General features: G+C 60.0%; 219 protein-coding genes, 1 tRNA gene and 2 pseudogenes (2 of these 222 running past the window's edge). 110 read left to right on the forward strand and 112 right to left on the reverse strand.

Features of this window, described 5'->3' with window-relative positions; all coding sequences use genetic code 11:
- From LY631_RS12000 to LY631_RS12040, 9 genes are all read right to left on the reverse strand, one after another.
- Positions 1 to 93: the 5' portion of an MFS transporter gene (locus tag LY631_RS12000; protein ID WP_274425629.1), read on the reverse strand. It extends 1,188 nt beyond the left edge of the window; the window shows 93 of its 1,281 coding nt (coding positions 1-93); its start codon is at positions 91 to 93; its stop codon lies beyond the left edge, outside the window.
- Complete coding sequence (locus tag LY631_RS12005; RefSeq protein WP_274425630.1) at positions 90 to 470, reverse strand: hypothetical protein; 381 nt, start codon at positions 468 to 470, stop codon at positions 90 to 92. The genes LY631_RS12000 and LY631_RS12005 overlap by 4 nt, the downstream gene beginning before the upstream one ends.
- Before the next feature lie 10 nt (positions 471 to 480).
- Positions 481 to 2,688 carry a TonB-dependent receptor gene (locus tag LY631_RS12010; RefSeq protein WP_274425631.1) on the reverse strand — a complete coding sequence of 736 codons (2,208 nt, stop codon included), beginning with the start codon at positions 2,686 to 2,688 and terminating at the stop codon, positions 481 to 483.
- 253 nt (positions 2,689 to 2,941) lie between these two features.
- Positions 2,942 to 3,862 carry an SDR family NAD(P)-dependent oxidoreductase gene (locus LY631_RS12015; RefSeq protein WP_274425632.1) on the reverse strand — a complete coding sequence of 307 codons (921 nt, stop codon included), beginning with the start codon at positions 3,860 to 3,862 and terminating at the stop codon, positions 2,942 to 2,944.
- Positions 3,863 to 3,908: 46 nt separating this feature from the next.
- Complete coding sequence (locus LY631_RS12020) at positions 3,909 to 4,691, reverse strand: hypothetical protein (RefSeq protein ID WP_274425634.1); 783 nt, start codon at positions 4,689 to 4,691, stop codon at positions 3,909 to 3,911.
- Positions 4,692 to 4,992: 301 nt separating this feature from the next.
- Positions 4,993 to 5,580, reverse strand: a complete 588-nt coding sequence (locus LY631_RS12025; RefSeq protein ID WP_274425890.1) for a protein-S-isoprenylcysteine O-methyltransferase — start codon at positions 5,578 to 5,580, stop codon at positions 4,993 to 4,995.
- 128 nt (positions 5,581 to 5,708) lie between these two features.
- Positions 5,709 to 6,356 (reverse strand): hypothetical protein, encoded by a 648-nt coding sequence (locus tag LY631_RS12030; protein ID WP_274425635.1) that lies wholly within the window; start codon positions 6,354 to 6,356, stop codon positions 5,709 to 5,711.
- Positions 6,357 to 6,482: 126 nt separating this feature from the next.
- Positions 6,483 to 6,617 carry an ABC transporter gene (locus LY631_RS12035; RefSeq protein ID WP_274425636.1) on the reverse strand — a complete coding sequence of 45 codons (135 nt, stop codon included), beginning with the start codon at positions 6,615 to 6,617 and terminating at the stop codon, positions 6,483 to 6,485.
- A gap of 394 nt (positions 6,618 to 7,011) precedes the next feature.
- Positions 7,012 to 7,365: a lysozyme inhibitor LprI family protein gene (locus LY631_RS12040; RefSeq protein ID WP_274425637.1), complete on the reverse strand. Its 354-nt coding sequence runs from the start codon at positions 7,363 to 7,365 to the stop codon at positions 7,012 to 7,014.
- Positions 7,366 to 7,844: 479 nt separating this feature from the next.
- Here LY631_RS12040 and LY631_RS12045 point away from each other — a divergent pair, with 479 nt between their 5' ends.
- Positions 7,845 to 9,191: a DEAD/DEAH box helicase gene (locus tag LY631_RS12045; RefSeq protein ID WP_274425891.1), complete on the forward strand. Its 1,347-nt coding sequence runs from the start codon at positions 7,845 to 7,847 to the stop codon at positions 9,189 to 9,191.
- Between the two features lie 69 nt (positions 9,192 to 9,260).
- Here the strand turns inward: LY631_RS12045 and LY631_RS12050 are convergent, their stop codons facing one another.
- The 3 genes from LY631_RS12050 to LY631_RS12060 form a co-directional block, all read right to left on the reverse strand.
- A complete protein-coding gene (locus LY631_RS12050) occupies positions 9,261 to 10,409 on the reverse strand; it encodes a fumarylacetoacetate hydrolase family protein (protein ID WP_274425892.1) in 1,149 nt (382 codons plus the stop codon).
- A 111-nt stretch (positions 10,410 to 10,520) separates the two neighbouring features.
- Complete coding sequence (locus LY631_RS12055) at positions 10,521 to 11,021, reverse strand: hypothetical protein (protein ID WP_274425638.1); 501 nt, start codon at positions 11,019 to 11,021, stop codon at positions 10,521 to 10,523.
- Positions 11,018 to 11,803 (reverse strand): helix-turn-helix transcriptional regulator, encoded by a 786-nt coding sequence (locus LY631_RS12060; RefSeq protein WP_274425640.1) that lies wholly within the window; start codon positions 11,801 to 11,803, stop codon positions 11,018 to 11,020. Before LY631_RS12060 ends, LY631_RS12055 begins: the two co-directional genes overlap by 4 nt.
- A gap of 634 nt (positions 11,804 to 12,437) precedes the next feature.
- Here LY631_RS12060 and LY631_RS12065 point away from each other — a divergent pair.
- The 6 genes from LY631_RS12065 to LY631_RS12090 all read left to right on the forward strand — a co-directional run bounded on the left by LY631_RS12065 (position 12,438) and on the right by LY631_RS12090 (position 22,860).
- Positions 12,438 to 14,144: a hypothetical protein gene (locus tag LY631_RS12065; RefSeq protein ID WP_274425641.1), complete on the forward strand. Its 1,707-nt coding sequence runs from the start codon at positions 12,438 to 12,440 to the stop codon at positions 14,142 to 14,144.
- A gap of 114 nt (positions 14,145 to 14,258) precedes the next feature.
- Positions 14,259 to 16,235, forward strand: coding sequence for a type I secretion protein (locus LY631_RS12070; RefSeq protein ID WP_274425642.1), 1,977 nt, complete (start codon positions 14,259 to 14,261; stop codon positions 16,233 to 16,235).
- Positions 16,236 to 16,259: 24 nt separating this feature from the next.
- Positions 16,260 to 18,434 carry a type I secretion system permease/ATPase gene (locus tag LY631_RS12075; protein WP_274425643.1) on the forward strand — a complete coding sequence of 725 codons (2,175 nt, stop codon included), beginning with the start codon at positions 16,260 to 16,262 and terminating at the stop codon, positions 18,432 to 18,434.
- 11 nt (positions 18,435 to 18,445) lie between these two features.
- Positions 18,446 to 19,780 carry an HlyD family type I secretion periplasmic adaptor subunit gene (locus tag LY631_RS12080; protein WP_274425644.1) on the forward strand — a complete coding sequence of 445 codons (1,335 nt, stop codon included), beginning with the start codon at positions 18,446 to 18,448 and terminating at the stop codon, positions 19,778 to 19,780.
- 257 nt (positions 19,781 to 20,037) lie between these two features.
- Positions 20,038 to 21,498, forward strand: coding sequence for a tRNA uracil 4-sulfurtransferase ThiI (gene thiI, locus LY631_RS12085; RefSeq protein WP_274425646.1), 1,461 nt, complete (start codon positions 20,038 to 20,040; stop codon positions 21,496 to 21,498).
- 306 nt (positions 21,499 to 21,804) lie between these two features.
- Entirely contained in the window at positions 21,805 to 22,860 is a 1,056-nt protein-coding gene (locus LY631_RS12090; protein WP_274425647.1) for a DUF475 domain-containing protein, read from the forward strand.
- A 7-nt stretch (positions 22,861 to 22,867) separates the two neighbouring features.
- Here the strand turns inward: LY631_RS12090 and LY631_RS12095 are convergent, their stop codons facing one another.
- The 14 genes from LY631_RS12095 to LY631_RS12160 all read right to left on the reverse strand — a co-directional run bounded on the left by LY631_RS12095 (position 22,868) and on the right by LY631_RS12160 (position 41,320).
- On the reverse strand, positions 22,868 to 23,446 hold the full coding sequence (locus tag LY631_RS12095; protein ID WP_274425648.1) for a DUF6969 family protein: 579 nt from the start codon (positions 23,444 to 23,446) through the stop codon (positions 22,868 to 22,870).
- Positions 23,447 to 23,789: 343 nt separating this feature from the next.
- A complete protein-coding gene (locus tag LY631_RS12100) occupies positions 23,790 to 25,001 on the reverse strand; it encodes a YeeE/YedE family protein (RefSeq protein ID WP_274425649.1) in 1,212 nt (403 codons plus the stop codon).
- 123 nt (positions 25,002 to 25,124) lie between these two features.
- Complete coding sequence (locus tag LY631_RS12105; RefSeq protein ID WP_274425650.1) at positions 25,125 to 26,039, reverse strand: sulfurtransferase; 915 nt, start codon at positions 26,037 to 26,039, stop codon at positions 25,125 to 25,127.
- A gap of 202 nt (positions 26,040 to 26,241) precedes the next feature.
- The gene (locus tag LY631_RS12110; RefSeq protein ID WP_274425652.1) at positions 26,242 to 27,000 is read right to left on the reverse strand and encodes a GNAT family N-acetyltransferase; all 759 of its coding nucleotides are present in this window, start codon (positions 26,998 to 27,000) and stop codon (positions 26,242 to 26,244) included.
- Positions 26,997 to 28,370, reverse strand: a complete 1,374-nt coding sequence (locus tag LY631_RS12115; RefSeq protein ID WP_274425653.1) for an MmgE/PrpD family protein — start codon at positions 28,368 to 28,370, stop codon at positions 26,997 to 26,999. Before LY631_RS12115 ends, LY631_RS12110 begins: the two co-directional genes overlap by 4 nt.
- A gap of 5 nt (positions 28,371 to 28,375) precedes the next feature.
- Positions 28,376 to 29,554, reverse strand: coding sequence for a M20 aminoacylase family protein (locus tag LY631_RS12120; RefSeq protein WP_274425655.1), 1,179 nt, complete (start codon positions 29,552 to 29,554; stop codon positions 28,376 to 28,378).
- Between the two features lie 7 nt (positions 29,555 to 29,561).
- Entirely contained in the window at positions 29,562 to 30,935 is a 1,374-nt protein-coding gene (locus LY631_RS12125) for a class-II fumarase/aspartase family protein (protein WP_274425657.1), read from the reverse strand.
- A 28-nt stretch (positions 30,936 to 30,963) separates the two neighbouring features.
- Positions 30,964 to 32,508 carry a tripartite tricarboxylate transporter permease gene (locus LY631_RS12130; protein WP_274425658.1) on the reverse strand — a complete coding sequence of 515 codons (1,545 nt, stop codon included), beginning with the start codon at positions 32,506 to 32,508 and terminating at the stop codon, positions 30,964 to 30,966.
- 61 nt (positions 32,509 to 32,569) lie between these two features.
- Complete coding sequence (locus tag LY631_RS12135; RefSeq protein WP_274425660.1) at positions 32,570 to 33,052, reverse strand: tripartite tricarboxylate transporter TctB family protein; 483 nt, start codon at positions 33,050 to 33,052, stop codon at positions 32,570 to 32,572.
- Positions 33,053 to 33,105: 53 nt separating this feature from the next.
- Complete coding sequence (locus LY631_RS12140) at positions 33,106 to 34,062, reverse strand: Bug family tripartite tricarboxylate transporter substrate binding protein (protein WP_274425661.1); 957 nt, start codon at positions 34,060 to 34,062, stop codon at positions 33,106 to 33,108.
- 659 nt (positions 34,063 to 34,721) lie between these two features.
- Entirely contained in the window at positions 34,722 to 35,378 is a 657-nt protein-coding gene (locus LY631_RS12145; RefSeq protein ID WP_274425662.1) for an EF-hand domain-containing protein, read from the reverse strand.
- A 518-nt stretch (positions 35,379 to 35,896) separates the two neighbouring features.
- Complete coding sequence (locus LY631_RS12150; RefSeq protein ID WP_274425664.1) at positions 35,897 to 36,514, reverse strand: L,D-transpeptidase; 618 nt, start codon at positions 36,512 to 36,514, stop codon at positions 35,897 to 35,899.
- Between the two features lie 336 nt (positions 36,515 to 36,850).
- Entirely contained in the window at positions 36,851 to 39,772 is a 2,922-nt protein-coding gene (gene acnA / locus LY631_RS12155) for an aconitate hydratase AcnA (RefSeq protein ID WP_274425665.1), read from the reverse strand.
- 72 nt (positions 39,773 to 39,844) lie between these two features.
- Positions 39,845 to 41,320, reverse strand: coding sequence for an FAD-dependent oxidoreductase (locus tag LY631_RS12160; protein ID WP_274425666.1), 1,476 nt, complete (start codon positions 41,318 to 41,320; stop codon positions 39,845 to 39,847).
- 229 nt (positions 41,321 to 41,549) lie between these two features.
- On the opposite strand from LY631_RS12160, the gene LY631_RS12165 reads away from it, so the two are divergent.
- The gene (locus LY631_RS12165) at positions 41,550 to 41,942 is read left to right on the forward strand and encodes a hypothetical protein (RefSeq protein WP_274425668.1); all 393 of its coding nucleotides are present in this window, start codon (positions 41,550 to 41,552) and stop codon (positions 41,940 to 41,942) included.
- Between the two features lie 102 nt (positions 41,943 to 42,044).
- Positions 42,045 to 42,335 carry a hypothetical protein gene (locus LY631_RS12170; protein WP_274425670.1) on the forward strand — a complete coding sequence of 97 codons (291 nt, stop codon included), beginning with the start codon at positions 42,045 to 42,047 and terminating at the stop codon, positions 42,333 to 42,335.
- 30 nt (positions 42,336 to 42,365) lie between these two features.
- On the opposite strand, the gene LY631_RS12175 is transcribed toward LY631_RS12170, so the two are convergent.
- Positions 42,366 to 43,934, reverse strand: a complete 1,569-nt coding sequence (locus tag LY631_RS12175) for a gamma-glutamyltransferase family protein (protein WP_274425671.1) — start codon at positions 43,932 to 43,934, stop codon at positions 42,366 to 42,368.
- A gap of 121 nt (positions 43,935 to 44,055) precedes the next feature.
- Positions 44,056 to 44,955 (reverse strand): LysR substrate-binding domain-containing protein, encoded by a 900-nt coding sequence (locus tag LY631_RS12180; protein ID WP_274425672.1) that lies wholly within the window; start codon positions 44,953 to 44,955, stop codon positions 44,056 to 44,058.
- A 313-nt stretch (positions 44,956 to 45,268) separates the two neighbouring features.
- Here LY631_RS12180 and betC point away from each other — a divergent pair, with 313 nt between their 5' ends.
- From betC to LY631_RS12210, 6 genes are all read left to right on the forward strand, one after another.
- Complete coding sequence (gene betC, locus LY631_RS12185; RefSeq protein WP_274425673.1) at positions 45,269 to 46,798, forward strand: choline-sulfatase; 1,530 nt, start codon at positions 45,269 to 45,271, stop codon at positions 46,796 to 46,798.
- Positions 46,799 to 46,960: 162 nt separating this feature from the next.
- The gene (locus tag LY631_RS12190; protein WP_274425674.1) at positions 46,961 to 48,646 is read left to right on the forward strand and encodes a BCCT family transporter; all 1,686 of its coding nucleotides are present in this window, start codon (positions 46,961 to 46,963) and stop codon (positions 48,644 to 48,646) included.
- A 193-nt stretch (positions 48,647 to 48,839) separates the two neighbouring features.
- A complete protein-coding gene (locus LY631_RS12195; RefSeq protein WP_274425675.1) occupies positions 48,840 to 49,616 on the forward strand; it encodes an MBL fold metallo-hydrolase in 777 nt (258 codons plus the stop codon).
- Positions 49,617 to 49,934: 318 nt separating this feature from the next.
- Complete coding sequence (locus LY631_RS12200; protein ID WP_274425676.1) at positions 49,935 to 50,936, forward strand: DUF21 domain-containing protein; 1,002 nt, start codon at positions 49,935 to 49,937, stop codon at positions 50,934 to 50,936.
- A 90-nt stretch (positions 50,937 to 51,026) separates the two neighbouring features.
- On the forward strand, positions 51,027 to 51,371 hold the full coding sequence (locus tag LY631_RS12205; RefSeq protein ID WP_274425677.1) for a DMT family transporter: 345 nt from the start codon (positions 51,027 to 51,029) through the stop codon (positions 51,369 to 51,371).
- 153 nt (positions 51,372 to 51,524) lie between these two features.
- Entirely contained in the window at positions 51,525 to 52,511 is a 987-nt protein-coding gene (locus LY631_RS12210; protein ID WP_274425678.1) for an LLM class flavin-dependent oxidoreductase, read from the forward strand.
- A 12-nt stretch (positions 52,512 to 52,523) separates the two neighbouring features.
- Here the strand turns inward: LY631_RS12210 and LY631_RS12215 are convergent, their stop codons facing one another.
- On the reverse strand, positions 52,524 to 53,675 hold the full coding sequence (locus LY631_RS12215) for a PQQ-dependent sugar dehydrogenase (protein ID WP_274425679.1): 1,152 nt from the start codon (positions 53,673 to 53,675) through the stop codon (positions 52,524 to 52,526).
- Positions 53,676 to 53,920: 245 nt separating this feature from the next.
- Here LY631_RS12215 and LY631_RS12220 point away from each other — a divergent pair, with 245 nt between their 5' ends.
- The 9 genes from LY631_RS12220 (at position 53,921) to LY631_RS12260 (ending at position 63,843) form a co-directional block, all read left to right on the forward strand.
- Positions 53,921 to 54,865: a sugar-binding transcriptional regulator gene (locus LY631_RS12220; RefSeq protein WP_274425680.1), complete on the forward strand. Its 945-nt coding sequence runs from the start codon at positions 53,921 to 53,923 to the stop codon at positions 54,863 to 54,865.
- Positions 54,866 to 55,109: 244 nt separating this feature from the next.
- A complete protein-coding gene (locus LY631_RS12225; RefSeq protein ID WP_274425681.1) occupies positions 55,110 to 56,423 on the forward strand; it encodes an ABC transporter substrate-binding protein in 1,314 nt (437 codons plus the stop codon).
- An 81-nt stretch (positions 56,424 to 56,504) separates the two neighbouring features.
- Positions 56,505 to 57,377, forward strand: coding sequence for a carbohydrate ABC transporter permease (locus tag LY631_RS12230; protein WP_274425682.1), 873 nt, complete (start codon positions 56,505 to 56,507; stop codon positions 57,375 to 57,377).
- A gap of 10 nt (positions 57,378 to 57,387) precedes the next feature.
- Positions 57,388 to 58,218, forward strand: coding sequence for a carbohydrate ABC transporter permease (locus LY631_RS12235; RefSeq protein ID WP_274425683.1), 831 nt, complete (start codon positions 57,388 to 57,390; stop codon positions 58,216 to 58,218).
- A gap of 14 nt (positions 58,219 to 58,232) precedes the next feature.
- Positions 58,233 to 59,231: an ABC transporter ATP-binding protein gene (locus LY631_RS12240; protein ID WP_274425684.1), complete on the forward strand. Its 999-nt coding sequence runs from the start codon at positions 58,233 to 58,235 to the stop codon at positions 59,229 to 59,231.
- Positions 59,231 to 60,004 carry an L-iditol 2-dehydrogenase gene (locus tag LY631_RS12245; protein WP_274425685.1) on the forward strand — a complete coding sequence of 258 codons (774 nt, stop codon included), beginning with the start codon at positions 59,231 to 59,233 and terminating at the stop codon, positions 60,002 to 60,004. Before LY631_RS12240 ends, LY631_RS12245 begins: the two co-directional genes overlap by 1 nt.
- Before the next feature lie 42 nt (positions 60,005 to 60,046).
- Positions 60,047 to 61,522, forward strand: a complete 1,476-nt coding sequence (locus LY631_RS12250; protein ID WP_274425686.1) for a mannitol dehydrogenase family protein — start codon at positions 60,047 to 60,049, stop codon at positions 61,520 to 61,522.
- 78 nt (positions 61,523 to 61,600) lie between these two features.
- Positions 61,601 to 62,278 carry an HAD family hydrolase gene (locus LY631_RS12255; RefSeq protein ID WP_274425687.1) on the forward strand — a complete coding sequence of 226 codons (678 nt, stop codon included), beginning with the start codon at positions 61,601 to 61,603 and terminating at the stop codon, positions 62,276 to 62,278.
- A complete protein-coding gene (locus LY631_RS12260; protein ID WP_274425688.1) occupies positions 62,278 to 63,843 on the forward strand; it encodes an FGGY-family carbohydrate kinase in 1,566 nt (521 codons plus the stop codon). Before LY631_RS12255 ends, LY631_RS12260 begins: the two co-directional genes overlap by 1 nt.
- Positions 63,844 to 64,526: 683 nt before the next feature.
- Here the strand turns inward: LY631_RS12260 and LY631_RS12265 are convergent.
- The 6 genes from LY631_RS12265 to LY631_RS12290 are packed head-to-tail and all read right to left on the reverse strand — an operon-like array spanning position 64,527 to position 70,731.
- The gene (locus LY631_RS12265; RefSeq protein WP_274425689.1) at positions 64,527 to 66,125 is read right to left on the reverse strand and encodes a GMC family oxidoreductase; all 1,599 of its coding nucleotides are present in this window, start codon (positions 66,123 to 66,125) and stop codon (positions 64,527 to 64,529) included.
- A gap of 8 nt (positions 66,126 to 66,133) precedes the next feature.
- Positions 66,134 to 67,114, reverse strand: coding sequence for a branched-chain amino acid ABC transporter permease (locus LY631_RS12270; protein WP_274425690.1), 981 nt, complete (start codon positions 67,112 to 67,114; stop codon positions 66,134 to 66,136).
- Positions 67,115 to 67,999, reverse strand: coding sequence for a branched-chain amino acid ABC transporter permease (locus LY631_RS12275; RefSeq protein ID WP_445082882.1), 885 nt, complete (start codon positions 67,997 to 67,999; stop codon positions 67,115 to 67,117). It lies immediately after the preceding gene.
- 10 nt (positions 68,000 to 68,009) lie between these two features.
- Positions 68,010 to 68,720 carry an ABC transporter ATP-binding protein gene (locus tag LY631_RS12280; RefSeq protein ID WP_274425693.1) on the reverse strand — a complete coding sequence of 237 codons (711 nt, stop codon included), beginning with the start codon at positions 68,718 to 68,720 and terminating at the stop codon, positions 68,010 to 68,012.
- On the reverse strand, positions 68,713 to 69,516 hold the full coding sequence (locus LY631_RS12285) for an ABC transporter ATP-binding protein (RefSeq protein WP_274425694.1): 804 nt from the start codon (positions 69,514 to 69,516) through the stop codon (positions 68,713 to 68,715). Before LY631_RS12285 ends, LY631_RS12280 begins: the two co-directional genes overlap by 8 nt.
- A 6-nt stretch (positions 69,517 to 69,522) precedes the next feature.
- Positions 69,523 to 70,731, reverse strand: coding sequence for an ABC transporter substrate-binding protein (locus tag LY631_RS12290; RefSeq protein ID WP_274425695.1), 1,209 nt, complete (start codon positions 70,729 to 70,731; stop codon positions 69,523 to 69,525).
- 230 nt (positions 70,732 to 70,961) lie between these two features.
- On the opposite strand from LY631_RS12290, the gene LY631_RS12295 reads away from it, so the two are divergent.
- Positions 70,962 to 71,873, forward strand: coding sequence for a LysR family transcriptional regulator (locus LY631_RS12295; RefSeq protein ID WP_274425697.1), 912 nt, complete (start codon positions 70,962 to 70,964; stop codon positions 71,871 to 71,873).
- 22 nt (positions 71,874 to 71,895) lie between these two features.
- Here LY631_RS12295 and LY631_RS12300 read toward each other — a convergent pair whose 3' ends face one another.
- Genes LY631_RS12300 through ectA form a run of 5 tightly spaced genes read right to left on the reverse strand, consistent with a single transcriptional unit; the run spans position 71,896 to position 76,674 of the window.
- A complete protein-coding gene (locus LY631_RS12300; RefSeq protein WP_274425698.1) occupies positions 71,896 to 73,386 on the reverse strand; it encodes an aspartate kinase in 1,491 nt (496 codons plus the stop codon).
- Positions 73,387 to 73,408: 22 nt separating this feature from the next.
- Positions 73,409 to 74,341, reverse strand: coding sequence for an ectoine hydroxylase (thpD, locus tag LY631_RS12305; RefSeq protein ID WP_274425700.1), 933 nt, complete (start codon positions 74,339 to 74,341; stop codon positions 73,409 to 73,411).
- Positions 74,342 to 74,378: 37 nt separating this feature from the next.
- Entirely contained in the window at positions 74,379 to 74,777 is a 399-nt protein-coding gene (locus LY631_RS12310) for an ectoine synthase (protein ID WP_274425701.1), read from the reverse strand.
- Between the two features lie 5 nt (positions 74,778 to 74,782).
- Complete coding sequence (ectB, locus tag LY631_RS12315) at positions 74,783 to 76,072, reverse strand: diaminobutyrate--2-oxoglutarate transaminase (protein ID WP_274425702.1); 1,290 nt, start codon at positions 76,070 to 76,072, stop codon at positions 74,783 to 74,785.
- Between the two features lie 56 nt (positions 76,073 to 76,128).
- A complete protein-coding gene (gene ectA, locus LY631_RS12320) occupies positions 76,129 to 76,674 on the reverse strand; it encodes a diaminobutyrate acetyltransferase (RefSeq protein WP_274425703.1) in 546 nt (181 codons plus the stop codon).
- A gap of 442 nt (positions 76,675 to 77,116) precedes the next feature.
- Between ectA and LY631_RS12325 the strand changes: the two genes are divergently transcribed.
- Positions 77,117 to 77,593 (forward strand): MarR family winged helix-turn-helix transcriptional regulator, encoded by a 477-nt coding sequence (locus LY631_RS12325; RefSeq protein WP_274425705.1) that lies wholly within the window; start codon positions 77,117 to 77,119, stop codon positions 77,591 to 77,593.
- A 162-nt stretch (positions 77,594 to 77,755) separates the two neighbouring features.
- Positions 77,756 to 79,363 carry an APC family permease gene (locus LY631_RS12330; RefSeq protein ID WP_274425706.1) on the forward strand — a complete coding sequence of 536 codons (1,608 nt, stop codon included), beginning with the start codon at positions 77,756 to 77,758 and terminating at the stop codon, positions 79,361 to 79,363.
- On the opposite strand, the gene LY631_RS12335 is transcribed toward LY631_RS12330, so the two are convergent.
- The 5 genes from LY631_RS12335 to LY631_RS12355 are packed head-to-tail and all read right to left on the reverse strand — an operon-like array spanning position 79,360 to position 82,204.
- Positions 79,360 to 80,313 carry an energy transducer TonB gene (locus LY631_RS12335; RefSeq protein ID WP_274425708.1) on the reverse strand — a complete coding sequence of 318 codons (954 nt, stop codon included), beginning with the start codon at positions 80,311 to 80,313 and terminating at the stop codon, positions 79,360 to 79,362. The genes LY631_RS12330 and LY631_RS12335 overlap by 4 nt on opposite strands.
- The gene (locus LY631_RS12340; protein ID WP_274425709.1) at positions 80,310 to 80,708 is read right to left on the reverse strand and encodes an ExbD/TolR family protein; all 399 of its coding nucleotides are present in this window, start codon (positions 80,706 to 80,708) and stop codon (positions 80,310 to 80,312) included. The genes LY631_RS12335 and LY631_RS12340 overlap by 4 nt, the downstream gene beginning before the upstream one ends.
- Before the next feature lie 6 nt (positions 80,709 to 80,714).
- Positions 80,715 to 81,098, reverse strand: a complete 384-nt coding sequence (locus LY631_RS12345) for an ExbD/TolR family protein (protein WP_274425710.1) — start codon at positions 81,096 to 81,098, stop codon at positions 80,715 to 80,717.
- On the reverse strand, positions 81,088 to 81,786 hold the full coding sequence (locus tag LY631_RS12350) for a MotA/TolQ/ExbB proton channel family protein (RefSeq protein WP_274425711.1): 699 nt from the start codon (positions 81,784 to 81,786) through the stop codon (positions 81,088 to 81,090). The genes LY631_RS12345 and LY631_RS12350 overlap by 11 nt, the downstream gene beginning before the upstream one ends.
- A 31-nt stretch (positions 81,787 to 81,817) precedes the next feature.
- Positions 81,818 to 82,204, reverse strand: a complete 387-nt coding sequence (locus tag LY631_RS12355) for a hypothetical protein (RefSeq protein ID WP_274425712.1) — start codon at positions 82,202 to 82,204, stop codon at positions 81,818 to 81,820.
- Positions 82,205 to 82,503: 299 nt separating this feature from the next.
- Here LY631_RS12355 and LY631_RS12360 point away from each other — a divergent pair, with 299 nt between their 5' ends.
- On the forward strand, positions 82,504 to 82,788 hold the full coding sequence (locus tag LY631_RS12360) for an acylphosphatase (protein WP_274425713.1): 285 nt from the start codon (positions 82,504 to 82,506) through the stop codon (positions 82,786 to 82,788).
- 104 nt (positions 82,789 to 82,892) lie between these two features.
- Positions 82,893 to 83,792 (forward strand): dihydrodipicolinate synthase family protein, encoded by a 900-nt coding sequence (locus LY631_RS12365; protein WP_274425714.1) that lies wholly within the window; start codon positions 82,893 to 82,895, stop codon positions 83,790 to 83,792.
- Here the strand turns inward: LY631_RS12365 and LY631_RS12370 are convergent.
- The 10 genes from LY631_RS12370 to LY631_RS12415 form a co-directional block, all read right to left on the reverse strand.
- Entirely contained in the window at positions 83,779 to 84,843 is a 1,065-nt protein-coding gene (locus tag LY631_RS12370) for a glycosyltransferase family 4 protein (protein WP_274425716.1), read from the reverse strand. The genes LY631_RS12365 and LY631_RS12370 overlap by 14 nt on opposite strands.
- Entirely contained in the window at positions 84,834 to 85,697 is an 864-nt protein-coding gene (locus LY631_RS12375; protein ID WP_274425717.1) for a PIG-L deacetylase family protein, read from the reverse strand. Before LY631_RS12375 ends, LY631_RS12370 begins: the two co-directional genes overlap by 10 nt.
- A gap of 3 nt (positions 85,698 to 85,700) precedes the next feature.
- Positions 85,701 to 86,618 (reverse strand): beta-xylosidase, encoded by a 918-nt coding sequence (locus tag LY631_RS12380; protein ID WP_274425719.1) that lies wholly within the window; start codon positions 86,616 to 86,618, stop codon positions 85,701 to 85,703.
- A gap of 21 nt (positions 86,619 to 86,639) precedes the next feature.
- The gene (locus tag LY631_RS12385) at positions 86,640 to 87,464 is read right to left on the reverse strand and encodes a nucleotidyltransferase family protein (protein WP_274425720.1); all 825 of its coding nucleotides are present in this window, start codon (positions 87,462 to 87,464) and stop codon (positions 86,640 to 86,642) included.
- Between the two features lie 11 nt (positions 87,465 to 87,475).
- A complete protein-coding gene (locus LY631_RS12390) occupies positions 87,476 to 88,573 on the reverse strand; it encodes a CgeB family protein (RefSeq protein WP_274425722.1) in 1,098 nt (365 codons plus the stop codon).
- Positions 88,570 to 89,202, reverse strand: coding sequence for a histidine phosphatase family protein (locus LY631_RS12395; RefSeq protein ID WP_274425723.1), 633 nt, complete (start codon positions 89,200 to 89,202; stop codon positions 88,570 to 88,572). The genes LY631_RS12390 and LY631_RS12395 overlap by 4 nt, the downstream gene beginning before the upstream one ends.
- Positions 89,199 to 90,299 (reverse strand): inositol-3-phosphate synthase, encoded by a 1,101-nt coding sequence (locus LY631_RS12400; RefSeq protein WP_274425724.1) that lies wholly within the window; start codon positions 90,297 to 90,299, stop codon positions 89,199 to 89,201. The genes LY631_RS12395 and LY631_RS12400 overlap by 4 nt, the downstream gene beginning before the upstream one ends.
- A gap of 161 nt (positions 90,300 to 90,460) precedes the next feature.
- Complete coding sequence (locus LY631_RS12405; RefSeq protein WP_274425726.1) at positions 90,461 to 90,934, reverse strand: GNAT family N-acetyltransferase; 474 nt, start codon at positions 90,932 to 90,934, stop codon at positions 90,461 to 90,463.
- A 177-nt stretch (positions 90,935 to 91,111) separates the two neighbouring features.
- Positions 91,112 to 92,047: a GNAT family N-acetyltransferase gene (locus LY631_RS12410; protein ID WP_274425727.1), complete on the reverse strand. Its 936-nt coding sequence runs from the start codon at positions 92,045 to 92,047 to the stop codon at positions 91,112 to 91,114.
- A 90-nt stretch (positions 92,048 to 92,137) separates the two neighbouring features.
- Complete coding sequence (locus tag LY631_RS12415; RefSeq protein ID WP_274425728.1) at positions 92,138 to 92,905, reverse strand: TIGR04290 family methyltransferase; 768 nt, start codon at positions 92,903 to 92,905, stop codon at positions 92,138 to 92,140.
- Between the two features lie 250 nt (positions 92,906 to 93,155).
- Here LY631_RS12415 and LY631_RS12420 point away from each other — a divergent pair, with 250 nt between their 5' ends.
- Positions 93,156 to 94,274: a 5-methyltetrahydropteroyltriglutamate--homocysteine S-methyltransferase gene (locus LY631_RS12420; RefSeq protein ID WP_274425730.1), complete on the forward strand. Its 1,119-nt coding sequence runs from the start codon at positions 93,156 to 93,158 to the stop codon at positions 94,272 to 94,274.
- A 115-nt stretch (positions 94,275 to 94,389) separates the two neighbouring features.
- Here LY631_RS12420 and LY631_RS12425 read toward each other — a convergent pair whose 3' ends face one another.
- Complete coding sequence (locus LY631_RS12425; RefSeq protein ID WP_274425731.1) at positions 94,390 to 95,181, reverse strand: AraC family transcriptional regulator; 792 nt, start codon at positions 95,179 to 95,181, stop codon at positions 94,390 to 94,392.
- A 102-nt stretch (positions 95,182 to 95,283) separates the two neighbouring features.
- On the opposite strand from LY631_RS12425, the gene LY631_RS12430 reads away from it, so the two are divergent.
- A complete protein-coding gene (locus LY631_RS12430; RefSeq protein WP_274425732.1) occupies positions 95,284 to 96,543 on the forward strand; it encodes an MFS transporter in 1,260 nt (419 codons plus the stop codon).
- Positions 96,544 to 96,744: 201 nt separating this feature from the next.
- Here the strand turns inward: LY631_RS12430 and LY631_RS12435 are convergent, their stop codons facing one another.
- From LY631_RS12435 to LY631_RS12470, 8 genes are all read right to left on the reverse strand, one after another.
- On the reverse strand, positions 96,745 to 97,482 hold the full coding sequence (locus LY631_RS12435) for an ABC transporter ATP-binding protein (RefSeq protein ID WP_274425733.1): 738 nt from the start codon (positions 97,480 to 97,482) through the stop codon (positions 96,745 to 96,747).
- Positions 97,482 to 98,228 carry an ABC transporter ATP-binding protein gene (locus LY631_RS12440; RefSeq protein WP_274425735.1) on the reverse strand — a complete coding sequence of 249 codons (747 nt, stop codon included), beginning with the start codon at positions 98,226 to 98,228 and terminating at the stop codon, positions 97,482 to 97,484. The genes LY631_RS12435 and LY631_RS12440 overlap by 1 nt, the downstream gene beginning before the upstream one ends.
- Entirely contained in the window at positions 98,225 to 99,286 is a 1,062-nt protein-coding gene (locus tag LY631_RS12445; RefSeq protein WP_274425893.1) for a branched-chain amino acid ABC transporter permease, read from the reverse strand. The genes LY631_RS12440 and LY631_RS12445 overlap by 4 nt, the downstream gene beginning before the upstream one ends.
- A 5-nt stretch (positions 99,287 to 99,291) precedes the next feature.
- The gene (locus LY631_RS12450; protein WP_274425736.1) at positions 99,292 to 100,152 is read right to left on the reverse strand and encodes a branched-chain amino acid ABC transporter permease; all 861 of its coding nucleotides are present in this window, start codon (positions 100,150 to 100,152) and stop codon (positions 99,292 to 99,294) included.
- Between the two features lie 71 nt (positions 100,153 to 100,223).
- Positions 100,224 to 101,414, reverse strand: coding sequence for an ABC transporter substrate-binding protein (locus LY631_RS12455; RefSeq protein WP_274425737.1), 1,191 nt, complete (start codon positions 101,412 to 101,414; stop codon positions 100,224 to 100,226).
- A gap of 47 nt (positions 101,415 to 101,461) precedes the next feature.
- Entirely contained in the window at positions 101,462 to 102,205 is a 744-nt protein-coding gene (locus LY631_RS12460) for a GntR family transcriptional regulator (RefSeq protein ID WP_274425739.1), read from the reverse strand.
- Between the two features lie 101 nt (positions 102,206 to 102,306).
- Positions 102,307 to 103,590, reverse strand: coding sequence for an NAD(P)/FAD-dependent oxidoreductase (locus LY631_RS12465; RefSeq protein WP_274425741.1), 1,284 nt, complete (start codon positions 103,588 to 103,590; stop codon positions 102,307 to 102,309).
- An 11-nt stretch (positions 103,591 to 103,601) separates the two neighbouring features.
- Complete coding sequence (locus LY631_RS12470; RefSeq protein ID WP_274425742.1) at positions 103,602 to 104,351, reverse strand: sulfite exporter TauE/SafE family protein; 750 nt, start codon at positions 104,349 to 104,351, stop codon at positions 103,602 to 103,604.
- A 524-nt stretch (positions 104,352 to 104,875) separates the two neighbouring features.
- On the opposite strand from LY631_RS12470, the gene LY631_RS12475 reads away from it, so the two are divergent.
- The 4 genes and pseudogenes from LY631_RS12475 to LY631_RS12490 all read left to right on the forward strand — a co-directional run bounded on the left by LY631_RS12475 (position 104,876) and on the right by LY631_RS12490 (position 107,812).
- Entirely contained in the window at positions 104,876 to 105,748 is an 873-nt protein-coding gene (locus LY631_RS12475) for a methylenetetrahydrofolate reductase (RefSeq protein ID WP_274425743.1), read from the forward strand.
- Positions 105,749 to 105,807: 59 nt separating this feature from the next.
- A pseudogene (locus LY631_RS12480) lies at positions 105,808 to 106,017 on the forward strand (aminomethyl transferase family protein); the annotation flags it as partial.
- 408 nt (positions 106,018 to 106,425) lie between these two features.
- Complete coding sequence (locus LY631_RS12485) at positions 106,426 to 107,100, forward strand: helix-turn-helix transcriptional regulator (RefSeq protein ID WP_274425744.1); 675 nt, start codon at positions 106,426 to 106,428, stop codon at positions 107,098 to 107,100.
- Between the two features lie 328 nt (positions 107,101 to 107,428).
- Positions 107,429 to 107,812 carry a helix-turn-helix transcriptional regulator gene (locus LY631_RS12490; RefSeq protein WP_274425745.1) on the forward strand — a complete coding sequence of 128 codons (384 nt, stop codon included), beginning with the start codon at positions 107,429 to 107,431 and terminating at the stop codon, positions 107,810 to 107,812.
- Between the two features lie 91 nt (positions 107,813 to 107,903).
- Here the strand turns inward: LY631_RS12490 and LY631_RS12495 are convergent, their stop codons facing one another.
- The 6 genes from LY631_RS12495 to motA are packed head-to-tail and all read right to left on the reverse strand — an operon-like array spanning position 107,904 to position 112,729.
- Positions 107,904 to 108,335 carry a hypothetical protein gene (locus LY631_RS12495; protein ID WP_274425746.1) on the reverse strand — a complete coding sequence of 144 codons (432 nt, stop codon included), beginning with the start codon at positions 108,333 to 108,335 and terminating at the stop codon, positions 107,904 to 107,906.
- Position 108,336: 1 nt separating this feature from the next.
- Positions 108,337 to 109,425 carry a flagellar biosynthesis protein FlhB gene (gene flhB, locus LY631_RS12500; protein ID WP_274425747.1) on the reverse strand — a complete coding sequence of 363 codons (1,089 nt, stop codon included), beginning with the start codon at positions 109,423 to 109,425 and terminating at the stop codon, positions 108,337 to 108,339.
- 12 nt (positions 109,426 to 109,437) lie between these two features.
- Positions 109,438 to 110,442 (reverse strand): flagellar motor switch protein FliG, encoded by a 1,005-nt coding sequence (locus tag LY631_RS12505; protein WP_274425749.1) that lies wholly within the window; start codon positions 110,440 to 110,442, stop codon positions 109,438 to 109,440.
- A 49-nt stretch (positions 110,443 to 110,491) separates the two neighbouring features.
- Positions 110,492 to 110,863 (reverse strand): flagellar motor switch protein FliN, encoded by a 372-nt coding sequence (gene fliN / locus LY631_RS12510; RefSeq protein WP_274425750.1) that lies wholly within the window; start codon positions 110,861 to 110,863, stop codon positions 110,492 to 110,494.
- Between the two features lie 33 nt (positions 110,864 to 110,896).
- Positions 110,897 to 111,832 carry a FliM/FliN family flagellar motor switch protein gene (locus LY631_RS12515; RefSeq protein WP_274425751.1) on the reverse strand — a complete coding sequence of 312 codons (936 nt, stop codon included), beginning with the start codon at positions 111,830 to 111,832 and terminating at the stop codon, positions 110,897 to 110,899.
- 9 nt (positions 111,833 to 111,841) lie between these two features.
- Complete coding sequence (motA, locus tag LY631_RS12520; protein ID WP_274425753.1) at positions 111,842 to 112,729, reverse strand: flagellar motor stator protein MotA; 888 nt, start codon at positions 112,727 to 112,729, stop codon at positions 111,842 to 111,844.
- Between the two features lie 142 nt (positions 112,730 to 112,871).
- Between motA and LY631_RS12525 the strand changes: the two genes are divergently transcribed.
- The 29 genes from LY631_RS12525 to fliQ all read left to right on the forward strand — a co-directional run bounded on the left by LY631_RS12525 (position 112,872) and on the right by fliQ (position 136,358).
- Positions 112,872 to 113,648, forward strand: coding sequence for a DUF1217 domain-containing protein (locus tag LY631_RS12525; protein WP_274425754.1), 777 nt, complete (start codon positions 112,872 to 112,874; stop codon positions 113,646 to 113,648).
- Between the two features lie 4 nt (positions 113,649 to 113,652).
- Positions 113,653 to 114,372, forward strand: a complete 720-nt coding sequence (gene flgF, locus LY631_RS12530; protein WP_274425755.1) for a flagellar basal-body rod protein FlgF — start codon at positions 113,653 to 113,655, stop codon at positions 114,370 to 114,372.
- Positions 114,372 to 115,781 carry a flagellar protein export ATPase FliI gene (fliI, locus tag LY631_RS12535; RefSeq protein WP_274425756.1) on the forward strand — a complete coding sequence of 470 codons (1,410 nt, stop codon included), beginning with the start codon at positions 114,372 to 114,374 and terminating at the stop codon, positions 115,779 to 115,781. The genes flgF and fliI overlap by 1 nt, the downstream gene beginning before the upstream one ends.
- Positions 115,771 to 116,376, forward strand: coding sequence for a hypothetical protein (locus LY631_RS12540; RefSeq protein ID WP_274425757.1), 606 nt, complete (start codon positions 115,771 to 115,773; stop codon positions 116,374 to 116,376). The genes fliI and LY631_RS12540 overlap by 11 nt, the downstream gene beginning before the upstream one ends.
- A gap of 116 nt (positions 116,377 to 116,492) precedes the next feature.
- Positions 116,493 to 116,870 (forward strand): flagellar basal body rod protein FlgB, encoded by a 378-nt coding sequence (gene flgB, locus LY631_RS12545; RefSeq protein WP_274425758.1) that lies wholly within the window; start codon positions 116,493 to 116,495, stop codon positions 116,868 to 116,870.
- 5 nt (positions 116,871 to 116,875) lie between these two features.
- On the forward strand, positions 116,876 to 117,295 hold the full coding sequence (gene flgC, locus LY631_RS12550; RefSeq protein ID WP_274425759.1) for a flagellar basal body rod protein FlgC: 420 nt from the start codon (positions 116,876 to 116,878) through the stop codon (positions 117,293 to 117,295).
- Positions 117,292 to 117,588, forward strand: a complete 297-nt coding sequence (locus LY631_RS12555; protein WP_274425760.1) for a flagellar hook-basal body complex protein FliE — start codon at positions 117,292 to 117,294, stop codon at positions 117,586 to 117,588. Before flgC ends, LY631_RS12555 begins: the two co-directional genes overlap by 4 nt.
- Positions 117,589 to 117,602: 14 nt before the next feature.
- Positions 117,603 to 118,391, forward strand: coding sequence for a flagellar basal-body rod protein FlgG (flgG, locus tag LY631_RS12560; protein WP_274425761.1), 789 nt, complete (start codon positions 117,603 to 117,605; stop codon positions 118,389 to 118,391).
- 1 nt (position 118,392) lies between these two features.
- A complete protein-coding gene (gene flgA / locus LY631_RS12565; RefSeq protein WP_274425762.1) occupies positions 118,393 to 118,863 on the forward strand; it encodes a flagellar basal body P-ring formation chaperone FlgA in 471 nt (156 codons plus the stop codon).
- 53 nt (positions 118,864 to 118,916) lie between these two features.
- Complete coding sequence (locus LY631_RS12570) at positions 118,917 to 119,993, forward strand: flagellar basal body P-ring protein FlgI (RefSeq protein ID WP_274425894.1); 1,077 nt, start codon at positions 118,917 to 118,919, stop codon at positions 119,991 to 119,993.
- A 9-nt stretch (positions 119,994 to 120,002) separates the two neighbouring features.
- Positions 120,003 to 120,533, forward strand: coding sequence for a MotE family protein (locus LY631_RS12575; protein WP_274425763.1), 531 nt, complete (start codon positions 120,003 to 120,005; stop codon positions 120,531 to 120,533).
- Positions 120,530 to 121,237, forward strand: a complete 708-nt coding sequence (gene flgH / locus LY631_RS12580) for a flagellar basal body L-ring protein FlgH (protein ID WP_274425764.1) — start codon at positions 120,530 to 120,532, stop codon at positions 121,235 to 121,237. The genes LY631_RS12575 and flgH overlap by 4 nt, the downstream gene beginning before the upstream one ends.
- A 36-nt stretch (positions 121,238 to 121,273) precedes the next feature.
- The gene (locus LY631_RS12585) at positions 121,274 to 121,771 is read left to right on the forward strand and encodes a flagellar basal body-associated FliL family protein (protein WP_274425765.1); all 498 of its coding nucleotides are present in this window, start codon (positions 121,274 to 121,276) and stop codon (positions 121,769 to 121,771) included.
- Positions 121,768 to 122,505 (forward strand): flagellar type III secretion system pore protein FliP, encoded by a 738-nt coding sequence (gene fliP / locus LY631_RS12590; RefSeq protein ID WP_274425766.1) that lies wholly within the window; start codon positions 121,768 to 121,770, stop codon positions 122,503 to 122,505. The genes LY631_RS12585 and fliP overlap by 4 nt, the downstream gene beginning before the upstream one ends.
- A gap of 172 nt (positions 122,506 to 122,677) precedes the next feature.
- A complete protein-coding gene (locus tag LY631_RS12595; RefSeq protein ID WP_274425767.1) occupies positions 122,678 to 123,595 on the forward strand; it encodes a flagellin N-terminal helical domain-containing protein in 918 nt (305 codons plus the stop codon).
- 133 nt (positions 123,596 to 123,728) lie between these two features.
- On the forward strand, positions 123,729 to 125,372 hold the full coding sequence (gene fliF / locus LY631_RS12600) for a flagellar basal-body MS-ring/collar protein FliF (protein WP_274425768.1): 1,644 nt from the start codon (positions 123,729 to 123,731) through the stop codon (positions 125,370 to 125,372).
- Complete coding sequence (locus LY631_RS12605) at positions 125,372 to 126,010, forward strand: hypothetical protein (RefSeq protein ID WP_274425769.1); 639 nt, start codon at positions 125,372 to 125,374, stop codon at positions 126,008 to 126,010. The genes fliF and LY631_RS12605 overlap by 1 nt, the downstream gene beginning before the upstream one ends.
- Positions 126,010 to 127,251 carry a MotB family protein gene (locus LY631_RS12610; protein ID WP_274425770.1) on the forward strand — a complete coding sequence of 414 codons (1,242 nt, stop codon included), beginning with the start codon at positions 126,010 to 126,012 and terminating at the stop codon, positions 127,249 to 127,251. The genes LY631_RS12605 and LY631_RS12610 overlap by 1 nt, the downstream gene beginning before the upstream one ends.
- Positions 127,248 to 128,453, forward strand: coding sequence for a chemotaxis protein (locus tag LY631_RS12615; RefSeq protein ID WP_274425772.1), 1,206 nt, complete (start codon positions 127,248 to 127,250; stop codon positions 128,451 to 128,453). Before LY631_RS12610 ends, LY631_RS12615 begins: the two co-directional genes overlap by 4 nt.
- On the forward strand, positions 128,450 to 129,769 hold the full coding sequence (gene fliK / locus LY631_RS12620; RefSeq protein WP_274425774.1) for a flagellar hook-length control protein FliK: 1,320 nt from the start codon (positions 128,450 to 128,452) through the stop codon (positions 129,767 to 129,769). The genes LY631_RS12615 and fliK overlap by 4 nt, the downstream gene beginning before the upstream one ends.
- Entirely contained in the window at positions 129,738 to 130,289 is a 552-nt protein-coding gene (locus LY631_RS12625; RefSeq protein ID WP_274425775.1) for a transglycosylase SLT domain-containing protein, read from the forward strand. Before fliK ends, LY631_RS12625 begins: the two co-directional genes overlap by 32 nt.
- A 125-nt stretch (positions 130,290 to 130,414) precedes the next feature.
- Positions 130,415 to 131,086 carry a response regulator transcription factor gene (locus LY631_RS12630; protein ID WP_274425895.1) on the forward strand — a complete coding sequence of 224 codons (672 nt, stop codon included), beginning with the start codon at positions 130,415 to 130,417 and terminating at the stop codon, positions 131,084 to 131,086.
- A gap of 104 nt (positions 131,087 to 131,190) precedes the next feature.
- A complete protein-coding gene (locus LY631_RS12635; protein ID WP_274425776.1) occupies positions 131,191 to 132,351 on the forward strand; it encodes a flagellar hook protein FlgE in 1,161 nt (386 codons plus the stop codon).
- Between the two features lie 44 nt (positions 132,352 to 132,395).
- Entirely contained in the window at positions 132,396 to 133,844 is a 1,449-nt protein-coding gene (gene flgK / locus LY631_RS12640) for a flagellar hook-associated protein FlgK (protein ID WP_274425778.1), read from the forward strand.
- Entirely contained in the window at positions 133,844 to 134,890 is a 1,047-nt protein-coding gene (locus LY631_RS12645; protein WP_274425779.1) for a flagellar hook-associated family protein, read from the forward strand. Before flgK ends, LY631_RS12645 begins: the two co-directional genes overlap by 1 nt.
- 25 nt (positions 134,891 to 134,915) lie before the next feature.
- On the forward strand, positions 134,916 to 135,263 hold the full coding sequence (gene flaF / locus LY631_RS12650; protein WP_274425780.1) for a flagellar biosynthesis regulator FlaF: 348 nt from the start codon (positions 134,916 to 134,918) through the stop codon (positions 135,261 to 135,263).
- Entirely contained in the window at positions 135,260 to 135,697 is a 438-nt protein-coding gene (flbT, locus tag LY631_RS12655; protein WP_274425781.1) for a flagellar biosynthesis repressor FlbT, read from the forward strand. The genes flaF and flbT overlap by 4 nt, the downstream gene beginning before the upstream one ends.
- A gap of 2 nt (positions 135,698 to 135,699) precedes the next feature.
- Positions 135,700 to 136,095, forward strand: coding sequence for a flagellar hook assembly protein FlgD (gene flgD, locus LY631_RS12660; protein ID WP_274425783.1), 396 nt, complete (start codon positions 135,700 to 135,702; stop codon positions 136,093 to 136,095).
- Positions 136,092 to 136,358: a flagellar biosynthesis protein FliQ gene (gene fliQ, locus LY631_RS12665; protein ID WP_274425784.1), complete on the forward strand. Its 267-nt coding sequence runs from the start codon at positions 136,092 to 136,094 to the stop codon at positions 136,356 to 136,358. Before flgD ends, fliQ begins: the two co-directional genes overlap by 4 nt.
- On the opposite strand, the gene LY631_RS12670 is transcribed toward fliQ, so the two are convergent.
- A complete protein-coding gene (locus LY631_RS12670; protein WP_274425785.1) occupies positions 136,355 to 137,284 on the reverse strand; it encodes a carbohydrate kinase family protein in 930 nt (309 codons plus the stop codon). The two genes, fliQ and LY631_RS12670, sit on opposite strands and share 4 nt — an antisense overlap.
- A gap of 19 nt (positions 137,285 to 137,303) precedes the next feature.
- Positions 137,304 to 138,515: an ROK family transcriptional regulator gene (locus tag LY631_RS12675; RefSeq protein ID WP_274425786.1), complete on the reverse strand. Its 1,212-nt coding sequence runs from the start codon at positions 138,513 to 138,515 to the stop codon at positions 137,304 to 137,306.
- Between the two features lie 197 nt (positions 138,516 to 138,712).
- Between LY631_RS12675 and LY631_RS12680 the strand changes: the two genes are divergently transcribed.
- From LY631_RS12680 to LY631_RS12720, 9 genes are all read left to right on the forward strand, one after another.
- Positions 138,713 to 139,750 (forward strand): sugar ABC transporter substrate-binding protein, encoded by a 1,038-nt coding sequence (locus tag LY631_RS12680; protein ID WP_274425787.1) that lies wholly within the window; start codon positions 138,713 to 138,715, stop codon positions 139,748 to 139,750.
- 72 nt (positions 139,751 to 139,822) lie between these two features.
- A complete protein-coding gene (locus LY631_RS12685; RefSeq protein ID WP_274425788.1) occupies positions 139,823 to 140,869 on the forward strand; it encodes an ABC transporter permease in 1,047 nt (348 codons plus the stop codon).
- Complete coding sequence (locus LY631_RS12690; RefSeq protein WP_274425789.1) at positions 140,866 to 141,645, forward strand: ATP-binding cassette domain-containing protein; 780 nt, start codon at positions 140,866 to 140,868, stop codon at positions 141,643 to 141,645. Before LY631_RS12685 ends, LY631_RS12690 begins: the two co-directional genes overlap by 4 nt.
- A gap of 77 nt (positions 141,646 to 141,722) precedes the next feature.
- Entirely contained in the window at positions 141,723 to 143,810 is a 2,088-nt protein-coding gene (flhA, locus tag LY631_RS12695; protein ID WP_274425790.1) for a flagellar biosynthesis protein FlhA, read from the forward strand.
- Positions 143,811 to 143,873: 63 nt separating this feature from the next.
- Entirely contained in the window at positions 143,874 to 144,620 is a 747-nt protein-coding gene (fliR, locus tag LY631_RS12700) for a flagellar biosynthetic protein FliR (protein ID WP_274425791.1), read from the forward strand.
- A gap of 5 nt (positions 144,621 to 144,625) precedes the next feature.
- Positions 144,626 to 145,015 (forward strand): hypothetical protein, encoded by a 390-nt coding sequence (locus LY631_RS12705; RefSeq protein ID WP_274425792.1) that lies wholly within the window; start codon positions 144,626 to 144,628, stop codon positions 145,013 to 145,015.
- 66 nt (positions 145,016 to 145,081) lie between these two features.
- Entirely contained in the window at positions 145,082 to 145,627 is a 546-nt protein-coding gene (locus LY631_RS12710; RefSeq protein WP_274425793.1) for a rod-binding protein, read from the forward strand.
- Positions 145,628 to 145,654: 27 nt separating this feature from the next.
- Positions 145,655 to 146,065, forward strand: a complete 411-nt coding sequence (locus LY631_RS12715) for a hypothetical protein (protein ID WP_274425794.1) — start codon at positions 145,655 to 145,657, stop codon at positions 146,063 to 146,065.
- A 5-nt stretch (positions 146,066 to 146,070) separates the two neighbouring features.
- A complete protein-coding gene (locus tag LY631_RS12720) occupies positions 146,071 to 146,556 on the forward strand; it encodes a hypothetical protein (RefSeq protein ID WP_274425795.1) in 486 nt (161 codons plus the stop codon).
- Between the two features lie 11 nt (positions 146,557 to 146,567).
- Here the strand turns inward: LY631_RS12720 and LY631_RS12725 are convergent, their stop codons facing one another.
- Entirely contained in the window at positions 146,568 to 147,701 is a 1,134-nt protein-coding gene (locus LY631_RS12725; protein ID WP_274425796.1) for a type III PLP-dependent enzyme, read from the reverse strand.
- A 546-nt stretch (positions 147,702 to 148,247) separates the two neighbouring features.
- Between LY631_RS12725 and LY631_RS12730 the strand changes: the two genes are divergently transcribed.
- The 4 genes from LY631_RS12730 (at position 148,248) to LY631_RS12745 (ending at position 152,128) form a co-directional block, all read left to right on the forward strand.
- Entirely contained in the window at positions 148,248 to 149,435 is a 1,188-nt protein-coding gene (locus LY631_RS12730) for an amidase (protein WP_274425797.1), read from the forward strand.
- Positions 149,436 to 149,438: 3 nt separating this feature from the next.
- Positions 149,439 to 150,344 carry a LysR family transcriptional regulator gene (locus LY631_RS12735; protein WP_274425798.1) on the forward strand — a complete coding sequence of 302 codons (906 nt, stop codon included), beginning with the start codon at positions 149,439 to 149,441 and terminating at the stop codon, positions 150,342 to 150,344.
- A 66-nt stretch (positions 150,345 to 150,410) separates the two neighbouring features.
- On the forward strand, positions 150,411 to 151,061 hold the full coding sequence (locus tag LY631_RS12740; RefSeq protein WP_274425799.1) for a DUF1007 family protein: 651 nt from the start codon (positions 150,411 to 150,413) through the stop codon (positions 151,059 to 151,061).
- A gap of 26 nt (positions 151,062 to 151,087) precedes the next feature.
- Positions 151,088 to 152,128 (forward strand): nickel/cobalt transporter, encoded by a 1,041-nt coding sequence (locus LY631_RS12745; protein WP_274425897.1) that lies wholly within the window; start codon positions 151,088 to 151,090, stop codon positions 152,126 to 152,128.
- Between the two features lie 4 nt (positions 152,129 to 152,132).
- Here LY631_RS12745 and LY631_RS12750 read toward each other — a convergent pair whose 3' ends face one another.
- Genes LY631_RS12750 through LY631_RS12760 form a run of 3 tightly spaced genes read right to left on the reverse strand, consistent with a single transcriptional unit; the run spans position 152,133 to position 153,217 of the window.
- Positions 152,133 to 152,336, reverse strand: a complete 204-nt coding sequence (locus LY631_RS12750) for a hypothetical protein (RefSeq protein WP_274425800.1) — start codon at positions 152,334 to 152,336, stop codon at positions 152,133 to 152,135.
- Positions 152,333 to 152,476, reverse strand: coding sequence for a hypothetical protein (locus LY631_RS12755; protein WP_445082877.1), 144 nt, complete (start codon positions 152,474 to 152,476; stop codon positions 152,333 to 152,335). The genes LY631_RS12750 and LY631_RS12755 overlap by 4 nt, the downstream gene beginning before the upstream one ends.
- 51 nt (positions 152,477 to 152,527) lie before the next feature.
- A complete protein-coding gene (locus LY631_RS12760) occupies positions 152,528 to 153,217 on the reverse strand; it encodes a GNAT family N-acetyltransferase (RefSeq protein WP_274425801.1) in 690 nt (229 codons plus the stop codon).
- Between the two features lie 83 nt (positions 153,218 to 153,300).
- Here LY631_RS12760 and LY631_RS12765 point away from each other — a divergent pair, with 83 nt between their 5' ends.
- Entirely contained in the window at positions 153,301 to 154,470 is a 1,170-nt protein-coding gene (locus LY631_RS12765; RefSeq protein WP_274425802.1) for a pyridoxal phosphate-dependent aminotransferase, read from the forward strand.
- Between the two features lie 17 nt (positions 154,471 to 154,487).
- On the opposite strand, the gene LY631_RS12770 is transcribed toward LY631_RS12765, so the two are convergent.
- From LY631_RS12770 to modA, 4 genes are all read right to left on the reverse strand, one after another.
- On the reverse strand, positions 154,488 to 156,269 hold the full coding sequence (locus LY631_RS12770) for an SLC13 family permease (RefSeq protein WP_274425803.1): 1,782 nt from the start codon (positions 156,267 to 156,269) through the stop codon (positions 154,488 to 154,490).
- A gap of 259 nt (positions 156,270 to 156,528) precedes the next feature.
- Positions 156,529 to 157,653 carry a molybdenum ABC transporter ATP-binding protein gene (gene modC / locus LY631_RS12775; RefSeq protein WP_274425804.1) on the reverse strand — a complete coding sequence of 375 codons (1,125 nt, stop codon included), beginning with the start codon at positions 157,651 to 157,653 and terminating at the stop codon, positions 156,529 to 156,531.
- Positions 157,650 to 158,333: a molybdate ABC transporter permease subunit gene (modB, locus tag LY631_RS12780; RefSeq protein ID WP_274425806.1), complete on the reverse strand. Its 684-nt coding sequence runs from the start codon at positions 158,331 to 158,333 to the stop codon at positions 157,650 to 157,652. Before modB ends, modC begins: the two co-directional genes overlap by 4 nt.
- Positions 158,330 to 159,082 carry a molybdate ABC transporter substrate-binding protein gene (gene modA / locus LY631_RS12785; RefSeq protein ID WP_274425807.1) on the reverse strand — a complete coding sequence of 251 codons (753 nt, stop codon included), beginning with the start codon at positions 159,080 to 159,082 and terminating at the stop codon, positions 158,330 to 158,332. The genes modB and modA overlap by 4 nt, the downstream gene beginning before the upstream one ends.
- Positions 159,083 to 159,428: 346 nt before the next feature.
- Here modA and LY631_RS12790 point away from each other — a divergent pair, with 346 nt between their 5' ends.
- Positions 159,429 to 160,343 carry an N-acetylmuramidase domain-containing protein gene (locus LY631_RS12790; RefSeq protein ID WP_274425809.1) on the forward strand — a complete coding sequence of 305 codons (915 nt, stop codon included), beginning with the start codon at positions 159,429 to 159,431 and terminating at the stop codon, positions 160,341 to 160,343.
- Between the two features lie 58 nt (positions 160,344 to 160,401).
- Complete coding sequence (locus LY631_RS12795) at positions 160,402 to 161,040, forward strand: 2-dehydro-3-deoxy-phosphogluconate aldolase (RefSeq protein ID WP_274425899.1); 639 nt, start codon at positions 160,402 to 160,404, stop codon at positions 161,038 to 161,040.
- On the opposite strand, the gene LY631_RS12800 is transcribed toward LY631_RS12795, so the two are convergent.
- Both LY631_RS12800 and LY631_RS12805 read right to left on the reverse strand, forming a co-directional pair.
- A complete protein-coding gene (locus tag LY631_RS12800; RefSeq protein ID WP_274425810.1) occupies positions 161,037 to 162,971 on the reverse strand; it encodes a DUF882 domain-containing protein in 1,935 nt (644 codons plus the stop codon). The two genes, LY631_RS12795 and LY631_RS12800, sit on opposite strands and share 4 nt — an antisense overlap.
- Positions 162,972 to 163,016: 45 nt before the next feature.
- Positions 163,017 to 164,495, reverse strand: coding sequence for a sigma-54-dependent transcriptional regulator (locus tag LY631_RS12805; RefSeq protein ID WP_274425811.1), 1,479 nt, complete (start codon positions 164,493 to 164,495; stop codon positions 163,017 to 163,019).
- Between the two features lie 171 nt (positions 164,496 to 164,666).
- Between LY631_RS12805 and LY631_RS12810 the strand changes: the two genes are divergently transcribed.
- The 5 genes from LY631_RS12810 (at position 164,667) to LY631_RS12830 (ending at position 171,146) form a co-directional block, all read left to right on the forward strand.
- Positions 164,667 to 166,502 carry a M3 family oligoendopeptidase gene (locus tag LY631_RS12810; protein WP_274425900.1) on the forward strand — a complete coding sequence of 612 codons (1,836 nt, stop codon included), beginning with the start codon at positions 164,667 to 164,669 and terminating at the stop codon, positions 166,500 to 166,502.
- Between the two features lie 14 nt (positions 166,503 to 166,516).
- Positions 166,517 to 167,665 (forward strand): aminodeoxychorismate synthase component I, encoded by a 1,149-nt coding sequence (locus tag LY631_RS12815; RefSeq protein WP_274425901.1) that lies wholly within the window; start codon positions 166,517 to 166,519, stop codon positions 167,663 to 167,665.
- 108 nt (positions 167,666 to 167,773) lie between these two features.
- Positions 167,774 to 169,219 (forward strand): homospermidine synthase, encoded by a 1,446-nt coding sequence (locus LY631_RS12820; protein ID WP_274425812.1) that lies wholly within the window; start codon positions 167,774 to 167,776, stop codon positions 169,217 to 169,219.
- 78 nt (positions 169,220 to 169,297) lie between these two features.
- Positions 169,298 to 169,654: a hypothetical protein gene (locus LY631_RS12825; RefSeq protein ID WP_274425813.1), complete on the forward strand. Its 357-nt coding sequence runs from the start codon at positions 169,298 to 169,300 to the stop codon at positions 169,652 to 169,654.
- Between the two features lie 238 nt (positions 169,655 to 169,892).
- On the forward strand, positions 169,893 to 171,146 hold the full coding sequence (locus LY631_RS12830) for a phenylacetate--CoA ligase family protein (RefSeq protein WP_274425814.1): 1,254 nt from the start codon (positions 169,893 to 169,895) through the stop codon (positions 171,144 to 171,146).
- A 55-nt stretch (positions 171,147 to 171,201) separates the two neighbouring features.
- Here the strand turns inward: LY631_RS12830 and LY631_RS12835 are convergent, their stop codons facing one another.
- A complete protein-coding gene (locus LY631_RS12835; RefSeq protein WP_274425903.1) occupies positions 171,202 to 172,683 on the reverse strand; it encodes an outer membrane beta-barrel protein in 1,482 nt (493 codons plus the stop codon).
- Positions 172,684 to 172,931: 248 nt separating this feature from the next.
- Here LY631_RS12835 and LY631_RS12840 point away from each other — a divergent pair, with 248 nt between their 5' ends.
- Positions 172,932 to 173,927 carry a KpsF/GutQ family sugar-phosphate isomerase gene (locus LY631_RS12840; RefSeq protein WP_274425815.1) on the forward strand — a complete coding sequence of 332 codons (996 nt, stop codon included), beginning with the start codon at positions 172,932 to 172,934 and terminating at the stop codon, positions 173,925 to 173,927.
- Positions 173,928 to 173,935: 8 nt separating this feature from the next.
- On the opposite strand, the gene hemH is transcribed toward LY631_RS12840, so the two are convergent.
- The 3 genes and pseudogenes from hemH to galU all read right to left on the reverse strand — a co-directional run bounded on the left by hemH (position 173,936) and on the right by galU (position 177,765).
- Complete coding sequence (gene hemH, locus LY631_RS12845; RefSeq protein WP_274425816.1) at positions 173,936 to 174,991, reverse strand: ferrochelatase; 1,056 nt, start codon at positions 174,989 to 174,991, stop codon at positions 173,936 to 173,938.
- A 164-nt stretch (positions 174,992 to 175,155) separates the two neighbouring features.
- Positions 175,156 to 176,766: pseudogene (locus tag LY631_RS12850) on the reverse strand (bifunctional metallophosphatase/5'-nucleotidase); the annotation flags it as partial.
- 123 nt (positions 176,767 to 176,889) lie between these two features.
- Complete coding sequence (galU, locus tag LY631_RS12855) at positions 176,890 to 177,765, reverse strand: UTP--glucose-1-phosphate uridylyltransferase GalU (protein ID WP_274425817.1); 876 nt, start codon at positions 177,763 to 177,765, stop codon at positions 176,890 to 176,892.
- Between the two features lie 217 nt (positions 177,766 to 177,982).
- On the opposite strand from galU, the gene LY631_RS12860 reads away from it, so the two are divergent.
- Together LY631_RS12860 and LY631_RS12865 are read left to right on the forward strand one after the other, a co-directional pair.
- Entirely contained in the window at positions 177,983 to 179,164 is a 1,182-nt protein-coding gene (locus tag LY631_RS12860) for a lytic murein transglycosylase (protein ID WP_274425904.1), read from the forward strand.
- Positions 179,165 to 179,186: 22 nt separating this feature from the next.
- Positions 179,187 to 180,494, forward strand: a complete 1,308-nt coding sequence (locus LY631_RS12865; protein ID WP_274425818.1) for a DUF459 domain-containing protein — start codon at positions 179,187 to 179,189, stop codon at positions 180,492 to 180,494.
- Between the two features lie 17 nt (positions 180,495 to 180,511).
- Here LY631_RS12865 and LY631_RS12870 read toward each other — a convergent pair whose 3' ends face one another.
- Both LY631_RS12870 and gltB read right to left on the reverse strand, forming a co-directional pair.
- Positions 180,512 to 181,966 carry a glutamate synthase subunit beta gene (locus LY631_RS12870; RefSeq protein WP_274425820.1) on the reverse strand — a complete coding sequence of 485 codons (1,455 nt, stop codon included), beginning with the start codon at positions 181,964 to 181,966 and terminating at the stop codon, positions 180,512 to 180,514.
- Positions 181,967 to 182,026: 60 nt separating this feature from the next.
- On the reverse strand, positions 182,027 to 186,757 hold the full coding sequence (gltB, locus tag LY631_RS12875; RefSeq protein ID WP_274425821.1) for a glutamate synthase large subunit: 4,731 nt from the start codon (positions 186,755 to 186,757) through the stop codon (positions 182,027 to 182,029).
- Between the two features lie 488 nt (positions 186,758 to 187,245).
- On the opposite strand from gltB, the gene LY631_RS12880 reads away from it, so the two are divergent.
- A complete protein-coding gene (locus LY631_RS12880) occupies positions 187,246 to 188,298 on the forward strand; it encodes a threonine aldolase family protein (protein WP_445082878.1) in 1,053 nt (350 codons plus the stop codon).
- A 170-nt stretch (positions 188,299 to 188,468) separates the two neighbouring features.
- Here LY631_RS12880 and LY631_RS12885 read toward each other — a convergent pair whose 3' ends face one another.
- Complete coding sequence (locus tag LY631_RS12885) at positions 188,469 to 188,942, reverse strand: Hsp20 family protein (protein ID WP_274425822.1); 474 nt, start codon at positions 188,940 to 188,942, stop codon at positions 188,469 to 188,471.
- Positions 188,943 to 189,332: 390 nt separating this feature from the next.
- Here LY631_RS12885 and LY631_RS12890 point away from each other — a divergent pair, with 390 nt between their 5' ends.
- Both LY631_RS12890 and LY631_RS12895 read left to right on the forward strand, forming a co-directional pair.
- Complete coding sequence (locus LY631_RS12890) at positions 189,333 to 190,307, forward strand: alpha/beta fold hydrolase (protein ID WP_274425823.1); 975 nt, start codon at positions 189,333 to 189,335, stop codon at positions 190,305 to 190,307.
- Between the two features lie 299 nt (positions 190,308 to 190,606).
- A complete protein-coding gene (locus LY631_RS12895; RefSeq protein ID WP_274425824.1) occupies positions 190,607 to 190,765 on the forward strand; it encodes a hypothetical protein in 159 nt (52 codons plus the stop codon).
- A 200-nt stretch (positions 190,766 to 190,965) separates the two neighbouring features.
- On the opposite strand, the gene LY631_RS12900 is transcribed toward LY631_RS12895, so the two are convergent.
- Positions 190,966 to 191,268 (reverse strand): hypothetical protein, encoded by a 303-nt coding sequence (locus LY631_RS12900; RefSeq protein WP_274425826.1) that lies wholly within the window; start codon positions 191,266 to 191,268, stop codon positions 190,966 to 190,968.
- A 14-nt stretch (positions 191,269 to 191,282) separates the two neighbouring features.
- Entirely contained in the window at positions 191,283 to 191,666 is a 384-nt protein-coding gene (locus tag LY631_RS12905) for a DUF427 domain-containing protein (RefSeq protein ID WP_274425827.1), read from the reverse strand.
- 132 nt (positions 191,667 to 191,798) lie between these two features.
- On the opposite strand from LY631_RS12905, the gene LY631_RS12910 reads away from it, so the two are divergent.
- From LY631_RS12910 to LY631_RS12925, 4 genes are all read left to right on the forward strand, one after another.
- Positions 191,799 to 192,377 carry an HPF/RaiA family ribosome-associated protein gene (locus LY631_RS12910; RefSeq protein ID WP_274425828.1) on the forward strand — a complete coding sequence of 193 codons (579 nt, stop codon included), beginning with the start codon at positions 191,799 to 191,801 and terminating at the stop codon, positions 192,375 to 192,377.
- A 146-nt stretch (positions 192,378 to 192,523) separates the two neighbouring features.
- On the forward strand, positions 192,524 to 193,579 hold the full coding sequence (locus tag LY631_RS12915) for a sodium:calcium antiporter (protein WP_274425829.1): 1,056 nt from the start codon (positions 192,524 to 192,526) through the stop codon (positions 193,577 to 193,579).
- Positions 193,580 to 193,641: 62 nt separating this feature from the next.
- A complete protein-coding gene (locus tag LY631_RS12920) occupies positions 193,642 to 194,439 on the forward strand; it encodes a hypothetical protein (protein WP_274425830.1) in 798 nt (265 codons plus the stop codon).
- Complete coding sequence (locus tag LY631_RS12925) at positions 194,436 to 195,152, forward strand: metallophosphoesterase family protein (protein ID WP_274425831.1); 717 nt, start codon at positions 194,436 to 194,438, stop codon at positions 195,150 to 195,152. Before LY631_RS12920 ends, LY631_RS12925 begins: the two co-directional genes overlap by 4 nt.
- A gap of 627 nt (positions 195,153 to 195,779) precedes the next feature.
- Here the strand turns inward: LY631_RS12925 and LY631_RS12930 are convergent.
- Genes LY631_RS12930 through LY631_RS12940 form a run of 3 tightly spaced genes read right to left on the reverse strand, consistent with a single transcriptional unit; the run spans position 195,780 to position 200,584 of the window.
- Complete coding sequence (locus LY631_RS12930) at positions 195,780 to 197,315, reverse strand: SpoVR family protein (protein WP_274425832.1); 1,536 nt, start codon at positions 197,313 to 197,315, stop codon at positions 195,780 to 195,782.
- 12 nt (positions 197,316 to 197,327) lie between these two features.
- The gene (locus tag LY631_RS12935; RefSeq protein WP_274425833.1) at positions 197,328 to 198,635 is read right to left on the reverse strand and encodes a YeaH/YhbH family protein; all 1,308 of its coding nucleotides are present in this window, start codon (positions 198,633 to 198,635) and stop codon (positions 197,328 to 197,330) included.
- Positions 198,635 to 200,584, reverse strand: a complete 1,950-nt coding sequence (locus LY631_RS12940) for a PrkA family serine protein kinase (RefSeq protein ID WP_274425834.1) — start codon at positions 200,582 to 200,584, stop codon at positions 198,635 to 198,637. The genes LY631_RS12935 and LY631_RS12940 overlap by 1 nt, the downstream gene beginning before the upstream one ends.
- A gap of 354 nt (positions 200,585 to 200,938) precedes the next feature.
- Here LY631_RS12940 and LY631_RS12945 point away from each other — a divergent pair, with 354 nt between their 5' ends.
- Positions 200,939 to 201,913, forward strand: a complete 975-nt coding sequence (locus tag LY631_RS12945) for a hypothetical protein (RefSeq protein WP_274425835.1) — start codon at positions 200,939 to 200,941, stop codon at positions 201,911 to 201,913.
- A 59-nt stretch (positions 201,914 to 201,972) separates the two neighbouring features.
- Here LY631_RS12945 and LY631_RS12950 read toward each other — a convergent pair.
- Both LY631_RS12950 and cpdR read right to left on the reverse strand, forming a co-directional pair.
- Positions 201,973 to 202,047: transfer RNA gene (locus LY631_RS12950), tRNA-Val, on the reverse strand.
- An 83-nt stretch (positions 202,048 to 202,130) separates the two neighbouring features.
- Positions 202,131 to 202,493: a cell cycle two-component system response regulator CpdR gene (gene cpdR / locus LY631_RS12955; protein ID WP_274425836.1), complete on the reverse strand. Its 363-nt coding sequence runs from the start codon at positions 202,491 to 202,493 to the stop codon at positions 202,131 to 202,133.
- 337 nt (positions 202,494 to 202,830) lie between these two features.
- Between cpdR and LY631_RS12960 the strand changes: the two genes are divergently transcribed.
- Complete coding sequence (locus tag LY631_RS12960; RefSeq protein WP_274425906.1) at positions 202,831 to 203,727, forward strand: N-formylglutamate amidohydrolase; 897 nt, start codon at positions 202,831 to 202,833, stop codon at positions 203,725 to 203,727.
- Positions 203,728 to 203,740: 13 nt separating this feature from the next.
- Here LY631_RS12960 and LY631_RS12965 read toward each other — a convergent pair whose 3' ends face one another.
- Entirely contained in the window at positions 203,741 to 204,139 is a 399-nt protein-coding gene (locus LY631_RS12965) for a RidA family protein (RefSeq protein WP_274425837.1), read from the reverse strand.
- Positions 204,140 to 204,379: 240 nt separating this feature from the next.
- On the opposite strand from LY631_RS12965, the gene hisN reads away from it, so the two are divergent.
- Positions 204,380 to 205,153, forward strand: coding sequence for a histidinol-phosphatase (gene hisN, locus LY631_RS12970; RefSeq protein WP_274425839.1), 774 nt, complete (start codon positions 204,380 to 204,382; stop codon positions 205,151 to 205,153).
- A gap of 46 nt (positions 205,154 to 205,199) precedes the next feature.
- Here hisN and LY631_RS12975 read toward each other — a convergent pair whose 3' ends face one another.
- Positions 205,200 to 206,228 (reverse strand): DNA topoisomerase IB, encoded by a 1,029-nt coding sequence (locus LY631_RS12975; protein WP_338000433.1) that lies wholly within the window; start codon positions 206,226 to 206,228, stop codon positions 205,200 to 205,202.
- Between the two features lie 234 nt (positions 206,229 to 206,462).
- Between LY631_RS12975 and LY631_RS12980 the strand changes: the two genes are divergently transcribed.
- Positions 206,463 to 206,690 (forward strand): hypothetical protein, encoded by a 228-nt coding sequence (locus LY631_RS12980; protein ID WP_274425841.1) that lies wholly within the window; start codon positions 206,463 to 206,465, stop codon positions 206,688 to 206,690.
- On the opposite strand, the gene LY631_RS12985 is transcribed toward LY631_RS12980, so the two are convergent.
- From LY631_RS12985 to LY631_RS13015, 7 genes are read right to left on the reverse strand one after another with little or no spacing between them, the layout of a single operon-like run.
- Positions 206,674 to 207,681 carry a UDP-glucuronic acid decarboxylase family protein gene (locus LY631_RS12985; protein WP_274425842.1) on the reverse strand — a complete coding sequence of 336 codons (1,008 nt, stop codon included), beginning with the start codon at positions 207,679 to 207,681 and terminating at the stop codon, positions 206,674 to 206,676. The two genes, LY631_RS12980 and LY631_RS12985, sit on opposite strands and share 17 nt — an antisense overlap.
- A gap of 9 nt (positions 207,682 to 207,690) precedes the next feature.
- Complete coding sequence (locus tag LY631_RS12990; RefSeq protein ID WP_274425844.1) at positions 207,691 to 208,785, reverse strand: CgeB family protein; 1,095 nt, start codon at positions 208,783 to 208,785, stop codon at positions 207,691 to 207,693.
- Entirely contained in the window at positions 208,782 to 209,876 is a 1,095-nt protein-coding gene (locus LY631_RS12995) for a CgeB family protein (protein ID WP_274425845.1), read from the reverse strand. Before LY631_RS12995 ends, LY631_RS12990 begins: the two co-directional genes overlap by 4 nt.
- Positions 209,876 to 211,006 carry a CgeB family protein gene (locus tag LY631_RS13000; protein ID WP_274425846.1) on the reverse strand — a complete coding sequence of 377 codons (1,131 nt, stop codon included), beginning with the start codon at positions 211,004 to 211,006 and terminating at the stop codon, positions 209,876 to 209,878. The genes LY631_RS12995 and LY631_RS13000 overlap by 1 nt, the downstream gene beginning before the upstream one ends.
- Positions 211,003 to 212,160: a glycosyltransferase family 4 protein gene (locus tag LY631_RS13005; RefSeq protein ID WP_274425847.1), complete on the reverse strand. Its 1,158-nt coding sequence runs from the start codon at positions 212,158 to 212,160 to the stop codon at positions 211,003 to 211,005. Before LY631_RS13005 ends, LY631_RS13000 begins: the two co-directional genes overlap by 4 nt.
- Positions 212,157 to 213,263, reverse strand: coding sequence for an NAD-dependent epimerase/dehydratase family protein (locus LY631_RS13010; protein ID WP_274425848.1), 1,107 nt, complete (start codon positions 213,261 to 213,263; stop codon positions 212,157 to 212,159). Before LY631_RS13010 ends, LY631_RS13005 begins: the two co-directional genes overlap by 4 nt.
- Entirely contained in the window at positions 213,260 to 214,372 is a 1,113-nt protein-coding gene (locus LY631_RS13015; RefSeq protein WP_274425849.1) for an NAD-dependent epimerase/dehydratase family protein, read from the reverse strand. The genes LY631_RS13010 and LY631_RS13015 overlap by 4 nt, the downstream gene beginning before the upstream one ends.
- 207 nt (positions 214,373 to 214,579) lie before the next feature.
- Between LY631_RS13015 and LY631_RS13020 the strand changes: the two genes are divergently transcribed.
- The 6 genes from LY631_RS13020 (at position 214,580) to LY631_RS13045 (ending at position 219,047) form a co-directional block, all read left to right on the forward strand.
- The gene (locus tag LY631_RS13020; RefSeq protein WP_274425850.1) at positions 214,580 to 214,843 is read left to right on the forward strand and encodes a hypothetical protein; all 264 of its coding nucleotides are present in this window, start codon (positions 214,580 to 214,582) and stop codon (positions 214,841 to 214,843) included.
- Positions 214,844 to 214,959: 116 nt separating this feature from the next.
- On the forward strand, positions 214,960 to 216,111 hold the full coding sequence (locus LY631_RS13025; RefSeq protein WP_274425851.1) for a mechanosensitive ion channel family protein: 1,152 nt from the start codon (positions 214,960 to 214,962) through the stop codon (positions 216,109 to 216,111).
- The gene (locus tag LY631_RS13030) at positions 216,108 to 216,407 is read left to right on the forward strand and encodes a hypothetical protein (protein ID WP_274425853.1); all 300 of its coding nucleotides are present in this window, start codon (positions 216,108 to 216,110) and stop codon (positions 216,405 to 216,407) included. Before LY631_RS13025 ends, LY631_RS13030 begins: the two co-directional genes overlap by 4 nt.
- A 284-nt stretch (positions 216,408 to 216,691) precedes the next feature.
- Positions 216,692 to 217,705 (forward strand): MDR/zinc-dependent alcohol dehydrogenase-like family protein, encoded by a 1,014-nt coding sequence (locus LY631_RS13035; RefSeq protein ID WP_274425854.1) that lies wholly within the window; start codon positions 216,692 to 216,694, stop codon positions 217,703 to 217,705.
- On the forward strand, positions 217,702 to 218,748 hold the full coding sequence (locus LY631_RS13040; protein ID WP_274425855.1) for a Gfo/Idh/MocA family protein: 1,047 nt from the start codon (positions 217,702 to 217,704) through the stop codon (positions 218,746 to 218,748). The genes LY631_RS13035 and LY631_RS13040 overlap by 4 nt, the downstream gene beginning before the upstream one ends.
- An 11-nt stretch (positions 218,749 to 218,759) precedes the next feature.
- Positions 218,760 to 219,047 (forward strand): hypothetical protein, encoded by a 288-nt coding sequence (locus LY631_RS13045; RefSeq protein ID WP_274425856.1) that lies wholly within the window; start codon positions 218,760 to 218,762, stop codon positions 219,045 to 219,047.
- Here the strand turns inward: LY631_RS13045 and LY631_RS13050 are convergent.
- The 4 genes from LY631_RS13050 to LY631_RS13065 all read right to left on the reverse strand — a co-directional run bounded on the left by LY631_RS13050 (position 219,044) and on the right by LY631_RS13065 (position 221,562).
- Complete coding sequence (locus tag LY631_RS13050) at positions 219,044 to 219,349, reverse strand: hypothetical protein (protein WP_274425857.1); 306 nt, start codon at positions 219,347 to 219,349, stop codon at positions 219,044 to 219,046. The two genes, LY631_RS13045 and LY631_RS13050, sit on opposite strands and share 4 nt — an antisense overlap.
- A gap of 39 nt (positions 219,350 to 219,388) precedes the next feature.
- Positions 219,389 to 219,841, reverse strand: coding sequence for a CBS domain-containing protein (locus tag LY631_RS13055; RefSeq protein ID WP_274425858.1), 453 nt, complete (start codon positions 219,839 to 219,841; stop codon positions 219,389 to 219,391).
- Positions 219,842 to 220,276: 435 nt separating this feature from the next.
- Positions 220,277 to 220,840: a cytochrome c oxidase assembly protein gene (locus LY631_RS13060; protein ID WP_274425859.1), complete on the reverse strand. Its 564-nt coding sequence runs from the start codon at positions 220,838 to 220,840 to the stop codon at positions 220,277 to 220,279.
- A 92-nt stretch (positions 220,841 to 220,932) separates the two neighbouring features.
- Entirely contained in the window at positions 220,933 to 221,562 is a 630-nt protein-coding gene (locus LY631_RS13065) for a hypothetical protein (protein WP_274425861.1), read from the reverse strand.
- A gap of 282 nt (positions 221,563 to 221,844) precedes the next feature.
- Between LY631_RS13065 and LY631_RS13070 the strand changes: the two genes are divergently transcribed.
- The 4 genes from LY631_RS13070 to LY631_RS13085 all read left to right on the forward strand — a co-directional run bounded on the left by LY631_RS13070 (position 221,845) and on the right by LY631_RS13085 (position 227,360).
- Entirely contained in the window at positions 221,845 to 222,993 is a 1,149-nt protein-coding gene (locus LY631_RS13070; protein WP_274425862.1) for an efflux RND transporter periplasmic adaptor subunit, read from the forward strand.
- Positions 222,994 to 223,016: 23 nt separating this feature from the next.
- On the forward strand, positions 223,017 to 226,154 hold the full coding sequence (locus LY631_RS13075) for an efflux RND transporter permease subunit (protein WP_274425864.1): 3,138 nt from the start codon (positions 223,017 to 223,019) through the stop codon (positions 226,152 to 226,154).
- A gap of 148 nt (positions 226,155 to 226,302) precedes the next feature.
- The gene (locus tag LY631_RS13080; RefSeq protein WP_445082883.1) at positions 226,303 to 226,785 is read left to right on the forward strand and encodes a MaoC family dehydratase; all 483 of its coding nucleotides are present in this window, start codon (positions 226,303 to 226,305) and stop codon (positions 226,783 to 226,785) included.
- 92 nt (positions 226,786 to 226,877) lie between these two features.
- The gene (locus LY631_RS13085; RefSeq protein ID WP_274425867.1) at positions 226,878 to 227,360 is read left to right on the forward strand and encodes a VOC family protein; all 483 of its coding nucleotides are present in this window, start codon (positions 226,878 to 226,880) and stop codon (positions 227,358 to 227,360) included.
- A 15-nt stretch (positions 227,361 to 227,375) separates the two neighbouring features.
- On the opposite strand, the gene LY631_RS13090 is transcribed toward LY631_RS13085, so the two are convergent.
- A complete protein-coding gene (locus LY631_RS13090) occupies positions 227,376 to 228,890 on the reverse strand; it encodes an HWE histidine kinase domain-containing protein (RefSeq protein WP_274425869.1) in 1,515 nt (504 codons plus the stop codon).
- Between the two features lie 240 nt (positions 228,891 to 229,130).
- Between LY631_RS13090 and LY631_RS20495 the strand changes: the two genes are divergently transcribed.
- On the forward strand, positions 229,131 to 229,460 hold the full coding sequence (locus tag LY631_RS20495) for a hypothetical protein (RefSeq protein ID WP_445082879.1): 330 nt from the start codon (positions 229,131 to 229,133) through the stop codon (positions 229,458 to 229,460).
- Positions 229,461 to 229,478: 18 nt separating this feature from the next.
- On the opposite strand, the gene LY631_RS13100 is transcribed toward LY631_RS20495, so the two are convergent.
- Positions 229,479 to 229,778 (reverse strand): hypothetical protein, encoded by a 300-nt coding sequence (locus LY631_RS13100; RefSeq protein ID WP_274425870.1) that lies wholly within the window; start codon positions 229,776 to 229,778, stop codon positions 229,479 to 229,481.
- 53 nt (positions 229,779 to 229,831) lie between these two features.
- Positions 229,832 to 230,060: the 3' portion of a sarcosine oxidase subunit gamma gene (locus LY631_RS13105; protein WP_274425871.1), read on the reverse strand. 317 nt of this gene lie beyond the right edge of the window; only the last 229 of its 546 coding nucleotides appear in the window; its start codon lies beyond the right edge, outside the window; the stop codon is at positions 229,832 to 229,834.

The following is a 230,060-nucleotide window of genomic DNA, read 5'->3' on the forward strand; positions in this document are numbered from 1 at the left end:
TTGCGCCAGATAAAGGCCCGCCAGCACGACAAAGAGCCGGTAGCGCGGCTTGCCGGCAGCCTCCACCGCCGGGGATGTGTCCGTTGCGATCATGATCCGGCCTCCTCCGGCAAATGAGCGGCGAGGAAGAGTTCGGCGGCGTCGCTCCTGTCCGTCACGAGAACCGGGAAGCTCCACAATCCGCTGAAAGTACGCTGCATCTCCTCGCTGGGATTTTTGCGGACGATGGCGGTCGCGCGGCACGTCGCGTTCATTTTCTCACGCGTCGCCTTGAACCAGAGATTCTGTGCCTTGCGCTGTACCTGCGGCAGGTCGAGCGGTATGCGGAAGGTGACCAGAAGCACGAACGGATCAGTTACGCCTGAAATCTCGTGAAGCGCGGCGATGTACCGCTCGGGATCGTCACTCCCGGCCGGCGCGTCGATGATCAGCGACAGAACCGCCCCTTCCCGATCCAGATGCACGGCCATGGCCGCATCCTCAGAATGTCATCTTGTAGGATGCGAAGACTGAGCGCCCCAGCCCCGCGACCGGAGCGCCGCGCGTGGCGGTTGCGCTGGGGTTTATATACTCCTCGTCGAAGAGATTGCGCACGGCCAGACTGAGCTTGCCATCATTGTCGAAGGATTTTGCCACCGCCACATTGACCAGCGTCGCGTCATCGATTTCGTTGCCCTCGATGCGGTCGCGCCCGGAGAAATGCTCCACCTCGCCGCGCGCTTCGAAGCCATTGCCGAAATACGCGTTCACGTAGGCAAGGCCCTTCCAGGTCGATGAAATGCGGTTGTTCGGCAGATACTCGCCATCGCCGATAGAGCCATCACCGTTCTCGTCGTACTTACCTTCGGTGTAGCCGAGAATGCCGCCGACCGTGAACATGGCATTGATGTCGTATTCGGCGTTCGCCTCCACGCCCCAGATGCGCTCCTTCTGCTGGGTAACGCGATTGGCCTCGAAATCGTAGTTCACACCGTCCTTGGACGTCGAAAGGTATGCGCTGACGCTGCCGCGCAAGTCGCCCCAATCGCCGCGCAGACCTGCTTCATAGGTGTTCACCAGTTGCGGCTCCGGCGCGATATTGCCGTAGCTGACGGTGAAATCGGGCATTCCGCCGCAGCCGAAGGAAGCGAGCAATCCCCCATAAGCATCGCACGCTTCCGCCGTGGTATTCAGACCGGCGCGGCGGGTAAAGGCGCCGATGTCGGTCAGGCTGTAGCCTTGCGAGAAGTTTCCAAACGCCTGAAGGTCATCCGTGACGTCGAAAACGGCGCCGGCATTGAAGCTGAAAGCGTTGTAGTCGAAAGAACCGCCGAGCACATCAATGGCCGGAAACGCCATCCCAAACTGTCCAGCATAGGCTTCCGGCCGCTCGAAGTCGTCAACGTCAAGGAAGAATTGGTCGAAGCGGACACCGCCCTGAATCCGGAAGCGGTCGGTGATTGGAACCTCGGCCTGTGCAAAGGCAGCAATCGAATGCTGCATCATCGGCGAGATGACGTTCCAGCCGTTCGTAAGCTTCTGGCTGGTCTCGTCATAGGTGTAGTCCGCACCCCAGGTGACGGTGCTGCCTTCGAAAAGGAAATCGGTCGGCGTGTTGACCGTCAGGTTCAGGCCGGCCCTATCGCTATGGAGGGCAGACTGGTTGAAAGCGGCCGTCGGGTTCGAGGGATCGCCCGAATAGTAAACCATGGAGTTGACAGCGGAGAACTTGGTAAAGGGCGACCGCTTGAAGATCTTGTTGTAATAGGCCTTCACCTCCAAATCGCCCAGAGCGAAGGCGCTGTCGGTGTATTTGGCGGTGATATATTTGGAATTTTCCTCCAGAGGCTCGCCCGTATAGGAATCGGAAAAATCCGGCGAGACCGGGTCTGTCGTGTAGTCAGTGAACCAGTCTGGTTTTTGTTCCGCATAGGTCCAGTCGACGCTCACTTCGAAACGCCGCGGTCCGCTCTCGTATCCCAGGACACCGAACAGGTCCGCCGAGCCGGTGCGGTCGCCGCCACCCTGGCCGAGCATTGCATCGGATGCCATCTCATTGCCGTAGCCGTCATAGGTGCGGCGGGTAAGCTCACCCGTGGCGGAAAAGATGTAGTCGAAATTGTCCTTCCGGCCCTCGACGGTGATGCTCGTTTCGGGAGCGGCCGACTTGCCGATGTTTTCGGTGAAGGCGGTTACCCCCGTACGAACGGTGACGGTGGGCTTTTCGCTTGTTCCGCGCTTCGTGATGAAGTTGATCGTGCCGCCCGTCGCGCCTGCGCCATAAAGGCTCGAGGATCCGTTCACCACCTCAACGCGCTCGACTGTATCGAGATTGATCATGGAGAGTATGCGTGAGACATCACGCAGCGGCGTGTTGCGCGGCACGCCGTCGACCATGATCAGAACGCCGCGGCCGCGGAAGGTCTCCGACGCGCCGGAGATAGTCTGGTTGGAAGGGGAGAAGCCGGGCACCAGGCGCTCGACAAGATCGGTGGCGTTAGGCGAAATCTCCATCGCCTGCTCGATCTCGTCACGCTCCAGAACCATCACCGACTGCGCAACGCCCGCTATCGAGCTTTCCTCGCGGCCGGCCGTGACCACCAGCCGGTCAAGGAGCGTGCCCGCGCCATCACCCGGCGACGCCTGCTGTGCCAAGGCGGGAGAGACAAGACAGGTCGAGATGAGACAAGGCCAGATCCGCGACAGCATGAAGCACCCTCACAAGTTATTATTCTTGTCGCTGGGTAGCTGCGTTCAGCGGCCTGGCTGCCCGTCCTCCTAGAAAAGATGACTGTAATTGTCAAGATACAATGCCTCGACAAAACTCTTTTGGACTGCCCAATTCCCATCAATGCATGTATCGGATCGCAGGTAGCCTGTGGATAGTTGCGTTTTCCGCACGCCCTGGATGCCGGTTTGTAATGCCAGGCTTGGGTGCATTCGGCGCTACTGCCGACACGCTTTATTTTTGCTTGGCACCGGCAGGACTACGCGAGTGAGCACTGCAGCAGTTTTTGAATTTCTTGCCCGACCCGCAAGGGCACGGGTCGTTCCCGCTGCGCTGTAGTGCACCAATCAGTGGCAGCACCAAGGATGCTGGCAACCAACTTGCAGCCATGGCTGCAAGTTTGGCTGATATGCCCGGGACGATGAGACGTCGGCGAGATTTGAACCCTCGCCACGCGCACTCGGCCACATCGTCGGGGTTCAGTGCCGGCAGGATTCGGAAGAGGGCGGCGTGCTTTGCTCCCGAATCCGCAAGGAAGTTCGTCCGCACAGGCCCCGGTGCGATGCAAGTGACAGTGACTCCGGTGCGGCGGAGCTCCTGGTGGAGTGCCTGCGAAAAGGAGCGTACAAAGGATTTGCTAGCGTAGTAGGATGCCATATACGGCCCTGCCGCGAAACCGGCTACCGAACTGAAATTGATTACGCCGCCTCGACCACGCTTCACCATTTCCGGGAGGAACCGAAGCGTCAGTTCACTGAGCACGTGGATATTGAGATCGAGAATGCCAAGCTGCTCATCGAGAGGAAGAGCAGTCGCCGCGCCGCGCCGGCCATATCCGGCACTGTTGACGAGCGTGTCGCAGACGAGATGATTTTCGAGAAGAAAGCGCTCGACGCGTGCTGGAGCGCCATCGTTCAGCAAATCCAACTCAAGGATGAACGGTTCGCCACCCGCTTGACGCACCTCCCTCGCCACCTCTTGGAGCCCAGCCGAGGCCCGTGCAACGAGAACGATCGCAGCGCCCTCCCGAGCAGCCACCTTTGCAATAGCCCGGCCGATCCCCGCTGACGCCCCAGTCACGACAATGGCTCCTCGACGATCGTGCGATGGGTCCGTGAAGGAATCTGTCGTGGTGTGGTCAGAACTAGGAATCATCAGCGCCGAAATCGGAATGTGATCTCATTGTTTGTCACAACTCCACTCACCGTTTCGGCTCTCTCTGTCGTTCGGGATCGCCAGCCGAGCGGCCGAGCGCCTTCAGTTCGTCCGCGATGGCACCGTTCAGAATTTCTTCGAACCGTGCTAGCGCACGAGCAACATCCGCGCCATCCATAACCCTGTGGTCATAGTGGATGCGGACGCAAACGGAGCCATCATTGTCAATCGTGCCATAGTTGAGAAGGGTTGTCAGCGGTGTGAGCGGGTTAAGCGATTCCGCCCCCAGCCCCGAATAGACGGAAAGCTGAAATGTGCCAAAATAATTCGCCCGCTGTCGGCCCAGATTCAGACTGACCCACATCAGCGCTCGCCTGATCCACGCTGGTGCACGCGCCAGCCTCAAGGCGCGCCGGAACTCCTTGACCTCAAGGACGGGGCTGGCCCGCACGTCCCGTAAAATCTCTCCCAAGCGCTGTATGGATTGTTGCTCCGGACCTTTCACGAGGCTGAACAGAACCGCTCGTTCGCCTTTATAATTGCGTTCATGCGTAATTGAGGCCACGCTCATCGGGTATTCGTATAGATGCGGTGTGGGCAGTTTGACGTACGCGCGCCGCAGTTCCGGCACTTCCTGGGCAAGAAGCGCATAGCCCTTCAGAAACAGCACGGTCCAGGACGGTTTCGGATCCAGGCCTGCCCTTGCCTGCACCAACGGCTCAAGCCGCATTTGCCGTTGAACGGCAACCCTTGGAATCTTGATCGAAAACCGCATGAGATCGCCGACCAGGCGCCGGGGATCGGAAAGCTTAACCGCTCTACCTCGCATCGGCTTTCTCTAGAGGCTGGTAAGGACTTGGGGTGGAGACTGCATCAGAGCCGAAATCGCTCCTGGACAAGAGTAAAACGTTGTCGACAGAAATGTCCCACGGACGCGCTTCGCTACGCCACGTCCAACCGACTTTTGATTCAGGTCCTTAGCCGCCTTCAGGGCGCGCGGGGTATGGCAAAGAACCTCCCATTGCGTCGTCGCCGCCCCCTGTAAGGGGATAACTCGTCCCACGAAAAGCCCTCCTTGATCTGAAAAATTGTCGCTCATATCGCGTTTCAAAAACAATCGATCGCGCGGGTTAGTACACAAATGGAATGATTCGCTTGGACGTGCCCATATAGCTTCGATATTGTTGGCCGAATTTATCCAGCATCATTTCTTCTTCTTTATCGACTCGCAAGAAAAACAATATAGCAAACCCAAGAAGGCCGAGTAATCCGACGAACCAGTTTGCCAACAGAAAGAATTGACCACTCACCATTAGCAGAAATGAAGTGTACATGGGGTGGCGAACAAGAGCATAAGGCCCCGTGCGGACCAGGCAATGCTGCTCACGAATCTGCAGCGTAATCGACCAGTTCTTACCCAGTGACTTGTGGGTTATCCGGAAGAGTACAAGCGCGGAAAGAAAGATGCCGCCACCCAGGATAACGGTCCAAAGATGCACGGGGAAATCGGCAGCTTCGGGAATCCCCGAGATGACGTAGAAGACAGGAAAAATTGCAAGCCCGAACAGCGCTGAAGCGAGCCCGACCTTATCGAGAAGGGAGTTCTTGTCTTTGACGATGCGAGCGCGCTTCGCCCTACGCTCGAAGGAATAACGGATGACGTACCAGGCGACGATTCCCAGGACCCATATTGCTTCGCCGACGGAAGCTAGCGACACGTTCATGTTGTTTTACCGGTTCTGTACATTTGTCGGCGTGCCGATAGGCGCATCGGTCGCCGCTGGCGCATTGATCTAGCACGCAAATAGTATAGCTCAATGTGAACCCGCACGCTCAGGCCGTCGGGTTATGCGGCAGGACGCGTTACACCAATCGCGTCCGGCCCGCCATTCATCTCTCGAAGCTTGGTTATGAATACCCGTGGCTTGAGCCAGATGAAGGGAGTTTTGTATCCCATGGAGCGGGCGATTTCAGCAACAAAGGCGTTGCAGTTGTACAAAGCGGCATGCCAGGTACGAGAGCTGTTCTGCAGCTCACGTATATCTGCCACCACCTTCTGGTATTCGTCTTTGTCGAGCGGTATGCGCCAGTTGGCAGACATGTATCGGTCGTCCAAATCTCCATCGCTCCATCCGGTTTCCGCAGGCACAGGCACCAGGTGACCGAGGATATAGGGAACGGAGCTGTCCGACGCCGGGTGCAGGCCCGCCACTTCAGGATCGATCATGTTTCCCGCGGAATCCGTACGCCCGAAAATGACGAAAGAATGACCGTAACTGAGCGCGTAGCGGGAGCGGAACTCGATAAAATACTGCGCTTCAGTTGCTTCGGAAGATGGAGTCGCTGACGATTCCGAGGCTGGAGCAGCTGACGAGGCACTTGCAAGCTCTAGCTCTGCTTCCGATCCACTGTTCGTCTGACATGATGTGACAGCGAGTGCAAGAAAGCCGACCAAGCACCAACGCTTTACAAGATGCCTCCAAACGTCGTGCATGCTCCGTCCCGCGTCAAGCAGACTCAAAAAATACGCCTCTGCCGCCCATCATAGACGTCAAAAGCTTGAGCAAATGAATAGATTGGACAAGAGCCACCAGGGCTCTTGTCCAACAATTCGCTTAACTCACTTATAAACTGGAGCCTGCACCGGCGCTGGCTCCATTACCGGCGGCGGAGCCTTGCCCTTGCCTTTTCCGACGCAGCCAGCAAGACTGGTCACGGCGAGCGCAGTAGCCACAATAACAACAACTCTGCTCATGATTTATCCCTCTTTGCATTACCAAATAAATCTAACCTAGTGCTAAAGCGCCAAGATGCCTAGTGCATAAAAGCCACAACATCCACATATAATGATCAAAACTTAAATGCGTCCGCTGCTTTCAGTGAAAGCACATCAGAAGACCACAACCACCGCTTGTGAAATTTTGCCGACTGTTTAGAAGCTTGGCGCGGCAGGACAAGTCCACCACTTTCAGACCGCAACGCCTTCTGATCCGCACGGCCACACGGCTGAAGCTGCCGTACGCCTGGCCAAACTGATTGCTTTCCCGGACGTCCTTCCACAGGAACGATGCCGAGTTCCCTTCCACCTCTCTGTCGCGATCGCTTCTTGCAAAGCATCTCTACAGGACAATCGGGAAGGGTCTCGCGCATTAATTTGCCGCCGGGACAGGGCAACCTAGATCACCTTCCTGGCACCTCAGATAATCCTCGAGATCCTGAGTCCTGGCGTCGGTGAGTTGTCGCAAGCAGAAGGCACGGATTGTCGGATAGATGCTGCCGCCTTCGACACCGGATGCCTGAAATTTGCATTCCGCGTCGCGATAGGCAATCCACGCGCGTTGCGCTGCTATCAGGCTGCTTTTGGTAGCATCATCATCACCCAGGCGCTTCATGACTGCCTTGTATTCAGCGTTCAGTCGCTCATCTGCCGTGTTGTATGCATCGTAAGCGCATTCGTTCAGCGTGGCCTGGTCTTGCGCATCGGCGCAATTTTCATCAGCCATCGCGCTTGATGCGAACGCGCCCAAGACAGCCGCAGCAAAAAGCAGTGGTCTCACCCGGTATCTCCTTCCCTTCGGCACTACACCATTGACCGGTCGTCCTATATTACCCTCGGGTCTGTGGGCATCAACAAAATGGCGCAAGGACCAAGAACCATCAATCTCGTCTACGATTCCATTTGCATTCTGCTGCGAACAGCGCCATATGCAGTGCATTAGGCGCTTGGGTCGATTAAGATGACCCTCCTGCAGAGGACTTGGTTGCGTCTGATTTCTCCCTTTCCGACTATCACGGCAAGCGCGAGAATAAGCCCCGAGGCATGAAGCTTGCGGGCACGACAGCGCATCCGTGTGGGAAATCCCGCCGTTTCGTCGTAAATACCAAATCATTTGACCGGCAGATGCGCTCTGCCGCGATAGTTTTTGCGGCCGAGGCTGCATGAAAGAGAACAATTTTGAATATTGCAATTAATCCGGAGCCGATGGGCTTCGCCGAACTTGGAATATCAGGTGCACTGCTGAAGGCCGTCGGCAGCATCGGCTTTACCGAGCCGAAGCCGATCCAGCAGCAGGCTATCCCCGCGCATCTCCAGGGCCGAGACCTCCTTGGTGTCGCCCAAACCGGCTCCGGGAAGACGGCGGCGTTCAGCCTGCCCATTCTGATGAAGCTCGTGGGGCTTGCCGCCAAGCGGAAGCGTAAATCCGCACACGCGTTGATCCTGGCACCCACCCGGGAGCTGGCCGTGCAGATCGAAGAGACAATTCGCGTCTTGTCTAAAGGCTTGCATATCTCGACCGCGCTCGTCCTGGGCGGCGTATCGCGCAACTCTCAAATCAGACGGATTGCATCTGGTGTCGATGTCCTGATCGCTACGCCGGGCCGGCTAACCGATCTCGTCCGCGCCGGCGAGGTGAACCTCGCCGAGACACGCTGGCTGGTACTCGATGAGGCCGACCGCATGCTCGACATGGGCTTCATCCGGGATGTGAAACGCATCGCGAGTGCTACGCACCCGGACCGCCAGACCGCGCTGTTTTCCGCCACCATGCCGAAGGAGATCGACGCGCTCGCGCAAGGACTTCTCAAGGATCCGGTCCGTGTCGAGGTCGCGCCACAAGGCACGACGGCCGCCGAGATTACGCAGAGCGTGGTTATCGCGCGGACCAAACAGAAACGGCAGGTTCTTTCCAGCTTGCTGACCGACGAGGCGATGCGATCCGTGATCGTCTTCGCGCGAACCAAGCATGGCGCGGATCGGGTAACCCGCGATCTGGAGCGTGACGGCTTCGACGCGGCCGCGATCCACGGCAACAAGTCGCAGAATGCCCGACAAAAAGCGCTGAAGGGTTTCCGCAGTGGCAATGTCCGCATCCTTGTCGCGACCGATATCGCCGCCCGTGGCATCGACGTGCCCGGCATCACACACGTCGTGAACTTCGACCTGCCGGACGAGGCGGAAAGCTATGTTCACCGCATCGGGCGGACCGGGCGTAACGGCGCTGACGGGATCGCCATCACCTTGTGCGACCCAACCGAAAGCTCGAAACTGCGAGCAGTCGAACGCGTGATACGCATGCGCCTCCCGATCGCGGCCGATCATTCCCGCGGGCCCGACCCGCAGCAACCGGCGCGTGAGCAGAACCGCGCGCAAGATGCAATCGCGAACGGCAATGCGAAGTCACGAGACGACTATGCTTCAGGGCAGCGTCCGAGCCGCCAACGCAACGGTGAATTCGGCAGCGGCAAAGCACCGGCCGGCCAACGCGCAGGCAAGAGGAAGTTTCGTGGAAAGCGCCGCGGATTTGGCGCGGGAGAGCGGGCTGCATAAGAGCGCGGCCCATTCCTCACCACACCTTTAACCCGACATCTTCGGTAAGGCGCGGCCATCGCGAAGTTATTAGAGATGGTTGCGCTTTGCCAAGTTACGCATCAAAGCAGCGACGCCGAACCGCCACTCGGGACACTCGGTAGAAAGACGTACGGTGTTGATCAGCGGGCCAAGCTGCGGATTGGAGATCCTGACGACATCGCCCGTCTTGTGAGTGAACCCCTGGCCGGGCGCATCGCGGTCCTTAACAGGGGCGAACAGCGTTCCGAGAAAAAGCATAAAGCCGTCAGGATACTGGTGATGCCGCCCGATCGTTTGTGATACGAGATCGAGCGGATCACGGCTGATCTCCCGCATCGAGCTATGCCCCTCGAGAATAAACCCGTCCTCGCCTTCGACGACCAGATCCAGCTCGGCGGAGCGGACGTGATCCATGGAATAGGTATCGTCGAACAAGCGGATAAAGGGCCCGATTGAGCAGGAAGCGTTGTTGTCCTTCGCCTTCCCCAGAAGCAGCGCGGAACGCCCCTCGACGTCACGCAAATTGACATCATTGCCGAGTGTCGCCCCTTTTACCGTTCCGCCGCTATCGACCGCGAGCACGATCTCGGGCTCCGGATTATTCCATTTCGAGATCGGATGTAGCCCAATGGAAGCCCCCCATCCTACGGAGGCCATCGGCTGGCTTTTCGTGAAGACCTCAGCATCGGGGCCGATACCGACCTCCAGATACTGCGACCAGACACCCTCCTCCTGAAAGGCCTTCTTCATTGCCGCCGCCTCGGGCGAGCCGGGTTTTAGGTTGTTCAGACTCTCGCCAATGATCTTGATCGCGCGTTCGCGGATTGCGGCGGCCTTTGACGGATCTCCCGCAGCCTGCTCTTCGATAACACGCTCGATCATTGAGCGTGCAAACGTCACACCACAAGCTTTGACCGCCTGCAGATCACACGGGGCAAGAAAATGGAGACTGTCGGCGGAAGGTTCGCGTGAACTCTCCGCAACGGCTTCAAGAGAGCCAAGGTCTGCTCCCTTTGCGTCATCGACAGCCGCTACAGGATCATCTAACTCCAGCAGGTCCCGCATTGTAGGGATTTCACGCGAAGTGATGTCGACCACGCGTCCCTCGCGCACGACGACAACGGCCGGCCCATCGACGTCCGGGCGCCAGACGCGCCCGACGAAGTGCCCAGCGTCAAACGTTTCCCGTTTCAATATCAACGCTCCTGCAGGAAGAATCGAGTTCGGATGAGCTTAATCACTAACCCACGCGTGTCAAAGATGTATCCGTCCCAGAGATCACTGTGCCTTTGGCTTGCAGCGTAGCGCTTACGTTGGGAAATCGTACCTTCCGACCAGTTGCCATACGTCCCGGTTGATGGTGCCCAAGGAGGCGATGCAATCCCGGATTCTTTGAACTTCCGCCTCGTCCAGGCTTTCAACCTTCCCGTACCGGATCTCGTCCTTGCTGTCGGCAATGCGCATCATTTGTGTCATACCGCGGCCGTTCTCGGGGTCGAACGAGTATATGCAGTGGTTGAACTTGTTGCGTAGACCCGCCTCGCGCAGCAGGCTTCTTGTCAAGGAAAGCACTTCCTGCCGGCAATCGGCCGGCGTGGACTTCAGCTTGGCGAGTCGCTCCACAAGGTCGATCCGTGCCCGTGTGGTATTAAGCGTCAGAAAAATGACGGCAGCTTTCTCCTTGTCGACACTGGCGAGCCCAGCGATCAGATATATCAGCAAACTTTCTGTATTCGTCCATGTGTAGTTCAATCGGCCGAGCAGCAGCAAAATCTCGTGCAGGTTCGACATACGACTGGGCACGTTCATAGCGGCACCTCATTGGAGGCGGCTTGTAATCCACCCCGCCAGCCCTCGGTGCAGCGGAAATACAGGGCCGCGGCCTCGGTTCTGTTATGCGCGCCGAGTTTTCGAATGGTGTTATGGATATGAATCTTGACCGTGTGTTCAGAGAGGCCGAGCTCAGCTGCAATGAGCTTGTTCTGTAGGCCCTTGGCGACGCAGGAGAGCACTTGCAGCTCTCTTGCGGTAAGACCCTTGACGGCACGGGCGCTATCGGTCGGCTCCGCGGTATGCTTTGGCGGCGCTTCTACCGGCGCTGACAGGTCGCTTGTGTTGCGCTGAAACAGTTCCGGCGGAAAGTATTCGCCCCCCTTTAGCATTATACAAACCACGGAAAGCCAGATGTCGAGGTTGACGTCCATCGGCACTATGCCCCGGATAGCCCGCCTCGCCGCTGCTTTCTGAAACGCGTCCATGCATATCTTGCTGTGACTGGCGGTCACAGCCATGGAAGCAAAGGGATGCGCCTCTTCAATTTCCTTCCAGTGCTCTAGCAACTCGTCGATATGGTTCGTATCGACCAGGATAAGCTGTACCGGAACATCGAACTTCGCACGTGCCAGTGCCGGCTCCGGAACGATCCGCACCGAGATCCACCTGAACTCCCTCTCGATCGCCGCTACAAGCGCTTCCGAAATACTTCCCGGCGGAGCGACGAACAACAGCACTCTCTGATGCTGCTTCACCGCCTCTCCATCGAGCACCCTCGAAAAGCCGGCTGATCCAGCTCCCAGTTCGCTGCGTAGCATGGCAGACCTCCTCCCAGGTCAACAAACCGATCTATTCGGAGGAATTCTACCCGAACTGCACCAGGTTCTAGAAACTGGCTGAAGGAGCGAGGTGCCACCTCAATGGTAGTAGGTAACGTCGACGACGCATTAGCCGATTGGTAGGAAGGTGTAGCTCTTTCCACGCAATCTGTTCGAAAGAGGAGAACCTCATTGCACGCTGGAAACCGCGTGCGGGCTCACGAACCCGGGCGCAAGGGAGCTACGGCTGCCTATTCGCTCGAATGAGCTAATACATAGGCGCTGCACTAGCCAAACCACTGCTTTTCCCGGACCAAACTTCCTAAACTGAAGTGTCATCTTATGCGCCCCCCTGTTCAAAGGCACACTTGCCCCGTTGCAATGGCGACGCAGGTGTTCCGGGGCAAGGCCACCTGAGTACTGCGTGAAAAAAGCCGCTGGCAAAGCCCCACACCCCGGCGCCCTCGAAACAAGGGAGGGTCCCACAAGGAACAGGTGCATTCCGGGTGCATGCCGCGTCGATGCGCGTCCATCACCCGCAAACCAGAAAACTCAACCTCCGTATCCGGCGCCAAGACCTCATTGAAGATGAACCGAGGTCAATGTCGGGACGGCTTACCAGCAGGACAAGACAATGGGTAACAGAAACAACTGGCTGCCTTGGGATTTTGGAGATCAAGATCAGGACCAGAGCCAAGATCAGGATCAGCACCAGTGGCAGGATCAATATCAAGATCAGTGGCAAGGTCAGGAACAGCTGAACGTTAATGTCAACGGTTCCTATAGCGAAAACAGCAGCGACTCCGCCTCGGACAGTGACGCGGAAAGCGATGCAACGGCCAATGCTGACGGAAACGCAGATGCGGAATCCAACAGCAGCAGCACAAACTTCGCAGCAAATGCGAACCTGAATGGCAATCTCAATGGCAATGCCAACGAGAATGGCAACAACAACGACAACAACAACGACAACGACAACGACAACGACAACGAGAATACGAACATCAACGAAAATACCACGACTGTCGAAAGCTCGACGGACGTGGACGTAGACGTGGATGTCGACTTGTCTGGCTACGAACCGTCTGACGATGACTTTGCAGACCTCGATCTGCACGACAATGAGTTCGACAACATCTTCGTCAACCGCGATGGTTCGACCGTTTTCGATCCGGGCGATGACATGAACGTCTCCAACGTTCTCAACGAATCGCTCAACGGCGCCGGCAACGACGTCGGAATGGCGATCAGCCAGAACGCCCGTATTGACGATGCCGATAGCCTCGAGAACGTGAGCCTGGCGAACAACGCCGATTGGTCGCAGAACGGCAGTGCCTATGGCGGAGATGCTGATGCCGGTGAAGGCATCGTGGCCGGCGGCGAGGGCGGAGCCTCTGATGGTGACGCTTATACCAATGGCGGCGATGGCGAAGAAGCCAAAGCCTACGGCGGCTCAGCTTTCGGCGGCTTTGCCGATGGCGGTGACGGCGAAGGCGGCGACGCCGCAGGTGGCAACGGAGCCGACGGCGGTGATGCGGGCGCTCTCGGTATCGGCCTTGGCGCATTGGCAGCAGGTATCGGCGCCGGCGGCAGTGCCGGAAACGCCGGTGAAGGCGGCGAAGGCGGCGAAGGTGGTGAAGGCACCGGCGGCGAGGGCGGAGAAGCGACCGGCGGCGAAGGCGGCATTTCCACGGGTGGCGCTGGCGGCGAAGGCGGAGACTCCATCGGAGTCGGCCTCGGACTGGCGAAAGACGCTCTGGCCGGGATCGGTGTCGGCGTAAGCGACGACGGCGGCGACGGTGGCGAGGGCGGAAACGCCTTTAGCGGTGGCGGCGGTGACGCTTTCGGCGGGACCGGCGGAATAGGCACCGGTGGTACTGGTGGTACCGGTGGCGAAGGCGGAGATGCGGAAGCCGGAAACGGCGTCGGCATAGCCGGTGCGCTCGGTGCCGGAGCTGGCATTGCGCTCGCGGCCGGCGGTGACGGTGGTGCCGGCGGTGGTGCCACGGGCGGAGCCGGAAACGGCGGTGACGCCCTTGGCGGTTTCGCTTTCGGTGGCGACGCCCTAGCCTTCGGCGGTGACGGCGGAGACGGCGGCACGGCGACGTCGGGCAGCGGCGGTGCCGGTGGCGCAGGCGGAATGTGGGGGTCCAACAACGGCGACGACGGATTCGTCGAAGGGCTCTCTCAAGCACATGCCGACGCATGGGTAGAGACCAGCGCATTCAATCAGGAGATCGTGCTTGGTGCGAACCTGCAGCAGAATGCCGTCGATATGACGGTGGTCGGCGGAAATCTGACCAGCTCGGCAGTCGGCGAAGACGAAGGCCTGACGAGCTGACGTGCTCGTTTCCTCACGAAAATCAAGTGGGCCGCCGTTGAGGCGGCCCATTCAACCAGGCCCGATGGTTTGGACGGCTGTCTGGCATGCTCGTGGTAATGACAGGTGATTGCGATGGCCCTAGACAAGATCACAGAAGCTATCGCCCACTTTATCGGGGTGTTCGAGACCATCACCGATGCAACGCGGATGCGCGAGGCCTACGAGTCCTTTGACGCCTCCCGACGAAAAGACGACGACGCGCAACAACCGGATGAGGAACAAGAAAAGCCCCGCGAGGAATACGCGTTGCGGGATTTCACACCGGTTCTCGAGTATACGCCTCCGCCGGTTCCGCCGGAGGAACTCAAGGCGGAATCCAACGTCATTCACGATCCGATCCCTGTGGAGTTGAACGGCGCAGATACACCCGAGCCGACGGCAAAAACCCTAACATCCGCCCTTCCCCGGGAAACTGCAGGGTTCGCCCCCTTTGAGCTACCTCCTCACGGATCCTACGCGGCATTCATCAAGCAGAATGCCTTCCTGAACGACAACGACTATCTGAGCCTTGGCGGCTCCGGCCTTGCGATGGTCAAGCCGCCCTTCGAAACTGGACCGGAACTTCTTGCCATGTTGCAGGAGGCAGAGTCCGTTTCGCCCTTTTCCGCGATCGAATCCCCTGCAACGCAAGACAGCATTGCAGACACGGTGATGGATGCTTGGCACGCAATAGCCGAAGCGGCCGAAGCGCCCCCTCAGGATGGTGTAACGGTTTATGCCGGCCCCGTGTTGAGCGGGCACTTCGTGAATGGGCTGGAAGTCACTGACGCGCCAAAATTGTCCGACTATCGGCCAGACCAGGAGGAGATCGCCTCCCCTTCCCGAGGCCCGCAACCCGGCAAGGGCAACGGGCTCATCGAGCCAAAAGTCGAATTTGAGGGAGGCGGAAACGAACTGGTCAACGAGGCGATCCTCGGAAACGACTGGATGACCGGCAGGGTTATAGCCGGGATGGGCGACAGCTATGAAATAAACGCCATCGTACAGACCAATGCCTGGTGGGACCAGGATCTGGTAAGCACGCAAACCGGCGCCTGGACCGAAATTTCGAGCCCGACGCAGGCTTTCAACATCGCCAATATCGAGCGGATAGACGCCTCTTCTTCTGTCGGCGGCGAGCCCGCCCCCGCTTCGGGACAATTCCCGCAACATTGGGCGGTATCACGCGTGGAGGGCGATCTCGTCCTTCTCAATTGGATCGAGCAATTCAATTTCATGGCAGACAACGATACCGCCGTCCTGGCGTCCTCAGGCGTGAAATCAACCATCCTCGCCGGCGGCAATACGCAAGTGAATGGCGTATCGGTAGCCGATCTGGGCCTTTACTACGACCTTATCGTCGTCGGTGGCAATATTTACGATTCCAACATCATCCAGCAGACGAACGTACTGTTCGACAACGATCTGATCGGCACCGTCGAGGGATTTCAGACGACGGGCAACGGCACCTTCGGCACCACCGGAAACCTTCTCTGGAACCAGGCACAGATCACCAATGTCGGTGCGCATGACCGATTTGAAGCCATGCCTGCCGGGTATCGGGCAACAGGTGAGAGCTTCGCCTCTGGCTCGATGCACATCGATAACGACGTTCTTAAGGACAGTGCATTCCAGGACCTGCCCTACCTGCGAGTCCTCTTCGTGGGCGGTGACCTTCTCGACGTGCAATTCATTAAGCAGACGAATGTCCTCGGTGACGCTGATCAAATTGCGCTCGCCATGAACGCCCTCGCCCCAAGAATGGACGCCAACTGGTCCGTGATGACGGGCGGCAACGCCCTTCTCAACTTCGCGGGGATTCACGACGTGGATGCGGCGGGCAAGACCTATCTAGCCGGAAACCACTACTCACAAGAGCTCCTGGTCCAAGCAGAGTTCATATCGTCGGATCCGAGCTTGGCCGGCCAGGACGCGGATGCGCTCATCAACGAGGCGGTCGCCTTTCTTGATGACGAAATGCTCACCGACAGGCCCACAGAGGCGCCGACGGGAGACATACACATCAACGACGGCACGCATCCGGATGTGATGCAGACGATGCTTGCCTAATCGACAAACCATCAGGGGGACCGCATGACCGCCTCAAACCACAATGCGGCAAGGATTGGCGGATCAGCCACCTGGGCCGGAGGCAGTGAGACCCTCACGCCGGAACCCGATCTTTGGCAACAACTTCAACGCCGGAAAGCGGCCGCTGACGAGGAGTTTGACCGTGTTTCAGCCAAACTGGTCGCTGACGTCGCCGAAGCACTCGCTAACGAGACTGCCCCCTCGGCGAGGTCCTCCGTCGAGGAGACTGAAACACCGTCGAAAAGCCAGGAGCCGCCCCACAAACCGGCGGAAGCACGGGAAAATTTAGAAGCTCCGGGCTCTAAAGTCAGGTCAGATGCCCGAAAGCCGGGGCATCTGCTGCTCGATGTAAATCGCGGACCGATCGAAGGCTCCGACGGCGGCTCCGGCTCCGGCGGAAATGGAGACGGCCGGCGCGGCGGCGGGGACAGCGGAGGAAGCGGGCAATTTCACAAACGGCTCGGTCCCGTCGACTTTGCAAGCAGTCTCAAGGCAGGCTTGAATGCGGTACGCCGCAACCTCGCCGCGGCGATGGTCTTCACGGTTGCCACCAACATCCTCGTTCTGGCGATCCCGATCTACCTTTTCCAAATTTCCGACCGCGTGCTGACCAGCCGTTCAATCGACACGCTCGTCATGCTGACGGTCGTCATCGTTGCCGCCGTTATTCTGCAGGCCGTCTTCGACGCTATCCGGCGCTTCATTCTCATGCGCACCGCGGTCGAAATGGCGGTGCAGCTTGGAACGCCTGTACTCAGCGCAGCGGCACGCGCATCGTTGCATAGCAACGGCCGGGAATATCAGATCCTCGGCGATCTCCAGCAGTTGCGCCAATTCCTGGTATCCGGAACGCTGCTGTCATTCCTCGACGTACCGATGGCGCCTCTGTTCTTCCTGGCTGTCTTTCTCATCCACCCGGAACTCGGCTGGATCGTTGTGACCGCCTCGTTAATGCTTCTTGTGGTCGCAATCATAAACCAGCGCGCGACATCCGGCCCCTTCGGCGAGGCCAACCAGCACCTTAGCAAGGCAAACCTCCATCTCGACTCAATGTCGCGCAACTCACAGATCATCAATGCGCTGGCAATGATTCCAGAGGCGGTCAGCATTTGGGGGAAAGACACGGCCCGCTCCCTCACTGCCCAGGTCACCGCGCAGGACCGCAACATCGTCTCGGCGGCTGTTTCCAAGAGTATCCGACTGCTCGCGCAGGTCGGCATGCTCGGCTGGGGCGCCTATCTAGCGATCCTGGGGGATATAACGGGCGGAATGGTGATTGCCGCTTCGATCATCGCCGGGCGCGCGCTCGCACCGGTGGAGGGAGCAATCGAAGGCTGGCACAACGTCGTTCAGTCCAAGGCTTCCTACGGGCGCATTTCATCGCTGCTGCAAGCTTCTCCTCTTAACCTCGAGCGGCTGCTCCTACCCAAACCTCAGGGACGGCTGGATGTCGAACGACTTCTCTACGTTCCTCAAGGAACCAAGCGCGTCGTCCTCAATGGCATCACCTTCTCGCTCCTGCCGGGTGAAAGCCTCGCCATTATCGGCAATTCCGGCGCTGGGAAAACCACGCTCGGAAAGATGCTCGTGGGCTCCATCCTGCCGACCTCGGGCAATGTTCGCCTCGATCTCATGGACCTGCGCAACTGGGATCAGCGGCAGTTCGGCGAGAACATCGGTTACCTGCCACAGGACGTGCAACTCTTCCCCGGCTCTATCAAGGCCAACATCGCCCGCATGCGGGACGATGCAAGCGATGAGGCCATCTACGAAGCCGCCAAGCTCGCCGACGTTCATGAGCTGATCGCCAATTTTGCCCATGGCTACGAGACGGTGGTAGCGGCCGATGGCACGCCCCTTTCCGGTGGACAGAAGCAGCGCATCGCGCTTGCACGGGCCTTCTTCGGCAATCCCAGGCTGGTTGTTCTCGATGAACCCAACTCGAACCTGGATGCCGACGGCGAAGCTGCACTGGCCCGTGCAATGCAGCACGCAAAGCAAAACGGCATAACGGTTGTCACCATTACCCAGCGGCCGAGCCTTCTACAGTGTGTCGACAAGATCTTGTTCCTGACCAACGGAACGGTGACCCTGTTCGGCAAGCGTCAGGAAGTGCTTGGAACGCTTGCCGCGCGCGGCGTCAGAGGCCTGGGCGGACCATCAGGCCAGCAGCAATAGAGAGAAGAACGATGAACGCCATTGTAAAGGTGCAGGATGCCGAGTGGTACACGGAAGTTCCACGTTCGATCCGAAAACATACGATCATCGGACTCGTTCTCATTGCCCTCTTCTTTGGCGGTTTCGGAGCCTGGGCGGCAACCGCTCCGCTAGCGGCGGCGATTATCTCCCAGGGTAGCTTCGTCGCAACCGGTAAAAACAAAATCATTCAGCACCTCGAAGGCGGAATCATCGAGGAAATTCTCGTCAGCGAAGGCGACATGGTGGAAAAAGGCCAGACGCTGATCCGGTTGGACGAAACCGCCGCGCTTGTCAAAGAACGCCAGCTTTTCCTCCGGCGCGCGCGTCTTGAGGCAGTTGTCGCGCGGCTGGAAGCCGAGCAGGCCGGACGCGACCAGATCACCTTCCCCGAGATGATCCAGGCAAACCTTTCCCATCCGAAAGTGGCAGAAATCATCGAAGAGCAGAATGCGAGTTTCCGTGCCGTGCGGGAAAAGCTCACTAGCGACATCAAACTCCTCGAACACAATATTCATTCGCTGGAGTTTCGTGGCGAAGGTTACCAATCACTTCTTGCGTCCCACTACCGACAGGTTGAACTGCTTGAGCAGGAGTATGATGGTAAGAAAACACTTTTCGACAAGGGGCTGATCCGCGCGCCTGAACTCCGTGCCATAGAGCGGGCCATGGCCGATGCGGAAGGCAATATCGGCCGGCTGCGGGCCGAGATATCCGAGACGCAGGCACAAATAGAAAAGCACGAACAGCAAATCGAACAGACCCGCTCCGCATACCGGCAGGCCGCACTCGACCAACTTCAGCCTGTCGCGTCGGAACTCGACACCGTGCGCGAGGAAGCCCGTTCCGCCCGCCGTGTGCTCGATCGCGTAACCATAGACGCGCCCGTTTCCGGCGTGGTCGTACGAATGCACTACTATACGCCGGGCGGCGTTGTGGAGAGCGGCAAGAGCATTCTCGAAATTCTGCCTGTCGACGTGCCGCTGATCATCGAAACCTACATCCTGCAAAGCGAGATCGACAGCGTGAAGATCGGGCAGCCTGCCACCATTCGGCTGACGGCACTTAACCGCCGAACCACACCTGTCCTCGATGGCGAAGTCTTCTACGTCTCGGCTGATTCCGTTCCAGACGATTCATCCTCTGGACGCGAAGCTTACGTCGTTCGTGTCCGATTGGACCCAAGCGAGTTGGAGCGGATACACGGCTTTGCCCCCACGCCCGGCATGCCGGCGGAGGTGCTTATAGAAACCGCCGAGCGAACCTTTCTAAGCTACCTGGTCAAGCCCATTCGCGACAGCATGTCCCGGGCGTTCGCCGAGCGGTAGTTCGTTTGTGCCGCGCAGGTGGACATTCATCGCGGCGAGCACTTGAAGGTCCGACACAAGCCGAGGGGAGGTACACAGGCGCTGTCATCGTTATAGTAGCAGGGACCAAATATATTGGTGAAACAATCCTCTAACGAACCAACCTGAAGAATGGAGTCACAGGACCAAAACTGAAGACTGGCGGAATCGCCGAGGCTTCATTATCACCAGAGATGCGTTGGAGCATAAGGATACTGTCCACAAACCCGGTGAGATGAATGAAGCCGCTGTTTATCGTGCGTTTTTCCGCGGATTTTGCGACCAAGTCGCCCAGAACCCGCTCGCATTTCTCAAGTATTATGCGGAAGAATGTCCACGCCGCCCTTGCCGGGGCCGGAGTGCGAGCACGAATAGTCCAGAAACATGGCCGGCTTTTCATATTTGCGAGCGACGAGGCGCGGACTCAAGCAATACTCGGCCGGATTTTCGGTCTCTCCAACTTTTCGCCCGTATTGACACAGTGTAGAGCCGATCTCACGGAGATGGCACGAACGGCCGAGGAGGCATTCGCGCGCAAGGTCGAGGGGAAGCGCTACGCCGTGCGTGCACGCCGGAGCGGACAGCACCCATTCCGTTCTGTCGAGGTCGAACGCCACCTGGGCGCAACTCTGAATCCGTATGCGACCGTTAACCTCGACAATCCGGACATCACCGTTCATGTCGAGATCCTCGGCAACCGCGCATACTTTTTCACCGATCGTATTGACGGAGCCGGCGGGCTGCCGCTGGGCAGCGAAGGAAGAGCTTTGGTGCTTTTCTCGGGCGGATTCGATTCGGCAGTCGCCGCCTGGCGGATGATGCGGCGCGGCGTTGCCGTCGATTTTCTGTTCTGCAACCTGGCTGGAGGCGCCTATGAACGCCAGGTGATCCAGGTGGCGAAGGTGCTGACCGACCTGTGGGCATTTGGCGAGCATCCGCGGCTGTACGTGCTTGATCTGACCGGAGCACTCGATGAGTTGAGAGCGCGTGTCGAGCGGCGCTTCTGGCAGATCGTGCTCAAACGGCTGATGTATCGCGCTGCCTCGAGTGTCGCCCCACGTCTTGAGGCCCAGGCCATTATCACCGGCGAAGCGGTCGGCCAGGTCTCCTCGCAGACGCTATCGAACTTGAGATCCATTGAACCGGCGGCCGACTTGCCCGTCCTGCGCCCGCTGATCGGCTTCGACAAGGCCGAGATCATTTCCCAGGCTCGGCACATCGGGACCGCCCTGCTGTCCGAACGAATTGTCGAGCATTGCGGCCTCTCCGGAGGTTCACCGGCCGTGCGCAGCACAGCGAGCAAAATCGCCGCCGAAGAGGCAGAAATGGACGGCAGTGCACTGCACAATGCGTTGAGCAACCTGCGCCAGATTGATTTGGGTGCGGTTACCGCAAGCGATTTGCAGACAGACTATCTCTTTGTCGACGATGTGCCGGAGAACGCCGAGGTAATAGACTGCCAGCCGCCGGCGCATTACAAGCAGTGGCATCTGCCGGGTGCGGTAAACCGATCGCCCGAAAGCGTGATCCACGATCTGAAAAGCTTGGACAAGCGGCAATCCTATGTCCTTTACTGTCCGTTCGGCACCCAGTCGGCGCATGTGGCAGAGATCATGCAACAGTACGGATATCAGGCCTACGCGCTAAGAGGCGGCATCGGCGCTATTCGACAGCGTAACGACCAACCTGAGATGACATGAAAACGGTGCCGCTTTAACCACGCAGTTGCTCTGGTGGAGCGGATTGTGCTTCAGGTGCAGTCCACAATTTCCGCATTGATCCACCTTCCCTGACACGAGTGAGCGGGGCAAGCCTTGTCTAGCCGCCTCAGAGTCGCTATCTCCATATAGCCCGTTCCCCACGGGCAGTTGTTCGGTGACCGGGCCCCTCTGGCGAAAGTGGCGGCGCTTTCGTGATGTCGGCACCGCGAACTTTCCAGCCGCCTGGATTGGTTACAACTCGACATGCAAAGCAGAACCGCTCGTCCCAGAGAGGCTGCGTCTGCAATGGGCCCAGGTACATCTCTTCTGTCTTATTTTCGTTGGGCCTTCATTGTCACGGCGCTCGGCCTCGCTCTTGGTGCCGTGGTCGGCTGGCAAATGACCGGCACGATCGGCGGCACACTTACGATCTTCTTCATCTGCTGCGTCCTCGCGGTATTGGAGATATCGCTCTCTTTCGACAATGCGATAGTCAATGCAAACAAGCTCAAGGATATGCGCCCGGAATGGCAGCGCCGGTTCCTGACGTGGGGCATCCTGATCGCCGTCTTCGGTATGCGGATCGTATTTCCGCTGCTGATTGTGGTGATCGCCGCGAAGGTCGGGCCATGGGAAGCAATCCATCTGGCTGCCACCGAACCCGCGGAATATGCCCGCATCATGCATGAGGCGCATCTGCCGATCGCGGCCTTCGGCGGGACATTCCTGATGATGGTCGGTCTATCGTTCTTCTTCGATCACGAGAAGGACGTACACTGGGCGCGGTGGCTCGAGCGCCAGATGTCAAAGTACGCCAGCGTCCGCGGCATAGAGATCGCTTTCGTTCTGATCCTCATCCTCCTCTTCTCACGCATGCTAGAAGGCGAAGCATCACGCGTGTTCCTGAACGCCGGGATCTGGGGACTTCTGACCTTCCTGCTCGTCGACGTTCTGGGCGCCCTTATCGACCGCGCGCAGGAGACGCTGCACACGGCGGCCAAAGGCGGCCTCGGCGCGTTCCTCTATCTCGAGGTCCTCGATGCCTCCTTCTCCTTTGATGGAGTGATTGGCGCTTTCGCGCTCACCCAGAACCTCTTTGTCATCGCAATCGGCTTGGGGATCGGCGCCATGTATGTTCGTTCGATGACCATTATGCTTGTCGAGAAGGGCACACTCACGCAGTACCGCTTTCTCGAGCACGGTGCCTTCTACGCCATCCTCATGCTATCCGTGATCATGTTTGCACAATCCGTGATCCATATCCCGGAATTGATCACTGGCTTGGGCGGCGCGACTGTTATCGGGGCTTCCTTCTGGTCCTCCGTGCGGTGGAACAGAAAGCAAGAGATGAGCGAAGGGTAATTAAGCTTCACCCAAGCCGATGCTCGGCCGTAACTTCGAGGGCACGATCTTCGAACGGGGAAGAGCCGTCAACTGGCCGATGATCGGCAAGCACCTTGTCACGCTTGCCGATCAGGCCCGCAATTTCGGCTTCATAAGCAATAAAAATGGCCGTTAGCCAGCGATTGACAAGGTAGGATGGCCGCGGCATCTGAATATCGAAGCGCGGCAAAAGGGCAATAGTACGCTCCGCGTCTAGCCAATCGTCGCCCACCACCCACTGGTTCACCGTGAACAGGCGCAGCAACCGCCCATAGGCATCCACACCGATGGCGGCCAGATGGTGGATCGGCCCTTCGCGCCCTTCCGGCCGGAGGAAGCAGTGGAAATGGCCGTGCTCGGTCGCACCCTCCTCCGCCGGGTGACAATGATAGAACCATTGCGCTCCGCTTTGCGGATCGAATACGTCACCCGGCGGATAATGCTCCCACGCGGTGATCTCCGGTACGTCGCGAAACGTCTCCAAAAGGACGTTCAGGCCTGCTTTGGCGAGGACACTCTCGCAAAAGACGATCTCCTGCAGCGCCCTGTCCTTTTCCTGGCTCACCCGCCCGTCCCCCAGTCATCTGGCGGTGAGGCCGGTGGTGGTGGCGGAGGCGCAAGTTGCGTTTCATCCTCCTGGGTCGGCGGTGACGCGGGCGGCGGCGGAGGTGGCGCTTTTTTAGGCGCCGCTGCCGCACAGGGGGCGGCGGGAGCACAGGGGGCGGCGGGAGCACAAGGTGCGGACGCAGCCGCACCGGCAGCACAAGGGGCCGCTGCTGTGGAAGCACCGCCGGAAGCGGGTGATGCTTGCGGCGCGGCACGCGGAACCGGGTGATTGTAGTAGTCGACGGCAACAGCCGCAGTGGCCGTGGCGAGCGCTGCGCCGAAGAGAAGCGTGTTCCGTGCCGTCATTTCTTCGCAAATCCGTCGAGACCGAAGAAGGGACGCAGCCACACGCCAGCGATCGATCCGACGAAGGCAGCAGCGAACCAGAGCCAGCCATGCAGGCTGCCCGAAGCGATGCCGCTGAAGAGAGCACCGATATTGCACCCGAAGGACAGTCGCGCGCCGTAACCCATCAGAATCCCGCCTATGGCTGCCGCCAGAAGAGAACCGATGGGAAGGCTGACCTTTGGCGCGAACTTCCCGGCAAGGCTTGCCGCGAGCGCAGCGCCCAGAATGACGCCGAAATTCATGACCGAAACCGTGTCGGCTAGGACGCTGGAACTCAACGCCTCCTGCGGACCCGGCCAATTCCAGAACGCCCAGCTTTCGACGGGAACGCCGACTGCTTGCGCGACCTTTGCACCCCAAAGGCCGAATCCAAAGGTAACCGACCAGGGGTGGCCTGCGACCAACAATGTTGCCACGTTCAACACAGCCAAAAGCAACCCTGCCCCCACCAGCGGCCACGGCCCATACAGCGCCCAACTCCAGCCAGGCCGCGCCGGGGCGGGTTCAGCTTCCAGGGCCCCATGCGCACGCCGCTCAATGAGAGCGGTGACGAGCGCGACGAATCCAAGGGCCGCCACCGTGGCCAACACCGCCGTGCCAACGCCCAACTCAGCACCAATGCTGATTGGCGCAAGTGAGGGCAGATCCAGCCACCAGGGCAGATGCGCCGTTCCGATCAGGGCACCCAGAATGAAAAAGGCGAGTGTAACGAGCATGCGCGCCGAACCGCCGCCGACGGTGAACAGGGTGCCGGAGCCGCATCCGCCGCCGAGTTGCATGCCCAGCCCGAACATTGCCGCTCCGACAAGGACCGATACGCCGACGGGCGCAGTGGCCCCGACGAGTTGCTCTCCGCCCAAATTCCCCGCAGCCAGGAGTGGGATCATCGCAAGCGCGGCAACCCCGATCATAAGCACCTGAGCGCGCATCGCGCGTCCGCGCTTTTCCACCACCATCCGACGCCAGCCGCCGGTGAAGCCGAATGAGCCGTGATAGAGTGTGGCCCCCAGTATACCGCCGAGAAGAAAAAGCGTGGCCTGGCGTAAATCGACCAGTGCGGCGATGGCAAGGAAGCCGAGCGCGAGCGCTCCACCGGCGACAAGCAACGGGGCGGCATCCATTTTCACCGGCGGAAGCGCGGGTCTTTCCAGAGAAATATCGCTCATTTTATGTGTCTCAACCGGCTGATCGATCACGCTCCCGTCGAAGAGCAAATGCCCGGGTGATGCCGGACAGTCGCACTTGCCTGCGTACCACGCAAGTTGGGTGTCGGACCGAAACCGCGGATATTACGTGTCCGAATGGTTCTCGACCGGACGGGAGGGATCCACCGTCCACTCCGACATCGAACCATCATACATGCTGGTGTTCCTGTTTCCGAACACCTCGCTTAGCCCGAACCAGGCGATCGATGCCCAATGCCCGGTGTTGCAAAAGGTAATGTTCTCCTCATCCGCGCCAAGATTCACGGCTTCCGCCAGCGCGCTCACCGTCTCCGGACGGGCAAAGAGCGCGTATTCGGCGCTATAGAGATCGCTGTGCTCGATATTTACGGCGCCTGGCAGCGTACCCTCGACGCGCACGACAGGGCTCTTGGATTGACCGTCGAATTGCTCCGCCGGGCGGCCGTCGACCAGAACAACACCGGAGTCGAGTGCAGCAACGACTTCGTCCGTGGTGGCCAAGAGCTGTTCCTGCAGCTCATAGGTAAACTCCGTCGGCTCCGGCTGGATCGGCTGCGCCGCACGCGCGCCTCCCGCCGCGTCGTACTGACGCCAGCCGCCGTCGAGGATCGAGACGGCGTCATGGCCGAGATACTTGAAAGTCCAGTAGACCCGCGTAGCGCTGCCGAATTCGGTGGAGTCCGTACCCCACGGTACGATCACCACATGATCGCCATTGTCGATGCCAAGGCTGCCGATCAGTCCGGCAACATCGTCAACCGGCGGCAGCTTGCCTGGAACGCCGTCGATCTCCGTGCGCCAGCCTACTTCGCCATAGGGGGCGACCACAGCGCCCGCAATGTAGGGCTCATTGCCGAGATCGGTACCCTCGATATCATCACGGATATCGAGGACGACCAGCTTCTCGTTATCAGCGTTTTCCTGCAGCCATTCCATGTCCACCAGCGGACGGACGTCCTGGGCATAGACAGGTGCGGCAAGACCAACCGCCACGGCAAGTGTTGTGGTGGCGATGCGCATGTCGAATACTCCTCGATGAGAATTTCCATCAGGATACCACCGCTTGCGCGCAGGATAAGCACATATGTTCGTACTTGCGGGCCATCGGATAAAACGAACACCCCAAAATGCGCGCCCGTTTAGAATGCGGTACCAGAGTCCAGTCACCGCGAAATTCTTCAAGACATGCAGGACAATCCAGCCGCGCCGGGGCGGATCGCGCTCAAACTTCCTGACGATAGTAGGCGTAGTCATAAACGCGCTTGAAGCCCGCCCGTTCGTAGAGAGAAACCGCCGGTGTGTTCTCAAGCAGGACTTGCAGCCACATAGTCCTCGAGCCGGACGCGGCAGCATGGTCGAGCAAGCCAGAGAGAAAGCGCTTTCCCACCCCGGTCCCACGCGCATCAGGAGAGACGAGCATGTTCATCAAGGCGCAGTAGCTGCCATCATACCAGAGGAGCGTGCCGCCAAGCTCCTTGCCGTCTTCCCGCCACGCCAGCCGCTCCGCATCGTCCGGCAGCATGTCGAGTATCTTGCGCAGAGTCTTCGCCTTCTCGGGCTCGAGTGCTCGTTTGCCAAGCTGAAAGTCGAGCCAGTGGTCGCGATCCACCTTGACGAGCATATCAGGGCTTTCCAGCGTCCGATCCTCCAAGGAACGGTCCAGGACAGCGCATGAGCGGAAGAGATGCCATCCCGCCTCGTCAAGTTCCCGCTCAAACTCCGGCCAAAGCTGCGGCACCCGGATTACGGGCGCGATGCCATGTTCTCTGGAGAAGGAATGCGTCTCCTTGACCAACCACTCCAGATCGAACCGAGCGGGATCGTGAACCGTAACGCTTGAATTGCGAAAGTTCAGCCCGCCAGCTGCGCGGAAAACACAGCCTTTCCGGCGCTCTTCAACAAAGGCCGGAAAAACCTCCATTCCCATGCGCTCCAGTTCGAGCCAGTACGGTTTTTCGGAGGAGCTTTCTTTCGCAATCACGCTTCTATTCCCTGTTTGGAAGCCGCCGCGGCAAGCAGCGATGCAACATCCGCTTCCCTTACGGGTGATGCCCAATCGTCTTCAGCCAGCCTCCCGACGAATTCACGAACGGCAACGCGCTGAGCGGGCGATTGCTTATAGGCGGCAGCATCGAAACGCTCCTCCATTTCCTGCGCGGAGAGCGGCTGTTCCGCGTCACCCCGTCGCCCCTCATGCGCGATTTCGAACGTCTCACCATTGGAAAAGCTGATGGCGACATGGCAGGCGCGTTCGGCGGGAAAACGCGCGGTGAGCGCGTCATCAGCCACGACATTCACCCGAGCAGCTAGGGCACGGATGTCCTCGCCCCCAAGTACCTCCGGCTTCAGAACGGAGAGATCGAGCCGCCCGGCCACGATCAGAAGGGCAACGCAGAACGTGGTTGAGAAACGCGCCTGCGCTATGGTTTCGGGTTCTGTGATGCCGGCAACCCGCTTTGTCGCCTCGAAGGAGCGGATGGTCACGGATTGGATCGTGTCAGGTCTGATATTCCGGTCTCGGACCAAAAGCGCGACTGCATCGAGGATATGGTGTATCTGACCGCAGACCGGCCAGAACTTCATGGTGGCGGTCGCCAGAGCGGTCTCATCCGGCACGGCCGGCGGCACAAGCTTAGCGCGATCCGCCTGTAGGCCTGCAGAGGCGGCCATGCCCCTTTCTCCTTCCAGGATGCGGGTTGCACCGGGAATACCTTCCGATGCCAGAGAAGCAGCGAAAAGCCCGTTACGCACGGCATACCCGATGTGGGCGGCTTTGGCTTCCTCAGCGCCATCATCGAGAATCTGCCACAACCCGGCGGCCTGTGTGCCCGCATGGCCGAAAGCCCACATCAGTTGTTCGACAGAGAGGCCCATCATCTTTCCGGCCGCGGCCGCCGCACCGAAACACCCTGCCGTCGCGCTCGAATGATAACGCTTGTAATGCTCGGGCCCGAGGGCGGCACCGGTGCGGACCGCACACTCGTAGCCTACGGTGATGGCGGTCAGGATTTCACCGATAGTGCTTTCCCTTCCCGGCTGCAGCATCGGAAAGATGGCTGGCATCACCACGACGCCCGGATGCAGCATGGCGAGCCGGTGACCGTCATCGATCTCCTCGATGTGGGAAAGCGCCGCCAGAAGCCACGCCGCTTCGGGAAGCGGCAGCGTATCCGCTCCCGAAAGTCTCCGCACTGCGCCACAATAGCGCTCGGACAGCGGACTTGCAGCGCCCGCATACAGCGCGCCAAACCAGTCGAGGACGGCGGATGCAGCCCTTGCGCGAACCGCCGCGGCCTGTGCCTCGGCGGATTCACCGCTGCTCCATTCTGCAAGTGGCCGCAGCCATTCCATTGCGCTTAAGCGCTCGTTCCGCGCTTGAGCGCGGTTTTGGCGACATTGACCCACCACGCCGCACCGGGAGCGAGGATCTTGTCGTTGAACGTGTAAGTCGGGCTGTGCAGCATGCACCCACCTTCAGTCGAGCCAGCGCCCACCCAGAGATAGCAGCCGGGCTTCTTCTGGAGCATGAAAGCGAAGTCCTCCGATGCCATCGAGGGTGGCAGCGTGTCAGACACCTTGTCCTCACCTGCGACAGCTTTGGCCGCTGAGAGCGCGATTTCGGTCTCGCGCTCGGTGTTCACCGTCGATGGGTACCGGCGCATGTAGTCGAGATCCACGGAAATGCCGAAGCTTCTCGCCACACCCTGGCATATCTCGCTCATCTGCTGCTCGATCAGATCCTGCACCTTTGAAGTGAAATGACGCGTGCAGCCGCGCATGATCACTTCCGAGGGGAGCACATTCCAGGCATCGCCGCCATGGATCTGCGTAACAGAGACAACGCCGGTGTCCAATGGATCGACCGAACGTGCGATAATGGATTGCAATTGGCTTTGAATATTGGCCGCCGCAAGCAGCAGATCCTTGCCAAGGTGCGGCATGGCGGCATGGGCGCCCTGCCCTGTGATCTTTATCTCAAAGACGTCGAAGGCTGCCATCTGCGGGCCCACCCGTCCGGCAAAGCTGCCTTCCTCCAGTCCCGGCCAGTTGTGAAGTCCATAAACCTCCTGGACGGGAAACTGCTCGAACAGCCCATCCTTGATCATGGCGTCGGCGCCGGCCTCGCCCTCCTCAGCCGGCTGGAAGATGAAGTGGAGCGTGCCCTGAAAATCACGGCTCTCCGCGAAATAGCGCGCAGCCGCCAAGAGCATGGTCATATGCCCGTCATGGCCGCAGGCGTGCATCTTGCCGGAGTTCTTGGAGGCGAAAGGCAGATTGGTCTGCTCCAGAATGGGCAGGGCGTCCATGTCGGCCCTCAATCCGACCGACGGTCCTTCTCCATTGCTGATCGTAGCGACCACGCCGGTTCCGCCAAGGCCACGCACCGGCTCGTAACCGAAACTTTTCAGCTTCTCCGCGACGAAATCGGAGGTCCAGTGCTCCTCGAAGGCAAGCTCGGGATTCTGATGAAGCTCCTGGCGCCACTCTTTCAGGTCCGCCTCGATGCTCTGGAAATAATCTCGTATCGTGTTCATGATTTTCTCACTCTTGTTGGGGGTCGGAGACCGACAGCTGCTTCGACAGAGCGATCGTGTCTTCGACCTGTGTGGTGGCTGTGCCCAGATACTCGCGATAATCGAGAATGGATTCCAGCTCTTCCGCGTTGATTTCGTTCTTCAGATTCTCGGACTCCAGGACCGCCTGGCGGAAAGGCTTGCGCGAGCGCGCGGCTTCCACCACGATCTCGTGCAGCACATGGTGGGCGCTCTGCTTGCCCAATTTCTCGCCAAGGCGGAACATCAGCGCTTCGGACATAATGGCGCCATTGGTGAGATCAAGATTCTCCGCGATCCGGTTTTCATCGACCGCGAGATCGCCCACCACGGTTCGCATGTGATTGACGACGCGGTCCAGCATGATCGCGCTTTCGGGCACGGTGTGCCAGTCGAGCCGCCAGACACTGGCGTCGCGCTCATGCGAGACCACCATTGACTGAAGCCCGAGCGTGACATTGTTCATCACGACCTTGACCATGGTGCCGGAGAATTCCGAACGCACTGCGTTGCGCTTGTGCGGCATGGTTGAGCTTCCGACCATCGTGTCCGATATGGGTTCGTGAATCTCGCCGAGCTCGGTGCGCGAGAGCTGGAAAACCTCGTTGGCGATGCGGCCCAACGTGCCGGCGCATATGCCGAGAACGGAGAGAAATTCGGCAATTCCGTCGCGCGCGCTGGCCCAGGAGGTAGGTGGGTAGACGAGGTCCAGCCGCTCGGCCATGCGCTTCACTATGGCCTTCGAGTCCGGCCCCAGTCCGGCCATGGTGCCAACGCCGCCATGGAGCATGATGAAGAAGGCGCGATCCGGCACTGCTTTCAGCCGCTCCAGGTCGCGGCGCAACTCGGCCGCCCAGCTCGCCAGCTTCATGCCAAGCGTCATCGGCAGCGCATGCTGATTGTGGGTGCGCCCGACCATGACAAGGTCCTTGTAGCGATCGGCCTGTTCGAGGCAAACGATCTCCAGCGCCTTGATGTTTCGGAAGAGGACTGTCCAGGCATCCTTCATTTCCATGGCCAGCGCAGTGTCCTGAATATCCTGGGTCGTCGGCCCGTAATGGATCCACTCGCCTGCACCCTTCTCGCATGCTTTTTCAAAGGCGCGGAGCACAGGCACGAGCGTATGCCCGGCCTTCGCCAGTTCCTGGCGGATATAGTCCGGATCGAGCTTGTCTACCCTCGCCTTTGCGGCAATCTCCGCTGCGGCTTCTTTCGGGATGATGCCTTCTTCCGCCTGGATCTCGGCGAGGATCGCCCAGAAGTCCAGCCACCTCTGGAACCGGCGCTCGTCGTCGAAGACCGCGCGCATTTCCGCGGTGCCCCAGCTATCGCGGTAATAGGAATGGTCGATGATGTGTGCCATGACGGGTCCAATTCTGATGATGAGATCGTTAGGAAACGCTTTGAGCGTCTTCGGCTGCATCTCTCCGTCGCTTCTTGATGAAGGGCGTCACGATGAAGAACAGTGATGCGGCCAAAAGAACTGCGCTGATCGGATGAGCGATCGGATTTACGAAAACGAACCAGCTCCCATCCGAAAGCTGAAGGGCGTTAAACAGCGAACTTTCGATCCGCTCGCCGAGAATCACTGCTAGGATCACCGGTGCGATGGGCACGCCCATTTTTTTGAAGCCATAGCCGACGAAACCAAAGAGCAATGCGGTCCAGACACCCAGAATCGTGCTCTCGACCGCGTAAGCGCCGGTGAGGCAGAGAAACCCGATCGCCGCTGCCAGAACGCTCTTCGGCAGGCTGTAGACGAAACGGATCATGCTCTTGACCATGAGGTAGGCAACCGGCCCCATGAGTATATTCGCAGCGAGGAAGGCAAGAATGATCATCCAGGCAATGTCGACCGAGCGCTGAAACAGCAGAGGACCGGGCGTCAGACCCTGAATTTCCAACGCCGCGATAAACAGAGCTGAAACCGAATTCCCGGGAATTCCGAGAGAGAGAAGCGGCACCATCGAGCTCGCAACCACGGCATTATTGGCCGCTTCAGGCGCCGCAACACCTTCCGGAACACCCTCTCCCCACTTCGTTGCGCCCTCCTCACGTCCCAGTTTGCGCGCATAGGACCGGGCCGCCTGATCATAGCTGAGATAGATGGCTATTAGCGCGCCGGCGCCTGGAATAACGCCGATGACATTGCCGATGACGGACGATCTCACCCAGGTCGGCAGAAGCCGCACGACCATGGCCTTGTTGGGCAGCACCGCTTTGATGGATTCGCTGAATCTGCCGATCGATTTTCCGGCCCGGCGGTCGCGAACGATTTCCTCCACCAGTTCCAGAACAGCCGCAACACCGAACAACCCGACCAGCAGCGGCACGAGCGAAACACCCTGATAGAGATAAAAGCTGCCGAATGTGTAGCGTGACTCACCGTAGTGGAAGCCGACCGTTGCAATGAGCAGACCGAAGGCGGCGGCGATAACGCCTTTAACCACGCTCCCCTGCATCATCCCCACCACACTGGCAAGACCGAGCACGCCAAGCGCAAAATTTTCAACTGGACCGAAACGCAGCGCGAAGGCCGCCAACAAGGGTGCCAGGAAGATCAGCACGATCGCACTGGTGATGCCGCCGAAAACCGAGGAGGAAATGGCCACGCTGATGGCTTCGCTTGCCCTGCCCTGCCTGGCCATGGCGTTACCGTCGACGGACGATAGCAAGGATGACGCGGTGCCTGGCACGCGCAGAACGATCGCCGGTATGGCGCCGCCGATCGCGGTCGCGCAATAAACACCGACCATCAGTGCCAGCGCATTCGCCGCATCCATGGAAAAGGCGAAAGGGATGAAGACAGCAAAGGCGATATTGTCGTTGAGACCGGGCATCGCTCCGATGAACAGGCCGGCCACCACCCCGATCATCAGGTAGAGCAGCACCTCAGGCTGTATGAGGACCAGAAACCCGGCGAGCGTATCCTCCACCTCAAACACCTCCTGACGGATTGGCGCTGCAGCGCAGACAGCCGTTAGATGGTCACGTGACCTAGTGAATCAGCCGACGGACTGGCCGGATCAGATCGGAGATATAGGCGATCTCCGGGAGATTGACGTTAAAGACCACCGCGAACATCAGATAGCATGTCACCACGATCAGGGCCGAAATCATCGCGATGCGGACGATCCCACGCTCTCCGGCGATGTAGAGAAGCGCCACTGCGCAAACCAGGGCGGGCAGCACATACCCGCCACCCATCGTCAGAACGACGACCCAAACGCTCAAAACTGCCGCAAAAGGAAAGGCGCCGAGCAGAATGGGAGCGATCTCGACCCAGTCAGGCCATTTTGGCGCGGGACGCAGGAGCGCCTGAAACACAAGGACCGCTCCGCAAACGGCAATAGCCACCGAGAGCCAGAATGGAAAATACCCGGCACGCCCCGAATAGCCGCTCCCCAGATAGGCGAGATAAGCGCCGGCGGAGAGGCATACCAGACCGAAGTAGGTATCGGCTTGACGTAGAAAGCCCATTGGACGGTCCTTCACGTCCGGCGGTCTGAGACCGCCGGACAGAATTGCGCTTCTTAGTTGCCCATGCCGGCGCGATCAATGATCTCGGTGGTGAGCTCATCGAAGTTCTCGATGATCTGGGCAAACTCCTCGGGACCACCGTAATGGACCGGAGACCCGATCTCCTGCATGCGGTTTACATAATCCTCGTTTTCGCTCAGCTGCTCCAGGACGCCGGCCAGATCGTTCACGATCTCTTCGGGCGTTTCGGCCGGAACGCCCCAGCCGCGGAATGTCGCAAACTCAGCTACGTTCAGACCTGCCTCTTCCCAGGTGGGGATGTCCGGCAATTCCTCGAGCCGTTCGCGCGAGGCGACGGCTAGAATGCGTACGGTACCGGCCTCGGCCTGCTTCTTTGCCTCCCCCCAGGGCCACAGTGCCGCCTGAACATGCTTGCCGGCGACCTGCTGCACCTGTTCACCGAATGCGGAGACATTGATGATGTTGAGATTGAGATCGGCACGATTTTCTAACGCAAGGCCGGACATGTGGTGCGACGTCCCCTCGCCCGACGTTACCACGCTCACTTCGCCATCGGTCGCGGCGGCGACAAAGTCATCGATCGTTTCGAACTCGGAATCGGTCGGGACCGCAATAACTTCCGGATCGAGCGTATACACCGCGACCGGACGGAAATCTGAAAGCTGATAAGGTGTATCCTGCAGTTTCGGATTCGTGACGATGGAGCTTGTCATGGCAAGCACCGTCTGGCCGTCCGGTTCAGCCCGCGCGACGGTTGCCTGTCCCACGACCGTGTTCGAGATATTCTCGACCACGAACTCATACTCGCCAAGGAGGCCAAGCTCGTTGGCAGACTCGGCAATGATGCGCGTCGTCGTGTCCACAGCACCACCCGGAGCGAAGGGAACGATCAACGACACGTCGTCTGCCGGATAGTCCTGAGCCGATGCGGGGACGGTCGCCAGTCCGAACGCCACCATGGCCGCGGACATCGAATGAACAAGCTTCATACTCTACCTCCTTCTGTGAATTCTGATAACGTCACCTGGCCGCTGCGGCGAGGGTCCGTTGTTCCTATGTCGTGATGATCTCGCCAGGAACAACGCTCCGCTTTCCTTCATCGCAGGCCCAGAGCGTCGGGCTATTGACCCCCTCCTGATCTGCATTTCCAATTACAATGGCCGCGTCGACATCATTGTGCTCACCTTAGGCCCTACATTAGCATATGATTTTCTTATTGTTTAAAGATGCGCGATCTTTCCAGCCGATTTCCGCAGAGGCAAGCACCCGCTTGCTAATAAAAATCGTAAATAGAGCGTTCAGGATGCTGGACGAAGGGCGCGAGCTCTCCTTTTCGTGCTGAAGTGGCAGGTCATAGCAGCAGCCACCGACACTGAAAACCGCACGATAGGTGTACAGGCCAATGGCTACATCACCAAAGATTGTAGCGAGAGCATTGCCGCAAACCCGAGCAGGAGGATTTCAAGGCAACTACAGACAGGCAAAGAAACATGACGGCCATTTCCGGTGGAGATTAAGCTGGAAACCGGCTCATGCGCTTCGCTGGTCGATGTGAACGTCACGCAGAAGAATCGCTTTCAGCCTGACCGTCTAGACCATCAGGCTGAAAACAAGTTGTCATAGGCACTGGCTTGGGAGTTGCGCCACCCTAATCGGAGTCGCCGAAATCGGTATCGATCCCGTTCTCATCTCGGTCGGACGTGTCGTCGCCATCTACCCCGTAAGCTCCCCCACGGAAGAACCCACGTATCTCGCTCATTGTCACGCTACCATTACCGTCCTCATCGATCGCGTTGAAAATACGCCCGTGGAAATCATTGACTTCATCGATGGATAGAGCACCATCACCATTGGCATCCACAATGGTAAACATAATTTTCATCCGCGCGCCGTGGAATGCCTGCGCTCCTCCGTGGTGGCGGCGCATCATACCGTGCTCCCCCATTCTTCGATCGCGATGCATGCGCGAGCGCCGGTCGCGCTGGCCCCATTGCCTGCGCGATTCCGTACGCATTTCGGATGGGCCACTGCGTTCGGCGTCGCCGTCAGTGAGGTCCGGCGGTTCTGGCTGTCCTTCAACGGTATCGCCCTGCTCAGTGCCGTCGCCACGCGTCATTTCTTCGATCATGTCGCGCATCATCTCTCTCATGGAGTTGCGATCCATGCCGCTGGACTCGCGATCCATGTCGCGGGCCGGAGCGCCGGGGGTGGGGTGATCCGGCTGCGTCGCCCCATCCTGGGCAAGTGCAGGACCTGCGGAAAGTAAAAGGGCACTGGACAGTGAAAATGCAACGAGCTTGTTCATGATGTTTCCTTCCGGGCGAGGCTTGGTTTGTCGAACAACAGAAATCGACCGAACATCCTCACCGGCGATAAGTTCCTCTAGGCAAGGAATGCATCGAAGACGCTCGGCGGTGGTCGACACGGCCTAGCTTTACAGTTGCATCTACGGCCGTGCCCCTCGCCTCTGTTTGGCAGGACAGAGAAGCGCGAAGGGTACTGACTATCTTAATGCCGGTTCACAGCTGTAATAGGGACATATTCACAAGAGGCCCTGATCTCGGAGATCCAAAAGGTCACCGGCTCGTTTCATCAGGTACTCACCGCAAATCTGCACAGCTGGTATGCAGTGTTCGGGATTGCCTGATAGGTAAGCATCCCTTACCTATCAACAAGTCGGCCATCTCCTCCTCCCAGATGCGATGCCGACAGCGGAATACGGTGCACCTCCTCCCGCACCGTAATTCGAATCAAGCCCGCTGTCACCTCCTCCCGACAGCGGGCTTTTTCTATTTTGATATGGCTATCAAATCTTCGGCGTGATCACGCCTGGATGACCACGACTTTAGCCCCAACCGAGGTCCGCTCATAAAGATCGATCACGTCGTGATTGGTCATCCGAATGCAGCCGCTCGAAACCGCTCCGCCGATCGTGTCAGGCTGATTGGTGCCGTGTATGCGGAACATCGTATCCCGCCCGTTCCGATACAAATAAAGCGCGCGCGCGCCTAGCGGGTTCTGCGGGCCGCCTGGAACACCAGACGCATATTGCCGATAACGAGGCTCTCGCCTCATCATGTTTGCAGTCGGGGTCCAGCTTGGCCACTCGGCTTTGCGCCCCACCACCGCATTGCCGCGGAGGGCCAGCCCCTCCCGGCCAACCCCGATCCCGTATCTGATCGCCCGGCCATTGCCCAAGACGTAGTAAAGCCGCCTCTCTGGTGTGTTTACAACTATTGTCCCTGCGGGCTCGCTACCCCCGTAGGCTACTTCTTGACGCCGCAGTTCGGGATCAATTCTTTCGAGAGATATAGGACCCACAGGAAAGCGTTCGTCCGGAAGAGCTGCATAGTTCGCGCGATCGGCAACGAACTCTGTAGAAACACAACCGGAAACGAACAGCGGCAACCCGACAAGAAATCCACGACGAGAGATAGACATAGCGCCCCACCAGTTTTCTGCGATCTCACACGACTAATATAGAGATTGGTTAATAAACGGTTTTGTCTGCAACCGAGATCCCACGTTTACTACCGCTTTCACACACTTGGCGAAACCTCAAGGCAGGACGCCGGACACGGTTATGCGCCCGATAGGCACACGAATATTCAGATAGCTCAGGTAACCCAGAGCGCGCTCGAGGGAAGTCTCCATGCGTTCGGATATCTTATACCGCAGGATCGCAAACCGCCATAGAGCAGGTAATCGAAAAATTCCCAGGGACTCGCGGGAAACGCCGATGCGCTGGCTGGAAACCGTTCGCGCCAGCTTGCCCGCCTAATAAGCTGGCGGGTCGCTGGCCGGGAAGGATTCGATCGAGCCTTCCTCGACAATTCCTTCGGCGGGTTTGCGCTCGCGGGCTGGCTGTGGGCTCGCGGCAAGTCCCTGCTTTTCCTCGGCGCGCTCAGCACCCAGCAACAGGCGCCGCAGGACGTAGTGAAGAATTCCGCCGTGCGAGAAGTAGCGGAACTCCTGCGGCGTATCGATACGCACCTGCGCTTCGAACGCAACGCTTTTGCCATCGCGCGCATTGGCCGTCACCATCAGCCCCGTTCCTCCGGCAAAGCCGCTTTCCACCGCCTCAGCCAACCCCTCGATATCGAAAACCTCTTCACCATCGAGCCCAAGGGAATCGATCGAATCTCCGTCCCGGAACTGGAGCGGCAGAATCCCCATCCCGATCAGGTTGGAGCGGTGAATGCGCTCGAAGCTTTCTGCGACCACTGCGCGCACCCCTTGCAGGGCAACACCCTTGGCCGCCCAATCGCGGCTTGATCCGGAACCGTATTCCTTCCCGGCCAGAACCACCAGCGGCGTTCCTTTCTCCTGGTAGCGCATGGCGGCATCGTAGATCGGCATGGTCTCGCCACTCGGCAAATGGCGTGTGAAGGGGCCTTCCATATCCGGCACCAGACGATTGCGAATACGCAAGTTGGCGAAGGTGCCGCGTACCATCACCTCGTGGTTGCCGCGCCGAGCGCCATAGGAGTTGAAATCTTTGGGCTCGACACCGCGCTCGATCAGGTGTCGTCCGGCCGGCGAGTCCTTCTGGATGCTACCGGCCGGTGAGATATGATCGGTTGTCACGCTGTCGCCCAGCATGGCAAGCACGCGCGCGCCGCGGATTTCAGGCACCCGATCGGGCGCCTCTTTGGACATACCGTCGAAGAAGGTCGGTCGGCGGATATAGGTGGAATCCGGATTCCACGGGTAAAGCTCACTCGCCTCGACCTTCAGCCGGTCCCACCGTTCATCGCCTTCATAGATGGTGCTATAGTTGCGCTGGTACATCTCGGATCCGACCGCTTCGCCGATAACCCGCTCGACCTCCTTGCTCGACGGCCAGATGTCGCGCAGGAAGACCGGCCGCCCCTCCGGATCCTCACCCAAGGGCTCGGTATGGAGATCGATGTCGATGCGGCCAGCAAGGGCGAAGGCCACCACCAGCGGCGGTGACATCAGATAGTTGGCGCGGACTTCCGAATTGATGCGCCCTTCGAAATTGCGATTGCCCGAGAGAACGGACGCGACCACCAGCCCGTTATCCCGAACAGCCTCCGAGACCTCCGCCGGCAGCGGTCCCGAATTGCCGATGCAGGTCGTGCAGCCATAACCGGCAAGGTGGAACCCAAGCGCCTCAAGGTGCGGGGTCAATCCGGCCTTATCGTAGTAGTCGGTCACGACCCGAGAACCGGGCGCAAGCGAGGTCTTCACCCAGGGCTTGCTTTTCAGACCCTTTTCCGAGGCCTTACGCGCCAGCAGACCGGCCGCAACCATCACCGACGGGTTGGAGGTGTTGGTGCAGCTCGTTATTGCGGCTATGGCGACCGATCCATGGCGCAGTGCGTGCTTCTCCTCGCCGATATGCACTTCCGCCATTTCCGGCACGTTCTCATAATCTTCTTCGCCCCACACCCCTTCGGCGTGACCATTCTCGGTCGGTGTGCTTGTGGCCTTCTTTTGCGTTCTGGCCTGCCCATCGGGTTGCAGCGAGGGCAGCGCCTCGCGAAAGGCATCGCCCGCCCCTGACAACGGAATGCGGTCCTGCGGCCGACGCGGCCCGGCGATGCTCGGCTCGACCGTTTCCAGATCGAGCTCCAGCGTGTCGGAATAGTTAGGCGCCGGCGCATCCTCTGTATGGAACAGCCCTTGTGCCTTCATGTAAGTCTCGACCAGCGCAATCTGCTCTTCCGAGCGTCCGGTAAAGCGCAGGTAATCGAGGGTAACACGGTCGACTGGAAAAATCGTGCAGGTCGAGCCGTATTCGGGCGACATGTTGCCGATCGTCGCCCGGTCCGCCAGCCCCAAGCTGGAAACACCGGGCCCGTAGAACTCGACGAACTGCCCGACCACGCCCTTGCGGCGCAGCATTTCCGCCACGGTCAGAACGAGATCGGTCGCCGTTGCGCCTTCGCGCAGCGCCCCTGTCAGCCGAACGCCGAGAACCCGCGGAATGAGCATTGAGATCGGCTGACCGAGCATCGCGGCCTCCGCTTCGATGCCGCCCACACCCCAGCCGAGCACGCCCAGACCATTGACCATCGGTGTATGCGAGTCAGTCCCCACCACAGTGTCGGGATAGGCGAACGGCAACCCCTCGTCGTCGCGGTGGGCCTCCTCGCCCAGGCCGAAGACCACGCGCGCCAGGAACTCCAGATTGACCTGGTGGCAGATACCGGCATTGGGCGGCGTAGCGGTGAAATTTGCAAAAGCCTCGCGCCCCCATTTGATGAAGGCGTAGCGTTCCTCGTTGCGCTTGTAGTCCAGTTCCTCGTTGCGATCGAACGCCTGGGCGTTGCCGAAGGCGTCCACCTGGATCGAGTGGTCGATGACGAGTTCGACGGGCTGCTGCGGATTGATCTTCTTGGGATCACCGCCGAGCTCTGCCATCGCGTCGCGCATGGCGGCCAGATCCACGAGCGCAGGCACGCCGGTGAAATCCTGCAAGAGCACGCGGGCGGGCATGAATGCGATCTCGCGCCGCGGATGGTCCTTCGGGTCCCATCCGGCAATCGCCTTTATATCATCCGCACTTACCGTCGAGCCATCCTCATGCCTCAGCAGGTTTTCGAGCAGAATACGCAGTGAATACGGGAGGCGATCGATCTCAAAGCCCTGTTCGCGCAAGGGCGCGAAGCTGAAGTACCGATAGGACTTTCCGTTGACGCGAAGCTCGGAAGCGGTCTTGAAGCTATCCACCGGAGTGTCCTCCTCTATTTACGTCGAAACACCTCCAAAGGGCCGAAGTTCCGTCGGCCGCGCCTGGGGAAGCTAGAACTCGACGGGCGGCAGCGGCTTGCGTGCCGGACCGTGGATCACCGACCCGTCGGCCGCGAAAATCGAGCCGTGGCAGGGACAATCCCAGGTCCGGTCCGCGTTGTTCCAGGTCAGCGCACAGCCTTTGTGCGTGCAGTTCGCCGACATCGTGTGAAGATTGCCAGCTTCGTCACGCCAGGCGGCAATCTTCTCTTCTCCGCTGATTAGAACGCCGCCGTGGCCCGGCGCGATTTCCTCCGGGCCTGCCACAATCGACTGACTGTCGCCGCTCTGATGAAAGTCTTCCGGAAATGGCCGAGCCGGATCGTAGAGGGCGGTCCAATCGTTTGCCTGGCCGGCGATCTGGTCTGCGATCATCATCCCTACCGCCGTGCCGTTGCTGATTCCCCACGCGTTGAAGCCGGTGGCGATGTAAAAGCCCGGCGCCTTTTCAGGATCCGGCTCGCCGGCATAGGGCACGCGGTCGGCAGTATCGTAGTCCTCGTTGCACCAGCGCCAGACCGCTTCTCCAACCGGCAGGTTCGCCCTTGCCCAGTCCTCCACTTCGACAAACCGGGCCGCCAAATCTCGCTCCTGCCCAGTGTTGTAGCGCTGTCCGAGCACGACCAGCAGCGGCCCGTCCGCATCACGCCCCGTCCGCAGCGAGCGCGAAGGATCTTCCACGCTGATAAACATGCCGTCGATCGCAGCCGTGTCTTCGACACGAAACGCCATGGCGGGATGGCTGCGCGGCTGCGTACGATGCGCCATGCCTACCGGGCTCTTCACGGTCATATTCGTGGCCACGAGGATGTTTTCGGCATGAACCGTGCCGTGATCGGTCACAACCCGCCAGCGGCTTGCCTCGCCGATAAACCGCGCGCGGCTGTTTTCGAAGATTCGCCCGCCCCGGCTTTCAACGGCCCGGGCCAGCCCAACCAGATACTGCGCAGGGTTGAATTGTGCCTGATCGGGAAATCGCAGAGCACCGGCAGTATCGAAAGGAAGCGGTGCACGATCCAGGACCTCCGCCACCAGACCCAGTTGCCGCGCGGCATCCGCCTCTGCCTCGATCTTGGAGCGGATGGCGGGATCCTGCGTATAGGTGTAGGCGGCTTTCGCCTCCAACTCGCAAGCGATATCATATTCCGCGACCCAGCTCTTGATCCGCTCTGCCCCGGCGCTGTTCGCCTCGGCATAGGTGCGCGCCCGATCAAACCCGATCGAGTCGATCAGGTCGCGATAGATCAGCCGATGCTGCGTCGTGATTTTGGCGGTGGAACGGCCCGTCACCTGCCGCCCCACGCGCAATCCTTCCAGCACGATGACCGAGCGACCTTCCTCGCAAAGGCGAAGCGCCGCCGTCAGGCCCACGATGCCACCACCCACGACCACCGTTTCTGCATGAATGGATTCATCAAGTGGCGGGTAGTCCGTGATTTGCGTATTGGCAACCCAGCAGCAATCCGCTTTTCCAGGCAGTTCAGGCATCGGGCTATTCATTCTCATAAGCGCCGACAAGCCCGACTTCGGCGATGACGCGCGGCCGCGGCCGCTCCAGCATATCGAATGCGGGGCTCTCGAGGGAAAAGGCCATCTCATTCCTCTTCGTGACGGCATAACTGCTCTCCTCCGAACACAGGTACAGCGCTACTGTTCCGTGAGCCGGCCGAAAGCTCGCGCCTGAAATTCAGCTGGTAAACTGCTGGACATTCCGCTAATGTTTTTCGACTTTCTGCGGAGCAGTCTCGTGCTGGGCTTTCTGCGTTTTGTGTTCATCCTGCTTTTGGCGGTTGCCTCTCTAGGGGCAGAATTGCGATTCTCGCCGCCTGTTCTTGCGTCCTCCGTTCACAGCGACGCAATCAGGACCGAGCAGGTTTCGGAAGTGGCGGTTCTGCCGTCGGGCCCGGTCCAGATTCCGACAATCACGCGCGGCCTGCAGTCCAACAGCGAGAAGAACGACGATTTCGCCGACGCGCTACCCTCGGCCATTCAGCTTGATCTTTGTGCTCACTATGCGGTCCTCGTCTCACACCAGCCGCATGCAACCGCCCCCCATTGCGCTGCTATTCTTCGCGCCCGATCCCCTCCCCGTCCGACCATTTCCGCTTGAACGAATAATTTCCTGAAATCGACGCGGTCGACCTGAGCGAAGCTCAACGCAGCTGTGATTCAGCGGCGGCAAAGGCCGCGTCCGGGCATCGGATCAATGAACATGAAACGCATCATCAGTTTCTGGAGCGTCGCCGGAGCTATCTCCGTGGCAACGTTCGTCTCAATAGAAATCGCCGCGGCGGCCACAGCGGCGGTCTGGGCGCTCTCCGGCGTCCTCGGGCTCGGTCAGTTCACGACAGTCGCATTGGCGGTCCTCATCGGACTCCCGAGTGTCTACGCGATTTTCATCGTCGCGAGATTGAGTTTCCTCGCGGAGACGGATCCGCAGAACAACTACCTGGAGTCTTTCGAGGAAGAGCGGCGGGAGGGCGATCTGCATTCAGTCACTTGATCCAGAAGCCTTGGCCGCCGAGCGCCGCTCTCAGCCCTTCTGGTGCACCGTGTCGCCCCATGGCGACATGATCTCCGTGCAACCCATGTTCACGCCGTCCTCCCGCATGACGCCCGCCGGGCAGGCAAAGGCATATGGAAACACGCTCCGCTCCGCCGTCACCACGGGGTGAACCGCTTTGAGAGCCGCGATAATGTCTTCGGACAGGTCTTCATCGGCAACGATCGTGCCGCCACCGCTATTGTCGACGCGCGGGTGATGGAACGCGTCCTCCAGGCTCATTTCGAAATCCATCATGAAGGAGGTAAGGTTCAGCACGGCAGGCAGGATTTTGCGCCCGCCGGACGCACCGATAGCGAAGCGGCGGCCGCCCTTTTCCCCGATGGCCGGGCAGACATTCATCAGGCACGCCTTGTCCGGGGCGAGTGAATTGGGTCTGCCCGGTTCGGGATCGAACCACATGATGCCGTTGTTCATCAGAAGGCCTGTGGAAGGGGAGACCACCCGCGAGCCGAAAATGGAAAGTAGCGTCTGCGTTACCGCGCACATGTTTCCGTGCTTGTCGACCACGCTGAAATGCGTGGTGCAGGACGGCGCATGCGGCGCCTCCATATCACCCATTTCCCTCAGCCGCCGCTCGTAGGTTCGGCCGAGTGCGCGCGCCATTTCGGCAAAGCTCTCCGCGTTCGGGGCACCTCCCGGCACAAACGCTTTTTCCATCACGGACAGACATTCGGCCAGATTTGGCCCGGCATTCAGCCCTTCAGCCGCATGCACAGTCCCGCCCCGGTATGGTGCATCAATGGTCGGCGTGAGCTGCGCCCGATAGGCCGCAAGATCTTCGTGGGAAAGAGATCCGCCCTTAGCCTGGACGTCGTTGGCAAGTGTCTGCGCAATCTCTCCCTCATAGAAATCCCGCGGCCCCGCTTCGGCAAGCCTTGAAAGAGTGTCCGCGATGCGGGACTGATCCAGCCGCGTAGTCGACAGCGCCGTCCAGCCGGCGATCTTCGGCCATTGTCCGTCTTCCAAAAAGAGCGCGGCCGCATCCCGGTCCTTCGATAGCTCCCGAGCCGCAGAGGCGATCAGCAGCGAGGCGTACCAGTCCACCAGCATGCCTTCCCGGGCCAGGTCCACAGCCGGTGTGAGCAGGTCGCGCCAGGGCAAGATCCCGTACGTCTCGTGAGCGAGTTCCATGCCCGCCACGGTTCCCGGCACGGCGATCGCGGTTGCGCCCTGTACATTGCGGTCCTCCACCACCGATGGCCAGGGGAACAGATCGGAGGCTTTCCCCTCGCCCGAAAGCGGGTAGTCGGCAGGATCGAGCCCGGCAGGCGAGCGCATCCCGAACTGAATCGTCCGTGCCGCCTGCTCCCCTTCGCGCCACAAGGTCATCGCACCGCCGCCGGCGGGGCCGCTCATCCACGGCTCCACAACGCCGATGGCGAATGAAGTCGCCACGGCGGCGTCGACGGCATCGCCGCCGGCCTCGAGAACCGCCGCGCCCACCTCCGCTGCAACCCGATGCTGCGCTGCCACGACACCGTTGTTCGTCTTGGCGACGTGTTTTCGAATGACCTGTGTGCGCGAGAAATTGCTCATACCAAATCCTTGTTCTGCAAACAGACGGGTAGCCAACGGCCCGATCGAAGGAAATGAAGGCCCGTCTTTCAGACGAGAGTTATCACGCAACCCACCGGCATCTGGCAATCCATGCGGACGCTCAACGCGTCCGTTTCAGCCCCCGCACCAGCGTTTCTGCCACAAGCTCCACTTCAGGCGGTGACGCAGGTTTCTGCAGCAGCCAGTAGCCGCGATCACTGTCGAGCGCCAGATCGCATGCCTGGACAATTGTGCCGCTGGCCAGTTGATCGTCGATCAGGCCATGCCAGCCGAGCGCCACACCCTGGCCGGATTGGGCCGCCTGTATGGCGAGTGTATAGGTGTTGAAGCTCAGTGAGGCTGCCGATGCATGTTCGGCGATGCCTGCCGCGGCAAACCAGCTTTCCCATGTAAACCACCGGCCGCCCTCATCGCCTTCGAGGTGGATGAGGGGAACATCGAGAAGTTGCTCGGGTGAGGCGAACGGGCCGCGGCGCCCGCGGAAAGCCGACGAGCATACAGTTGTAACGCGCTCGGGGATAAGCAGCTGCGCCTCACCCGGCATATCGCTGCGCGCCCCGAACAGAATCGGCAGATCGTGCTCGTTCTCGATCCTTGGCAGCAGCGATTGCGTCGCGACGATCTGCACATCGATAGCCGGATGCTCGCGCCGAAAGCGCGCGACCAGCGGCATCAGGCGGAAGGTGGCGAAGGCAAAGTCGGTGATCAGCCGGACCGTCGGCGTCGCGGCCCGCTGGCGAATCGAATTCACCGCATCGTCGAGACTTTCCAGCCCCTGGCTCACAGCCCGCTGCAAGACCTCTCCCTCGCGCGTCAGCGCCAACCCGCGGTGACGGCGATGGAACAAAGTCACCCCCAAAAGTTCCTCGATTTGCCGGATTCGATACGATAGCGCCGGCTGGGTCACGCCGAGTGCTTCGGCCGCACGCGTAAGGTTCTGATGGCGCGCCGTTTGCTCGAAGAGACGCAAACAGCCGACGTCGAGTGGATTTGTAGACATAAACCACCTTTATGGCAGGCATCAGGAGAATGCTTCTTCACAAGCCCCGGCAAATCTTCGATTGTTGGCGCGGCCATGATGTGTCGCCGATGCCAACTCGGTCAAGCGGCATGTATGGCAAACGAGAATGAACCCTGAGCGGCTTCAGGAAAGCACGTTTAGGCGCGATGCCGGCGGTATCGCATGGTGGGGACTTTGGGGCACCGAATCCGGCCGAAGCTAATCGGTAGAGGCCTTTGCCGCGCGCGTGCCGGCGGCCGTTGACCGCTTTCCCTGCGAACAAAACACGGCTCACGAGGAGAGCGTATCTGAGATGACAAGGAAGCGGCCCAACATATTGATCATAATGGCCGACCAGCTTAACGGGACCCTGTTTCCCGACGGGCCGGCGGAGTGGCTGCACACACCCAATCTAAAGGCGCTGGCTGCCCGCTCCGCGCGATTCCCGAACTGTTATACGGCCTCGCCGCTCTGCGCGCCGGGCCGCGCCTCGTTCATGGCCGGTCAGCTGCCCAGCCGCACACGCGTCTATGACAACGCGGCGGAATTTCCATCCGACATTCCCACCTACGCGCATCACCTGCGGCGCGCCGGCTATTATACCTGCCTGTCCGGCAAGATGCATTTCGTGGGGCCGGACCAGCTTCACGGTTTTGAAGACAGGCTGACCACCGACATCTATCCGGCCGACTTCGGTTGGACCCCGGACTATCGCAAGCCGGGCGAACGCATCGACTGGTGGTACCACAATCTGGGCTCTGTCACCGGCGCGGGCGTTGCCGAAATCTCCAACCAGATGGAGTATGACGATGAGGTCGCCTTCTTCGCCGAACAAAAGCTTTTTCAACTTGCCCGCCAACAACATGACACGGGCCGCCGCCCCTGGGCGCTCACCGTCTCCTTCAGCCATCCTCACGACCCCTATGTGGCGCGACGCAAGTTCTGGGACCTCTACGAGGATTGCCCATACCTCCTGCCTGATGTGAATGAAATTCCGTTCTCCGCGCAGGACCCGCATTCGCAGCGGATCTATATGGCAAACGACTACGAACGGTTCGACATTACCGAGGAGGACGTCCGCCGCTCCCGCCGCGCCTATTTCGCCAACATTTCCTACCTGGACGAAAAGATCGGCGCACTCCTGGATACGCTAAAACGCACCCGTATGGACGAGGACACGATTATCGTGCTCTGCTCCGATCACGGAGACATGCTTGGCGAACGCGGACTGTGGTTCAAGATGAGTTTCTACGAAGGCTCTGCCCGTGTGCCCTTGATGATGGCCGGCCCCGGTGTCGAACCGGGCCTCAACAGCACACCGGTTTCGACGCTTGACGTAACGCCGACGCTCGCGGATCTGGTCGGCATCTCCATGGACGAGGTGCTGCCATGGACCGATGGCGAGAACCTTGTACCCTGCTTCTCAGGCTTACAACGTGAAAGCCCGGTACTGATAGAATATGCGGCGGAAGCTTCGCATGCTCCGCTGGTCGCGATTCGCGAGGGCAAATGGAAATACGTGCATTGCGCACTTGATCCCGATCAGCTCTTCGATCTCGAAGCCGATCCCAATGAACTCAACAATCTCGCGGCCGATCCCGCACACGACGACACGTTGCGCCACTTCACCGAACAACGCTGGGCACGCTGGGATATGTCCCGTTTCGATGCCGAGGTGAGGGAAAGTCAGGCGCGCCGTCATGTGGTATACGAAGCGCTGCGAAACGGTTCCTACTACCCTTGGGATTTCCAGCCGCTGCAGAAAGCTTCGGAGCGCTATATGCGCAATCATATGGACCTGAACATTCTTGAGGATAGCCAGCGCTTTCCTCGCGGTGAATAGGTCCGAACAGCTCTCGAAGAGGGAGCATAAACGCGCTTAGCGGTTCGCTTCGGGGTGCGGGCCGCATGTTCTTGCCGTCTGGCTCGGGAAAGTTCCGGGCCGAAGCGGTTCGGCACAGGCGATGGCCGTGTAAAGCGGTTCACCCTGCAATGGAGGATCATTATGAGCCAGCAGGTAAAAACGGGTGCGTTGGGGCCCTTCCCCCACGTCAGCAAGCCGGTATTCATCATATCGGCCGTGCTTATCGTGGGCTTCATCATCTTCGGGGCTGTTTTCACCGAGTCGGCGGCGGCACTCTTTACCGGAGCGCAAACGGCAATCGCCGACTATTTCGGCTGGTTTCTCATCATCGTAACCAACCTGGCTGTGCTGATGAGCCTTTATCTGGCCTTGGGTCCCTACGGCAGGGTCCGGCTCGGCGCGCAAACGGAAGCGCCGCAATACGGCCTGTTTTCCTGGACGGCGATGCTGTTCAGCGCCGGTATTGGCATTGGCTTGCTCTACTGGGCGGTTGCCGAGCCGTTGTTCCACTTTTTCGCACCCCCGATCGCCGAGGCTGAGAGCGTGCAAGCGGCGGAGCAGGCAATGGTGCTGTCATTCCTGCACTGGGGCATTCATGGCTGGGCGCTCTATTGCATCGTCGGCCTGTCGCTCGCCTATTTCCACTATCGAAAGGGGCTGCCGCTTTCGATCCGCTCGGCCCTCTACCCGCTAATCGGCGAACGCATTTACGGTCCGCTCGGGCATGCAGCCGACATTCTCGCGGTCTTCGGCACGATCTTCGGCATTGTAACCACGCTTGGTCTCGGCGTGATGCAGGTGAACGCCGGCCTGGAAAGCCTGTTCGGAGTGCCCAACAATACTTTCGTCCAGATAATCCTGATCGCCATAATCACGGGTTTCGCGACCATCTCGGTCATGCTCGGCCTTGATAAGGGCATCAGGCGCGTCAGTAACTTCAACATTCTGCTGAGCTTCGTGCTTCTCCTGTTCATCCTGCTTGCCGGCCCAACGCTCTACATCCTCGACAGCTTCGTTGAGAACACCGGCAACTATCTTTCCAACCTCGTCTTTTTCAGCCTCTGGACCGAAGCCTATTCCGACACGAACTGGCAGGTGAACTGGACGATCTTCTACTGGGCCTGGTGGATATCCTGGTCGCCTTTCGTGGGCATATTCATCGCCCGTATTTCGCGCGGCCGGACCGTGCGTGAATTCACGCTCGGGGTCCTGTTCATCCCCGTCTTTATCCTGTTCTTTTGGTTCACCGCTTTCGGCGGCGTCGCCGTGAATATGGAACTCGCGGGCAATCCGGGCCTGATCGAGGCGACACAACAGAGCTATGGTAACGCGATCTTCCGGTTTCTCGACTTCTTCCCGTTCACGAGGCTGGTGACCGCCGTTGTCGTCATCATGATCATCGTCTGGTTTGTCACCTCTTCCGACAGCGGCAGTTTCGTCATCGACATGCTTACCGCCGGCGGGCATAGCGATCCGCCCAGGATACAGCGCCTTTTCTGGGCAACGACAGAGGGCCTCATCGCAGCTGTCCTTTTGGCCGCCGGGGGACTCTCCGCGCTGCAGGCTGCGGCCGTGGTCGCCGGCTTCCCCTTCGCCTTTGTCATCCTGATCATGATGTGGGGACTGTTGCGGGCGCTCGGACGCGACCGGCTGGTGCTCTACCGCTACAAACAGTGGTACCGCACCGAGCAGGAAGCCGAATTCAACCTGCCGAACGCCTATGTCGGCGAGAGTGCCCTGTCCGGGCCGCCGGCCCCGCCCACACCCGCGGACGAAGTGAGCACAGGCGATGGAGCCCCCATCGCGACGCCGAAGCCGGCCGAGTAACGGCTTCCGCTCCGCCGGATAGCTCCAAGTAGAGCCCGGGCCGTTCGTCGGCCCGGGCTTTTGTTTTCAGCATCGCGTGCCGGGAGGTCGACGAAAGGCGAGGGTTGCCTTCGGACGCCGTTTTCGGCCATCCTCTTTGTCCGGCCAGCCTTCTCGGCCCACTAAAGTTGTCCGCTATTGAAGGGATATCTCGATGAAGATTTCACGACGCAGGACCTTGAAGCTGGGGCTTGCCAGCCTCGCGGGACTTGGAGCAACGAAGATAATGCCATTCGCCGCACGTGCTCAGGAGAATGGAGATACCTACCCGACCGATAACGGCGAGATCACTATCCACCCGATTTCGCATGCATCGTTCGTGATGACGATCCCGAACATGGTGCTTTACGTCGATCCCGTCGGTGGTGCCGAGGCCTATGAAGGCTATCCGACACCGGATCTCATCCTGATTACTCACGAGCACGGCGATCACTACGAGCCGGAAACCTTGAGTGCCCTCGTGGGCGATCAGACGCGCATGGTTACCAATCCGGCAGTCTACGATATGCTGCCTGAGGATCTGAAGGAGATCGCCACGTCCATCTCGAATGGCGAGACCACCACCGTGGATGACCTGGAGATCGAAGCGATCCCCGCCTACAACACCACAGAGGACCGCCTGCAGTATCACCCCGAGGGCCGGGACAACGGCTATGTTCTCACGATCGACGGTCGGCGCGTCTACATCGCCGGAGATACCGAGGACATCCCGGAGATGCGCGCGCTTTCCGATATCTTTATTGCGTTCGTGCCGATGAACCTGCCCTACACGATGGACGTCGAACAAGCGAGCTCGGCCGTGGCGGAGTTCGCGCCCCAATACGTCTACCCGTATCATTACCGGGACAGCGATCCGGAAGAGTTCGCCTCCAATCTCTCCGATGCCGGCGCCAGCACTGAAGTCATCTTCGGCCCCTGGTACGACGAGTGAAGGGCCCGGCGCTTCACTCATAATCGAAACTGGCGTCAGGTTACGCTTTACCTCACGCCCCTTCGCGCCCCCTTATGGGGGAGATGCCCGGCAGGACAGAAGGGGCGTGGAGGGCGAGCCATCTTGATGCCAGTTCGCAAATGTAAGCCTAGCCTCCACGGGGCCGTCCGGGAACCTGCCGCGAAACTCGCCGTTTGCCGAACGAGGTGTTCGCCGGGCCTGCTCTCATTGGCGCCGGGCGAGAACCTCTGATCAACCCACGGGCGGACAGGCCGCATCGGCCTGTTCCGTTACGCAAATCTGGAAGGTCGGCGCGGTATGCAGGAGGTTTTCATCTGGATCGGCATTGTGTTCTGCATGTCGCAATCGGCGCTCTTTTCCGGATCGAACCTCGCGGTCTTCAGCCTCAGCCGGCTAAGGCTGGAGTCGGCCGCCGCCGTCGGCGATGCGAATGCAGCGCGCGCGCTCAACCTGCGCCGGGATGCAAATTTCACGCTTGTCACGATCCTTGTCGGCAATGTTGCGATCAACGTGCTGCTCACCTTGCTTGCCGAGTCGGTCATGGCCGGTGTGCTCGCTTTCCTGTTTTCCACCATCGTCATTACCGCGATCGGCGAGATCATCCCCCAGGCGTATCTGTCGCGCCATGCGCTGAAAGCGATCGCCTTCGTCTCCCCGCTGCTGAACATCTATCGCTTTCTCCTCTGGCCCATTGCCAAGCCCATCGGACACCTGCTCGATCTGTGGGTCGGCCCGGAAGCGATCCCCTGGTTCAGGGAACGGGAGCTGGAGGACATCCTCCGACATCACGGCGAGATGGCACAAAGCGAAGTCGGTGATGTCGAAGCAACCGGCGCCATCAATTTCCTGGCACTCGACGATCTCACACTTGGAGAGGAAGGCAGCGCCGTGGACCCGCAGAGCGTGATCGCGCTCCAGATCAGCGACGGTCGCCCCGTCTTCCCGCGTTTCGAACACAGGCCGGACGACGAATTCCTTCAGCGTCTGCGCTCATCGGGCAAGCGATGGATCATCCTGACGGATTCGGAGGAGGAGCCCCTCCTCGTTCTGGATGCGCGCTCCTTCCTCCTTGACGCAGCCTTTTCCCTCTATCCCAAGGCACCCGAACACTATTGCCGGCGGCCCGTGGTCGTCCGTGATGCAGCCCAGACTGTTGGCTGGGCGTTGTCTCGAATTCGCCAAGAGGTCTCCGGCGGGCGCGCGGACAGCGGCAATCCATTGCTGGTCTGGTCGGCACAGCAGCGCCGTATCATCACCGGATCGGACATGCAGCAATGCCTGTTCCGGGGCATCGGCTAAACGCGACAACAGAGCGCAAACACCGCGCATTTCCATGGTTGCAAGGCGATCTCGCGGGTACGATACCGGGGCGCACAAAGGGAGCGATTCATGAATCCGGCACTGATCACCTACGGCTCGCTTGCGATTGCGATCGTGTTTGAAGTCATCGGAACATCGTTCTTGCAGCAGAGCCAGCAGTTCACACGCCTACTGCCGACCGCGGGAATGGCCGTGTGCTACGCAGGCGCCTTCTACTTTCTCTCAATCTCGCTAAAGGCGATACCAGTCGGCGTTGCCTACGCGATCTGGAGCGGGCTCGGCGTTGTCCTCATCTCGATCATCGGAGTCATCGTTTTCAAGCAGACGCTCGATTGGGCAGCCCTGATCGGGCTGGGGCTGATCGTTCTGGGAGTCGTGGTCGTGAACGGCTTCTCCGACTCGATCTCCCACTGAGTCCAATACCGGGCCACGGCATGAAAACTCCCGGCGCGTTCGCCTTGATGTCGGGTAGACGCAATCTCCATATAGTGGGATCGAACGTCTCCGGCCCGAGGCAACCGGCACGATTGCCCCGCGCATTTTCAGTCCGCCATACGGGAGCTGCTCATGACCGCCTTGTCCATTCTCGATCTTGCCCGGGTCAGTGAAGAAACGGATGCCCGAGGCGCACTCGAAAACGCGCGCGATCTCGCAGCACACGCGGAAAACTGGGGTTATCGGCGTTTCTGGATCGCCGAACACCACAACATGGAGGGGATCGCCAGCGCCGCTACGCAGGTGGTCATCGGCTATATCGCTGGTGGAACAAAAAGCATTCGCGTGGGCGCGGGCGGCGTCATGCTCCCCAACCACGCGCCATATGTCATCGCCGAGCAGTTCGGCACGCTTGCCCGGCTCTATCCGGACCGCATCGACCTGGGGCTTGGCCGCGCGCCCGGAACCGATCAGCTGACGCTCCGCGCGCTCCGCCGCACGCCGCAAGCGGCGGAAAATTTCCCGCAGGACGTCGTCGAGTTGCAGTCCTATTTCGCTCCGCCGAGTTCCGATCAGCGGATCAAGGCCGTTCCCGCAGCCGGCACGGACGTGCCGCTATGGATACTCGGGTCGAGTAATTTCGGCGCCATGCTGGCTGCCGAGCTCGGTCTTCCCTACGCTTTTGCCTCTCATTTCGCGCCCGACATGCTCCTGCCGGCGCTGGAGTTGTACCGCAGCCGCTTCAAGCCGTCCGCGCAGCTCGACCGACCCTATGCAATGGTGGGCGTGAACATCATCGCCGCCGAAGCCGAGGCCGAAGCAAAGCGCCTTGCCACGACCCAGCAGATGTCCTTCGTCAATCTGCTGCGTGGAACGCGGGGGCTCAGCCAACCGCCCATCGAGGACATCGAGACCTACTGGACACCGGCCGAAAGGGCGCGCGCGATGAAGATGCTCGAACGCACGATCATCGGCTCAAGCGATACGGTGCGTGCCGGCATCAAAGCGCTGCTTGAGGAAACCGGCGCCGACGAGCTCATGGTGGTCTCGGATATCTACCATCATCCCGCACGCTTGCGCTCCTTCGAGATCATCGCGGAAGCTGCACGGGAGCTATAGCCGGCTGCACACTCATGCATCATCGGCGGGCTCGATGCGCAGGATTTCGCCATTGCTCTCGTCGGTGACCACGTAAATTGCGCCGTCCGGGCCTTCCGTCACATCCCTGATGCGCAATCCGAGACTTTCGAGCAGACGCTCTTCGCCCGTCACATTTTCTCCGCCGATTTCCAGCCGCACCAGGGCGGTGGACGCCAGCCCGCCGACGAAAAGATCACCCTGCCAATCTGGGAAGGCCTCGCCGCCATAGAAGGTCATACCCGAAGGAGCGATCACGGGCGACCAGCTATGGATAGGATCGACCATGCCTTCCGCCTGCTGAATGCCCTCACCGACCGGCGTACCATCATAGTTGACGCCCAGCGAGACCACCGGCCAGCCATAGTTCTCGCCCGGCTCGACAATGTTCAGTTCGTCACCGCCTTGCGGGCCGTGCTCTATCTCCCAAAGCACGTTCGTCTCAGGATTCATTGCCGCCGCCTGGATGTTGCGATGGCCATAGGACCAGATTTCAGGCAGCGCGTCCTCCTGGCCGGCAAACGGGTTGTCGTCCGGAACCGATCCATCGGGATTGATCCTCACGATCTTCCCCAGATGAGAGTCGAGATCCTGAGACTGAACGCGGAACTGCTCGGCAAAACGCTCACCCAACGTCACGAAGAGATGTCCCTCGCCGTCGAACACAAGCCGCGATCCGTAGTGCGCGCTGCTGTTCGCCTTGGGCTGCTGTTGGAATATGACTTCGACATCTGAGAGCGCGGTGGCATCGTCGCTGAGCGTTCCCCGCGCGACAGCCGTCCCATTGCCACCCTCACCGGGTTCGGCATAGCTTACATAGACGAGCCGGTTTTCTGCGAAGTTCGGGTCCAGCGCGACGTCGAGCAACCCGCCCTGCCCTTGCGCAAATACCTCCGGCACACCTTGGATGGGGTCCGAAACCTCTCCCTCGGCCGTTACGTGACGAAGATTGCCCGGGCGCTCCGTCACCAGCATGCTGCCGTCGGGCAGGAAGGTAATCGCCCACGGATTCGTCAGCCCGTCCGCAACAGTTTGCACATGGATCGACGGCCCCTGGGTCTCGAACACCTCATCCACCGCCGCCGCGGGAAAAGCGAGGAGAAAGGCGGCCATTGCCGCGGAACTGCGAAGCGCCATTTTCGTCATGGATTCCTCCTGTTAACAATTGATCCGCCTGGGGCATGAGGCAAACCGGAACGCCGCTACCGGCCCAATCCCGCAACACATCCCATGTTCCCACCTCCATTGCAGTCCGCTGCGATCGTTCCCGTATTCACAATGTAAGGACCGGCTTCTATGCTGAATCGAATGCGTAAGAATGACAGCTTCGCGGCGCGGTGAGGAGTCTTCCCGGCCCGGCAACCGAAGCGAACATACTCTGGAGCGGGCATATGGCGGGAAACGGTAAGCTTGACGACGCAGCGCGCGCCGCCTGGCTTTACTATGTCGCCGGTAACACACAGGATCAGATCGCTGCGAAGCTCGGCGTCTCCCGGCAGTCCGCTCAGCGCCTCGTCTCCCTCGCCGTGTCGGAAGGCTTGGTGAAGGTCCGCATCGACTATCCCATCGCCAGGTGCCTCGACCTGTCGAGGGAATTGCGGGAGACCTACGCGCTCTCCTTCTGCGAGGTAGTGCCCACCGATCCCGATTCCACCTCGACCACACTCGGCGTTGCCCAGGCAACGGCAATCGAGATAACCAACTGGCTGAGACGCCCGGATCCGATCGTCATGGCCGTCGGAACGGGACGCACATTGCGCGCCGCGGTCGAGCAGCTCAGCACGATTGACTGCCCCCAGCACCAGGTGGTCTCCCTCACCGGCAACATCTCGCCGGATGGCTCTGCCGCCTATTACAACGTTGTCTTCACGATGGCCGACAAGGTGAAGGCGCGCTTCTTCCCCATGCCGCTGCCCGTCATCGCGTCTTCCGAGAGCGAGCGCACAGCGCTGCATGCGCAGCCGATGATCCGCAACACGCTGGCCCTTGCCGCGCAGGCGGACGTGACATTCGTCGGGATCGGCGAACTGGACGATCAGGCGCCGCTCTATCTTGATGGCTTCATCACGAAGGAGGATCTCCAGGCGCTCCGTGACGCAGAGGCCGTAACGGAAATCGTCGGTTGGACCTACAACGCCGAGGGCCGCCTCGTCGAAGGCATCACCAACGAGCGCGTCGCCAGTGCCCCGCTGCCCGACGCGGAATCGTCACTCGTCATCGCCTCCGCCATGGGGCCGCGCAAGCTGCCCGGCATCCGCATCGCGCTCAAGGGCCGCCTCGTTAACGGCCTGATCACGGACGAGGCCACCGCCGAGGCTTTGCTTAACACCAAGTGAGATGCACAGGGCCCGCTAGCGAATCAATGCCCTTTGGCGATAACGCGCAACAAGCGCTCGTCGCCGGTTATAAGTTTCCAGCCCCTCCGCCGGTACAGTGCTCCATAGGATGTTCGCAGTTTCCACTGGCAAGCGATACGTGTGCTGCACCGCAGCAACGAATGCGGATTGACTCCCATGCCGTTTATTGAATAATTGCTCAAGAGCATAGCATTTGCTCAAGTATCTTCCTTGGGAGGAATTCATGAAACTCAAGTCTGTGCTCCTCGGAGCAAGCTTTCTCGTCCCATGCGGCACCGCTGCCCAGGCCGAGACGCTGACGATCGCCACCGTCAACAATGGCGACATGATCCGCATGCAGAAGCTGTCGGATCATTTTACGGAAAAGCACCCGGACATCGATCTGGACTGGGTGACGCTGGAAGAAAACGTCCTTCGCCAGCGGGTCACCACCGATATCGCCACCGAGGGCGGCCAGTACGATATCATGACCATCGGCGCTTACGAGACGCCGATCTGGGCCGAGCAGGACTGGCTCGCTCCCCTCGACGGTCTGGGCGAGGATTACGACGTCGATGACCTGTTGCCGGCCGTGCGGGATGCGCTATCGGTGGACGGCACGCTTTATGCCGCCCCGTTCTACGGCGAAAGCGCCATGATCATGTACCGCACCGATCTGTTCGAAGAGGCCGGGCTCGAGATGCCGGACTCGCCCACCTGGAGCTTCATCGCCGATGCGGCGCGCCAGATCACCGACAAGGAGAACGAAGTCTACGGCATCTGCCTGCGCGGCAAGGCGGGCTGGGGCGAGAACATGGCTTTCGTGACCGCGCTCGCCAATTCCATGGGTGCGCGCTGGTTCGACATGGACTGGCAGCCCCAGTTCGACAGCGAGGAATGGAAGAACGCCGTGCAGTTTTATGTCGACCTGATGAACGATGCCGGCCCTCCCGGAGCCTCCTCCAACGGCTTCAACGAGAACCTGACGCTCTTCCAATCGGGCAAATGCGGCATGTGGATCGACGCGACGGTCGCCGCCTCGTTCGTGACCAACCCGGATGAGTCCACGGTTGCCGACAGCGTTGGCTTCGCCCAGTTCCCGACCCATCAGGACCTCGACAATCACGGCAACTGGCTGTGGGTGTGGTCGCTGGCCATCCCAGCGAGTTCGGAAAAAATCGATGCCGCCAAGCAATTCATCGCCTGGGCGACATCCAAGGAATACACCGAACTCGTAGCCTCCGAAGAAGGCTGGGCGAACGTGCCGCCGGGAACGCGCACCTCGCTTTATGAGAATGAGGAGTACCTCGAAGCGGCGCCCTTCGCCGACGAGACGCTTGAGGCGATGAACGCCGCCAACACGACCAACTCCTCGGTCCAGGAAGTGCCTTATTCGGGCGGGCAGTTCGTCGCCATTCCCGAGTTCCAGGGTATTGGCACCGCCGTGGGGCAGCAGTTCTCCGCAGCGCTGGCCGGCCAGGTTTCGGTCGATCAGGCTCTGCAGTCGGCGCAGCAACTTACCGAGCGCGAAATGACGAAGAGCGGCTACATCGATTAAGTCGCCTCCCTGCCTGGGTCGCCTCGCATGAATGCGCAGGCGGCCCCTTTTTTCCGATCGCACTCTGCCGGAGAAGAACCGATGGCAACCATGCACACACGCTCGACCGCGCGCCTGATGATGGCGCCTGCCGTGGTGTCCCTGCTTTTGTGGATGGCAGTGCCGCTCGGCATGACCATCTGGTTCTCCCTCCTGCGTTACAATCTGCTGATGCCGGGCATGGAGGAATGGACCGGCTTCACGAACTATCGCTATTTCCTCACCGATCCGGCCTTCTTTACCGCCATCGCCAACACCTTGCTCATGGTCGGCGGCGTGCTTCTCATCTCGGTGGGCGGCGGCATTGCACTGGCCCTCCTGCTCGATCAGGCCTTTTTCGGTCAGGGCATTGTCCGGCTTCTGGTCATCGCGCCCTTCTTCGTGATGCCCACCGTTTCCGCACTCGTGTGGAAAAACATGTTCATGAACCCGGTCTACGGCCTCTTCGCCATGGTGGCGCGGTTTTTCGGCCTCGAACCGGTGGACTGGTTTGCCGAAGTCCCGCTCTTTTCGATCATCATGATAGTCGCTTGGCAATGGCTGCCCTTCGCGACCCTCATCCTGCTCACCGCACTTCAATCGCTGGACGAAGAACAGAAAGAAGCGGCGGAAATGGATGGCGCAGGGCCCCTCTCCCGCTTCATCTACATAGTGCTGCCGCACCTTTCCCGCGCGATCACCGTCGTCATCCTTATCCAAACGATTTTCCTGCTCTCGATCTTCGCCGAGATCCTGGTAACGACCAATGGCGGACCGGGACTCCAGAGCACGACACTGACATACCTCGTCTACGTTCAGGCCCTGCTCCAGTTCGACGTCGGCAGCGCCTCGGCCGGCGGCATCATCGCGGTCATCCTGGCCAACATCGTCGCCATCTTCCTGATGCGCATCGTCGGCAAGAATCTGGACGCTTGAGGATTAAGCCATGGCACGCGCAGTCTCCACCCGCAGAAAATGGATCACCACCATCGTGGCATGGACCATAGGTCTTGCGCTCTTCTTCCCGATTCTCTGGACGTTCCTGACAAGCTTCAAGACGGAGGGCGAAGCGATCGCCACGCCGCCATCCTTGATGTTCTTCAACTGGACACTGGAAAACTATGTCGAGGTCCAGGCCCGCTCGAACTATCTCAAATATTTCAGCAACTCGATCATCATTGCCGTCGGCTCCACGATCGTCGGCCTGCTGATCGCTGTTCCGGCCGCGTGGGCAATGGCCTTCTCGCCCACCAAACGCACCAAGGAAATCCTCCTGTGGATGCTCTCGACCAAGATGCTCCCGGCAGTCGGCGTGCTCGTCCCGATCTATCTTCTCTTCCGCGATGCCGGGCTTCTCGACAGCCGCATCGGGCTGGTCGGCGTACTGACCATGGTCAACCTGCCGATCATCGTGTGGATGCTCTACACCTATTTCCGCGAGATTCCCGGCGAGATCCTCGAGGCCGCGCGCATGGATGGCGCCTCGCTGGCCAAGGAGATCGTCTATGTGCTGACGCCGATGGCGCTGCCGGGCATCGCCTCGACCATGCTGCTCAATATCATCCTGGCGTGGAACGAGGCGTTCTGGACACTGAACCTGACGGCATCCAGCGCAGCGCCGCTGACCGCCTTCATCGCCGCCTATTCGAGCCCGGAGGGGCTGTTCTGGGCTAAGCTGTCGGCCGCATCGACGCTGGCTGTCGCGCCGATTCTCATCATGGGCTGGTTCTCGCAGCGCCAGCTTATCCGTGGCCTGACGTTCGGCGCAGTGAAGTAGGCCGAGGGGAGAAAATGGGAAAAATAACGCTCGAGAACGTATCGAAATCCTTCGGCCAGACCGTCGTCATCCCGGAGATCGACCTGACGATCGAGAATGGCGAGTTCGTGGTCTTCGTCGGCCCGTCCGGTTGCGGAAAGTCCACGCTGTTGCGTCTCATCGCAGGCCTCGAGGACACATCCAAAGGTGCCATTCGCATCGACGGCGAGGATGTGACGCGAGAGCCGCCGGCAAGGCGCGGCCTTTCCATGGTCTTCCAGTCATATGCGCTTTATCCGCACATGACCGTGCGCCAGAATATCGCCTTCCCGCTGAAGATGGCGGGCGAGGACAAGACCGCCAGCGCGAAGAAGGTGGAAGACGCCGCGCGCATCCTCAATCTGACGGACTATCTCGACCGCCGTCCCGGCCAGCTTTCCGGGGGCCAGCGCCAGCGCGTCGCCATCGGCCGTGCCATCGTGCGCCAGCCCAAAGCCTTCCTCTTCGACGAGCCGCTGTCGAACCTCGACGCAGCCCTGCGCAGCACCATGCGTCTGGAGATCAGCGAGCTTCACCAGAAGCTGAAGACGACCATGGTCTACGTGACCCACGATCAGGTCGAGGCCATGACCATGGCCGACAAGATCGTGGTGCTACAGGCGGGCCGTGTCGAGCAGGTAGGCTCCCCGCTCGAGCTTTACCGCAGCCCGCAAAACCTCTTCGTCGCGGGCTTCATCGGCTCACCGAAGATGAACTTGATCGGCGGCACCGAAGCCGCGAAACACGGCGCCGCCACGATCGGAATAAGGCCGGAGCATATCCATCTTTCTCCCAACGACGGCCCCTGGAAGGGAACTGTCGGCGTAGCGGAGCACCTGGGCGCAGACACGCTCCTTCACGTGAGCGCAGATGGTATCGGCCAGATCACGGTGCGCGCCGGCGGCGAATACGAAGTGCGCCACGGCGACACCGTTCACCTCACGCCCGATCCGCAAAAAATCCACCGTTTCGACGCTGAAGGGAAGGTTTTCTGATGGGCCGGTTGCAAGGAAAGACCGCCATCGTCACGGGTGCCGCACGTGGCATCGGCCGCGCCTTCGCCGCGCGTTATGTCGAGGAAGGCGCCCGCGTGGCCATCGCAGACATCAATCTGCAAGGCGCCGAAATGGCCGCAGCCGAAATGGGCGAAAGCGCAGTCGCGATTCACCTCGACGTCACCGACCAGGGATCGATCGAAAAGGCGATCGGAGAAGCGGAAGAGCGTCTCGGCGGCGTCGACATTCTGGTCAATAACGCCGCACTCTTCGATCTCGCGCCCATCGTGGAGATCACGCGCGAGAGCTATGACCGCCTCTTTTCCATCAATGTCGCCGGCACCCTGTTCACGATGCAGGCCGTCGCCCGCTCCATGATCGCGCGCGGCAAGGGCGGCAAGATCATCAACATGGCAAGCCAGGCCGGCCGCCGTGGCGAGCCGCTGGTCGCCATCTACTGCGCGACAAAAGCTGCCGTCATCAGCTTGACCCAATCCGCAGGGCTCGATCTCATCAAGCACGGGATCAACGTCAATGCCATCGCCCCCGGCGTGGTCGATGGCGAACACTGGGACGGCGTGGATGCCCTCTTCGCAAAGCACGAAAACCGCCCCCTCGGCGAGAAGAAGCGCCTGGTCGGCGAAGCCGTCCCCTATGGGCGTATGGGCCGCCCGGAGGATCTCACCGGCATGGCGGTTTTTCTGGCCTCTCGGGAGGCCGACTACATCGTCGCCCAGACCTACAACGTCGACGGCGGCAACTGGATGAACTGAGGGCGGGCAGAGCAATTGAACGACACGGCCAAAAGAGAAACCATGCGCATTGAACTTTCGACACGAGCGCTGGACCGGATCGCCAGCCAAGCGGCCGTACCAAACTATGACCGCGCACAGCTTACCGCCGGCATTCTTCATTTTGGCATCGGCAATTTCCACCGCGCGCACCAGGCCGTCTATCTCGATGCCTTGTTCAACCAGGGACGTGACCATGATTGGGCGATCGTCGGCGCCGGCGTCCTGCCCTCCGACGAGAAGATGCGCCAGCTTCTCGCCCGCCAGGATAATCTCACCACCGTTGTCGAACAGGATGCCGACCGCAGCACGGCCCGCGTGACCGGTGCCATGATCGACTATCTCGAACCCGGCGACACCGCCGCCACCATCGCGAAACTTGCCGATCCGGCCATTCGCATCGTTTCGCTCACCATCACCGAAGGCGGCTACTTCATCGATGCATCCGGCCGGTTCGACCCGGCTCATCCCGACATCGCCGCCGACGGCGCCGCCCCGGAGGATCCCGTCACTGTCTTCGGCCTCATCGCGGCCGGCCTGAAACGCCGAAGGGCCGCCGGCATCCCGCCCTTCACCGTCATGTCCTGCGACAACATCCCCCACAACGGCGTTGTCACCCGCAATGCAGTGGTAGGCCTAGCCGCGCTCTTCGACCCGGAGCTTGCCGCCTGGATCGGAGAAAACGTCGCCTTCCCCAACGGCATGGTCGACCGCATCACCCCCGCCACGAGTGACCGCGAACGGCAGATCTGCGCGGCGGACTACGGCATCGAGGACGCCTGCCCCGTCTTCTGCGAAGGCTTCAAGCAGTGGGTGCTGGAAGACGATTTTCCGGCCGGTCGCCCAGCGCTCGAAGAGGTCGGCGTGCAGTTCGTGCCCGACGTCACCCCATACGAGCATATGAAGATCCGTATCCTGAACGGCGGCCATGCCGCCATCGCCTACCCGGCCGGTCTTCTGGACATCCACTATGTGCACGAAGCGATGGAGAATCCGTTCGTGCGCGCCTTTCTCGAAAAGATCGAGTACGAGGAAATCATTCCCGTCGTCCCACCCGTGCCCGATATGGATCTTCTTGAGTACTTCCGCCTGATCGAGGAGCGCTTCTCCAACCCTAAGATCGGCGACACGGTCCGCCGCCTCTGCTTCGACGGCTCGAACCGCCAGCCCAAGTTCATCGTCCCCTCCATCGCAGAGCGGCTGGCACAAAACGCGGGGATCGACGGCCTGGCGCTGGAGTCGGCTCTCTGGTGCCGCTACTGCTACGGCGTCAGCGAACGCGGCAAGATCGTAGAGCCCAACGATCCCGCCTGGGAGCGTCTGCAGGCGCAGGCGCATAAGGCAAAGGAGGATCCGCAGGCGTGGCTCGGCATGGAGGACATCTACGGAGAGGTGGCGCGCTCGGAGATCTTCCGGACCGCCTTCACTAGAGCGCTTTCCGCCCTGTGGGAGCACGGGACGGAAAAGGTGCTCACGCGCTATCTCGAGGGGCGGCTGTAGGTGTAGCGGAATGGATATGGCAACGCTCTTTCACGCCCGCCTCTGTCCTGAGCTTCGCCGAATCGCCGGAATCGCCTCGTGAATGCCCCCCGGCTCATCATCTTCGATTGCGACGGCGTTCTGGTCGACAGCGAACCGATCTCCATCGCCGTTCTCCTGGAAATACTGAACGAAGCCGGTCTGCGCATCGATATCGATGATGCCTATGGCCGTTTTCTCGGGCGCTCGATGGCCAGCATCGCAGCATCGGTAAAGGCGGAATTCGGCTTTGCCATCACCGATCTTCACCTGGAGGATATGCGCGCGCGGCTTTATGAGCGTTTCCGCCGCGAGCTTCGTCCCATGCAGGGGCTGGCATCAGTTCTCACCGAATCGCGCATCGCCCGCTGCGTGGCCTCCTCCAGCCAGCCGGAGCGCATCCATCTGTCACTGACCGTCACCGGCCTTCTGGATTATTTCCAGCCGCACATCTATAGTTCCACCATGGTGGCAAACGGAAAACCCGCCCCCGACCTGTTCCTTCATGCGGCCGGCGCGATGGGCGCCGCTCCCGCCGAATGCGTGGTCGTTGAGGACAGCCCCGCCGGAATCGAGGCGGCTAGGCGCGCGGGCATGCGCGTGCTGGGTTTTGTCGGCGGCTCCCACGCCGCCCCCGCCGACCTGCGCAAAACGTTCGAGACATTGAAGCCGGACCACGTTTTTGACGATATGCGGCAGCTTCCTACCCTCCTTGCCGGCCTCGGCGCGGCCCCCTGATGCGCGATCTTGTCTGCGCGGTGGATGTCGGCACCGGAAGCGCCCGCGCCGCAATTGTCGACAGAACCGGCAAGCTCCTCTCGCGCGAGGAGCATCCGATCGTGATGAACAGGCCCGGCGCCAATCACGCCGAGCATGATTCCGAGGATATCTGGCGCGCGGTCTGCCGCGCCGTGGAAGCGGCTCGGGAAGCCGCCGATGCAAGCGCGGAGCGCATCGCGGCAATCGCCTTTGACGCCACCTGCTCGCTGGTCGTGCGCGGCGGGGATGGCAAGCAGCTCAGCGTATCCACGACCGGCGACAGCCGCTGGGACACGATCGTCTGGCTGGATCACCGGGCACTCGCCGAAGCCGATGAATGCACCGCCACCGGGAACCGCGTGCTCGACTATCTTGGCGGCGTCATGTCTCCGGAAATGCAGACGCCGAAGCTGATGTGGCTGAAGCGGCACAAGCCGGAGACCTGGGCAAGCGCGGCCCATTTCTTCGACCTCGCCGATTTCCTCACCTGGAAGGCGACCGGCTCGACCGCCCGCTCGCAATGCACGCTGACGGCCAAATGGACCTACCTCGCCCACGAGAACGGCTGGCAGCAGGACTTTTTCGAGAGCCTCGGCATTTCCGATATGATCGAGCGCGGCGGGCTGCCGCGGCGGGCCACGCCGGTCGGTGACACCGTAGGGCACCTGACACCCCAAGCCGCCACCGCGCTCGGGCTCGACGCGGAGTGTGTCGTAGGCACGGGCGTTATCGATGCCTTTGCCGGCGCGCTCGGCACGATCGGTGGTTTCGAAGAACAAGACGTCGAGCACCATGTAGCGCTGATTGCCGGTACATCGAGTTGCCTGATGGGAATGGCGCCGAAAATGCGCCAGGTCAGCGGGGTCTGGGGCCCCTATTTCGGCGCTGCCATTCCGAGTTTCTGGCTCTGGGAGGGCGGCCAGTCGGCGACCGGAGCGCTGCTCGACCACATCATCCGTATGTTCGGCGGAGGCCGCGAACCGGATGCCGCCACGCATCGCGCCATCGTGCAGCGCATCGACACGTTGCGGCAGGCGGAAGGTGCGGCGTTCGCGTCCGGCATACACGTCCTGCCGGATTTCCACGGCAACCGTTCTCCCCATGCCGACCCGCATGCGCGCGGCGGCATTATTGGACTTTCACTCGACTATTCTTTCGATACGCTGTGCCGCGTCTACTGGCGCACGGCCGTTGCCATTGCATTCGGCCTGCGGCAAATCCTCGACCATCTTGCCGCGCACGGTTATCGGGTGGAAACACTCCACGTTACCGGCGGCCACCGGCGCAATCCGCTGCTCATGGAGCTTTATACGGACGCGACAGGGCGTACGGTCCACGAGCCGCAGACGGAGGACGCCGTCCTCCTCGGCACGGCCATGGTCGCGGCGGCGGCCGCCGGCTGGTTCCCAAGCCTGTCGGAAAGCTGTCGCGCCATGCGGCCATCCGCCGGCGTCCGCCGGCCGGATCCTGGACGCGCGGAGAGCTACGACCGCGACTACCGCACGTTCCTGAAGCTCCAGAAGGAGCACCGCGCCCTGGCGTGAGAGCGCGGGTGCGAAGTGAGGGGCTCGCCGACTGGATCACAGCGCGCCACCTCCGGATTCCTCCTCGCGCGGGGATAAAATCGGCGCCTCAGACATTTTTCTCGTCAGCTAACCATCTGTTTTTGCGCAATATCGGAAAATACTTCGAACTTTTTTCCCGCTTGTTTATCCCCGCCCTCTCAGCCGCTCTTATCATCCGACCCATCGCTCTCGCGGGAACCGGATGCGCACCGGGTGTTCGGGAGGGCGGCGGTGGCGAGCCTTTGGGCGGCGGGACCGAGACCCGCAATTCGAAGGTTCCGCGACAGGCCGGTGCCCCCGGCCGGTCGGGCGGTTACGATCCCGAGCCTCTCTCGGAGGCTGAGACAGGAGGTCGCCCGGCGGGACATGTCAACGGGGGTGAAGCCGCAAGCAGGGTCCCAGGTACGGGCCTTTGCGAGCGGCCGGCCGACGGCGGCAATGTCCACCGGCGGGGCGCGTGCAAACGTGCCTGACATAGAAGTGAGAAGTCCGGAGCACGCGCCCCGCTTCCCGCTTTCTCAACAATGGCCAGACGGCGAAAGCCGGGCGTGGCGACGATGCCGCGCGCCTCCTTGAGAGGGAGAGCCGAGCACATCAACGCGGAGGGGTGCGCCAGCGAGGATAGTGCGGATGAGCCCCTACGGCCCCAGCCAATTTCCCAATCAACCCTCCCCGGAAAGGATAAGGTCCGCCGCTTTTTCCGCGATCATCAGGGTCGGCGAGTTCGTATTGCCCGATGTGATCGTCGGCATCACCGAGGCATCGGCAATCCGCAGGCCGGAGAGACCGCGCACGCGCAACTGTGGATCGACGATCGAGTCGGGATCCGCACCCATTCGGCACGTCCCCACCGGGTGGAAGATGGTGGTTCCGACCAGACCCGCGGCTTCCACGAGTTCTTCTTCGGACTTGTACTCCGGCCCCGGCTTGAATTCCTCGGGCCGGTACGGTCTCAGAGGCTCCTGCTCGACGATCCGACGCGTTATCCTGATCGCCTCGGCGGCGACATGTTTGTCGCTTTCGGTCGACAGGTAATTGGGCCGAATGGAAGGTTGCTGCCGAAAATCCGGCGACGAAGCGTGGATGGATCCCCGGCTTTCGGGCCGCAGATTGCACACGCTGGCGGTGAACGCAGGAAACGCATGCAGCGGCTCGCCGAATTTGTCCAGCGAAAGCGGCTGTACATGGTACTGCAAATCCGGCGTCTCGCGGGACGGATCAGAACGCGTAAAGATGCCGAGCTGGCTCGGCGCCATCGCCATCGCGCCCGTCCGGCGGACGGCATACTCCAGGGCGATGGCTGCCTTGCCGAAAAGCTTCCCGGCCCGCTCATTGAGCGTACGGATACCGTCGACCTTGTAGGCGCAGCGAATCTGCAGGTGATCCTGGAGATTTTCCCCAACGGAAGGCCGCTCGAGCACGACCGGAAGCCCGGCCTTCTGCAGCGCGTCGCCACGCCCGATTCCCGACAGCTCCAGAATATGCGGCGAACCGATAGAGCCGGCCGCCAGAACGACCTCGCGGCGGGCCCGCACCTTTCGGGTGACACCATGCTGCTCGAAGGAAACGCCCTTCACTGCCAAATCCTCGATGACGAGGTGGCGGACATGGGCATTCGTTTCGACCTTCAGGTTGCGCCTGTGCCGCACGGGCCGCAAAAACGCCTTGGAAGCGCTCCAGCGGATGCCACCGCGCTGGTTCACCTTGAAGTAGGAGGAACCTTCATTGTCGCCGCGATTGAAATCGTCCGTGCGCGGAATGCCGGCGGCCTCCGCGGCTGCCTGAAAGGCATCGAGAATATCCCAGCGCACGCGCGCCTCCTCTACGCGCCACTCCCCCCCGGCCCCGTGCATCTCGTCGGCGCCCTTGTAGTAGTCCTCTGACTTCTTGAAATAGGGCAGGACATCGTCCCAGCCCCAGCCGGCGCAACCCATCTGGCGCCACAAATCGTAGTCCCGTTCCTGGCCGCGCATATAGATCATGCCGTTAATCGAGGAGCAGCCGCCCAGCACCTTGCCACGCGGGTAGGCCAGCGAGCGCCCGGCGAGGCCCGGTTCGGGATCGGTGGTGAAGCACCAATCCGTACGCGGGTTGGAGATGCAGTAGAGATAGCCGACTGGAATATGGATCCAGTGATAGTTGTCCTTGCCTCCGGCTTCCAGAAGCAGCACCGAGACATCCGGGTCCGCCGACAGCCGATTGGCCAGGACACATCCCGCCGTCCCCGCGCCGACGATTATGTAGTCGTATGCCTCGGTCATGGCGACGATCAGCCGTCCGCCCGCTGCTCGCGCTTGCGCAGCAGACGCGCCTGGACCTCCCCGACAATCCCGCGGCGGAAGATCAGGACGCAGATCATGAAGATTGCGCCGGTGACGATGGTGACCGGAAGCGCGGAAGTCGCCAGATAGTTCTGCAGCGTGACCACCAGCGCCGCACCCGCAATCGGGCCGGCCATGGTGCCGATACCACCCAGCAGCGTCATCAAAATGACCTCGCCGGACATCTGCCAGCCCACATCCGTAAGCGTGGCGAACTGGAACACCAGCGCCTTGACGCCGCCTGCAAGGCCTGAAAGCGCGGCGGACAGGATGAACGCAGCCAGCTTGTACCCCTGCACGCTGTAACCGAGCGAAATCGCCCTGTTCTCATTCTCGCGAATGGATTTCAGGATCATCCCGAACGGCGAATTGACGATGCGCCAGATCGCAAACACACCAATCAGGAAAATCGCCATGACAAAATAGTACATGTTGAGCGACTGGCTGAGATCGATAAAGCCGAAGAGGTGGCCGCGCGGCACGCCTTGCAGCCCGTCTTCGCCCTTGGTGAAGGGAGCCTGCAGGCAGAAGAAGAAGAACATCTGCGCCAGCGCCAGCGTGACCATGGCGAAATAGATACCCTGCCGGCGTATGGCGAAGAATCCCATCACCGCGCCCATGACGGCTGCGCCCGCGACGCCGAGCAGGATACCGGCCTCGGGAGGCCATCCCCATTCCTTGACGGCATGCGCGGTGAAATAGGCAGCACCGCCGAAGAAGGCCGCATGACCGAAGGACAAGAGCCCCGTGAAGCCGAGCAGCAGATTGAAAGCGCACGCAAAGAGCGCAAAACACAGCATCTTCATGACGAAGACGGGGTAGAAGAAGAACGGCGCGGCCAGCAGCCCGGCGAGCGCGACGCCGAGCAGCAGCAGATCGAAGCGCGTCGTCTGGCCGGTCCGCCCTTGGGATATAGTCAGGTCGGCCATCTACGCATCCTTTCCAAACAGCCCGGCCGGCCGCACGAGCAGCACCAGTGCCATGATCACGAAGATGACGATGTTGGAAGCTTCGGGATAGAAGACCTTGGTCAGCCCCTCGGCGATCCCCAGCATATAACCGGTAGTGATGGCGCCGAGGATGGAGCCCATCCCGCCGACCACCACCACGGCGAACACGACGATGATGAGTTCGGCGCCCATCAATGGGCTCACCTGATAGACCGGCGCCGCCATGATGCCGGCAACCCCGGCCAGACCCGCGCCGATGCCGTACGTCAGGGTCAAGAGAAGCGGCACATTCACGCCGAAAGCCTGCACGAGCGTGGGATTTTCGGTGGCCGCCCGCAAATAGGAGCCGAGCTTGGTTTTCTCGATGAGAAGCCAAGTGCCGATGCAGATGATCAGCGAGGCGATGACCACCCACCCGCGATAGATCGGCAGGAACATGAAGCCCAGATTGACACCGCCGGTCAGCATCTCCGGCGGTGTGTAAGCTTTCCCGGACACACCGTAGAAGTAGCGGAACGTGCCTTCGATCACCAGCGCAAGCCCGAACGTGAACAAGAGCCCGTACAGGTGGTCGAGATTGTAAAGGCGCGAGATCGCAAGCTTCTCGATCACCATCCCGCTCAAGCCAACGATCAGCGGCGCAAGGATCAGCGCCGGCCAGTAGCCGATGCCAAAATGCGTGAGCAAAAGATAGCCCACGAAGGCTCCCAGCATGTACTGCGCGCCATGGGCGAAGTTGATGATGCGCAGCATGCCGAAGATGATTGCCAGCCCGAGACTGAGCATCGCGTAAAAGGATCCGTTGATCAGTCCCACGAGAAGCTGTCCCATGAGTGCCTGAACGGGGATGCCGAATATCATCATTGTCATGGCGTCAAACTCCCAGGGCCTCGTGAAGCGCTTCCATTCGCGACTCGAGTTCGGAGACAGGGAAGCTACTCGTCACCTGGCCATGCTCCATGAGGTAAAAGCGGTCGGCGATGCGTCGGGCAAACCGGAAGTTCTGCTCAACCAGCAAAACCGTGATTCCGCGGTTCTTGAGTTCCGAAAGAACCTCACCGATGCGCTGAATGATCACCGGAGCGAGACCTTCCGTCGGCTCGTCCAGAAGCAGAAGCTTGACCCCGGTCCGCAGGATGCGCGCCATGGCGAGCATCTGCTGCTCGCCACCGGAGAGCTTGGTACCCTGGCTGTTGCGCCGCTCCTTGAGATTGGGAAAGAGATCGAAAATCTCCTCAAGGCTCATGCCGTCCGCGGAGACGACCGGCGGCAGGAGAAGGTTTTCTTCCACCGAGAGCGTTGAAAAGATACCGCGCTCCTCTGGCACATAGCCGATGCCGAGATAGGCGGTGCGATGCAGCGGCACGGCCATGAGATCGCGCCCGTCGAAGGTCATCTGGCCGGACCGCTTGCGGATTATCCCGATTATGGCCCGCAGCGTCGTCGTCTTGCCGACGCCGTTGCGGCCGAGCAGGGTCACCGTCTCCCCCCGATGGACCTCCAGATTGACTCCGTGCAGCGCATGGCTCTCGCCATACCAGGCGTTCAGATCGCGAACCGACAGCAGGGGAGCACTTTCACTCATCGCCGGTCCCCATGTAAGCGAGCTTCACCTGCTCGTTTTCGCTCACTGATGAATAGTCCCCCGCCGCGATGACCTCACCGCGCTGCAGAACCGAAACCCAGTCGCAGAGATCGGCCACCACTTTCAAATTGTGCTCCACCATCAAGACCGCGCGGTCCTTCGCCACGGAGCGGATAATGTCTGACACGGTGCTGATGTCCTCCTGGCCCATCCCGGCCATCGGTTCATCGAGAAGCAGCACCTTGGGGTCGAGAGCGAGCGTGGTGGCAATTTCAAGCACCCGCTTGCGGCCGTAGGATAGATCGGCCGCCATCTTGTGCCGTTCGTCCTGCAGGCCGACGGATTCCAAAAGTTCATTCGCCCGCCCGTCGAGCCGCTCGAGCGACGAAAGCGACTGCCAGAATTGGTAACCGAGCCCCTGCGGCCGCTGCAGCGCAACGCGCACATTGTCCAGCACCGAAAGATGCGGGAAGGTCGCCGAGATCTGAAACGAACGTACGAGCCCCAGACGCGCAACGCGCGCCGGAGACATACGCGTGATATCCCGTCCTTCGAGCGTGATCGTGCCGCTTGTCGGCTTCAGGAACTTGGTCAGCAGGTTGAAGACGGTTGTCTTGCCTGCGCCGTTTGGCCCAATCAGTGCGTGGATGCGCGCATGGTGTGCATCGATATCGACATTGTTGACGGCCATGAAGCCGCCGAACTCCTTGTAGAGACCGCGGGCAGAAAGCACTGCCCGCGGCTCCGCATTATCCACCTGGCGGCCGGAAGCGACCGCCGTCTGAGTGTCTGTCATGACGACTTACTGGGTTACGAGCGGGCAGCCGCTTTCCGCAGGATTGATATAGGCTTCATCGCCCGGGATCGTAGCCAGCACGTTGAAGTAGTCCCAGGGCTCTTCGCTCTCGTCAGGGGACTTCACTTCAAGCAGGTACATGTCCTTGATCATACGGCCATTGGCGCCCACTTTGCCGTTTTCGGCGAAGAAGTCGTTGACCGGCATCTCGTGCAGTTTCTCGGCCACGGCCTGCGTCGCGTCTGTTCCAGCTTCTTCGATCGCCTTCAGATATTGCAACACGGCCGAATAGGTGCCCGCGTGAATCATGTTCGGCATGCGGTCTGTCCGCTCGAAGAACCGGCGGGCAAATTCACGCGATTCGTCGTTGCGGTCCCAGTAATAGCCTTCCGTCAGGGTTAGGCCCTGAGCTGCTTCGAGACCAAGCCCGTGGACCTCAGCCAACGTGAACAGCAGCGCGGCAAGACGCTGGCCACCGGCAACAATGCCGAACTCGGCCGCCTGTTTGATGGCGTTCGATGTGTCCAGGCCGGCATTTGCCAGCCCGATCACTTTCGCACCGGAGGACTGCGCCTGCAGCAGGAAGGACGAGAAATCGGTCGTGGAGAGCGGGTGGCGCACCGACCCTAGAACTTCACCGCCCCTGGATTCGACGAACTCACTCGTCTGCTCCTCGAGAGAGTAGCCGAACGCGTAATCGGCGGTCAGGAAGAACCAGGTGTCACCGCCTTGTTCCACCAGGGCACCACCGGTACCGACAGCCAATGAATGGGTGTCATAGGCCCAGTGGAAACCATAGGGCGAGCACTGTTCCCCTGTCAGCTCGGTCGTCGCGGCGCCGGTGACGATATCGATTTTCTCTTTTTCCATGGAAATCCCCTGAACGGCGAGCGCGACCGATGAGGTGGTGAGTTCCATGATGGAATCCACCTGCTCGGTATCGTACCACTGGCGCGCGATATTCGCCGCGACGTCCGGCTTGTTCTGGTGGTCGGCGGTAATAACCTCGACGGGTGCGCCCAGCACCTCACCGCCGAAATCCTCAACTGCCATCTTAGCCGCCTCGAACGACCATACGCCGCCGAAGTCGGCATAAACGCCGGACTGGTCGTTCAGGATACCGATTTTCACAATGTCGTCGGAAACCTCCTGCGCATGCGCAGGAATCGCCGTCGCGGCCAGCAAGGCGGCCGAAGCAAACGCCAGTGTCTTCATAGATTATCCTCCCGTTTTGGTCTTCGTTATAGACAAGCACAATTCACGCGCCAAGCCACGAAACCCCGCGGCCTGATAATGCGGCAGAAGCAGAAGACGGCCCTGAGCATGCAACATGTCTCCTCCCAGGCCATCACATCCGTCCGCCGCAACACGGCTTGCCGATAAGTAGCATTGACGACCGGCCTCACAAACGTCCAATTACGCACAGAGCTTGATAGAAAACGAACATGCACCGATTCACCTGGGACGATCTGCAATTCTTTCTCGCCGTGGCCCGCACCGGCCAGCTTTCGGCGGCTGCGCGCAAACTGCGCACCAATCACGCCACTGTCTCCCGCCGCATCGACAGGTTGGAACAGACCCTCATGGCGAAACTTTTCGAGCGAAATGCGCGCGGCTATGTTTTGACGGCGCTCGGCGAGCGGCTGATCGAGAACGCGGAGACGATCGAGCGCGAGGCGGAAAGATTTCACAAAGAGGCCGCCGGTGAAGCAGCGCCGGTCAACGGGGCGGTGCGTGTCAGCACGCTGGAAGGGTTCGGCAATTACTTTCTTGCCGATCGTCTGCCAAGTCTGGCTCGGTCACAGCCGGGACTCTCGTTCGAGGTCCTGACGATCCAGCAGATCGTGTCCCTTTCACGCCGGGAAGCGGATATAACGATCACGCTGACCGCGCCCAAAACCGGCCCATACCACACCGAGAAAGTCACGATGTACCGACTGTTCGTCTATGGCAGGCGCGACTATCTCGACGCTCACCCGCCGATCACCTGCCACGCGGATCTCGCACGGCATTACTTTATCGGATACACCGAGGACACCATCTTCACGCCTGGGCTCGACTACCATCGAGAACTCCTGCCGGGCGTGCGCGCGACATTCCAGAACTCAAGTATCCATGCCCAGCTCGCCGCTGCGCGCAGCGGGCTGGGACTATGCGTTCTGCCGCATTACATGGCCAGGCATTATCCCGAGCTCGTGCCTGTCATTCCTCGCCAAGTGCATCTGGAACGGGAATACTGGGCAACCTGCCATCAGGATATGGCGGACGCGCCGCGCATTCGAACCCTCCGGAATTTCATCAGAAAGGAGGCGGCGAATGCCCGGCAGGATTTTCATGGAGATGTGCTCCTGGCGTGAACCGCCAAGAGCAGAGTTTAGGCTAAGCGGCCTGCGCCAACGCACCTTCGCTTTCGCTTTCGATGAAAGCGTGGTGCAGCGCCTTTACGGCCTTTTCCCGGTCCTCGCTGGCGACGACGAACTGAACATCGACACCACGGCCGGTTTCCTGAGCCGAAATCGGTTCGATGCCGAGCTCCGAAAGCGCTGTGAGCCCCTTGTACATGATGTTGAGGCCTTTCAGGTCGCGGCCGATCACCGACACCATGCCGGCGCGACGGGTCGTGATCCGCGCGGAAGGATACCGCTCGGCCAGATCCCGTTCGACACGGCGTATCGCCTTCAGCGGCGCCTCGATGTGGTGAACGATAGAGTTGGCGTTCGACACCTTGGACACGATGCGTATCCGATGGCGTGTCAGCACTTCCAGGATTGCCGCGTCGTATCCCTTCACGCCGACCATATCCTGCTCGAAAAGCTCCAGCGAGGTCACGGGCAGGCCGGTCACCATTTCCACGCCCGGCCCCTCGGCCGGTTCGGCGTCGATCAGCGTGCCAGGATCGTGCGGCTCGAAGGCGTTCGCCACGCGCAGCGGAACGCCTGCCTGGCGCAGCTTCTTCGCCGCCTTGGGATGGATCGCCTCCATGCCCATGTTCGACAGCTGGTCGGCGACGTCGTAATTCGTGCGGCCGATCTTGCGCACGTTTTCGGTTCCCACCAGGCGCGGATCGGCGCTGGAAAGGTGGAATTCCTTGTGAATGATCGCCTCGCGCGCGCCGGTCAGAGCGGCAATGGTGGCAAACGTCACCTCAGAATAGCCGCGGTCGAATTCGCGCATCAGCCCCTCGCGGCACTGTGCATAACCCGTAACGATGGGAAGCTCGCGCGCAAAATCCACGTCGGCAAAGGCGTTTTCGATCCGCTCGGCCAGATCCGGCTGGGACTCGTCGCGCCAGCCCGTCAGGTCGACGAAACGGGCGTTGACCCCATTGCGCCGCAGAAGCAGGGTAAGATTGTTCGCCGAATGCGCTTCACCCAGTGCCGACAGCATCTCGCGGATGGTCTGCATATGCTCGCCGAGCTGGAAGTGCCCGTAGGAGCACAGGCGCTGCAGGTCTATCAGGCAGCCACGCGCACCCTCGACCCGCTCACGCACGAAATCGTCCGCAGCATTGCGGTCTCCGGCATCGTCGAAGATGTCGGCGTTGATTTCACGCATGGCGCGACTGACGCCGCTCAGCGCGTCCATCCACCCGTGATCGTTGTCGGCATGGGCGAAGAGCGCATAAACTCCGGGCTCGCTTGACTTCTTGTGCTCCAGGAGCTTGTCGGTAATGCCCGCGAAAGCGGAGACCACGAAGACACGCTGGTAGAGCGCCCCGTCGCTGCGCTTGCCTATGAGGATCGTGTCCAGCAACTCGCGCGCACGGGTCATCGACGTGCCGCCGATCTTCTCGACGGTGTGTTTGTTGCGCGCGTTTACTGGCGCGCCGCGGCTCTCCGCGACGCGTAGGTCTTCCGGTCGTGTGGTCATATCTTTAATTCGCTACCTTTCGTCAAACCAGCTTGCCGGTAATCACCTCGACCGGCTTCGCCTCGCCACGCTGGGCGAGAAAGTCGGGACGCGGCTTCTTGGCCCCGAAGGGCTCCACAAGCTGGTTGGACATTGCATTGAACACGAAGAATGCGTTGGAGCGGGCAAAGGGCGTGATGTTGCCGTTCGAGCCATGCATCGTATTGCAGTCGAACAGCACCAGCGTACCGGCCTTGCCCGTCGCGGCGGTAACCCCGTACTCCGATGAGAGCTTGGTCAGCGCCTCATGCGAGGGCACACCGACCTCCTGCTTTTTCAGCGAGGATTTGTGGTTGTCCTCCGGTGTCTCGCCGGCGCAGGCGATGAAGGTTTTGTGCGAGCCGGGCATCAGCATGAGCGGACCGTTCAACGCGTCGTTGTCCGTCAGGAGCAGCGACGCGGAAATCGCGCGCATGCGCGGCATCCCGTCCTCAGCGTGCCAGGTCTCGAAATCCGAATGCCAGTAGAACTCTTTGCCGGTGAAACCGGGCTTGTAGTTGAGCCGCGACTGATGAACATAGACATCGTCGCCGAGCAGAAAGCTGACGATACCGGCCAGACGGCGGTCACACGCCAGGCGATCGAAGAGCGGGCTCTGCTCCGGCAGTTTGAAGATGGTGCGCACCTCGTCCGAGCCCGGCTCGGTAACGACGCTGTCATTAATCAGTGAGCGCTCGCCGCCGCGCAGTGCAGCGGATTCTGCCATCAGCGCCTTCACCTCTTCCTCGGTGAAGAGGTCCTTGAGCACGAGGAACCCGTCGCGGTCGAACTGATCGGCCTGTTGCGCCATCAGCGGTGCGTCGGGACGCCATTGGCTCCAGACCGTCTTGTCCTCCCTCGGCAGCCAACGTTCCTCAGAGAGACGAGTCGGATAGGGATCCGGTCTTCGTTCAGGTGCTTTGGTGATTGCAGACATGGTCTTTCTCCTTCTTCTTTTGGTTTTATCGACGTGATTACATCGACTCGGCCTCCAGTGCGTAGGAGCCATCATCCTGGTGAACTTCATTGCCCGTCACGGGCGGATTGAAGACACAAGCCATGATCATCGGCTTGTCGGCGTCGGCACGAAGAATGTGCTTGTCGTGCTTATCGAGCGCGTAGACCACACCAGGACGAATCTGGTGAACTTCCCCCGTTGCGCAATCCTCGATCGAACCGGTGCCGTCGACGCAATAAACGCTTTCAAGATGGTTCTTGTAGTGCATCTCCAGCTCGGCGCCGGCATAGATCGTGGTGATATGAAAGCTGAAGCCCATATTGTCCGACTTCAAGAGAAGCCTCACGCTGTCCCAACCCTTGGAAAAAATGTGGCGGTCGGTGTTCTTGGCTTCGTTCAGGTCACGCACAATCATTCAAATTACTCCGCTGCAAGTTTCGTTGACTGGGCAATTTCGCTCACAGCCGCATCGAGAATGTCAAGGCCACGAGCGAAGGTCTCCTCATCGATGGTCAGCGGCGCGAGCACCTTCACCACCTCGTCGTGGGCGCCGGATGTTTCGATGACGAGCCCATCCCGGAAACAGCGCGAGCAAATATCCTCCGCCAGTTCCCCGGAGCCCACATCGATACCCAGCATCATGCCCCGCCCCTTCAGGCGGGTGTTGGGAAGCCGGTCGGCAGTTTCCGCCAACCGCGACCTCAGGTATGCCGCGCGCTTGAGCACCGTCTCCTGGAAGTTATTGTCGGCCCAGAACTTTTCCAGTGCGACACGCGCAGTAACAAAGGCGTGGTTATTACCACGGAAGGTACCATTATGTTCCGCCGGGCCGAACACATCGTGTTCCGGCTTGACGAGCAAGGTGGCAAACGGCAGGCCGAAACCCGACAGCGATTTCGCCATAGTGATGATATCCGGCTCCACGCCCATCTCCTCGAAAGAGAAGAAAGGTCCGGTGCGGCCGCAGCCCGCCTGGATATCATCGACGATGAGCAGCGCCCCGTGACTCCGCGCGATCTCCGCGACACGGCGCACCCATTCGCGCGATGCGGCGTTCAGGCCACCCTCGCCCTGCACGGTTTCTAGAATGACCGCGGCCGGCGCATCGATACCGCTGGACGGCTCCGCAAGCATACGGTTGAGGAAGTCAGCCGTATCGATATCCTTGCCCATCGATCCTTCGAAAGGCATGCGAGTCACACCGCTCAGCGGAATGCTGGCCCCGCCACGGTGATACCCGTTGCCGGTCGCTGCAAGCGCACCCAGCGTCACGCCGTGAAATCCATTCGTGAAGGAGATCACATTGGTGCGTCCGGTAACCTTGCGGGCAATCTTCAGCGCAGCCTCAACCGCATTGGCGCCCGTCGGCCCCATGAACATCATGCGATAATCCATGTTGCGCGGCTTCAGGACAATGCGCTCGAACGCCTCCAGGAAATCCGCTTTGGCGTTCGTGTGCATGTCCAGGCCATGGGCAAGGCCGTCCGCCTGGATATGCTCGATGAGCGCGGCTTTCATATCGGGGTCGTTATGACCATAGTTCAGCGTCGAGCAGCCGGCCAGGAAATCGATATACTCGCGCCCCTCACCATCGCTCAGAATGGCGCCGTTTGCTTTCTTGAACACGGTCGGGAAGCTGCGGCAGTAGCTGCGCGCGCCTGATTCCCGCCGTTCAAAAATGGCTTTATCGTCCGTTTTTACGGTCGTCATGGTTTTTCCTTTGATTTGATTCATGAGTGGAGGCTGCAGGCTTCGGGCCGATTGTCTCAGGCCGCGCTCCGCGCCTCCTCAGGCAGCGCAATCGTCACCATGTGCTCGGTGGCATGTGCGCCGTCGAAATGAGCGTCCCTGCGGAAATAGGGCTCGCTTTTCAGTTCACCACCCTGGCCGCGGGCGAAGGAGCGGAAGAGTGCCCAGCTCGCGTCGTTGTCGGGTGTAATCGTGGTCTTCAGCTTGCGCACATTGGCGCAGGCTTCGCGCTGCAACAGCGCCTTGAGCATCCGCTTGGCAACGCCCTGTCCCTGGGCGCTCTCGTGGACGGCAACCTGCCAGACGAACAGCACCTGCGGATTGTCCGGCAAGATGTATCCCGAAATCCATCCGACCACGGCACCATCGCTCTCGCGTTCGGCGAGGATACAGGTGTCACCAAAATGGTCGCACTGAAGCAGGTTGCAGTAGAGGGAATTCTCATCGAGCGGCTCACAGGACTGGATCAGCCGCCAGACAGCTGCGCCATCTTCGGTTTGTGGCGCGCGGAAGGTAATTTCCTCGGATCGTTTTCGAACAAGCTGGATGTTGCTGACGGACATGGCTCTCCTCTTTCGCTGGGAGGAATATTACGACAAGCAAAGCATATTTCAACCGGGAGAAATGGAAAATCACGCCTTAAAAAGGCCCCAATTGGCGCTTTCCACCTGAAATTGCGGAGAAAATTCATTCGTCTGTCAAATAATATTTCTTTTGCTATCGAAGCAATTTTGTCGATCCCTATCCAAACGCTTGTGGAAGCCCCAGTCCCCCTGCGTCCACTGGAGACCGATTCAGCGACATCAATGTGGGACGGACGGTCCGCCAGTTCCAGAAGCGTGCTCGCAGCTTTCCAGCCCCTTTTCGGACCAAAAAGGCGTAATTTCCTGCGAAACATTTCAAAAACAGCCCAAGGTGGACTACACCGCAGACGGGTTTTCTTCTATTCAGGAACAAAATCCGGTATGCGCCGTGCGCTTATGTCAACGCCACAGGCTCTCGAAAATGGAAAACCGCACCCAGACCAGCCTTATTGCGCTCCGGCGCATCCTGCGAGCGACCGAGCTCAATGCACGGACCCTGGCGCGCGCAACGGGGCTGACAACGCCGCAGCTTATCGTGCTGGAAATCGTCGCCGCGGCCGGCCGCGCCACGCCCAAGGATATCGCCGGAAAGGCCGGGGTCGGCCAGGCAACGGCCACGTCGCTTGTCGACAAGCTGGAAACACGGGGCCTTGTCAACCGCACGCGCAGTGACAAGGATCGGCGCGTGGTGTGGGTCGCGCTGACGGAGGCCGGGCGGGAAATGCTGGAAGCGGCGCCAGATCCGCTGCAACGTACCTTTTCGCAGCAGTTCAAGGCATTGCCAGACTGGGAGCAAGCCATGATCGTCGCGGCGCTGGAGCACGTCGGCGACATGCTGAATGCCGGCACCCTCGACGCCTCCCCGCTGCTCGATGTCGGCGCTGTCGACCGCAAATAACGCATACACGATAGCCGTGCCGCACGGACGATTTCGATTCCGGCTGTGAAGACCGGATTAACGCATTCCGCTCGCCTTGTTTGACACGGTACGGTGGCAGAGCCACTGTATCCAATCAATGGAGCGTTGCAATGCGCTGACCAGGTCGGGGGGCGAGCGACAGTGAAAAAGCAAAAACGCATGCGCCGCGAGATCAGGTTGATCGGCCTGATGTTCGTCTCCGTAAGCGCCGTCCTGGGATCGGGCTGGCTTTTCGCACCGCTTCTGGCCAGTGAGCAGGCAGGCCCGGCGGCTATTCTTGCCTGGGGCCTTGGCGGCATGGCCATGTTCCTGATCGCGCTGACATTCGCCGAGATTTCCGCCATGCTCCCGGTCGCCGGCGGCATTGCCCGCATGCCTCAGTTCAGCCATGGCGGCATGGTGGCCATGGCCATGGGTTGGAGCGCCTGGATCGGCTACAACACCACCGCGCCGATCGAGGTCGAGGCAATGCTCCGGTATCTTCTGCCCCATTTCGGCCTGGCGCAGGACGGAAACGTGCAGAACTGGCCGGGAACGCTGATCGCCATCGGCTTTCTGGGGCTTTTCACAGTCATCAACGCCCTCGGCGTGCGCTTTTTCGCCCGGGTTAACGAGGCACTCACCTGGGTCAAGATCGCCATTCCGATCATCATCATGGCTGTCCTTTTCTGGTCGCGCTTCGATACGGCCAACTTCACGGAGGCCGGCGGCTTTTCCCCTTATGGTCTACATGGGATTTTCGGAGCCGTTTCCACCGGCGGTATCATCTTCTCCTATATCGGCTTCCGCCATGCGATCGACATGGCGGGCGAGGTCCACCGGCCGGGGGTGACGATGCCCGCGGCACTCCTCCTATCGGTCCTCATCTGCTTCCTCGTTTATGGAGGCCTTCAACTCGCCTTCATCGGCTCGCTGCCCTCCGACATGCTCTCCAATGGCTGGAACGGATTACTCGTGGACGCCAAGCTCGGCCCAATCGAGGCTATAGCCACCTCACTCGGGTTGCTATGGCTTATCAGCTTGCTCAATGTCGGCGCTGTCCTGAGTCCCTTCGGCGGCGGCCTGGTCGCCACCGGCTCCAATGCCCGGCTCGCCTACGCGTTGGCAAAAAACCGGTTTTTCCCAACGTTTCTGACAAAACTTTCCAAGCGCGGCATCCCGCTGATGGCGCTTCTGCTCAACTTTGCCTTCAGCCTGCTTGTCTATATCCTACTGCCTTTCACCGAAATCGTACGTCTTAACAGCTCGGCCATCGTGCTTTCCTTTGTCGTGGGGCCGATCGCGGTCGTCTCATTGCGCTATCTCATGCCGGACCGGCCGCGCCCGATGCGCCTGCCGGCGGTTAACTGGATCGCCGCCGCGGCGTTCGTGGTGGCAACGCTGGTGATTTACTGGAGCGGCTGGGACACGCTGTGGCGGCTCAGCCTTGCCCTTCTGGCGGGGCTGGTTCTTTTCCTGATCAGGGCACGCTTCCAGGATGTTGGGCCGCTCGACGCAAAATCAGCAGCATGGCTGCTGCCCTATCTCGCCGGCCTGGGCGTCATCTCCTATCTAGGCACATTCGGAGGGCAAGGTATTCTGCCGTTCGGTTGGGACATCGCCGTCATCACGGCCTTCGCCCTGCTCGTCTTCGCCCATGCGATTGCCTGTCGCCTGCCGCCGGACAGGTTTGCCGAGCAGATAAGCGATGTTCCCACACAAAGCGTCAATGCTGAAACGGGCCGTATGGAGAAAGCCGCTACGGCCTAACGCCTAAACGCCAGCGGAACGGTAAAGGCCCAGGAATCCCGCCCGGCCCCAGGCGGGATAGCGGGAAACGGCGCTGCCCGGCGGACTGTTTCGATCGCCGCGTCGTCCAGAATGGGCGCCCCCGACCCCCTGACCACGCGAATATTGCCGACACCGCCGTTACGCGTCACCGTAAACGCCACGTGAACCTCGCCTTCCGCACCCTGACGCCTCGCGCTTCGAGGATAATGGAGTGCGCGGCGCAACCGTGAGACTATCTGTCCGGGATAATTTGAAACAGCTCTATTGCCAGCAGCCGGCGCTCGGGAGGCTGTCTGCTGCCCGCTCGCATTCGCGCTTTGCCCACTCTGTGCCGTACCGCGCTGCGCATCTTTCCTGTCACGCCCGCCGGATCCGGCGGCAGGCCGTGCCTGCTGCGTCGTTCTCTCGGCAGGCGTCCTGCTGGGCTCGGGCGGTGTGTAATCTGGTCGCGGGGTCGGACGCGGGACGTCCACCATCGCTGTCACCGTCTCGCCCGGTGTGACCGGTTTGACCGCATCCGCCTCCGGCGTGGCAGCATCCACTTCGGGTGGTTCGGGCTTCTGCACTATCGGAACTGCATTTTCCTCGACAGCCAGTTCCACCGGCACCGTTTCTTCGGAAGGGGTTGGCTGTGTTTCAGGCGCAGCATCGGCAGCCGAGTCGACGGGCTCAACAATTTCAGCCTCGCTGACCTCCGGCTCTACCGGTGTCAGTTCGCTAGCCGCATCAGCTTGCGGCTCGAGTGTCTCCGCCGGATCACCCGCCGCGGTAAGATCGGTAAAAGCGCTTCCCGCCAGCGCAATCTCGGCACCCTCGCCCCCGGCAACCTGCACCTCCGGTTCATCCGGCAGCAAAAACACGGCGCCTCCGGCATGAAGCACACCGGAAAGAACCAGCGCGATGGCCCAATGCCACGCCTTCATCTTCATTCTGCGCTTCGCTCCGTTACTATGCTGACCTTGTCGGCACCCGCTTTACGGAGAGCGGCAACAACATCGATGAGCCGTTCGGCTGGAAGATCCCGGTCGGCAGCTACCTTGACGGGGGCGTCGCCATCGGAGCCCTCCGCCTTCAATGCTTCAACGTAAGCCGCCGGATCGGTCGCGCGTCCGCCGACCCGCATTTCGCCGTCAGGCGTGACGAACAGCGCGTCTGCCAGTTCAGCCCGATCCGCCGTTTCCGTCGATATCAACCTGACGTCATGGTCAAGCGGCGCCACGGTGCCCGCGATCAGAAAGAAGATCAGCATCAGGAATACGATATTGATGAGAGCGATCGTGCTTTCGCGCCGGCGCGGATGCAAAGGACGGGACAGACGTATCATGGTGCCTCACTTCGCAACACTCAGGGAGATATCCGTTTCCGCGCGGATCTGCTCAACCGCGCTTACCATTTCCTGGGAGGACGTTTCGCCACGCACCAGAAGCACAGCCCGCTCGGCACCCTGCTCCTGCAATCGCCGCAGCTCTGTCAAAGCCGCCTCGACTCCTCCCTGCACGCCGTTGACGTTCCATTCGGCCCCTTCAAGCCGGATCAGAACGTCTGGCGCGTCCACGGATGCTGTATCGGCAGCGGTACCGCCGGTGATCTCCACCTCTGCAAAACGCAGGAAAGTGGAAGAAAGCATGAAGAACAACAATAGAATAAAGATGACGTCGATGAGCGGCGTCAGCGGCAGAGAGCGCCTGCGAGCGAGGGGTATATCAATGTGCATGGCCGAGCCCCGCGACCAAGGGCGCCGGCTCCGCAGTGTCTTGTTTGGGCGGCTGACGGAGGCCGCGCGAAAGTACTGCACCGGTCATGGTTTCGATCGCCACGCGCTCATTCTCGACGCGCGTTTCGAACCAGGTGAGCACGAGGGAGACAGGCATCGCCACAGCAAGGCCCGTCGCGGTTGTCAGCAGCGCCACCCAGATACCACCGGCGAGCAGGGATGGGTCGACGGCGTTCCCCGCTTCCTGAAGCTGCTGGAAAGCGTCGATCATGCCCAGAACAGTGCCGAAAAGCCCCAGCAGAGGTGCCACCTGCGCAATCGCGTCGAGCGCGCGGAAGCCGCGCTGCAACTCGTGCAGTCTGGTAAGCGCGATGCGGCTCACCTCGTCCTCGATGGCCGATTTCGACACGTTCCCCGTCGCGGCCAGCCGCATGCAAGCTGACAGGGCCGCGCCCGCCGGTGAACGATCGCCTTCCAGATTGCTGCGCGCGAGATCCTGCCCGTCGTGAAACCAGGCATGAAGGGCCCGTTCCGCCCGGGCATGCCTTCCCACCCGCTCACGCCAGAACTGCACGACCTTCAATAATATCAGCGCCATAGCGAACACGGACAGCGTAAGAAGCAACGCCACCACAGGCCCGCCCAGGGAGAGAAAGGAAGCGATATCGTCGACGAACTCGGCGGGCATGTTGAGAATTCCCTCTGCGTTGCTCTAAATATCAGCGCCCGAAGGCGATCTCGCCACGAGCGGCGGTCTCCAGCCGGGCCATGCAGGCATCCTCGTCAGCGCCTTCACAGGCGGTGACGCCATTGATGAGAACACGGCCCAAATCACCGCAATCAAGGTCGGCAAGGTCAAACTGCCGCACCTTCGTCTGCCCGGCGGGAAAAGCCTGGAAATCGAGTGCCGTCAGCTTTTTCACCAAACCGTCCTTGCCGAAAAGCGCCACTTCATATGCCGCCCGGTCGATATCCTGCTCCAATTGGTTTTTCACCACGAAGGTAAGACGGCAGCCGCGCTCCGTGGGCTCGGCACCATTCAGTTCGATCGAGAGTACGGGAGTTGCGTCGGCGTCCTGCGCGAGCGCTGAAATGTCATTCGCCACAAATCCTGACAAGGGCGCGGAAATCAGTACGGCTTTCAGGAATACCCCCCAACCGCGAGATGCATCGCACCGCGTAACAGACCTTCTCCGCACAATCCGACTCCTCTTAGGAACGCTTTATGCTGGCTGGCCTGAGGCTGGCTCGCATGGTCGAGGCGACGCGATCATATCAAATGGCCGCTCGCTCTGGTCACTGCTCTGGTAAATAACATGAATAAAAGTGTCAAGATTATACCCTCACCTTGGCAGACATGAAAACTGCGATACCCTCATGTCCGAATGATTTGTCGGAGAATGCTATGAGCGAAGACCGCATCGCGATGCGCGCACGCATATCGGGCCGGGTACAAGGCGTGAACTATCGCGCCTGGACACAAGGCGAAGCTGAGAAACTCGGGCTCGCCGGTTGGGTCCGCAATGAGGCGGACGGCTCCGTAACCGCCGTGTTGGCGGGCGAGGATGAATCGGTTTCCCTCATGCTCGACAAGTTGCGGCAAGGTCCGCCAGCGGCTTCCGTTCGTGACGTGGAGTCGGAGGAGTTCGACCCGGAGGTTTGGCCTACCGCTTTCACCGTTGAGCGATAGAGGCAAGCGAACGCTTGCCGCCGGCGCAATGTCGTGAAATACCGGCGGAAAGTTTCGTCTCTGGCCACCAGATGACCAGATATCTGCGCGAAGTGGAGAATTGCATGCCCGAACCGATGAAAGGGGCGTTGGCCCCCGTGATCACGCCACTGACTGCGGACTACCGGCCGGACGCCGACCGTCTTGTCGAGCATTGCCGCTGGCTGATCGAACGCGACTGCGGTCTGGCCGTATTCGGTACGAACAGCGAGGGCAACTCGCTGGCCCTCGGTGACAAGATGGAGTTGCTTGATCACCTCGTGGAAAGCGGCCTTCCCGCGGAACGGATGATGCCGGGCACGGGTCAATGCGCGCTTCACGATACGGTAAAACTCAGCCGCCGGGCGGTCGAGTTGGGCTGCGGGGGCGTGCTCATGCTGCCGCCATTCTACTACAAGGGCGTGAGCGACGAGGGCCTGTTTCGCTATTTTAGCGAGGTGATCGAGGGTGTGGGCGATGATCGCCTGCGCGTTTATCTTTACCACATCCCACCCGTGTCACAGGTGGGCTTCAGCCTCGACCTGATTGATCGTTTGATAAATGCTTATCCGGATATCGTCGCCGGCATCAAGGACAGCTCCGGCGATTGGGAAAACACCCGCGCCATGCTCGAGCGCTTTCCCGGCTGGGGTGTCTTCTGCGGAAACGAGCTGCGCCTGCTGGACGCTCTAAAGCTCGGCGGCGCGGGCGTGATTTCCGCCACCTGCAATATCAATCCGGGGCCGATCGCCGCCCTTTACCGCAATTGGCGGGACGAGGACGCTGCAGCCCGCCAGGAAAAGCTGAATGAGTTCCGCAGCCTCGTCCAAAGCTATCCTTTGATCCAGGCGCTGAAAGCGATCACAGCGCATTCGCGCAACGAGCCCGCATGGGAACGCGTCATGCCGCCGCTGGTGGAACTTGATGCAGAGCAGCGTGCCGCGCTCATAGAGCAGTGTGCCGAAACCGGGTTCAGTATGGAATAGCGGTCATTTTTGCCGGCGCTGCGCGGGCATCGGCGATCCTGTGATAGAGTTCGAGATAATTCTGCTCCATCCGATCCGGCGAGAAGCGGTCCGCGGCCGCAGAACGGCAGACCTCCGGATCGATGTCCGAACATGCTGAAATGGCATCCGCCATTTCATGCACGTCGTTCACGATAAAGCCCGTGCGGCCATGCTCGACCACTTCGGGCAAGGCTCCGTTGGGGAAGGCAACGACGGGCGTACCGCAGGCAAGCGCCTCTATCGCCGTCAATGAACAGGTCTCGGCGACGAGGCTGGGGATCAGCACACATCGGGCCGAGGCCAGGAGCTGGCGCTTCTGGTCGAATCCGAGCGGGCCGAGAAAGCGGCGGCGCTCGTCGAGCAGCGGAGCGACCTCCTCCCGGAAATAGCGCTGATGGGCCTCATATGGGAAAACCTGGCCGCCAATAACGAGCGGCTGGTCGATCCGGCGACATGCCTGCAGTGCAAGATGTATGCCCTTTTCAGGGCAAATTCGGCTTAACGCGATGGCATGATCGCTTTTGCCCTCGTTGGTTTCGAAAAGCTCCCGCGGCACCCCGTTTTCGATCGGAGGGAGCAGAGCGGCCCCTTCAGGCGCGGTGTGATGCTGCGCTTCGGAAACGCAATGCAGCCATAGATTGGGATAACCCCGATATATCCACTCCGGATACCAGTCGAGGGGAAGATGCAGTGTGGCGAGTGTCGGCGCATCTTCGGGTACGTAGGCCGGGAAATCGATGCCGTGCAAATGCACCAGATCCACGCGGTGCTTCGCCAGCACCGAGGCAATCAACTCACGCATTTCCGCCCAAACGACGTCGCGGAGCGGATCATCGATCGGCCCGTCTTGAACGCGAAGCGGGATCAATTCACCGGCAACGCTGGAGCCCTCACACGCGATGACGAGCGAGCGGTGGCCGTGCCGCACCAGGATCTGATCGAGCGCTGAGAGTACCTGCTCGGCGCCGCCCACGGCATCGCGTCCAACCGCCGCGAACGGATAGGCGACACTCAGAACCGTCAAAGCCATAGCGGAAGGTCCAGATCGCGGCAGGCGTTCGACACCAGCTGAGGCCACTCCTCTGGGCGAAGCCCCCAATCGAAATTCCTGTAGAAGAGGCCGCCGCGGTTGGGGAGTTCACCGAAATCGTATTGTGCGGCCGGCTGAAACCGCTCGACCTGCTGCCCGAAGGCAGAGAGCATACGCCGCTGCGTAAGATATGCTGTCATTAGGCGCTGCTTCGCCTCGGCTATAGCTCCGTCGAGGGAAACGGTTCGAGCGCTTTCTCGCTCGCTTCCGGGAGCGAACTGCTGAACGACCATGCAGCCATTCTCGGCATGATAAAGCGGGAACTCGACGATTTCGGGCGCTCTGAAACCGTTCCGCGTGAGCGAGTGACAGGCGGCGTGCACCACCAGTGCCGTCGCATCATGATCCGGATGGCCACCTTCGTAAGCATGGGTCAGGACGAGGCGAATACGTTCCTCTCGGAAGAGCTCCGCCACCTGCAACACCACTTCGGCCATGTGGTGCGCCACCGCCTGGTCGGGAACGCTCAAGGACAACAGCGCACCCGGATCGACGCCGGCGAACGCCATGGCCGCCGCCAGTTCCTTCCGCCGCGCGTCGGCATAATCCTCGCGGCAGGCGAACCCGCAGGCGAGCGCTTCGCCCATATTCATCGGCGCACCGTCCGTCACATGGAGCAGGCGCACGCCCTCCATCCGCTCCAGTTGGCCACCGAGCGCGATGGTTTCATCGTCGGGGTGGGCGACGACGATCAAAACGTCCCGACAGTCGATTGTCGGCCTCTCAGGCGCCCCCAACCGTTCGACCAGCCATTCCGCCGAAGAGGATGCGGCAGGTTTGGCTAGCCCCAACATCGCTCACGCTGCACCCTGTATCCGGCGCGCGCTTCGTCCAGCATAGCGTTCCGTCATGGCTGCGCAGAAATCTGCGAATTCCGTCGGGTCCTGCGGCGCGCTGGTATGGTGCGGGACAATTCCGCGGTGCTCCGGCGTGAAGCAAAATGTCAGCGTCACATCGAAGTCGGAAAGCGTTTCCATTTGCCGGTCGAACCAATCGAGCGCATTGGGCCGGAAGCTGTCCGCCCAGGAAAGGCCGGTGCGCAAATGCGTCACCCCAAGCCGCTTCATCCAGCGCACCGCGTCGTCCAGCCGCGGATCCTCGAAATGAAACCACTGGCACAACCCGAGTTCGGGCGTGTACTCGCCGAATTTTTCAAACGAGGGTTTGGGCGTTCCATCCTCGCGGATGAGCCCCATATAGAAATGCCGATAATAGGAAGAGCCCTCGGCTTCTTTGTGGCGGGTCGTCGCTCCCCATTCCTGGGGCAGATCGAAGAGGCTGTACCACTGGATGCGCGGTGCGCGGCCGGTGAGCAGCTCAGCCGTACGCTCCAGCCCCCATAGCTGCACTTCTTCCGCGCCGAACGTGGAGACACCCACCTCACTCACCCAGACCGGCAAATCCGTCAGCGCCTGGATCTCCGCGAGCTTATTCGGCCATTCATCGATCTGCCACAGGTTCCAGTCCAGGGGGAATCCGTGAACGGCGATGGCGTCCACATGGTCCAGCACCGATTTACTCTGCATGTTCTGAATGAACAGCGGGTCGATGGGCGAGATACCGCCTAGCACGCGGGTGACATCCGAATTGACGCTGCCGATAGCATCGGCAGCTCCGATGGCCATATCGGCGAACACCGTCCAGTCCGGATCGATTTCCGGATCCCAGTGAGACTTATTGTTCGGCTCGTTCCAGATCATTGCGGCTTCGATCATGGATCAGGTCCCTCGTTCGACTTACTTTAAAGAAACGGAAATCTCACGGCGCGGGGCGAGTGGCCGCCGCCCCGCTGGCGCGCCAGCCGTGACATGCACACCCGCGATGCGGGCATTCTCGTTTGCTGCCTCACGCAGCAGCTCGTTTGCGGATCGATACCCTTCGAGCGTTCCGACATCGACATAGGCGAGACCTGCCTTGACCCCGACCGCGCTGCCGCCTCTCGCCAGATACGCGTTGACCAGAGTGCCCATGTATTCATCGGTGCGGCCCCGCTCGATCCAAAGCGCCTGGAGCGCGTGCAGTATTCTGCCCGGCATTTTGAACCCGCCCCAAACCCAATTTGTCGACGGGAACTCCTGCTTCACCTGTATCTCTTGGACATGACCGGCCTCATCCGTCACGACGGCATCAAAGGCTGATGGCCTCTCAACCGGGAAAAGCAGGAAGGAAAGCGTATCGTCGGGCAGGGAACTGTAGCCATCCGCCGGCATCCAGATCGTGTCCGGCAAGCCGACGAGCACGTGCTCATCCGGGGTTATCAGAGAAGCCACGCGAAAGATCGCGTCGCAAAGCCCCCTGGGTTCAGGCTGAACCACATAGGCGATCGGCGCGCCCGCGTATTCTGCCCCGTAATACTCCATGATATCGGACTTGCCCGGTGCGATCACGAAGCAGAGCTTGTTTGCGCCGCCATCGACCATGCGTTCGCAAAGATATTCGCTGACCGCGCAAGGCCGCTCTGCCCCGTCGCTCAAGCGGCTGCCCACGGGCAGAAGCTCCTTGGAGAAAGCCAGCGGCTGGATTCGGCTTCCAGAACCGGCTGCCGGTATAATGCCCCACATGCCAACCTCCTCTACGCGCGCATTGCTGCCGGACCGACAGCATGTGTGTGAAGTTCGCTCAGCAGAGTTTCGAACTCAGCCGCGCGGTGATCGGAGGTGTGGGCGGAAAGCACACGCTCTCGGGCCGCCTCTCCGATGCGGGCCAATTCAGCATCGTCGCGATCCAATGCCGCGGTGGCGTCTTCCGAGGATCCCGCCAACAGGATCTGGCGGTCCGGCTCGAAGAATGCATCCAGCCCTTCCCACCAATCCGAAAGAATGGGAATGCCGCATGCGGCCGCCTCGAACAATCGGCCCGACGGGCACCACCCCATCTCCGCCATGGCACGGCGGGTGACGTTGAGTGTCAAACGGGAGGAGGAATAGAAGGCCGGATGTTCAGAAGGCGGCAAATGCCTGACGAAATAGATATTGTCCCGCCACGGAAAATCCGGCGGATACTGAGCGCCGGCTATCACGAAGCGCTGGTTTGGCCGCTGGCGCGCAGGCTCAACCAGGAACTCGGTAACACTGCCCTGCCGGTCTTCGGCATAGGTTCCGATATAGGAAAGATCGCACTCGTACTGAGGTTTGGGGGCCGTCGGCCGGTGGACCGCTGGATCCACATGGCCGTAAAGGGGTGCGACGCATTTTGCGCCGAGCCTTTCACGAAGGGCCTGAAGCGCCTGCCCGCCCGTATAGCTGAACACCAGATCGAAATCCCGCAATCCGCGTGAACCGATATAGCTGGTCTTTTCTCCGCGCTCGATGCGCGACAGCGTCACCGGCGTATCGAGATCGTAAAAAACACGGGTGGCGTGCCCGGTGGAAAGAACCAACTCGGCGGCCGGAATGCCATCGGGGCAATAGGAGGAGACAAGGGCCACATCCGCGTCGGCCAAGTGGTTGCTGGCTGCGGAAAGAACATCGTTCCAGTCGCTATAGAGGACAAGCTCACCGTCCTCGATCTCCTGAAGATCACGAGCACCCGCATAGTAAGGTAGGTCGCGCTCGAAGAACACGACACGCCATCCGCGCCGCGCCAGCGCACGCACGAGTCCGCGCCAGAGGGTGGCATGGCCGTTTCCCCATGAGGAACTGATCGTCAGGCCGAAAATGACGAGCTTCATGCCGATACTCCCGTCTTGACCGGGACTTGCTCTGAAGAAAAGACCTGGTTGGAAGAAAGCAGCTTGCCGCCTTGCGCGCCGACCGCGATCGTGGTCAGGGATGCGGGGCGGATTTCAATCGTGTGAACTTCCTGAAACGATGCCCCGAGATAATGGCATATGCCGGCCTTGATGACGTCGGCATGGGAGACCAAGGCGATGCTCCCGCCGTGAAATTCCCGACGGATCCGTTCGATGAATCCGACAAGGCGCGCCGCGACATCACGCATCGTCTCCCCCGCCGGCGTCGCCGCGAAATCCCGCTGCTCGTTCCATTCTCGCCACAACGGATCCGATGCAAGATCGTCAAACGTCCTCCCGCACCAGCGCCCGAAATCGATCTCGTCGAGCTCATCGGCGATCGTGCTTTCTGTGCCCGTTTCTGCCGAGATGATTTGGGCTGTCTGATAAGCGCGGAGCTGCGGACTGGTGTAAAGCGCATCGAGATTCGCATCGGCCAGATGCCGCCCAACGGCCCGCGCCTCCTCCTGGCCCGCCGGCGTAAGCGGCGCGCCGGGGTTACGTCCGGTCAGGATACTGCCGAAATCACCATGCGAGCCATGCCGCAGAAGGTGGATCACAGTACTCACTGCAGGCCAACCGCGATCTCGTCGTCGCCGGAAATGAACTGAAGCACCCGCTGCCGTGCTTCCGAATCCGTAAACTGCTCGGGAGGGGACTTCATGAAGTAACTGGACGGACCGACCAGCGCTCCGCCCTCGCCGCGATCCATCGCCAGCTTGGCGCACCGGACCGCGTCGATGACAACGCCGGCGCTATTGGGTGAGTCCCAGACCTCGAGCTTCAATTCGGCATTGACCGGAACACCGCCGAACGTGGTTCCTTCCATACGGATATAGGCCCACTTGCGATCGGTCAGCCATGGCACATAGTCGCTCGGCCCGACGTGAATATTGCCGGCCTCCATGGGAACGCCGAGCTGGCTTGTGACGGCCTGGGTCTTGGAGACCTTTTTCGATTCCAGCCTCTCGCGCTCCAGCATATTCTCGAAATCGGTGTTGCCGCCGAAATTCAGCTGATAGGTGCGATCCAGCCTGATGCCGCGCTCGCGGAATAGGTTCGTCAGAACCCTGTGAACGATCGTAGCGCCGAGTTGGCTCTTGATATCGTCGCCGATGATCGGAAGGTTGCGGTCCTCGAATTTCTTGCGCCACTCGGGGCGTGACGCAATGAACACCGGCATGCAATTGACGAATGCGCATCCGGCCTTCAGCGCCTCGCCGGCATACCACAACGCGGCCTTTTCCGAACCGACCGGCAAATACGAGACGAGAACATCCGTCTCCGTCCGGTCAAGCACATCCGCGACATCGACCACCGGCTCTTCGGATTCCTCGATCTCTTCGCGCAGATAGCTGCCGATTCCGTCAAGAGTCGGCCCTCGTTGAACGGGTACGCCCGTTGGTTCCACCTCTGCGAAGCGGAAAGTGTTGTTTGGAGGAGCAAAGACCGCCTCGGCGACATCGCGCCCGACCTTGGATGCGTTCACATCGAAAGCCGAGCTTATGGTGACGTCGTCAATCGCGTACCCACCGATCTCGGCGTTCATAATGCCTGGGATCGGGTTGTTGGACTTAACACCGCGATAGTAGTTCAGCCCCTGGACGAAGGAGGACGCGCAATTGCCAACTCCGACAATACCTACACGAACAGTATCATTATGCATATTTCGTCTCCGCTTTGCGGAAGCGCAGTTGTCGCCATTTGCCGGCCAATGTCCCTGACAGCCGGACTTCCAGCTCTCGTTCAAACCCTAGCTGGCTGATTTTGTTCCAGAGTTGCTGTTCACCGATGGAACGGGCGACTCGGGGCGGAGTAGATAATGAGCTACAAACCGTTGAGTTCCTTGGTCATGACGCGGCGACCGTGTTCATCCCAGCCGATCGGTCGCCAACCGCGATTCCGGTAAAAGGAGGACGCTCGGTCATTATCCGCGTCCACCTTGAGCTGGGCACTGTGGAAGCCGCGGTGCCGGGCAACGCGCTCCGCCGCATGCATCATCTGCCGCCCGATACCAGCCCCTTGGAGAGGAAAGAACGTTCGGATTGCCCACAACACCGCCACTTGCTCGGCACGCTTCCGAGCAAAATCGATCCATACCTGTGCGATGGGGAAATCGGCCGAAACAGCGAGAAGCATGAGCGCTTCGCCGCGTTGCTGCATCTCGAACGTCTCACGAATGATATGGCGGTCAGGTCTATAAAGGCCCATCCACTCCAGCGCGGGAAGGTCCTCCTTTTGGCATGGCCGAATCTTTGCCCGGATCGTCGCCTCTATTCTGCCGAGTTCCGGTCCATGCATGATGCCGCTTTCACGCAGTCGAGCCCGACCCGCCGATGAAGGAATGGCCTGAGTGTAGCCCGATACTCAGCGGTGCGTTCGCTCGCGGGGCGCCCGTAGTGGGACCAGGGGATATAGCGGGCTCGAAGCCGCGAGACGAGAGATCCCCGATTGTCCACCGAATCCCGATCCCGGCCATCACGCAACCCTTTGCATGGAAGGAGCTAGTTTGCGGGCGAATGTCGACTCGTCGACAGCACCCCAGCGGTATTTGTAAGACTCGTGCCCACGCAGGAAATCGAAGCTCTCTAGACCAGCGCGTTCGCAGTCTTCGATCGCGTGGCTGACAAGCACCGTCCCGAGCCCCAGCTTTGCGTACTCCGGATCGAAACCGCCAATATAATAATAGGCCTTGCGCTTGGCGGCCATGACAAAAAGAGCTGCGATGGGACGACCGGCCATTCGCGACACAAAAAGGCGCAAGATTCCTACGCGCTCCAGAGAAATGGCGGCACTCTGCTGCCAGGAACGGAAGCGCTCATCCGCGAAGACTCCGCTCTCTCCGCGGTCGTTCCAGCGGCGAGTGTGCAACTCGGCAAGCTGGCCCACCATCTCGGCACCAGCCTGCTCCGGTTCGCTCACCCCGGCACGGATTGCGCGCCTCCGGTAGTAGCGGACATTCTGGTTCATCTTGGCACTTGGCCGCGCCGGCAAAGGAAGAACGGCGCAGTTTTCCGAATAACCGGACCGCTCCTGCCATCCATCCGGTGCAGAAGCCTGCCGAAGCGGGGAGTCTGCCGGAAGCTGAAAGAGATCGAGCGGTTCGCCAAGCCCATTCACGGCCCATTGAACCGCTTTTCGATCCAGAGCCGGATCGAACAAGCCATCGAGCCGGTCGGAAGGACCAGCCCCCCAAAGAAGCAGGCGGCCATCCAGACGATAGAAGGGAAGGAGCCCGACGAGCCGCTCCCCGTGCCAGAACGCGAGAACGACGCTCTCTCCATCATCGTAATGCCGCCGCCAGGGAAGAAGCCAGGCCGGACTTTGGAAAGGCGTGGCACATGGGTCCCGTCGCCAGAGGTCCCACCATGCTTCTTCCAGGCTGTCGGCTTGTTGCAGAAGCTCTATCCGCATTGCCTGGACGGTGTCCCTGCTAATCTTGTTCGCAAGAGCCCTCACAACCGTCACAGTGGCAAATTGTTCGCCGTGAGGCGCTGGGAAAAGCTATCGACGCTCAGGCCCGGCTATCAATGGCGGAGGATCCGAAAACGCCGGCCGTTCGCCCTTCCGGCAAAGATAAACTTCCAGTTCCGGATGCGCCTCGATTTCGAAACCGCTGCTGCGCAGCATGGCCTCGACTGCACCCCTGTTCGGGAAGAACCAGTTCGTCGGGTCCCTGGAATAGCTGTGTTCGATAAAATGCAGCTTGGGAAAATCAGGGTCGTCGAAAATCTCGGTTTCCGAAAACGGATGCTCGTGCGCCACGTCCGCCGGTTGGTCGGATCCACGCTGAAGGCACTGAAACAAAAGCTGGTCGCGGGCGGCGTGCTCATAGATCAGGTCCAACGCCAGCAGGGGATGGCGAAGATGATAAAGCACGCCCATAAAGAGGACGAGATCGAACGCCTCGCCAAGCTGACCCACATCGTACACCGACATCTGGTGCAGCTCCAACGGAGTGCCGGCCTGCTCTGCCGCGAACGACGCCTGGCGGAGATAGTGAGGATCCGTATCGATCCCGACCACACGGCCGGCGTTCCGCCGCTTCATCTCTATGGCATAAAAGCCGGCATTGCAGCCGATATCGAGGACCGAGCGCCCCTCGAGATCGTCGGGGACGACACTTGAGAAATGCTCCCACTTACAGGCGGGATAATCACCCAGGAAGTGATCCGGGGCGGTTTGCACACCACCAATTCTCATATTCTGAAACCAGGGGCCTAGCTCGGCAATGCGCTTGGCAATGTCATCCGACTGAAGATTAGTATCCATGTCATTCCGTCTATCTCGTGGCCGACCAAACCCTCCAACGTTTGCGTCCATTCCAAACGTCCCGGAAATAACCGAAGGGATGGCAGCCGCTGCTACACTCCACGATTGCCGGAAGGGAACGGTGCGGCGGGACCGAATGTTCCTTTTGCGGGTGAACAGAGCGCATCGCGCGCTTTGCAGGCGTCAGCAAAAGTTTTAAACAGGGCCGTCTTCCGTAGGCTCCACGGTTCGAAAATCTATCGAGGAAACCATGACCAACACACCACCCTACCGCGCCGACCATGTCGGCTCCCTTCTGCGTCCCGTTGCGGTCAAGGAAGCGCGCAAGAAGTTCTACGAGGACAAATCGATCTCGGCTGAGGAACTCAGGAACGTTGAGGACGCCGCCGTCACCGATATCGTAAAGATGCAGCAGAATATCGGGCTCAACGTCGTTACCGATGGTGAACTGCGCCGCTCGTTCTGGCACTTCGACTTTATGGGTGGCCTTACCGGCCTCGAACTGGAGGAGCGCGAGGGACAAACGGGCCTGCAGTTCCAGGGCGCGAACGTGCGTCCGGTTTTTCCCACGATCAAGGAAAAGCTCGATTTCCCGGACAACCACCCGATGCTGGACCACTTCAAGTATGTCGCATCGGTGACCAAGGTCACGCCGAAAATATCGATTCCCGGCCCGAGTGCCTGCCATTTCCGCGTTGCAAAGGAAGACATTCACCCGAAGGAATATAAGGATCCGGAAGCGCTCTTCGCCGCCATCAGCCGAACCTACGCCAAGGCGGTCGAGAAGTTTTACGAGGCGGGTTGCCGCTATCTGCAGATGGACGACATCTTCTTCGCCTATCTCTGTGATCCGAAAATCCGCGAGCAGAAGAAGGCGGCCGGCGAAGATCCCGACTGGCTGATCGACCAGTATGCAAAGATGATGCACGATGCGATCAAGGACCGGCCGGAGGACATGCTGATTGGCATGCATATGTGCCGCGGCAACTTCAAATCCACGTGGGTAGCCGAGGGTGCCTACGATCCGGCGGCGGACGCCGTGTTCAACAAAACGGGCGTCGATATCTACTTCATGGAGTACGACACCAACCGCGCCGGAGGGTTGGAACCGCTCCGCCTCCTGCCGAAGGGCAAGAAGCGCGTGCTGCCGGGTTTCATTACCACCAAGGTTCCCGCACTTGAGCCCTTGGACGACCTGAAGCGCAAATTTGACCTCGCCGGCAAATATGCCGATCTGGATCAACTCGGGATCGCGCCGCAATGCGGCTTTGCCTCCACCGAAGAAGGCAATGACATCACCGAAGATGACCAGAAACGGAAGCTCGAGCTCGTGGTGAAAACAGCCGAAGCGATCTGGGGCGAAGTGTAATACGAGGAAGTTGCACTAATTCTGCAGCTGCGATCCGGCCTTTTTAATACTCGACGTCTCTTGCTCCCCTCTGTCCGGCAGGTCAGAGGGGGGCGGGCGCGGCGGTAAAACGCAACTATCGAACGGGTCCGAGCCATCGCCGCGGCGAGTTGCCTGTCATGCGTTTGAACATGGTCGCGAACGCCGCGACGCTTTCGTAGCCGAGCTCCAGCGCCACGCTCGTCACCGGTTCTCCTTCCGCCAGGCGTGGCAGCGCCGCAAACAGACAGGCCTGCTGCCGCCATGTGGAAAGGCCCAGGCCCGTCTCCCGCTGAAAAGCCCGCGTGAAGGTTCGGCGGCTCATGCCCGCCGCCCGAGCCCATTCGTCTATCGTTGTGCGCGCGGAAGGCCGGCTGACGAACTGGCGGCACAGACGCGCGAGTTTCTCGTCCGCGGGAAAAGGCAGCGCAAGCGGCCGCTCCGGCAGGTTGGAGATTTCGTGGATGAGAAGCTCGAATACCAGCTCCGCACGCCTGGTCCGCTGCGGGGGTGCCGGCAGGCCAACAGCTTCCACTATGAGGCTTCGCCCCAGATCCGTCATAGAGAACACGCGCTGATCCTGCGGCAGGGAATCCAACGCGCGGGGCTGAACATAGACGGAGCCCATTCGAACGTCTCCCATCATCTCCACCGCATGATCGGTGGCAGCGGGTAGCCAAATCGCGTGCTCGGGCGGAACCATCCAGCGGCCCCTGTCAGTACTGATCATCACGACACCGGACAATGCGTAAAGCAACTGCGAGCGGCTGTGCCGATGCGGGGGAATGGCGTGGCCATCCGGATAATCTTGCGAGAGGGCCAGCACAGTGCCCTCCTGCTCTTCCAGCTGAGTCAGACGCTTCTGGTGATGATCGTCGCCGTCTCGCACATCTGTGGCCCACTCGAGAAACTTTTAGACCAAACCACGAAAGAAGATCGCGAGCAACAGGCGTAAAAGGTTGCATCGACAAGCAAGACAAATGAGGCGGAATTGACTGGCGCTGCTGCAACGGATCGGAAGTTTTCGGGCGAGATTACCGTCTACGCCGTGATTCTGGCGATAAGCTTTTCTCACCTGATCAATGACGTGATGCAGTCCCTGCTGGCTGCGCTCTATCCCATGCTGAAGGAAGAGTATCGCCTGGACTTCTGGCAGATTGGCCTGTTGACCATGGCGTTCCAGGTCACAGCATCGCTGCTGCAGCCGCTGATCGGCATGTACACGGACAAGCGCGCGATGCCGTACTCACTGCCCGTCGGCATGGGCTCGACGCTGGCAGGTCTGGTCCTGCTGGCCTTTGCGACCCAATATGCATTTCTCGTCCTCGGCGCTACATTGATCGGCTTCGGATCTGCCGTATTTCACCCCGAATCCTCGCGCGTTGCACGGTTGGCTTCGGGGGGCCGCTACGGGCTCGCCCAATCGCTCTTTCAGGTCGGAGGTAATGTCGGCACCGCCCTGGGGCCGCTCCTGGCAGCTTTCATTGTGGTACCGCGGGGACAGAGCAGCGTTGCCTGGTTCTCATTTGCGGCACTGATCGGGATGATCGTTCTAATACGGGTGAGCGGCTGGTACAGCCGGTATCGTGCGGCAAACGGCCATCGCGTAAGCACCCCCACCGTCTCAGCCCTGCCGCGGCGCACAGTCGCTGTAGCGCTTGCGGTGCTCGCAACGCTCACCTTCTCGAAGCACATCTACATGGCGAGCATAACCAGCTACTACACATTCTATGTGATCCACAAGTTCGGCGTATCGGTGCAGACGTCCCAGATCCTGCTTTTCGTCTTCCTCGGTGGGGCAGCCTTCGGAACTCTGGCAGGCGGACCACTCGGAGATCGGGTCGGGACAAAGACCGTCATCTGGTTTTCCATCCTCGGTGTGCTGCCCTTCACCCTCGCTCTACCCTACGCGGACTTTACCTGGACAATAGTGCTCTCGGGCGTCATCGGCATGGTTATGGCCTCCGCTTTCCCGGCCATCGTCGTATATGCTCAGGAGCTGGTGCCCGGTCGCGTCGGCATGGTCGCCGGTATTTTCTTCGGACTTGCGTTTGGAATGGCCGGGATCGCCGCGGCGGTTTTGGGCGTGATCGCTGACGCCAGGGGCATTGAGTTCGTCTACGTCACTTGCTCGTTTCTGCCCCTACTCGGGCTGCTGACGGTACTGCTTCCTACCATGCGAGGACATGCGGTTGAGCAAAGGAGCGCCGACGGCGAGTCCATTGCCAGCAAACCGCACAACATCCGATGAGGCATCACTGCCATGCCGGCTGGCCTTCATCAGAAGCATGGCGGAATCCGGCGTGATCCGTTCGACGCATGGAGCTCTCGGACTTGCCACGGCTTCTACTGACTTGGATGTTGAAGAGTGCTCTCACGCACGGCAGGGCCTTCATAACAGCGGGTGTCTGGCTCTTGTGCGGGGTACTTGCCTGACGCAGAGCAACAAGTGTCAAACACCTGTGCTCGTATGTACATTTTCGTCTCCGGCAACGCCAAGATGCTGATCCAAGATGGTCGTATCCGCCAGCAGAGAAGGACTGTCCCCTTCCCAAACAATTGCACCGCGATCCAGGATTACGGCCCGGTCGGTGAGCGGAAGGACTTTACGCGCCTTCTGCTCGATAATGATGGCGGACGTCCCCTCATCCGTGACGATCTTGTGCAAGACGCTTAGCAATTCGTCGACGATGACGGGCGCCAGACCCTCAAGCGGCTCATCGAGAAGCAGAAGCTTCGGGTTGATCATCAAGGCCCGCGCAATTGCCAGCATCTGCTGTTCGCCGCCGGAAAGATTGCTGCCGAGATTGCTCCGCCGCTCCTTCAGCCGCGGGAACATGGCGTAGGCGCGCTCAATCGTCCAGGGGCCGTGCCGGCGGATTGCCGTAAGATTTTCCTCCACCGTGAGCGAGCGAAAGACGTTGCGTTCCTGCGGTACCCAACCGATACCCGCCGCCGCGCGCCGTTCGGGCCGAACGCGGGTTATGTCCTTGCCCGCGAAACGAATGCTGCCGGCATGATATGTCGTCACCCCGGCAATGGTATCCACGAGCGTGGTCTTCCCCGTTCCATTGCGGCCAAGAAGTGCGAACGACTGCCCCTCGCCCAAAGTCAGGCTGATGTTGGAAAGCACCTGTGCCTCGCCATACCCGGCGACGAGATTTTCAATGCTGAGGAGTTCTGCCGCCATCAGGCGTCCTCCCCCAGATAAATAGCCTTGACGCGCGGGTCGGCAGAAACCTTGGTCACCGTACCTTCCGTAAACAACGCGCCGGACACCAGGACCGAGATCCGGTCGGCGAAGGAGAAAACGAGTTCCATATCGTGCTCGATAAGGATGACCGTAACGTCTTCCGGCAAGTCGCGCACGATGTTGAGAACCTCGTGACGCTCGTCCTCCGGAACGCCGGCAGCGGGCTCGTCCAGCAAAAGCACGCGCGGCTTGCTGGCGAAAGCGAGCGCAATCTCGAGCAATCTCTGACGCCCGTAGGGCAGCATGGACGTGCGCTCGTCCATGACGTCCGAAAGCTTGAAACGCTCAAGCAGTGCAGCCGCTTCGTCGACTGCTTCTCCATGTGCAACCAGGGGGCGCCAGGCGGAACCACCCAGTTCCTTACGCTCGTTTACGGCAAGCACCACCGATTCCAGCGGCGTGAATTCGCGGAAAAGCTGATTAACTTGAAACGTGCGCGCCAGACCGCGTTTCACCCTCTGTTCAACCGGCAGCCCAGTAATGTCCTCACCGTCCAGAAGGACGCTCCCGGAGGTGGGTTTCAAGGCGCCGGTGAAAAGGTTGATCAGCGTGGTCTTGCCGGCACCGTTCGGTCCGATCAGGGCGTGGCGAGCCCCCTGCTCCACCGAGAGTGAAACATCGTCAGCCGCCAGAAAGCCGCCAAAACGCTTCACCAGATGCCGGGTCTCAAGTGCGGCGGTCACTGCTCACCCCTCAGCTTCATGCCGAGCCGCCAGTTGACGACACGTGCCAGCCGCTCCTGCAGCGAGTTCGGGAGGAAAGTGTGCCAGCGCCCGAGATTTTCCCGCCCGACCACAACGATAATGACGAGCACCAGGCCGATCCAGAACATCCAGTACTGCGGTGTGATCACCGAAAGCCAGTCGCGTAGCAGTGTGAAGACGATCGCGCCGATGATACCGCCGTAAAGATACCCCACACCGCCCAGCACCAGGACGAGCAACACATCCGCCGAGCGGTGAAAAGCCAGCACGTCGATCGACACGAAACTCGTGGTATGCGTCAGCAGGGCACCGGCAATGCCGGCGTAAACGGCGGCGACCGTGTAGATCGCGACAATTCTCCGCCGAGAGGGAACGCCGACCATAGCGGCGCGCACGGGATTGCCCTTGATGGCCTTGAGCGACAGCCCGAAGGGCGCATTAACCAGCCGCCGGGCCAGGCACGTGAGAATGAACAGGACGAAGAGGCAATAGATGTAGCCGGTCTTGCCCCACAGATCGAACTCGAACAGGCCCAGGATAGGTCCCACCATGACGCCGCTCAACCCATCGGCGCCACCCGTCAACCACGCCATCTGGTTGGCGACCTCAGCCAGCATCAGGGCTATCCCCAAGGTCGTCATAAGGCGGGTAAGGTCCGATCCGCGCAACACCAGGAAACTGGTCGCAAAGCCGAAAATACCACTTGCTGCTGCGGCAACGAAGAGCCCCGTGACAGGCTCGGCGTAAATGTGCTTTGCAAATATCCCGGCCGCGTAAGCGCCCAGTCCGAAGAAAGCGCCATGCCCCAGCGAGACGATCCCGGCATAGCCGAGGATGAGGTCCAGAGAGATGGCGAAGAGCGCGACAATCGCGATCTCCGTCAACACAAGCATGTGCGACGGTAGCAGAAAGATCGCGGCGAAAGCCGCAACCCAAAGCACGATCTCGAACGCGCGCCAGGCGCTAAGCCGGCGAAGCTGCGTAGCCGCCACGCTCTCCGTCACGGGTGCGGAAACCTTACCGGCGTTTTCGCTCATCGTGCTCACCGGCTGGCTTCCCGCGCGAACAGCCCATGCGGGCGAAACACCAGAACCAGAACCATGACACCATAGATGATGAAGGCGCCGATCTCGGGCACATAGTACTTGCCTGCCACGTCGGCGATTCCGAGCAACAGCGCTGCTAGGAATGGGCCCGTAATCGATGATGTGCCACCCACGGTGACGACGATGAGAAAATAGACGATGTATTTGAGCGCAAAGTTGGGATCCAATCCAAGGACCTCCGCACCCATGGCCCCGCCAAGCCCGGCCAGCCCCGAGCCGAGCGCAAAAGTCAGCGCGAAGACGACTGAAACATTGATGCCCAGCCCCCGCGCCACCCGGCCGTCATCGACCGCGGCTCGCAGCTGGCTCCCAAAACGCGTTCTGGTCAATGCGAGCTGGAGAGCGACAACGAGGACCGCGCAGAACACCGTAATGAAGATCCTGTATCGACCGACACCCACACCAAAAATCTCGATACGGCCACGCAGCTCCGGTGGCAATTGAATAAGCTGCTGCTGCCCGCCCATGAAATAATGCGCCGCCGCAATCGACATGAAGACGAGGCCGACCGAGAACAGCACCTGGTCCAGATGCGGCGCCGAGTAGAGCCGGCGGTAGAGCGTGCGTTCCAGCACTGCGCCGATCACCCCGACGGCAAGGAAGGCTATAAGCAGACACCAATAGAAGGATACCCCGTGGCGATTCATCAGAACCACGGTGATGTAACCACCCACCATGGCGAACGCGCCATGTGCGAGATTGATGAAGTTCATCAATCCAAGCGTAATCGCCAAGCCCACGGCGATGATGAACAAAAGCATCCCGTAGGCGATACCGTCGAAGAGAATGGTCAGCATGGCACGGCTCGGCACTCAAGAACAAACGTGGCGAGGACGGCTGTCCTCGCCACACGGGCCTAAATGGCCCCTTATTCTGCTGAATCCTCAGCCTTCGCCGGGTCCTTGACGGCCTCGTAGGTCTCGAACTCTACATTATAGAGTTCTCCATCAACCTCCTCCACCTCGCGCATATAGATGTTCTGGATGATGTCACGGGTTTCCGGATCGATGGAGACCGGGCCGCGCGGGCTGGTCCAGGAAAGACCCTTGATGGCTTCCATCAACGCGTCACCATCCACTTCACCCTCCGTTTCTTCCAGCGCGGCGTAGATAAGATGCATGCCGTCATAGCCGCCAATGGCCATGAAGTTCGGGCGCATCCCGTCGTTGGCTTCCTCGAACGACTCGACGAAGGCCTCGTTTTCCGGGCTCTCGTGAGCGGCGGAATAATGATGTCCGGTAATCGTGCCGATCGCCGGCTCGCCCATCTCGTTGAGAAGATCGTCATCCGTCACGTCGCCGGTGGCGATCAGCCGAATGCCGGCTTCATTGAGACCGCGCTCGGTGAACTGCCGCATGAACAGCGAACCGACACCGGAAGGCAGGAACACGAAAACCGCGTCCGGCTCAGAATCGCGCACGCGCTGCAGGTACGGCGCGAAGTCCGGGTTCTCCAGCGGAACCCGCACCGCTTCGACGATTTCACCGCCATTCTCGGTGAATTCCTTGGTAAACCATGTTTCGGCATCGATACCGGGACCGTAATCGGTCACCAGCGTCACCACGCGGTTGATGTCGTTTTCATTCGCCCATGTGGCGACCGGAACGGACGCCTGCGGAAGCGTGAAACTGGTACGCGTATAATACTCCGACTCTTTGGTAATCGAAGCCGTCGCCGCGGCCATGATCACAGCGGGGATATTCGCCTGGTTGAGAACCGGACCGACGGAAAGCGCCAGCGGCGTAAGCCCGAAACCTGCCAATACGTTGACACCCTCGTTCACCACCAGTTCCTGCGCGATACGGCGGGTCTGGTCTGCCGTGCCGGCATCGTCACGCACGATAAGCTCGACTGTCTTGCCGGCGGCCGTGTCACCGTTCATTTCCATATAGGTGCGCGCGCCGGCTTCCACCTGGCGGCCTGTCGAAGAGAAGGGGCCGGTCATGGGGAGAATAAGGCCGATCTTGACGGTATCCTCCTGCGCGCTTGCCGTCAGAGCCGTCTGTCCCAGCATGGCGACCCCTGCCGACGCGGCCATCAGCATTCTTCTGGTAATCATCGTTTCCTCCACTTTGTCCGGCGGATCGGTCCGTCCACCCTTTTCAGTTACGCGGAAACCAGCGCCAGTCCCGGCACACGCGAGATCAGGCTGCGGTCTTCGTCCATAACAAACTCCAGATTGTGCCGTGCCAAGCGCGCATGCTCTCGGGCCAGCGCCTCCGCGCGCGTCCCCTCGCGCAGCTCGATCGCCGAAACGATCTCCCGATGCTGACGCTGAGCATGGCTCAACGACAGACGGAAAGCGAGCACGTCTTCCTGCTTTTCCAGGAAGGAGCTGGGCGAGGCGAATGGCAGCTGCGTCGCGCGCTCCACCTCCCGGCGCATCATGTCGCTGCCTGGCAGCGCCGCAAGCGCCACGTGGAATTCAGCGTTTAGCTCGACATAGCGGTCGAACAACATGTCCTCGGGGCTGTCGCGAAAGCACTTGTCCAACTCGGTTACAAGCTGCTTGATCGCCTTCAGGCTGGCCGGCGCAACACCGCGCTCTGCCGCCAGCCGCGCCGCCGTGCCTTCCAGCACCCCGCGTATCTCGATCGCATCGAAGACATCGGCCATGGTGAAGCTGCGAACGGCAAACCCGCCGGAGGGTATCTGCTCCAGAAGGCCCTCTTGCTCCAGACGCGCCAGCGCGGCCCGCAACGGCGTGCGCGAGATGCCGAGCCGGTCGGCAAGGCTGGCTTCGGACAATCGCTCACCCGGCGGCACGTCGCCGCCCAACACGAGATCGCGAACGCCGAGAAGCGCCTTGAGCGTCTGGCTGTCACGCTTCGTGTCCGCTGCCCGCTTCATCCGTTCGGTCCCCCTGCCCGTTCGTCAAATTCGCCTGAGTGACAGAATACGTTCGGTATACCGATCGTCAATACTTTTTGATCAAAGACTTAATGCTTCCATCAATAGGACAAGCGCGTCAGATGAAGCGCTTGCGCTCCCCACTCTATGCCCGCTTCTCGCATCGCCGGAAAGGACTGAGCGCGCGGCGGAGTAAGGGGTAGCGGCATTTCCTCTTCCGGCAACTCGCCCATGAGATGCCGCGCCAGAAGCTGGCCGAACACGGTTCCCGGCGCGATCCCCCGGCCATTATAGCCACTGAATCCGATAATTCTCTCGTCAAGCCTGTGAAATTTCGGCAGGTGATCGTCCGTCATGCCGATCATTCCATGCCAGGCGTGCGTGAATCCGATATCGCGCAAAGCCGGAAACAGCTTGCGCAGCGTGTGGCGCGCCCATGAAGCGTGAACGGCACGCCCCGACCCGCGCAGCGCCCCGACACTGCCCAGAAGCAGACGCCCCTGCCCGTCGCGGCGGAACGCTGTGAGAACCTTGTTGGTATCCCAAGCGCCCTGGCGCTCCGGCAGAATGTGCTCGAGCGTTTTCGCGTCGAGCGGCTCGGTCGCAAAGTTGAAAAACGGCAGGTGGACGACCTCCGACCGAAGCTCGGGCCAAAGACCGCTTGTGTAGGCGTTCGTGGCGGCCACCACCCAATCCGCGGCAACACTGCCGTCCGGCGTTTTGACCCGCCACCGGGCTCCGTCACGTTCAATCGCAACGGCCGGTGATTGCGTAAAGATCGTTGCGCCAGCCGAAATGGCCGCCTGTGCGAGCCCGCGCGCATAAGCTAACGGCTGGATGGTACCCGCGCGCTCGTCGAGAAGCGCACCGGCGTAGGCCTCGCTCCCGGTTTTGGCCGCGGTTTGGGCCGCATCAAGCAACCGGACGGGCGCACCCCGCGCCTGCCATTGGCGCGTACGTTCGCGAAGCTGGTTAAGCCCTTTTTGCCCAACCGCGCAATGAAGCGTTCCTGCGCGCTCCGGCTCGCAACGGATCCGGTGCTTTTCGATCAGATCGAAGACCAGACGCGGGGCATCTGCCAAAACCGCCAGCAGCCGCTCTCCGTGAAGCTCGCCGAGCGTGCCCGGCAGATCGTCTGGGAGCACCCACATACCGGCATTCACCAGGCCCACATTACGCCCCGATCCGCCGTGGCCGATCCCTGCTGCTTCCAGAACGACAGGTTTAATGCCGGCTTCAGCCAGATGCAGCGCGGCGGACAGCCCGGTAAAGCCGCCACCGACGATCACGACGTCAGCCGATGTCGCACCGGAGAGTGGCGATGTCTCCGGTGCCGCCGGCGCGGTTGCAGCCCATAGACCCTGACCGTCGGTATTGTGGTGCATGAATTTCCTCGCTACCCCATCAACGCATCGTACACGAGTTTCAAAGCCAATATCCCGAGCAGTACTAGGACTGCGCGGTCGAATGTTTCCTTCGACATCCTCCGCGCGAGTGCAGCTCCAGCGGGCATGAAGGCAAGTATCGGGATCACCGCCGCCAGGCTGATGATTGCATCCCGCACGTGGAAAATGCCGAGATAGCCCAGCGCTGCGCCTTGCAGCACCGTCATGGAAGCAAAAAAGACGGAGATCGTCGAAATGAAAACCGGCCGTTCCAGCTTCATGGCGTTTAGGAACGAGATCGAAACCGGAGCGGAAATGCCCGAAGCGCCTTGCAGAACGCCGGCCGTAAGCCCGGCCGGCAATGAGAGTTTGCGTGCAAGTGTATAAGCGATTTTCCAATCCGGGCGGGCGAAGCGTAGTATGATATAAACAAACACCGCCCCCGCTACGATCATCGAAAGCAATTCCTGGGAGAAGTAGGCCAGAATCACCGTACCGACGAGTACGCCAGCCGCGCCGGCCCCGGCAAAGCTCCAAACGAAGGCGGCCGGAAGGCGGTGATCACGATAGTGCCAGCCCTGCCAGACATTGGTCAACAGGTTCGGCATCAGCATCACCACCACGGCGAACTTCACGTTGAAGATCATGGCCAGCGCCGGAACCGCGAGAAGGGGGGCACCCGCCCCCGTGGCGCCTTTTATGATTCCCCCCGCGGCAAGGCAGGCAAAGATGATGGCGAGTTCTATGTATTCAAATGTCACGGGGGAAACTTGATTGATTGAGACGCAGCCGGTTTAACCCACTCGGCACCCGAGTTCCAGAGGCTGTTTAGGACGTGGGGTGGAGACTGCTTTGGCTCGTCTCAATGGCTGTCCGACACAGCGATTTTCATTCAAACGGATGCCGGCGCTCCTTGCGAATGACATCGACCGCGCGCCGAAGCACGTCCGGAAGATCCTCGCGGTGCGCCACCCATTCGGCCTCTTCCTATTTTGGTATACTGCTCTCCCAACCCAAGGCCATCGCTTTGTGGAACCGCGTCCTGTTTCGACGCGTTGGAAGTGAGTAGTGCAAGCGGCGGCGACCCGCAGAAAAGCAGCCGGAACAGCGCCTGCTGCGGTGCTCTGCGCACGAAGACGACGCGACTTAGGAAGCCATGGCGAGGCGCTGTAACCGATATCCCTTCCTCATGGAAATTACGTTGACAGCATTCATGTCCGCGTGCAGATTGTATACTGATAGAATGCAGTGGGCGTGATCGGACGATCACGTGTGAGGAGGTCCCATGGGCATGGTTCAAGAGCGGGCGAATGAGGGCCGGGTAGCGCTGGCTAACCTTCTTCAGACCTATTCGGTCGAAGTGACCGCACGGGACAGCCGGTCCCTGGACGACGTCAAGAAAATCCTCCAGCCCGGGGCGGAAGTCTTCGTTGCCAATCTTCCCAATGAAAGTGCGGATGTTCTGATCAACGCGGCGGCGAGCCTGCGCGATGCAGGGCTGACTCCAGTGCCGCATATCGTGGCACGCAACATCGCCACCCGGCAGGATCTCGACGATATGATTGCCGGGCTCGTGAACAAGGCGGGCGTCGAGCGGGCGTTGATCCTGGGCGGTGACCGCGATCAGCCCGCGGGCGAGTTCGATTCTGCACTTCAGATTATCCAGACCGGACTGCTGGAGAAGCACGGAATTCGCCGCATTGCCATCGCCTGTTACCCGGAAGGCCATCCCCGCATCGCGGACGATGTCTTATGGGCTGCGTTGCGCGACAAGCTCGGCGCCGCTGCCAAGGCTGAGCTTGAGACGCTATTGGTCAGCCAGTTCCTTTTCGATCCGAAGGCGATCGTCGAATTCGCGGGTGCGCTGCGCGAAGCCGGGATCGAGACGCCCCTGCGTATCGGGGTTGCAGGCCCGGCGGATCGTGGCAAGTTGATCAAATACGCGCTGCGGTGCGGCGTCGGCGCTTCCCTGCGCGTGCTGCGTGAGCGCGGCAAGGTGGCAAGAAATGTGCTTTCGGGAGAGACACCCGACGATTTGCTCGGCGAAGTCGCCCGGGCCCAGGAAGACAATCCGTCGCTGGGCATGACCGGCGTGCATTTTTTCACATTTGGAGACCCGGCACGCAGCGCCCGCTGGGCGGAAGAACAGCGCCATTAACCGCGCGGCCGCGCCGCGACCATCAAGTCAAAAGCACCCCAAGGGAGGACAGTCTCAGCTCAATGCTCTCGCTGGCAACCGTAGACCCCGATGTCCAGACCGGCGACGTGCTCACCCTTGTCTGGGGCGAGGAAGACGGCGGCACGAGCAAGACGACGGTCGAGCCGCACAAGCAGCTCGAAATTCGGGTTAAGGTAGCGCCGGAGCCGTATTCACGGGACGCACGCGAGACCTATGCCGAAAGCTGGCGGACGAAACAGACGGCCTGATATGTCTAAAAGCTGGAATCTTCCATAGAAGAGCCCAAGGTTTCTGCGGCAGAACCCGGCAGGAGAGCTACCCTCTAAAGCGGATCAGCGCATGGTTTTCATCCCGAGGCCGGTGGCCTCGGGCCCCATTGGATCCTCAAGAATTGTTAACCTCATTAATCGATTTCTTGACGAATCGCGCCATCCGCTTATCCTTCCTCAAAAAAAGGGGACGGATACCAAAGGTGTAAATTGCACCGCGTTCTTCTTTCGTTTTGGACTGGAACGGGCGTGCGCTGTCACAATAAAGTTGAGCGTATCCAATAGCGTCACGCGGACCGCTGGGCTCGTCTACATGGTTCGGTTTTGCGAACTTGGGGACTGAAAACGTCCCGGCGGCTTTTAAAAGCCGGGTGGAAAAGGCAGAAGATGGATACGGAGACTCGCGAGCGGAGGAAAACAGCGGAGCCGATAGGCACCGAGCCCGCGAGAGAGCTTTCGGCCTTTCTGGCGCGCCAGACGCGCGAACTGGGAGCGAATGACTACCTTCTCTTGGACGCGAGCGGCTGCATTCTGTCTTCCAACTGGATCTATGATGCAGTTGCCGAGGTAGGGCTTCCCAACATCTCCCAACTGGCCAGGAGTTCCGCGCTCACCTGGCCCGGTCAGGAAATTCGTGGCTACCATCCGCTGGCGCTGTCGGCATTGACGGAGCGCGACGAAATCGCCGCATTGGCCTACTACGGTCATCAGGAAGTGTTTGTGTTGGCATTGCCGACGCATAAGCCGCGCCACCTTCTGCTTTCGGCCGGAAAGCCGGGCGCGGTCGATAAATCCAAGCTCAGCCGCGCCCAGATGACCTGCTGCTATGCACTCTCCCAACTCATTCCTGCGGGGAGCGAGCAGTCTGAGAATCCGCTTAACGCCAACGAAATAGACTGTCTTTCCTGGGTTTCGCATGGCAAGACAACCGACGAGGTGGCGCTTATCCTGAACGTCTCCACCAACATGGTGAACAGCCAGATCGCCCACGCAATCCATAAACTCAAGGCCAAGAATCGGGCTATGGCGATCGCAGCAGCCATTCGGCGCAACCTGATATGAGGTTGTAGAGGCGTTGGGCACACCGGAGTTCATAAATCCCGAACCATCCGCGGACGGTTCCGCCGACACTTTCGTGCCGCGCTTCCGGCATCTGGCCGAACGATGCGGGGCGGATGAGTTCCACCTTTTTCGCGTTCGTGGCCGGAAGCGCCTGCTGGTTCCGGTCTTGCGTGGCGCCCGGGTAAACACTCCGTCCCCCCTGCCCGAAGGTTTGCCGGACGACTTTGTCGATAATGTCATATCCTCGATGTGTCCTTTGTGGTGGGACACAGCCCACGGTGATCTAAGCAAAAGCCTGGCCGCAAGCCGCTGGGTGAGACGCATTCACTTGCGCCAGACCGGCCCTGCCGGACTGGCCTTACCGATCGCCGCCGGCGAGGCCGGACTGGGCGTTGCGATCTTCACAGGCACACGCATGCGGCTCGATGAAGATGCATTGTTGGGAATCCATGCCGGGTGCCATGCGCTTTTCAGCAAGTTGCCCGAAGTGACACCAGAACGCGAGGAATCCGCCCTGCCCGCCATGTCGCGGCGCGAATTGCAATGCCTGAAGCTCACGGCCAACGGGCTCACGAGCGACGATATCGCCGAGGAGCTTGGCCTATCGGTACACACAGCCAATCAGTACCTGGCCAACGCCGCACAGAAGCTGAACGCGACCAATCGCATTCACGCGGTCGCCAAGGCGTTACGTGAAGGACTGATTGACTGATATTACGGCTGCAAACTGGCATTCAGGATGGTCGGCGCCCTGTATGCACCGTCTGTCCTGCCAGATATTTCTCCGCACGGGGAACCAACGTTCAAGCAGCGCGGCGGCTTTTCCGGATACGAGCCTTTTCCAGCACCGATGTGAGGAAGGCGGAATTGGCTTGAGGATCGTCCGAAGGCACATCAAAAGTGATGTAGCTCACCTCAACGCCGGCATGATGCGCACTAAGCGATAGCGAGAAATAGACCGTCGCTCCCTTCGGCCGCAACTCCAGGTCCAGCACGATACGTGGTTTTCCGGTCCATGTGACATACGCCTCGCATCCATAGCCGAGCCGTAGCGTACCCGGCAAATAATAGAGTTCGGCCGCCGATTCCACGATATCGGCAATACTTGCCATGCTGTCCAAACGGATGAAGGCCACATAATCGGCCAGATCGATGAGCCTGAGCTCATCCGCGACCTCCTGAATGGCATTGGCCACGATGGCCTCCCGTGCGGCTGAATAAGGCTGCCGATCCATCTCACCTGACCCTGGCTGTCGTTTTTTCCTCCCCGGCCCCATAGACGCGCCGGACGAGCTCGGCGACAGCCTTATAGAATTGAGGCGGGATCATACTATCCAGCGAAACTTGATCGTACATGGAGCGCGCGAGCGTCGGCTCTTCAAAGATGGGCACATTGTTCTCGCGCGCGATATCGCGGATGCGAAGTGCGACGAGGTCCTTGCCTTTTGCCACGACAACCGGGGCGGCATCTTCATCGCGTCGGTAACGCATGGCGATGGCGAAGTGTGTTGGATTGGCAATCACCAGCGTTGCCTTCGGCACCGAGGAAATCATGCGTTGTCGCGAGCGCTCACGTGCCATCGAGCGCAGCCGCGCTTTCACCATCGGATCGCCTTCGACCTGCTTCAGCTCGTCTTTGACCTCCTGGCGCGTCATGCGCAGGTCTTGCCACCAATTGAACCGCGACCAGAGAATATCGGCCACTGCGATGATCAGCATCACTGCTGTGACGACAACGACGATCTCAAGCGCGATGTCTCGGATCGTTATTGTAAAGGCAAGCGGGTGCGTGAACATCCCGGCCAGCAGCCGTGCATCGGCCGTTCGCAGGGCGAGAGCTATGAAGCCGCCGACGACCAGGAGTTTGCCGAGCGATTTCGCAAACTCCACCAGACCACGCGGCCCAAAAAGGCGCGACCAGCCCTGCACCGGCGATATGCGTGACGCTTTCGGTCGGATCCGCTCCGGCACAAAGCGCGGCATGTTCTGCAGGACCGACGCGCTGAGGCCGGCTGCCATCAAAAGCACCATCACAATGCCGACAACCTTCACGATCTCCATGAAGACGATACGGTAGAGCGCGATCACATCGGCCTGTGTTGCAAGTGACCACCCATCGGCACGCTCAATGAAGATAGACAGGAAATCACCCAGTTGGCCCGCCCGGTCACGCGCAAAAAAGAGCACGAAGGTTAGAATCGCCAGAAAGGATGCCAGCACGGGCGCTTCTTTGGAGAAGGGCAGTTGCCCCTTCTCGACCGAGTCACGAACCTTTTTCTCAGTCGGTTCCTCGGTCTTGCTTTCCTTGTCCGGTTTATCCGCCATGAAGACGAGGCATTATTGAGCGGACATGGCAGAGGGCAGCTCCAGCACGCCTTTCTGCGCCAGTTCCACTGCCGACAGAGCGATGCGGCGCCGGGCGTTTACGATATCCTCGTTTTGGATATCGTCCGCAGGCACTTCGAGTTCCGACTCGATCATTCGGCGCGAGCGCACGCCCAACGAAGACAGAACCGCCTCGCTCAACTCCCTGGGTGCATTGCGCAGCGCCAGCGTAACGACATCGGTGGGCATCCCATCGAATAGCGCCACACGCGCCTTCTGCGTGAGGTGAACGACATCGTCAAACGCGAACACACGGGAGCGAATCGCGTCGACGTCCTCGGAGCCAGCTTCTTCAAGCTCCTGCATCAGCGCATCCATGTCGGGCTTTTCCAACTCGCTCAGGATCCGGGCCACACGCGCCTGGCCCGCAGATGCATCCTTTCCGCTGGCCTCAGCATGCAGAATATCGGCAATGCGCTTCTCGATCAGCGAACGTACCGCCGGCGTGATCTGCCCCATCGACGCCATGCGCCGCATAATTTCGCCGCGTCTGGTCTTCTCCAGAAGGGAGATTGTCTTCGCTGCGACCGTGGGCGCCAGACTTGCGAGGATGACGGCAACGGTCTGGGAATGTTCCCGTTCGAGCAATTGCGCCAGCCGCTCGGGTCCGACCTTTTCCAGACTGCTCCAGACCTCTTCCATGCTGACCGGCTTCGGACTGCCCCGGCCCATGAGAATATTGATCTCTTCCGGAGACAGCGACTCGGAGAGAATCGTGTCCATGCTGTCCGCCGAGTCGAGCAGTCCTGCCCCTTCGGTGAACTCGTGTTCGAACTCTTCGACCACTTTTTCCAGTTCGGCTTGCGGGATTGTCCGCAAAAGCCGCGCTGCCTCTATGAGCGCTTTCAGTTCATCCTGCTTAAAGAACTTGAGGAGCCGTCCCGCCGCGGGTTTGCCCATGGCGACCAGAATGGCCGCCGCCTTCTGTGCCGGCGTCAATGTCACCGACGAACTCATTGGCCGTCTCCACCCGTCCCGCGCAACAGCGTGTTATCAGGCGCCGTGTTCATTGGGCTGCCGCTTTGCTGATCTCGGTCAGGCGCACGCCGAAGCGGTTGGGATCATCCTGCAGGAGCGTGATCTCGCCACGCGCAATCCGCCGGCCATTGACCACGATATCGACAGGCTCCCCCACGCGGCGGTCCAGAGAAACGGTCGATCCCTTACGCAATGCCATTAGCTCGGAAACGGGCATCTCCGCGCTTCCCAGCACGATCTGCACTTCGACCGGGATCCCCATGACCAACTCGGAATTCTCTCCGGCGGTCACCGGGCCGGTTTCAGGCTCTTCATGGAGGACTTCGCGCAGTTCCTCAATCGCCTCATCGAGATGCCCATCGTCCTGTTCGATCTCTTTGGCCGGATCGGACTTGCCCATCGAACTCTCCCTTTTTGCACACCGGTGGGGTGTTCACTCACCCAGCAGACCGTCTATGACTTCTTGCCGAGCATCGGACGGAGCCTTGATGCGAACCGTATAGTTCTCGCCCAACCTTCCGAACTCGCCGGTGAAAATGGTGTTGTTGCGCACTGTGATGCGGGCGTTGGAGCGCGCGTTCTCGTTGAGCTCCAGCACCTGCCCTTCTTTCAAGTCGGCCAATGCGGCCAGCGGCATTTTGCGCAAAGGCATAGTCGCCGTCAGGGTCACCGTTGAACGGAGAACCTCATTGTTGAAGCGATGTTGCCACTCCGCTGCGCCGGGTCCATCGTCGGCCGGATCCGTCGACGCGCGGGTTTCAAGCAGAACGCGCTGCGGCATCCAGGCTGTCAGGTAACCGGTGTTCTCGCCCATTGTAAGCGAGAACATTATGCGCACGCCGGGCCCATCTCGCACGACCATGCGCTTGAATTCCCTCGGACCTGACAGCACGCCTGTGACAGGCAACCGAAGGCCCAGCGCGCGCGCGCCGGAGCCGTTCAGCGCCTTGGCGAAATGTTCGAAGACCACTGCCGCTACGTCCCGCTCGATATACGAAGGCTGGCGGTCGAGCGGCGGTGTCGGAATGTCGGGATCGCCACCGAAAAGCGCATGGACCAGAAGAGAAATAGCGGATGGATCGAGCCGCATCGAAAGCGCATCGCGTGAGATCCCGGCCGGTACCACGACAAGGACTTCGTACGAATCGCTTTCAGGTCTGACCTCGGCCAGACGCGCAATATCCACGTCGGCAACGTCGATCAGCAAAGGCGCGGAGCTGGCCTCGCTGAAGGCATCGGACAGGAGCGGCAAGGCTCTGAACGCGACCGAGCGCGCGGCCTCAACCACCTTGCGCGGGTCACCGGTCGCACCGGTGAGGCGCTCGATGACGAGCCCGCGCTGTTCCTGATCTTCAGCCTCAATGGTCATCGGCTTGCCTCATGCCGCCTGTTTTCCGGCGTTCGCGCCGGCGGGATTGAGGCTTAACGTGCTCTCTTCAACAGCATCGATGGAGGGCCGGTCATAGGCGGAGATTGTTTTGCGCCCGAATTCGAGCGCCACCTGCGGCATCGAACCGTTCATGTAGGCGAGCAAGGTCTGCTTCACGATGACGTAAAGACGATTCTTCTTGTCTCGCACTATCTTGATCTTGGCAGCGATCGGCCCCACCACGGCGTAGGACAGGAAAATTCCGAGAAACGTTCCGACCAGCGCGGCTCCCACGAGAGCCCCCAGGATTTCGGGGGATTGATCGAGTGCGCCCATGGCCTTGATGACGCCGAGCACCGCCGCCACGATACCCAGTGCGGGCAGACCGTCCGCCACGGTTTGCAGCGCATGGTATGGCTTAAGCTTATCGCGCCGGATCGTCTGGATCTCTTCGTCCATCAGCGCTTCGATTTCGAAGGGACGCGCATTACCGATGATGATGATGCGGCAATAGTCACAAATGAAATACGTCAGATCCCGGTTTTTCAGGACCGACGGGAACGACTGGAAAATGGCGGACTCTTCGGGATTGTCGATATGCACTTCCACCTCGCTGCGGGATTTCGTCCGCAGTTCCCGCATGAGACTGTGCAGCACACCAAGCGTTTCCAGGTAATCCGCATTCTTCGGGACCTGATGCCGAAATGCTTCCAGGCAGGCTTTGCCGGTATCCCTCACTGTCGCCATTGGATTGGCGACGAGAAAGGTGCCGAGAGCCGCGCCACAGATGATGACGACTTCCCAAGGCTGAACGAGCACGTTCACATGACCGCCCATGGCCATGTAGCCGCCAATCACGCAGCCGAAGGTGACAATAAGTCCTATGAGAATGCCCACGAATCTACCTTCTTCTCGAACTTCGCCCCTTGAGTAGCGTCCCTGCCTTGCGCGAGGCTTGAAGCGGCTGCTTCAAGTCAGGAAAGCCTCGCGCAAGCCAACGGCGATAGCGTGCACCCGTCAAAACTGGCGGGGGCCCGGTGTGATCAATACGTACACAAGCTTTCAGATGATAACGGGCGACCTCAAGCGCTCGATCGACCGCATCGAAGCGCAGCCGATGGTCAGTCGGGAAACCGAGTACTACCTCGAAAACATCGGCAATGTGAAAAGCATCGAGGAGTTCGTCAACGACGATCGCCTGTTCCGCTACGCGATGAAGGCGCATGGGCTGGAGGACATGGCCTACGCCAAGGCCTTCATGGTCAAGGCACTGGAAGGGGGTGTCGAAGACAGGGACAGCTTCGTCAACAAGCTGACGGACAAGCGGTATCAGGATTTTGTCGAAACGTTCAACTTCGCTACATACGGCGCGGAAGTTACCGGCTTCTACAGCGCGACGACCGAGGTGACCCACAAGTATCTCCGGCAGACACTTGAGGAGGACGCCGGTCAGCAGAATGAAGGCGTGCGCCTGGCGCTCTATTTCCAGCGCAAGGCAGAGGACATCGAATCCTTTTATGAAGTCCTTGCCGACCCGGCGCTGTCCCAGGTCGTGCGGACGGCCCTTGGCTACCCCGAGACCCTCGCCCAATCCGACATCGACAAGCAGGTGGAGCTTTTCAAATCACAGATCGACTTGGAGGACTTCAAAGACCCCGAAAAGGTCGACGAATTCCTCAAGCGTTTCACCGCCATGTGGGAAATGAACAATCCTTCGAATAACCAGCAGAACTCCATCGCCGCCTTGTTCACCAAGCCGGCCGAGTTCGGCATTTCGACCGACGTGCTCGTCACCATCGCACAAATGAAGAAATAGGCCGATGCAGACCGGACTTTACGTAGCTCTCTCCTCCCAGATGGCCCTGGAGCGGCGCTTGACCACAATCGCGGACAATGTCGCCAATGCCGGAACGGTGGGCTTTCGCGCCGCCGGCGTCACCTTCGACGATGTGATGACCGGGATCGGTGAAGACTCCATAAGCTTTGTCTCGGCTGGCGACACCAGGTTCAATACGCAATCCGGAGCGCTGGAAGAGACCGGCAGTCCGCTGGATTTTGCCGTTCAGGGCGATGCCTGGTTCGCGGTGGAAACCCCGGCGGGGCCGATGATGACACGCGACGGCCGCTTTACGATGCTCAACAATGGTGAGCTCGTTACCCTGGAAGGCCATCCCGTGCTCGATCCCGGAGGCGCGCCGCTAATTCTCAATCCGCAGGGCGGACCCATCGAAGCAGGGGCTGACGGAATCCTGCGGCAGGATGGACAGCTTATCGGTGCTATCGGCCTGTTCGCCTTCGAGCCCGGACCTGATGCGCAAAGGTACGGCAACTCCGGGTTCCTGCCGAACATCCAACCGGAACCCCTTGTCGACCGGCCTGATATCGGTGTCGCCCAAGGGTTTCTCGAAAACTCCAACGTCAACGCCATGCATGAAATGATGCGGCTCATCGAAGTGCAGCGGGCATTCGAGAAAGTTTCGTCGTTGATGAGCGATAGCGACAAGACGCTGCGCGAAGCCATCCGGAGTATGGGCTCCTGATGGAGCAGGCGGCAGAAGACAAGCCAGCGCAGAATGAGGGTTCGGCCTGCTCGGACGAAAGGCCGAATGTTCTGACAGCGCTTGAAAGTGTGTATCTGCGCTTTCGCGATCCGCGTCGTATCATCAGGCATGGTGGCCGGATATCCGAAGTCATGCCCATCCATTTCCGCGTGCGTGGCATGTCAGGCGACGCGAGAATGGGCGACATCGTCTCTTACAAGGTGCATGGCAAAAGATACCTTGGAGAGGTGATACGAATCTCGTCTGAAGATATTCTGGTCGCGCCCTTCGAGCGCAACGCCGAAGCCGGGCTCGGCCAGCCGGTCTTCACGACGGGACCGCTCGGGATCCTCCCGCACCCAAGCTGGCGTGGGCGGGTGATCGACGCACTTGCCCGTCCGGTCGACGACGGCCCCCCACTTATCCGCCCTGCCTTGCCATCATCCGGCGCACCGCGCACGCCGTCCGCGCTGCGCCGCCAACGCGTGGCATCGCCATTCAGCACCGGCGTCCGTGCGATCGATCTGTTCACGCCGCTCTGTTTCGGACAGCGTATAGGCATCTTTGCCGGATCCGGTGTCGGGAAATCCACGCTGCTGGCAATGCTTGCCCGGGCCCAAGCTTTCGACACGGTCGTGCTTACCATGGTCGGTGAGCGCGGCCGCGAGGTACGCGAATTTCTGGAGGACACCCTCGGTAGCGAAGGCGTGAAAAAAACGGTGGCCGTTGTCGCCACCAGCGATGAAAGCGCCATGATGCGCAGGCGAGCCGCCGACACCGCCACGCGCGTGGCCGAAAGCTTTCGCGACCGCGGCGATAAAGTGTTGCTGGTCGTCGACTCCATTACGCGATACGCCCATGCGTCCCGCGAGGTCGCCATTGGCGCGGGTGAACCTCCCGTCGCCCGCGGCTACCCCGCATCGGTCTTCACGGATCTGCCGAACCTTCTCGAACGTGCTGGACCGGGTGAGGACGGCTTCGGTTCGATCACCGCTATTGTTTCGGTCCTGGTGGATGGCGACGATCACAACGATCCCGTTGCCGACTGTGTGCGCGGCATTCTCGACGGTCACGTCGTGCTGGACCGCGCGATCGCCGAACAGGGCCGCTTCCCGCCGGTCAATCCCCTGTCCTCTATTTCACGCTTGGCCGACCGGGCATGGAGCGGCGACAAGCGCCGCCTGGCACAACAGCTTCGCTCCATGATCGCGCGCTATGAGGAGACGCGCGATATCCGTCTTTTAGGCGGTTATCAGGCCGGGCTCGATCCGGACCTCGACGTCGCGGTCAAGCAGGTGCCGATCATCTACGAAATGCTTCGGCAGTCACCGCAGGATCCACCTTCGACGGACGTTTTCGCCGAATTGGCGGCACAATTGAAGGCCAGGGAGTCCAAACATGGCGGATGAGCTTGCGGATCTGGTCATGCCGGACAAGACGCCGGTGAAGGATCTGCCCGTCGAGGATAAACCGCAACAGGCTCGAAAGCGCCACGTGGTGAAACCGACACCACGCAATGCGGCCGCGCGCCTCCGCTCTCCGCGCGCCGGTGACCTGCTCTTCGCCGCCTGCGGACTTGGGCTCGCCGGACTATGTGCCGTGTTTCCCTGGTACATATTTTTCAATCAGGAGCAGTTCGGTATCCGACCATTGACCTTTTCGGGCGGCCAGAACGAAACGCCCGGGCGTGATCCCGAGAACCTGCTTGAGCACACCAGCATGCTGAAAAGCATGCCGCAGCTCGACCCCATCCCCACGGGCACCGTTTCCGATAGACCCGACACCGAAGACGTGCCGGACCAGCCATTTCCCGGGAATCGCGCAGAATTCCGCCTGATCCACGTGGCGAATGGACGGGCTCTGATCGAGGACGATGTCGGTTTCTGGATCGTTCAGCACGGATCTCGCCTGCCCGATGGCAGCAGGGTCTCGGAACTCCAGCGTCAGGGCGATAGCTGGGTGCTCATCACTTCCGATGAGAAGGAAATCGCCCTGTCGCGATAGGAGGGGATTGTGTCAGGAGATGCAGCGGCCGCGGCAAACGATGAAAAACGCGCCGGACGCAAGGCCCACGCAAGACTGTTTCCCTAACGTGCAGATCGAGTTTAGCGGGAGTCGAAATGCAACCTGTTAACCTGTTCGATCTGGCTGCGCAGCAGGCACACTGGCTTTCAGCCCGTCAGGCGACGACGGCCGGAAACGTTGCCAATATTAACACCCCCGGCTACCGGGCGCTCGACATCGAGCCTTTCGAGCACGTGCTGGACAACACGCAGGTGAAGATCGCAACGACAAACCCCGGTCACCTGAAAACCGGTGTGACCGAAGCTTCGTATGGCCTGGAGGAGCAGGACAATCCGGAACTTCTGCCCTCCGAAAACAGCGTCGTGCTTGAGGATGAGCTTGCCAAATCCGGCGAGGTTCGCAGAGGATTCGAGCTTAACACGGCGATTGTGAAGGCGTTTCACCGTATGATCATGTCGACGACGAGAGGCTGACCCCGATGGATGCACTAACCACCGCACTTAAGGTTTCTGCTTCGGGGCTTGGCGCTCAATCGACACGTATGCGCGTTGTGTCGGAGAACCTCGCGAACGCACAATCGACCAGTGATGTCCCGGGCGGTGATCCCTATCGTCGGAAGACGATCAGCTTCGAAGCTGAACTCGACCGCGCCTCCGGCGGCAGCCTCGTCGAAATCGCCGCCATAGCGCGCGACCTGTCGGACTTTCGCCTAGAATACCAGCCGGGCCACAAGGCAGCTGACGAGAACGGTTACGTGAAAATGCCGAACGTCAACATGCTGGTGGAAATGGCTGACATGCGGGAGGCGAACCGCGGCTATGAGGCGAACCTGCAGTCGATCAAGCAGGCGCGGGAACTCATTACTATGACCATCGATCTCTTACGGAGCGGCGCATGATTACCGGAATCGGCGATCTGACACGGCTTCCTGGTTTGCAGGAAATCCCGCAATCTCGCCCCACGGCCCCTGACAGTGATGCATTTTCCGCCATGGTGGCTGAATTCGCCACAACCACGGTCAATCGGCTCGAGAATGCCGAAAATCTTTCCATTCAAGCGCTGCAGGGCGAGGCGAACACACGCGAAGTCGTTGACGCCGTAATGACCGCTGAACAGTCGCTCCAGTCGGCGATTGCCATTCGGGACAAGATCGTCACCGCGTACATGGAAATCAGCCGGATGGCGATCTGAAGGAGAACCAACGCATGAAAGCCTTATCCGTCGCCGCCACCGGCATGAGCGCGCAGCAGCTCAACCTTGAAGTGATCGCCAACAACATAGCAAACATAAACACGACCGGCTTCAAACGGGCGCGCGCGGAATTTTCCGACCTGCTGTACCAGACGGTACGCCTGCAGGGTGTTCCCGAGCGCGCCAATCAGAACATCGTTCCCGAAGGCGCAAATATCGGCCTGGGAACGAAGGTTTCTGCCGTACGCAATCTGCACCAGCAGGGTCCGCTGACGAACACCGGCAACAAGCTGGATCTGGCCCTCGCTGGCCGCGGCTGGTTCCAGATCGAGGGAGCCAATGGCGAAGTCCTCTACACCCGTGCCGGTTCATTCAACACCAATGCAAACGGCGAATTGGTCACCTCCGACGGGTATCCGGTCGTGCCCGATATCGTCGTCCCGGAAGACGCGGTGGATGTTGTCATAAACGCATCGGGCCAGGTCTTCGCGCAAATCGACGGGCAGGAGGCCCTGGAGGAGCTTGGCCAGCTCACACTCGCCAGTTTCGCAAACGAGGCCGGCCTTGCACCAATCGGAAGCAATCTGTTCCGCGAGACCGAGGCTTCGGGTCCTGCAGCTGTCGGCGTGCCGGGCGACCCCGGCTTCGCCACCATAGAACAGGAGTACCTGGAGGGTTCCAACGTGGATCCGGTGAAGGAGATCACGGAGCTGATCTCGGCTCAGCGCGCTTACGAAATGAACTCCAAGGTCATCACTGCAGCCGACGAGATGGCCGCCACCGTAACCCAGGGCATGCGATAGGATGAAACGTTTGCTGCCACGGCGAGCCATTCTGACGGGGCTTGTTGCGGGGCTCACGTTCCTCGCCGCGCCTGCGCAGGCAGACGAACGCGTCGTCGTTCCCACGCAAGTCATCTACCCGGGCGAGACGATCTATGCCGGCGCTCTGAAGGAAATGATCTTGAATCGCCGCAAACGCCATACGCCTGATCTAGCACGTTCTCCGCAACAGCTGGACGGCAAGGTGGCGCGACGGACGCTCCTGCCCGGCCGCATGATCTCGCTCTCGTCGATCCGCGAGCCCCATCTGGTAGAGCGCGGCACCGAGGTAACCGCCGTTTTCTCCGACAATGGTTTGATTATTTCGACCCGCGCCGTTCCACAGCAATCCGCAGGGGCCGGTGACATGGTGAAGCTGCGCAATATGGATAGCGGCACCACTTTCTCCGGTATCGTGATGCAGGACGGAACTGTCCGGGTGAGTGCACGATGATCGTTCGGGGCCTTATCCTCGGAATGATGCTCCTTGCCGCGGCAGCCACCGCTATGGCGGGAGCGGCGGATGCGGAAGGCATGGCTGGTCGCTCGCGCATCAAGGATGTCGCGGAACTCCAGGTCGCCCGGGACAACCAGCTCGTTGGATACGGTCTCGTCATCGGGCTGAACGGAACCGGCGATGGTCTGCGCAACTCGCCTTTCACCGAACAGTCCATCCGCGCCATGCTGGAGAACCTGGGTGTCGCCGCCGAAGGCGGCCGCACACGCGCGGAAAACGTCGCTGCGGTGATTGTTACTGCCGATCTGCCGCCCTTTGTCCAATCGGGCGCGCGCATCGATGTGAGCGTGTCATCCTTGGGCGACGCGGACTCCCTCGCCGGCGGTACCCTTGTCATGACTCCGCTTCGCGCGGCCGATGGGGACATATACGCTGTGGCTCAGGGCTCCGTCATCGTTTCCGGGTTCGAAGCCCAGGGGCAAGCGGAAACCGTGACGAGGGGCGTCCCGACCTCCGGCCGGGTGCCGAACGGTGCAATTATCGAGCGGGAAGTCCCCGGCGCCATGAACGATCTCCTCGTCCTCACCCTGCAGCTGCGCAATCCGGATTTCACCACCGCCATACGCATCACCGACGCGATCAATGCCTATACGGGACGGCGCTTCGGTGCGCCGCTCGCGACGGAACAGGACTCCAACACCGTGTCCGTGCGCAAGCCGAAAGGCATCTCCGCCGCGCGTTTTTATTCGGAGCTGGAGAACCTGACGGTCAATGCGGATGCCCCGGCGCGCGTTGTGGTCGACGAACGAACTGGAACCATCGTCATCGGAAACGATGTTCGCATCTCACGCGTCGCCATCAGCCACGGCGCGCTGACGGTCCGCGTCACCGAAATGCCCCGGGTTGTCCAGCCCGCACCCTTTTCCTGGGGCGAAACCGAGATCGAACCTTTGACAGACATCGAGATCGACGAGCCCGAAGCCAATGTTGCCGTTCTCGACGGCCCGGATCTGCAAACCCTTGTTTCCGGCCTCAATCGGCTCGGCGTGGAGCCCAGCGGCATCATTGCCATTCTTCAGGGCATCAAGTCCGCCGGCGCGCTGCAGGCTGAGCTCGTGTTGCAATAGGAGCGATGCATGAAGACCTTCGCGTTTGCACAAACCGTCATGCCCGCAGGCGCCAGCAAGGCTTTGCCGGCCGCACTCGTCGCAGCTCTGCTGGCTTTTCCCGGCATCACTGCCCAGGCAGCCGAACCTGACACGGTCGCTCTAGGAGATGAGGTGCAGCGTTTCTGCACGAACATCGCAGATGAGGCGCGTGACCATCGGTATGCACTCCAGAAACAGGAACTCGCGCGGCTGCGCGAGGAGGTGGACGGCCGTATCGTCGCCCTTGAAGACAAACGGGCCGAATTCGAAATCTGGCTCGACCGTCGTGAGGCGTTCCTCGACAAGGCCACGAATGGCTTGGTCGAGATTTACGCCAGCATGCGGCCCGATGCAGCCGCCGAACGCCTTGCAGAAGTGCGAGTGGAACTCGCCGCCGCCATCCTGATGAAGCTCAAGCCGCGTGACGCAGGCGTGATCCTGGACGAAATGAACAGCGAGTCGGCGGCCATGCTGACCACAATTATTGCAAGCGCCGCTCGTCCTGAGGATCCGTCGTGAAGTTTGTAGCCATTAGCGTACTGCTTGCCGGCTCGCTCGCCTTTTCGGGATGTGCGTCATTCGACGAGCTTGGAAAACCGCCAGCGCTTTCGCCCGTCGGAGCCGGGGCGGTTCCGACTGCACTTCCAGCGTATCATTATCCCAGCGAGCCGCAGCATGCGCCCGGCCCGCATTCGCTATGGCAAGACCGGAAAGGGCGCTTCTTCACCGATCCACGCGCGCTGAACGTCGGTGATATTCTAACGGTCAGGATCGCACTCAACGACGAGGCGCGTTTCGTGAACGAGTCGCAACGCTCGCGCCAGTCCGGGCGCAGTCTCGGCCTTTTCGGGACCTTTTCCGCCGGTGGCAGCGGATCGTCCGCATCCGCCGAAGGAGATATCGACTCGGACACCTCCTCCGTCGGGGTCGGCTCCACCGAACGTTCCGAAAACCTCGAGCTCGTAATGGCCGCTGTAGTGACCGGTAAGCTGCCGAACGGCAACATGCGGATCTCCGGAACACAGGAAGTGCGCGTCAATGCCGAGCTGCGTGTGCTCACCCTCGCCGGCATCGTCCGGCCGATCGATATCGGGCCGAACAACACGATTTCCTACGAGCGCATTGCCGAAGCACGCATTTCCTATGGCGGCCGCGGTCGCCTGACGGAAGTTCAGCAGCCGCCCTATGGGCAACAGATTCTCGATACGGTGTTGCCGTTCTAGAAGCTGACCTGGCTTAACCGAAGAGGACAAACCGCAGTGGCTCTGGTCGCGGGAGAAGAAGCGAAGAAAAAAGGACCGTCACCATTGGTGCAGCTTTTGGCTCTGCTGGTGGTGACCGCCATTGCAGCGGGGATCGGCTGGTACGCCGGCGGCTACCTGCAGGCTAACCGAACACCGGCTTCCGATGCGGCGGAAGCGGAGGGGAACGACGGGCAGGCGACCGGTCAGACGGAAATCGCAACTGCTGATTCTCCGCGCGTGGTGGCGTTGGAGCCAATCATGACCAGCCTGGCGGATCCGCACGATGTGTGGGTACGTCTGGAACTGGCCCTCGTCTTCAATGAAGATTCCTCGTCCTCGCCTGCCCACGAGATCCATCAGGATCTTTTCGCCTACGTGCGGACGCTCAAGCTCAGGCAGATCGATACGCCGAGCGGCTTTCAGAACCTCAAGGCAGACCTGCTCGAGCGGGCCAAAATCCGCAGTGGTGGCCAGGTAAGCGACGTTCTCATCACGACATTTCTGTACGAATGAAACGCGCAATCATCGCTCTCGCCGCACTGCTTTTCCTGAGCCTGCCCGCCGGCGCGCAATCGCTCGATTTTGGCGCGCTGACCGGCGACGCGGACGGAACCACAATCGGCTACATTATCCAGCTCTTTGGAGTCCTGACGGTTCTTTCCATCGCGCCTGGCATTCTCATCATGGTGACCAGCTTTACGCGCTTCGTCATCGTTTTTGCCATTCTGCGCGCCGGCATGGGCCTACCATCCACCCCGGCCAATCTCATCCTCATCAGCCTGTCGCTCTTCATGACCTTTTATGTCATGGCGCCAACTTTCGATCAGGCCTGGAACGATGGAATTCGGCCGCTGATGAACAACGAGATCAGCGAGGCCGCGGCCGCGGAACGGATTTCCGAGCCGTTTCGTGGGTTCATGGCGGAAAATGTGCGCGAGCAGGACTACAACCTTTTTGTCGACCTCGCTGTCGAACGGAGCACTCTGGAGACATCGGCCGAGGTAGCGGATTTCCGCGTCCTCGCGCCCGCCTTCCTCATTTCCGAAATCCGGCGCGGCTTCGAAATCGGTTTTCTCATCGTCCTGCCGTTTCTGGTGATCGACCTCATCGTCGCCACCATCACCATGTCCATGGGCATGATGATGCTGCCGCCGACCGTCGTTTCCCTACCATTCAAGATTCTCTTCTTCGTCCTCATCGATGGGTGGAATCTGCTGGTTGGCAGCCTGGTCCGCAGCTTCGCCTGAGCACCAATCGATCTTTTCCGGCGACCTTATCTTTTTGGTAGGATTTTAGCGCCATAAAGGCCGCATCGCATGGCGGAGTGAGTTGCACCAACTCACGGCATGATGCCTCTCCGTCATACCGGTCGGCCCGGTATGTCCCATTCCAATTTCTTAATTCAAGGGACAATTTCCCATGGCAAGCATCATGACCAATGCGTCGGCTATGACGGCGCTGCAGACGCTCAATTCCATTTCCAAAGATCTCGCCACCACACAGAACCGCATCTCGACCGGCCTGCGTGTGAACGAGGCTTCCGACAATGCTGCCTACTGGTCCATCGCCACCACCATGCGTTCGGACAACAAGGCCAACTCGGTTGTCCAGGATGCACTCGGTCTTGCCGCGGGTAAGGTCGACACCGCCTATACGGCGATGGATTCGGCCAAGGACGTAGTCGACCAGATCAAGGAAAAAGTTCTCCTCGCCAAGACATCGAGCGAAGAGGATCGCACCAAGATCCAGAGTGAGATCACGGCCCTGCAGGCACAGCTCACTGAGGCTGCCGGTGCAAGCTACGCCGGCACCAGCCTTCTTACGACCGACTCCACCGGTACGGCGACCGAGTTCAGCGTGATCTCCTCCTATAATCGCGACTCCACCGGCGCGGTCACCACAGGTCAAATCAGCGTGACGCTCGACGATGTGAGGCTGATTGACAGCGGCGGTGCCAATGCAGGCATTTTGGACACTGAATTCACAACCACCGGCGCCGGTGCCGCAACTGCATCAGTGATGACACTGGACGTCACCACAGCCGGATTGGACGACACGGACTTCAACGACATGCTGACCGGGATTGAGACCGCCCTCAGCGATGTTGCAACCGGTGCATCTTCACTCGGCGCCGCCAAGGCGCGGATCGATCTTCAGAACGACTTCACCGAGAAGCTGATGGACGCGATCGACCGTGGTGTTGGCCAGCTCGTCGATGCGGATATGAACGAGGAGTCGACGCGGCTTTCTGCCCTGCAGACGCAGCAGCAGCTGGGCATTCAGGCGCTGTCTATCGCCAACTCCAACGCTCAGAACATTCTGTCGCTGTTCCGCTAAGGGAGGGGAGCCGGGGACTGACCCGGCCAATAATAAAAGCCGACAAAAGGGCCGCCTTTCGGGGCGGCCCATTTCATTTTCGCACAAGCTTCGCGTCCTAGGCTGCGCCGCATCATTGGCCTGGGAGTGTTTCGTGCCTGAACAACTTAACGCCATTGTCGAGAACCTGAAAAGTCTGGGAACGCGGCGCCTCGCCATCATGGGCGGCGTTCTGGCTCTGGTGATAAGTGTGATTACCGTCGGCGCGCTCTATCTCAACCGCCCGGCCTATGAAACACTCTATGTCGGCCTGGAGCGCTCGGATGTGAACCAGATCGGCCTCGTTCTCTCCGAGGCAGGAATCAACTTCGATGTTGGATCCGATGGCACAAACGTTCAGGTTCCGGTCGGTCAGACCGCCCAGGCGCGCATGCTGCTCGCGGAAAAAGGTCTCCCTTCAAGCACCAATGCCGGCTACGAACTGTTCGACAATGTCGGCTCCCTGGGCCTGACCACTTTCATGCAGGAGGTCACCCGGGTCCGTGCACTCGAAGGCGAGATTAGCCGCACGATCGGCTCCATGAGCGGCATCAAGGCTGCCCGCGTGCACCTTGTCATGCCGGAGCGTGGGAACTTCCGCCGCGAGGCTCAGACGCCCTCCGCCTCCGTGGTTATTCGCGGCTCCAGCATGGATGCTTCGGAGAAGGCATCCGCCATTCGCCACCTCGTCGCCGCCGCCGTTCCCGGACTGGATCCTGAAGAGGTCACCGTGCTCGATTCCGCCGGGACCTTGCTTGCATCCGGAGACGATCCGTCCAACAACACCGCACAGCGTTCCATCGGCGTCGAACGCACGGTGGAAAGTCAGATCGAGGAGAATATCCGCCGCACACTAGCGCCCTATCTTGGTCCGGACAATTTCCGCGCCAGCGTGAAAGCGCGGGTCAACACCGACGCGCGCCAGGTCGAGGAAGTGATCTACGATCCCGAGTCGCAGGTCGCCCGCTCCGTTCAGGTGGTCAGGACGAACGACAGCTCCGAAAAGGAAACTGCCGCGAACCCGGCAACCGTCCTACAGAACTTGCCTGAGGAAGGAGCCGACGTCGGCGAAATGCCCCGCTCCACCGAGCAAAGCGAGCGGCGCGAGGAAACGACCAACTACGAACTTAATACAAAGCGGATATCCACCACAAGCAACGGCTACGAAGTCACCGGCCTGTCCATGGCCGTGGTTGTGAATGAGGCCCGCATTGCATCGAGTCTGGGCGCGAACCCGACACCGGAGCAGTTGCAGGCCCGGATCGACGAAATTCGCAGTGTTGTCGCCTCCGCTACCGGCTTTAACGAAACGCGGGGCGACGTGCTGACGGTTTCCGCGGTCGAGTTCATGCAGGATCTCGAAGGCGCCGCGACCACCGAGTCGAGCATGCTGGTCTCCCTGAACAGGCATGCCGGAACACTGATCAATGCCGCTGCCTTTATTCTCGTCGCCTTCCTTGTAACCTGGTTCGGCCTCAAACCTCTGGGCACCGCCCTCACCCGTACCGCAAACGCGGACACGCCGGCCATTGAAAGTAACGGGCAAGCGTCTCTGCCGAATCATACCGGCCAAGTCCCGTCGACCGAAGAGGGCGACGGGATGGTGCCCACCTACGAGGAAGTCGAAGGAACGCCGCAGAACCTACGGATAAAACCTGCGCCACAGGACCGCCTCGCGCGCATGGTCGATCTCAGTGAAGAGCGCACTGCCCATATCCTGCGCAAGTGGGCAAGCGCTGAAGCGGAGGCCACCGGTTGATGCCCACACTCGCCCTCGCCGACGCATTGCCCGATTTCGGAGTCGCTAAAGCCCCTGCGGCCCGACCCAATGCCGGAATGAGCCCTTCTGCCACCTCTCCCGCAACTGCGCCGCAATCTCGTTCAGACGAAAGGGAGGCAAGGAAAGCGGCCGATGCCGTTGCCAAGGCGGAAGCGGAGGTCGCAGAACGCCTCCAGCACGAGTATGAGGAAAAACTTTCTGCCGAACGCCAGCGCCACAAGCAGGAAATCGAAGAGCTCCAGGAACAGCTCGGAAAGAATGCCGCCGAAACGATTGCCGCACGCTTCGCCGGGATGGAGCGGCAGACCATCGATCTGACCAGCGCACTGGTGGCGCGGATTCTTGGCGTGACACTCAGCGAGGAGCTCCAGAACCGCGCGGTGGAGCACCTTTCACGAATCATCGCCGAGACACTGACGGATCGGGAGGCGGTGCGCATCAGCGTATACGGCACGGGGTTCCTGTGCGAGCAGCTGCGCACCATGCTTGGCGAACGCTCGGCGCAGGTGGATTTCGTCGAGACGCCAGGTCTTGATCTCTCCATCCATATTGACGAAAGCATACTGGAAACACGCTTGACCGAATGGTCTGAGGCGCTTTCCGAGGTCTTGTCCTGATGGCGGCAGGCGAGAGTGAACGCGGACCGGAAATCATCATCGTCCGTCGCGGTGGCGATGATGAGGATGAAGGCCATCACGGCGGCGTGTGGAAAATCGCCTTTGCCGACTTCATGACGGCAATGATGTGCTTTTTTCTGGTGATGTGGCTCATCAATGCAGCCAGCGAAGAGACGAGGACCGCGCTTGCCAGTTATTTCAACCCGGTGAAGCTGATAGACCGCAATACCAACAAGAGGGGCCTGGAGGATTTGGGCTACGGGCCCCAGAGTGCCGCCGAGCCCGAGGAAGCGGAACAAACCACCCATACGCAATCAGGCGCAAGCTACAGGCTTGGAGGCCCAGCCAGCCTCCGGGACTCCGAAGACATCAACGAAGACCCGGTCTATTCGGACGACAACTTCTTCTCCGATCCCTATGCGGTTCTGGCCGAAATCGCAGCCGAAACCGACGTCAGACAAAATATTTCATCCAAGGGGGAAGGCGGTGAGCAAACCGCCGGCCCGTCTTCCGGTGCATCCGGCGGTGAAGCTTACCGGGATCCTTTTGCGCCCGACTTCTGGTCGCAGCAGGTAGCGGAGCCTCAAATCGGCGTACAAGGCGACCCTGACGATGCGCGCGGGGAACCCGCGAGCGCGGCCGATACGCGGCTGCCGGATTCTTCCGGGCCGGAAGAGCCCTCGGCAAACACCGACGCTACGGCCGAAGAGCAGGCGTCACTTTCCACTTCGCAGGAACAAGTACCCGACCCCCCTGCGGAAAGCGAAACGGCTAGGCCTGAACACGCCAGAGAGGCCGATCAGATTCGCGCGGCTCTTTCCGAGGCTCTTCAAGGTGACAACCTTGCCGCTGCGGTCAGCGTCACGTCCAGCCAGGACGGCGTTTTGATTTCCATTACCGACGATCTTCAGGAAGGTATGTTTGCCGTCGGCTCCGCCGTACCGCAGCGTACGCTCGTCCTCGCCATGGAGAAGATCGGGGAAGCCCTCGCCGACCGCCCGGGTGCCCTGCGCATTCACGGCCATACGGATGGCCGGCCATTCGCAAGTGGCGATTATGATAACTGGCGGCTTTCAACCGCGCGCGCTCACGCGGCCTATTACATGCTCGCGCGTGGCGGCTTGGACGAAGAGCGCATTATTGAAGTGGCGGGCTTTGCCGACAGGAAGCTCAGGATACCGGACAATCCGCTGGACGATGCCAACCGCCGTATCGAAATCCTTCTGGAGTTGCCGCAATGAGATGGCGGCGCTTCGGCGTGGCAGCTCTTTCAACGGCGATGATGCTGGCGCTATCGCCTGCACATACCGCTGACCTCGAGCCTTATCAAATGATGCGCTCGCTCCAGGTCGTACAGGATCGGATCGCCAATGGCGATCACGCCTCGATGCCCATGCAGCGTGAGCTTTTGGAGATCATCGATGAGCGCCTTCGCGCCGCCGGACCGGAGAGTTTCCAGGAAACGAAGAACGTCAACGCTCTTCTGATCTATGGCGCCAGTGGCGGCAACCCGGCTACGGTGGAGACGGTCTTTTCAAACCTCGACCTGGAAGGCGAACAGCAATCGCTGGCGCAAGGCATCCTTCACTATGTTCGAGGGAATACCGGGGCGGCGCGGGCGAGACTGTCGCAAATCGATCCCTTCGCGCTCGACAGGGAGATAGCAGCGCCGATCGCGCTGGTAACCGGGTCCCTGCTTTCGGGGGACCTCCCGGAGAAAGCTCTTCGTCTCTTGGATCAGGCCCGCCTGCTAAGTCCGGGTACACTGGTGGAGGAAGCCGCGCTAAGGCGCACGATTGCGCTCAGTGCAAGGATCCGCGATCCGGAGCGCTTCGCTCTGGCCACGATACAGTATGTAAGCCGCTTCCTGAACTCACCTTACGCCAGCCAATTTGCTCAGGATTTTGTTTCCGCCGTCGCACTCATGCACGATGAGATCGAATTCCACCTGATCGAGGAAGTCGCGGACATGATGTCTGACGACCGAGCCTTTGCAATCTATTTGCGCATTGCGCGCCAAAGCGCGATCGACGGCTATGATGACCTGCTCGCCTTTGCTTCCGAGAAGGCGACAACCTATGCATCCAGAATACCGGAAGCAGGCGACGACCCGCGAACCGTGCTTTATGCAAACATCGCTTCCATTAAGTCGAACAATATAGAAGACGTACGACAAGCCTTGGGCGAGATCGACCCCGGCCGGCTTTCCACCGAGGACAAGAAGCTGCTCGAGGCGGCGCGCCGAGTAGCCGAAAGCATCATTGCTCCTCCCTCGGCTCAAGTCGTCTTGGCAGATGAGATTGCTGAACGCAAGCAGCCGCCAAACCGGGCAGCGGGGTCCGGACCTGAGGACGATACAACATATTTCAGCGAAGCTTACATGGCGGAGACGCAAAGCCGACTGGACGCAGTCGACGCGTTGCTGAAGGAGGACGGTAGATGACGGACGGAATTATAGCAGGCGGGCGTCTATTCCCGGCCGACACCCGAAATCTTGACCCAGCGGGCAAAGACCGCCCTTCCGATCCGTTGGCTTTCAAGAGTGTCTTGCGGGAAAATGCCACGACCCCGGCAAGGGACGACGAAGCAAACGCGCTCGAGCAGGAAATGAACCAGCGTGGATGGCGGCTGGCCGACCTTCTCGAGAAGATCACGGTGGCCGAGCATCACGAGGAAGCGGACACGGATCACCACGCGATGTCGCCGAAAGACCCGGAGGGGCAGGTAGGGCAAAACGGAGGAACAGAGGAAAAATCGTCCGTTGTTGTGGAGGCCACATCCGAGCTGCGCATTTCAGAGCCGAACAACGTGGAAGAAGACGGACATGAACACGAAGCAGCGTCCGACAACCTGGCGGAACCGCTATCGATGGCGTCGCGCCCCACCGATATCCACCGTCTTCCGACGGCCCGGATGGACACGGACGTCAGCGCAGTAAAAAAGGAGAAATCGGGTCTGAGCGAGGTGCTCACCCGCCAGGGCCAAGCTGCACCTGAGCCGGAGATTGCCGCCAAGATTCAGAAGACGAGCTCCTCCGGTACCGAACACGGCTTACAGCAGACGGCAACCCAGTCCAAAGCACGCGCCGAGTCCTTCCTTTCCGAACAGGGCGACAAGCGCGAGGGGCAGAATCCTGACCGGCAAAACCACGGTTCTGAGAGCGGAAGAAAGCCCGTCCGCGTAATCACGACACAAACCACGCCGGCGCCGGCGGCATCGGTGGGAGCGCAGCCGTTGCCACCGAATAGCCCTTTAAGCAGCTCCGTTACTAACGCACTGACGGCTGATCCCGGCTTCGGGACAGCCGCAGCTGAGGCAGCTAAGGCGATAGCCTCGAGCCAAGGATCTGGTTCGCAAACACTCCACACACTTAAAATTCAACTCCACCCGGTCGAATTGGGCGCGGTCACCGCCAAGCTAAGCGCTTCCGGAGAACAACTTATTGTTGAGTTAAGTGTTGAGAGCGCGGAAGCACGGCAGAAGCTGAATGCTGATAGTGAAGCGATGACACGCGCGCTCAGAGGGCTCGGCTACGAGGTCGACCGGGTGACAATTCAGCAGACGAGCAATCCCACTCCAACGGCAACGACTCCGGGATCTGCCGGCCGCGATACCGGAGGGTTCTCCGCCGGTAATGACGGTGGGCGCCAACCTGACGGCAACGCCGGGGGAAAGCAGCAGAACCAGGGGGGAGCCGGACGCGAACGCTCGCAGGAGGACAGTGCAAATGCTCAGGCGCGCAGCAGTCTGTATATCTAGCCTGCTCCTCTCCTCCACCCTGGCACTCGCCAATCCCTGCGAAGCTGAAATCTTGCGTGCATCCGAAAGATACCGCATCCCGCCCGGTATTCTCTATGCCGTCGGACTGGCGGAAACCGGGGTAAAAGGCAGTCTCCAACCCTATGCCCTCAACGTCGAGGGCAAGGCCGTCTTTTCCAGCAGCACCAACGAGGCGAGAGCCGCCTTTGAAACAGCACGCCGACACGGCGCGAAGCTGATTGACCTGGGCTGCATGCAGATCAATCACTATTACCACGCGGAGCATTTTCGCAGCGTCTCGGAGATGCTCGACCCGCGCAGAAATGTCGATTATGCCGCGCGGTTTCTCGTAGAACTCAAGAAGCGTCACAACACCTGGGCAATGGCGGTGGCGCGGTATCATGCCGGGCCCAATAACAATCCGGCACAGAAGCGCTACGTGTGTCGGGTTATCGCAAACATGGTGACGACCGGCTTCGGTGAATGGACATCGAATGCCCGGCAGTTTTGCTACCACTGATTGAAAGTGGCGATATAAAGGCGCCCTCTCCGGAGACTCCTAAAAAATTATTACAAAAATTAACGGTTGTCCGTGATTCGCCCGACCGGCTACCCCTTGAACATGAACTGATTCGGGGGGCACCGATGATTGTTGTAGTAGACGAGCGTGAGCTCGTAACTGAGGGATACAATTCTCTTTTCGGCCGAGAAGGGATTGCGACAGCAAGCTTCGATCCCGGCGAGTTCGGTGAGTGGGTCGAAACGGCTGCGGACGACGATCTGAACGCCGTCAGCGCTTTCCTGCTCGGCAAATGTCAATCTCCAGACGCGCCAGCCCGGCGCATCCGCGATCGCTCCAACGCACCGGTCATCGCACTGAGTGAGCAAAACTCCCTGGAGGATACGCTCCGCCTTTTTGAATCGGGCGTCGACGATGTCGTACGCAAACCCGTTCACGTACGTGAAATCCTGGCGCGCATCACCGCCATCAGCCGCCGTGCTCAGCAACAGGAACCGACATACACCGAGATCGGGCCGTTGCGCATCTATGCTGACGGGCGCGATCCGGAAATTGACGGCGAGCCCCTGCCCTTGCCCCGCCGCGAACGACGTATACTCGAGTATCTCGCAAACAATGCCTCGCGCCGGGTGACAAAGACGCAGATCTTCAATGCAATCTACGGAATCTTCGACGAGGAAGTCGAAGAGAACGTCGTCGAGAGCCACATCAGCAAGCTGCGCAAGAAACTGCGTACCCGGCTCGGCTTCGACCCGATCGATTCCAAGCGCTATCTCGGTTACCGGCTTACCACTTGATTCCAAGTGGTGGTGAACTCCGCTGCGGCAGCGGCAGATCAGTTTCGCGCAAGTCCCGGAGACTACCCTTGCGATAAGACGGCGCGCAAACGAGGAGAATTCCGATGAGCCTTTATGGCATGATGAAAACCGGTGTTTCCGGAATGAACGCCCAAGCGAACCGTTTGTCGACGGTCTCCGATAACATCGCCAATTCCGGAACGACCGGTTACAAACGTGCCAGTACGGAATTCTCCTCGATGGTCGTCGGCAGCAATTCCGGCTCCTACAATTCGGGCGGCGTCACGACGTCGGTACGCTACGCGATTTCCGATCAAGGCCTCCTCAACTACACCACATCCAAGAGCGACCTGGCCATCCAAGGAGATGGTTTTTTCGTGGTTCAGGATGCGGGTGGTCAGCCTTACCTCACCCGCGCGGGAGCCTTCGTCCTCAACAGCGAAGGAAACTTGGTCAACTCGGCCGGATACCAGCTGATGGGTTACAGCTATGCGAACGGCCAACCTACGCCTGTCGCCAACGGCTATGCCGGGCTCGAGCCGGTGACGATCAATGAGTTGGGAATGGAAACGGTTCCGTCCACCGCGGGCAGCTTCGCCGGAAACCTACCAGCCAATACAGCTGTCGGCGACACCCGTTCCAAATCGTTATCCTATGTCGACAAGCTCGGCAATCGGCAGCTGCTGGATGTCGAGTTTACCAAGACTGCCGACAATCAATGGGACGTTTCGGTGGGTGGTCAGGCACCTGTATCGTTCACGTTCGACCCGGGCACAGATCAACTTACAGACCAGGCTACCTACACAGTCACGCTCCCGGATAATCAGTCAATCGATATTGATTTCTCAATGAGCCAGATGGGGGACGAGTTCACGACCCAGGAAGGTGAAATCAACGGAAGCGAGCCAAGCACCATCGACTCGATTCATATCAGCGAAGACGGCATCGTTTCCGCGCAGTACGAAAACGGTTCACTTCGCCAGCTTTATCGGGTCCCGCTTGCCAGTGTACCGAGCCCGGATCAGCTTCGGGTGCTGTCGGGCAATATCTTCGCGGAAAGCATTGATTCCGGTGATGTCCGCATCGGCTTTGCCGAAGAAGGCGGCAACGGGAAAGTCATCTCCGGTGCTCTGGAAGGCTCCAACGTCGATATCGCAGAGGAACTCACCACCATGATCGAGTCCCAGCGTACCTACACGGCCAACTCCAAGTCGTTCCAGACAGGTTCGGAGCTTATGGAATTGCTGGTCAATCTGAAGAGATAGACGCCACCTGATCGGCGCCCTAACCAGGTATCGGAAGAATAGAGATGTCACTTACGTCCGCGTTGAATATTGCCCAAACGGCCCTGTTCAATTCCTCGCGCCAGACGAGCGTTGTTTCGCGGAACATCTCTGAAGCGTCCAATCCCGACTACACCCGGCGATCCGCAGTGCTCTCCAGCACCGCACCCGGCGCCCAGATCGTGGAAATCCGCCGTGCGACCGACCACGCGCTCTTTCGCCAGAATCTGACAGCCATTTCCGACTGGCGGGCGCAGGCAACCATATCGCAGGGGCTCAACAGCCTCCGCACGCAGGTGAACGGCGTCGACAACGCCAGCGCACCAGGCTCCCTCCTCAGCGAGTTCCAAGAGGAACTGCAGACCTACGCCGGTACGCCGTCCAATCGGTCACTGGGCGAGAATGCGGTGGAAGCAGCGCGCAACCTGGTCCGATCGCTCAATAACGGGAACAAGGCGGTCCAGTCGATGCGGGCCGATATCGACCGGGAGATCGCCACGTCGGTCGAAGAACTCAATCGGCATCTGGCAGATTTTGAGAAAGCCAACAACGAGATCGTTACGGGCACCCGCGTCGGACGCGATGTCTCCGACGCGCTGGATCGGCGTGACGCGCTCTTGAAGAAAATCTCCGAATACGTGCCCGTTAACAACACTGTCCGTTCTGGCAACGATATGATGCTGACGACAGCCGGCGGTATCACGCTCTTCGAGACTGTGCCCCGCGCTGTCACTTTCACGCCCGAGAACACCTACCAGGCGGGCATGACAGGCAATGCACTCCACATAGATGGAGTTCCGATTACACCCGGCAGCGGCGGAAATACCAACGCCTCCGGCAGCCTGGCCGCAAATCTCCAACTGCGCGATGAAACGACGGTTCGGATGCAGAGCCATCTGGACGAAATCGCACGCGGTCTGATCTCGACCTTTGCCGAAACCGACCCCAGCGGCACCCAGCCGAATGCCACAGGCCTGTTCACCTGGTCTGGCGAACCCGGCCTGCCGGCGGACGGCACGCTGATCAATGGTCTGGCTGGCGAGATCGTGATCAATGACGCCTACATCGATAACCCTCAACTACTGCGCGATGGCGGCGCTAATGGCGCAGATTACAATCATAATACAACAGGCGCCGCCTCTTATTCCGAACTCCTGAATACCCGTTTGGAAAGCCTCAACAATCCGATGCAGTTCGCTGCGGAAGCGGGTCTCAGCACGGATCAGAGCCTTACATCCTTCTCCGCAGAAACGATTTCCTGGCTCGAAGGCCTTCGTCAGGATGCAAGCAGCGGGGCCCAGGCCAAAGAGGCCTTATCAGCCCACAGTGCAATGGCACTTGGGAACGAAACCGGCGTCAACGTCGACGAGGAGATGGCTCTGCTGCTGGAACTCGAACGCTCCTATGAAGCATCCGCACGGCTGATGCGTGCCGTCGATGAAATGCTCGGCACATTGATGGAGGCAACACGCTAATGAAAACCTCCTTTGTTGCGACCAGCGCACTCTCTCAAAGCATGCGGTACCAGATGATGCGCATGCAGGCCGAACTCGTTCAAGGTCAGAAGGAAATGACCACCGGGCGCGTGGCCGATCCGGGCGAAGCTCTGGGTGCGCGGGCGGGCACCACGTTCTCGATGACGCGGGAGGTCGAGCGCCTGAAAGGGTTGATCGACTCGAACCAATTGGCCGGCAACCGCCTCAGCACCACGCAGAATGCTCTGCAGCAACTAAGCGATATCGGGCAGGATCTGCTGTCCGCCGTGACGGCCGCGACGTCTAATGCGGATGGGAGTGAAGTCGTCCAGACCAGTGCCCGAACGGCCCTGGAATCCATGACGAGTGTGCTCAACAGCAATTTGAACGGCGAATATCTCTTCGCCGGGATCAATACCGACGTGAAGCCGCTGAACGACTTCACTGATCCCGCAGCGCCGAACCGTGTGGCGTTTGAGAACGACTTCGCCGGTCACTTCGGCTTTGCGCCGGACAATGCCAACGCGGCCAATATCACAGTTGCCGACATGGAGGACTACTTCGCCACGGTGCTGGAGCCCTCGTTCATGGGCGCTGATTGGGAGGCGAACTGGTCCAACTCCTCGCAGAGCGGAATCAGCAGCCGCATTTCACCTAACGAAACGGCCGAAACCTCGACAACCGCAAACGACGACGCCATGCGCAAGCTCGCCATGGCCTCGACCGCATTGACCCGCCTGCTCGACGGGCCGTTGGATGACCAGACACGAGAATACGTTTACGAGCAGAGCCTGCAACTCGTGGGTGAAGCGATTGCGGACGTGGCCTCGATCGAGTCGCGAATCGGTGTTGTCGAAAAGCGCATCATGGACACCAATGAACGGCTTTCCGCCCAGATGGATCTCTCCACGTCGTTGGTGAAAGACCTGGAAGGCGTCGACGTCTTGGAGGCATCGACCAAAGTCACCGAGCTTTTGACGCAGATCGAGGCATCCTATGCGCTGACCGCCCGAATCCAGCAACTCAGCCTTTTACGCTACCTCTAATCGTCACGGAGCAATCGGGGCATTCATGTATGAGTTTTCCTATAGCGAGATCCAAACCGACTCCGTTGCCGACGCAAAAGATCGCGAACGGCAATTGCTCACCCATTCCATCGAGCTTCTAACCGCCGCGCGGGACGCCGGTGCGAAATCTCAGGAATCGGTCGATGCCATTCTTTTCATGAACCGGGTCTGGACGACCTTTGTGGAAGACCTCGGCAGCCCGGAAAACGAACTGCCGAAGGAATTGCGCGCCAACCTGATTTCCATCGGTCTGTGGCTTCTGCGTGAAGGCGAGGAAGTACGCCAGGGGCGGTCCGGGAATTTCGATGGCCTGATTGAGGTCTCGCAGATTATTCGCGACGGAATTCGATGAAGAACACGTTGAAAATCTCATTGAAGGCGAACGAAAAGATCTACGTCAATGGGGCCGTGATAAAGGCCGACCGCAAGGTTTCGCTCGAGTTTCTGAATGACGTGCAGTTCCTGCTGCAGCATCACGTGCTCCAGCCCGAAGACGCGACAACGCCACTCCGCCAGCTCTATTTCATCGCACAAATCATGTTGATGAACCCGGATGGAGCCGAAAGGGCGGGCGCCATGTTCCGTAACTCGGTCGCCAAGATGCTCGGCATCTTCAAGAACGAGCGTCTGCGGACCGGCCTCAAGGACGCCGACGAGCTGGTGTCCAGCGGTCAAGTCTATGAAGCGATGAAGGAAGTTCGAGCGCTTTATCCGCTGGAGGATGAAATCCTCGGCGTATCGGAAGACCACGTAGAAATGCCGCTTGCCAAAGCCGTAGGAGAATAGCCATGGACGTGTCGGCCGTAACGCAATCCACGCAGAATAAGTCGACCGCCGGCTCACCCCAAGCGGTGGACTATGAATCCTTTCTCAAACTGCTGGTCGCGGAGATGAAAAACCAGGATCCGACGAGCCCGATGGAATCGACCGACTACGTTGCCCAGCTCGCCGCGTTCTCACAAGTCGAACAGTCGGTGCAGACCAACAAGAAACTGGACGAGATCCTTCAGGCCTCGTCTCTTTCGCAGGCCGGCGGTCTTATCGGACGCCAGATCACGTCACCGGATGGCTCAACCTCCGGTATTGTTGCTGAGGTGCGCCTCTACAGCGACGGCGTCGTGGCCATTCTGCAGAACGGAGAGCAGGTGATCGTCGGCCCGGGAGTAACGGTCAGCGAAGCATGAACGAGGCCGACGCACTCGATATTGTTCAATATGCAATCTGGACGGTACTGATCGCCTCCAGCCCGGCGGTGATCGTCGGCATGGTGGTGGGTATAGGTATCGCCCTTGTTCAGGCTCTCACACAAGTGCAGGAAATCACTCTGACATTCGTGCCGAAAATCGTCGCCATCCTTCTGGCGGTGGCGATTTCTGGCCCCTTTGTCGGCGCACAGATATCTTCCTTTTCCAATGTCATTTTCCAGCGCATTCAGGACGGCTTCTAGAACGTTAGTAGCTCCCCCCGCCAAGGCGGATTCGCGCCGGCGCGCGAGACCGTCAAAGCAGCCACGTGGCCAGCGAAGGCCAATGCCTCGCGAACAATCTCTTCATTCAGTTGAGCCATGCCCTGTTTGGTCAGTACACCAGCCTGACGCATGGCTGTCAGCATACCGGCATTGAAGGCATCCCCCGCACCGACGGTGTCCACTACGTCCACCCTCTCGGCTTTCACCGATACCGTGCCGCCGGCCCAGTAAGCCGATGCGCCCCTTGCTCCGCTGGTAACAATGATCAGTTTCGCACCCGATGCGAGGATATCGGCGGCAGCTTCGGAATAAGAGGCGCCGATGCCGAGCCAATCCAGGTCCTCTTCTGAAATTTTCACGATATCAGCCATCGCAGCCATACGCTGCATACGCGCTCTGTGTGCCTCAGCATCCTTGATGAACGCCGGCCGGATGTTCGGATCAAACATTGTGACCCGTGCAGCGTGCTCGCGCGCCATCAGCGCCTCATAGGCGCTTCCAGACGGTTCCGTAGCCAGGCTGATCCCTCCGAAGAGAAGTGCCGCCACGTCATTTCCGAGATCTGGTAGATCTGCATTGGCGAGCGTACGCCCGGCGGTGTTCTCATCATAAAAAAAGTAGCTTGCCTGCCCCTCATCCAGGCTCACAAAGGCAAGCGTCGTAGGGCGGTTGGTGATCCTGGCATAGGAAAAATCGACGTGACTTTCGCGCAGGGCTTCCTGCAATCGAACGCCGAACAAATCATCCGAAAGACCGGAAAAGAATGAGACCGGCACACCTAGCCGGCCAAGCGCCAGCGCACTGTTAAACACCGATCCGCCGACATAAGGGGCAAAGACCTTTTCGCCGCTCTCCGTTTTCCGCGGCAGCATATCTATCAGCGCCTCACCGCAGCACACAATCATCTCTATCTCCATGCTTTACTCAAAAAGGTGACTGCGCACCCACAAGGAAGCGGTCAGCGAGTGGCAGGCTCGCGCCTCCGAGCGCGCGGGCATCCCGACCGACGGTACCCTCGCGCACTTCGGGCAGCGTGAGGCCTTCGGAATCGAGCTGACCCAATGCATGCCTGGCCCGTTCAACAATACCCGCACGAACGGAAAGGGGCAGCCACCCGTCAATGATGGTCGCCTGGAAATCAATGAGTGCCGACGCGGCAAGAATGGTATGCGCCAGACCGTTTGCGGCGCTTTCCATCCATTCCTCCAGACCTGCATCCGGCGCGCCCCAATCGTCCGGTGAGGTCCAAAGATGCCCGGTATCCTTTCCGCGCGCCAATAACGCCTTCTCGAACACGGTTATGGAGGCAACATCGATGAGTTGCTGTGTGCCCCCCTTCTTTCCCGGCACAGGCATGGATCCCAGCGAGCCGGCATTCCCTGTGCGCCCACTGAACAGATGTCCGCCGAGCGCGATGCCTCCGCCCACAAAAGCGCCGATGTAGAAGTAGATGAAGTCACCCTCCGGCGCGGAAGCACCGAATACCAGTTCGGCGCCGCAAGCGGCAGTGGCATCGTTCTGCAGATAGACCGGAAAGGGAAAGCGTTCAGCAAGCGAAGCGCGTATATCCGCCTCACGCCAGCCGTCCATCGCGCCGGGTGGTGCTCCCGCCGCGTCGGCCCAGTTCCAGAGGCCGAAAGGGATCGCGATCCCCAGACCGGCCACCCGGTTCCAGGTCCGCTCATCGGCCTGCGCCGCGATCGATTCGATATCCGCTTCCACGGCTTCGATGGTCTTTTCAGGCGTGGGATACGTGTAGGAACGCCGGTGCATATGGCGGATCGTGCCGCAAAAGTCGATCAGAGCGAGATCGGAACTACGCCGACCGATTTTCAGGCCGAGGAAATAGGCTCCATCGGGGTTCAGGCCCATCGGGATGGAGGGCTGGCCAACCTTCCCGCGTTGCGGCGCCCCGCGCACCAGGAGTTCTTCGGCTTCCAGCGCTCGCACGATGACTGAAACCGTCTGAGCGGAAAGTCCCGTCATGCGCGCAATCTCGGTCTTGGCAAGGCTGCCATGCCGGCGCAGCAGGGAAAGCACCAGGCGCTCGTTAAAGTCGCGCATACCGCTCTGGTTGGTGCCCAGACTTCGCTGCAGCGCCCGCACACCTTCGCTGCCTGTCGCCACGCTTTCCATGAGGTGGCCCTCTTTTCGCTTCTGACCGAGGTGCGCGCACAATGCTGCGCCGCCGCACCCGAGTCAATAAATAAGTAAATCTGATTTATATATTGACAGTGGCTGTGACGTTCTGTTTCCTGTTGAGAGCGTGCAAGATCACGAGAGATCGGCACGAAGCTGCGGCATCGCGTACGATGAGATTCTGGGAGGAAAATGTGACCAAACACACGCTACTGAAAACCACCGCACTTGCGCTTGCCGGCGCAAGCTTTCTCGGCTTGGCACAACCGGCTGCCGCTCAGGAGGATGTTTCCGCTTGCCTGATTACGAAGACAGACATCAATCCGTTCTTCGTCAAGATGAAGGAAGGCGCGACGCAGAAGGCGGAAGAACTCGGAGTCGAGCTTTCCACCTATGCCGGCCGTGTAGACGGCGATCATGAAACCCAGCAGCAGGCAATGGAGAGCTGCATCGCCGCGGGCGTCGATGGCATTCTCATCACTGCCTCCGACACGAAGGCCATCGTGCCGCTAGTTAATACCGCGCGCGAACAGGGCATCCTGGTGATCGCTCTCGACACGCCGTTGCAGCCCATCGACGCTGCCGACGCGACCTTCGCGACCGACAACTTCGAGGCAGGCCGGCTGATCGGCGCCTGGGCGAAGGCGAAGCTCGGCGACGAGGCCGAGAATGCGCGCATCGCCTTTCTTGACCTCAACGAGAGCCAGCCCTCGGTCGGCGTCCTGCGCGACCAGGGCTTCATGACGGGTTTCGGGATCGACACGGCCAACCCCAATCAATGGGGTGACGAGGACGATCCGCGCATCGTCGGCCACGAAGCAACCCAGGGCAATGAGGAAGGCGGCCGCAGGGCGATGGAGAACCTGCTCCAGGTCGAGCCGAACCTGAACGTCGTTTACACTATCAATGAACCTTCGGCGGCCGGTGCCTACGAGGCGCTTAACTCGTTTGGGAAAGCCAGCGACGTGCTCCTCGTCTCAATCGACGGCGGCTGCCCCGGCGTTGAAAACGTTGCCGAGGGCATCATCGGAGCCACCGCACAGCAATATCCACTTCTGATGGCATCGATGGGCATCGAAGCGATTGCCCAGTACGCCGAGGATGGGACTGTGCCGGAGCCGAGCGAGGGACTTGATTTCTTCAACACGGGTGTCAACCTCGTCACCGACGATCCTGTCGAAGAAATCCCGTCCATCTCCGTTGAGGAGGGGCTCGACCGCTGCTGGGGTTGATCCCGGCGTCACCTCGTTGACTTGACGGGGCGGTCCACATGGGCCGCCCCCGATGATGCCGAAGAGACAGACATGACCGACATGAGCAAGGACGAGAGCGCGAGCGAGCAGTTCGCGCAGTTCGAGCATGCCACGCGCGGCCCCGTGGTGGCCGTACAGCGATTCCTGCACGCCAACCCGACGATGGTGCCACTCATCGTGCTTGTGCTGTCGACGATGATCTTCGGGCTGATCTCACCCAATTTCTTTTCCGCCTTCAACCTGTCCCTGATCATGCAGCAGGTGGCGATCGTCGGTACGCTGGCGGCGGCGCAGAGCCTCGTCATTCTCACCGCCGGCATTGATCTTTCGGTGGCCGCCGTCATGGTGATGATCTCGGTTATCATGGGCCGGCTATCGATCGATTTCGGCCTGCCCGTGCCAATCGCCATCATGGCGGGCATGCTTTGCGGGCTCGTGACGGGGGCCGTCAACGGTCTACTCGTAACCATCGTGCGCCTGCCGCCCTTCATCACCACGCTGGGCACGTGGAACGTGTTCCTGGCGCTCAACTACTATTTTTCGGGCCGTGAGACGATCCGCTCGCAGACGTTGGACGCGGAAGCGCCGCTCCTGAAGCTCTTCGGCGAACGTTTCGAGATCGGCGGCGCGGTGCTAACTTGGGGCGTGGTCTTGATGATCGCAATCTTTTTCGTCCTTTGGTACGTACTGCAGCACACCGCCTGGGGCCGACGCATTTACGCTGTCGGCGACGATAAGGAAGCGGCGGAACTCGCCGGCATCCGCACAGATCGAATGCTCATCTCGGTTTACATGGTGGCAGGCTTTATCGTGGCGCTCGCGGCATGGTCGTCCATCGGCCGCGTCGGCTCGGTCTCGCCCACCTCCTTCTTCGAGGCCAATTTGCAATCCATCACCGCGGTGGTCATCGGCGGCATCTCGCTTTTTGGCGGACGCGGCTCGATCCTCGGGCCCATGCTCGGAGCGCTGATCGTGGGCGTGTTCAATTCGGGCTTGAGATTGGCCGGCGTAGAAGTGCTGTGGCAGCTTTTCGCCACGGGCTGGCTCATCATCCTGGCGGTCGCCATCGACCAGTGGATCAGAAAGGTGTCGGCATGACGGAACCGGTTCTCAAGGCACGTGGAATCGTCAAGCGCTACGGCCACGTCGTGGCCCTCGACAGGGCCGATTTCGACCTCTATCCCGGCGAAGTTCTGGCCGTAATCGGCGACAACGGCGCCGGCAAATCGTCGCTGATCAAGGCCCTTTCCGGCGCCATCCAGATCGACAGCGGCGAGATTACGTTAAATGGTGAGCCGACCACCTTCACCTCGCCGCTGTCCGCCCGCCAGGCCGGCATCGAGACAGTCTACCAGACGCTGGCGCTGTCACCGGCACTGTCGATCACCGACAACATGTTCATGGGCCGCGAAATCCGGAAAGCCGGCGTGCTCGGCAAGCTCTTGAAGATGCTCGATCATGCTGAGATGGAGCGTCAGGCACGCCAGAAGCTCGCTGAACTCGGCCTTCTGACCATCCAGAACATCAATCAAGCCGTGGAGACGCTTTCAGGCGGCCAGCGTCAGGGTGTGGCCGTGGCACGCGCTGTTTCTTTCGGCTCCAAACTGGTGATCATGGACGAGCCGACGGCCGCTCTTGGCGTTAAGGAATCGCGCCGCGTGCTAGATCTCATCCAGGATGTGCGCGCGCGCGGCCTGCCCATCGTACTCATTTCGCACAACATGCCGCACGTTTTCGAGGTAGCCGACCGCATTCATATCCACCGGCTCGGAAGGCGCCTGTGTGTGATTGATCCGAAAGATTATACGATGTCGGACGCGGTGGCCTTCATGACCGGCGCCAAGGAGCCACCGCAGGAGGCGCTGGCCGCATAATCACGGCCATCGGGAGGCTCCGTCCTCGCACAAGTTTCGCTGCCTATCCTGTCTCTACGGAGGCATGAGAGGCGCGTATGGCACTGAGTGAAAGCGCAATCGACACCCGCCCACAGGGGCATGGACGCGATGTCGGCTTTGCCGTCGGCATTCTCACCATCCTTGCGGTGCTGTTCCTGCCGATTCCGGCATTCCTCATCGACATCGGCCTGACCTTTTCGATCGCCTTCTCCGTGCTCATTCTGATGGTGGCGCTATGGATCCAGCGCCCGCTCGACTTTTCCTCCTTTCCGACCATCCTGCTGATCGCCACGATGCTGCGCCTATCGCTCAACATAGCGACGACGCGCATGATCTTGTCTAACGGTCAGCAGGGCACGGACGCCGCGGGTTACGTGATTGGAGGCTTCTCCAACCTGGTGATGAGCGGCGATTTCGTCATCGGATTGATCGTGTTCCTGATACTCATCGTGGTGAATTTCCTGGTCATCACCAAGGGATCCACCCGCATAGCCGAGGTCGGCGCCCGCTTTACGCTCGATGCTATCCCCGGCAAACAGATGTCCATCGACGCTGATCTGTCCGCCGGAATGATCGACGAAAAGGAGGCTCAGCACCGCCGCCGCGAGTTGGAAGAGGAAAGCTCCTTCTTCGGCGCCATGGACGGCGCCTCGAAATTCGTCCGCGGCGATGCGATCGCTGGCCTCCTGATTACAGCTATCAACATCGTAGGCGGCATCGCCATAGGCTATTGGCGCCACGGCATGGATTTGAACCAAGCCTCGGACATCTTCACCAAACTCTCTGTCGGCGATGGGCTCGTCACGCAAATCCCGGCGTTGATCGTCTCTCTCGCCGCCGGTCTGCTGGTCTCCAAGGGCGGCACGCGCGGTTCTGCCGACCAGGCGGTCTTTGGTCAGCTCAGCGCCTATCCCCGCGCGCTTTTCGTGGCGGGGGCGCTATTGCTCGTCATGGCATTGATGCCCGGTCTGCCCGCCCTGCCATTCCTCGTTCTCGCGGGCACGATGGCGGGCCTCGGCTACGTTCTGCCGAAGCGGGAGCGCCAGCGCGCCGCCGAAGCCGCTGAGTCGGCAAAGCAACAGCAGCAGAGCGTGGAAGAAGAAGAGCACAATTCGGTTAAAGCCTCACTGAAAACTGCCGAGATCGAGCTCCTGATCGGAAAACAACTTTCCACGCGGCTGCTCGCGTCCCATCAGGAGTTGGCTTTCCGCATGAACAAGATGCGTAAGAAGTTCGCCGCCCAGTATGGTTTCGTCGTGCCGGAAGTGCGGCTTGCCGACGACTTCTCCGTTCCGCCGAAATCCTACCAGATCAAAATTCACGGTACCGTCGTTGCCGAGTATCAGCTCCGTGTGGGCGAAGTGATGGTGCTTCTGGGCAGCAAGCCGCTACCGGACCTTCCGGGCGAAGAGGTGAAGGAGCCAGCCTTCGGCATGCGTGCCTACTCTGTCCCGGAAATGTTCACTGAGGATCTGAAAAACGCCCAGCTCCCCTTTGCAGACAATCTATCGGTTCTGCTCACACATCTGAGCGAAGTCATCCGCAACAACCTGCCCCAACTCCTGTCCTACAAGGACATGAAGGCCCTGATTGAGCGGCTGGATCCCGAATACCGCAAGCTCGCGGACGAAATCTGCTCCTCCCACATCACATATCCCGGCCTCCAGGCCGTGCTCAAATTGCTGCTTGCCGAGCGCGTCTCAATCCGCAACCTGCATCTCATCATCGAAGCCATTGCCGAAATCGCGCCGCATATCCGTCGCACTGAGCAGATCGTCGAGCACGTGCGCATCCGCATGGCACAGCAGATCTGTGGCGACCTGAGCGAACGCGGTGTTCTGAAGGTGTTGCGCCTCGGCAATCGCTGGGATCTCGCCTTTCACCAGAGCCTCAAGCGCGATGCAAAGGGCGAGGTACGCGAGTTCGACATCGATCCGCGCCAGCTTGAAGAATTCGGTCAGGAAGCGAACAAGGCCATCCGCACGCATCTGGACGCTGGTGAACGTTTTGCGCTCGTCACCGCGCCCGAAGCGCGACCCTATGTGCGCATGATTGTCGAGCGCCTGTTCCCCACTCTGCCCGTCCTCAGCCATGTGGAAATCGCCAAGGGAGTGGAACTGCGTGTTCTGGGCTCGATCTCTTAAGCGATGGCGAGCCTCATCCCAGTTGTCACGCGCTATCGCTTGAGCGTGCAAAGGCGGTAGGCAATGCTGGAAACCGCCGTCCTCGCCGCGTTTCTTACCTTTTGTCGCATCGGCACCTGCTTCATGCTGATGCCCGGTTTCGGCAGCGCGCGCGTACCGACGCAGATCCGGCTTTTTATCGCGGTAGCCGTGTCACTCGCCCTCCTGTCCCATCTGTGGGAAACCATCGCACCGTTCGCATCACGTCGGCCCGACGCGCTACTTGTCCTCATCGGATCAGAGCTTTTGATCGGTGCCCTGATCGGCCTGATAGCCCGCTTCTATGTTCTGGCCCTCCAGTTTATCGGTACCAGCATGGCGATGATGATGGGGTTCGGCATGGCCGATGGCGGCGTCGCGGTTGAGGAGGATCAGCCCCAACCTGCGCTATCGACCCTCCTCACCTTCTCGGCTTTGATGCTGCTATTCACGCTAAACTTCCACCACGCTATAATCGAGGCGCTGGTCGCTTCATATAGCCTTGCACCTATCGAGGCGCTGTTCGACCCACAATCGGCGCTTATCGATCTGTCCGATACACTCTCGGAAGCCTTTCTCGTAATGATTCGCCTCGGCAGTCCCTTCGTGGCGTATGCCATACTGGTGAATATGGCCATAGGCTTCGTCAACAAGCTGTCGCCGCAGATCCCGATCTACTTCATCTCGCTACCCTTCGTCATCGCAGGAGGGTTGCTACTGCTTTACCTCGGCATCGGTAATTTTCTAACCCTCTTTGCGGACGGGTTCCTGCCAACCACGATCGGACGATGACAACCATGGCCGCCAGCAAGAACGAACGCCTCGCGCGGCTCGCCAAGCTGCAACACCGGCTCAAGGCACTGCATGAAACGCGCCAGGCGATACACCGAAAGGAAGCCGCGGCAGCCGAACAGGAAGCAGCGGAGCTTGCAAAAAGCTTTGATACGCCCGACAGTCTCTCCGCGCTCTTTCCCGAACTCTATAACAAACAGATCGGCCGTGCCCTCGCGCGCAGGGAGCAAAGCCTTGCCGGTGCCTCCCGTGAAGCCGAGAAAACAACGATGGCCGATGCCCGGGCAACTATCGCAGAACGCGCATACAGGAAGGCCCGCAATGAAGAGGAGCGTGTGGCGGAGGAACGGGGAATCCTTGAAGTTCTTCAGCAGCGGCTGAAACCTGACGACTGAAGGCAAGGCTGCCACAAGTTTCCTCTGTCATAGAGGAGTCACAGAAAAAACTGTACGGGATGTCTCGTGGCGATCTCACCTCCTGGCGACATTGTAATGGACGTGTTGCGCGCTGCCGATCCGCAAGAGGTTGCGCGCGCGCACGCAAAGCTCAAAGCCAAAGCCGGCAATGCGACATTCGATGTGCCGATGCCCACGGCGGGGCGCGCAAATATGCGCGCGGACTTGCCCACCACCGCAAAGCCCTCTGAAGTCTTCGTGCAGTTTGAAGCAATGGTCCTGCAGAGCTTTCTCGACTCCATGCTGCCGAAGGAAATGGGCGCCGTTTACGGCGATGGGCTTTCCGGTGATATGTGGCGCGGTATGCTGGCCGAGCAGGTCGGCAAGGCCATGGCTGAGCGCGGCGGTATCGCCATAGCCCAACGGGTCTTGGGTGGTCACTACATTGAGGGCGAAGAGAAGGTGCCGATCGCCGGTATATCCTCCGGCCCCGAACACAAGGAAGCAGCCACACAAGCCTCGCTTTCAACGGCGATGATCCAGGAGATTGAACGCCGCACTGCGGAGAAACTCGCCTCCAACGCCTTGGAATCCAAAACGAAGAACAAATAATCCTGTTCACTGAAGTGGAACGCACTCATGTCTGAACCGATGTCCGTTGCCAAGGACAGCTCCGCGATAAAGGAAACCGCGCCGGAAGGGCCGCGAACGGACAATCTGCTCGCCCTGCTCGCACGCATTGAAAGCGCGATCCAGGCCGAGACGGACGGCATCCGCTCAGATCCTGCATTCGATGTCGCCAACGCCAACATGCGCAAGAGCCGCCATCTTTATGAGTTGGGTCGCGCTTTCAAAGGGGTGAAGCCTGACGATCTCGGGGCCGACCATCGTGCAGCGATACTTCAGCTGCGCGAGACGCTCGCGGCCAATGAGTCGACTATCGAGGCGCATCTGAGCGCGGTCGGCGAAGTCGCAACATTGCTCCAGGATGCCATCGAGCAGGCACAAGCGGACGGCACCTACTCCGCTCAGGAATTCGGGCAGGGATAAACAGGATGGTCAAATTCGTCCTGGCTGCACTCTGGATCAGCGTTGCCACAGTCGGCGCCGTGTTCTTCTCGTTTCAGATGTCACAGGCCGAGAATAGCGCGGATCCCATGCCGGGGTTCTTTGGCGGACTGGATTACGTACGGACGGACGTTGTTTCCGTTCCGGTGGTCAAAGGCGGTGGCGTGGACGGCTATTTCCTCGCCCGCCTCGTCTACACGGTCGAACCGGAAAAGCGCAACGCGCTGTCACTTCCCCTCGAGACCCTTATCATCGATCAACTCTACAGCTATCTCTACGGAAACCCGCAAGTCGATTTTTCAAAGCACGACGAAGTGGACCTCGACGCGCTCCGCGAAGGCGTTCGCCTCAGCTTGAATGAGCGCGTCGGGGACGAACTCGTCCACGACGTCCTGATCGAACAGGTCGACTACCTTTCGAAGGAGGATATCCGGGACAACGCCATCCGCCGACGCCTTGGCACTGCCGGGTGACCCCTCGACCTTCAGATCACATAAGCTTTTAGCGGCTCGAACCCATTAAATGCGACTGACGCGTAGGTCGTTGTGTAGGCACCGGTCCCCTCGATCAGGACCTCGTCGCCGATCGTGAGTGCGAGTGGCAACGGATAAGGTGCTTTCTCGTAAAGAACGTCGGCTGAATCGCAGGTCGGCCCTGCAAGCACACAGGGCGCGGTCTCACCGCCGTCATGCCCGGTGGCGATTGGATAACGGATCGCTTCGTCCATCGTCTCCGCTAATCCACCGAACTTGCCAATATCCAGATAAACCCACCGCAGTTCGTCATCATCCGACTTCCTGGAAATCAGCACGATCTCGGATTTGATTACCCCGGCGTTGCCGACCATACCGCGCCCGGGCTCGATAATCGTCTCGGGCAGGCGATTGCCGAAATGCTTCCTGAGCGCAGTGAAAATGGCCTGACCATAAGCCTGCGCAGCCGGCACATCTCGCAAATAGCGCGTCGGAAAGCCGCCGCCCATATTGACCATCTTCAGTAGGATGCCCTCGGCCGCTAGCGCCGCGAACACAGCTTGCGCGTCGGCAAGCGCACTGTCCCAGGCGGCTAATTCCATCTGCTGCGAGCCTACATGGAAGGACACGCCATATGGGTCCAGTCCCAGCGCCTTCGCTCGTCGCAATACCTCCACCGCCATTGCCGGTACACAGCCGAACTTGCGCGACAACGGCCACTCCGCGCCACGACCATCGGTCAATACGCGGCAGAAGACGCGCGCCTCGGGCGCCGCGCGTGCGACCTTTTCCACTTCCTCCATGCAATCGACGGCGTAAAGGCGGATGCCGAGCGCGTAGGCGCGTTCAATATCCCGCTCTTTCTTGATCGTGTTGCCGTAGGAGATACGCTCCGGGGTGGCCCCCGCGTTGAGCGCCATCTCGATCTCCGCGATGGAAGCCGTATCGAAACACGAGCCGAGCGAAGCCAGGAGGCGCAGAATCTCCGGCGCGGGATTGGCCTTCACCGCGTAGAATATCTTTGAATCCGGCAGTGCCTTTTCGAAGGCGTGATAGTTTTCCTGGACGACATCGAGGTCGACGACGAGGCACGGGCTTTCGGGGCGTCGTGTTGCGAGAAAATCAAGCATACGCTGCGTGGCCATGGATTCTTTCTCCCATCAGCAGTCGAGACCGCTTATCTGTTGCTCAAGCTCAGCGGACTATCGCCCGCGGTGGACAAAGATTGCGTCCGGGCAGGAGCAGAAACCGGAGTGTGGAACGCACCGGATCCGCCATGCGCCTGACACATGACAATGAGCAACCGCCGACAGGGCGAACGCTCTTCTTTGTCTGCCTCAGCTTTGGATTGGGAGAACCCGTTCCGCACTGCCGGCAATGAAGGTGTGCCTCTTCAGTAACCCCGGTTTTTGGACAACCGGCAGACACCAGAAAGGCCCGCACCGTCGTTGCTTCAAGGCGTCCTCGATCTTGCGAAAGGTCGTAAGATCGACTGGAGCGGCTAGATCCAGGTACCATACCGGCTTCCTCGCCTTTTCGAGGGCCGGCGGACGCCCACAGGCACGTGCGACTTTGGGCAGCGCGGATATAATCCGGTCTCTGACTGCGATCAATGATTAAATCCGAGCTTGCTTGAAAAAATTTGTCCCGGCACCGATTGTCTGTGCGACGACGAATAGATGGAAACGACAATGACCACGACGCGCGGCCCGCTGAACGCTTTTCTCGACTATCCTGAATCTTCGGTACCTTCTGCACCGAACGGTGCCTTGGCCGGCCTGCGCCTCGCGGTCAAGGACATGTACGACATTGCCGGATATCCGACCGGCGGCGGTAACCCGCAAAAAGAAGCGGAAAGCGGCATAGCCGAGACCACCGCGCCAGCCATCCAGGTTCTGCTTGATGCAGGCGCTTCCTTTCTCGGGAAAACGCAGACGGAAGAGCTGACATTCTCGATCATCGGAATGAATGCCCACTTTCCGGCCCCGGTAAATCCCCGGGCGCGCGAACGCGTTACCGGCGGTTCCTCGTCCGGTTCGGCCGCGGCTGTGGCGGGCGGACTGGCCGACATCGGTATCGGCTCGGACACGAACGGCTCGATCCGCGCACCGGCCTCCTTCTGTGGTCTGCTAGGCCTGCGCACGACTTTTGGGCGCATTTCCATGGAAGGCGCCATGCCGCTTGCACCTTCGTTCGATACGCTAGGATGGTTCGCACGCGACCCGCTCGTCTACGACAAGGTCGCCGAATTGCTGCTCGGCGCGGATACGCACGGAGACGAACTCTCGCGTCCGGTGCGCATTAGCGAACTTGAGGGGTATCTGTTCGGCGAGGCAGAGCGCGCAGCCTACGGGGATATGCTGGAAAAGGTCGGCGCGCATTTCGACGGCATAATGGGCTTTCTCGCCCTGCCTGGTGCGCCCGAGGAGCTCTTCGACGCATTCAAGCAAATACAGGCCTATGAAGCCTGGCAAACGCACCGCGCTTTCCTCTCAAGCAAAGAACGAAACCTCGGCCCAGGTGTGAAGGAGCGTTTAGACTATGCGCGCAGCCTCACCAACGAAACAGTCGAAGAAGCGCGCAGCCGCCGCCAGCGCTTCCAAGAGGAATTTGCCGCGCTGTTCGACCCGAAAACCATCATGGTCACGCCGAGCCAGCCCTCGGCCGCGCCCTTGAAGATGTCCACTCAAGCAGAGCTTCAAAGTTACCGCGATCTATCGCTGACGATGAACTCCATCGCCGGATTGCTCGGCTGGCCCCAGATCAGCATTCCGCTTGGCGAGGTGCACGGCGCGCCCTTCGGTATTTCGCTGCTCGGACCAGCGGGCAGCGACCGTCAGCTCATCCACCTTGCTTCAAAGATCCTTTCGGGTACGTAGATCATGGATACCCTCACCCGCATGCGCGCGTTTATCAGTGTGGTCGAAGCCGAAGGCTTTTCCGCAGCCGCCCGCAGGCTCGGGCGCTCGAAAGCGCTCCTGTCGAAATATGTGCGGGAACTCGAAGACGAGTTGGGCGCACTCTTGCTCAACCGGACGACACGGAAATTTTCGCTCACCGAAACCGGTTACATCTACTACCGCCGGGCAACGGAAATCGTCCGCGATATCGATACTCTATCCGAAACCGTGCGCGATTCGGCCGGCGACATTCGCGGACGCATCAAGCTTTCGGCGCCACGAACCTTCGCCGATGCGCCGATTGGCCGCTCTCTGGTGGCCTTTGCTGAGATGTACCCAGATATCGTCCTCGACATTCATCTCGACGACCGCTTCGTTGATCTCGTTGAGGAAGGCTTCGACCTTGCGATCCGTATTACAAAACTGGGCGATTCGACACTTATCGCACGGCGGCTTGGGCCTTTCCGTCTCCCGCTTTGCGCCTCGCCTGCGCTCATCGAAAGATATGGCCGACCTCAACATCCGAGCGAACTGCAGCATTTGCCGTGCATAATCGACACCAACGGCCGCAATCGTCATAACTGGATATTCAAGGATACAGACGGCTCAACGATCACCATCCCGGTTGCCGGCCCCATCGAGGTGAACAGTCCGCTCGCAGTCCGTGAGGCTGCCCTCGCCGGGCTTGGCTTTGCTTTCCAGCCCGACTTTATCGCCAAGCCGGAGATCGAAGCAGGGCGGCTTGTTACGCTTCTTGACGATTACATCATGGACGGCGCGGGGATTTTCGTCGTTTACTCTCACCGCCGCTACCTGCCCGCCAAAGTGCGTGCACTGGTGGATTTTCTGAGCCAGTGGACGAAGCAGTACCAAGCTTCCCATTCATGACGCGGTCCCATTTTCGCCGGGTTCATGTTAGAGAAACCGCACTTTCTGAAGTGAAGGAAGCTGCGGATGCAGTCTTGGTTGACTAGGGGTTTGTTCGCCGCCGGCATAATCGGCTGCCAAGCCGTCTCCGCCCCCGCGTTTGCACACCCGCATGTTTTTGCAGAAGCGCGGCTCGACGTTGCAGTTAAAGACCGGAGGGTAGAGGCGCTGCGCCATGTCTGGCGTTTCGACGACCTCTTTTCCAGCACGGTCCTGGTGGAGTTCGATCAGAATCAGGACCTGGAACTCGATCGCGAAGAACTTCAGCAAGTCGCCGACGTCATTTACGAATCGCTCGCCGAGTTCGACTATTTCCAGATTGTTACGACTGACGGCAAAGATGTGAAGATGCACCCGCCGGAACAGCTCATCGCCGACTTTTCCGACAGCCAGCTAATTGTCCTGTTTGAAGCGCATCCGGAAGAGCCCCTCCCCCTGGACGGCAGAATACGTTTCGGCGTCTATGACCCGACCTTCTACACGGCAATCGATTTCGTGGAGGACAGCTATCTCGCCGTCGAAAACCTGCCACAAAACTGCACGCGCGAGGTCATCCGGCCAGATCCGCAAGAGGCAATCGCGCAAAATCAGGATACGCTGACCGAAGCCTTTTTCAACGAGCCGGGCAGTAATGATTTTAGTAAGATTTTCGCAACCAAACTCGAGATCCAGTGCTAGGCTGTGTGGCTGGAAGGGTGATGGAAATGGAGAAGCGGATCGGTCGCGCCATAGCTCTGTTCCTGCTCGCTGCTGGCGCGGTGGCGGCCATCAGCGCCCCGACATTGGCGCAAAGCTCACTTGGCATCGGAACCGCCGAACCCGCGATGTCACCCGGCGCGGGCCCGCTGGCCGGCACTCTGCAATGGATCAACGCGCAACAGCAGACTTTCTATCGATCTCTGACCAACGCATTGAAAATGATGCGGGAGGACGGCTCCGGATTGCTGCTGCTCGTCGGGCTGTCTTTCGCCTATGGAGTATTCCATGCTGCTGGCCCCGGTCACGGCAAGGCTGTGATTTCCTCATACATGCTGGCAAACGAGGTGGCGCTCAGGCGTGGCGTCGTGCTTTCCTTCGCCTCGGCATTGCTGCAAGCCGTTTCGGCCATCGTGCTCATGGGGGCGGTCTTCTTCATCTTGCGCGGTACAGCCGTTTCCATGACCGATGCAAGCAGGTTCCTGGAAACCGCCAGTTTTGCACTCGTGGCGCTTTTCGGCGCATGGCTCCTGTGGCGAAAACTTCGCCCCCTGATAAAATCGTTCTTTACACGACCGCTTCATAGCCTCTCTGCCGCCCATTCTGGCGGAGAAGCGCACCATTGTACGCACGAACATCATCACCACGCCCACGAACACGAGCCAGACGAGGTCTGCGCGTCTTGCGGCCACGCCCACGCGCCCGACCCGACGCGGCTTTCCGGCAACAAGCTTCACTGGAAGACCGCGTGGTCCGCGGTTGCGGCGGTCGGCCTACGCCCCTGTTCCGGCGCATTGATCGTACTGACTTTTTCTTTTCTCAACGCACTATGGCTCGGCGGAATCGCCTCCGTTTTCGCAATGGCGTTCGGCACCGCCATCACCGTTTCGGTGCTGGCGATCCTGGCGGTTACTGCAAAGAACTGGGCGGTGGCGATCGCCGGTGGCGGCGCGTGGAGCAAGCGCATTCACACCGTGATCGAAATCGGCGGCGCTCTCGTAGTGCTTCTGCTTGGACTTGTGCTGCTGGCTGCGAGTCTGCTGGTGTAACTTGTCAGTCCCGCTTGCGGCGCTGACTGCGCGCACGCAGCCAGAAAACGAGGAAAAACGCGGCGACAAACAGGATAGCGACCATGATCGCCGCCGTGGTCGAAACCTCGCCTATCGTGGTCACGAGAGCCGGAAGAAAGAAGCCGACGATGCCAAAACCGGCAAGGATAAGCGCCGCCGCAATGATTGCTCCACGATTTTCGTTCATAGAGTCCAGCTGCCATCGATGGAAATGGCGATGCCCGTCGTGAACACGGACTCATCTGCGGCAGGATAAGCCGGCGGCGCGGCAATCTCCATCGCTTCACCGACACGGCCCATAGGCTTGCGGGATATTATCGTTTCCATTGCCTGGTCCTTACCACCGAGGTTCTCGCCGAATTCCTCCAGCGCTCTCCTTCAAGTCTGACTGCTACCATCCGCCCTCATCTCCTCTAGGCGGCGTATCTGGCGCCCATCGGCATCGAAGTTCGTGGGCTCGAGCCATTGTTCGATGGCATTCCTGAGGCCGGGCCATTCATCGTCGAGAATGGAATACCACGCGGTGTCGCGGTTCTCACCCTTGACCACCATATGCTGGCGGAAAACACCCTCGAAGCGGAACCCGAAACGGAGTGCAGCCCTCTTGGAAGGTTCGTTGCGGTCGTTGCACTTCCACTCGAAACGGCGGTAGCCGAGGTCCTCGAAGATATGCCGTGCGAAGAGATAGAACGCTTCCGTGGCGAGCCGGGTGCGGGCAACTCTCGGTCCCCAGTAGATGTTGCCGATCTCAGCCCCGCCGTTGAGCGGATCGATACGCATGAAGGCCTGCCGCCCACCAATGGTGCCCGTTTCCCGGTCGATCACCACGAAGAACATCGGATCGTCGCCGACGGATGCTTTGTCCAGCCATGTCTGAAAATCCTCCCGCGTTTGCGGCGGGTGGTCGCTAAGCCAGCGGAAACGCTCCTCGGCATCAGGCACGTTGGACGCATCGAACAACCCATCGCCATGTATGGCGGGATTCAGCGGCTCCAGGCATACATAACGCCCCTCTAGCGGCTCACGAGCAGGCGCAGGCCGTGCTGTCCAATCTTTCAGGTCGTTCACCGGGGATCCCCTTATTTGACCTTTCTCGCTTGAAGTTTCACAAAAGTAGCTGCAACGCAACAGAACCAGGTGGAACTCCCGCTATGCTCCAAACAGTCCCCGCTTTCGATCGCATCGGCGAAGAAAACGCCTTTGCCGTTCTCGCGCGGGCCACCGAACTCGCCCACCAAGGCCGCGACATCATCAATCTGGGCATTGGCCAGCCCGACTTCCGAACGCCGGAGCATATCGTGGAGGCCGCGGTAAAAGCACTGCGCGACGGGCAGCATGGCTACACACCGGCCAACGGCATTCTGCCGGCACGCGAAGCCGTCGTCCGTCGCACCCTGACCACCACCGGGGTGGAGGTCTCGCCCGATAATGTGATGATCCTGCCTGGCGGCAAGCCGACGATGTATGCTGCGATCGTCATGTTTGGCGAGCCAGGAGCGGAAATTCTTTATCCGGACCCGGGCTTTCCCATCTACCGCTCGATGATTGAATATACCGGCGCCACCCCTGTCCCAGTGCCGATCCGGGAGGGGAACGACTTTGCCTTCTCGGCGGAAGAAACGCTGGCGCTGATCACGCCGAAGACCCGTCTGCTCATCCTCAACTCACCCGCAAACCCGACCGGCGGCGTTACACCGCGTGAGGAAATCGCTAAGCTGGCGAAGGGACTGGAGAAGCACCCGCAGGTGGCGATCCTTTCGGACGAGATTTACGATGTGATGACCTACGACGGGGAAGAGGCCACTTCGCTCCTGACTTTCACGGAAATCCGCGACCGCCTGATCGTGCTCAATGGCTGGTCCAAGACCTGGGCCATGACCGGCTGGCGGCTCGGCTGGTCTATCTGGCCGGATGCACTGTACGATAAGGTGCGTAAGCTCGCCGTCAACTGTTGGTCCTGTGTCAATGCCCCCGCACAATATGCCGGCATCGCCGCCATCGACGGACCGCAAGACGCCGTGGAAAAGATGATGGTCGCCTTCGATTCACGCCGCAAAATCGTCGTCGAAGGACTAAACGGGCTGGACGGCGTGACCTGTCTTACGCCGCGGGGCGCCTTTTATGCATTTGCGAACATCAAGAACACGGGATGGAAGGCCAAGAAGCTTGCATCGGCCCTTCTGGAGGGACCCGGGGTGGCCCTCATCGGCGGGCCGGATTTCGGCGTCCTGGGAGAAGGATACGTCCGTGTCTCCTACGCCAATTCGGAGGAAAACATCCTTCGGGCTATCGATCGTATCGGCAAATTCCTGGCCAAATGACTGGTCGGACCTTCCTCCTATCTCATCGGGAAGAAGAATTGGATCGCCAGCACGCTGGCAAGGCCGACAATGATATTCATCGGGATGCCGATACGCAGAAAGTCCGAAAAACGGTAATCGCCCGCGCCATAAACAAGTGTGTTGGTCTGGTAGCCTATTGGCGTGGCGAAGCTCGCGCTCGCACCGATCATGACCGCCACCACGAAAGGGCGTGGGTCCATGCCCATTTGGCTGGCAAGGCTTATGACGATGGGCGTCAGCAGGATGGCCGCTGCGTTGTTCGTCACGAGCTCTGTCACAACCGACGCGAGGAGATAGATCGCCAGCAGAGCCAAAAAGGGTGGAAGCTCCTGAAGGGCGGGGGCTATCGTGTCCACGATAAGCTGGAGACTACCGGCCTGCTGAAGTCCCTCGCCCACGACCAGCATTGAAAAGATCAGGACGAGGATAGAAGCGTCGATTGAGCCCCAGGCCTCGTCGGCATCAATGCAGCGCAGGAGCAAGATGCCTGCGACTGCAAGCAAGGCCAGCAACCCGATTTCGGCGATACCAAATGCGGAAAAAACGACGACCCCGGCAAGGGCAAGCAATGCGATCGGCGCCTTCCGCCGCCGATATGCCCTCCCGCTTGGACGGGAGACCGCGACCAGATCCGCCTCGTCGGTCAATGCATCGAAACTTGCCGACGGTCCCTCGAGCAGGAGCTTGTCGGCGGGTTTAAGGCGAACATTATCGAGATCGGGTCCAGGAAGGTGCCGGTGGCGGTTGGCACCCAGGACCCGAAGGCCAAAACGCCGCCCAAGGGTCAAATCGACAATTCGTCGCCCGGCACTGGTCCGGTGCGGCGCGACAACCGCTTCCACAATGACCGAGTCGTCCTGTCTCGTCGGCCCCCGCCGCAGCCCGACGCGTAGTTCTTCCTGCTCGTTCAGCGTCAAGAGCTCCGAAGTGGTGGCCGTGATGATCAGCGTGTCGCCTTTTTTCAAAGTTCGCTCGTTGATCCCGGTGCGAATAATTTCGTTGTCGCTCCGCAAACGGATAATACGCACGCCTGGACGCTGAAACGAGGCAATCTCACCAATAGGTTGACCTGTAAAGCGCCCCTCGGCCCGGACCGTGACTTCGGAGAAAAACGCGGTCTCGGTGGCTGTCGTATCGTCATCGGTCGTCCCGCGATCCGGCAGAGCAAATCGCCCGAGAATAAGCATCGAGCCGATGCCGACCAGAACGGCGACGATGCCGACCGGTGTTATCTCAAAAATCGAAAACTGCTCCACGCCGTTGCGGCGCGCGACGCCGTCAACCAGGAGATTGGTTGAAGTGCCGATAAGCGTACAGGTCCCTCCCAGGATAGAAGCATAGGACAGCGGAATAAGAAGGCGCGTAGGCGCCAGTTCAAGCGCAGCGGCCAAACGGATAACGATTGGGATCATGATCAGAACGACCGGCGTGTTGTTCATAAACGCCGATGCAACAACCGACACGACGATGAATACCGCCAACGAGAAAACCGGGCGTTCATGCGCGCGCGAAACAATCGCTTCCGACATGGCGTCCAGTACGCCCGTCCGCACCAGCGCGCCGGACAGGACGAACATCGCTGCAATTGTGACAGGCGCCGGATTGGCGAAAGTTCCCATGACCCGGTCGATCGGGACAAAGCCGAACAGAATAAACGCCGCAGCCCCGCCGATTGCGGTTACCTCCGGCGGATAAGGCTCCAGCGTGAAGGCCACAAACAGCGCGGCCAGCAGTGCCAAGGCCACATAGGCCTCAAGACCGGGAAAAGGGAAACCCATGAAACTCCCATGGTATTACAGCCCCGGTGAACACGAGAAGCGACAAGAAAGTTCCCTGCCGTGTGCTAATCGTCATTCTTGGAATAACGATAGGCGCGTAACTGCTATCACAGGCTGAAGATCCGTTCTCGCCAAAAGAAGGGGCGGCTCTTGAGCCGCCCCAATTTCGAATCTGCTTGGGAGGAGAAAAGCTGATCCGACAAGGACCATCATGGAGACTGGGTATTAAAAAAAGATTGATTTTACAATGAAAAACAACTTATACGGGAAAAACTTTAAGACTAGCCTGTCGTTCTGTTTTCCCCTGGATTTTGGCCCGCCCCGACTCGACGGAAATGGCTTTGATAAGAGCCGTAACCTGCATGCCTGTCTTCAAACCCAGAATATCAGCCGATTTTGTTGTAATCCGTGAGAAGAGTTTTTGCCGCCCGAAGGAAAGTGCGATCTGGGCTGAGTGCCCGCGCAATTCCACCGCCTCGACGGTGCATTGCAATTGGTTACGGATCGAAAGCCCTTTATGCGCTTGCATAGCGATGGCTATGTCCGAGGCATGAATGCGCAAGCGCACGCCACCCTCAACCGGCAGGCTATCTTTTGAAAGCTCGATGAGAGCTCCCCCGATCTCAACGCGGGCCATTCCGTAGCGCTCATCGACATCGATGACGCGCCCTTCGAGGATGCTGACCGGGCCCTCCTCATCCATTGGGAAACGCCTCTGTCCGAGAATTTCGGCAGGCGTACCGATGGCGCCTACGTTTCCGTTCTCGACGACGACAACCTGGTCCGCGAGCCGCGCAACCTCGTCTGTCTCATGGCTCACATACAGGATCGGAGTATGTGCCTCGTTCGCAACCGCTTCGAGATAGGGCAATATCTCCGCACGCCTATCCCGATCGAGCGAAGACAGCGGCTCGTCCAGCAGCAATATCTCGGGCTCGGCAAGAAGTGCCCGCCCGATAGCAACCCGCTGGCGCTCTCCACCGGAAAGTGTCCCGGGATATCTGTCCAGATGAGCTGCAAGGCCCAGTAGGCCAACCACTTCTTCCAATGACCGCGAAGCCTCGCGCCGCCCCGCCCAGCGGGCATAAGTGAGATTACGGCGCACACTCATATGCGGGAATAGTCGGCCATCCTGAAACACGAAACCCACGCCCCGCGCCCGTGCTGGCAAACTGACGCCGGTTACGGAATCGAAAAATACACGCTCGCCGGCCACTATATGGCCGCTATCCGGTCGTGCCGTTCCGGCGATCATCTTCAGGATGGTGCTCTTTCCTGCTCCCGAAGGGCCGAATAACGCCGTTACGCCCTGTTCCGCCTGGAAGCGCGCGGAAACGGCAAAGCTGCCGATCTTTCCGGCAATATTCACATCCAACATCTTCATGCCCGCTCTCCACGCACGAGCCGCCGTGCAACCCATTCCGAAACGAGCACCGCGCCCAAGGCCAGAAGGATCGCGATGACGATCAAACGGAAAGCCGCCTCATTCCCGGTCGGACTCTGAAGGAGAGCGTAGATCGCAAGTGACAATGTCTGTGTCTCGCCGGGGATATTGGACACGAACGTGATCGTGGCCCCGAACTCGCCCAGCGCCTTTGCGAAGCCGAGAACGGCACCGGCAATCACACCTGGTAGCGCTAGCGGCAGGGTGACGGTGAAGAACGCTATTAACCGGGATGCACCCAACGTGCCGGCGGCCTCCTCCAGCCCGCGGTCCACGGCTTCGAGGGAAAGCCGAATGGGCCGAACAAGCAAGGGAAATGCCATGACACCCGCGGCCAGGGCCGCCCCTGTCCAACGAAATGCAAAGGTGAGGCCGAAGAGCGTTTCCATGGTGTGCCCAAGTGCCCCCTGCGTGCCGAAGAGAACCAGCAGCCCGTATCCAGTCACCACTGGGGGCAGGACGAGCGGCAGCGTCACGACCGCCTGCAGGAAAGCCTTGCCCCTGAAGTTCCTTCGCGCCAGAAGCCAAGCCACGGCGAAAGCCGGCCCGAGCGCCACGAGAATGGCGAAGAATGCCACCTTTACCGAAAGTAGCAGGATCTCCGCTTCGGTGCCGGTCATGGACGCGTACCTGCCGCGGATTTAAATCCAAGCCCGGCGAAAATCGTTTGTCCCGACGGGCTCGATAGAAAATCAAGAAGGGCGCGCGCTTGGGGCTCCGCTTCGGGCGTGAGAGCGGCGGGATACGCGATGGGCGGATGACTGTCGTCGGGAAAGGTATACGCGCGGGCAAGGCCGGGCACCGCCTTCTGGTCGGAGCCGTAAACTATGGCAGCGCCGACTTCCCCGCGCCGCGCGAGTTCAAGTGCAACGCGCACGTTCTCGCCAAAGACAGCGTGATTCCTCACCGCGTCCCAGAGCCCCAGTTCGGAGAGAGCGGCTTCGGCATAGTGTCCTGCCGGAACGTGGCTCGGATCGCCCATGGCAAATCGCTCCGACAGCAATGCTTCCGGTTCCTCTCCGCCCACATCGCGTCTACCCGTGACGATCACCAACTCGTTCCCGGCCACTATGCTGCGGGTATCGGCTTCGATTTTCCCGCGCTCGGCCAGCCAATCCATCCATTCCACATCTGCCGAGATGAAGAGATCGGCCGGTGCACCGGCATCGATCTGGCGCGCCAGCACAGAGCTTCCCGCCAATGAAACGACCACCTCCGCCCCGCTTTGCGCCTCGAACGCGGAGACGACCCGGTCCATAACATCCTTCAGACTGGCCGCGGCAAAGACGGTGATACGATCGGCAGCGCTCGACGAAGCGGGGGACAACGCCACGAAAAGCCAAACAAGCGCAAAGACGATTCTCGTCAACACATCCTCCGGCGGGCGGGCGCTTTGCGCCCGTGAAACAGGACGTGAAGGTGGAAGGCGACAACATCCGCGCCCCGGATGCAGCCAGTTCCTCAACGCAGAGGCGGCCATTCACTGCCGCCCCCGCCGCCCATGAAGCGCGGCGTGCCCGTAACTTAGCCCTGCCTGAAAGCCGTTGGCAAGGCAAAGGATCAGGGTTTTTAGATATTCCGAAATGAATGGAAAACTCCAGCTTTACCAGAAACTTGCGCGAAAGAGGCCGGATTGAACTCATAAAAACCCAAGCAATTTATCCCCGCCCGCCAGTATGAGCGGAAAATGGCCGAAACGAACTGGAGGCCAGCTTATGTTTTCCACCGACACCGTCCACCGCATTACCCGTTTCGCCGAAGATAAGAAAATCGAACCAGCCGCCCTCCTCGCGATCGTTGAGGTAGAAAGCGCAGGAAAGGCCTGCGCAATGGTGGAGGGCCGAAAAGAGCCGCTCATCCGTTTCGAAGGGCACTATTTGGATCGCAGGCTTTCACCGGAAGAGCGAATAGCCGCGCGGGCAGCCGGCTTGGCTTCGGCGAACCCCGGAGCCATACACAATCCTCCATCACAGTTGGCACGCTGGCGCCTTCTTGAACGCGCCGCTGCCATCGACCGCAAAGCCGCGTACGAATCTGTTTCCTGGGGCGTTGGCCAAGTCATGGGCGCCCACTGGGCCTGGCTCGGCTATCCGAGCTTCGAAGCACTGGTCGAGGAAGCACGGAGCGGACTCGAGGGTCAGCTTTCGCTAATGCTGTGTTATATCGACAAGAGCGGGCTTTCAGATGCATTACGCCGTCACGACTGGACAGCTTTCGCACGCGGTTACAACGGGCCCGGCTTCGCCCGAAACGGCTATCACCTGAAGCTCTCACTCGCTTATCGCCGGAACGCGCGGCGGGTCGCCATGGGCGAAACGCATGTATCCTCGCAAGAACGAAACCTCCTGAAATTTGGCGACCGCGGAGAATACGTGCGTCGCCTTCAACGGCAGCTCAGCGCGATCGGCCATCCGGTCGCTGTAGACGGTGTTTTCGGACCTGAAACACAGAAGGCGGTGGAACAACTCCAACGCCGCCACGGTCTCGTGCCAGACGGGATCTTTGGCCCGAAAACACAGCTCATAACGAAAGCCAGCCTGCCCACAGTGAGCGTAGCGGACGCTCTGCGCCGTTCGCTCGACCGGCTCTGTCGCTGGATTTTGCGGCTCTTAGTGCGCTGGAAGGTTTGAACTGCCAGCACGATTCAGTCTATGACAGGAAGACATACTTATGCGGGAGCCGGTGATGATGAAGAAGAAGACGGAAAAGCTCCGGGACATTCTATCAGGACAGCCAGTCATACCGGTACTCAAGATCGACCGGCTCTCTGATGCCGTTCCACTCGCTCGAGCGCTCGCCGCAGGCGGGCTGCCGGCGGTGGAGATCACACTGCGCACACCAGACGCGCTCGATGCCATCCGGCTGGTGTCCCATGAAGTTCCGGAAGCCATCGTTGGTGCCGGGACGGTTCTGTCCGGAAAGGACTTCACCGCTGCTGAGGCGGCAGGCGCGACGTTCATCGTCTCACCTGGAACGACGCAGGAACTTCTGGACGCGGCAAATCAGTCGAAAACTCCGTTTTTACCGGGTGCTGTAACGCCAAGCGAAATTATGGCGACGCGTGAGGAAGGCTATCGTATCCTGAAGTTTTTCCCGGCCCAAGAGGCTGGAGGCGCCGGCTTCTTGAAATCGCTGTCTTCGCCGCTGGCCGATGTCCATTTCTGCCCCACCGGAGGAATCACAGCCGAAAACGCTGCGGATTACCTCGCTCTGCCGAATGTCGTGTGCGTTGGCGGGTCCTGGCTGGCGCCCGAGGCCGAACTTTCCGCGGGAAATTGGGACAAAATCGAGGAACTGGCTCGCGCAGCCTCCAAGATTAACCGCTAGTCTTCAAATTTGGCCACCGTCAGGAAGGTCACGGCACTGCCGGTAAAACGCCGGGCATCAGCAATCGTCGCATCCCGCTTAAACCCGTCCGTGTAGACGGCTTTCGGGGCGTCCGCCATGCGTGCGTTGAAGGTCGGCACCTCGGTTTGCAGGGTGCGGTCCAACATGGACCGGCGACTGAGGACGAGATCCGCGACCACGGCCCTAACGGGCAGAACGTGGGACTTCATCGGTTGACGTTGATCGCCAGGACGAGGTCTTCCTGCCTTTCCGGTAGTCCGTGCGCCCTTGGAAAGGCTTACCTTCGGCGCAGAACCTTCATCCTGGCTCAGAAAAGCCACTTGCGGCGGGGAGTCGATTGACGCCGCCTCAGGCGTCTCCGATGGCACTGTCATGTCCGACAGGGCAGCGACCACCAACTCGGATTTATGCTCCGTCTTGTCTTCGAGCGGGGAGATGTTGGTGGGAGTAGGTGTCTCGGAAGCGGTCAGAACAGGAGCTTCATCGCCTTCCGGCAACGCGTCACCCTTCCGAGTTGCAAGGAGCTCGGCAATAGCATCGCTGGATGCCGATGTCGCCGGGCGCGGCGTCGGCGTTGCATAAGCCACAGCCGTAGAGGCTATCTCGAGTTGGTCCACCGCCTCATCCGCCGCTTCTACGACATTCTCTGCAGGCATGTTTTCAGGACGCCGGCTCGGCACCGGAGCATTGAGTGCCAGCAACATCTCCGAGAGATCCTGCGCTTCTTCGCCCGCGACGGGTGCCTCCGAATCACCTCGTTCATCCTCGTCCGTCAAACGCCCGGTGTCCGGACGCGGGGCCGACGCAGGGACGGGCAGCGCAGTTGCCGGCAATTCCGCGAGCAATCTGGCCGGAGTTTCCTGGCGTTCCTGTGCCTGTGTTTGCGCCTGCTGTTGCGGTGCAGGCTGTTGCTGCTGTCTGGTGGGCTGCTGCGGGGCGGAGGCAACCTGCGTGCTCGCCTCGTTTCCTTGCCTGTCCCTGCGGCCGAAGAGGGCGGAAAGCAGCCCACCCCCACCGCTTCGCGCTTCGCCGGCGACCTGAACCAATTCGCCCTGCCTCCTGCGCTGCTCATAGGAAGCCTTCGCCTGCTCATAACCCGGCAGGGGCTTACCATTGGAGGGTACGTGCAGGGTTTTGCCCTCAGGAAAGAGAGCGACCAGCTCCTTATGGCTCATGCGCGGCCAGTGACGAACACTGCCGACATCCAGGTGCACGAATGGCGACCCCGAACGTGGATAGTAGCCAACACCGCCAGCCTGCAACTTTAACCCTATAGCCCGCAACTTGGAAAGATTTACGTCCGGCAGGTAGAAATCAACGGCGTTGCCTTTCGTATGCTGGCTGTTCTTCGCTACGCCGCTGGATTTGCTACGTAGCATCGCATTTGTCTTCGGCGACCGGTATGCGGACACAACATGGAAGTAATCATTCGAACCCGATTCCTGATACACCGCCCACAGGACATCGAGAAGCACCGGATTTATCTGGGTCGGCTCGTTGCGTCGCCAGTCGCGCAGAATGTGATTGATCTGGTTGAGCCCATCCTTCAGATAACGCCCATTCCGCTTATACGCGATCTCGGCACGTTCTTTCGTATGAAGGAAGTAGAGCTTCAACGTGCGCGTTTCTGCATTGGCAGCCTGCCCGGCGCCTAAAAGCAGAGCGAACGCGAGCATCAGTCCGGCAGCGATCCCGGCCAAGTTCACCCTCTCCTTGCGTCCCCCGCAGTGTCGAATTGTGTCGTTTGTCAAACTCAAGCCTTTTGGGCTGAAATTATTCCAGAAACGAATCCTGGCTCGTACCCACCAGGACGATGAAACGGCCAATTCAGTGTTGAGTCCCAATCGTACATACACCATGGCCAAACCACAATGTCCCACTATTTCAGAAATTTTGAGTAAACAAAGCACTAATGAGGGAAAAATTTTTATGCGGACCGCGGCATCAAACGGTTCTCAGGAGAGATCGTCGCGCGCATTCGGCGGCTCAAGCCCCATCTCCTTGAGCTTGCGATAAAGCGTTGAGCGGCCGATTCCCAGCCGGCGGGCCACCTCGCTCATCCGGCCGCGGTAGTGTTCTACAGCAAGTTGGATCACTTCCCGCTCCACCGAATCCAACGTTCGGATATGGCCGCTTTCAGTGAATCCGTTCAAAAGGCCCGCCTTTCGGGAGGGCTTGGGGAGATTACCCCGCGAGGGCGCTCCATCGTCCGAATTCATACTCTCCTCGACGGCGGACACGGTTTCCTCAATTCCCTCCAGTTGAGCGCGAATTTGGGGGAACTCGGCTACAGTCAGGATTTCGCCTTCGCATAGCACCATCGCCCGCAGAATCGCGTTTTCCAGCTCGCGTACGTTGCCCGGCCAGTCATGAGCAGACAGAAGATCGAGCGCCCGGCTCGAAATTCCGGAAACCTCATTGGAAACAGCATCGGCGAAATGCGACATGAAATGCTGGACAAGTAGAGGAATGTCTTCCTTGCGTTCGCGCAGCGGCGGTACCGTGATGGGAAAAACATTGAGCCGGTAGAAAAGATCTTCCCGAAAAGCGCCGTCCTTCACACGCTGAAGAAGATCGCGATTCGTGGCTGAGATCAGGCGTATATCCACCCGTACCGTCCGGCGTGCGCCGACCGGGTCCACTTCCCCGTCCTGCACTGCGCGAAGGATTTTTACCTGAACGTCGAGAGGCAACTCGCCGATCTCATCGAGAAATAACGTTCCCGTATCCGCCTCGACGAATTTTCCAGCGTGCTTTTCGGTTGCGCCGGTGAAAGCACCTTTTTCATGGCCGAACAGGATGCTTTCCACGAGGTTGTCAGGCACCGCGCCGCAATTCACGGGTACGAACGGCTTGCCGCGCCGGGGGCTCGCGCTACGGATTGCGTGCGCGATGATCTCCTTGCCCACGCCCGACTCGCCTTCCAGAAGCACCGGGATATCCGTTGCGGCCGCCTTTTGGGCCAATGCGATCGTCCGCTCCATGGCCGGGCTGCCCCTAACGATGTCGCGGAAGGAAAAGCTGCTCTTCGTCTTGCCGCGCTTTCGCCGCTCGGCGCCCTCGAGCGCCCCGACTTTGAGCGCATTGCCAACGGCTGTCTTGAGCCGCTCCTGTGAGACCGGCTTGACCACGTAATCGAAGGCGCCCGCCCGCATGGCTCCGACGGCGGTTTCAACGCTGTCTTTCACCGTTTGCACAATAACAGGAACTTCGATGCCCTGCCGGCGCATCTGTCTCATCACTTCCAGGCCGTCAATGCCCGGCATCACGAGATCGAGAACCACGGCACGCAGTTCCGCCCGTACGTGCAAAAGCTCCAGCGCCCGCTCGCCACTATCGGCGAGCACGGGCGCATAACCAAGCCGGCTAACGGCCGCCTCGAGAAGGCGGCGCTGCACGGGGTCGTCATCGACGATCAGAACGGTTTCGGACATAATCCCACCGCCTCAAAATTCACATGGAGCGTAACGCACGCTCTGGATCATTATGGCACGGCCCTCTAAACAGGCTTTCAAGAAACCCGGTGAATGAATCCTTGATTTCTGCATTAAGTTGAAAATCATACGGAACGGACGGAGCAATCCATGCCTCTCTTTTCAGATGATATGAGCGTCACCAACGCAACGGCCGAGGCGGAAGCAGCGGGTAACGTGCCCGAACTCGGCGATCTGCCGGTATGGAATCTGGCGGATCTTTATCCCGGCATTCATAGCCCGGAACTCGCCTCGGACATGGAGCGCACAAGCCGCGAGGCACGCGCATTCGAGGAGAAATGGAAAGGTCGCCTGGCTGAAGAGGCGGCGAAGGGAAGCGAGGGGCGACTGGGCGAAGCTGTTCAGGAATACGAGCGCCTGGACGAGCTTTTCGGGCGCATCGGATCATATGCAGGGCTGGTTTACGCCGACGACACCTCCAACCCGGAGAGGGCGAAGTTTTACGGCGATGTGCAGGAGAAGCTGACAAACGCCAGTATGCACCTGCTCTTCTTCACACTCGAGCTGAACAAGGTCGAAGATACCCTGATCGAAACGGCCCTCAAGCAGGACGAGACGTTCGGTTACTATCGCCCATGGGTGCTCGATATCCGCAAGGATCGCCCGCATCAACTCGAAGACCGTATCGAGCAGCTTTTCCACGAGCAGTCGGTGACGGGGCGCGGCGCATGGAACCGTCTGTTCGACGAGACCATGACAAGCCTGCGCTTCAATGTCGATGGCGAGGAACTCACGCTCGAACCGACACTGAACCTCTTGCAGGATCGTGATGGAGAGAAGCGACGCAAGGCTGCCGAGGCGCTGGCCACCACGCTCAGGACGAACATGCGCCTCTTTACGCTCATCACCAACACGCTGGCGAAGGAAAAGGAGATATCCGACCGCTGGCGCAAGTTCGAGGATGTCGCCGATTCCCGTCATCTCGCAAACCGGGTGGAGCGCGAGGTTGTCGACGCACTGCACAGCTCCGTCCACGAAGCGTTTCCCCGCATTTCTCACCGCTACTACGCGATGAAGGCGAAATGGCTCGGCATGGAAACGCTAAACCATTGGGACCGCAATGCACCGCTGCCGGAAACGCCGCAGGCCAACATCGGCTGGACGGAAGCCAAGGAGACGGTCCTTTCTGCTTATGGCGGCTTCTCGCCCGAAATGGCCGAGATCGCTGGCCGCTTCTTTGATCGCAGATGGATCGACGCTCCCGTGCGTCCGGGCAAGTCGCCCGGCGCCTTCGCCCACCCCACGGTGCCCTCGGCCCACCCGTATGTAATGCTCAATTACATGGGCAAGCCGCGGGACGTGATGACGCTCGCCCATGAGTTGGGCCACGGCGTACATCAGGTTCTGGCGGCCGAGCAGGGCGCGCTAATGGCTTCCACCCCGCTGACACTGGCCGAAACGGCCTCCGTATTCGGTGAAATGCTCACCTTCCGCTCGCTGCTCGAGCGCACGAAGGACAAGCGCGAGCGCAAGGCGATGCTCGCACAGAAGGTCGAGGACATGATCAACACGGTCGTGCGCCAGATCGCCTTCTATGAGTTCGAGCGCAAGGTTCATAGCGAGCGCCGAAAGGGCGAATTGACATCGGACCGGCTGAGTGAATTGTGGCTGGAAGTGCAGGCCGAAAGCCTCGGCCCCGCAATCACGCTGCGTGAAGGCTACGAGACCTTCTGGGCCTATGTTCCCCACTTCATCCACGCGCCTTTCTACGTTTATGCATATGCCTTCGGCGATTGCTTGGTGAACTCGCTTTTCGCGGTCTACCAGCAGGCGGAGGAAGGCTTTCAGGAGAAGTATTTCGACATGCTGAAAGCTGGAGGCAGCAAACACCATTCGGAACTGCTCGCGCCATTCGGCCTCGATGCTTCCGACCCTGCGTTCTGGAAAAAGGGCCTGTCGGTCATCGAGGGGATGATCGACGAGCTGGAAGCACTCGACAAAGACTGACGCACAGTATGGACATCTCGCGCAGCGGAGGCCCCCTCGCCCTCTTCCGCAACGATCTTGAGGGCGAGGTGATGTCCTTCGCCGAGCCGGACGAGGTGCTCCTTGTCCGCGAACCGTCTGAACTCGTCCCTGCCCTGGAGCGGGCGGAGACGCTTCAGCGCGCAGGCAAATGGCTGGCGGGCTATATCTCCTACGAAGCAGGATATCTGCTGGACGATGCGCTCGTCCCGCATCTGCCGGAAAGCCGCGACGCGCCCTTGTTGTGCTTTGGCGTCTTTGACGACCCTTCGCCCATCGAGGATCAAGGGATAACCACGGGTGAACCGCGCCTCTTTGCGCCAAAGCCCGCCTGGAACTTCGAGGAGTATGCGGAACGTTTCGAAACACTCCACCGCCATATCCGTCTGGGAGATTGCTATCAGGGCAACCTGACCTTTCCCATCCATGCGCAATGGAAAGGTGACCCCCTCGCCCTCTTCGAAAGCCTTACCGCGCGCCAGCCGGTTCGCTACGCGGCCTTTATCGATCTCGGCGGTCCGGTCGTGTTGTCGCGCTCGCCGGAGCTTTTCTTTGAAGTGTCGGCAGATGGCTGGATCGAAACCCTGCCGATGAAAGGCACCATGCCGCGTGGTGGAACGCCGGAGGAAGACGCGGCTCTCAAGAAAGCTCTCGCCAAGGATCCGAAGAACCAGGCGGAAAACCGCATGATCGTCGACCTGTTACGCAATGATATTTCGCGCATCAGCGAGGTCGGTTCGCTGCATGTGCCCGAGCTCTTCCACGTGGAGACTTACCCCACCGTGCATACGATGATCAGCCGCGTGCGAGCCAAGCTTTCGAAAGAGCACGGCCTGAAGGATATCCTGACAGCCCTCTTCCCCTGCGGTTCCGTCACCGGTGCGCCGAAGATTAGCGCAATGAAAATCCTCCGCCAGCTCGAGAAGGAGCCGCGCGACGTCTATTGCGGCGCGATCGGGTGGACAGCTCCGGACGGTCGCATGCGCTTCAACGTGGCGATCCGCACGATTTCGATCCATGAGAGCGGAGAAGCCGTTTTCAATGTCGGCGGCGGTATTGTCTTCGATTCCAAAGCTCGTGAGGAATACGATGAGGCATTGCTGAAGGCACGCTTCGCGTCGGGCGATGTGCTTTCAGCGCGGTAAACACTTCCCCCTCCGCTCCCGGTCCCGTTTCGGGGTTTATTGTCGGAGCGTTCTATGATTTGACGCAATCATTCGCCCCCGCGTGATATGTCAATGGAGCTTCCCCTAATGGCAGAGAAAGAGTGGCCCGTTTACGGAGAAATCACCGGTCCTGTGGTCATGATCGGATTCGGCTCGATCGGCCGAGGGACATTGCCGCTCATCGAACGTCATTTCAGGGTCGACAAGTCACGCATGGTCGTCATCGACCCGGTCGACACGGACCGCAAGCTGCTGGACGAGCGCGGCATCGAGTTCGTTCAGGCCCATGTCACGAAGGAAAATTACCGCGATCTCCTCGCCCCGCTTCTAACCGAGGGCGAGGGCCAGGGCTTCTGTGTAAATCTCTCGGTCGACACCTCCTCCCTCGATCTGATGAAGCTCTGCCGTGAGTTGGGCGTCCTTTATATCGACACCGTAGTCGAGCCGTGGCTCGGCTTCTACACCGACACTTCCGTCAGCAATGCTTCGCGGACGAATTACGCCCTCCGCGAGCCCGTTCGCGAGGAAAAGCGCAGTTCACCCGGCGGCACGACGGCAGTCTCCACCTGCGGTGCGAATCCTGGAATGGTATCTTGGTTCGTAAAGCAGGCGCTCGTGAATCTCGCCACCGATATGAAGCTAGATTTCGAGATGCCTGTCCCCGAGGACCGTGAAGGCTGGGCGGAGCTGATGCAGAAGGTGGGCGTGAAAGGCATCCATATCGCCGAGCGTGACACCCAGCGCACGAAGAAGCCGAAACCCATGAATGTGTTCTGGAACACATGGTCGGTTGAAGGTTTCATCGCGGAAGGGCTCCAGCCGGCGGAACTCGGCTGGGGAACACATGAGAACTGGCGGCCGGATAATGCCCGTGACCAGGAGACCGGCTGCAAGGCAGCGATCTACCTTGAACAGCCCGGAGCCAACACGCGCGTGCACACCTGGTGTCCCACACCAGGGCCGCAATACGGGTTCCTCGTTACGCACAATGAATCAATTTCCATCGCCGATTTCTTCACCCTGCGCGATGAGGATGGCGCGGTGGCCTATCGACCGACCTGCCATTACGCGTACCATCCCTGCAATGATGCCGTTCTGTCACTCCACGAGATGTTCGGCGCGGCGGGCAAGCCCCAGCCCGTTCAACATATTCTGGACGAGAACGAGTTGGTGGATGGCATCGATGAGCTAGGCGTTCTTCTCTACGGCCACGAGAAAAACGCCTACTGGTTCGGTTCACAGCTCTCCCTCGATGAGACCCGTGCTCTCGCCCCTTATCAGAACGCTACTGGCCTTCAGGTGACGTCCGCCGTCCTCGCCGGCATGGTCTGGGCACTGGAAAACCCTGAGGCCGGCATCGTGGAAGCAGATGAAATGGACTATCGTCGCTGCCTGGAAGTTCAGCGGCCCTATCTCGGACCGGTCAACGGATACTACACCGACTGGACTCCGCTCGACAGCCGGCTCGGACTTTTCCCCGAGGACATCGATGAAACGGACCCATGGCAATTCCGCAACATTCTCGTGCGGTAAAGCGTTTCTGCTTCGCTACGGGTTGCATTTATCTGAAAAATACGGCGAATTCGGGCTCTCGCAATTGAGGAGGCGGTCATGAAAGCTCTTTTCAAACCAGCATCATTCGCGGCGCTGGCATCTCTATTAGTCGTCGCCGGTTGTGTTTCCGGTGTACCCCGCTCCGCGGAATCGACCGTCGAAGGAAGATGGTCTGACCCGCAGGGCATCTCCGTCTCCAGTTTTAACGACGGTCAGTTCGTGACCATCGCGAATGATACCGGCAACAGGCTTTCCGAAGGGACATACCGCTTCCGCGACAGCCGTACGATCGATATCGCGATGCGCTCCCTGGTTCGCCAGACGAACGTGCAAGTCACATGCGAAATGGTTGGCCAGAGCCAACTCAACTGCACCAACACGCAAGGACAGAATTTCGTCCTGACTCGCAGCTAGGATATCCCGTCGAAGTTCGATCGCAGCGCGATGTTCCGAATGAACCGAGGACGGGCTTGAAAGTCCGTCTTAGGTGCTGCGATCATACTGACCTGGAAAGGTCTGCGGCTTGCCGTCTCGGCAAACCGCACGAGTACCACCATGGGAAGGTTCCGGACAAGAGGAGGGCGTTCGGGATCTTTGCCTGATTGGGTGGAACGATGCGCGGCCATTTTGGACGCGAACGGGAGGAGGAGCCATGAACGCGTATTTCGATGAACGCGAGGTACAGGATTCCGAAGCTCGCGAGAAAGATCTTTTCACGCGATTGCCGGAATTCCTCTCGACAGCAACGGATAAAGCCCCCGGCCTTGCACGCTGGCTGACCGGTATCGCGCTGGAAGACATCCGCTCGCGCCAAGACCTCGCCCGCTTGCCGGTGTTGCGCAAGTCGGAACTTCTGCGGCTTCAGCGTGACGATCCTCCATTAGGAGGATTTGCGAATATCGATGCGCTGAAGGGCGCCCATGTTTTCATGTCACCGGGGCCGATCTGGGAAATACAGCCGCCAGTCCCCGATCCGTGGCACGCCGCGCGTGCTCTCTTTGCCGCGGGCGTCCGCGCCGGTGATGTTGCCCATAACGCTTTTGCGTATCACATGACGCCGGGCGGCTTTATGCTCGACGAGGGGGCCCGTGCGCTCGGTTGTGCCGTCTTTCCGGCTGGCACAGGCAACACGGACGTACAGGTCGAAGCGGCCTCCGCACTCCGTCCAGCGGTTTATTGCGGTACGCCCGATTTCCTGAAAATCATGCTGGACCGGGCATCGGAAGCCGGTTGTGACCTGTCCTCCTTCCGCATCGGCTTGGTGTCCGGTGGCGCGCTGTTTCCCTCTCTCCGGGCTGAATACGCCGAGCGCGGTATTCGCGTACTCCAGTGCTATGCCACCGCGGATATCGGCGTCATAGCCTATGAGACGACCAATAAAGATGGCGAACCTCTGCCCGGAATGATCGTCAATGAAGACCTGATCGTTGAGATTGTCCGCCCCGGCACGAACGATACGGTCCCTGACGGCGAGGTGGGCGAGGTCGTTGTAACAAGCTTCAATACCGCCTATCCGATGGTTCGGCTCGGTACAGGCGACCTTTCAGCGGTCGTTTCCGGCGCGAGCGAATGCGGGCGCACCAACATGCGGCTCAAGGGCTGGATGGGCCGTGCCGATCAGCGCACCAAGGTCAAGGGCATGTTCATAGACCCCGAGCAGGTCGGCGCGCTTCTGAAGCGTCATGGCGAGATCGCCCGCGCGCGTCTGGTTGTCACGCGCGAGGGCGAAACGGATGCCATGGCGCTGCACGTGGAGCCGGCCGGCGGCAACGCGCTGGATGAGGATGCAATCGCAAACTCTCTGCGCGATATCACCAAGCTTGGCGGCTCGGTGACAACGGTCCCGCCCGGCTCACTTCCAAACGACGGCAAGGTGATTGCTGACGAACGCGATTACGCAAGGTAAACCCGGTCAGATCGGACGATAGCCTTTTTCCTTGGTACAGGCTCAGTCAGGTGCCCTACCGCTGGAACCTCATGCCGACGAAAACGCTCGTGGTATCGTAATCACGACCCGGCAGATCGCTGGTCTGCCTCTCATGCCGCAGCCGCCCCGTAAGGCCGGCATAGCGGTTGAGCCACCAAGTCAGAACGGCTTCGCCGCTAAGGATGAGATCGTGCCCGCCACCGGAGTAGTCTCGGTAAGCCGCGCCGAGAGCAGCCTCACCCGTAAGATTGGCCCGCATCTGGCGTTCAAGCCTCAGCGTAGCAGAGTGCAGCAAAGAGCCGCTTTCACCGGGATCCGAACTCCCCTCGACGCCGGTGCGTGCATCGAGGGCTACGATCGTTCCGCGCATGGGCGACCAGGCCAGGCTGGCATCAAGGGACGGGCCGGAGACAGCATCCAGCCGTGAGTCGTCGAAATCTTCGCGGACCCAGCCGGCGGAAAATTCACCCGAAAGCTTTTCCCGGAAATCGAGTGCAACGCCGGCGCGTGCCTCGATTTGCGTTGCCGAACGCTCAAAGCCTGCGCTGTCACGCTTTTCATCGTAAATACGTCGGCCGCCTATGAGTTCGATAAAGGGGGTAAGCGCTGGCGACAGCGCATACCCGCCGCGCAACCGGAGAAGGGCGAGCGTCGAGTTACGATCGTCTTGGGACAGCTTGTCACCATTTTCGAGGCGGGCATCGCCATAATGATCACGCGAGATTTCACCCGTCACGCCGAACAGCAGCGGCCCCTCCACCTTTTCAAACCCGAGCGAACCATCGATCGTATGAAGAAAAGGCTGCCGCTCCACCCCCACGGCCGCCAGCGGCGAAGTGGCGGACTCGCGCTCGACGGCATAGGCCAGAGTGCCCCGTGCCAGGTAGTCCGCTGAGAGATCCAGCTCAAGAAGCGCATCCACGCCGCCCTCGAAATCCGAAATTTCCCTGCCGGCGAATGACTTGTCGTACGTGCCCGACGCGTTAATCCTGCCCCTGTGCCGCGCCCAATCGGATTCGGCCCTCAGACCGATGGTTGTTTCGGAAAGAACTGCTTCACGGCCTCCGGGGCTGTCGGTCGCGTTAGAGGTCCATCTCAGCCCCTGCTCCAGCGTTGAGAACAGCAAAAAGGTACCAAACCTGATGCCCAATGGAGCATAAGGGTCTTCCTCTACGATACCGCCCCCGCCCCCAATGGCTGCGACGCGCGTGTTCATCCGATCGGCGCCTAGCTGCCTGCCACGCATTTCATTCGAAGCATCGCTCTCATCGAAGGACCCAAGTGTATCCGAATCTGCTGCTTCCTCTTCCAGCTCCTCGGAAACCGACACGTCATCTAGATCGGTGAATTGGGCGCCAAACGGGTCACCGGATTCGCTGGCCGGATCGTCGCCAGCCCAGGTGTTAGAGGTCGTAGGATGAGTGGTGCCGGTTGGCAGGGTATCAAGTGCCGCATTCTCCTGCGCAGCGACAAGCGCGGCATTTACCGCATCCTCCTCGACTGACCCGCGCAACACGCTTTCCTGCGCTTGGCCAGATATCGCGGAACAGAGCAATCCTGCGATTGCGCCGGCGAGGATGTTCATTCCGTGTTTTTTGCCGATAGCGCCGGACATAACCACCTGAGGTATTCACGGCGCACTCCCGCGCCAGGGTAACCAGACGGTAAAAGCTCTTGGTTAACGCAAGGTTGAATGCTGCTAAGAGACCGCCATCCGCAAACAGGATTGGACATGGCGGGAGGAAAGCGCTAAGCGCGTTGCCGATGCAGAAGAAAGCGACCGAGAAGCTCAATCCGAGCGAGGCAATCGCCTCCGCCGCCCGCACGCTGAAGGCGGAGCAGGATGCACTCGCAGCCCTTTCCGAGGCGCTCGACAACGGCCTCTCGCAACCGTTCGCCAAAGCTGTCGAAACGATTTCCGGGCTTTCCGGCCGTGTCATCGTCACGGGCCTGGGCAAGAGCGGGCATATCGGCTCCAAGATTTCAGCCACATTGGCGTCCACCGGAACACCGGCCTATTTCGTCCATCCCGCCGAGGCCAATCATGGCGATCTCGGAATGATTACACCTGAGGATGCGATCCTCGCCATCTCCTGGTCGGGAGAAACCGCCGAGCTGAAAGGAATTGTCGCCTATGCGCGGCGCTTTTCCATTCCGCTGATTGCAATCACATCCGGTCCGGAATCCACGCTGTCGCGCGAGGCCACCACCGTTCTATGCCTTCCGAAAGTCACCGAAGCCTGCCCGCATGGGCTAGCGCCCACGACGTCGACGCTGTTGCAGCTCGTCATCGGCGATGCGCTGGCCGTGGCGCTGCTGGAGGCACGCGGCTTTACGGCAGATCACTTCCGCACATTACACCCGGGTGGGCAGCTCGGCGCCAATCTCACCCGCATCGATGACATCATGCACACGGGAAATCGACTGCCGCTGGTGTCAACGGGCACGAATATGCGCGAAGCCATCATTGAGATATCGCGCAAGGGCTTTGGATGCGTCGGCGTCGTTGACGGGAATGGACGATTGTCCGGCATCATCACCGATGGCGATCTGCGCCGTCACATGGACGATGATATTCTCTCCATGACGACGGATCAGGTGATGACGCGCAATCCGAAGACGGTTCCTCCCGAAACGCTTGTGGCGGCCGCCCTGCAGATCGTCAATTCCTCAGCCATCACCAACCTGATGGTGGTGGAGGATGGCAAGCCCGTCGGCGTCGTCCACCTGCACGACCTGTTACGGATCGGCGCGGCCTGAGATAGCGCTCAGATCCAGCCTGAAAGCTCGCGCCGCACTAGGTGTTCAATTACGCGCATGCCGTCGTCACTGTCATTGAGGCAGGGAATATGGGTGAAATTCTCCCCCCCCGCCGCGCGAAAAATGGTTCCCGCCTCCACAGCGATCTCCTCCAGCGTCTCCAGGCAGTCGGAAACGAAGCCCGGATTAAAGACGGCGACCGACTTTACCCCCTCGCGCGCAAGGCGCTCGACCGTTTTATCGGTATAAGGCTGCGTCCACTCTTCCGGTCCGAAACGGGATTGAAAACAGGTCAGTAGCTTTTTGTCGTCCCAGCCGAGCCGCTCACGCAAAAGACGTGAGGTTTCATAGCACTGTGCTTCGTAGGGATCGCCGCGCTGGACATAGCTTTGCGGGATCCCGTGATAAGAGGCGATCACCTTCTCGGGCTCGAAGTCGAGCGTTGCCAAATGACCTTCGATCGAGCGGGCCAAAGCGTCGATATAGACGGAATCGCCGGGATAGGACGGTATGGTTCGGACAGCCGGCTGAAAACGCATCTTCGCCAGGGCTTCGAAGAACTTATCGTTCACCGTCGCCGTCGTGGTGGCAGAGTATTGCGGATAAAGCGGAAACATGACGATACGGTCGCAACCCCGCTCGATGAGGCTATTGGTCACCTCCTTGATGGCAGGTTTCCCATAGCGCATCGCCCAGTCGACAATAATGTTCTCGTGATCGGCAAGCGCAGTCGCCAGCCTCTCACCCTGGGCTCGGGTGAATGTCCGCAAGGGAGATTCGTTGCGCTCGTTGTTCCAGATCTTTGCGTAAGCCGCCCCGGATTTGCTCGGTCGTCGACTCAGAACGATGCCGTAGAGCACTGGATACCAGATCGCGCGTGGCCACTCGATTACACGTCTGTCGGACAAAAACTCGGCCAAGTACCGGCGCATCGGCCAGTAATCGGTGCCTTCCGGCGTTCCGAGATTCACCAGCAGCACGCCGATTTTACCGGTCTGCGGCCCCGAATTGCTGGAACGCCGGCTGGTCTCTTCCCGTAGGTTCTTCTGCGTTTGCTTGCTCATAATCCGTTCAGCCCGTTTCCCATCACTTGGGAATGTAGAGCTATTGAACCCCGCTGTAAAAACAATGCCACCTCTGGCCGCAGGCAACAAAAGAACCCCGCCCGAGAGGCGGGGTTAAAGCTGCTGGAGGTCCCGTTCAGCTAGGGATACAGGATTTAACCGTCAGACGCACCTGCCTCGGAGATGCGGCCGTCCGTGTAAGGCTCGTAAGGCTGATTCTCTACCAGATAGTCGGCCACAACCTGCTCGAGCCCAGGACCGTAATCATACGCGTTTTCGCCCTTCTCGGCGAAAAGCGCGTATCCGTCGCCGCCGTTGCGCATGAAGTTGTTGGTGGCGATGAGGTAGGTCGCGTCCGGATCGAGAGGCGTCCACTCATCGTCTGTCCGGACTTCGACATTCGAGATCCGACCCTCACCCGGTGCAATTGACGGATCGAAGCTGTAGCGCAAACCCGCAACCTGCGGGAAACGGCCAGCCCCCTCCTCAATTGCGCTCACCCCACTTTCGAGCGATGCGAGGACGTCGGCACCGCTGAGTTCGAAGGTCGCAAGCGTATTCTGGAACGGCAGAACCTCCAGGACTTCGCCCATAGTGACGTCGCCCTCGTCGATCGAGGCGCGCAAGCCGCCGCCATTCGTGATCGCGAACTGAACGCCCTGGTTCTGCGTGCGCGCCAACATAGCGTCGGTCACCAGATTGCCCATCTGGCATTCGCCGGCACGGCAGCTCTCCCGGCTGCCATCGATACTCGAGACGGTTTCGGCAACGACCTTGGTCTTCAACTCCTCGATGGGACCGGCGAGTTCCTCCACGCGGGCGGCAACCTTCTCGTCTGGCTCGACGGAAGCATCGATGAGATGAACGTCGCCGGTAGCCTCCGTCACGACGCCGCTATCGTCGAATACGACCTTCAGTTCGCCCAGATATTTCGAATATGAGGCCGCCTGCACGACCGGAACCTGATACCCTTCCGGGTTATCCACCATTGTCGGGTACGGACCTTCCGCTCCTTCGATGGTGTTGGACAGGAGCGTGTTGGTATGCCCACCGACCACCACATCCACGCCTGGGATCTTGGCAATGGCTTCAAGATCACGCGGGTAGCCTACATGCGTAAGCGCAATAATCTTGTTGACGCCCTCGGCTTTGACCGCCTCAATCGCCGCCGTAATACCCTCGACATCCTCGATTATCGAAACATGCTCGCCCGGCGATGATAGCTCGGCCGTATCATTCGCCACGGCGCCGACGATGCCGACCTGCTCGCCACCCACATCGAGGATGACGTATTCCTTGACGCGATCGCCAAGTGCGGAAGCTTCGCGCGCTTTGACGTTCGACCCCAGAACCGGAAACTTAACCATGTCAAGGAACGCGGCCAAACCGTCTTCGCCATCATCGAACTCATGATTGCCGACAACCATAACGTCGGTTTCCATCAAGTTCAGGAACTCGCCTTCAACAGTTCCCTTATACGTCGTGTAAAAGAGAGAACCCTGGAAATTGTCCCCGGCATTCAGAAAGAGAGTGTTCTCGCCCTCCAATGCATTGCGCTGATCGCGTACCGCGGTCACCAGCCGTGCTGCGCCGCCGAAGCACTTGCCATCGGCGTCGTCCTCGGGCGAGCAGGTGGAGTCGTAAGCGTTGATCGGCTCGATACGACTGTGCCAATCGTTGATATGAAGAATATTCAGCGAATACTCGGCAAGCGCCGGCGCCGCTCCTATGGCCAGCACCGATGAACTTAAGGCGAGGGCAGCAAGCTTTCTCATGACGTTCTCCCGGTCCCTAAAAGTTTTTTGTTATCGCCGCAGCATGTCGGTTTGATAACAGAGATGTTCACACCGGGATCGGCGCGGACGCAAGGAAAACTTGTGCTCTTCCACCGGGGCGGATCACCCGTCCTTGAGGACGCCCTTCAAGAAGCGCGTGAGATAGGGCCTCATTTCATCGCGCTCCATGGCAAAGGCCAGATTGGCTTCTACAAAGCCCTCCGGCGCGCCGCAATCAAAGGTGCGTCCGCGATAGATGTGGGCATAGAATGGCTGCTCCGCGTGCAGTCGCAGCATCGCGTCCGTGATCTGGATTTCGCCACCCGCACCTTGTTCCTGGCTTTCAAGAAGCGAAAAGATCTGCGGTTGGAGAATGTAGCGTCCATTGATATAAAAATTCGAAGGTGCATCCTCTGGCTTCGGCTTCTCAACCATTTCGGTAATTTCGAACCCTGAATGCGTGTCCTTACCACGCCCGACGATACCGTATTTGTGTGTTTGTGAAGGGTCGCACTCTTCCACCGCCAGCACGTTGCCGCCGGTTTGCTCGTAAAGCTCGACCATCTGCTTCATGCACCCTGTCTCGGATTGCATGATCATGTCAGGCAGCAAGAGCGCAAAAGGCTCGCCGCTCACCAGTTCACGCGCGCACCATACCGCGTGGCCGAGCCCAAGCGGAACCTGCTGGCGTGTGTAACTGATCTGTCCGGGCTGCGGCTGCATCGCCTGGAGGCGTTCCAGGATGTCCGTTTTGCCGCGCTGTGTAAGCGTTTCGTAGAGTTCGACCTGTACATCGAAATGATCTTCGATGGCGGTCTTGTTGCGCCCGGTCACGAAAATCAGGTGCTCGATGCCTGCCTCACGCGCCTCTTCCACCACGTACTGGATGATCGGTTTATCGACGACGGTCAGCATTTCCTTCGGCAACGCCTTAGTAGCCGGGAGAAAACGTGTCCCGAGCCCCGCAACGGGGAACACAGCTTTACGAATCTTCTGCATGGAGCAACCTTGAGTTCTTGGGTGGCGGAAGTTCACAGCACAATGCGGAAACGCACCGGCCGTTCCTGCCAGGATAAAGATGGATCCGCCCGAAATTGGGCCAGATTTGTTTTTTATATGGTAAACTCTTTGCTTACCACATTCAGCGATGATGGGGGCCGTATCTATCGGAGATTTGGGGATGCTTTCAGCAAGGATCGCTCGTTTCACTGCCGGTATGTTTCTGGCAGTTACAATTGCTGTTGGGGGGAGCACGTCCGCTCTCGCCGACGCAGGCTTTCAGCAATGGATCGCCGAGTTCCGTTCCGTTGCCATACAAAATGGGGTTTCCGGCGCTGTTTATGACCGCGCCTTTCGAGGCATCACAGCGCCGGATCCCGAAGTTCTCGAGAAGGCTCGTTTCCAGCCTGAGTTCCGGGCCAGTGCCTGGCAATATTTCGATAATCGCGTCAACGAACGCTCGGTTGCCACCGGTCGTCAGCTGGCGCAAAGATGGAAACCTTGGCTTGACCGCATTGAACAGCAGTTCGGGGTCGAACGGCACATCCTGCTCGCGATCTGGTCAATTGAGTCGAATTACGGTGAAGTGCTGAACAACGAGCGCGTTATGCGCAGCCTGCCGCGCTCGCTGGCGACGCTCGGTTACGCTGATCAGCGCCGCGCCAAGTTCGCGCGCAATCAGCTTATCGCTGCGCTCAAGATACTGCAAAACGGGGATATTCCCGAAAACCAGCTCACCAGTTCGTGGGCCGGCGCCATGGGGCATACCCAGTTCATCCCCACAAGCTATCAGGCCTACGCAGTCGATATGGATGGCGACGGTCGCCGCGACATCTGGAACTCCGTTCCCGACGCACTCGCGACTGCGGCCAACCTCTTGCGTAAGAACGGTTGGCGGACAGGAGAAACCTGGGGCTACGAGGTTGTACTGCCATCTGGCCGTAAGTTCCCGGGAGGCACGATGTCACTGAATCGCTGGGCATCCATTGGCGTCACGCGCGCAAACGGGAAAAGCTATCCGCGGCCCTCTGACAGTGCCGAACTCAAGGTTCTCCAGGGCCGCGATGGACCGGCATTTCTCGTAACCAAGAACTTCACCGTTCTGAAGCGTTACAACAACGCCGACAAGTACGCGCTTGCAGTCGGCTTGCTCGCCGATCAGATCGCCGGGTACAGCGGACCCATGCGCGATTGGGGCCGCCCGTTTGAGCCGCTCAGTTATGACGAGACCGAGGAACTCCAACGCCGCCTCGATGCTTTAGGTTATTACAGCGGGCCCATCGACGGCAAGATCGGCGAAGGTTCGCGCAGCGCTATCAAGGCTTTCCAGGCGCGCATTGGCCTGTCACAGGACGGCCATCCGAGCAAGGAAGTGCTCAGGAAACTGCGAGGAAACTAGAGGCTGTCAGGGAGATTTGGTCATGGCCGCGGGTGCACGATCGCTATCACGATGCCTGCGGCCTCTCTCGGTCTTCCTCGGCCTATCCGTCCTCCTTGTCTCAATACCTTCGTTCCAGGGCGATGCATTCGCCCAGGAACTCATCCGAAGACAAAACCTTTTCGATCGCCTGTTCGGCGGGCCGCCGCCGCGGCAGGCTTTGCCTCCACCGGGACGGGACAGACAGGCAGCGCCGAGAACGAGGCAAGCACCGGCACAGAGGGCAGCACCGCGCCAGCGCTCTGCACCGCCCGCGAGGCAACAGTCCCAGCGCTCTGCGCAGCCCGCTAGGCAACAGCCCCAGAGCTCCCGAAACGCGGCCCAGGCCCGCTCTGCGCCAAGCCCGGAGCCAGAGGCGGAAAAGCTTGAGAACGCACACACCGTCCTCATTGTCGGCGATTTCATGGCAAACGGGCTCGCGGAAGGTCTTCAGACCGCCTATGCGGAGTCGCCCGGAACAAGGATCGTTAACAGGAGCAACGGCTCCTCCGGTTTCGTGCGCGACGATTTCTACGATTGGAACGAGCAGCTCGAGCCAATTCTGGAAGACGTTGAACCTGCCGTGATCGTAGTCATGATCGGCTCGAATGATCGACAGGCGCTGACCGTGAACGGACAAAGCGCGCGGCCGCTGAGCGAACCCTGGCGTGAAGTCTATTCCGAGCGGGTTACCGAGTTTGCGCAGACTATCGAAGCCGCCGATATACCTCTGATCTGGACCGGCCTCCCGCCATTCCGTTCGTCCAGCATGTCGTCCGACATGTTGGCTTTCAACGACATCTACAAGAAAACCGTGGAAGCTGTCGGCGGCCAGTTCGTCGATATCTGGGAAGGCTTCGTCGATGAAAGTGGCAGTTTCACCACCACCGGCCCCGACATGAATGGGCAATCCGTCCAGCTCCGCGCCGGCGATGGCATTAACATGACACATGCCGGACGGCGTAAGATCGCCTTCTTCGTTGAAAAACCGCTCAACAGATTGCTTGGTCCAGCGACGGAGCCGGGCCTTGAACAGCTCGACACAGAGATTCTCGTCCTGCCCTCCGAAAGCACGGACGAGCCGCTGGAGCGCGACCGAACCCCGCCCGTGTCCCTTGCTGCACCGCAGATCGGTAGTCCTGAGGAATTGGCAGGAAACACGCCCCTGACCTCCTCCTCAATCACGGCCGATCAGACCCGTTCGGCAGGTCATCCCGGACGCGCCGACAATTTCTCCCTGCGTCAGAACACTTCGCAAGACGCGGCTGAAGAGGAAGAAGACCCGGGGGCGACCTCGCAGCAGATGGAATAGGCTACAACAACGCCTCGCTATCGCGGAAGGGTCGTGCTGCCCATCAGATACTCATCAATGGCTCGTGCTGCCTGCCGACCTTCGCGAATGGCCCAGACGACCAGCGACTGACCACGCCGCACATCACCGGCGGCGAAAAACTTGTCGACGCTCGTGCGGTAATCAAGATCATTCGCCGCCACATTGGTCGACTTGCGGCGGTCGAGGGTTGTCTCAAGCTTGTCGTCCAATTCGGTCAGCACACCTTCACGCGTAGGACCAGAAAATCCTATGGCGATGAAGGCGAGATCGGCCTTGATGACGAACTCGGTGCCCTCGACCGGCTGTCGCCGCTCGTCCACCTCGCAGCATTTCACACCCGTAAGTTGACCGTCCTCGCCAACGAACTCTAGGGTGGCCACCTGAAACTCCCGCTGCGCGCCTTCAGCCTGACTGGAAGACGTCCGCATCTTTGTCGCCCAGTAGGGCCAGACGGTGAGTTTGTCTTCCTTCTCCGGCGGCTTGGGGCGGATATCCAGCTGCGTGACGCGCACCGCGCCTTGCCGGAATGCCGTGCCCACGCAATCGGACGCTGTATCGCCACCACCGACAACGAGGACGTGCTTGCCGTTTGCAAGGATGGGCTCCTCCGGCCAGGCGACGGACTGAATGTCTTCGCCGCCGACGCGCCGATTCTGCTGCACCAGATAAGGCATTGCATCATAGACGCCGTTTAATTCCACACCAGGAATGCCCGCCGGACGCGGCGTTTCCGAGCCGCCGCAATAAAGCACGGCGTCATATTCTGCCAACAGTTCCTCGGCAGGCTTGTCTACACCGACATTGACGCCGCAGTGGAAAGTGACCCCCTCGCCTTCCATCTGCTCGACGCGGCGCTGAACATAGTGCTTCTCGATCTTGAAATCCGGGATGCCATAGCGCATCAGCCCGCCCGGCTGGCTCTCGCGTTCAAACACATGCACATCGTGTCCAGCCCGGCCCAATTGCTGAGCCGCCGCCATCCCAGAAGGGCCGGAGCCAATGATGGCCACGCGCTTGCCGGTCTTCTTCTCCGGCGGTTGCGGCCGTACATAGCCGAACTCATACGCTTTGTCGCCGATCGCCTGTTCGATGGTTTTGATGGCCACCGGAACGTCTTCCAGATTTAACGTGCAGGCTTCCTCGCAAGGTGCGGGGCAGATGCGCCCCGTCCATTCTGGGAAATTGTTCGTGGAATGGAGGTTCTCGATCGCTGTCTCCCAGTCACCGTGGTAGACGAGATCGTTCCAGTCCGGAATCTGGTTGTGCACCGGACAGCCCGTCGGCCCGTGGCAATACGGGATTCCGCAATCCATGCATCGTGCGGCCTGTTTCGAGACCTCCTGGTCCGACATTGGCAGCGTGAATTCACGGAAATGCCGAATGCGGTCCGATGCCGGCTGGTACTTGTTCTCCTGCCGGTCGATCTCGAGAAAGCCTGTAACCTTGCCCATACTCATCCCTTGTCCCTGACGGCCCTCTCAGGCCCGTGACCAGTATTCCAAATAGGTGGCTTATTCAGCCGCGATTCCCATGCGCATGCGCTGCATCTCCTCGAGCGCGCGACGGTATTCAACCGGCATGATCTTGCGGAACTTCGGTCGGTACTCCGCCCAATTGTCGAGAATGGCCCGCGCTTGCTCAGAGCCGGTGAAACGGAAGTGATTGGAGATAAGGTGTGCTAAGCGCTCCTCATCGTGCCGGGTCATGTCGCCCGAAACATCGACGCGGCCCATATGCGCGATGTCACCGCCGTGGTGATGCAGCTTCTCCAGGATCTCGTCTTCTTCCGGCACCGGTTCCAGCTCGACCATGGCCATGTTGCAGCGCTCCGAAAAGTCGCCGTCCTCATCGAGCACGTAAGCGACGCCACCCGACATGCCCGCAGCGAAGTTACGTCCGGTCTGACCGAGCACGACGACGACACCGCCCGTCATGTATTCGCAACCATGATCGCCGATGCCTTCCACCACCGCCACCGCGCCGGAATTTCGCACTGCGAAACGCTCACCGGCAACGCCCCGGAAATAGCACTCTCCCTCGACCGCACCGTAAAGCACGGTGTTGCCGACGATGATCGAGTGTCGTGGTACAATGTTGGCATGGCCGGACGGCCGGATGATGATACGCCCGCCGGACAGGCCTTTGCCGACATAGTCGTTGGCATCACCGTCCAGTTCAAAGGTGATGCCACGGGTAAGGAACGCGCCGAAAGACTGGCCGGCCGTACCGCGGAACCGCATGGTAATCGTATCGTCCTTCAAGCCCTTGTGGCCGTACCGCTTCGCCACCTCGCCCGAAAGCATCGCGCCGGTCGTGCGATCCGTATTGCAGATATGACTCTCGAACGTAACAGGCTCACGGCCCTCCAGCGCCGGTTCGGCCGCCGCTATCAGCTTGCGATCGAGAACACCCTCGATCGGATGCTGCTGACGCTCCGTCCAGCGTGTCGCCTCTCTTGGCGCGTCCGGCTTAAAGAAGATGCCGGAGAAATCGAGCCCCCGCGCCTTCCAATGCTCCACCAGCGTGTGCTTTTCGAGAAGATCCGACTGGCCGATCACATCGTCGAGCTTCGTGAATCCCATTTCCGCCAGCAGATGGCGCACTTCTTCCGCGACATAGAAGAAATAATTGATGACGTGCTCCGGCGTGCCCTTGAAGCGCTTTCTCAGCACCGGGTCCTGCGTGGCAATGCCGACGGGGCAGGTGTTGAGATGGCACTTACGCATCATAATGCAACCCGCCGCAATAAGCGGCGCGGTGGAGAAGCCAAACTCGTCCGCTCCAAGCAACGCCCCGATGATCACGTCGCGACCCGTCCGGAGCCCGCCGTCGACTTGCAGCGCAACCCTGCTGCGCAAGCCGTTGAGCACTAGTGTCTGGTGCGTTTCGGCGAGCCCCATTTCCCATGGAGAGCCGGCATGCTTGATTGAAGTCAAAGGCGAAGCGCCAGTGCCGCCGTCATTGCCGGCAATCGTGATGTGATCCGCGCGCGCCTTCGCCACGCCGGCCGCCACCGTTCCGCACCCGACCTCGGAGACGAGCTTCACGGAAACGTCGCCCTTCGGATTCACGTTCTTCAGGTCGAAGATGAGCTGCGCCAGATCCTCGATGGAATAGATATCGTGGTGCGGCGGCGGCGAGATCAGGCCGACTCCCGGCGTCGAGTGGCGCACCTTCGCGATCGTGGCGTCAACCTTGTGGCCGGGAAGTTGACCGCCTTCGCCCGGCTTGGCGCCTTGCGCGATCTTGATCTGCATCATGTCGGAGTTGACGAGATACTCTGTCGTCACACCGAAACGGCCGCTCGCCACCTGTTTGATGGCCGAGCGCTCCGGGTTCATCGAACCGTCGGTGAGTGGCAGGAATCGGTCGGCCTCTTCACCGCCCTCGCCCGTATTCGACTTGCCGCCGATGGTGTTCATCGCGCGGGCCAGCGTGGTGTGCGCCTCGCGGCTGATCGCGCCGAAGGAAATCGCGCCGGTCGAGAAACGCTTGACGATTTCCTCCGCCGGCTCGACCTGGTCGACCGGGACGGGCTTGCGGCCCGCTCGGTCCGCCGCTTTGATCCGGAACAGACCGCGGATCGTCTTCAGCCGCGCGCTTTCCCCATTAATCAGTTCGGAGAATTCCTGATAATTCTCCCACGACTTCTTGCGCACCGCGTGCTGCAGGGTTGCCACCGCGTCGGGCGTCCAGGAATGTTCCTCGCCGCGGATACGATAATTGTACTCGCCGCCGACATCCAGCGCCGTGCGCAATACCGGATCGTCGCTGAAAGCTGCCGCGTGACGCGCCACCGTCTCCCGAGCGATCTCTTCCAGCCCGACACCTTCGATCCCGGTTGCAGTCCCCGTAAAATACCGCGCTACGAAGTCGGTCTTGAGGCCGACCGCGTCGAAAATCTGCGCGCCGCAGTAGGATTGGTAGGTGGAAATCCCCATCTTGGACATCACCTTCATAATGCCCTTGCCGATGGATTTGATGTAGCGCTTCCTCACCTCATCGGCATCCACCTCGGGCGGGAACTCGCCCTTGGCATGCATGTCGAGAAGCGTATCGAACGCCAGATACGGATTGATGGCTTCCGCGCCGTAACCCGCCAGGCAGCAGAAGTGATGCACCTCGCGCGGCTCGCCTGATTCCACCACGAGGCCGACCGCGGTCCTCAAGCCCTTGCGGATCAAGTGGTGATGCACTGCCGCAGTGGCCAGAAGCATGGGAATGGCAATGCGGTCCGGTCCGATCTGGCGGTCCGACAGGATAATGATGTTGTAGCCACCAGCCACCGCCGCTTCCGCGCGCTCGCAAAGCCGCTCAAGCGCAGTGGACATACCGGGTGCACCCTCTATCGCCGAATAGGTGACATCGAGTGTCTTGGTGTCGAAACGGTCTTCCGTATGGCCGATGGAGCGGATTTTTTCCAGATCGCCATTGGTCAGGATCGGCTGACGCACCTCCAGCCGCTTGCGCCGCGAGTTGCCCACGAGATCGAAGATGTTCGGCCGCGGACCGATGAACGAGACAAGGCTCATCACCAACTCCTCGCGGATCGGGTCGATCGGCGGGTTGGTGACCTGCGCGAAGTTCTGCTTGAAATAGGTGTAGAGCAGTTTGGATCTATCCGACATGGCCGAAATCGGTGTGTCGGTGCCCATGGAGCCGATGCCTTCCTGGCCGGTCGTAGCCATGGGGGGCAGCAGCATTTTGATGTCTTCCTCGGTGTAGCCGAAGGCCTGCTGGCAGTCGAGCTGCAAGACATCCTGTCTGAGTTCGCGCGGTGCCACCGGCTTGAGTTCTTCGAGAATAAGCTGCGTCTGATCCAGCCACTCACGGAATGGATGACTCGTGGCGAGCTTCGCCTTCAGCTCGTCATCCGAGATAATACGCCCTTCCTCAAGGTCGATCAGCAGCATACGCCCGGGCTGGAGCCGCCATTTCGTGACGATCTTTTCTTCCTCGATAGGCAGCGCCCCGGCCTCGGAGGCCATGATGACCCGGTCGTCGTCCGTGACGATATAGCGCGCGGGGCGCAGGCCATTGCGGTCGAGGGTCGCGCCGATCTGACGCCCATCCGTGAACGCGACAGCGGCCGGGCCGTCCCAAGGCTCCATAAGGGCCGCATGATATTCATAAAAGGCTTGGCGCTCCGGGCTCATCAGCTTATTGCCGGCCCAGGCCTCAGGGATGAGCATCATCATGGCATGCGCCATCGGGTAGCCGCCCTGAAACAGGAATTCGAGCGCATTGTCGAAGCAGGCCGTATCCGATTGACCCTCGTAGGAGATCGGCCAGAGCTTGGAAATGTCGTTGCCGAACAGCTCCGAATCGACGGAAGCTTGCCGCGCCGCCATCCAATTCACGTTGCCGCGCAGCGTGTTGATCTCGCCATTGTGCGCGACCATGCGATAGGGATGCGCCAGCTTCCAGGACGGGAAAGTGTTCGTCGAAAAGCGCTGGTGCACCAGCGCCAAAGCCGATTCGAAGCGCGAATCCTGCAGATCCTTGTAATAGGCGCCCAACTGATTAGCGAGGAACATACCCTTGTAGATGATCGTGCGCGCTGACAGCGAGACGGTATAGAATCCGTTTTCGCCGCCACCCGTCTCCTCATGAAGACGCGCCGAGACCACCTTGCGCAGGATGTAGAGTTTACGCTCGAAATCGTCCTCGTCCTTGATGCCATCGCCACGCGCGATGAACACTTGGCGATGAACCGGCTCGGACGCAACGATATCCGGTGCGCTGGAAAGGCCGGAATTATCCACAGGCACGTCGCGGAAACCGAGCAGCACCTGCCCTTCCGCCCGCGTAACATCTGCAATGATTTGCTCGATATGCGCCCGCAACTCGTCATCCGGAGGCATGAACAGATGGCCGACGCCATAGTGGCCCTGGTCCGGCAGCTCGACGCCTTGCTTGGCCATTTCCTCGCGGAAGAAGCGGTCCGGGATCTGAACGAGTATTCCCGCGCCGTCGCCAACCAGCGGATCCGCGCCGACAGCACCACGATGTGTGAGATTCTCCACCATCGCCAAGCCGTCCTGAACGATGGCGTGCGACTTCACACCTTTCATATTCGCGACAAAACCGACGCCGCATGCATCGTGCTCATTGCGCGGATTGTAAAGACCGCGCGCGGTGGGCAGCCCAGTGGAGCCCAGGAGCGTACGTTTGACGGCAGCCGTCCTGGCCTGTACGGCGGGCTTCAGCCCGGTCGCTACAGATGGCGTCATATCCGTCATCGCTTCATCCTCCATACTGGCCCCTGGCGGGGCGTCGGGTCCGATTCGCGACGTCGCTTTGTTAGCGGCGTCCCGTGTGATCTATCGGCACATCTTACGAAAAGCCGGAAGAACGCTGCTTCATCGCTCACGGCGTTCTTCTATCAACGGGCGAATAGACGCAGATGGTGTCCAATGCCCGCCTTATCCGCCATCTTCACAGACGCCGGCGCTCTCTAATTATAGCGCAGAACCAGCGTATGAATATATGCGGATAAATAAGACAGGAGTGCTGTCCTATTTCCTGACATGCCAGAAAACGGCGCGTCAGACAAGACTAAATGAAAAAATCAGCCCTTTGGTGAAACATTATTTCTCCTGCAGGCCGTTTCAAGAAATTTTTCAATGCCGCGCCTATCGGGTTTGGTTCAGCATTACCCTGATGGTGGGGTCTTGCGTCCGCATGTGCAACAAGCGAATCTGGTCTCAGTCAAGTTCGAGGGGTTTTCATGCCGATCAATTTCGCTTCCGACAACTGGGCAGGCGCCCATCCGGCCATCAACAAAGCATTAGCCGCGCAGGACGGTTTCGCAACGGCTTACGGCCAGAGCGAGCTTGACCGCGCGGTGGAAGAGCGCTTCTGCGAGATTTTCGAGCGCGAGGTAGCTGTGTTTTTCGTTGCTACGGGTACGGCTGCCAACTCCCTGTCCATGGCTCTTGTCAATCGTCCCGGCGGCGTGATCTTCACACACGAGCAGGCGCATATGCATGAGGACGAGTGCGGTGCGCCGGAATATTTAACTGGCGGAGCAAGAATTTGCGGCATCCACGGGCCGTTAGGGCGTATCGACTCGGCATCCCTGGACGCAGCTATTCGGCGGTACCCTGCTGAGTTTGTGCATGCAGGCCAACCTATGACCGCCTCGATCACCCAATCCACCGAGATCGGCACGATTTATACCCTGGACGAAATTACAGCAATTGCGGAAACCTGCCGTGCCCACGATCTGCCGCTGCACATGGACGGCGCGCGCTTCGCCAACGCTCTCGTCGCTCTCGGAACCACGCCGGCGGAAATGACCTGGAAACGCGGTGTCGACATCCTGTCCTTTGGCGCCACGAAAAACGGCTGCTGGTGCGCGGAGGCGGTTGTGGTCTTCGACCCGGCAAAGGCGCGCGACATGCCATTCCTGCGCAAGCGCGCGGCGCACCTCTTTTCAAAATCACGCTTCATCGCGGCCCAGTTCGACGCCTATTTCAGCAACGAGTTGTGGCTGAAGAATGCCCGGCATGCGAACGCGATGGCCACCAGGCTTGCCGAACATTTCGAGAATGCAGACCACGTGCGCCTTCTCCGCAAGCCGCAGGCGAACGAGATTTTCGCCATACTGGATGAAGCCGCTGCCAAAAAGCTCACGGACGAAGAAGTATCATTCCACCCCTGGACCATGCCGGAGGATTCGCAGAAGGAGCTTCGGCCGGATGAAGCACTCTACCGCTTCGTCACCTCCTTCGCCACTACGGCCGAAGATGTGGACGCCTTGGGCGCGATACTGGGATAATCAGGCGGATTGCTGTCTTCCGCTTGCGGGGTAAGGACGCCTGCTTCGGGTCGCAAGCCTGCATAACGCGGGAAAGCACCAGCCGACCACCTCCTCGCACAGTTGGCCCGATAGCAAAATGGCGGCGCTTGAAAGCGCCGCCGGCAGGCTTCAGCAGTGAAGGGCCCGCGCTACGCGGCTTTTTTGGACTCGATCTGCTTCGTGTTGTCCGTGGTTGCCCGCGCAATCTGAATGCGCCGCGGCTTCATTTCCTCGGGAACGTTGCGAACCAGATCGATGTGCAGCAAGCCGTCCTTCAACGTCGCGCCCTTCACCTCGACATGATCCGCGAGTTGGAAGCGGCGCTCGAAGGTGCGTGAGGCGATACCGCGATAAAGAATCTCGGTATTCTCGTCCTGCCTCTCCTCGGCTTTTTCGCCCTTGATCGTCAGCACGTTACGATGCGCCTCCAACGAGATATCATCCTCGGAGAAGCCGGCAACCGCCATTGAAATGCGGTAATTATCCGCGTCCGTGCGCTCGATATTGTAGGGCGGATAGGTCTGGCCGCCGTTGTCGAGCTGGCCCATCGAGTCAAGCATAGTAAGAAGCCGATCGAACCCGACGGTCGAACGGTAGAGGGGAGAAAAATCGACATGACGCATGGTCTGTCCTCCTTCTGAGCAACAAAGTTTGCGTTTGGCCTTCCGGAAACCCGCAGGGGCGTTCCCAATTGACCAGCGGCCCCATTTGGCGACCGCACCGAATATATGGGCTGACCCCAAACCTCGTTCAAGATCGGCGGATGAGGAACATGAATGCCACCTGAATGCTTCCTTCGCCTGGCGTTCAGGATGCATCGTTTAAGGTCTCTACGTAGTGGTTCCGGAGCGCTTGCAACCGTCCCTTCCATGCGCTCCGGCAGTACCGGGGGTTGGCGCATTTGCGCTACCCCCGGCGTCTACCATGACCTTATCTCCGCGAAACATTTTGCTTTTCCCCCCGGTGCGCTTTATCACGGTCGCGGATTGTTCCGTCACCCGCGAGCGCATCCCATGACCGAGCTTTTGCGCCAGATTCCGGAAAATCCCGTGCCGAACGGGGCGACGGCCGGCACGATGATCACGGCCGACAGCCGGCGGATTCGCTATGCCTGCTTTTCCTCAGGGGGCGATAAAGGCACGGTCGTGCTCCTCCAGGGACGAAACGAATGCATCGAAAAGTATTTCGAGACCGTGCGCGATCTCGCCGCGCGTGGTTTTTCCACCGCCACATTCGATTGGCGCGGGCAAGGCGGTTCGGAGCGCCTTCTGCGTGATCCCAGGCGCGGATATATCAAGTCATTCGACCAGTACGTTATCGATCTTGACCAATTTTTCCGCGAGGTCGTCCTGCCCGATTGTCGCCCGCCCTATTCGGTACTTGCCCATTCCACCGGAGCCCTGGTTGCCCTTCTTGCCATTCCCGATCTCGTGAACCGCGTGCGCCGGATGACTCTGTCCGCCCCCCTGCTCGACCTGCCCACTCGTGTACCGACATCGCTGATCAGGAAGCTGGCGAATCTGTTTTACCTGACGGGCCTTGGCAGCAGATACATTATCGGCGCCGGCCGGCGCGGCAAGCCGCTGCCCTTTCTGGGCAATTATGTCACAAGCGACGCTGATCGCTATGCGCGCAATCAGGCGCTCGTCCGTGCCTTTCCCGACCTCTTCATCGGCGCTCCGACTGCAGCATGGCTGCGCGCAGCGTTCAAGGCCATCGACCGCGTTCGCGACCCGGCATTCATGGAATCCGTCCGCCTCCCCATCCTTTTTCTGTCGGCCGGTGCTGATCGTGTGGTTTCCACACCTGCCATCGAACGCTATGCGACAGGCCTGCGTTCAGGCCATGTCCTGACCATCAATGGGGCGCGCCACGAACTCCTGCAAGAGGACGATTTTTACCGCGAGCAGGCACTCGCCGCGTTCGAGGCGTTCACAATTCCGCAGCCGGGCAACAGAACCGAAGCCGAACCGACACGGGCGGGGTAGAGCGGCTAAGTCGGCGTTGCTGGAGCTACTCCTCACGAAACCCGCGGATCCTTGGGCCGAAACTTAATCAAAGGAACTTTGTCCGGCCCGATCGATTGTCCGAACATGGTTCGCAGAATCTCTAAATTCTTCCGCAGCCTCTTCATGGAAGTGCTCCCCGGATGGTTCGTGCGCTCGAAGAAGGGCATGTTCGCCGTGCCGACGGCTCACAGAAAAGGGCATCACCCGGGCGGAACCAACGGGTCGACCTCCCGTTCCGATAGTGAGAAGCGTTTCCACGGCCCTAACGGAGCACCTTGATGATCGAATATCTCTGGTTCTTTGCCGTGGCGATTGCACCGTTCCTGGTTTTCGCTGTGGTCATCTACGCACTTCTGCGCCGTCGTCGGCTGAGCGCGGGCGAGCAGGCAGAACGGGACGAAAAGACCCGGGAGCTCTTCGAAGACCGCCACCGCTGATAACACAGTATGCTCGCCGCGGTGGTTCTTCATTCTCGTCCGGATTTGGAAGCGGCGTTTCATCAGGCAGTTGGTCAGGATCCGGTTCACGCACCGGCTCCGGTTCCGGAAATGGATCCGGCGGTGGGGGCGGTGTCGGATCGGGGAGTGGCGTGGGGCGTGGACCTGCGAGCATCACCTCCTCCTTCGTTTCCCTGCTTTCAGAAGATCACGAACAGGCCGACAGCCAAGACGACCAGCGCGGCGCCTACGATCATCAACCCATAGGCCCAGAACGCGCCGGAATCCCGCCGTGACGGCGCGTGTCCCAGGCTTCTGTTCTGCGCTTCCAGGTGCCGTTCACGAGGACTTGGTGGATTCCCCGCGGCTTCATCATCCGAGCCAAGGGGCGCGGCTGCCGGATCGGAGTAGCGTACCTTGTCGTGCGTCTTTCCGCTGTCGATATCAGCACGAAGCCGATCCGTCGTGGGCGGGTCCGTTTTCGGCGCGGGTTTTTTGGACAACGGCTATCTCCGGCTTACGGCGTGTGCGGCCGGTGAACCAGGTCACTCTCCGGAACCGCTTCTATCTGCACCTTCGACGGATCGAATGCACCATGCTGCCGGATCGTGCTGAGTTGGGGCGGCGGCTGGTCATAGATCCACATGATGTCGTCTTCGGCCTCTCCCACCGCTACCACGCTCCAGTACCGCGCATCTCCCTTCAACGGGCAGTGATAGGTCGTCGATGACGGCGCCAGATATTCGAAATAGATGTCGCGGAAGGGAACGTAGAAGACCGGGTCGTGCCCCTCTTCCCGTAGCAGCAGAGCATCGTCCGTCGAAGCGATCATCGCGTTGGAAAACCTGACGTTCACGGTGCCGCGAAAGGGTTCGACCACTACTTTTGGCTTATCGGTCATGGGATTCTCCCATTTCTCTCCAGAATCAACGCCAACGGCTCTTCTAGGTTCCGGACAATGCGTCTCGGAACAACTGTTCCCGGCGGGGGTTTAGAGGAAACCTCTCAACTCGGATCAGCAGGCGAAAAATCCATGGAAATTCCGCTGCAAATCGCATTTCACAAGGCCGAAAAGTCAGACTGGGCGGAGAACGAAATCCGCGCCCGGGTCGAGAAATTGCAATCCTATTACGATCGCATCGTGGGTTGTCGCGTGACCGTGGATCAGCGGGCCCGAAACGTTGAAGGTACGTTGCCGCCGGTCGTGCGCATTGAAATCAGCCTGCCGGGAAAGGCGCCGCTCGTTGTCGCCTATGAGCCAGAGCGGCTTCAGCAGAAATATCAGCGCCCCGAACTCGGCAATGCCATAAACGATGCCTTTTCCATAGCCGAGCGCCGTCTTGCGCGGCTGAAGGAGGAGCGCGACGGCCGCAACAAGGACGGCCATCACGATGCGCAGAACCAGTTCTTCGGGCAGATATCGCAGCTCTATCCCGATGAAGATCACGGTTTCATTATGACCATGGACGGCAGCAATCTCTACTTCCACCGCAACGCCATTCTGCAGGGCGACTTCGACAAGCTCCGGGTCGGCGACGAAGTGCATTACGTGGAGGAGGTCGGTGACACGGGACCGCTGGCAACCAAAGTGCGCACCGCCACGCGAAACTGAGGAAAGGCTCCCCGCCTCCACAGTCGCCGGATGAGTGCCGTCGATGGGCACGGCCGACGGACTCCCTCGCGTTGCAATCGTTCTCGAAAGACTGCCTTCCTAAGCTGTTTAATAGGGGAGACGAATGACTGATCTGGCCGGTTGCGATGCTTGAGTTCGTTAATCTTCCTCTGCCGGCCAATTTGGTGTTGTTCGCGGTTGCTGCTGTTGTGGTGCTGTTCGCCGGTGATCGGCTTTCGCGCTACGCCGACACGATCAGCGGGATAACAGGTATCGGCCACGCGACGATGGGGCTGATGTTGCTTGCCGGGGTCACATCGCTCCCCGAGATCGCCGTCACGGTGACGGCGACCCTCGATGGGCACTCCATTCTTGCGCTTAACAATCTTTTTGGAAGCATCGCCATGCAGGTGGCGCTGTTGGCCGCCGTGGACTTCACGGTCGGTCGTCGGCCTTTAACGGCAGTCGTGCCCGAACCCGCCGTCATGCTGGAAGGTTCACTGAACATTCTGCTGCTCGCCATCGTCGCATGCGGCATGGTCGTGGGCGACATGCTTTTCCTTGGCGCCGGATTGTGGGCCTGGGCTTGTTTGCTGGGATACGTTGTAAGCGCATGGATACTGTCGAGCGAGGAAGGGCGCGTTCCCTGGGTCGTCGCACGGCGCGGCGAGCCCGAGCATTCGCTGATCGACGAGGTCGAGTCCTACAGGGATCCACGCGGCCGCGAAGCCCCATTGCAGCCGGTGATCTATAAAACTGCCCTGGTCGCCGCCGCCATAGTGATAGCCGGTTTCGTGGTAGCGCGTTCCGGGGAAGCGATTGCCGAGCAGACGGGGCTCGGAGAGAATTTCATCGGCTTCGTCCTGGTTGCCATCTCGACCTCCTTGCCCGAAGCCAGCACGGCCCTTGCGGCCGCGCGACACGGCCACTTTATTATGGCGGTTTCGGATATTCTCGGCACGAACCTTCTGAACGTCGGACTGGTTTTTCTGATCGACATCCTGAGCGCCGGACAGCCAGTGCTCACGGCGGCGGGTACATTTCCTACCTTCGGCGCACTTTTGGCAATCGTTCTCCTTGCGCTTTTTCTTGCCGGCTTGACCGAGCGGGTGGAAAAGCAGGTCTTCCGCCTGGGTTACAATTCCATTGCCGTCCTTGCGATCTATTGCGGCGGACTCATGCTGCTCTTCCAGTTGCGTTGACTGTAGATCGGAACCGCGATGGCGGCCGAGGATTGTCCTGAAACCAGAACAGGAATCCGTCGATGACCCAGGACCCTAATGACGAGCGTTTTCCCGAAGCGATGAATGCGCGCGCGGCGCCTATCCTGGACAGTGCCGAGGCCGAGGCATTTTATGCCGACGCGATCGGTGAGCTGATTCGAGCACACATACCCTTTCTCGTTGCGGGCACATTCGCTGTCAGCGCTTACACGGGCATTTCACGGGCGACGAAGGATCTGGATATCTTCTGTAAGGCCGGGGACTGGCCACGGGTACTTTCCCATTTCAAGGATCGCGGCGATACGGTCTACATCGAAGATGAACGCTGGCTGGGAAAAGTCGCCCACGGACCCGCATTCTTCGATGTGATCTTCGCCTCCTCCAACGGGACGACGCCGGTTTCCGATGAATGGTTCAAGACCGCGTGCAAGAGCAATGTGCTCGGTCATTCCGTGCAGCTGGTCGGCCCGACGGAACTCGTCTGGTCCAAATGCTTTATTCAGAACCGGAACCGCTATGACGGCGCGGATGTTGCCCACCTCATTCTGCGCGCCCATGACGAGATTGATTGGAAGCGGCTCCTGCAGCACATGGAGGTGCATTGGGAAGTTTTGCTGATCCATCTTCTGAATTTCCGATGGATTTACCCCAGTGAGCGGGATCGTGTGCCGGAATGGCTCATGGACGAATTGCTCGACCGCCTTTCGCATCAGCGCGAGCTTCCACCACCGCAAGTCCGCATTTGCCGAGGCCGCATGTTTTCAAGCGCCGATTATGAAATCGATGTTCGCGAATGGGGTTACACCGATCTTGATGGAGAAAGCGGAGGCAAGCCATGACGGAAGCAAAGGTGAAAGTTGCCGCCATTGCGGATCTCCACATCAAGGAGGACGGAAGTGTCTCCTATCGGTCGCTCTTCAACGAAATTGCACGGGAAGCCGATGTGCTGGTCATCGCAGGTGACCTGACGGATCTCGGCAAACCCCAAGAGGCGGAGCTTCTCGCAGAGGATCTGCGCGGCTTCGGGGTTCCGGTCGTGGGGGTGCTGGGTAATCATGATTATGAGTGCGATGCGGTCGAAGAGGTGTCGCACATTCTGCACGATGCAGGCGTGCACCTGCTCGACGGGCAGACTGTGGAGCTCAACGGCGTGGGTTTTGCCGGAGTGAAGGGTTTTGCCGGCGGTTTCGGCAAGCGTATGCTGGGCTCTTTCGGCGAGCCGGCGATCAAGACCATGGTGGCCGAAACCGTCTCCGAGGCGATGAAATTGGAAAACGCGCTGCGACAGCTCGAAACCGAACGATCCCTCGTCGTCCTTCACTATGCGCCGATCCCGGCGACCGTGGAAGGCGAGCCGCCGGAAGTCTATCCTTTTCTCGGTTCTTCCCGGTTCGGCGAAACCATCGACCGGTTCAATGTCAGCGCCGTGGTACACGGCCACGCGCATCACGGGGTCCATGAAGGCAAGACGCCGGGTGGCGTGCGGGTTCTCAATGTCGCCCAGGATGTCGAAAAGCCATCAGGACAGCCTTACGCGATCATCGAATTGTGATGGTGTGCGTCGCAAAGTGGGATAACAGGACAAGCAGTTCTAAAGAGAGCCGCCGTAGGAGGGTGCCAGAGGTAAGCGTACTGGACGCCTTCACGCTCCAAGCAACAGCCAAAGTCCGCCGAAGATGGTAAGAGCAACAACAATCAAAATAGCGGTCCTACGTGATCTCCGTGCCGCTTCTTCCCGCGAAATAATCTCATAGGCTCCTTTCTGATCAACCCTCATTCCTTTTTCGCCGTCTCTAAGTTCAAAATGGCGCTCTGTCTCGTTATGCCACATAAACCAATTTCCTGTCTGTTCAGAGATGAGGCCCAAGGTATAAATCTTAGACGATGACTGAAGAATGAAAAGACCCTGAGGACCAGTTGCTTGCCGACATATTTCGGTGCCACCGATGCAAGCATGCGATCGACCCAGAAATCCACGCGATGGAGTGGTTCATCTCAAGAGAGAGCCTAAAGGCTACCTGAACGATCTCGACCTTGATGGCGGGCCGAGACTTTTTCCTGCGGGTTTGAAAGACCTGTTATTGAATACAGCAGATGTGCAGCAATCGAGGCCGGGGAAATTCAAGAATGACTTTGCAGCGATTTGTAGGCGCTGCCACAAAGCAGCGTTCGTCGGCCCCTACTGCGCCGAGCACTCGTAAAGCAGCCTTTCAGAGCCGGCTTCACGCCCGACAAGCGAGACATCGTAGCCCCAGAGGCGGCGGATGTGGCGCAGGGTTTCGTCTCGGCTGCGTTCTTCCAGAAGCACGCCGTTTTTCACATTGTGCTGGAGGCGCAGATGGCGGTCACCAAGCATATTGACGTCGGAAACTTGTATGTCCGGAAGGTTAACGCCCACGTCGTAGCTGCGGGCTAGCGCGGCACGGACCTCCTGATAACCGCGCTCATTGTGGATCGATGCAATCTCGCAATAGGGTTCGGTCGCGTCATCCGTCAGGCGGAAGAGCCGGAAACGCCGGATCACGGCGGGGCTTAAATATTGCAGGATGAAAGACTCGTCGCGATGGTTCTCCCAGGCGTCAAGCATGACTTCGCGCCAATCGCCCGTCCCGGCGAAATCGGGAAACCAGTGCTCATCCTCCGATGTCGGTTCGGTGGAGATGCGTTGGATGTCCTGCATCATGGCAAAGCCAAGCGCATAGGGGTTAAGGCCGGGGTAGCGCGGATCGTCGAAATCCGGCTGGAAGACAACGTTCGAATGGCTCTGCAGAATCTCCAGCATCGTGCCTTCATCAATCTTGCCCAAGTCAAAGAGCCTGTTCATGATGTAATAGTGGACGAACGTGGCACAGCCCTCGTTCATCACCTTCGTTTGGCGCTGAGCATAGAAATATTGGGCGATAACGCGGACGATCCTGAGGATCTCACGCTGCCAGGGCTCCAGGACGAGACTGTTTTTCTCAAGAAAATACAGCAGGTTTTCCTCCGGCAGCTTCAGCGCCTTTTTGCGCTCGGAGGCGTTTTCATCCTTCCCGTCCGGTTCCCCTTCACGCGCGGAAGGCGGCAGGGTTCGCCACAGGTCGTTGTAGCTCTGTTCCTCATACTCCAGCTTCTCGCGTATGCGCTCGCGTTCCTGTTCTGAGGAGAGGCGCGGCGGTCGGCGATAGCGGAAAACACCTTGGTCCATCAGTGCATGTGCTGAATCCAGAATGGACTCCACGGCCGCAGTGCCATGGCGTTCCTCACAGCGGGCAATGTATTTCTTGGCGAAATCCATATAGCTCAGGATGGCGCCAGCATCCGTCCAGCGACGGAAAAGATAGTTGTTCTTGAAAAAATGGTTGTGGCCGAAGGAAGCATGAGCCGTCACCAGGGCCTGTATGGCCATGGTGTTTTCCTCCATCAGATACGTGATGCAGGGATTGGAGTTGATAACTAGCTCATATGCCAGGCCGCGATAGCCTTTACGATAATGGTGTTCCTCAAAGACGAAGCGTTTGCCGAAAGACCAGTGCTGATACATCAGCGGCATGCCGACCGAGGAATAGGCGTCGAGCATCTGTTCGGATGAGATTATCTCAAGCTGGTTGGGATAGACATCCAGCTTGAGCTCCTCGAGCGCTATTTCCTCGATCGCGTCATAGGCGCGTGAAATCCGTTCGAAGTTCCAATCGGACCCCTGAAACAGCAGGTTTGAGGATGTGCTTGCGTCCATGACACTCACCTCTCACCTGGTAGTGGTGGGTTGGCGCGAAAAGAGTCTCCGGAAGACAGGATAAATCTCCGCCGGCCGGGCAATCCGCGTCATCTGGAAATTTGGCCACTTGTCCGCGACCGTGCAATAGGCCCGCCAGAGGGAGGTGCCATTTTCCGTCGTCCCAAAAATTTCCGTCTCGCGCTCGTCGATGATTTCGACATAGGCGTAATACTGGCAAAGGTGCATCAGCTCTTCGTTGAGCATCGCGGTGCAGCGCTCGGAATCACCGGCGATGTTGTCGCCGTCCGAAGCCTGAGCCGCATAGATATTCCATTCGTTGGAAGGATAGCGTTCACGGATGATGTGCTGCATTTCCTCCAGCGCGGTGGATACCACGGTGCCACCGCTTTGCGTCGAGTAGAAGAAGGTCTCCTCGTCCACCTCGCCCGCTTCGTGCGTGTGGCGGATGAATACGATGTCTATCCGGTCATAGCGCCGCTTGAGGAACAGGTGCAAAAGCACGAAAAAGCGCTTTGCAAGATCCTTTTCGCGCTCGCCCATGGAACTGGAGACGTCCATGAGACAGAACATCACCGCGCTTGCATTGGGAAGCGGCTGCGGCTGGAAGCGGTTGAAGCGGATGTCCACCGGATCGACGTAGGGAATAGTCTTGAGCCTGCGCTCCAGTTTTTCCAATTCCTCGCGAAGCGCGTCTATGCGCTTACGATTTTCCGGCGTGGACGGTAGCGATTCCAGCCGGTCGATCTCCGCCTCGATCGTCTCCAGAGTCTTGCGCTTTGGCCTATGGAGAGCGATGCGCCGACCGTAGCTGTTGCGCATCGTCCGCGCGACATTGATGTTGCTGGGCGCCCCGCTTGTCGTGAGGCCGGCGCGGCGCGGTTTATAGGCGACCGCCTCCTTCAGGTTCAGCTTCACCATATCGGGAAGCTCGAGATCCTCAAAAAAGAGATCGAGCACTTCCTCCCGGGAGAGCACAAAGCGGAAATCGTCTTCGCTCTCGCCAGTTCCGGCGCCACCGCCTTTACCTCCACCGCCGGAACCCTGTTTTGGAATACGGTCGCCGGCGGTGAATTCCTTGTTTCCCGGCAGGACGAAGTCCCGCTGGCCGCTGCCGGAAAAATTCTGAAAACTGGGCTCGCTCGTGTCTTTCGCGGGCATGGGCACGCTGTGCTTGTCGTCCACATCCGCGATTTTGCCGGATTTCACCTGCTCCTTGATCGTGCGCTTCAGCTCTTCTCGCGCCCGCTTGAGGAAGCGCCGCCTGTTGCCGAGGCTTTTATCCTTCGGGTTGAGGCGGCGGTCTATGAAATTCGGCATCAGCCCGCCTTGTTGACCCGCATGTACCAATCCACGAGGCGGCGAACCTGCCTTTCGGTATAGCCGCGCTCGACCATACGTTCCACGAAGTCGGCATGCTGCTTCTCAGTCTGCGAGTCCTTCTTCGAGCCGAAACTGATCACCGGCAACAGATCCTCGACCTGGCCGAACATGCGCTTTTCGATCACTTCACGCAGCTTCTCGTAGCTGGTCCAGGAAGGATTGCGGCCATTGTTCTTGGCGCGGGCTCGCAAGGTGAACTTCACCACCTCGTTGCGGAAGTCCTTCGGATTGGCGATGCCGGCGGGTTTTTCGATCTGCGAGAGTTCGCTGTCGAGAATTTCCCGGTTAAGTATTTGGCCGGTGTCCGGATCCTTGAAGTCCTGATCCTCAAGCCAGGCATCGGCATAGGCGATATAGCGGTCGAAGAGATTCTGGCCGTACTCGCTGTAAGACTCCAGATAGGCTTTCTGGATCTCGTGGCCTATGAACTCCGCATAGCGTGAAGCCAGCTCCGACTTGATGAAGTCGAGATAGGCGGCCTCGGTCTCCTTGGGAAACTGCTCGCGCTTGATCGCTTGCTCCATGATATACATCAGGTGCACTGCGTCCGCGGCGACTTCCTTGTTGTCGTAGTTGAACGTCTCAGAGAGCACCTTGAAGGCGAAGCGCGTGCTGACCCCGGTCATACCCTCGTCCATACCGGCCGCATCGCGGTATTCTTGAACCGACTTGGCCTTAGGATCCACGTCCTTCAGGTTCTCGCCGTCATAGACCCGCATCTTCGTGTAGAGCGGCGAGTTCTCGTGTTCGGTCAATCGGGTTGAGACGGTGAAGCGGCTGAGGATTTCCAGCACTTCCGGAGCGCATGGTGCGTCCGACAGCTCGCTCTCCCTCAAAAGCTTTTCGTAAATCTGCCTTTCTTCGGTGACGCGCAGGCAGTAGGGCACCTTCACCACGAGAATACGGTCGAGGAAAGCCTCGTTATTCTTGTTGTTCTTGAACTGAAGCCACTCCGACTCGTTGGAGTGCGCCACAACGATCCCTTGAAAAGGAAACGCGCCGAAGTTCTCCGTTCCGTTATAGCTGCCTTCCTGCGTTGCGGTCAGCAGCGGATGCAGCACCTTGATCGGTGCCTTGAACATCTCGACGAACTCCAGCAGCCCCTGCGTGGTGCGGTTCAGTCCGCCGCTGTAGGAATAGGCGTCCGGATCGGCCTGGCTGTAATTCTCAAGCTGACGGATATCGACTTTGCCGACAAGCGCGGAGACATCCTGGTTGTTCTCGTCGCCCGGCTCGGTCTTGGCGATGCCAAGTTGGCGCAGACGCGAAGGGGTAACCTTGACGACACTGAACTTGGAGATGTCGCCACCTAGTTCGTCAAGCCGCTTCGTCGCCCAAGGGGAGATGAGGCCGGTCAAGCGCCGGCGCGCAATGCCGTACTTGTCCTCCAGGAGGTCGGCCATACGATCGGGATGGAAAAGCCCGAGGGGTGATTCGAGGATGGGACTGATCTGCCCGTTAACGGCGAGCGTATAGATCGGCCGTGCTTCCATCAGCTTCTTCAGCCGCTCGGCAAGTGATGACTTGCCGCCGCCAACGGGGCCCAGCAGATACAGGATCTGCTTGCGTTCCTCAAGCCCCTGGGCCGCGTAGCGGAAATAGCCGACGATACGCTCGATCGTATCCTCCATACCGAAGAAGTCGGCGAAGGCCGGATAGATCTTGATCGTCCGGTTGGCGAAGATGCGCCCCAGCCGCTCATCGGCGCTGGTGTCGATGAGCGTCGGCTCTCCTATGGCATCCACCATCCGCTCTGGAGCGGTGGCGTACATGGATTTGTCGTCACGACAGGCGAGGAGGTATTCTTGAAGACTCATCTCCTCGCGCGCTGCGCTGGTGTAGATCTCGGAAAAGAGATCAAAGACTTCTGATTCACTCCCTTGCATCACACCCTCTCCCGACAGGCGGTTGGTTGGAACGGGCTGGGTGCCTGTCGGCTCCTGACGTGAACGGTTTGGCGGCCCTCAAGGTTCCGTTCCAGATGCCCATCTCGCGTTCTCATTCCAAAAAAATTGTGCGGAACGAGGAGCATCAATGGTGGAGTCAGCCGAACCTTGAACGTGGACCTTGCGCCTGCTGCCGATACCGACTTCAATAGCCCCACCAGCGATTTTCTCGTTCTTAGATTAAGAAAGAAGATATGAATCGAAAATGGCAACATCTTGTTATCTGCTTCAATCTCTGAGCACTTTTTCTTTATCCGATAGTTTCGCCGCCGCTGAAGAGATGCAACATTCCTGATGTCTCAGACCGGCATCGCCATTTCCATTCCGCCGCTTTCATGGGCAGCCCGGCATGGGCGAGTACTTCTGATAGCTGGCCTTGCCGTAGGGATCGCTCTTCCGGGACTTGCCGTGGTCGTCAAGCCCTGGCTGAGCGAACTGGTGGCGCTGCTCTTATTTCTCGGCGCTCTGCGCGTCGGTCCCCGCCAGGCGCTCGGCGCCTCGCGGGATGTAGGGTTTTCCATCGGCGCGGTTGCCGCCTTTCAGCTTTTCCTGCCGGTGGCTTTTGCTTCGATCTTTTTGGTGTTCGGCTGGCACAGTCCATTGGCGACCGGGCTTGTTCTGATGGCGGCAGCGGCTCCGATCTCGGGAAGTCCTCAGATCACGGCCATGCTGGGCCATGATCCTGCGCCCAGCTTGCGTCTGCTGGTGGTCGGGACGGCGCTTCTTCCGCTGACCATCATTCCCGCCTTCTGGCAGACCCCCGCACTGGACGACATGGCCAGTGTCTTTGCCGCGGCCGGGCGCCTCTTTGCCCTCATCCTCGTTTCGACGGGCCTCGCCTTTTTTGTCCATCGCTTCGTTCTGCGGGCCGAAAATCAGGAGACGGTTCGGGCAATCGACGGGCTTTCAGCGATCGTGATGGCGGTCATGGTGGTCGGGCTGATGTCGGCTGTCGGTCCAGCGATCACGGGCAACCCAGCCGGTCTCGCGCTCAACCTCGCTGCTGCCTTCGGCGCATGCTTCGCCCTGCAGATCGCGACGGCTCTTTTTCTGCGCATTGTGGGCAAGGGCGAAATCGCCGTTCCCGTTGCAACGGTGATGGGCAACCGCAATATTGCCCTATTCCTGACGGCCCTTCCGGCAACGATCACAGATCCGCTGCTTCTTTTCATCGGCTGCTATCAGATTCCGATGTTTTCCACCCCGATCCTGCTGCGGGGATTTTACCGGGCTGTCGTCGGGCGAACAGATGGCGGCCGCCAAGTGTAGGCTGGACAATTCCGGCGCGTCCGTCGCGTTCGACCTTATCGATTTTCCTGGGGGTTGGATGGTGGGCGTGACAGGGATTGAACCTGTGACCCCTACGATGTCAACGTAGTGCTCTCCCGCTGAGCTACACGCCCATCCGACGCGCGCATAGACCACAAATTCTTGAGCGGCGTCAATACCTGTTTGGAGCCTTCCGTGGTTCTAATTATTAAAGGCCTTATGCCGCCTGCAGCATCTTCTCCACCTCGCTCACCAGCTCGCGCAGGTGGAAGGGTTTGGAAAGGACCTTTGCATCACGCGGTGCATTGGAATCAGGGTTGAGAGCCACCGCGGCGAAGCCGGTGATGAACATCACCTTCAGATCCGGATCGATCTCCGTTGCGCGACGCGCAAGCTCGATCCCGTCCATTTCCGGCATGACGATGTCGGTCAAAAGAAGCGAAAAAGGCTCCTCGCGCAGGCGGCCATAGGCATCGGCACCGTTATCGAAATCGATCACCTCGTAGCCAGCGCGTTCGAGCGCTTTAACCAGGAATCGACGCATGTCATTGTCGTCTTCTGCAAGAAGAATTCGTGCCATGATCGTTTCGAAGCAACCCCGTTCCCCGGACTGTGGCCGGCTGCCAACTTGCCGCTATATGAGTGAAATGCCGTAAATATCAAGTGAAAGATGTCTTGGCTGCATCAACGCCTGTGGACGGATGGTTTTTGGAGCGCGATTTTCCTCAAACCCTTGAGGACAAGGGAAATTTCATTCCTGAATGCATCGAATCTACTTGGCGGTGGTCGCCACCGCACCGCGCTTCTCTCTTGTTCAGCAACGAAATCTGCACGTCGCCACAGAACCGGATCCGTTCGTGCGGCTTAGTCTGGACAGGAATCGGCGCAAATGGCAGGCTTTGCAAAAAGGGAAAATGATGGACGTACTGGCGGATTTTACCGATGTTCCGGCTTTTCAGGTAACCGGCGCTGAGCGGCAGCGGGAGCCCTTTGTTTTCAATTCGCCGCATAGCGGGCGTTATTATCCACCGCGGTTTCTCGCCATGAGCCGGCTGGATGCGACAGCAATCCGCCGTTCCGAAGACTCCTATGTGGATGAGCTGTTCGCCGCCACTGCAAAAGCCGGAGCGCCGTTGCTCAGCGCGAATTTCCCGCGTGCCTATCTGGATGTGAACCGCGAACCCTGGGAACTCGACCCGCGCATGTTCCGCGAGCCGGTGCCATCCTTTGCCAATATCCGCTCGTCCCGTGTGGCCGGGGGGCTTGGCACGATCCCCAAATTGGTGGGCGAAGGTCTCGACATTTATGCGCGGCGCCTGCCGCTCTCGGAGGCGCTGGCGCGGATCGAGGACATTTACAAGCCGTATCACGCCTGCCTGGCCGAATTGCTGCTCAAAACGCGCGAGACGTACGGCTATGCAGTGCTGATCGATTGCCATTCCATGCCGGGGAGTGTGCGTGCCGGCGACGCCGGGAATACCCGGCCTGATTTCATCATTGGCGACCGTTTTGGCTCATCCGCAGCCGCCATGCTGACCGACCGCGCAATTACGCTTTTGAAATCCCGCGGATATTGCGTAGTTCACAACAAGCCCTACGCGGGCGGTTTCATCACAGAACATTACGGCCGGCCGTTCGAACACATTCACGCACTACAAATCGAGGTCAATCGCAGCCTCTATATGAACGAGCGCACGTTTGAGCGGCTGGACCATTTCCAAAACCTGGTGAACGACATTCGCGATTTCGTTGAGGAGTTGACCGCGTTTGCCAACCAATCCTTCCCGTCCGTGCCCCCCATCGCCGCCGAGTAAACGGCCATGGCGGCTAAACGATAGCCTCGGCTTCAATCTCGATGAGCCACTCCGGTTCGGAGAGCGCCGACACGATGATCCATGAGGATGGCGGCGGGTCTTGAGGGAACCGTTCGAGCAGTGCCTCCGCTATGGGTTCCTGATCGTCCCGCGCGATTTCCGCTATATAAATCCGCAGCATAACAACATCCGACATGCTGGCGTTGGCTTCACGCAGCAGGAGTTCGATATTGTCGAGCGCCTTTTTCGTCTGCTCGCCAATTCCGCCCTTCACTGTCTTCTCATCGGCATCGACACCGACCTGCCCCGAAAGAAGCAGGCGGCGGTTGCCTTCGACCAGGAGCCCTTGACTGAAGCCATGTTGCAGACTGTTGAATACAGTTTTCGGATTGATGGACGTGCGTTTGCTCAAGTCAGTAACCTCGAAAGATCTCCCTGGAGACAACGAGAGTGTTCGCGTGCTCAGTGGATGTGAACTCGACCAAAAAAGGACCGCATCGTTTACACGACACGGTCAAATGTCTAGGGAGGAAACGCCCAACATGGGCAGGACAGAATCACTGTCCCAATGCAAGTGTATGGCGCCGCGTACTAGTGTCAAGTTCTGGCAAAAATTTTCAAAAGACCACAACAGTATTGGGGAGCAGAAATCGTGAATCCTACACCAGAATTTTTGCGGCGGCTTGCGGCCGCGGCGGCTGACCAGACGTTACCGCGCTTTCGTGGAAACGGCGCGGTGACCAACAAGCAAGATGCCGGTTTCGACCCGGTAACGGAGGCCGACCGCGAGGCAGAGCGGGCCATCCGGACGCTGATCCGCGAGGCCTATCCCGCGCATGGTATTGTCGGGGAAGAATTTGGTGCGGAAAACGCGGATAGCAGCCACGTCTGGGTCATCGATCCGATCGACGGGACGCGTGCCTTCATCTCCGGCCTCCCGCTCTGGGGGACCCTGGTGGGGATGACAGCAGACGGGACGGCCACCGCCGGGCTAATGTCCCAGCCTTTCATCGGCGAACTTTTCTACAGCAGTGGCGATGGCGCGCATTACGAGGGACCGGGTGGCGCTAGGCGGCTTTCCACGCGTGAGACGACGCACCTTGCGGACGCCACACTCTGTACGACGACACCGGCACTCTTCGACGCCAGACGCCGAGCGCTCTATGACAGGGTGGAAGAAGCGGTTCGCCTACCGCGATACGGGACGGATTGCTATGCGTATGCCATGCTGGCGGCCGGTCACGTGGACTTGGTAATCGAGTGCGATCTGAACTCCTACGACATTGTCGCGCTCATCCCGCTTGTAGAGCAGGCCGGCGGGGTTATCACCACTTGGGACGGGGCGAGAGCCGAGTCGGGCGGCGATATCGTGGCCGCTGCCACGCCCGAGTTGCACGCGCGGGCTCTTGAATATCTGCAGGGGTAAGTGGGCCGGAGTGGGACAGACTTGCGCGGCGGCCAAATCTCGGACGCTAAGCGGCCTGACTCCGCAACCACCGCAGCACGAGCGACTCGTCTTGGGTGAGCCCCTTAAGGGGCTTTCCGAAACGCCGCCTCATCTCCGTCATCTCATCCGGCAGCCGCCCGTCCTCCCAGGCGTCGATCACGGCAGGATGAATATAGCACCGGCGGCAAACCGCACGCGTGTTGTGCAACCGCCGGGCAACATGATCGATCATTTCATTGAGCCGGCGGATGGTTTCCCGCTTCGTCTTGCCCGGCGGTTCCGTGGACAGAAGCATGGCGGCCGCCCGTGTTGCGCCCCACGTTCGAAAGTGCTTGGAAGTAAAAATCTCCCCCGCATGGGCGTGGATGTAGGCGTTCACATCCTGTGAGTGCACAGGATGGCGCTCGCTATTTGCATCTAGATACTGAAACAGGTGCTGTCCCGGCAGTTCCTGGATCGTCCGCACGATGCGCGCTATGCGGCGGTCGACCAGCTTCAATCTCCACTCCTGCCCCGATTTTCCGACAAAGGAGAAACGCAGGCTGCCGCCTTCCACGGCAACGTGGCGGCTTTCGAGTGTCGTCAGGCCGAAACTCATATTCTCGCGCCGATAGCTCTCATTGCCGATCCGGATCATTGTATTGTCCAGCAACCAGACGATGGAGGCAATGGCACGCTCACGCGGCACCCCGCGCCGCGCCAGATCCTGTTCCATCTGCCCACGCAACTTCGGCAGCGTCTCGGCAAAAGCTATGAGCGTGGAGAACTTTGCCTCATCGCGGCAGGCGAGCCAATTGGCATGATAGCGGTATTGTTTACGCCCGCGCTGGTCACGGCCGGTGGCCTGAATGTGGCCGTCGGGATCGGGGGAAATCCAGACGTCCTTCCAGGCCGGAGGAATGGCGAGTTTGCGAATACGCGCAAGGGTCTCCGCGTCCGCAACGCGCGTGCCGTCCGGTGCGAGATAGGTGAACCCCGTGCCGGCGCCTCGCCGGCGTATGCCCGGCTCGCTGTCACTGACATAGGTGAGTTGAGCCCGACGCGCGGCCTCCACCGGATCGTGGACCGCCGGTTCGGAGAAAACCAGAGTGTTCAGCTTACGCCTCCTCGCACCGGCGTCAAAATTATCGTTGGTCGCGTTAAATGTGCAGCTATGCCTATGGTTCCACTTGCCCGCACCGACGCTACGTTTTTGGAGGATAACTGGGGTAAAGCCGTCAGCTGGGTTGCGAAACTAGCGACAAGACCACAAGTCTGGGCATGAAGGGCGAAGGAACTGGGGTACTTTATGACGCGAAAACGCGATCCGCGCACACCGTCTGCGCGGCCGACCGAGGTCTCTTCACCCGATCTCGGTCTGCTCCTCGAAGAAATCGAGAAAGAGCCGGTCCCGGAACGGCTGCTCGAACTCGCGCTGACGCTGCAGAAGAGACTGGCTGAAAAACGCCGGCGGGAAGAAAGCGCCGGCGCGCCTGGTAACGATCCTGTTATCACACGGGTCAGGCAGTCTCCGTAGCCCACGCCCGTCTTTTTCGGCCGGGCTTATCTTCTGACAGCCTGAACCAGGCAATCGTATCCTCAAGCCCCTCGGGCAGGGAAATATGTGGCTGCCATTTGAGCAGCTTTTTTGCGCGGCGAATATCCGGCCGGCGCCGGCGCGGGTCATCCTGCGGCATGGGACGCCGCACCAGGGTTCCAGCTCCCGGGACCATCTTACGCACGAGCGCAGCGAGCTCGCTCACCGTAAACTCGCCCGGATTACCCAGGTTGACCGGTGCCTTCGGGTTCGGCATCACGCCCATCAGCGCGATCAGTCCCGCCACCATGTCCGATACATGGCAGAAGGAGCGCGTTTGCCGGCCGGTACCGTAAATCGTCAGCGGCTCGCTTTGCAGTGCTTGATTGATGAAGTTCGAGACAATACGCCCATCATCGGCCTGCATGCGCGGTCCGTAGGTATTGAAGATGCGTGCCACCCGCGCATCCACTTGCCCGAGCCGAAGATAATCGAAGCACAAGGCTTCAGCCGCCCGCTTCCCCTCGTCATAGCAGGCGCGGGGACCGGTGCAATTAACATGACCCAGATAGTCTTCCGGCTGCGGATGCGTTTCGGGATCGCCGTAAACTTCGCTGGTGGACGCCTGAAGAAAACGTGCGCCGTGCTTTCGCGCCAGGGCCAGAAGGTTGTTCGTGCCCACCACGCAGGTCATCATCGTGTGTATGGGATCGGCCTGATAGCGCGGCGGAGAAGCTGCACACGCGAGATTATAGATTTCGTCCAGAGGCTCGTTGATCTTGAGCTGGGCGCAGATATCATGCTGAATGAGCTGGAAATCCGGATGGTTTTCCAAAGGCGCGATATTGCTTCGCGCGCCTGTCAAAAAACTATCCACGCAAATAACCCGATTTCCGTCTGCCAATAGCGCGTCGCACAAGTGCGACCCGATGAATCCCGCGCCGCCGGCAACGAGAATTCGCTTCCCCACCCTCTTGTTGATGGCATCCATCAAGCGCTCCTATCCCGTTTTTGCCAATCGTGTTTCCCCGCCGGCTTCCAATAGTACCCGTACCAGCTCTCGCGCCCGCACCTTCCCGATATGGCTGCGAATAACGCGCGTATGAGCGGCACGCCCCTTGGCTTGCCGGATCTTCTCCGGCATTTCTGTGAGAGCTTTCACCACCGTGTCGGAATCATCAGCGATCAGGATCGCCTCGCCGTCGGGAAAGATCTCTTCAAGCCCCTCCCAGCGATCACTGATCACGGGCGCGGCACAAGCCGCAGCCTCAAAGAGCCTGACGCTGGGCGACCATCCCGCTTTCACCATGTCTTCCCGCGTCACATTCAGCGTGAAGCGCTGGCGGCTGTAGAAGGATGCATGCTCCTCCGGCGGCAAATGGGAGATGCGTTCCACATTCTCGGGCCATTCGATATCGTCCGGATACTGCGCGCCGGCAATGACAAAGCGGCACTGCGGTAATCGCCGCGCCGGTTCGATCAACAGTCGCTCGAGCGTCGGCTGACGGTCTGGGCTATAAGTGCCGAGATAGCCGAGATCCCAAATCTGCGCTTCACCAGTCGGCGCGTAGGCATCCGCATCGACCGAGCAATAAAGCGCTTCGGCACGTTGCACCCCGAAATCGTTCTCCAGCCGATCAAGAACCTTTCCACCGGAGAACGAAAAGTAGACGTCGAGAAGCGGCATCTGCCGTCTCGCGAGAAAATCCTCCTCGCCGCGCTCGAGGGCGGCGAGGGTGACCGGCGTGTCGATATCGTAGAAGCACATCAGGCGCGGACCGATGTCGAGCACCCGGTCTATGACGTCCACGCCCTCTGGCACGTAAGAACCGACGATCACCGCGTCCGCGTTGCGAATTGCCGGAATGAAACGATCGAGGTCCTCGAGCGCCCGATAGTATGCCAGCCGGCAGAAATCCGGTTCCGGCAGGTCGCGGCTATTGGCGTACCAAGGCACGTCACGCTCCAGAAACAGCACTTGATGCCCTTCGGCATGCAGGCCCCGCAAAAGCGCACGATAGGTGGTTGCGTGCCCATTTCCCCAGGAAGAGGACAGCGACAGTCCCAGTACCACGATGGAGAGAGGCCGGCTCATTCGGCTGCCTCCACGTGCGGGCGCTGAACACGTTTCGTAATGATCTTGTGCACCTCTGCCGCGCGATGGGCGTAGGTGTGATCACGCATGATCCGCGCCCTTGCTCTCTGGCCGACCAGAGATGCCCTTGACGGACTGAGCTCGGAGAGAATTTCGGCCACGTCCTGTCCGTCGCGGGCAGCGAAGACTTCCTCGCCTTCCTTCAGGAATTGGTCAAGCCCGACCCAGGCATCGGTGATGAGGCAGGCGCCCGCGCCCGCTGCCTCGAAGACACGTGTAGCAGGCGAAAAGCCGTTCTCCGCCATGCTGGCGCGGCTGATATTGAGCACCGCCTTCGGCGTAACGTTGAAAGCGTTATGATCCCGCGTCGAAACGTGGCCGATATAGCGCACGTTGGAACTCATCGGCTTGTCGCGCCAACCAGAGCCGCCGAGCAGGAACTGCTGATCGGGAAGTTTGGCCGCGGGGTCCAGGAAGAACTCTTCCACCCGTGCCTCGCGATCCGGCAAGCGGTTGCCGAGAAACGCCAGATCACAACAGAAGCGGTTATCGGGGCGCACCGGATGGTGCGTATCCGGATCGAGTGCATTGTAGATGGGAACGCATTCGCGGGCACCTAGTGCTTGGAACCCCCTTACGACCGGGTCGCCACCACCATAGGTGAGCACCAGGTCGACCCTGCGCAAGTACCGGTGTAGGGGATGATGCGGGTCCTGCTTCAACTCCGCCAGGGTAGCGGGAGCGTCTACATCCCAGTAGATCTTGAGCGCGTCCGGCCGGGCGGCAGCGAACACCTGCTCCATCAGAGCATCGTCCTCGAAACCAACGCCGCTGGCCTTCACCACGACGTCGGCTTCACGCGCCCTTGCCGCAGCTTCCTTCAGTGCGTTCCGCGTGCCTTCGTACACGACGACGCTGCACCAAGTCGGGGGGCAGATATCGCGATGCTTCTGCCGGTCATAGACATCGGGTTCGTAGAAGGTGACCTCGTGCCCGAGGTTTGCGAGCTGGCGGATGAGGCCGCGGTAGTAGGTGGCTGCGCCGTTCCAGTAGGACGATAACAGGCTTGAACCGTAAAAGGCGATCTTCATTACTCGGCGGCCTCCCTCAAAGCCAATTCTCTTCGAACCTTCGTGCTTCCGTGCCGGGAGAGCGCATCGAGCAACTCGTCCACCCTGTGGGAGCACGTGTGCCGGCTGCGGATCGTCTCCAGTCCACTCTCGGCGAGGCTGGCGGCAAGTTCCGGATCGTTGAGAACGCGTTCGATCCGGGCCGCCATTTCCGCGCCGGTGCCGGCGTAGAGGAAATCCATACCGGGCCGGAAGAGTTCCTCCACATCGTTCCAGGGGGCCGAAACCAGCGGAATCCCGCAGGCCAGCGCCTCGAATACGCGGATGGTCGGGATCCCAGGAAGCGCATCGACATACGGTTGTCGGGGTATGTGAACCGTGGCGCGGTGGCGTGCGAACGCACCCGGCACATCGTGATTGGCGATCCAGCCGCCGTATGAAAGGCCTGCTCTTTGGAGCGCTTCCAGCGCCTCGGCAGGATAGCGCACGCCGCGCACGGTGCCCGCAAGCCCCAGTTGCGCCGCCGGCTCGATCAGGTATTCCTTGATTTCCGCCGTGCGCTCATCGTCGCCCCAGTTCCCGATCCAGATCAGGTCGGCTTCTTTTTCTTCCTGCGGCAGGGGACGGAAAAGCCGCGTATCCGCTGCCTCATGCCAGGTAACCACTTGCCGGCCCCAACCGGTGCTCAAATAGCGCTGGCGCAAGGTCTCACCGAAGGCGAGAATGAGGTCGTAGTCCTGGAGCTGCAGTTCCGCGATCTGTGGCTTGGCCGAAACGGCACGATGATGTGTGTCGTGGAAGACGAGCGTAAATGGCCCGCCCTCCCGGCGCGCTCGACCGATGCGTGCGACCAGCGCGGGATCGGTCCACTCGTGGACAAAAACGACATCCGCATCCGAAAGCGCGGCTTCATGCTCGAACGCCGGCCCGTAGGACTCCCAGGAGAGCTCGGGGAAGCGCTCTGTGAAGCTTCGGATCGCGCTCTCGCCCTGCTCCCGCAGAAGGTTGGTCCGGCTCCATCCGTCCTCCGGCTCCAGGGCGATGGCCCTATGCCCCCGGCTGACAAGCTCACGCATGACGCCGCGGAGAAAATGCGCATTGCCGTGGTTCCAGTCGGAAACGAGCGAATGCGTGTAAAAGACGAACTTCATGCTGCCCCCGCGTCCGCTGTCTCGACGAGTTGACGGTAAAGAGCGGCCATACGGCCCGCCTGCACGTCAGGCGTAAAACGACGCGAGCGCGCCAGCGCCCGTGCGCCCATTTCCGTACGCAACTCCGCATCCTCGGCAAGCCGGTTTACGACCTCGGCCAAAGCCTGCGGATCATTTGGATCGAAGAAAAAGGCCACCTCGCTCCACAATTCGCGATAAGTAGGAATGTCGGAAAGCACGAGCGCAGCACCGGCCCTCGCTCCTTCGAGCGCCGCCAGGCCGAACGGTTCATAGATGGAAGGCGAAACGACGATGTCCGCCCGCCGGGCGTGATCCAGAATTTGCGTATGCGGCACCTGTCCCAGATGCCGGGCATGGGCTAGATTGATCGACTGCCCATTCGGACCCTCCGTCGCTCCCGCCATAAGCACCGGCCAGGAAGCCTCGGCGGCGGCTTCGTCAAGCACACGGGCATTCTTGCCTTCGTCCCACCATCGGCCGGCGGCAAAGATGAAGGGCTCCTTTTCCAACCCCTGCAGAAACGCGCTGAGGGAATTATTGACGACGTTGATCCGCGGCTGCTCGCCATAGCAGCTTGCAAGCGCCTGCGCGTGGCTTCCGCTGGGCGCAACCACGGCGTCCGCACGTTTCATGCCGTCGGCGTTCTGGCGCTTCATCCATTCCCAGCTCTCCGGCAGCGGACCGGAGCGCATGGCATTCCACCAGGTAACCACGCAGGAGTGTGAGGTGACGAGAACCGGCACTCCGGCCTCGATCTCGGCGGCCTGGGAGGGAAGATTGAGGTGCAGAAGCTCCGCGCCTTCGTCTGCTGCCAACCGGCAGAGCCGTTTCGGCAGGTTTTTCAACGCCGCAGGATTTGGTGCGATCCAGTCCAGTGGCTCATCGAGCCAGACCACTTTGCCGAGACGCTCGGCTTCGGTTGTCTGGTCCGCTGAAGGTTCAGGCCCCAGGCCCGCAAAAACCAGCTCTACATTGTGGGCCACTAGCCCGCGCGCCAGTTCCATCGCATAGCGCCAGACACCGCCGACGGCGTCGACTGTCATCAGCACCCGGCGGCGCTCACCACGGCCGAACTGGGATGTATAATCGATCGGCGCACCTGTACTGGCTCCTGTTACGCGCAGCATGGTCATGCGGTCAGCCTTTCCTCTTCGGACGAACGCCCGAGACCGCGCACATCGCGAAGCCATGCAAATAACTGCCGAAGACCTTCACGCCAGCCGATCGTCGCGCTCCAGCCGAATTGGCGCCGAAGCCGCGCGGTGTCCGAAACGAAGTAATGCTGGTCACCAGGGCGCCAATCGGCCCACTCGACCGCAGGCTTTAATCCGGTAATATGACGGATTTCCTGCAGCACGATGCGCAGGCTTACCGCATTGTGCATGCCGCCGCCCAGGTTGAAAACCTGCCCATGCGCCGTGTCGATGTGATCCAGTACCAGGCGGTACGCCGTCACCGCATCCGCGACATGAAGGATGTCGCGGACCTGCTTGCCGTTGCCGAAGACGGTGATCGGCTCTCCCTCCAGCGCGCGGATCAGGAAATGCGCCACCCAGCCCTGATCTTCCGTGCCGAACTGGCGCGGGCCATAGACACAGCTCATGCGCAGCACGGCAGTGGGAATGCCGAAGGAGGCGGCATAGTCGACCATATATTGATCGGCAACGCCCTTGGAGCAGCCATAGGGGGTGCAGAAGGAAAGTGACCGGCTTTCGCTGATCCCCTGGTGCTGCACATCCCCCGAGATCGGCATGCAGCTGTCGTCCAGCTCCATCATTTCCAGATCTTCGAGCGCGCCATAGACCTTGTTTGTGCTGGCGAAGATGACGGGTGTACGCCGGCCTGCCCGCCGAAGTGTCTCCAGGATATTCAGCGTGCCGCGCGCGTTGACCTCGAAGTCCTCGAACGGATCGGACAGGCTCGTCGTCACGGCAGTCTGGGCGGCGAAATGAAATACCGCACCCGCTTCCTTCAACACCGGCTCGATAGCTTCCAGATCCCTGATGTCGGCGATAAGCGGATGAACCCGCTCCCCGTAGTTGGCCTTAAGCCAGTCGAGATTTTGCCTCACACCAGGCCGGCTGAGATTGTCGAGAATGACGACATCCCTGCCGTCGCGCAAAAAGCTCTCCGCGACATTGCAGCCGATGAAGCCGCTGCCACCAGTAATGACGACCGGTGCCGCTCTTCCCTCCAAGGCCGGAGCGGCCAGTCCGCTCTGAGTGCTGCCGCTCATGACACCAGCCCTCGTTCTTCCAGTTGCCGGCGCATCTGCGCGGCTTTGTCCACGGCGCCCGTCGTACGCACCCAATCGGCAAATTCACCCACCGCGTCTTCCAGCCGTCGCTCCGGCTCGAATCCGAGCAGTTCCTGCGCTTTCGAAATATCGGCAAAACAGTGCCGAATATCACCGGAGCGGGCCTTGTTGAGAATCTCCGGCTCCAGGTCGGGCAGCCCCATCGCTCCTGCGACGAGTTCCGCAACCTGCTGGATGGAATAGGCATTTCCACTGCCGATATTGATGACCTGTCCGTCGGCACTCTTGCGCTCCAGCGCCAACCGGAACGCCCGCGCGACATCACGCACATGGACGAAATCCCGCTTCTGCCGGCCGTCTTCAAAGATCAGCGGCGGCTCACCGTTGGCAAGTCTGGAGGCGAAATTGGCCAACACGCCCGTATAGGGATTGGAAAGAGCCTGTCCCGGCCCGAACACGTTGAACAAGCGCAGCGCGACGGTCTCCACGGGATAGGCCTGCCCGAAGATCAGCACCGCCCGCTCCTGCATGTATTTGGTCAAGGCATAGATCGAGGCGAGATCGACCGGCTTCTCCTCGTCGGTGGCAATGGGAGAAAGCACACGGCCGGCGCCGTCGACGGGATCCCATTCTCCCGCCTGCAGCCGTTCCTTCCGGCGGCTTGCACGATCATACCGCTCGCCGTCTTCCCGCTCGTAGGCACCTTCTCCATAAACACTCATAGAAGAGGCGACGACGATCCTCTCAAGCGGGTGGTCGATCAGGCACTCAAGAAGAACGGCGGTGCCGAGATCGTTTGCGCCGACATAGCGGGAGATCTCGTACATCGACTGCCCGACGCCCACCTCGGCAGCAAGATGCACCACAAGGTCCACATTCTTCAAAGCCCGGCGCACCAGTTGCGGATCGCGGACATCGCCGAGATAATACTCCGCCCGCCGGTCGCCTGGTGGTGATCCTTCGTCCCCGTGCACCTGCTCGACCAAGCTGTCGAGAACCGAAACCGAGTAGCCGTTATCCAACAGCTCTTCCGTTACGTGCCGGCCGATAAATCCGCAGCCTCCGGTGATCAGCGCTTTTTTACCCACGGTTGCTCCTGCTGATGATGAAGAAGGTTGGGGGTCAAACATCGGCCTAACCTTTTTGTTCCGCGTGTCTTTTCAGTGTCTTTTCAATGAGCCGGCAAGACACTGCTTCCATCACAGGAACATTTTTGTCCCAGCAGGGTTCCTCATCCGCACATGGGCCAGCCTTGTGGCCTCGCCATTTGTCAACTGAGAAAGTGGGGAAGCACCATGTCCCAGGCCAGCACGACGACGGACCATCAGACCATCCGCGAATGGGCCGAATCACGGAACGGCAAACCTGCGCGCGTGAAAGGGAGCAGCCCGGGCGGCATCCTGCGTATTGACTTCGGAGAACCCGAGGAGAGCCTGGAAGAGATCAGCTGGGACGAGTTCTTCCAGATCTTCGAGGATCGTAAACTGGCTTTCCTCTACCAGGAACGCACCGACAGCGGCGATACCAGCCGCTTCAACAAGCTCGTGGACCGGCAATAAAACCGTCTCGAAATCCGAAGCAGTAAACATCGTCCGCCCCGCAAGGTGCCTGGCGTCCAACAGCCTAGAAAAGACAACGTCTTAGGCCGCCGGAAAAGATATGCTATGACAAGTGCATGGAAGCACTGCTCGACGACGCCGGCGCCCGAATCAATACCGTTCTACAGTTCACCCCCGGTTGGGTGATCGGCCCAATCATTCTGCTTCTGGCGGTTTTGGTCGCGGTGGTCGTGCACAGCGTGCTGCACCGGCTCCTCATTCGGCTGGCGGCAAACAAGAACCCTTTCTGGCATACGCTCATCCGCACCATCGCCAACCCGATGCGCCTCATCGTCATCGTGGCGGCATTGGCGCTGGCCGTACCCGCCGCTCCACTCTCTCAAGCCGAAGCGGCGGTCTTTCACCACATCCTTCTGCTCGGCTTCATCGCCATTCTTATCTGGGTGGCGCAGATCGCATTGCGTACCTTCATGCGGCTGCACCTGAGACGCTTCGACATCGAAAGCGAATACGATGTCATGGCGCGCAAGCACATCACACAGATGCGTATACTCCAGCGTGTGGCGAGTACGCTGATCCTGATCCTCGGCATAGGCGCCATGCTGACCACCTTCGAAACGGTGCGGCAATACGGGATCAGTCTTCTTGCTTCCGCCGGTGCAGCCGGCATTGTCGTCGGCCTTGCGCTGCAGCCTCTGTTGAAGAATATTTTCGCAGGGATTCAACTCGCGATCACGCAGCCGATCCGTATCGGCGACGCACTCATCATCCAAGGTGAGTACGGCAACGTCGAAGAAATCACCTCGACCTTCGTGGTGATCACCACCTGGGACCGCCGTCGCCTCATCGTCCCGCTGAACTATTTCATCGAACAGCCGTTTGAGAACTGGACACGGGAGGACACGGCCTTGACCGGTATTGTCTACCTCCCTGTCGACTACTCAGTGCCCGTTGCGACGTTGCGCGCGAAGGCGGAGGAACTCGTCCGCGCCTCCCCGCTGTGGGATCAGGACGTCTTTGCGGTTCAGGTAACGGACCTGACGGAACGAACCATGCAGGTACGCATTCTCGCCAGTGCCAACGCGGATAATGTTTATGCCCTGCGCTGTGATATTCGCGAACAGATGATGGTTTTCCTCTCCGAGAACTATCCAAGTGCCCTGCCCCGTTTCCGCGCTGAGATGGAGACGCATGCTCCACGCGGGAATGGCGCGGGAGAACCGCATAAACCGCAACAGCACGACGAAATGACGGGAGGCCGCCAATGAACACCGCAAATCTGCAAATGGAAGGCATGCTCATGGCCATGGCCGCGCTTTGCCAACTCATGCGGCGCAAAGGTCTTGCCGATGCGGAGGAGATTGAGGCTGCCCTTGCCGAAGCCGAGACCACGCTGGCTAATGACAGGCTGCGCCCGGAGGAAATTTCGCACGCCAATGTCGAGGCCGCGCTGTTTCCGTTGCGCTTCCTGCGCGAGGCAAACCGGCGGGAAGTGCCCGGCAGCGCCACCGCCTTTACGGAAATCGCGACAACGGTCGGCCGGGCACGGCGCGATCAGGCGTAAACGGCGCTCAGCGCTCCGCGCTTGGGCAAGCGGGATCGCTCTGTCCATGCCCCCTACTCCTGCCGGCCGGACCAACCACGCAGCGTATTCTATTCTGCCTGGCACTCCCAGGCGGAACCGTCAAAGCAGGACACCGTTTCCTTGGAATGATGAGACCTCGACATCCTTGCCGGCGCGCGATCCTGATGGTCAACGCCTGACGTCGGCAGAGTGATCACGGGAGGGAACTTCTTCCTCCTTTTCTTGTTCAGCAGCAAAACCCGTCCGCAGAACAGGCGATACGAATGACAAGCACGCTCGAACGCGCAAACTCCACGATTTCACTTTCCACCCCCTCCACAATGAAGGCAGCGATCGTCACAGGCCCTGGAACCATCACCATTCAGGAAGTTCCCGTGCCGGAACCTGGTCCTGGAGAGGTGCGTGTTCGGTTGACCGGCTGCGGTGTCTGCGCGTCCAATCTGGGTCCCTGGTCCGGGCCGGAATGGATGCAGTTTCCCACGGCACCCGGCCAACTCGGTCACGAAGGTTGGGGAATAATCGAAGCGGTTGGTCCGAGGGTGTCCGGGTTCGAACCGGGCCAGCCTGTCACCACGCTTTTTCAGAATAGCTATGCCGAATACGATGTCGGCAGCGCCGAGGAAGTCGTGTCGCTCCCGATGGAACTCTCTGAAATGCCTTTTCCGGGGGAGCCGCTCGGTTGCGCCATGAACATCTTTCGCCGTGCCGACATTCGTGCCGGGCAAACCGTGGCCATTGTCGGAATCGGCTTTCTTGGTGCCATGTTGACCCGACTTGCGAAAAAGGCGGGGGCCGACGTCATTGCCATTTCGCGACGTCCCTGTGCACTGGAAACCGCTCGCGAGATGGGCGCGAGCAGAACAATTGCCATGGAAGACCACTCGGCCATTGTCGAGCAGGTTGACGCACTGACCGGTAGCCGGTTCTGCGAGCGCGTGATCGAGGCGACGGGAAAATCCTGGCCGCTCGATCTGGCCGGCGAACTGACGGGCGAAGGCGGCCGACTGATCGTCGCAGGGTATCATCAGGACGGCCCCCGTCAGATCAACATGCAGCTCTGGAACTGGCGCGGAATCGATGTCATCAATGCGCACGAACGCAACCCCGCGACCTACGTGCGCGGCATGCGCGAGGCCATAGAGGCCGTGCTCTCCGGCCGCCTGGACCCGATGCCGCTCATTACAAACGCCTTTTCTCTGTCCCGGCTGGATGAAGCGCTCAATGCCACCCGAGACCGGCCAGACGGCTTTCTCAAGGCGGTGGTAAGAATGCCATGAGCATGGTGCTCTCCGACAGCGCACGTGCCCGCGGCCTCGCCAAACCGCGTCTCGGCTTTCTCGGCGCGGGATGGATCGGCCGCCACAGGATGGAGGCGGTTCTCGAAGCCGGCGTGGCTGAGGCCACAGCTATCGCAGAGCCTTCAGAGGAATGCATGCGGGCGGCCGCGGACCTCTCTCCATCGGCAAAACGGGTCGATACGCTCGAAGCGCTGTTTCGGGAGGATATCGACGGCATCGTTATCGCCACACCCAGTGCGCTCCATGCACAGCAGGCGGTAGAAGCGCTTGAGCAGGGGATGCCGGTCTTTTGTCAAAAGCCGCTTGGCAGAGCTCGTTCGGAGGTTCAGGCGGTCGTCGTCGCGGCCGAGAAAGCCGACCGGCTTCTGGGAGCCGACTTTTCCTATCGCCATACGGAAGCAATGCGTCGTATTCGGCCGGTCCTGTCGAGCGGCGAAATCGGTCAGGTCCATGCTGTCGACCTCACCTTTCACAATGCCTACGGGCCGGACAAAACCTGGTTCTACGATCCGGCCCTTTCCGGCGGCGGTTGCCTCATCGATCTCGGCGTACATTTGGTCGACCTGGCCTTGTGGGCACTTGATTTTCCCGAAGTCGTAAAGGTGGAGAGCCACCTTTTTGCGGAGGGAGAAAAGCTCCCGCCGAACCCCTCTGTGGTGGAGGATTTCGCCGTCGCAACGCTGACACTCAAGACCGGCACGATCATCCGCCTGACCTGTTCATGGCGGCTTCATGCCGGGCAGGATGCGCAGATTTCGGCAGCGTTCTATGGCACACAGGGCGGTCTGGCCCTGCGAAACGTCGGCGGGTCGTTCTACGACTTCCGGGCCGAACGCTATCGCGGGACCGAAAGCGAAACCATTTCCGAACCGCCGGATGACTGGGGCGGCCGCGCGATCGTTGACTGGGCCCGGCAGCTTTCCAGGAATCCCGGTTTTAATCCGGAAGCGAAACGCTTCGTACAGGTCGCCGAAATTATCGACCGCCTCTACGGTCGTGATCTCGACGCTCGACCAGATTGAGGATAATCGCCATGTCGGAACTGCCGAACCAGGAGATAGAAGGCCGGCTGAACGCCCAGCGCGAGGTGCTTTCCTATCTTATTGCCCATCTGGTCCATCGGGAGGGCGGCAAAGGCGGCAGTCTGATGGACGCACTGGAAAGGCGCACTCAGTTCCAAGATAACCAGGAAGACCCCGGCGCCGTTCCCGCTGGCCCCGCCATTGCAATCGAAGGGGCTATGATGCGAGAATTTGACTTGATCATCCGCGAGGCACGCTCGCGCCTCGCGGAACTACAGCAAGACAGGAAGTCTGACTAAACCTCGTCGAAGCGACCGCCCTCGCGCGCATTATTACGCCGGAAGACCTCTTCTTCATCCTCGTCGGGCAGGGCCTCATCGCTCTCCATGTAAGGGTTGTCCTGTCCTTCGCCGTAGTGCTCATCGGTGTTCACACGCCCGGACTGGTCCACCGGCACGCTCTCGCCAGCCATGTCCTCCGGGTTGATCCGCACACCTTTCACTGCGTCCCAGTCCTGTTCGGCACGCTCCGGCGCCCCCTCGGACACATCGTCCGGCGTGCGCGCATCTTTTTTCCTGTCGTTCGTTTTTTTGTCATTCATTTCAACTCTCCTGACCAGCGACGCTAACGGCAAAACCCTCTATGCGCGCGCGTGGCTTTCTCCGGTCTGGGTGTGCAGACCGCCGGGCTGCGAAATACCGGTCAATGCATCGCCGGCCGGCTCTCTTCCCTCGGTAAACGCAAGATCACCAAGCGAGAGAACCCCTACCAGCTGTTTGTTGCGGTCGAGGACACAGATGCGGCGTATCTGTTGATTCGCCATGTTGTGCGCGATGTAATCCGTGTCCTCATCTTCGAAACAATATTTCACGTCGGGAGTCATGACCTCGCCGATACGCGCGTCCGGGCCCAGACCTTTCGCCACGGCTCGCACCGCGATGTCTCGGTCCGTAACCATGCCAACCAGCCGGTCATCATCGCCGACCGGCAGGAAGCCGGCATCGATTTCGGCCATCATTTTTGCGGCCTGCTGTATCGTCTCATCGGGGTTGGCCAGGCGGACGTCGCGAGTCATCAGTTCATTCGCCTTCATTGTTCGCCTCATCTGTCCTGAATGGTCGCTTTTGCTCCGACCGTCTCGCTCACGGCCGGTCCTGGCAGTTAAACGGGCGCGATGGCCCGGTCGTTCCGCCCGGCGAAGTCTTTTTCCAACCGCTCTCCTGAGCATATCTGTGAGGAACAACGCGGGGCCGCCTCCTGTTTGGCCGGCGAACGGTCGAAATCCGAAAGGAGCCGATCATGAGCACCACTTTTCGCGCCGTTTGCCGCACCCGCGAACAAAACATCGAGGCAAATCAGGCTGAAAAGGTCTGGGACGCACTCCCGGAAGAGATTCGCCGCGTAGCCAAGCCCGACTGAACCGCCACGTCGCAGGAATCGGCATCGGGAAGGCCGTTGAGATCCCTATCCGAGTTCCCGCGCTATTCTACTTCCGCTTTCGAGTACGGCGAACACATGTTTCACGTCTTCAGGCTGCGCGCTTTTCGATGTCGTGCAGCCAGCGCGCGGCCATGAACACACCTGCGGCCACATAGACCAGCGGACAGGCGACCAGCATCAGAAGGCCGGCGAGCTGCTGGTCCGGCAGCAGCACCTCGGCGGGAACGGGGCTGCCGAAGCGAATCTCCGCCGCCCGGGCATAAAGCGCGCGCGGAGCAAAGGTCAGCAACGCGCCCAACAGGCAGAACAGCTTTCCCGTAAAGGCGAGCGCAATCAGGGAGCGCAACCGCGCCGCCTCCGCCTCGTTGATGATCGACGCCCAGAACCACATTGCCGCGGCAAACAACGAAACATGCATCAAGGCCTCGCCGCCCGGTGTCGTGAAGGCAGAGGCCATCGGCCCAGGCAAATGCCAGGCCCACAACAGGGCCATCTGGATAGTCGCGGCAGGCATGATCGAGCGCGGACTTGCAATCCCCGGTCGTGAACGAGCGGCCCAGCGCCAGGTGAGGATAACGAGCGGCGCAACCACGTTCATCGCAACGATGTGCGTGGCCATATGGTGCGTCAGAAAACCGGCTGGATCGACCATGCCTTTCGAACACATCAGGGCCCGACTTGTTCCGGGTATGTGTCTGGCAATTTCTCCATGGGCTCGGCTCATCGATGTGGCGCCTGTGAAAATTAACCTGCGGTGCGATCCGCTCCGACCTGCTTTTGCATCAGTTCTTCGACCTTCCGCCGCTCCGTCCGAGAGCGGATCTGCTCTGTCGCGACGGTATCGGAGCGCAGAACCCGGCGACCCGCTTTCTCTATGATCTCATACTCGCGCCGCGCGGCGACGGGGCGGTCCTCCGGTCCATAGGTGGCAACGATCGTAAGGACCAGATGCCTGACCGTGGAGATATCCCAGTTATTCTGCGACAGCACATGCTCGATAATCTGCTGATAGGTGCCAAGGCGAACCGACTCGCCGCTGTGGAGCGGGCCCTGGTAACCATCCGCATCGGTCGCCTCCTTCGGATCAATGCTTCCCCCGTGGTCGGTCAACGAGCAGGTGATGCGCTCATCGTCGCCCTCCCCGACCACTTCGGCAATGATCCCCTCGACATAAATCGCCTCGGAGCTCATATTTGCCACGACGCACTGGGTCCTGATACTGTGCCCGTTGGCGCGGTTGACCAAAATCTTGCTGCTTCGGCTTCGTCGGTACCCGTTCAGAAGTAGCTGGAAATACAGGGCCCAGACAATCAGCATCGCCGCATTAACGAAGAGGTTGAGCGGTTCATTGTACTCCGAAATCCAGCCCAGCATCCGCCCACCTCGTTGTCCTTGCTACTCTTGTTTGGTCGCGCGGCACTAAAGCACCGGATCTCGCCCCCGCCGAGATGCTCTCTGAACTCGGAAGCGGGACCATTGTTTCATGGCGGGTGTGAAACGATTGAAGCCGGAGCTTACGAAGATTTAATAATGAAGTTGCTGCAATCCGGCGCCATCTTGCCGTAGAAGGAGTTACCGGCGCTGCGCAATGCGGTTTTCCTATGTAAAATGCACGTCGCTGGCCGCGCGCCTGATCGGCACGACCTGGAGAGGTGAATGTCCTGGTGGAAGCAGACACTGCTGTGTCTTTTTATACTGATGGCTGCTGCCGGCCTCTGGTACAATTATGTACCCGGCGCGCGCGAGATCGCCGCCGACTGGGGGCTCGTTCGGGCGCCGGTGGAAACCGCCACCTCGACCGGTGAGCGGCGTGGCGGCGGCGGCCCGTCCATGGGCGGCATGCAGAGTCCGGTCATCACCGCGCCGGTGGCCAGTGCTACACTCAACGACCGGCTGAGCGCGATCGGTACCGGCAAGGCGCGGCGGACCGTTGCCGTGCGCCCCTTCACCACTGGCCGCTTGACCGAAATCTTGGTTGAATCGGGCGCGGAAGTCGAAGAAGGCGACGCAATTGCCCGTATGGACTCCGAGTCAGAGCGCATCGCGCTCGATCGCGCGGAGGTTGCCCTGGATGACGCCCGCGCGCGGTTCGAACGCTTCGAAAGGCTGCGATCCTCCAATACCGTCACCGCCGTTGAGCATGCGGAAGCCGAACTTGCCGTGCGCAATGCCGAGCTGGAGCTGCGCGAAGCGCGCTTGGCGCTGGAACGCCGTGAAATCGCCGCTCCCATCGGCGGCACCGTCGGAATCCTGCCGGTCTCGCCGGGCGATTATGTTACTTCGTCGGACGACGTCGCAATCATTGCCGACCGCTCCCAGATTCTGGTCGATTTCTGGGTGCCCGAGCGCTTCGCGGGACAATTGGAAATCGGCATGCCCCTGACCGCCGAATCCATCTCACGGCCCGATGAAAGCTTCGAGGGCACGATTTCCGCGATCGATAACCAGATCGATCCGGAGAGCAGAACGCTGCACGTGCAAGGCCGGATCGACAATCCCTCCGACGCGCTTCGCTCAGGCATGGCCTTCCGCATCAGCATGCGTTTTCCGGGCGATAGATTCCCCGCTATTGATCCCATCGCGATCCAGTGGAGCTCGGATGGGGCTTATGTCTGGGTCGTGCGCGACGGAATGGCACAACGCACACCGGTACGGATCGTCCAGCGCAACTCCGACAGCATCCTGGTTTCCGGTTCTTTCTTCGATGGTGATCAGGTGGTTGTCGAGGGCGTCCACGCCGTGCGGGACGGGCAGCCGGTCGCAGTCGCGGAAAACGCCGAGGCGGACGCATCCGCCGACTCTTGAGAGCTCGTTTGGGAAACCGGTAAATGGCCAAAGAAGATAACGGCACCGAGACAGGCAACGGCATCACAGCGCTTTTCATCCGCCGGCCGGTCTTCGCCTTCGTCTTCAACACACTGATAGCGGTGGCGGGTCTCGCCGCCCTTTTCGGGGTCGAAGTGCGTGAACTGCCGGATGTAGATCGGCCAGTTATCTCCGTCAGGACCGACTTCGACGGCGCGGCCGCCGAGACGATCGACCGGGAAATCACGGCGATCATCGAAGGCGCGGCGGCGCGTATTTCCGGAGTTGCCGAAATCTCATCCTCGTCGTCCTTTGGGCGAAGCCGGGTGACGATCGAATTCACCGAGAACGCCAATCTCGACACCGCCGCTTCCGACGTGCGTGATGCCATCAGCCGCGTCCAAAACCAACTGCCTGAGAACGCCGATGCGCCGACAGTCGTGAAAGCCGACGACAATGCGCAGGCGATCATGCGGCTGGCCATCACCTCGGACACGATGAACGTCGAGGACATGACACTCTATGTCGACGAGGAAATCGTCGACAAGCTGGCCGCAGTGCCTGGCGTGGCGGATGTGCAGGTTTATGGCGATCGCACGAAAATCTTTCGCGTAGACATTGATCAGGCAAAACTGGCAAGCCTCGGCATGACGCTTGGCGATGTGGGCAGCGCACTGGACACCGTGGCTTTCGATAGCCCTGCGGGCTCGCTCACCAGCAGCACGCAGGATCTGGTTGTGCGTGCCACCTCCTCCGTCACCACGCCGGAAGATTTCGAGCGGATCCAGCTCTCGCGAAATGTGCGGCTGGGCGATGTGGCCACCGTCACCTTCGGCCCCGATACGGAAGAAAGCCGCCTGCGCGCCAACGGACGTACCGGCATCGGTATGGGAATCGTCCGCCAGGCCCAGTCCAACACGCTCGACATTTCCTCGGGCGTCAGGCAGGCGGTCGAGGACATCCGCGCGAATAATCTGCCGGAAGGCATGGCGATCGAAATCACCAGCGACGATGCCATCTTCATCAATGGCGCTATCTACGAGGTGGAGATCGCGCTCGCCATCGCCGTCACCGTGGTGCTGCTCGTGATCTATCTGTTCTTGCGCGACTGGCGCGCGACGATCATCCCGGGCGTGGCAATCCCGGTAGCTCTCATCGGCACCATCGCGGCGATTTATCTGGCAGGCTTCTCCATAAACATCCTGACCCTGCTTGCGCTCGTGCTGGCCACCGGCCTTGTCGTGGACGATGCCATCGTCGTGCTGGAAAACATCGTGCGCCGGCGCAATCAGGGCATGGGTCCGCGCGCGGCGGCGGTGCTCGGAACACAGGAGGTCTTCTTCGCCGTTCTGGCCACGACAGCCACCCTGATCGCCGTCTTCGTTCCGCTTTCTTTCCTTCCTGGACAAGCTGGCGGCCTTTTCCGCGAGTTCGGGTTTGTCCTTGCGATAGCGGTGTTCCTGTCGTCCATCGTGGCGCTATCGCTCTGCCCGATGCTCGCCTCCCGTATTCTCAAAACCGGCGTTCGCGAGGATGAGCCGGGAACGCGCGAAGGATTGATGACCAGGCTCGGCGGTGCGCTTTCCCGCCTCTACGAACGGTGTCTTCGCTTCTGCCTCGACGCGCCGTTTGTCATTGTCCTTGTTTCGGTCCTCTTTGCGGCGGTTGCCTACGGCCTGTTCGGCACGATCAAATCCGAGCTTACACCGCCCGAGGACCGGTCTGTTGCCTTCATGCGCGTTTCAGCGCCCCAAGGCGTCAGCGTCGGCTATCTGGCTGGAAAGATGCGCCAGATCGAGAGTCTTATCGAGCCTCTCCGCGAGAGTGATGAGGTCCGCAGCACATTTTCCATCACGGGGATGGGCGGCGGCAACAGCGGCTTTCTCGTCCTCGGCCTCGCACCGTGGGAAGAACGCGAGCGCAGTCAGCAGGAGATCCTGGATGAAGTAAACGGCCTGGCATCCCAGGTGCCGGGTGTGCGCGCCTTCGCTTTCCAGCCCAACAGCCTGGGCATTCGCGGCTCCGGCAGCGGCCTTCAATTCGCCATCGCCGGCAACAATTATGAGCGGCTGCGCGAAGCCGCCACGGCCATCATCGCGGATCTGGAGCAAGATCCCCGCTTCCAACAGCCGCGGCTGAGCGATGACTCCGACCAGCCGCAGTTGAAGGTGGAGATCGACCGGCAGCGCGCGTCCGACCTCGGCATCGACATCAACGGTATGGGAATCTCGCTACAAAGCCTACTGGATGGGCGCAAGGTCACGAACGTCTTCATCGATGATCAGAGCTTCGACGTGAAGCTTGCTTCCACGACCAACCCGATCAACGATCCGACGGATCTGGAAAACATCTTTGTCGAGACTGGTGACGGACGCTTCGTGCCGCTTTCTACGATCACCTCGCTGCGCGAGGAAGCGGTTCCCCCATCACTCCGGCGCGAAGAACAGATGCGAGTGGTCCGCGTGACAGCCGGCCTTGCACCGGACTTTGCGCTAGGCGCCGCGCTCGAGCAGGCCGAGGAGGTGGCCGGGCCACATCTGCCGCCCGGCAGCCGCATTATCCCGCTTGCAGAGGCCGCGACCCTCGGAGAGACGGGCAACAGCATGCTGACCATCTTCGGCTTCTCCCTCATTATTATAATGCTTGTTCTGGCTGCCCAATTCGAAAGTTTTGTCAGCGCTATCATCATCATGGCCACAGTGCCGCTCGGGCTTGCCTGCGCGGTGTTTGCCTTGCTGATCACCGGCACGAGCCTCAACGTCTATAGCCAGATCGGTCTCGTTCTGCTTGTCGGCATCATGGCCAAGAACGGCATCCTGATCGTCGAGTTTGCCAATCAGCTTCGCGACCGGGGTCTCGGAGTCCGTGACGCCATCAACCAGGCGGCGCTCATCCGGCTCCGTCCGGTGACGATGACCATGATCTGTACCGTCGTCGGAGGGCTGCCGCTCGTCGTGGCGTCCGGCGCGGGCGCAGAGGCGCGTGTCGCGCTCGGTTGGGTGATCGTCGGCGGACTTGGCCTCTCGGCACTGTCGACCCTTTTCCTGACGCCGGTAGCCTACCTGCTGCTCGGCCGGTTCATCACTCCCAAGGTGGAGGAACAAAAACGCCTTCGAAACGAACTGGACCACGCCGCCTCATCCATCGGTGAACGCCTATAGCGATTGTGTGGCCTGAATGCCGCCCCTTCACGGAAACGCGTTTGCGACCGCACTGCGCCCCATGACATCGCGCGCATGACATTGTATTTGTTCGGGCGCTGTGGCCTTGTGCCTGCTGCGCGAGAGATGAATGGGGCTTGCCGCACGAATGCGAACGATCGGTATCGATGAAGCGAAAGCGCTGGTGGGGGAAGAGATCGGCTTGTCCAACTGGCGAACCGTCTCCCAGGAGATGATCAACCAGTTTGCCGCGGCAACTGACGACCACCAGTTCATCCACACCGACCCGGAGCGCGCTGCGCGCGAAACACCCTATGGCGGCACTATCGCGCATGGCTTTTTGGTGCTGTCTCTCCTCTCGACGCTGGTCTTCGAGGCCGTACCGACGCTCGACGGCGCGGCAATGGGTGTGAATTTCGGGTTCGATCGAATTCGCTTTGCCACGCCCGTCAAAGCCGGTGCGCGCATTCGCGGCCGATTCGTCTTAGCGCACATGAAGGTGCGACCTTCCGGGATTGTCGAGATGCACCACGATGTCGCCGTGGAAATCGAGAACAGCATCAAACCTGCGCTTACGGCGCGATGGCTGACACTTTCCATGCCCGAGCGCTCGGACGAAAGTGCTGCATAGCCAAAAGTAGCAGGATTTAAAGCGCCCCCTGTCGGATTCGCGTGCATGCAAACGTCCTACGGGCGCAAACCGTGCACCGAGGAAAGACAGCCATGCTAGAGAAACAGAAAATCACACCGCACCTTTGGTTCGATGACAACGCAGAAGAGGCAGCGAATTTCTATGTCTCGGTTTTCGAGAATGCCCGCATTCTCGACATAGGGCGTTATACGGATGTCGGACCCGGTACGCCCGGAAGCGTCGTCACCGTAGCTTTTGAACTGGAGGGCCAGAAATTCGTCGGGATCAATGGCGGGCCGCACTTCAAGTTCAACGAAGCCGTTTCCTTTTTCGTTTCCTGCGATACACAGGAAGAAATCGACCGCTTCTGGGATGCATTGACGCCGGGGGGCGAGATTCAGCAATGCGGCTGGCTGAAGGACAAATTCGGCCTCGCCTGGCAGATTAACTATTCCGGCCTGAGCGACCTGATCCAAGACTCGAATCGTGAGAAAGCAAGCCGCGCGATGCAGGCCATGCTGCAGATGAAGAAGATCGACATAGGCGAACTCAGAGCAGCCTACGACGGGCAATGATCGACCTTGTGCGAGCTATTCCAGCGGCTCGGAGGCGGTGAAGGGCAGATCGAACGCGAAGCGATAGCCCTCCTCCGCCGATTTCTGGTCGACGCGTCCAGCCCATTTACGTTCGATGATGAGCCGCATGAGTCTTGACCCGAAACCGGCTCGTTCGCGGGCTTCTGGCACGGTGCATAACCGGTCGAGCCATTCGAAATGGAAGCGCTGCATCTCGCCGGTTTCCTCCGAAGTCCACCAGCTGACCTCAACGGGGCCATCATCCGAACCCAGGGAGCCGTACTTCACTCCATTGGTGGAAAGCTCGTGCAGCACGAGGCCAAGGTCGAAACACAGTTCGGGCGGCAACAGAACATCCTCGCCCGCCATCCGGATGCGGTCCTCGAATGCTTCAAGGGTTTCTTCGGCCAGCTCCTGGAAACGCGTAAGCGACCACCCGCCCCTCGAGACAAGGTAATTGGCGCGCGAGAGAGACGCGAGCCTGCTGGAAAAGGAACGCTTCGCCTCTTCCAGATCGCGATCGGGCATGAAGATACGGTTGGCCAGCGTATCCACCAGTTGCAACATATTCCCCGCCCGGTGCGCCATCTCGCGCACCAGAAGCGCACGATGCTCTCCCGCGGCGATCTGCCGGGCGCTGTTGGCTACGATATTGGCAAGAGCCGTCAGAAACTCCGTGTCCGCTTGATCAAAGCCGCGCCAGACGTTCGTGTGGACGCCAAAGACGCCGAACGGCCGCCCGGCGTCACCTGCTATGATCGTGCTCATGCCGCTCACCACGCCGTGGGAGCGGAGCAGCTCCGGTCCCCGGAAACGTGTCTCGGTGGCGAGATTTTTCACAATCACCGGCTTGCCTTCCCGCAGCGTAAAACCCGCTTGCGAGTTCTGGTCAATTCCGACAGTCGCACTCCCCACAAGCCCATCTTGCCAACCGACACCGGCGATTAACCGCAAACGCTGGCCGTGGTCGGTGAACTGCAGGACCTTGGAAAAAGGGACTTCGAGAACCTCCGACGCAAGGGCAACCGCCCGATCGGCGACTGCCTGAAGACTGGATTCGCCAACAGCGAAGCTGCCCAGTTCCTCGATCGCCTTCTGCTGCCGCAAGCGGCGCTGTAGTTCCTGTTCTGCCTCGACGCGATCGGTCACATCGAGACAGGTACCCGTAAGCCAAGTCTCGCCGCCGTCGGAGATGATACCGCCCCGCGCCTCAATCCAACGGCAGATTCCGTTGCCTTTCGGCGCCGTACGGTAAACGATGCAGAATGGCTCTTCCGTTTCAACCGTTTCGTTGATCGTATGCCAAACGCGGTAGGCGTCTTCGGGGTGCAGATCACGCCGGAAACCGTCAAGACTCCCGTTGAAGGGGTCGGACAGGAGGCCGTGGACATCTTGCGCGTTATCGCTCCAGACCAGACGTTTGTTCTTTACGTGCCATCGCCAGATTGCCACGCCACCGTGGCGCAGGCCTTGTAAAAGTTGTTCCGCATCAACCAGATACTTCGCCTGCCTCTCGGCGGGGTCACACATTTTTACTACCCTGACTAGAAACACACGCCGACAGGAACATTATCGGCGTGAACCCTTTAGAGAGACAATAACAGTTCTATAAAGATTGCAAGAAATTCTGATGGAGCGGCGCTTGGGGCTTTCCCGAGAACCGACGTAATTATCACCCTCCTCACGACCGATTTCTTCCCCGGAACCCGACCCGCGGTAGCACCGTTTATCTAGGAACCACAGGAAACGGCGACCAAGCGGGAGTCCGCTATGCCGAAGCAATCGAAAATCACCACCGGCCCGAATGACCGGCCGAGCGACGAAACTATCAGTCAAACGGGCAGCGGCCTGCCGGACGATTCCGCCAGGAGTCCGGAAACGACTGAAAGCGAGATCAAGCGGACCCGAAAAGCGCTCGAGCGCAATCAGTCATCCCAAAGTGAAACGGAGAAGGGCACACCCGAGGCCGTCCCGCCGGGGACGACCGGTGCGGGTGAGAACATTTGTCGTCGGTGCGGCGGGACGGGTGAGATGAACGGGGAAACCTGCCCGGATTGTGAGGGGACCGGCAAAGTGATTACGCCGATCGGCGGCGGGTAAAAAGCCACACCGCCTCTCTCACTCGTTTTTCTTCTTCCTGTCCGGCCCGCCGGCATGGGTGTTTGAGGTGGCCGATGGCGGATCGCTGGCAGGGAAAGTTTCTTCTAAACCCTCTTCAAGCTCGTCGTCGTCCCCTTCAGTCGACTTGGAGGACGGTTTCTTCTTTGCAAACTCATCAGGCGCGCCGGTGCGGGTCGTACGGGTAGCAGAAACCGGATCACTGGCGGGGAAAGTTTCTTCCAGGCCTTCCTCCAGTTCCTCTTCTGCTTCGTCCGGCGTCGGGTCGTCCTGCACCTTGCGTTTGTCGGGATTGGACATGTGCGAGATTCCTTATTTTTCAGAAAAACGCCCCAGCCATCAACCGGTTCCCGTTACTCCGCTTCACGCGCGGCCGCTTCCAGAAGATCGAAGCCATAGGCCGAGAATGAGCGCCAGCATTCGACATGGAATGTCTGCTCATCCCTGCGCCAGAGGATGATCTCGACCTTTCCAAAGACCGTCCGCGAAGACGCCCCCACCGGAAAACGCGCGAGCGACAGATCTTGAGGGCAGCCGGCGCTCAACACGTCTGCCGAACGCGCACCCGATACTTCGATGGCC

Source organism: Chelativorans sp. YIM 93263 (genome assembly GCF_028767125.1).
Taxonomy (GTDB): domain Bacteria; phylum Pseudomonadota; class Alphaproteobacteria; order Rhizobiales; family Rhizobiaceae; genus Chelativorans.

Coding starts and splice junctions, on each gene's coding strand:
- LY631_RS12390 (WP_274425722.1), bottom strand. CDS start 88,573: ATGAAGCTCGTCATTTTCGGCCTGACGATCAGTTCCTCATGGGGAAAC.
- LY631_RS12030 (WP_274425635.1), bottom strand. CDS start 6,356: ATGCACGACGTTTGGAGGCATCTTGTAAAGCGTTGGTGCTTGGTCGGC.
- LY631_RS12990 (WP_274425844.1), bottom strand. CDS start 208,785: ATGAGCCGGCCTCTCTCCATCGTGGTACTGGGACTGTCGCTGTCCTCT.
- LY631_RS12335 (WP_274425708.1), bottom strand. CDS start 80,313: ATGAAGATGAAGGCGTGGCATTGGGCCATCGCGCTGGTTCTTTCCGGT.
- LY631_RS12605 (WP_274425769.1), top strand. CDS start 125,372: ATGCCCACACTCGCCCTCGCCGACGCATTGCCCGATTTCGGAGTCGCT.
- LY631_RS12570 (WP_274425894.1), top strand. CDS start 118,917: ATGGCGGGAGCGGCGGATGCGGAAGGCATGGCTGGTCGCTCGCGCATC.
- LY631_RS12460 (WP_274425739.1), bottom strand. CDS start 102,205: ATGAAGCGGGCAGCGGACACGAAGCGTGACAGCCAGACGCTCAAGGCG.
- LY631_RS12890 (WP_274425823.1), top strand. CDS start 189,333: ATGACCGAGCTTTTGCGCCAGATTCCGGAAAATCCCGTGCCGAACGGG.
- LY631_RS12540 (WP_274425757.1), top strand. CDS start 115,771: ATGGCGGATGAGCTTGCGGATCTGGTCATGCCGGACAAGACGCCGGTG.
- flhB (WP_274425747.1), bottom strand. CDS start 109,425: ATGGCGGATAAACCGGACAAGGAAAGCAAGACCGAGGAACCGACTGAG.
- LY631_RS12380 (WP_274425719.1), bottom strand. CDS start 86,618: ATGATCGAAGCCGCAATGATCTGGAACGAGCCGAACAATAAGTCTCAC.
- LY631_RS12635 (WP_274425776.1), top strand. CDS start 131,191: ATGAGCCTTTATGGCATGATGAAAACCGGTGTTTCCGGAATGAACGCC.
- fliR (WP_274425791.1), top strand. CDS start 143,874: ATGCTGGAAACCGCCGTCCTCGCCGCGTTTCTTACCTTTTGTCGCATC.
- LY631_RS13085 (WP_274425867.1), top strand. CDS start 226,878: ATGCTAGAGAAACAGAAAATCACACCGCACCTTTGGTTCGATGACAAC.
- LY631_RS12625 (WP_274425775.1), top strand. CDS start 129,738: ATGCTCAGGCGCGCAGCAGTCTGTATATCTAGCCTGCTCCTCTCCTCC.
- LY631_RS12105 (WP_274425650.1), bottom strand. CDS start 26,039: ATGCGCATCGCCACCACAACACTTGCCGTGGCGGTTGGTCTTGCCGCA.
- flaF (WP_274425780.1), top strand. CDS start 134,916: ATGTATGAGTTTTCCTATAGCGAGATCCAAACCGACTCCGTTGCCGAC.
- LY631_RS12145 (WP_274425662.1), bottom strand. CDS start 35,378: ATGAACAAGCTCGTTGCATTTTCACTGTCCAGTGCCCTTTTACTTTCC.
- LY631_RS12740 (WP_274425799.1), top strand. CDS start 150,411: ATGCAGTCTTGGTTGACTAGGGGTTTGTTCGCCGCCGGCATAATCGGC.
- modB (WP_274425806.1), bottom strand. CDS start 158,333: ATGACCGGCACCGAAGCGGAGATCCTGCTACTTTCGGTAAAGGTGGCA.
- LY631_RS12880 (WP_445082878.1), top strand. CDS start 187,246: ATGCCGATCAATTTCGCTTCCGACAACTGGGCAGGCGCCCATCCGGCC.
- LY631_RS12015 (WP_274425632.1), bottom strand. CDS start 3,862: ATGATTCCTAGTTCTGACCACACCACGACAGATTCCTTCACGGACCCA.
- fliQ (WP_274425784.1), top strand. CDS start 136,092: ATGAACGAGGCCGACGCACTCGATATTGTTCAATATGCAATCTGGACG.
- flgG (WP_274425761.1), top strand. CDS start 117,603: ATGAAAGCCTTATCCGTCGCCGCCACCGGCATGAGCGCGCAGCAGCTC.
- LY631_RS12735 (WP_274425798.1), top strand. CDS start 149,439: ATGGATACCCTCACCCGCATGCGCGCGTTTATCAGTGTGGTCGAAGCC.
- ectA (WP_274425703.1), bottom strand. CDS start 76,674: ATGTCCGTCAGCAACATCCAGCTTGTTCGAAAACGATCCGAGGAAATT.
- LY631_RS12005 (WP_274425630.1), bottom strand. CDS start 470: ATGGCCGTGCATCTGGATCGGGAAGGGGCGGTTCTGTCGCTGATCATC.
- LY631_RS12790 (WP_274425809.1), top strand. CDS start 159,429: ATGTTTTCCACCGACACCGTCCACCGCATTACCCGTTTCGCCGAAGAT.
- LY631_RS12410 (WP_274425727.1), bottom strand. CDS start 92,047: ATGCGGATAGAGCTTCTGCAACAAGCCGACAGCCTGGAAGAAGCATGG.
- LY631_RS13005 (WP_274425847.1), bottom strand. CDS start 212,160: ATGACCATGCTGCGCGTAACAGGAGCCAGTACAGGTGCGCCGATCGAT.
- fliI (WP_274425756.1), top strand. CDS start 114,372: ATGGAGCAGGCGGCAGAAGACAAGCCAGCGCAGAATGAGGGTTCGGCC.
- ectB (WP_274425702.1), bottom strand. CDS start 76,072: ATGACGACCGTAAAAACGGACGATAAAGCCATTTTTGAACGGCGGGAA.
- flgA (WP_274425762.1), top strand. CDS start 118,393: ATGAAACGTTTGCTGCCACGGCGAGCCATTCTGACGGGGCTTGTTGCG.
- LY631_RS13045 (WP_274425856.1), top strand. CDS start 218,760: ATGTCGGAACTGCCGAACCAGGAGATAGAAGGCCGGCTGAACGCCCAG.
- LY631_RS12120 (WP_274425655.1), bottom strand. CDS start 29,554: ATGAACACGATACGAGATTATTTCCAGAGCATCGAGGCGGACCTGAAA.
- LY631_RS12905 (WP_274425827.1), bottom strand. CDS start 191,666: ATGACCGATAAGCCAAAAGTAGTGGTCGAACCCTTTCGCGGCACCGTG.
- thpD (WP_274425700.1), bottom strand. CDS start 74,341: ATGTCTGCAATCACCAAAGCACCTGAACGAAGACCGGATCCCTATCCG.
- LY631_RS12980 (WP_274425841.1), top strand. CDS start 206,463: ATGACGCGAAAACGCGATCCGCGCACACCGTCTGCGCGGCCGACCGAG.
- LY631_RS12340 (WP_274425709.1), bottom strand. CDS start 80,708: ATGATACGTCTGTCCCGTCCTTTGCATCCGCGCCGGCGCGAAAGCACG.
- LY631_RS12260 (WP_274425688.1), top strand. CDS start 62,278: ATGCGCGATCTTGTCTGCGCGGTGGATGTCGGCACCGGAAGCGCCCGC.
- LY631_RS12415 (WP_274425728.1), bottom strand. CDS start 92,905: ATGGATACTAATCTTCAGTCGGATGACATTGCCAAGCGCATTGCCGAG.
- LY631_RS12215 (WP_274425679.1), bottom strand. CDS start 53,675: ATGACGAAAATGGCGCTTCGCAGTTCCGCGGCAATGGCCGCCTTTCTC.
- LY631_RS12860 (WP_274425904.1), top strand. CDS start 177,983: ATGTTTCTGGCAGTTACAATTGCTGTTGGGGGGAGCACGTCCGCTCTC.
- LY631_RS12420 (WP_274425730.1), top strand. CDS start 93,156: ATGACCAACACACCACCCTACCGCGCCGACCATGTCGGCTCCCTTCTG.
- LY631_RS12310 (WP_274425701.1), bottom strand. CDS start 74,777: ATGATTGTGCGTGACCTGAACGAAGCCAAGAACACCGACCGCCACATT.
- LY631_RS13040 (WP_274425855.1), top strand. CDS start 217,702: ATGAGCATGGTGCTCTCCGACAGCGCACGTGCCCGCGGCCTCGCCAAA.
- LY631_RS12040 (WP_274425637.1), bottom strand. CDS start 7,365: ATGGCTGATGAAAATTGCGCCGATGCGCAAGACCAGGCCACGCTGAAC.
- LY631_RS12170 (WP_274425670.1), top strand. CDS start 42,045: ATGAAACGCATCATCAGTTTCTGGAGCGTCGCCGGAGCTATCTCCGTG.
- LY631_RS12280 (WP_274425693.1), bottom strand. CDS start 68,720: ATGAGTGAAAGTGCTCCCCTGCTGTCGGTTCGCGATCTGAACGCCTGG.
- LY631_RS13100 (WP_274425870.1), bottom strand. CDS start 229,778: ATGTCCAATCCCGACAAACGCAAGGTGCAGGACGACCCGACGCCGGAC.
- LY631_RS12290 (WP_274425695.1), bottom strand. CDS start 70,731: ATGAAGACACTGGCGTTTGCTTCGGCCGCCTTGCTGGCCGCGACGGCG.
- LY631_RS12175 (WP_274425671.1), bottom strand. CDS start 43,934: ATGAGCAATTTCTCGCGCACACAGGTCATTCGAAAACACGTCGCCAAG.
- LY631_RS13050 (WP_274425857.1), bottom strand. CDS start 219,349: ATGAATGACAAAAAAACGAACGACAGGAAAAAAGATGCGCGCACGCCG.
- LY631_RS12235 (WP_274425683.1), top strand. CDS start 57,388: ATGGCACGCGCAGTCTCCACCCGCAGAAAATGGATCACCACCATCGTG.
- LY631_RS12375 (WP_274425717.1), bottom strand. CDS start 85,697: ATGTTGGGGCTAGCCAAACCTGCCGCATCCTCTTCGGCGGAATGGCTG.
- LY631_RS12795 (WP_274425899.1), top strand. CDS start 160,402: ATGAAGAAGAAGACGGAAAAGCTCCGGGACATTCTATCAGGACAGCCA.
- flgC (WP_274425759.1), top strand. CDS start 116,876: ATGGATGCACTAACCACCGCACTTAAGGTTTCTGCTTCGGGGCTTGGC.
- LY631_RS12730 (WP_274425797.1), top strand. CDS start 148,248: ATGACCACGACGCGCGGCCCGCTGAACGCTTTTCTCGACTATCCTGAA.
- gltB (WP_274425821.1), bottom strand. CDS start 186,757: ATGACGGATATGACGCCATCTGTAGCGACCGGGCTGAAGCCCGCCGTA.
- LY631_RS12080 (WP_274425644.1), top strand. CDS start 18,446: ATGAACGCCATTGTAAAGGTGCAGGATGCCGAGTGGTACACGGAAGTT.
- LY631_RS12160 (WP_274425666.1), bottom strand. CDS start 41,320: ATGCCTGAACTGCCTGGAAAAGCGGATTGCTGCTGGGTTGCCAATACG.
- LY631_RS12820 (WP_274425812.1), top strand. CDS start 167,774: ATGGCAGAGAAAGAGTGGCCCGTTTACGGAGAAATCACCGGTCCTGTG.
- LY631_RS12485 (WP_274425744.1), top strand. CDS start 106,426: ATGGATACGGAGACTCGCGAGCGGAGGAAAACAGCGGAGCCGATAGGC.
- LY631_RS12675 (WP_274425786.1), bottom strand. CDS start 138,515: ATGGAAAGCGTGGCGACAGGCAGCGAAGGTGTGCGGGCGCTGCAGCGA.
- LY631_RS13065 (WP_274425861.1), bottom strand. CDS start 221,562: ATGCTGGGCTGGATTTCGGAGTACAATGAACCGCTCAACCTCTTCGTT.
- LY631_RS12465 (WP_274425741.1), bottom strand. CDS start 103,590: ATGCACCACAATACCGACGGTCAGGGTCTATGGGCTGCAACCGCGCCG.
- LY631_RS12805 (WP_274425811.1), bottom strand. CDS start 164,495: ATGTCCGAAACCGTTCTGATCGTCGATGACGACCCCGTGCAGCGCCGC.
- LY631_RS12755 (WP_445082877.1), bottom strand. CDS start 152,476: ATGGAAACGATAATATCCCGCAAGCCTATGGGCCGTGTCGGTGAAGCG.
- LY631_RS12275 (WP_445082882.1), bottom strand. CDS start 67,999: ATGATGATATTCGGCATCCCCGTTCAGGCACTCATGGGACAGCTTCTC.
- LY631_RS13080 (WP_445082883.1), top strand. CDS start 226,303: ATGCGAACGATCGGTATCGATGAAGCGAAAGCGCTGGTGGGGGAAGAG.
- LY631_RS12100 (WP_274425649.1), bottom strand. CDS start 25,001: ATGAGCGATATTTCTCTGGAAAGACCCGCGCTTCCGCCGGTGAAAATG.
- flgK (WP_274425778.1), top strand. CDS start 132,396: ATGTCACTTACGTCCGCGTTGAATATTGCCCAAACGGCCCTGTTCAAT.
- LY631_RS13090 (WP_274425869.1), bottom strand. CDS start 228,890: ATGTGTGACCCCGCCGAGAGGCAGGCGAAGTATCTGGTTGATGCGGAA.
- LY631_RS12350 (WP_274425711.1), bottom strand. CDS start 81,786: ATGCCCGCCGAGTTCGTCGACGATATCGCTTCCTTTCTCTCCCTGGGC.
- hemH (WP_274425816.1), bottom strand. CDS start 174,991: ATGAGCAAGCAAACGCAGAAGAACCTACGGGAAGAGACCAGCCGGCGT.
- fliN (WP_274425750.1), bottom strand. CDS start 110,863: ATGGGCAAGTCCGATCCGGCCAAAGAGATCGAACAGGACGATGGGCAT.
- LY631_RS12645 (WP_274425779.1), top strand. CDS start 133,844: ATGAAAACCTCCTTTGTTGCGACCAGCGCACTCTCTCAAAGCATGCGG.
- LY631_RS12630 (WP_274425895.1), top strand. CDS start 130,415: ATGATTGTTGTAGTAGACGAGCGTGAGCTCGTAACTGAGGGATACAAT.
- betC (WP_274425673.1), top strand. CDS start 45,269: ATGACAAGGAAGCGGCCCAACATATTGATCATAATGGCCGACCAGCTT.
- LY631_RS13000 (WP_274425846.1), bottom strand. CDS start 211,006: ATGAAGTTCGTCTTTTACACGCATTCGCTCGTTTCCGACTGGAACCAC.
- LY631_RS12715 (WP_274425794.1), top strand. CDS start 145,655: ATGTCTGAACCGATGTCCGTTGCCAAGGACAGCTCCGCGATAAAGGAA.
- LY631_RS12450 (WP_274425736.1), bottom strand. CDS start 100,152: ATGCTGACCATTCTCTTCGACGGTATCGCCTACGGGATGCTTTTGTTC.
- LY631_RS12035 (WP_274425636.1), bottom strand. CDS start 6,617: ATGAGCAGAGTTGTTGTTATTGTGGCTACTGCGCTCGCCGTGACCAGT.
- LY631_RS12825 (WP_274425813.1), top strand. CDS start 169,298: ATGAAAGCTCTTTTCAAACCAGCATCATTCGCGGCGCTGGCATCTCTA.
- LY631_RS12690 (WP_274425789.1), top strand. CDS start 140,866: ATGACGGAACCGGTTCTCAAGGCACGTGGAATCGTCAAGCGCTACGGC.
- LY631_RS20495 (WP_445082879.1), top strand. CDS start 229,131: ATGCCGAAGCAATCGAAAATCACCACCGGCCCGAATGACCGGCCGAGC.
- galU (WP_274425817.1), bottom strand. CDS start 177,765: ATGCAGAAGATTCGTAAAGCTGTGTTCCCCGTTGCGGGGCTCGGGACA.
- LY631_RS13035 (WP_274425854.1), top strand. CDS start 216,692: ATGACAAGCACGCTCGAACGCGCAAACTCCACGATTTCACTTTCCACC.
- LY631_RS12090 (WP_274425647.1), top strand. CDS start 21,805: ATGGGCCCAGGTACATCTCTTCTGTCTTATTTTCGTTGGGCCTTCATT.
- LY631_RS13030 (WP_274425853.1), top strand. CDS start 216,108: ATGAACACCGCAAATCTGCAAATGGAAGGCATGCTCATGGCCATGGCC.
- LY631_RS12135 (WP_274425660.1), bottom strand. CDS start 33,052: ATGGGCTTTCTACGTCAAGCCGATACCTACTTCGGTCTGGTATGCCTC.
- LY631_RS12575 (WP_274425763.1), top strand. CDS start 120,003: ATGAAGACCTTCGCGTTTGCACAAACCGTCATGCCCGCAGGCGCCAGC.
- LY631_RS12200 (WP_274425676.1), top strand. CDS start 49,935: ATGCAGGAGGTTTTCATCTGGATCGGCATTGTGTTCTGCATGTCGCAA.
- LY631_RS12865 (WP_274425818.1), top strand. CDS start 179,187: ATGGCCGCGGGTGCACGATCGCTATCACGATGCCTGCGGCCTCTCTCG.
- LY631_RS12220 (WP_274425680.1), top strand. CDS start 53,921: ATGGCGGGAAACGGTAAGCTTGACGACGCAGCGCGCGCCGCCTGGCTT.
- LY631_RS12125 (WP_274425657.1), bottom strand. CDS start 30,935: ATGGCACACATCATCGACCATTCCTATTACCGCGATAGCTGGGGCACC.
- LY631_RS12910 (WP_274425828.1), top strand. CDS start 191,799: ATGGAAATTCCGCTGCAAATCGCATTTCACAAGGCCGAAAAGTCAGAC.
- LY631_RS12745 (WP_274425897.1), top strand. CDS start 151,088: ATGGAGAAGCGGATCGGTCGCGCCATAGCTCTGTTCCTGCTCGCTGCT.
- LY631_RS12505 (WP_274425749.1), bottom strand. CDS start 110,442: ATGAGTTCGTCGGTGACATTGACGCCGGCACAGAAGGCGGCGGCCATT.
- flgB (WP_274425758.1), top strand. CDS start 116,493: ATGCAACCTGTTAACCTGTTCGATCTGGCTGCGCAGCAGGCACACTGG.
- LY631_RS13070 (WP_274425862.1), top strand. CDS start 221,845: ATGTCCTGGTGGAAGCAGACACTGCTGTGTCTTTTTATACTGATGGCT.
- LY631_RS12840 (WP_274425815.1), top strand. CDS start 172,932: ATGCAGAAGAAAGCGACCGAGAAGCTCAATCCGAGCGAGGCAATCGCC.
- LY631_RS12995 (WP_274425845.1), bottom strand. CDS start 209,876: ATGAAGATCGCCTTTTACGGTTCAAGCCTGTTATCGTCCTACTGGAAC.
- LY631_RS12830 (WP_274425814.1), top strand. CDS start 169,893: ATGAACGCGTATTTCGATGAACGCGAGGTACAGGATTCCGAAGCTCGC.
- LY631_RS12705 (WP_274425792.1), top strand. CDS start 144,626: ATGGCCGCCAGCAAGAACGAACGCCTCGCGCGGCTCGCCAAGCTGCAA.
- LY631_RS12885 (WP_274425822.1), bottom strand. CDS start 188,942: ATGCGTCATGTCGATTTTTCTCCCCTCTACCGTTCGACCGTCGGGTTC.
- LY631_RS13055 (WP_274425858.1), bottom strand. CDS start 219,841: ATGAAGGCGAATGAACTGATGACTCGCGACGTCCGCCTGGCCAACCCC.
- flbT (WP_274425781.1), top strand. CDS start 135,260: ATGAAGAACACGTTGAAAATCTCATTGAAGGCGAACGAAAAGATCTAC.
- LY631_RS12250 (WP_274425686.1), top strand. CDS start 60,047: ATGCGCATTGAACTTTCGACACGAGCGCTGGACCGGATCGCCAGCCAA.
- LY631_RS12445 (WP_274425893.1), bottom strand. CDS start 99,286: ATGAGCGAAAACGCCGGTAAGGTTTCCGCACCCGTGACGGAGAGCGTG.
- LY631_RS12055 (WP_274425638.1), bottom strand. CDS start 11,021: ATGAACGTGCCCAGTCGTATGTCGAACCTGCACGAGATTTTGCTGCTG.
- LY631_RS12930 (WP_274425832.1), bottom strand. CDS start 197,315: ATGGACGCAAGCACATCCTCAAACCTGCTGTTTCAGGGGTCCGATTGG.
- LY631_RS12295 (WP_274425697.1), top strand. CDS start 70,962: ATGCACCGATTCACCTGGGACGATCTGCAATTCTTTCTCGCCGTGGCC.
- LY631_RS12770 (WP_274425803.1), bottom strand. CDS start 156,269: ATGGGTTTCCCTTTTCCCGGTCTTGAGGCCTATGTGGCCTTGGCACTG.
- LY631_RS12190 (WP_274425674.1), top strand. CDS start 46,961: ATGAGCCAGCAGGTAAAAACGGGTGCGTTGGGGCCCTTCCCCCACGTC.
- modC (WP_274425804.1), bottom strand. CDS start 157,653: ATGAAGATGTTGGATGTGAATATTGCCGGAAAGATCGGCAGCTTTGCC.
- LY631_RS12225 (WP_274425681.1), top strand. CDS start 55,110: ATGAAACTCAAGTCTGTGCTCCTCGGAGCAAGCTTTCTCGTCCCATGC.
- LY631_RS12325 (WP_274425705.1), top strand. CDS start 77,117: ATGGAAAACCGCACCCAGACCAGCCTTATTGCGCTCCGGCGCATCCTG.
- LY631_RS12870 (WP_274425820.1), bottom strand. CDS start 181,966: ATGGGCAAGGTTACAGGCTTTCTCGAGATCGACCGGCAGGAGAACAAG.
- LY631_RS12245 (WP_274425685.1), top strand. CDS start 59,231: ATGGGCCGGTTGCAAGGAAAGACCGCCATCGTCACGGGTGCCGCACGT.
- fliK (WP_274425774.1), top strand. CDS start 128,450: ATGACGGACGGAATTATAGCAGGCGGGCGTCTATTCCCGGCCGACACC.
- LY631_RS12070 (WP_274425642.1), top strand. CDS start 14,259: ATGGCCCTAGACAAGATCACAGAAGCTATCGCCCACTTTATCGGGGTG.
- LY631_RS12435 (WP_274425733.1), bottom strand. CDS start 97,482: ATGGCGGCAGAACTCCTCAGCATTGAAAATCTCGTCGCCGGGTATGGC.
- LY631_RS12405 (WP_274425726.1), bottom strand. CDS start 90,934: ATGCATGGACCGGAACTCGGCAGAATAGAGGCGACGATCCGGGCAAAG.
- LY631_RS12895 (WP_274425824.1), top strand. CDS start 190,607: ATGATCGAATATCTCTGGTTCTTTGCCGTGGCGATTGCACCGTTCCTG.
- LY631_RS12270 (WP_274425690.1), bottom strand. CDS start 67,114: ATGGCCGACCTGACTATATCCCAAGGGCGGACCGGCCAGACGACGCGC.
- LY631_RS12150 (WP_274425664.1), bottom strand. CDS start 36,514: ATGTCTATCTCTCGTCGTGGATTTCTTGTCGGGTTGCCGCTGTTCGTT.
- LY631_RS12475 (WP_274425743.1), top strand. CDS start 104,876: ATGGGCATGGTTCAAGAGCGGGCGAATGAGGGCCGGGTAGCGCTGGCT.
- LY631_RS12915 (WP_274425829.1), top strand. CDS start 192,524: ATGCTTGAGTTCGTTAATCTTCCTCTGCCGGCCAATTTGGTGTTGTTC.
- LY631_RS12300 (WP_274425698.1), bottom strand. CDS start 73,386: ATGACCACACGACCGGAAGACCTACGCGTCGCGGAGAGCCGCGGCGCG.
- LY631_RS12065 (WP_274425641.1), top strand. CDS start 12,438: ATGGGTAACAGAAACAACTGGCTGCCTTGGGATTTTGGAGATCAAGAT.
- LY631_RS12385 (WP_274425720.1), bottom strand. CDS start 87,464: ATGTGGGGCATTATACCGGCAGCCGGTTCTGGAAGCCGAATCCAGCCG.
- LY631_RS12750 (WP_274425800.1), bottom strand. CDS start 152,336: ATGAACGAAAATCGTGGAGCAATCATTGCGGCGGCGCTTATCCTTGCC.
- LY631_RS12960 (WP_274425906.1), top strand. CDS start 202,831: ATGGACGTACTGGCGGATTTTACCGATGTTCCGGCTTTTCAGGTAACC.
- LY631_RS12945 (WP_274425835.1), top strand. CDS start 200,939: ATGTCTCAGACCGGCATCGCCATTTCCATTCCGCCGCTTTCATGGGCA.
- LY631_RS12195 (WP_274425675.1), top strand. CDS start 48,840: ATGAAGATTTCACGACGCAGGACCTTGAAGCTGGGGCTTGCCAGCCTC.
- LY631_RS12360 (WP_274425713.1), top strand. CDS start 82,504: ATGAGCGAAGACCGCATCGCGATGCGCGCACGCATATCGGGCCGGGTA.
- LY631_RS13025 (WP_274425851.1), top strand. CDS start 214,960: ATGGAAGCACTGCTCGACGACGCCGGCGCCCGAATCAATACCGTTCTA.
- LY631_RS12725 (WP_274425796.1), bottom strand. CDS start 147,701: ATGGCCACGCAGCGTATGCTTGATTTTCTCGCAACACGACGCCCCGAA.
- LY631_RS13060 (WP_274425859.1), bottom strand. CDS start 220,840: ATGGTCGATCCAGCCGGTTTTCTGACGCACCATATGGCCACGCACATC.
- LY631_RS12720 (WP_274425795.1), top strand. CDS start 146,071: ATGGTCAAATTCGTCCTGGCTGCACTCTGGATCAGCGTTGCCACAGTC.
- LY631_RS12060 (WP_274425640.1), bottom strand. CDS start 11,803: ATGCTACGCAGCGAACTGGGAGCTGGATCAGCCGGCTTTTCGAGGGTG.
- LY631_RS12230 (WP_274425682.1), top strand. CDS start 56,505: ATGGCAACCATGCACACACGCTCGACCGCGCGCCTGATGATGGCGCCT.
- flgD (WP_274425783.1), top strand. CDS start 135,700: ATGGACGTGTCGGCCGTAACGCAATCCACGCAGAATAAGTCGACCGCC.
- LY631_RS12205 (WP_274425677.1), top strand. CDS start 51,027: ATGAATCCGGCACTGATCACCTACGGCTCGCTTGCGATTGCGATCGTG.
- LY631_RS13010 (WP_274425848.1), bottom strand. CDS start 213,263: ATGAGCGGCAGCACTCAGAGCGGACTGGCCGCTCCGGCCTTGGAGGGA.
- flhA (WP_274425790.1), top strand. CDS start 141,723: ATGGCACTGAGTGAAAGCGCAATCGACACCCGCCCACAGGGGCATGGA.
- LY631_RS13020 (WP_274425850.1), top strand. CDS start 214,580: ATGTCCCAGGCCAGCACGACGACGGACCATCAGACCATCCGCGAATGG.
- LY631_RS12045 (WP_274425891.1), top strand. CDS start 7,845: ATGGGCTTCGCCGAACTTGGAATATCAGGTGCACTGCTGAAGGCCGTC.
- LY631_RS12115 (WP_274425653.1), bottom strand. CDS start 28,370: ATGGAATGGCTGCGGCCACTTGCAGAATGGAGCAGCGGTGAATCCGCC.
- LY631_RS12495 (WP_274425746.1), bottom strand. CDS start 108,335: ATGGATCGGCAGCCTTATTCAGCCGCACGGGAGGCCATCGTGGCCAAT.
- LY631_RS12165 (WP_274425668.1), top strand. CDS start 41,550: ATGTTTTTCGACTTTCTGCGGAGCAGTCTCGTGCTGGGCTTTCTGCGT.
- LY631_RS12920 (WP_274425830.1), top strand. CDS start 193,642: ATGACCCAGGACCCTAATGACGAGCGTTTTCCCGAAGCGATGAATGCG.
- LY631_RS12075 (WP_274425643.1), top strand. CDS start 16,260: ATGACCGCCTCAAACCACAATGCGGCAAGGATTGGCGGATCAGCCACC.
- LY631_RS12595 (WP_274425767.1), top strand. CDS start 122,678: ATGGCAAGCATCATGACCAATGCGTCGGCTATGACGGCGCTGCAGACG.
- LY631_RS12365 (WP_274425714.1), top strand. CDS start 82,893: ATGCCCGAACCGATGAAAGGGGCGTTGGCCCCCGTGATCACGCCACTG.
- LY631_RS12515 (WP_274425751.1), bottom strand. CDS start 111,832: ATGACCATTGAGGCTGAAGATCAGGAACAGCGCGGGCTCGTCATCGAG.
- LY631_RS12240 (WP_274425684.1), top strand. CDS start 58,233: ATGGGAAAAATAACGCTCGAGAACGTATCGAAATCCTTCGGCCAGACC.
- LY631_RS12615 (WP_274425772.1), top strand. CDS start 127,248: ATGAGATGGCGGCGCTTCGGCGTGGCAGCTCTTTCAACGGCGATGATG.
- LY631_RS12685 (WP_274425788.1), top strand. CDS start 139,823: ATGACCGACATGAGCAAGGACGAGAGCGCGAGCGAGCAGTTCGCGCAG.
- LY631_RS13075 (WP_274425864.1), top strand. CDS start 223,017: ATGGCCAAAGAAGATAACGGCACCGAGACAGGCAACGGCATCACAGCG.
- LY631_RS12765 (WP_274425802.1), top strand. CDS start 153,301: ATGCTCCAAACAGTCCCCGCTTTCGATCGCATCGGCGAAGAAAACGCC.
- LY631_RS12180 (WP_274425672.1), bottom strand. CDS start 44,955: ATGTCTACAAATCCACTCGACGTCGGCTGTTTGCGTCTCTTCGAGCAA.
- LY631_RS12455 (WP_274425737.1), bottom strand. CDS start 101,414: ATGATTACCAGAAGAATGCTGATGGCCGCGTCGGCAGGGGTCGCCATG.
- LY631_RS12935 (WP_274425833.1), bottom strand. CDS start 198,635: ATGCCGAATTTCATAGACCGCCGCCTCAACCCGAAGGATAAAAGCCTC.
- LY631_RS12555 (WP_274425760.1), top strand. CDS start 117,292: ATGATTACCGGAATCGGCGATCTGACACGGCTTCCTGGTTTGCAGGAA.
- LY631_RS12210 (WP_274425678.1), top strand. CDS start 51,525: ATGACCGCCTTGTCCATTCTCGATCTTGCCCGGGTCAGTGAAGAAACG.
- LY631_RS12925 (WP_274425831.1), top strand. CDS start 194,436: ATGACGGAAGCAAAGGTGAAAGTTGCCGCCATTGCGGATCTCCACATC.
- LY631_RS12400 (WP_274425724.1), bottom strand. CDS start 90,299: ATGCATAATGATACTGTTCGTGTAGGTATTGTCGGAGTTGGCAATTGC.
- LY631_RS12140 (WP_274425661.1), bottom strand. CDS start 34,062: ATGAAGCTTGTTCATTCGATGTCCGCGGCCATGGTGGCGTTCGGACTG.
- LY631_RS12010 (WP_274425631.1), bottom strand. CDS start 2,688: ATGCTGTCGCGGATCTGGCCTTGTCTCATCTCGACCTGTCTTGTCTCT.
- LY631_RS12265 (WP_274425689.1), bottom strand. CDS start 66,125: ATGACCGAGGCATACGACTACATAATCGTCGGCGCGGGGACGGCGGGA.
- LY631_RS12020 (WP_274425634.1), bottom strand. CDS start 4,691: ATGCGAGGTAGAGCGGTTAAGCTTTCCGATCCCCGGCGCCTGGTCGGC.
- LY631_RS12670 (WP_274425785.1), bottom strand. CDS start 137,284: ATGATTGTGTGCTGCGGTGAGGCGCTGATAGATATGCTGCCGCGGAAA.
- LY631_RS12345 (WP_274425710.1), bottom strand. CDS start 81,098: ATGCACATTGATATACCCCTCGCTCGCAGGCGCTCTCTGCCGCTGACG.
- LY631_RS12285 (WP_274425694.1), bottom strand. CDS start 69,516: ATGACAGACACTCAGACGGCGGTCGCTTCCGGCCGCCAGGTGGATAAT.
- LY631_RS12985 (WP_274425842.1), bottom strand. CDS start 207,681: ATGGATGCCATCAACAAGAGGGTGGGGAAGCGAATTCTCGTTGCCGGC.
- thiI (WP_274425646.1), top strand. CDS start 20,038: ATGAAGCCGCTGTTTATCGTGCGTTTTTCCGCGGATTTTGCGACCAAG.
- LY631_RS12810 (WP_274425900.1), top strand. CDS start 164,667: ATGAGCGTCACCAACGCAACGGCCGAGGCGGAAGCAGCGGGTAACGTG.
- cpdR (WP_274425836.1), bottom strand. CDS start 202,493: ATGGCACGAATTCTTCTTGCAGAAGACGACAATGACATGCGTCGATTC.
- LY631_RS12610 (WP_274425770.1), top strand. CDS start 126,010: ATGGCGGCAGGCGAGAGTGAACGCGGACCGGAAATCATCATCGTCCGT.
- fliP (WP_274425766.1), top strand. CDS start 121,768: ATGAAACGCGCAATCATCGCTCTCGCCGCACTGCTTTTCCTGAGCCTG.
- LY631_RS12370 (WP_274425716.1), bottom strand. CDS start 84,843: ATGGCTTTGACGGTTCTGAGTGTCGCCTATCCGTTCGCGGCGGTTGGA.
- flgF (WP_274425755.1), top strand. CDS start 113,653: ATGCAGACCGGACTTTACGTAGCTCTCTCCTCCCAGATGGCCCTGGAG.
- LY631_RS12940 (WP_274425834.1), bottom strand. CDS start 200,584: ATGCAAGGGAGTGAATCAGAAGTCTTTGATCTCTTTTCCGAGATCTAC.